The 230,686-nt window shown below is 36.2% G+C and carries 201 protein-coding genes, 1 tRNA gene, 1 other RNA gene, 6 pseudogenes and 1 other annotated feature (1 of these 210 running past the window's edge); of the genes and pseudogenes, 24 read left to right on the top strand and 185 right to left on the bottom strand.

Annotated elements, in window-relative coordinates; genetic code table 11:
* From BLQ66_RS03935 to BLQ66_RS03915, 5 genes are all read right to left on the bottom strand, one after another.
* Window positions 1–407 carry the 5' portion of an N-acetyltransferase gene (locus BLQ66_RS03935; RefSeq protein WP_074521008.1) on the bottom strand. Its footprint begins 340 nt before the window's first position, so only the first 407 of its 747 coding nucleotides appear in the window; it begins with the start codon at window positions 405–407; its stop codon lies off the left edge, out of view.
* Between the two features lie 111 nt (window positions 408–518).
* Window positions 519–1,055, bottom strand: coding sequence for a 2'-5' RNA ligase family protein (locus BLQ66_RS03930; protein ID WP_074521007.1), 537 nt, complete (start codon window positions 1,053–1,055; stop codon window positions 519–521).
* Between the two features lie 25 nt (window positions 1,056–1,080).
* Window positions 1,081–1,563, bottom strand: a complete 483-nt coding sequence (locus tag BLQ66_RS03925) for a YbaK/EbsC family protein (protein ID WP_074521006.1) — start codon at window positions 1,561–1,563, stop codon at window positions 1,081–1,083.
* Between the two features lie 32 nt (window positions 1,564–1,595).
* A complete protein-coding gene (locus tag BLQ66_RS03920; protein ID WP_074521005.1) occupies window positions 1,596–1,853 on the bottom strand; it encodes a hypothetical protein in 258 nt (85 codons plus the stop codon).
* Window positions 1,854–2,026: 173 nt separating this feature from the next.
* Window positions 2,027–2,695 carry a hypothetical protein gene (locus BLQ66_RS03915; RefSeq protein WP_074521004.1) on the bottom strand — a complete coding sequence of 223 codons (669 nt, stop codon included), beginning with the start codon at window positions 2,693–2,695 and terminating at the stop codon, window positions 2,027–2,029.
* A gap of 370 nt (window positions 2,696–3,065) precedes the next feature.
* Here BLQ66_RS03915 and BLQ66_RS03910 point away from each other — a divergent pair, with 370 nt between their 5' ends.
* A complete protein-coding gene (locus BLQ66_RS03910; RefSeq protein ID WP_074521003.1) occupies window positions 3,066–3,317 on the top strand; it encodes a DUF6061 family protein in 252 nt (83 codons plus the stop codon).
* A 489-nt stretch (window positions 3,318–3,806) separates the two neighbouring features.
* On the opposite strand, the gene BLQ66_RS03905 is transcribed toward BLQ66_RS03910, so the two are convergent.
* Window positions 3,807–5,006 carry an MFS transporter gene (locus BLQ66_RS03905; RefSeq protein WP_074521002.1) on the bottom strand — a complete coding sequence of 400 codons (1,200 nt, stop codon included), beginning with the start codon at window positions 5,004–5,006 and terminating at the stop codon, window positions 3,807–3,809.
* Complete coding sequence (locus BLQ66_RS03900) at window positions 4,999–5,772, bottom strand: PhzF family phenazine biosynthesis protein (protein WP_074521001.1); 774 nt, start codon at window positions 5,770–5,772, stop codon at window positions 4,999–5,001. Before BLQ66_RS03900 ends, BLQ66_RS03905 begins: the two co-directional genes overlap by 8 nt.
* 108 nt (window positions 5,773–5,880) lie before the next feature.
* Between BLQ66_RS03900 and BLQ66_RS03895 the strand changes: the two genes are divergently transcribed.
* Window positions 5,881–6,750, top strand: coding sequence for a LysR family transcriptional regulator (locus BLQ66_RS03895; RefSeq protein ID WP_074521000.1), 870 nt, complete (start codon window positions 5,881–5,883; stop codon window positions 6,748–6,750).
* A 318-nt stretch (window positions 6,751–7,068) separates the two neighbouring features.
* Here the strand turns inward: BLQ66_RS03895 and BLQ66_RS03885 are convergent.
* From BLQ66_RS03885 to BLQ66_RS11755, 3 genes and pseudogenes are all read right to left on the bottom strand, one after another.
* A pseudogene (locus BLQ66_RS03885) lies at window positions 7,069–7,392 on the bottom strand (MobA/MobL family protein); the annotation flags it as partial.
* Between the two features lie 1,067 nt (window positions 7,393–8,459).
* Window positions 8,460–8,693 carry a helix-turn-helix domain-containing protein gene (locus BLQ66_RS03880; RefSeq protein WP_008396997.1) on the bottom strand — a complete coding sequence of 78 codons (234 nt, stop codon included), beginning with the start codon at window positions 8,691–8,693 and terminating at the stop codon, window positions 8,460–8,462.
* Between the two features lie 273 nt (window positions 8,694–8,966).
* Complete coding sequence (locus tag BLQ66_RS11755) at window positions 8,967–9,644, bottom strand: hypothetical protein (protein WP_083330252.1); 678 nt, start codon at window positions 9,642–9,644, stop codon at window positions 8,967–8,969.
* 185 nt (window positions 9,645–9,829) lie between these two features.
* On the opposite strand from BLQ66_RS11755, the gene BLQ66_RS03870 reads away from it, so the two are divergent.
* Complete coding sequence (locus BLQ66_RS03870) at window positions 9,830–10,453, top strand: helix-turn-helix domain-containing protein (RefSeq protein WP_074520998.1); 624 nt, start codon at window positions 9,830–9,832, stop codon at window positions 10,451–10,453.
* 83 nt (window positions 10,454–10,536) lie between these two features.
* The gene (locus tag BLQ66_RS03865; protein ID WP_074520997.1) at window positions 10,537–11,835 is read left to right on the top strand and encodes a tyrosine-type recombinase/integrase; all 1,299 of its coding nucleotides are present in this window, start codon (window positions 10,537–10,539) and stop codon (window positions 11,833–11,835) included.
* Window positions 11,836–11,992: 157 nt separating this feature from the next.
* On the opposite strand, the gene BLQ66_RS03860 is transcribed toward BLQ66_RS03865, so the two are convergent.
* From BLQ66_RS03860 to BLQ66_RS12145, 16 genes and pseudogenes are all read right to left on the bottom strand, one after another.
* Window positions 11,993–12,568, bottom strand: coding sequence for a DUF6434 domain-containing protein (locus BLQ66_RS03860; protein WP_074520996.1), 576 nt, complete (start codon window positions 12,566–12,568; stop codon window positions 11,993–11,995).
* A 119-nt stretch (window positions 12,569–12,687) separates the two neighbouring features.
* The gene (locus BLQ66_RS03855; RefSeq protein ID WP_074520995.1) at window positions 12,688–13,218 is read right to left on the bottom strand and encodes a DUF6560 family protein; all 531 of its coding nucleotides are present in this window, start codon (window positions 13,216–13,218) and stop codon (window positions 12,688–12,690) included.
* Between the two features lie 212 nt (window positions 13,219–13,430).
* Window positions 13,431–13,919 (bottom strand): MmcQ/YjbR family DNA-binding protein, encoded by a 489-nt coding sequence (locus tag BLQ66_RS03850; RefSeq protein WP_242869321.1) that lies wholly within the window; start codon window positions 13,917–13,919, stop codon window positions 13,431–13,433.
* Window positions 13,888–14,520, bottom strand: a complete 633-nt coding sequence (locus BLQ66_RS03845; RefSeq protein WP_074520994.1) for a sugar O-acetyltransferase — start codon at window positions 14,518–14,520, stop codon at window positions 13,888–13,890. The genes BLQ66_RS03850 and BLQ66_RS03845 overlap by 32 nt, the downstream gene beginning before the upstream one ends.
* A 196-nt stretch (window positions 14,521–14,716) precedes the next feature.
* On the bottom strand, window positions 14,717–15,625 hold the full coding sequence (locus tag BLQ66_RS03840; protein ID WP_074520993.1) for a nucleotidyl transferase AbiEii/AbiGii toxin family protein: 909 nt from the start codon (window positions 15,623–15,625) through the stop codon (window positions 14,717–14,719).
* Entirely contained in the window at window positions 15,612–16,229 is a 618-nt protein-coding gene (locus tag BLQ66_RS03835; RefSeq protein ID WP_074520992.1) for a hypothetical protein, read from the bottom strand. Before BLQ66_RS03835 ends, BLQ66_RS03840 begins: the two co-directional genes overlap by 14 nt.
* A gap of 268 nt (window positions 16,230–16,497) precedes the next feature.
* Complete coding sequence (locus BLQ66_RS03830; protein WP_074520991.1) at window positions 16,498–17,016, bottom strand: helix-turn-helix domain-containing protein; 519 nt, start codon at window positions 17,014–17,016, stop codon at window positions 16,498–16,500.
* A 151-nt stretch (window positions 17,017–17,167) separates the two neighbouring features.
* Window positions 17,168–18,193 (bottom strand): S66 family peptidase, encoded by a 1,026-nt coding sequence (locus BLQ66_RS03825; RefSeq protein WP_074520990.1) that lies wholly within the window; start codon window positions 18,191–18,193, stop codon window positions 17,168–17,170.
* A 51-nt stretch (window positions 18,194–18,244) separates the two neighbouring features.
* Window positions 18,245–18,427: pseudogene (locus BLQ66_RS03820) on the bottom strand (TfoX/Sxy family protein); the annotation flags it as partial.
* A 23-nt stretch (window positions 18,428–18,450) separates the two neighbouring features.
* Window positions 18,451–18,939, bottom strand: a complete 489-nt coding sequence (locus tag BLQ66_RS11875; protein WP_143452971.1) for a hypothetical protein — start codon at window positions 18,937–18,939, stop codon at window positions 18,451–18,453.
* Between the two features lie 73 nt (window positions 18,940–19,012).
* A complete protein-coding gene (locus BLQ66_RS03815) occupies window positions 19,013–19,558 on the bottom strand; it encodes a GNAT family N-acetyltransferase (protein WP_074520989.1) in 546 nt (181 codons plus the stop codon).
* 74 nt (window positions 19,559–19,632) lie between these two features.
* A complete protein-coding gene (locus BLQ66_RS03810) occupies window positions 19,633–20,445 on the bottom strand; it encodes an SDR family NAD(P)-dependent oxidoreductase (protein WP_074520988.1) in 813 nt (270 codons plus the stop codon).
* Window positions 20,446–20,690: 245 nt separating this feature from the next.
* Window positions 20,691–21,113, bottom strand: coding sequence for a hypothetical protein (locus BLQ66_RS03805; RefSeq protein ID WP_074520987.1), 423 nt, complete (start codon window positions 21,111–21,113; stop codon window positions 20,691–20,693).
* A 19-nt stretch (window positions 21,114–21,132) separates the two neighbouring features.
* On the bottom strand, window positions 21,133–21,519 hold the full coding sequence (locus tag BLQ66_RS03800; protein ID WP_074520986.1) for a hypothetical protein: 387 nt from the start codon (window positions 21,517–21,519) through the stop codon (window positions 21,133–21,135).
* 132 nt (window positions 21,520–21,651) lie between these two features.
* Window positions 21,652–22,182 (bottom strand): radical SAM protein, encoded by a 531-nt coding sequence (locus tag BLQ66_RS03795; protein WP_242869320.1) that lies wholly within the window; start codon window positions 22,180–22,182, stop codon window positions 21,652–21,654.
* On the bottom strand, window positions 22,179–22,358 hold the full coding sequence (locus tag BLQ66_RS12145; RefSeq protein WP_242869319.1) for a hypothetical protein: 180 nt from the start codon (window positions 22,356–22,358) through the stop codon (window positions 22,179–22,181). Before BLQ66_RS12145 ends, BLQ66_RS03795 begins: the two co-directional genes overlap by 4 nt.
* A 153-nt stretch (window positions 22,359–22,511) precedes the next feature.
* Between BLQ66_RS12145 and BLQ66_RS03790 the strand changes: the two genes are divergently transcribed.
* A complete protein-coding gene (locus BLQ66_RS03790) occupies window positions 22,512–23,033 on the top strand; it encodes a TetR/AcrR family transcriptional regulator C-terminal domain-containing protein (protein ID WP_074520985.1) in 522 nt (173 codons plus the stop codon).
* A 299-nt stretch (window positions 23,034–23,332) separates the two neighbouring features.
* On the opposite strand, the gene BLQ66_RS03780 is transcribed toward BLQ66_RS03790, so the two are convergent.
* From BLQ66_RS03780 to BLQ66_RS03690, 22 genes are all read right to left on the bottom strand, one after another.
* Entirely contained in the window at window positions 23,333–23,653 is a 321-nt protein-coding gene (locus BLQ66_RS03780) for a DMT family transporter (protein WP_074520984.1), read from the bottom strand.
* Window positions 23,654–23,827: 174 nt separating this feature from the next.
* On the bottom strand, window positions 23,828–23,998 hold the full coding sequence (locus BLQ66_RS12005; RefSeq protein ID WP_180364689.1) for a hypothetical protein: 171 nt from the start codon (window positions 23,996–23,998) through the stop codon (window positions 23,828–23,830).
* A gap of 2 nt (window positions 23,999–24,000) precedes the next feature.
* A complete protein-coding gene (locus BLQ66_RS03775; protein ID WP_180364688.1) occupies window positions 24,001–25,119 on the bottom strand; it encodes a ribonuclease III domain-containing protein in 1,119 nt (372 codons plus the stop codon).
* Window positions 25,120–25,345: 226 nt separating this feature from the next.
* A complete protein-coding gene (locus tag BLQ66_RS12230) occupies window positions 25,346–25,498 on the bottom strand; it encodes an ORF6N domain-containing protein (RefSeq protein WP_143452970.1) in 153 nt (50 codons plus the stop codon).
* A gap of 164 nt (window positions 25,499–25,662) precedes the next feature.
* The gene (locus BLQ66_RS12000) at window positions 25,663–25,800 is read right to left on the bottom strand and encodes a hypothetical protein (protein WP_180364687.1); all 138 of its coding nucleotides are present in this window, start codon (window positions 25,798–25,800) and stop codon (window positions 25,663–25,665) included.
* A 159-nt stretch (window positions 25,801–25,959) separates the two neighbouring features.
* Window positions 25,960–27,153 (bottom strand): YcjF family protein, encoded by a 1,194-nt coding sequence (locus tag BLQ66_RS03770; protein WP_242869318.1) that lies wholly within the window; start codon window positions 27,151–27,153, stop codon window positions 25,960–25,962.
* On the bottom strand, window positions 27,153–27,842 hold the full coding sequence (locus BLQ66_RS03765; RefSeq protein ID WP_074520982.1) for a vWA domain-containing protein: 690 nt from the start codon (window positions 27,840–27,842) through the stop codon (window positions 27,153–27,155). Before BLQ66_RS03765 ends, BLQ66_RS03770 begins: the two co-directional genes overlap by 1 nt.
* A 93-nt stretch (window positions 27,843–27,935) precedes the next feature.
* Entirely contained in the window at window positions 27,936–28,994 is a 1,059-nt protein-coding gene (locus BLQ66_RS03760; protein WP_074520981.1) for a macro domain-containing protein, read from the bottom strand.
* Between the two features lie 305 nt (window positions 28,995–29,299).
* A complete protein-coding gene (locus BLQ66_RS03755; RefSeq protein ID WP_074520980.1) occupies window positions 29,300–29,659 on the bottom strand; it encodes a type II toxin-antitoxin system RnlB family antitoxin in 360 nt (119 codons plus the stop codon).
* A gap of 23 nt (window positions 29,660–29,682) precedes the next feature.
* Window positions 29,683–31,074, bottom strand: a complete 1,392-nt coding sequence (locus BLQ66_RS03750) for a ribonuclease H1 domain-containing protein (RefSeq protein WP_074520979.1) — start codon at window positions 31,072–31,074, stop codon at window positions 29,683–29,685.
* A gap of 431 nt (window positions 31,075–31,505) precedes the next feature.
* Window positions 31,506–32,696, bottom strand: a complete 1,191-nt coding sequence (locus BLQ66_RS03745; RefSeq protein WP_242869317.1) for a 5-methylcytosine restriction system specificity protein McrC — start codon at window positions 32,694–32,696, stop codon at window positions 31,506–31,508.
* A 103-nt stretch (window positions 32,697–32,799) separates the two neighbouring features.
* Window positions 32,800–34,884 carry an McrB family protein gene (locus BLQ66_RS03740; RefSeq protein ID WP_074520977.1) on the bottom strand — a complete coding sequence of 695 codons (2,085 nt, stop codon included), beginning with the start codon at window positions 34,882–34,884 and terminating at the stop codon, window positions 32,800–32,802.
* Window positions 34,885–34,928: 44 nt separating this feature from the next.
* Window positions 34,929–35,228, bottom strand: coding sequence for a hypothetical protein (locus BLQ66_RS03735; RefSeq protein ID WP_074520976.1), 300 nt, complete (start codon window positions 35,226–35,228; stop codon window positions 34,929–34,931).
* Window positions 35,212–37,557, bottom strand: a complete 2,346-nt coding sequence (locus tag BLQ66_RS03730; protein WP_143452969.1) for a PHP domain-containing protein — start codon at window positions 37,555–37,557, stop codon at window positions 35,212–35,214. The genes BLQ66_RS03735 and BLQ66_RS03730 overlap by 17 nt, the downstream gene beginning before the upstream one ends.
* A 23-nt stretch (window positions 37,558–37,580) precedes the next feature.
* On the bottom strand, window positions 37,581–40,661 hold the full coding sequence (locus tag BLQ66_RS03725; RefSeq protein WP_074520974.1) for a type I restriction endonuclease subunit R: 3,081 nt from the start codon (window positions 40,659–40,661) through the stop codon (window positions 37,581–37,583).
* Complete coding sequence (locus BLQ66_RS03720; RefSeq protein ID WP_074520973.1) at window positions 40,661–41,224, bottom strand: hypothetical protein; 564 nt, start codon at window positions 41,222–41,224, stop codon at window positions 40,661–40,663. Before BLQ66_RS03720 ends, BLQ66_RS03725 begins: the two co-directional genes overlap by 1 nt.
* Before the next feature lie 3 nt (window positions 41,225–41,227).
* Window positions 41,228–42,544, bottom strand: coding sequence for a restriction endonuclease subunit S (locus BLQ66_RS03715; protein ID WP_074520972.1), 1,317 nt, complete (start codon window positions 42,542–42,544; stop codon window positions 41,228–41,230).
* Window positions 42,544–44,274 (bottom strand): type I restriction-modification system subunit M, encoded by a 1,731-nt coding sequence (locus BLQ66_RS03710; RefSeq protein WP_074520971.1) that lies wholly within the window; start codon window positions 44,272–44,274, stop codon window positions 42,544–42,546. The genes BLQ66_RS03715 and BLQ66_RS03710 overlap by 1 nt, the downstream gene beginning before the upstream one ends.
* Before the next feature lie 99 nt (window positions 44,275–44,373).
* Window positions 44,374–44,586, bottom strand: coding sequence for a helix-turn-helix domain-containing protein (locus BLQ66_RS03705; RefSeq protein WP_074520970.1), 213 nt, complete (start codon window positions 44,584–44,586; stop codon window positions 44,374–44,376).
* A gap of 127 nt (window positions 44,587–44,713) precedes the next feature.
* Complete coding sequence (locus tag BLQ66_RS03700; RefSeq protein ID WP_074520969.1) at window positions 44,714–46,417, bottom strand: N-6 DNA methylase; 1,704 nt, start codon at window positions 46,415–46,417, stop codon at window positions 44,714–44,716.
* 58 nt (window positions 46,418–46,475) lie between these two features.
* Entirely contained in the window at window positions 46,476–46,787 is a 312-nt protein-coding gene (locus tag BLQ66_RS03695; protein WP_074520968.1) for a hypothetical protein, read from the bottom strand.
* Between the two features lie 284 nt (window positions 46,788–47,071).
* On the bottom strand, window positions 47,072–47,581 hold the full coding sequence (locus tag BLQ66_RS03690) for a DJ-1/PfpI family protein (protein WP_074520967.1): 510 nt from the start codon (window positions 47,579–47,581) through the stop codon (window positions 47,072–47,074).
* 153 nt (window positions 47,582–47,734) lie between these two features.
* Here BLQ66_RS03690 and BLQ66_RS11995 point away from each other — a divergent pair, with 153 nt between their 5' ends.
* Complete coding sequence (locus BLQ66_RS11995) at window positions 47,735–48,085, top strand: hypothetical protein (protein ID WP_180364686.1); 351 nt, start codon at window positions 47,735–47,737, stop codon at window positions 48,083–48,085.
* Window positions 48,086–48,143: 58 nt separating this feature from the next.
* On the opposite strand, the gene BLQ66_RS03685 is transcribed toward BLQ66_RS11995, so the two are convergent.
* From BLQ66_RS03685 to ppdK, 29 genes and pseudogenes are all read right to left on the bottom strand, one after another.
* Window positions 48,144–48,362 (bottom strand): hypothetical protein, encoded by a 219-nt coding sequence (locus BLQ66_RS03685; RefSeq protein WP_207645131.1) that lies wholly within the window; start codon window positions 48,360–48,362, stop codon window positions 48,144–48,146.
* Between the two features lie 17 nt (window positions 48,363–48,379).
* Entirely contained in the window at window positions 48,380–48,565 is a 186-nt protein-coding gene (locus BLQ66_RS03680) for a hypothetical protein (protein ID WP_074520965.1), read from the bottom strand.
* Window positions 48,566–48,579: 14 nt separating this feature from the next.
* A complete protein-coding gene (locus BLQ66_RS03675) occupies window positions 48,580–48,921 on the bottom strand; it encodes a hypothetical protein (RefSeq protein WP_074520964.1) in 342 nt (113 codons plus the stop codon).
* A 2-nt stretch (window positions 48,922–48,923) separates the two neighbouring features.
* Window positions 48,924–49,703, bottom strand: a complete 780-nt coding sequence (locus BLQ66_RS03670) for a MerR family transcriptional regulator (protein WP_074520963.1) — start codon at window positions 49,701–49,703, stop codon at window positions 48,924–48,926.
* Between the two features lie 131 nt (window positions 49,704–49,834).
* Window positions 49,835–49,972, bottom strand: a complete 138-nt coding sequence (locus tag BLQ66_RS11990; RefSeq protein ID WP_180364685.1) for a hypothetical protein — start codon at window positions 49,970–49,972, stop codon at window positions 49,835–49,837.
* Window positions 49,973–50,653: 681 nt separating this feature from the next.
* Window positions 50,654–50,896, bottom strand: a complete 243-nt coding sequence (locus BLQ66_RS03660) for a hypothetical protein (protein WP_074520961.1) — start codon at window positions 50,894–50,896, stop codon at window positions 50,654–50,656.
* Between the two features lie 165 nt (window positions 50,897–51,061).
* Complete coding sequence (locus BLQ66_RS12080; protein WP_207645130.1) at window positions 51,062–52,468, bottom strand: restriction endonuclease subunit S; 1,407 nt, start codon at window positions 52,466–52,468, stop codon at window positions 51,062–51,064.
* Window positions 52,469–52,478: 10 nt separating this feature from the next.
* Entirely contained in the window at window positions 52,479–55,196 is a 2,718-nt protein-coding gene (locus tag BLQ66_RS03650; RefSeq protein ID WP_083330248.1) for an HsdM family class I SAM-dependent methyltransferase, read from the bottom strand.
* Between the two features lie 20 nt (window positions 55,197–55,216).
* The gene (locus BLQ66_RS03645; RefSeq protein ID WP_074520960.1) at window positions 55,217–55,387 is read right to left on the bottom strand and encodes a type II toxin -antitoxin system TacA 1-like antitoxin; all 171 of its coding nucleotides are present in this window, start codon (window positions 55,385–55,387) and stop codon (window positions 55,217–55,219) included.
* Window positions 55,388–55,442: 55 nt separating this feature from the next.
* Complete coding sequence (locus BLQ66_RS03640; protein ID WP_330389796.1) at window positions 55,443–55,745, bottom strand: hypothetical protein; 303 nt, start codon at window positions 55,743–55,745, stop codon at window positions 55,443–55,445.
* A 1,101-nt stretch (window positions 55,746–56,846) separates the two neighbouring features.
* Window positions 56,847–56,987, bottom strand: a pseudogene (locus BLQ66_RS12295) (4Fe-4S ferredoxin); the annotation flags it as partial.
* 210 nt (window positions 56,988–57,197) lie between these two features.
* Window positions 57,198–57,383 (bottom strand): hypothetical protein, encoded by a 186-nt coding sequence (locus BLQ66_RS11985; RefSeq protein ID WP_180364684.1) that lies wholly within the window; start codon window positions 57,381–57,383, stop codon window positions 57,198–57,200.
* Between the two features lie 78 nt (window positions 57,384–57,461).
* Window positions 57,462–58,100, bottom strand: a complete 639-nt coding sequence (locus tag BLQ66_RS03625) for a hypothetical protein (protein ID WP_083330247.1) — start codon at window positions 58,098–58,100, stop codon at window positions 57,462–57,464.
* 3 nt (window positions 58,101–58,103) lie between these two features.
* Window positions 58,104–60,179 (bottom strand): phospholipase D-like domain-containing protein, encoded by a 2,076-nt coding sequence (locus tag BLQ66_RS03620; RefSeq protein WP_074520958.1) that lies wholly within the window; start codon window positions 60,177–60,179, stop codon window positions 58,104–58,106.
* Between the two features lie 439 nt (window positions 60,180–60,618).
* On the bottom strand, window positions 60,619–63,333 hold the full coding sequence (locus BLQ66_RS03615) for a hypothetical protein (protein ID WP_074520957.1): 2,715 nt from the start codon (window positions 63,331–63,333) through the stop codon (window positions 60,619–60,621).
* A gap of 19 nt (window positions 63,334–63,352) precedes the next feature.
* Window positions 63,353–64,396, bottom strand: a complete 1,044-nt coding sequence (locus BLQ66_RS03610) for an endonuclease/exonuclease/phosphatase family protein (protein WP_074520956.1) — start codon at window positions 64,394–64,396, stop codon at window positions 63,353–63,355.
* A gap of 158 nt (window positions 64,397–64,554) precedes the next feature.
* Window positions 64,555–64,974: pseudogene (locus BLQ66_RS12135) on the bottom strand (VirD4-like conjugal transfer protein, CD1115 family); the annotation flags it as partial.
* 76 nt (window positions 64,975–65,050) lie between these two features.
* Window positions 65,051–65,272, bottom strand: a pseudogene (locus BLQ66_RS12290) (4Fe-4S ferredoxin); the annotation flags it as partial.
* Between the two features lie 237 nt (window positions 65,273–65,509).
* Window positions 65,510–66,001 carry a hypothetical protein gene (locus BLQ66_RS03600; RefSeq protein ID WP_074520955.1) on the bottom strand — a complete coding sequence of 164 codons (492 nt, stop codon included), beginning with the start codon at window positions 65,999–66,001 and terminating at the stop codon, window positions 65,510–65,512.
* A gap of 389 nt (window positions 66,002–66,390) precedes the next feature.
* Window positions 66,391–67,311 (bottom strand): SIR2 family NAD-dependent protein deacylase, encoded by a 921-nt coding sequence (locus BLQ66_RS03595; RefSeq protein ID WP_242869316.1) that lies wholly within the window; start codon window positions 67,309–67,311, stop codon window positions 66,391–66,393.
* Window positions 67,277–68,080, bottom strand: a complete 804-nt coding sequence (locus BLQ66_RS03590) for a protein-ADP-ribose hydrolase (protein ID WP_074520953.1) — start codon at window positions 68,078–68,080, stop codon at window positions 67,277–67,279. Before BLQ66_RS03590 ends, BLQ66_RS03595 begins: the two co-directional genes overlap by 35 nt.
* A gap of 5 nt (window positions 68,081–68,085) precedes the next feature.
* Window positions 68,086–68,151 (bottom strand): annotated as a pseudogene (locus BLQ66_RS12335) (4Fe-4S binding protein); the annotation flags it as partial.
* Between the two features lie 47 nt (window positions 68,152–68,198).
* Window positions 68,199–68,639, bottom strand: a complete 441-nt coding sequence (locus BLQ66_RS03585; protein ID WP_074520952.1) for an Rrf2 family transcriptional regulator — start codon at window positions 68,637–68,639, stop codon at window positions 68,199–68,201.
* Between the two features lie 110 nt (window positions 68,640–68,749).
* Window positions 68,750–69,520, bottom strand: a complete 771-nt coding sequence (locus BLQ66_RS03580) for a nuclear transport factor 2 family protein (RefSeq protein ID WP_074520951.1) — start codon at window positions 69,518–69,520, stop codon at window positions 68,750–68,752.
* 122 nt (window positions 69,521–69,642) lie between these two features.
* Complete coding sequence (locus BLQ66_RS11980) at window positions 69,643–69,894, bottom strand: hypothetical protein (protein ID WP_074520950.1); 252 nt, start codon at window positions 69,892–69,894, stop codon at window positions 69,643–69,645.
* 144 nt (window positions 69,895–70,038) lie between these two features.
* On the bottom strand, window positions 70,039–71,292 hold the full coding sequence (locus tag BLQ66_RS03570) for an ATP-binding protein (protein ID WP_074520949.1): 1,254 nt from the start codon (window positions 71,290–71,292) through the stop codon (window positions 70,039–70,041).
* A 173-nt stretch (window positions 71,293–71,465) separates the two neighbouring features.
* Entirely contained in the window at window positions 71,466–72,293 is an 828-nt protein-coding gene (locus BLQ66_RS03565) for a class I SAM-dependent methyltransferase (RefSeq protein WP_074520948.1), read from the bottom strand.
* A gap of 34 nt (window positions 72,294–72,327) precedes the next feature.
* Window positions 72,328–72,561: a DUF6796 family protein gene (locus BLQ66_RS03560; RefSeq protein WP_180364682.1), complete on the bottom strand. Its 234-nt coding sequence runs from the start codon at window positions 72,559–72,561 to the stop codon at window positions 72,328–72,330.
* A 186-nt stretch (window positions 72,562–72,747) separates the two neighbouring features.
* A complete protein-coding gene (ppdK, locus tag BLQ66_RS03555; RefSeq protein ID WP_074520946.1) occupies window positions 72,748–75,381 on the bottom strand; it encodes a pyruvate, phosphate dikinase in 2,634 nt (877 codons plus the stop codon).
* A gap of 292 nt (window positions 75,382–75,673) precedes the next feature.
* Between ppdK and BLQ66_RS03550 the strand changes: the two genes are divergently transcribed.
* Window positions 75,674–75,853, top strand: a complete 180-nt coding sequence (locus BLQ66_RS03550) for a DUF4250 domain-containing protein (protein WP_074520945.1) — start codon at window positions 75,674–75,676, stop codon at window positions 75,851–75,853.
* Between the two features lie 234 nt (window positions 75,854–76,087).
* Here BLQ66_RS03550 and clpB read toward each other — a convergent pair whose 3' ends face one another.
* From clpB to BLQ66_RS03475, 15 genes are all read right to left on the bottom strand, one after another.
* Entirely contained in the window at window positions 76,088–78,676 is a 2,589-nt protein-coding gene (gene clpB, locus BLQ66_RS03545) for an ATP-dependent chaperone ClpB (RefSeq protein WP_074520944.1), read from the bottom strand.
* Window positions 78,677–78,878: 202 nt separating this feature from the next.
* Window positions 78,879–79,706: a Cof-type HAD-IIB family hydrolase gene (locus BLQ66_RS03540; RefSeq protein WP_074520943.1), complete on the bottom strand. Its 828-nt coding sequence runs from the start codon at window positions 79,704–79,706 to the stop codon at window positions 78,879–78,881.
* 20 nt (window positions 79,707–79,726) lie between these two features.
* Window positions 79,727–80,407, bottom strand: coding sequence for an FAD-dependent thymidylate synthase (locus BLQ66_RS03535; protein WP_074520942.1), 681 nt, complete (start codon window positions 80,405–80,407; stop codon window positions 79,727–79,729).
* Window positions 80,408–80,622: 215 nt separating this feature from the next.
* Window positions 80,623–82,062 carry a glycoside hydrolase family 1 protein gene (locus tag BLQ66_RS03530; RefSeq protein ID WP_074520941.1) on the bottom strand — a complete coding sequence of 480 codons (1,440 nt, stop codon included), beginning with the start codon at window positions 82,060–82,062 and terminating at the stop codon, window positions 80,623–80,625.
* 151 nt (window positions 82,063–82,213) lie between these two features.
* The gene (locus tag BLQ66_RS03525) at window positions 82,214–84,091 is read right to left on the bottom strand and encodes a beta-glucoside-specific PTS transporter subunit IIABC (RefSeq protein ID WP_074520940.1); all 1,878 of its coding nucleotides are present in this window, start codon (window positions 84,089–84,091) and stop codon (window positions 82,214–82,216) included.
* Window positions 84,092–84,325: 234 nt separating this feature from the next.
* Window positions 84,326–85,159: a BglG family transcription antiterminator LicT gene (gene licT / locus BLQ66_RS03520; protein WP_074520939.1), complete on the bottom strand. Its 834-nt coding sequence runs from the start codon at window positions 85,157–85,159 to the stop codon at window positions 84,326–84,328.
* 407 nt (window positions 85,160–85,566) lie between these two features.
* A complete protein-coding gene (locus tag BLQ66_RS03515) occupies window positions 85,567–87,534 on the bottom strand; it encodes a zinc ribbon domain-containing protein (protein WP_074520938.1) in 1,968 nt (655 codons plus the stop codon).
* A 209-nt stretch (window positions 87,535–87,743) separates the two neighbouring features.
* Complete coding sequence (locus tag BLQ66_RS03510; RefSeq protein WP_074520937.1) at window positions 87,744–88,232, bottom strand: dihydrofolate reductase; 489 nt, start codon at window positions 88,230–88,232, stop codon at window positions 87,744–87,746.
* Window positions 88,233–88,234: 2 nt separating this feature from the next.
* Window positions 88,235–89,476, bottom strand: coding sequence for a GTPase HflX (gene hflX, locus BLQ66_RS03505; RefSeq protein WP_074520936.1), 1,242 nt, complete (start codon window positions 89,474–89,476; stop codon window positions 88,235–88,237).
* A gap of 75 nt (window positions 89,477–89,551) precedes the next feature.
* Window positions 89,552–91,360, bottom strand: a complete 1,809-nt coding sequence (locus BLQ66_RS03500) for a glycerophosphodiester phosphodiesterase family protein (protein ID WP_074520935.1) — start codon at window positions 91,358–91,360, stop codon at window positions 89,552–89,554.
* Between the two features lie 9 nt (window positions 91,361–91,369).
* Entirely contained in the window at window positions 91,370–91,978 is a 609-nt protein-coding gene (locus BLQ66_RS03495) for a putative ABC transporter permease (protein WP_074520934.1), read from the bottom strand.
* A gap of 180 nt (window positions 91,979–92,158) precedes the next feature.
* Window positions 92,159–93,370: an NADP-dependent isocitrate dehydrogenase gene (locus BLQ66_RS03490; protein ID WP_027430453.1), complete on the bottom strand. Its 1,212-nt coding sequence runs from the start codon at window positions 93,368–93,370 to the stop codon at window positions 92,159–92,161.
* A 113-nt stretch (window positions 93,371–93,483) separates the two neighbouring features.
* A complete protein-coding gene (locus BLQ66_RS03485; RefSeq protein WP_074520933.1) occupies window positions 93,484–94,461 on the bottom strand; it encodes a carbohydrate kinase family protein in 978 nt (325 codons plus the stop codon).
* Window positions 94,462–94,518: 57 nt separating this feature from the next.
* Entirely contained in the window at window positions 94,519–95,898 is a 1,380-nt protein-coding gene (locus tag BLQ66_RS03480; protein WP_074520932.1) for a glycoside hydrolase family 32 protein, read from the bottom strand.
* An 80-nt stretch (window positions 95,899–95,978) separates the two neighbouring features.
* Window positions 95,979–97,370: a PTS transporter subunit EIIC gene (locus tag BLQ66_RS03475; protein WP_074520931.1), complete on the bottom strand. Its 1,392-nt coding sequence runs from the start codon at window positions 97,368–97,370 to the stop codon at window positions 95,979–95,981.
* Window positions 97,371–97,708: 338 nt separating this feature from the next.
* On the opposite strand from BLQ66_RS03475, the gene BLQ66_RS03470 reads away from it, so the two are divergent.
* Window positions 97,709–98,704 (top strand): LacI family DNA-binding transcriptional regulator, encoded by a 996-nt coding sequence (locus BLQ66_RS03470; protein ID WP_074520930.1) that lies wholly within the window; start codon window positions 97,709–97,711, stop codon window positions 98,702–98,704.
* Between the two features lie 107 nt (window positions 98,705–98,811).
* On the top strand, window positions 98,812–100,653 hold the full coding sequence (gene asnB, locus BLQ66_RS03465) for an asparagine synthase (glutamine-hydrolyzing) (protein WP_074520929.1): 1,842 nt from the start codon (window positions 98,812–98,814) through the stop codon (window positions 100,651–100,653).
* Window positions 100,654–100,781: 128 nt separating this feature from the next.
* On the opposite strand, the gene trpD is transcribed toward asnB, so the two are convergent.
* The 13 genes from trpD to BLQ66_RS12125 all read right to left on the bottom strand — a co-directional run bounded on the left by trpD (window position 100,782) and on the right by BLQ66_RS12125 (window position 116,475).
* Complete coding sequence (trpD, locus tag BLQ66_RS03460; RefSeq protein WP_074520928.1) at window positions 100,782–101,789, bottom strand: anthranilate phosphoribosyltransferase; 1,008 nt, start codon at window positions 101,787–101,789, stop codon at window positions 100,782–100,784.
* Between the two features lie 84 nt (window positions 101,790–101,873).
* Window positions 101,874–103,061, bottom strand: coding sequence for a flagellin lysine-N-methylase (gene fliB, locus BLQ66_RS03455; RefSeq protein WP_074520927.1), 1,188 nt, complete (start codon window positions 103,059–103,061; stop codon window positions 101,874–101,876).
* 22 nt (window positions 103,062–103,083) lie between these two features.
* Window positions 103,084–103,875 carry a glutamate racemase gene (murI, locus tag BLQ66_RS03450; RefSeq protein WP_074520926.1) on the bottom strand — a complete coding sequence of 264 codons (792 nt, stop codon included), beginning with the start codon at window positions 103,873–103,875 and terminating at the stop codon, window positions 103,084–103,086.
* Between the two features lie 84 nt (window positions 103,876–103,959).
* A complete protein-coding gene (locus tag BLQ66_RS03445) occupies window positions 103,960–104,355 on the bottom strand; it encodes a hypothetical protein (protein ID WP_074520925.1) in 396 nt (131 codons plus the stop codon).
* A gap of 62 nt (window positions 104,356–104,417) precedes the next feature.
* Complete coding sequence (locus BLQ66_RS03440) at window positions 104,418–104,597, bottom strand: TBP-associated factor 9 domain-containing protein (RefSeq protein WP_027430445.1); 180 nt, start codon at window positions 104,595–104,597, stop codon at window positions 104,418–104,420.
* Window positions 104,598–104,912: 315 nt separating this feature from the next.
* On the bottom strand, window positions 104,913–106,727 hold the full coding sequence (locus tag BLQ66_RS03435; protein ID WP_074520924.1) for a bifunctional homocysteine S-methyltransferase/methylenetetrahydrofolate reductase: 1,815 nt from the start codon (window positions 106,725–106,727) through the stop codon (window positions 104,913–104,915).
* A 440-nt stretch (window positions 106,728–107,167) separates the two neighbouring features.
* A complete protein-coding gene (mscL, locus tag BLQ66_RS03430; RefSeq protein WP_074520923.1) occupies window positions 107,168–107,590 on the bottom strand; it encodes a large conductance mechanosensitive channel protein MscL in 423 nt (140 codons plus the stop codon).
* 176 nt (window positions 107,591–107,766) lie between these two features.
* Entirely contained in the window at window positions 107,767–108,414 is a 648-nt protein-coding gene (locus tag BLQ66_RS03425) for an HAD family hydrolase (protein ID WP_074520922.1), read from the bottom strand.
* 201 nt (window positions 108,415–108,615) lie between these two features.
* The gene (locus tag BLQ66_RS03420; RefSeq protein WP_074520921.1) at window positions 108,616–109,611 is read right to left on the bottom strand and encodes a hypothetical protein; all 996 of its coding nucleotides are present in this window, start codon (window positions 109,609–109,611) and stop codon (window positions 108,616–108,618) included.
* Between the two features lie 20 nt (window positions 109,612–109,631).
* On the bottom strand, window positions 109,632–111,599 hold the full coding sequence (locus BLQ66_RS03415; RefSeq protein ID WP_074520920.1) for an NAD(+) synthase: 1,968 nt from the start codon (window positions 111,597–111,599) through the stop codon (window positions 109,632–109,634).
* 12 nt (window positions 111,600–111,611) lie between these two features.
* A complete protein-coding gene (locus BLQ66_RS03410) occupies window positions 111,612–111,968 on the bottom strand; it encodes a PAS domain-containing protein (protein ID WP_027430439.1) in 357 nt (118 codons plus the stop codon).
* Window positions 111,969–112,101: 133 nt separating this feature from the next.
* Complete coding sequence (locus tag BLQ66_RS03405) at window positions 112,102–114,744, bottom strand: valine--tRNA ligase (protein WP_074520919.1); 2,643 nt, start codon at window positions 114,742–114,744, stop codon at window positions 112,102–112,104.
* Between the two features lie 501 nt (window positions 114,745–115,245).
* Window positions 115,246–116,475: a hypothetical protein gene (locus tag BLQ66_RS12125; protein WP_242869315.1), complete on the bottom strand. Its 1,230-nt coding sequence runs from the start codon at window positions 116,473–116,475 to the stop codon at window positions 115,246–115,248.
* 147 nt (window positions 116,476–116,622) lie between these two features.
* Between BLQ66_RS12125 and BLQ66_RS03395 the strand changes: the two genes are divergently transcribed.
* Window positions 116,623–117,669 carry an Ldh family oxidoreductase gene (locus tag BLQ66_RS03395; RefSeq protein WP_074520918.1) on the top strand — a complete coding sequence of 349 codons (1,047 nt, stop codon included), beginning with the start codon at window positions 116,623–116,625 and terminating at the stop codon, window positions 117,667–117,669.
* Window positions 117,670–117,794: 125 nt separating this feature from the next.
* Here BLQ66_RS03395 and BLQ66_RS03390 read toward each other — a convergent pair whose 3' ends face one another.
* The 17 genes from BLQ66_RS03390 to BLQ66_RS03310 all read right to left on the bottom strand — a co-directional run bounded on the left by BLQ66_RS03390 (window position 117,795) and on the right by BLQ66_RS03310 (window position 133,308).
* Window positions 117,795–119,294, bottom strand: a complete 1,500-nt coding sequence (locus BLQ66_RS03390) for a methyl-accepting chemotaxis protein (protein WP_074520917.1) — start codon at window positions 119,292–119,294, stop codon at window positions 117,795–117,797.
* 141 nt (window positions 119,295–119,435) lie between these two features.
* Entirely contained in the window at window positions 119,436–120,038 is a 603-nt protein-coding gene (locus BLQ66_RS03385) for a thiamine phosphate synthase (RefSeq protein ID WP_074520916.1), read from the bottom strand.
* Window positions 120,031–121,365 carry a 2-iminoacetate synthase ThiH gene (gene thiH / locus BLQ66_RS03380; RefSeq protein ID WP_074520915.1) on the bottom strand — a complete coding sequence of 445 codons (1,335 nt, stop codon included), beginning with the start codon at window positions 121,363–121,365 and terminating at the stop codon, window positions 120,031–120,033. Before thiH ends, BLQ66_RS03385 begins: the two co-directional genes overlap by 8 nt.
* 37 nt (window positions 121,366–121,402) lie before the next feature.
* Complete coding sequence (locus BLQ66_RS03375; RefSeq protein WP_074520914.1) at window positions 121,403–122,176, bottom strand: thiazole synthase; 774 nt, start codon at window positions 122,174–122,176, stop codon at window positions 121,403–121,405.
* Between the two features lie 64 nt (window positions 122,177–122,240).
* Window positions 122,241–122,435 (bottom strand): sulfur carrier protein ThiS, encoded by a 195-nt coding sequence (gene thiS, locus BLQ66_RS03370; RefSeq protein WP_074520913.1) that lies wholly within the window; start codon window positions 122,433–122,435, stop codon window positions 122,241–122,243.
* A 319-nt stretch (window positions 122,436–122,754) separates the two neighbouring features.
* Window positions 122,755–123,321, bottom strand: a complete 567-nt coding sequence (locus BLQ66_RS03365) for a GNAT family N-acetyltransferase (protein ID WP_074520912.1) — start codon at window positions 123,319–123,321, stop codon at window positions 122,755–122,757.
* Between the two features lie 20 nt (window positions 123,322–123,341).
* Window positions 123,342–124,670: an MATE family efflux transporter gene (locus tag BLQ66_RS03360; RefSeq protein WP_074520911.1), complete on the bottom strand. Its 1,329-nt coding sequence runs from the start codon at window positions 124,668–124,670 to the stop codon at window positions 123,342–123,344.
* 163 nt (window positions 124,671–124,833) lie between these two features.
* The gene (locus BLQ66_RS03355) at window positions 124,834–125,331 is read right to left on the bottom strand and encodes a CarD family transcriptional regulator (RefSeq protein WP_027430429.1); all 498 of its coding nucleotides are present in this window, start codon (window positions 125,329–125,331) and stop codon (window positions 124,834–124,836) included.
* 256 nt (window positions 125,332–125,587) lie between these two features.
* Window positions 125,588–125,995, bottom strand: coding sequence for a DUF6465 family protein (locus tag BLQ66_RS03350; protein ID WP_051195314.1), 408 nt, complete (start codon window positions 125,993–125,995; stop codon window positions 125,588–125,590).
* 21 nt (window positions 125,996–126,016) lie between these two features.
* Entirely contained in the window at window positions 126,017–126,265 is a 249-nt protein-coding gene (locus BLQ66_RS03345; RefSeq protein ID WP_074520910.1) for an HPr family phosphocarrier protein, read from the bottom strand.
* Window positions 126,266–126,549: 284 nt separating this feature from the next.
* A complete protein-coding gene (trpA, locus tag BLQ66_RS03340; protein ID WP_074520909.1) occupies window positions 126,550–127,344 on the bottom strand; it encodes a tryptophan synthase subunit alpha in 795 nt (264 codons plus the stop codon).
* A gap of 30 nt (window positions 127,345–127,374) precedes the next feature.
* Window positions 127,375–128,562 (bottom strand): tryptophan synthase subunit beta, encoded by a 1,188-nt coding sequence (gene trpB, locus BLQ66_RS03335; RefSeq protein ID WP_074520908.1) that lies wholly within the window; start codon window positions 128,560–128,562, stop codon window positions 127,375–127,377.
* A 4-nt stretch (window positions 128,563–128,566) separates the two neighbouring features.
* The gene (locus BLQ66_RS03330; RefSeq protein WP_074520907.1) at window positions 128,567–129,232 is read right to left on the bottom strand and encodes a phosphoribosylanthranilate isomerase; all 666 of its coding nucleotides are present in this window, start codon (window positions 129,230–129,232) and stop codon (window positions 128,567–128,569) included.
* Window positions 129,213–130,019: an indole-3-glycerol phosphate synthase TrpC gene (gene trpC / locus BLQ66_RS03325; RefSeq protein ID WP_074520906.1), complete on the bottom strand. Its 807-nt coding sequence runs from the start codon at window positions 130,017–130,019 to the stop codon at window positions 129,213–129,215. The genes BLQ66_RS03330 and trpC overlap by 20 nt, the downstream gene beginning before the upstream one ends.
* Window positions 130,016–130,591: an anthranilate synthase component II gene (locus tag BLQ66_RS03320; RefSeq protein WP_074520905.1), complete on the bottom strand. Its 576-nt coding sequence runs from the start codon at window positions 130,589–130,591 to the stop codon at window positions 130,016–130,018. Before BLQ66_RS03320 ends, trpC begins: the two co-directional genes overlap by 4 nt.
* Window positions 130,588–132,012, bottom strand: a complete 1,425-nt coding sequence (gene trpE / locus BLQ66_RS03315) for an anthranilate synthase component I (protein ID WP_074520904.1) — start codon at window positions 132,010–132,012, stop codon at window positions 130,588–130,590. The genes BLQ66_RS03320 and trpE overlap by 4 nt, the downstream gene beginning before the upstream one ends.
* 49 nt (window positions 132,013–132,061) lie before the next feature.
* Window positions 132,062–132,465, bottom strand: a binding site (T-box leader).
* A gap of 270 nt (window positions 132,466–132,735) precedes the next feature.
* Window positions 132,736–133,308 (bottom strand): TIGR01440 family protein, encoded by a 573-nt coding sequence (locus tag BLQ66_RS03310; RefSeq protein ID WP_034245156.1) that lies wholly within the window; start codon window positions 133,306–133,308, stop codon window positions 132,736–132,738.
* Window positions 133,309–133,547: 239 nt separating this feature from the next.
* Between BLQ66_RS03310 and BLQ66_RS03305 the strand changes: the two genes are divergently transcribed.
* Entirely contained in the window at window positions 133,548–133,802 is a 255-nt protein-coding gene (locus BLQ66_RS03305) for a hypothetical protein (RefSeq protein WP_027430420.1), read from the top strand.
* An 89-nt stretch (window positions 133,803–133,891) separates the two neighbouring features.
* Here BLQ66_RS03305 and BLQ66_RS03300 read toward each other — a convergent pair whose 3' ends face one another.
* From BLQ66_RS03300 to BLQ66_RS03285, 4 genes are all read right to left on the bottom strand, one after another.
* Window positions 133,892–134,524 carry an HAD family hydrolase gene (locus BLQ66_RS03300; RefSeq protein WP_242869314.1) on the bottom strand — a complete coding sequence of 211 codons (633 nt, stop codon included), beginning with the start codon at window positions 134,522–134,524 and terminating at the stop codon, window positions 133,892–133,894.
* Window positions 134,517–135,416 (bottom strand): tetratricopeptide repeat protein, encoded by a 900-nt coding sequence (locus tag BLQ66_RS03295; protein ID WP_074520902.1) that lies wholly within the window; start codon window positions 135,414–135,416, stop codon window positions 134,517–134,519. Before BLQ66_RS03295 ends, BLQ66_RS03300 begins: the two co-directional genes overlap by 8 nt.
* Before the next feature lie 18 nt (window positions 135,417–135,434).
* A complete protein-coding gene (locus tag BLQ66_RS03290; protein WP_074520901.1) occupies window positions 135,435–137,366 on the bottom strand; it encodes an alpha-amylase family glycosyl hydrolase in 1,932 nt (643 codons plus the stop codon).
* 213 nt (window positions 137,367–137,579) lie between these two features.
* A complete protein-coding gene (locus BLQ66_RS03285; protein WP_074520900.1) occupies window positions 137,580–139,040 on the bottom strand; it encodes an MFS transporter in 1,461 nt (486 codons plus the stop codon).
* A 263-nt stretch (window positions 139,041–139,303) separates the two neighbouring features.
* On the opposite strand from BLQ66_RS03285, the gene BLQ66_RS03280 reads away from it, so the two are divergent.
* The 4 genes from BLQ66_RS03280 to BLQ66_RS03265 all read left to right on the top strand — a co-directional run bounded on the left by BLQ66_RS03280 (window position 139,304) and on the right by BLQ66_RS03265 (window position 142,360).
* Window positions 139,304–140,281: a DHH family phosphoesterase gene (locus BLQ66_RS03280; protein ID WP_074520899.1), complete on the top strand. Its 978-nt coding sequence runs from the start codon at window positions 139,304–139,306 to the stop codon at window positions 140,279–140,281.
* Window positions 140,282–140,612: 331 nt separating this feature from the next.
* A tRNA-Thr gene (locus BLQ66_RS03275) sits at window positions 140,613–140,685 on the top strand.
* A 154-nt stretch (window positions 140,686–140,839) separates the two neighbouring features.
* Window positions 140,840–141,772, top strand: coding sequence for a radical SAM protein (locus BLQ66_RS03270; RefSeq protein ID WP_074520898.1), 933 nt, complete (start codon window positions 140,840–140,842; stop codon window positions 141,770–141,772).
* Window positions 141,773–141,862: 90 nt separating this feature from the next.
* Window positions 141,863–142,360: a DUF5721 family protein gene (locus BLQ66_RS03265; protein ID WP_074520897.1), complete on the top strand. Its 498-nt coding sequence runs from the start codon at window positions 141,863–141,865 to the stop codon at window positions 142,358–142,360.
* 683 nt (window positions 142,361–143,043) lie between these two features.
* Here the strand turns inward: BLQ66_RS03265 and BLQ66_RS03260 are convergent.
* Both BLQ66_RS03260 and BLQ66_RS03255 read right to left on the bottom strand, forming a co-directional pair.
* Entirely contained in the window at window positions 143,044–144,273 is a 1,230-nt protein-coding gene (locus BLQ66_RS03260) for a sensor histidine kinase (RefSeq protein WP_180364681.1), read from the bottom strand.
* Window positions 144,274–144,394: 121 nt separating this feature from the next.
* Complete coding sequence (locus BLQ66_RS03255) at window positions 144,395–145,135, bottom strand: LytR/AlgR family response regulator transcription factor (protein ID WP_074520895.1); 741 nt, start codon at window positions 145,133–145,135, stop codon at window positions 144,395–144,397.
* 254 nt (window positions 145,136–145,389) lie between these two features.
* On the opposite strand from BLQ66_RS03255, the gene htpG reads away from it, so the two are divergent.
* Window positions 145,390–147,381 carry a molecular chaperone HtpG gene (htpG, locus tag BLQ66_RS03250; RefSeq protein WP_074520894.1) on the top strand — a complete coding sequence of 664 codons (1,992 nt, stop codon included), beginning with the start codon at window positions 145,390–145,392 and terminating at the stop codon, window positions 147,379–147,381.
* Window positions 147,382–147,737: 356 nt separating this feature from the next.
* Window positions 147,738–148,277 carry a signal peptidase I gene (gene lepB, locus BLQ66_RS03245; protein ID WP_074521063.1) on the top strand — a complete coding sequence of 180 codons (540 nt, stop codon included), beginning with the start codon at window positions 147,738–147,740 and terminating at the stop codon, window positions 148,275–148,277.
* Window positions 148,278–148,397: 120 nt separating this feature from the next.
* On the opposite strand, the gene efp is transcribed toward lepB, so the two are convergent.
* From efp to nrdR, 5 genes are all read right to left on the bottom strand, one after another.
* On the bottom strand, window positions 148,398–148,955 hold the full coding sequence (efp, locus tag BLQ66_RS03240; RefSeq protein ID WP_074520893.1) for an elongation factor P: 558 nt from the start codon (window positions 148,953–148,955) through the stop codon (window positions 148,398–148,400).
* 149 nt (window positions 148,956–149,104) lie between these two features.
* Window positions 149,105–149,548 carry a type II 3-dehydroquinate dehydratase gene (gene aroQ / locus BLQ66_RS03235; protein ID WP_074520892.1) on the bottom strand — a complete coding sequence of 148 codons (444 nt, stop codon included), beginning with the start codon at window positions 149,546–149,548 and terminating at the stop codon, window positions 149,105–149,107.
* A gap of 59 nt (window positions 149,549–149,607) precedes the next feature.
* Window positions 149,608–150,969 (bottom strand): shikimate dehydrogenase, encoded by a 1,362-nt coding sequence (gene aroE / locus BLQ66_RS11975; RefSeq protein ID WP_074520891.1) that lies wholly within the window; start codon window positions 150,967–150,969, stop codon window positions 149,608–149,610.
* Window positions 150,956–151,474, bottom strand: coding sequence for a YqeG family HAD IIIA-type phosphatase (locus BLQ66_RS03225; RefSeq protein WP_074520890.1), 519 nt, complete (start codon window positions 151,472–151,474; stop codon window positions 150,956–150,958). Before BLQ66_RS03225 ends, aroE begins: the two co-directional genes overlap by 14 nt.
* 27 nt (window positions 151,475–151,501) lie before the next feature.
* Entirely contained in the window at window positions 151,502–151,948 is a 447-nt protein-coding gene (nrdR, locus tag BLQ66_RS03220) for a transcriptional regulator NrdR (protein ID WP_027430405.1), read from the bottom strand.
* Window positions 151,949–152,221: 273 nt separating this feature from the next.
* Between nrdR and BLQ66_RS03215 the strand changes: the two genes are divergently transcribed.
* The 3 genes from BLQ66_RS03215 to BLQ66_RS03205 all read left to right on the top strand — a co-directional run bounded on the left by BLQ66_RS03215 (window position 152,222) and on the right by BLQ66_RS03205 (window position 154,870).
* On the top strand, window positions 152,222–153,274 hold the full coding sequence (locus BLQ66_RS03215; RefSeq protein ID WP_074520889.1) for a lactonase family protein: 1,053 nt from the start codon (window positions 152,222–152,224) through the stop codon (window positions 153,272–153,274).
* 159 nt (window positions 153,275–153,433) lie between these two features.
* The gene (gene pyrB / locus BLQ66_RS03210) at window positions 153,434–154,351 is read left to right on the top strand and encodes an aspartate carbamoyltransferase (protein ID WP_074520888.1); all 918 of its coding nucleotides are present in this window, start codon (window positions 153,434–153,436) and stop codon (window positions 154,349–154,351) included.
* A gap of 93 nt (window positions 154,352–154,444) precedes the next feature.
* Window positions 154,445–154,870 (top strand): aspartate carbamoyltransferase regulatory subunit, encoded by a 426-nt coding sequence (locus tag BLQ66_RS03205; RefSeq protein ID WP_027430402.1) that lies wholly within the window; start codon window positions 154,445–154,447, stop codon window positions 154,868–154,870.
* Window positions 154,871–154,963: 93 nt separating this feature from the next.
* Here BLQ66_RS03205 and rnpB read toward each other — a convergent pair.
* The 20 genes from rnpB to BLQ66_RS03105 all read right to left on the bottom strand — a co-directional run bounded on the left by rnpB (window position 154,964) and on the right by BLQ66_RS03105 (window position 185,972).
* An RNA gene (rnpB, locus tag BLQ66_RS03200) (RNase P RNA component class A) lies at window positions 154,964–155,315 on the bottom strand.
* Between the two features lie 30 nt (window positions 155,316–155,345).
* Window positions 155,346–155,714, bottom strand: a complete 369-nt coding sequence (locus BLQ66_RS03195; protein WP_027430399.1) for a PilZ domain-containing protein — start codon at window positions 155,712–155,714, stop codon at window positions 155,346–155,348.
* A gap of 105 nt (window positions 155,715–155,819) precedes the next feature.
* Window positions 155,820–156,866, bottom strand: coding sequence for a tRNA preQ1(34) S-adenosylmethionine ribosyltransferase-isomerase QueA (queA, locus tag BLQ66_RS03190; protein WP_074520887.1), 1,047 nt, complete (start codon window positions 156,864–156,866; stop codon window positions 155,820–155,822).
* A 141-nt stretch (window positions 156,867–157,007) separates the two neighbouring features.
* Window positions 157,008–159,428, bottom strand: coding sequence for a phenylalanine--tRNA ligase subunit beta (pheT, locus tag BLQ66_RS03185; protein ID WP_074520886.1), 2,421 nt, complete (start codon window positions 159,426–159,428; stop codon window positions 157,008–157,010).
* Window positions 159,429–159,474: 46 nt separating this feature from the next.
* On the bottom strand, window positions 159,475–160,494 hold the full coding sequence (gene pheS, locus BLQ66_RS03180) for a phenylalanine--tRNA ligase subunit alpha (RefSeq protein WP_027430396.1): 1,020 nt from the start codon (window positions 160,492–160,494) through the stop codon (window positions 159,475–159,477).
* A gap of 115 nt (window positions 160,495–160,609) precedes the next feature.
* Window positions 160,610–162,292 (bottom strand): hypothetical protein, encoded by a 1,683-nt coding sequence (locus tag BLQ66_RS03175; RefSeq protein WP_074520885.1) that lies wholly within the window; start codon window positions 162,290–162,292, stop codon window positions 160,610–160,612.
* 15 nt (window positions 162,293–162,307) lie between these two features.
* Window positions 162,308–163,135 (bottom strand): tetratricopeptide repeat protein, encoded by an 828-nt coding sequence (locus BLQ66_RS03170; protein WP_074520884.1) that lies wholly within the window; start codon window positions 163,133–163,135, stop codon window positions 162,308–162,310.
* A 9-nt stretch (window positions 163,136–163,144) separates the two neighbouring features.
* A complete protein-coding gene (locus BLQ66_RS03165; protein WP_074520883.1) occupies window positions 163,145–164,320 on the bottom strand; it encodes a DUF5716 family protein in 1,176 nt (391 codons plus the stop codon).
* Window positions 164,321–164,323: 3 nt separating this feature from the next.
* Window positions 164,324–167,887 (bottom strand): DUF5717 family protein, encoded by a 3,564-nt coding sequence (locus tag BLQ66_RS03160; RefSeq protein WP_074520882.1) that lies wholly within the window; start codon window positions 167,885–167,887, stop codon window positions 164,324–164,326.
* 42 nt (window positions 167,888–167,929) lie between these two features.
* Window positions 167,930–169,195, bottom strand: coding sequence for a replication-associated recombination protein A (locus tag BLQ66_RS03155; RefSeq protein ID WP_074520881.1), 1,266 nt, complete (start codon window positions 169,193–169,195; stop codon window positions 167,930–167,932).
* A gap of 22 nt (window positions 169,196–169,217) precedes the next feature.
* Window positions 169,218–170,912, bottom strand: coding sequence for a hypothetical protein (locus tag BLQ66_RS03150; RefSeq protein ID WP_074520880.1), 1,695 nt, complete (start codon window positions 170,910–170,912; stop codon window positions 169,218–169,220).
* Window positions 170,913–170,975: 63 nt separating this feature from the next.
* Complete coding sequence (gene recO, locus BLQ66_RS03145; protein WP_074520879.1) at window positions 170,976–171,722, bottom strand: DNA repair protein RecO; 747 nt, start codon at window positions 171,720–171,722, stop codon at window positions 170,976–170,978.
* Window positions 171,723–171,910: 188 nt separating this feature from the next.
* Window positions 171,911–173,299, bottom strand: a complete 1,389-nt coding sequence (locus BLQ66_RS03140; RefSeq protein ID WP_027430390.1) for a glycine--tRNA ligase — start codon at window positions 173,297–173,299, stop codon at window positions 171,911–171,913.
* Between the two features lie 125 nt (window positions 173,300–173,424).
* The gene (era, locus tag BLQ66_RS03135) at window positions 173,425–174,390 is read right to left on the bottom strand and encodes a GTPase Era (RefSeq protein WP_074521062.1); all 966 of its coding nucleotides are present in this window, start codon (window positions 174,388–174,390) and stop codon (window positions 173,425–173,427) included.
* A 55-nt stretch (window positions 174,391–174,445) separates the two neighbouring features.
* Window positions 174,446–177,415: an insulinase family protein gene (locus BLQ66_RS03130; RefSeq protein WP_074520878.1), complete on the bottom strand. Its 2,970-nt coding sequence runs from the start codon at window positions 177,413–177,415 to the stop codon at window positions 174,446–174,448.
* Between the two features lie 311 nt (window positions 177,416–177,726).
* Complete coding sequence (gene hemZ, locus BLQ66_RS03125; protein ID WP_074520877.1) at window positions 177,727–179,181, bottom strand: coproporphyrinogen dehydrogenase HemZ; 1,455 nt, start codon at window positions 179,179–179,181, stop codon at window positions 177,727–177,729.
* Window positions 179,182–179,308: 127 nt separating this feature from the next.
* On the bottom strand, window positions 179,309–179,935 hold the full coding sequence (locus BLQ66_RS03120; RefSeq protein ID WP_074520876.1) for an MBL fold metallo-hydrolase: 627 nt from the start codon (window positions 179,933–179,935) through the stop codon (window positions 179,309–179,311).
* Window positions 179,936–179,989: 54 nt separating this feature from the next.
* Entirely contained in the window at window positions 179,990–182,290 is a 2,301-nt protein-coding gene (locus BLQ66_RS03115; protein ID WP_083330243.1) for a RelA/SpoT family protein, read from the bottom strand.
* A 295-nt stretch (window positions 182,291–182,585) separates the two neighbouring features.
* Window positions 182,586–183,446, bottom strand: coding sequence for a sugar phosphate isomerase/epimerase family protein (locus BLQ66_RS03110; protein WP_074520875.1), 861 nt, complete (start codon window positions 183,444–183,446; stop codon window positions 182,586–182,588).
* 42 nt (window positions 183,447–183,488) lie between these two features.
* Window positions 183,489–185,972: an exo-rhamnogalacturonan lyase family protein gene (locus BLQ66_RS03105; RefSeq protein ID WP_074520874.1), complete on the bottom strand. Its 2,484-nt coding sequence runs from the start codon at window positions 185,970–185,972 to the stop codon at window positions 183,489–183,491.
* 229 nt (window positions 185,973–186,201) lie between these two features.
* Between BLQ66_RS03105 and nrdG the strand changes: the two genes are divergently transcribed.
* The 3 genes from nrdG (at window position 186,202) to BLQ66_RS03090 (ending at window position 188,050) form a co-directional block, all read left to right on the top strand.
* Entirely contained in the window at window positions 186,202–186,723 is a 522-nt protein-coding gene (nrdG, locus tag BLQ66_RS03100) for an anaerobic ribonucleoside-triphosphate reductase activating protein (RefSeq protein ID WP_074520873.1), read from the top strand.
* Window positions 186,724–186,729: 6 nt separating this feature from the next.
* Window positions 186,730–187,194: a dUTP diphosphatase gene (gene dut, locus BLQ66_RS03095; protein WP_074520872.1), complete on the top strand. Its 465-nt coding sequence runs from the start codon at window positions 186,730–186,732 to the stop codon at window positions 187,192–187,194.
* A 166-nt stretch (window positions 187,195–187,360) separates the two neighbouring features.
* Window positions 187,361–188,050 carry an MgtC/SapB family protein gene (locus BLQ66_RS03090; RefSeq protein ID WP_074520871.1) on the top strand — a complete coding sequence of 230 codons (690 nt, stop codon included), beginning with the start codon at window positions 187,361–187,363 and terminating at the stop codon, window positions 188,048–188,050.
* Between the two features lie 7 nt (window positions 188,051–188,057).
* Here BLQ66_RS03090 and BLQ66_RS03085 read toward each other — a convergent pair whose 3' ends face one another.
* The 22 genes from BLQ66_RS03085 to BLQ66_RS02980 form a co-directional block, all read right to left on the bottom strand.
* Complete coding sequence (locus tag BLQ66_RS03085; RefSeq protein WP_074520870.1) at window positions 188,058–189,113, bottom strand: trigger factor; 1,056 nt, start codon at window positions 189,111–189,113, stop codon at window positions 188,058–188,060.
* A 318-nt stretch (window positions 189,114–189,431) separates the two neighbouring features.
* Window positions 189,432–189,788: a 50S ribosomal protein L20 gene (gene rplT, locus BLQ66_RS03080; protein ID WP_027430376.1), complete on the bottom strand. Its 357-nt coding sequence runs from the start codon at window positions 189,786–189,788 to the stop codon at window positions 189,432–189,434.
* Window positions 189,789–189,846: 58 nt separating this feature from the next.
* Window positions 189,847–190,044, bottom strand: a complete 198-nt coding sequence (rpmI, locus tag BLQ66_RS03075) for a 50S ribosomal protein L35 (protein ID WP_021867234.1) — start codon at window positions 190,042–190,044, stop codon at window positions 189,847–189,849.
* Window positions 190,045–190,074: 30 nt separating this feature from the next.
* A complete protein-coding gene (infC, locus tag BLQ66_RS03070; protein WP_074520869.1) occupies window positions 190,075–190,569 on the bottom strand; it encodes a translation initiation factor IF-3 in 495 nt (164 codons plus the stop codon).
* A gap of 248 nt (window positions 190,570–190,817) precedes the next feature.
* Window positions 190,818–192,497, bottom strand: a complete 1,680-nt coding sequence (locus BLQ66_RS03065) for an EAL domain-containing protein (protein ID WP_074520868.1) — start codon at window positions 192,495–192,497, stop codon at window positions 190,818–190,820.
* Between the two features lie 85 nt (window positions 192,498–192,582).
* The gene (locus BLQ66_RS03060) at window positions 192,583–194,667 is read right to left on the bottom strand and encodes a heavy metal translocating P-type ATPase (protein WP_074520867.1); all 2,085 of its coding nucleotides are present in this window, start codon (window positions 194,665–194,667) and stop codon (window positions 192,583–192,585) included.
* Between the two features lie 15 nt (window positions 194,668–194,682).
* Window positions 194,683–194,949, bottom strand: a complete 267-nt coding sequence (locus BLQ66_RS03055) for a DUF6110 family protein (protein ID WP_074520866.1) — start codon at window positions 194,947–194,949, stop codon at window positions 194,683–194,685.
* Between the two features lie 210 nt (window positions 194,950–195,159).
* Window positions 195,160–195,588: a transcriptional repressor gene (locus BLQ66_RS03050; RefSeq protein WP_242869313.1), complete on the bottom strand. Its 429-nt coding sequence runs from the start codon at window positions 195,586–195,588 to the stop codon at window positions 195,160–195,162.
* Window positions 195,589–195,663: 75 nt separating this feature from the next.
* Window positions 195,664–195,804, bottom strand: a complete 141-nt coding sequence (locus tag BLQ66_RS03045; protein WP_034245137.1) for a FeoB-associated Cys-rich membrane protein — start codon at window positions 195,802–195,804, stop codon at window positions 195,664–195,666.
* Between the two features lie 52 nt (window positions 195,805–195,856).
* Entirely contained in the window at window positions 195,857–198,271 is a 2,415-nt protein-coding gene (gene feoB / locus BLQ66_RS03040) for a ferrous iron transporter B (RefSeq protein WP_074520865.1), read from the bottom strand.
* 98 nt (window positions 198,272–198,369) lie between these two features.
* Window positions 198,370–198,588: a FeoA family protein gene (locus BLQ66_RS03035; RefSeq protein WP_027430371.1), complete on the bottom strand. Its 219-nt coding sequence runs from the start codon at window positions 198,586–198,588 to the stop codon at window positions 198,370–198,372.
* Window positions 198,589–198,699: 111 nt separating this feature from the next.
* Window positions 198,700–198,909, bottom strand: coding sequence for a FeoA family protein (locus tag BLQ66_RS03030; protein ID WP_027430370.1), 210 nt, complete (start codon window positions 198,907–198,909; stop codon window positions 198,700–198,702).
* Window positions 198,910–199,224: 315 nt separating this feature from the next.
* A complete protein-coding gene (locus BLQ66_RS03025; protein WP_074520864.1) occupies window positions 199,225–199,650 on the bottom strand; it encodes a flavodoxin in 426 nt (141 codons plus the stop codon).
* 116 nt (window positions 199,651–199,766) lie between these two features.
* Entirely contained in the window at window positions 199,767–200,396 is a 630-nt protein-coding gene (locus BLQ66_RS03020; protein ID WP_074520863.1) for a DUF3793 family protein, read from the bottom strand.
* Between the two features lie 63 nt (window positions 200,397–200,459).
* Window positions 200,460–200,753, bottom strand: a complete 294-nt coding sequence (locus BLQ66_RS03015; RefSeq protein WP_027430367.1) for a DUF2325 domain-containing protein — start codon at window positions 200,751–200,753, stop codon at window positions 200,460–200,462.
* A 278-nt stretch (window positions 200,754–201,031) separates the two neighbouring features.
* Window positions 201,032–201,409, bottom strand: a complete 378-nt coding sequence (locus tag BLQ66_RS03010) for a heavy-metal-associated domain-containing protein (protein WP_074520862.1) — start codon at window positions 201,407–201,409, stop codon at window positions 201,032–201,034.
* A gap of 272 nt (window positions 201,410–201,681) precedes the next feature.
* Window positions 201,682–205,434 (bottom strand): phosphoribosylformylglycinamidine synthase, encoded by a 3,753-nt coding sequence (locus BLQ66_RS03005; RefSeq protein ID WP_074520861.1) that lies wholly within the window; start codon window positions 205,432–205,434, stop codon window positions 201,682–201,684.
* A 195-nt stretch (window positions 205,435–205,629) separates the two neighbouring features.
* The gene (locus BLQ66_RS03000) at window positions 205,630–206,565 is read right to left on the bottom strand and encodes a M14 family metallopeptidase (RefSeq protein ID WP_074520860.1); all 936 of its coding nucleotides are present in this window, start codon (window positions 206,563–206,565) and stop codon (window positions 205,630–205,632) included.
* A 9-nt stretch (window positions 206,566–206,574) separates the two neighbouring features.
* On the bottom strand, window positions 206,575–207,540 hold the full coding sequence (locus BLQ66_RS02995) for a M14 family metallopeptidase (protein WP_330361961.1): 966 nt from the start codon (window positions 207,538–207,540) through the stop codon (window positions 206,575–206,577).
* A 120-nt stretch (window positions 207,541–207,660) separates the two neighbouring features.
* Window positions 207,661–209,079, bottom strand: a complete 1,419-nt coding sequence (locus tag BLQ66_RS02990; RefSeq protein WP_074520859.1) for a DUF342 domain-containing protein — start codon at window positions 209,077–209,079, stop codon at window positions 207,661–207,663.
* A gap of 42 nt (window positions 209,080–209,121) precedes the next feature.
* Window positions 209,122–210,057, bottom strand: a complete 936-nt coding sequence (locus tag BLQ66_RS02985) for a hypothetical protein (RefSeq protein WP_074520858.1) — start codon at window positions 210,055–210,057, stop codon at window positions 209,122–209,124.
* 118 nt (window positions 210,058–210,175) lie between these two features.
* Window positions 210,176–212,701, bottom strand: a complete 2,526-nt coding sequence (locus BLQ66_RS02980; protein ID WP_074520857.1) for an ATP-dependent DNA helicase — start codon at window positions 212,699–212,701, stop codon at window positions 210,176–210,178.
* 152 nt (window positions 212,702–212,853) lie between these two features.
* Here BLQ66_RS02980 and BLQ66_RS02975 point away from each other — a divergent pair, with 152 nt between their 5' ends.
* Window positions 212,854–213,924 (top strand): glycosyltransferase family 2 protein, encoded by a 1,071-nt coding sequence (locus BLQ66_RS02975; protein WP_074520856.1) that lies wholly within the window; start codon window positions 212,854–212,856, stop codon window positions 213,922–213,924.
* A 129-nt stretch (window positions 213,925–214,053) separates the two neighbouring features.
* On the opposite strand, the gene BLQ66_RS02970 is transcribed toward BLQ66_RS02975, so the two are convergent.
* The 10 genes from BLQ66_RS02970 to BLQ66_RS02920 all read right to left on the bottom strand — a co-directional run bounded on the left by BLQ66_RS02970 (window position 214,054) and on the right by BLQ66_RS02920 (window position 230,617).
* Entirely contained in the window at window positions 214,054–216,582 is a 2,529-nt protein-coding gene (locus BLQ66_RS02970; protein WP_074520855.1) for a glycoside hydrolase family 2 protein, read from the bottom strand.
* Window positions 216,583–216,761: 179 nt separating this feature from the next.
* Window positions 216,762–218,405, bottom strand: a complete 1,644-nt coding sequence (locus BLQ66_RS02965) for a cadherin-like beta sandwich domain-containing protein (protein WP_074520854.1) — start codon at window positions 218,403–218,405, stop codon at window positions 216,762–216,764.
* A gap of 49 nt (window positions 218,406–218,454) precedes the next feature.
* On the bottom strand, window positions 218,455–220,530 hold the full coding sequence (locus BLQ66_RS02960; protein ID WP_074520853.1) for a dockerin type I domain-containing protein: 2,076 nt from the start codon (window positions 220,528–220,530) through the stop codon (window positions 218,455–218,457).
* Window positions 220,531–221,518: 988 nt separating this feature from the next.
* Complete coding sequence (locus tag BLQ66_RS02950) at window positions 221,519–222,640, bottom strand: SGNH/GDSL hydrolase family protein (protein ID WP_074520851.1); 1,122 nt, start codon at window positions 222,638–222,640, stop codon at window positions 221,519–221,521.
* A gap of 811 nt (window positions 222,641–223,451) precedes the next feature.
* The gene (locus BLQ66_RS02945; RefSeq protein WP_074520850.1) at window positions 223,452–224,462 is read right to left on the bottom strand and encodes a glycosyltransferase; all 1,011 of its coding nucleotides are present in this window, start codon (window positions 224,460–224,462) and stop codon (window positions 223,452–223,454) included.
* A 57-nt stretch (window positions 224,463–224,519) separates the two neighbouring features.
* The gene (locus BLQ66_RS02940) at window positions 224,520–226,121 is read right to left on the bottom strand and encodes a peptide chain release factor 3 (protein WP_074520849.1); all 1,602 of its coding nucleotides are present in this window, start codon (window positions 226,119–226,121) and stop codon (window positions 224,520–224,522) included.
* Window positions 226,122–226,197: 76 nt separating this feature from the next.
* The gene (locus tag BLQ66_RS02935; protein WP_074520848.1) at window positions 226,198–226,458 is read right to left on the bottom strand and encodes a hypothetical protein; all 261 of its coding nucleotides are present in this window, start codon (window positions 226,456–226,458) and stop codon (window positions 226,198–226,200) included.
* A gap of 162 nt (window positions 226,459–226,620) precedes the next feature.
* The gene (locus BLQ66_RS02930) at window positions 226,621–227,814 is read right to left on the bottom strand and encodes a hypothetical protein (protein WP_074520847.1); all 1,194 of its coding nucleotides are present in this window, start codon (window positions 227,812–227,814) and stop codon (window positions 226,621–226,623) included.
* Between the two features lie 220 nt (window positions 227,815–228,034).
* Window positions 228,035–230,068, bottom strand: a complete 2,034-nt coding sequence (locus BLQ66_RS02925; RefSeq protein WP_074520846.1) for a YgiQ family radical SAM protein — start codon at window positions 230,066–230,068, stop codon at window positions 228,035–228,037.
* Between the two features lie 84 nt (window positions 230,069–230,152).
* The gene (locus BLQ66_RS02920) at window positions 230,153–230,617 is read right to left on the bottom strand and encodes a hypothetical protein (RefSeq protein WP_074520845.1); all 465 of its coding nucleotides are present in this window, start codon (window positions 230,615–230,617) and stop codon (window positions 230,153–230,155) included.
* Between the last annotated feature and the right edge of the window lie 69 nt (window positions 230,618–230,686).

Genomic DNA, 230,686 nt, shown 5'->3' with positions numbered 1-230,686 from the left:
CTCACGACAAATCCTTTATACTTCAGAAACTTCGGATCAGCTAGAAAGGGTTTCTTCTTTGAAGCGCAAAGAATACAAAGCCCTTTTTTCCCCTTTTCCTTACTATCCTCGATGCAGGCAGTAAGTAAATCAGTAGAATATCCATGTCCTTTGAAAGCCCCAGACACCCAGAGACAGTCAATGTACATATATCCATCTGCCTCTATCGGAATCCATGCGTTTTCCGCCGGGATATATTCGATAAAGCACTTTCCGCGCTCTACGCTCTTTAGGAAAACAAGTCCTTCATCAAACCTCTCCGAAAGCCATGCCTTCTTAGAAGAAACCTGAACATCCTTATTATTTGATATCGCGCAGCAAATATGCTCCTCTTCGAGGTTATCTTTTGTTACATAAACATATTCCATAACCGCTCCTTTTAAGTAATATGACTCACCCTAATGTGAGAGTCAATATACTTTTTAGATTTTCATAAAATGTAAAACTGTAATATAGTTTACCAATCAATCAAAAATTTCCTATATAAACAAATTTACACTTCTAACATCTTCATGAGGATTGACCTTTGCAAGTCCAATTTTTACAATTTTTCCATTTAGACTTCTAAAATCCTGCATAACCTCAACGCCCCTTAACATCTGCTTAGCCGTTAAAGTTTTTCCAATAGTAATATGCGGCAACCAAGAATAAGGCTTATAATAGCTGCTTATCTTAACTCCTGGCAAATCCTTAAAAGCCTCATAGACACGTGCCTGCAAGTCAAATAAATACTCATTAATATAAGGCGCAAGATAAAGTACACGTGGCATAAGCTGCCCCACCGTAACAATTGAAATCTCACCAGACTTGAGTTTAGTGTTATCTTGCAAGGTAAGCTTCTCAAAATTTGGAATCAACTCTTCCACCCTCCTTACTTCAAGAGCTAAAAGAGTTAGATGTGCTGGCACTTTGTTAGCTATGTAAAAATCATTACCCGAAGCTAAGGCCACTTTTTTTATGTAATCCTCTAAGATTTTATTACTCGTTTCATCAAAATAAGCAGAAACTAAATACATTATAACAACCTCTCATTATAATTCTTTATAAATTATCGTCTTCCCAGCCTTTGCAAATATCTACCCAGCCTTCCGCGCCAGATGCCTTTTCTAACTCAGCAGGCGTTAGCTTTACAGATGTAAATTCATTACCGCCTGCCGGATGAACATATTCAAATCGCTTCATAGAAACATCCAACCAAATTGGAATATTTTCCGGAACCGCAAATGGGCAAACGCCACCAGGCTGAAAGCCTGTAATTTCCTTAACTTTATCGCGTGGAATCATATGTGGCTTTGTGTGAAAATATGATTTAAACTTAGAACTGTTAACCTTTCCATCTCCAGCCATAACAACCACTACTGGCTTTTCATCCACCACAAAAGACAATGTCTTTGCAATCTCTGGCTCACTACATCCAATCTGTTGTGCCGCATGTTCCACAGTATCAATAGTTTCTGTATGTTCTGTTAGTCTGTCACCTAGTGCCTTCTCATCAAGAAATGCCTTAACCTTCTCATTAATCATCGCCAACCTCCATTCTACTCTTAATTCTTCCATCATTCTTCATCAATCTCACTATCCTCGACAAGGCGTATAATGTGCTTTGCCTTATCTACCGGAAATGGTACATTTTCAGCTGTATAATAATTCTTATCTACAATCCTGACTACAGCCTCATCTTTATCAATCAAAAACTCTGTTTCTTCAATGATTTCATCACTAAAGGATTGTCTTGTAAGCTCTACTTTTCCATCTGATGTTATGGTCAGATGCTGCTCAGTTTCTGTAGAGTTATACAATATATTATATAACATATTATATAAATTAATAATATTTTTAAGCTATTATTCAGTATTTATTATTATTATTATTATTACAAACTAACAAAAAGCGAGCAATTAATGCTCGCTTACATAAATGCATATACATAATTCTTTCCCTTATCCGCCGCTCCTGTTACCAGATACATCTTATTTGTTTGGCTCATTTATCTTTTTATCTTACACTTGTCTCTATGCAACCTTCTAATTGCAACTATAGGTTCAATCATAAATACTATCAATAAAACAATAAATACAAGCCAAACGATAACAAGGTTATACGCTAAACTAAAAGATTCAAATGTCTTTAAGTTAACGAATAAATAAAATCCCAAAACTCCAGCCATTGAAGTAACTCCTACAAGTGCAGTGTTAACTTTAGCGTCCATATGATATCCGTATGTACCTTTTTTAATTTTCCTTTCAAGTGACCAGATTTTAATTACTCTTAAAATAACGCACAACACTATAATAGCCACACACGCAACAATACTATTAAGAGCATAATATACGCTTATAACAGTAGGAAATATGAAAGAAAATAATAATTCTTCCTTAAAAACAAATAACATTTTAATGTGTCGATATTCAGCATCCTTCTCAAGAGAGGCAATGAGCAAAAGAATAAAACTCATTATGGTGACTATCAAAAAAGACCATAGTACAAATTTCCAATATACTATATTATTTTGATTTTCCATAAGCATTACAGGACATAAACCACATGCAAATATTATTGGCGAACAAAATGCGTGTTTTATCTTTATTTCCGGCATTTTTCTAAGTACTTCAAAAATATCTGTAGCTTTTTTCCCCTTATTTAGAATCCACTTCATTCCAATCTCCTATTTTGTCTCATAATAATAAACCCCGGAACGGAGTTATCCAACCAGTTTAACAAATCTGAATTTTGATACCTACAATTCTTTAACACCTAACTGGTATTATAAAGTGTTACGATAAAATCCGCAATGCCTTGATTTTACTACAGTTTTGGTAAGCGAGCTTTCCCTTAAACTTTCCCTTATGTTATATCCTTTTCCCTTGTGTTACGACACCTCATAAGGGCAAAAACAAGGGAAACAAAATCTGGTAACAGCTAATAACATTATATAAATCACATAAGTCGGCTGGAACTGGTGGAAATGTTTTTTACTATAACAGATTATCAAAGCCACAACGGATAAAGGAAAGGATAACACAGATATGAATATCGTACACGCTGAATACAATCAATTTCACAACTCCATAGACATCAATTATTACAATGGTTTTATACTTCGGATTGACTGTGGCAGGGCAGAGGAAAATCTGGTAACTACACCAAACTCGCAGAGGATGTTGGATGCCCTTGCGATTGATGACCCACTAGAATATGCAAGACTTTACCTTAATTCTGAAATGAGTGAGCCTTCTGTTTACATAGATACAGAGTATCCGCAAGGATTACTCCAGTAGTGTGGAAAGGAGGGCTGCCAATGGATATTTTAGGACTTATTGCAGTGCTTAGCTTTGGTTTAACCTGCTTTGGAATAGGATACTCTATCGGTAAAGATAGTAATCACACACGAAAATAACCGCCCTATGCCTCGTAAACATGTGAGCGGTTAATTCGTAAACTTTTTATATGGCTAACCGTCTATCGTTAGCTTCTGTGAGACACTTGTTAGCGCAAGTGTCTCTCTTTATTTATAATATACCACCTTACATTATTCTATGCAAGAAATTTTTCCTAAAGTTTGAGCCACTAATGAGAATAACATTCATAGGGATATTTATAGGAACTATTAAATTTGACGAAAGACTGGTTCATTTGATTGAAAATAAAAACAGACCAAGTATACATAATAAGCTAGATTACTTAAAATTTACTTGATCTGTTTTTACATTTCCATATTCAATTATTCAAAAATACTCTCTCAAAAAATTCCTATTTTATCATATCGTTTAACATCTGGAAGGTTTTATCATAAAACTCATACTGCTCGCAAATAGGCATAATGCAATATCAATAATCCAAATTGTATTATAATTCCCTGTTGCGCTTACAAATATGCCTCCAAGATATGCACTAAAGAATGCACCTATCTGATGAACCAAGAATAATAATCCTATAAGGGTTGCAACATGTTTTAAATCAAATTTTTCATTTACCAATCCTGATGTTGGAGACACCGTAGCATCACCTGTAAGTCCAAGTCCTGCCGAAAATAGAACTGCTGTTGTAAAATTCTTTGGAAGTAAAAAAAGATATACACAAACCCAAACTGCTCTAAATCCATAGTAAAATGCCAGCAATTTTCCTTTGTCAATTTTCGTGCTTAAAAGTCCGGACAGCAATGCCCCAACAATCGTCATGATTCCATAAAATGAAAATGCCCAGCTCGCATGGTTGCTGTCAATATTATATGAAATATATTGAGAAAATAGATGTGACTCAATAATTACCATATGAAATCCACATGTGGAAAACCCTGCTAACAATAATAAATATGTCCTGCTCTTAAAGGCTTCTTTAAATGGTAGATTTGTCCTTTCCTGTACCTCTTTCTTTGAAACGACAGAATCTTTTGATGTAAGGACTATGGATAAAGGAATCAGAACGATAAATACTCCTATCATAAAGATAGAATTTAATCGAATTCCGCCTCTGTTAATAAGAGCATTTATTAAAGGTGCGAAAATAAACCCTACCATTCCAGCAGATGCATTCAGCATTCCGGACATAGTCATTGCATGCTCTTTCCCAACAAAACAAATTGCAGATGTCAAAACTATACCAAATGCTATGGCTCCAGTACCTAAGCCAAATAGTATCGACAAAGACAGGAACAGCATTGCAAATGATGTTGCCGTCATGATTCCTACCATAGAAAGTGCAAGTAAAACTACACCTGTGAACAATACAAATCGATTTGATTTCCTCGATGCCAAAATACCAAACAGGGGTTGTGATGTACCAAACACAAGCTGCATAACTGCCACACAAAGACTGGCATCCTTATATGCAATTCCACACTGCTCTGCCATCGGTGATAATAAGATGCCTATGTTACTTCTTATTCCTGCACCAACTCCATAGACTGCACAGGCAATCAAACCAAAGGCTATTACATAGAACAATTTATTTTGTCTTAACTTATACATATAATTCACCAGAAGAATAAAGTGCAACCTTACCCGCTAGTTGTGTACGATTTCCAGTGACTCTGCAATATAATACACCGCTCCTTTTAGAAGCCTGATAAGCAACCAATTCTTCCCTTCCAAGTTTTTTAGCCCAATATGGTGCAATGTGACAGTGTCCACTGCCACAAACCGGATCTTCATCTACACTTAGCTTAGGAGCAAAGCTTCTGCTTACACAATCATAATCCGAACCGCTTGCTGTCACATGAACGAGTAATCCATCTAAATCTTTCATCTTATCTAAATCAGGCTTTAAATTCTTTACCTTATCTTCATCAGGAAGAATGCAGAGTAAATCACGTCCCATATATGCCTCTAAAGGTCTTATTCCAAGAGCTTTCTCCATTTCATCTGTAACACTTACCTGCCCCAGTTTATAGGAAGGAAAATCCATTACGAGTAAATCTTTCTCTTTACGGACAATCAACTCACCACTCATTGTTTGAAAAGAAACTACTGTTGCATCTGTATCATAAAACCGAAATATCACATAGGCTGTCCCTAGTGTAGCATGACCACATAAATCAATTTCTCCACCAGGTGTAAACCATCTAAGTCTATAACTATCTCCTTCTTTAACAGCAAAAGCGGTCTCTGAAAAATTATTTTCCAATGTGATATTCGTCATAAGTTCTTCTGAAATCCACTCATCCATAATACATACGGCTGCTTGATTTCCCTTAAAAACTTCATCGGAAAAGGCATCGACTATATATTGTTTCATCTTTCCAATCAACTCCAATCATTTATATTTGACACCATTATACTCCACGTTTTATAATTAGTAAAACAAATATATCTAATTCTAATATTAGGAAAGGCGATTTGAATAATGCAACGACTACAGGCTCTTCAAAAAATAATCGAATTAGGAAGTTTTACAAAAGCAGCAGATGCACTTGGCTTTACCCAATCTTCTATAAGTCAAATGATAGCATCTCTGGAAAATGAGCTTGATATCAAACTTTTAGTTCGCTCCAGATATGGTGTTCGGCTTACATTAGAAGGTCAAGAACTTTTCCCCTTTATTGAACAAACGATTAACAGCCACCGTGCTATGATTGAAAAATGTTCCGAAATCAAAGGTCTTGAGACAGGAGTAATACGAGTAGGAACGATTTCAAGTATTACCTGTCATTGGATGCCCGGATTAATCAAAGGATTCCAAGAAATGTATCCCAATGTGCAGTTTGTTTTTCATCAAGGAGACTATAAGCTAATCCCTGAGTGGATTCATTCGGGTACCATCGATTTTGGTTTTATATCACAAGATGCAGTAACAGACTTAGAAACCATCCCAGTGAAAGATGGCGAAATGCTTGTTGTGCTTCCAACTGATCATCCGCTCTCTAATAAAAAAGCCATCTCTTTCAAAGAGATAGCCAACGAACCATTTATTCTATTAGAGGAAGGTAATTACAGTGAACCTCTTGCTGCCTTTGCAGAGCAAGAGTTAATTCCAAATATCAAATATCGTATACATGATGATTACGCAATTATGACAATGGTTGAAGCTGGTCTTGGTATTAGTATCCTAGCAAAACTTATAACTCAAAGGACATCCTATCATATAAAGTGTTTACCTCTGAATCCACCAATTTATCGTCACCTATCGATTTGCTATAAAGCAAAAGAAAATCTGCCAATTGCCAGTAAACTTTTCATTCAATACTTGATCGAGCATTTAGATATACTCCCATAACAAGAATATCGTGATAATTTAGATAAGCAATCTATCGCCAATCAATTTGTAAAAGCATGTAAATCAATTTACAATCACCCATTTTGATGGATGTAAGATAGGAATGTATGAAACGATAAAAGAGGTCGCAATGACCTCTTTTATCTTGCCCCTCTGTTCGTTGGTGGACGATAGATATAATCTCGTTCTTCCTGTCTTTTCTTGACCTCTGCTTGTTTTTCTGCCAGCTTACGATGGATTGAGTTTTCTCCATATCTGGATTCCCATTCCTTGTTGGCTTTGACATAGGCTTCATACTCGGACTGGCCTTGTTTATAGACTTTGGTGGAGTGCTGCAATACAGTCAACACCATATCGGCTTTTGAATTTATCCGTCATATACTTTAATAGTCCGTCTGGCGGATAATCCACAAAGGATTCCGGCAGAGCAATGATAAATTCTCTTGCTTCGATACATTTTCCATCTGTACCGCTTTTCTTAAATTCTGCCTGATTGCACTTGGCAAGTTCTGTCCAAAATTTTCGGTCTGTGGTTTCATATACCGCATAGAGATTTTCCTGTTTTTTGTCACTGGAGATATAATAGATTCTTCCACGAACATTATGGAGCTTTGACATCTGCACAAATGAATTTCTTGACATAGCGATTTCCTCCTTTCCCAGTTTTGATTTTGGAAAAGAGGACGGATAAGATAGGTGAGTTGTGATTGATGGACTTCTCCCTGTGAGCGAGTGCATAGGCACTCATCTTGCGAACACATCCGCCTGTCGGCGGCTAAGCCTCGCAGAGCGAAATACACAGAGTACAAAACGAAGTTTTGTGCGATGGGTGTATTTCGCTCTCAAACGTCGAGGGCTTGCTTATGAAGTCCACTTTTAGCTGTAACTGTTCCCTCAGCACCTAATTTTGTGCCTTTAATGGCACACTTTTTATGTGCCGTATCCGGCACTCCTTTTTCTTGACAGGAATGCTAGAAGATTGCTATGAAAATCAGCGAAACAATAGCACAAACAATAGCATTTTTTGTGAAAACAATAGCACATTTACTATTGTTGATTTTTGACCATTTTTGAAACAATAGCACTTATGCTATTAAAATCGGCAAAACAATAGCACGATTCGTTAGCATTTTCACCCTGACAATAGCACTGTGCTACTTTGCTTGCTCTTAAACTGTATCTGGCAAGAAAGTGGTAGTTAAAATTCCTATTAAATTTCTTTTTTAATAGTGTATTGCTCTATTACATTTCCTTTTTCATAGTGGATTTTACTATTAACCTGTATCTGCGATTTTTTCTTTGAGTTCGTCAGTATCAGATGATGTTAATAAAAGAATTTACTATTAAAATCCGTTTTTAATAGTGCATTATTCTATTACATTTTGATTTTAATAGAGATTTTTACTATTAACTCACAGCACCTTTTGTAAGTTGGGTGGACTTGTCCTACCACTTGGGTGGATGATTGCACCTATCTTATTTTTTTATTTTCTGAAATGGGTGGACATTTCATAACACCTTTTGTATCTTGGGTGGACTTGTCCTACCATCTGGGTGGACGATTGCACCCATTCACATCCATCTTGTCCTCATTTTCCAAAAGTTCTGGTTGTATCTGAGGACTTGTCCGTGATATAATCTATTTGCGTGTAGGTATATCATGGCTTTTAGTCAGATACATACCAGAGGGATGGTCTTAGGACTGTCCCTTATTCATTTTTCATTGTTCCCTTGACCGCTTTTACTGCGTGTCTGTCTCGTAAATCTTTCCCCTCATTGAGAATCAGAAACTCGTCTAATCGTTCCCTGCGGATTAAGATTTTTCTTCCAACTCTAAGGATTGGCAGCTTTTCCCATTCAACAAGATTTCTAAGAGTGTTTCTTCCGATGCCTGTATAGTCGGCAGCTTCTTCAATGGAGAGAGCAAACTTTAATTCTGTCATTCAATCACCTCATTCCTGCGTAGGATTACAAGTCCTGTGCATTTTATTTCCTTTCTAAAACTTGCGTTACGCAATTTCTTTGTACGGTAACTATACTGCATTTATTTCGTCTTGTCAAGCGTTACGATGTTTTAATGATTGATGTTAAATTGCGTATTGCATATTTTGGTGCTTTAAAAACAAAAAAACCTCCTTTGCCAGTTTCTTCTGACAAAAGAGGATTACATCATTATTGATTAATTAACTATATATTAACTAGGCTTTTATGTTGTCCTACAAATATTCTTTTTCGTTTAGAATTACTTCATTTGAAGAAATCTCTCCAAGCGTGGCGATTCCTCTATCCAAATTAACATCTAATACGGTTTCATATGTTTTCCACTCAAAATCATTCCAAGATACTCCTGTAATTGTATCTTGTCCTGCTTCTACTTTTCTTTGCATTTTATCGTCTATGCCAAGTAATATTTTGAGTGAATCTGGAGTTTCAAATGCCTTCTTCCAAGTTTCTGCCTGCTGTTTTGCTACAGCAGCCTCATGTTTATTAACATATTCCATATAATTTTTCATTCGATTATTTTCAGCTTGTTTATCTACTTCTCTCAATTTATTCTTAATCTGATCTGATAACTCAATATCAACACCATTTACTGTAATTCTCCCCCTTGATATTGCACGACTTACCATTGCCGAATCCGAAAAATGTACTTTATAGTCATTATTCCCTTGACCTTTCGATATACCTAATATATCTTTGCCAGAGTTTGCTGACATTTTTGAATCAGACTCCTGTAATTTTTTTGCTTCCTGAGATATTTCTAAAATATCTGTTCTTTTTTGTGTAGTAGAGCCAGTTTTAGATTTACTGCCTCGAAAGTTACTATATTGTAGTGTCTTATCATATAAACTCCTGTTATTTGGTATTTCATAATTACTAATATTAAATGACATACTGCACCTCCTAATCTATTCTTGATATTTTATATATCGTCTATTTGAGCCAAATATATAAGTTATATCGAATCACCAATTTGCAATTCGTTACGGTATTTTAATAATCGTCTTATAATTGCATATTGCAATATATCGTGTTATGTGGTATAGTAATGACATACCGAAAAAGGAGGTTCGCAAGTATGTTAAAAGATAAAGAATTGCGAAAGACAATCGGTAGCAGAGCAAAGAGCCGCAGACAGGAGTTAGGATTGAACCAGCCTTATGTCGCTGAAAAGATGGGCGTGACCGCATCCACGATTCAGAGATACGAAGCAGGAACGATTGATAACACCAAGAAAATGACCTTAGAAGGTCTGGCAGATGCACTTCATGTATCTGTGGAGTGGCTGAAAGGTGAGACTGACGAATACGAAACAGACATTACGGATAAAAGAGAATTACAGATTCGTGATGTAATGACTTCCATTCTGAATAAACTCCCTTATGATATGGAACAGTCCGAAAGTGATTTTTCCAAAGACCTGCTACTACTGATGTTACAGGAATACGAGCTGTTCGTGGATTCATTCCAGTTCGCTTGTAAGAATTTCAAAGGAAATGCAGATAACAAGGCACTCGCCCAGACAATGGGGTTTGAATCCAATAAGGAATACAATGAGATTATGTTCCTTAGAGAAATCACCCACACCGTCAACGCATTTAACGATATGGGCGATATTGTAAGATTGTATTCAAAAAATCCTGAGACAGCGAAAAATCGACTAGCCAATCTTTTATCAGAAAAAGATCCCGATTCGGTATAGATAGGCAGACGGAGCTATGATATACTCACACGCAAGAAGCATTTCACCAGTTCCGATTGCCGATATCGAAAGGAGAAACGATTATGGCAAAAGGTTCTGTAAGAAAGAAAGGCAAGAAATGGTACTACCGCTTTTATGTGGAGGACGCAAGTGGTAACTTGGTTCAGAAAGAATTTGCAGGTACGGAGAGCAAATCAGAGACGGAGAAAATGTTACGCAAGGCTATGGAGGATTATGACGCAAAGAAGTTTCTAGCCAAAGCGGACAACCTCACACTCGGACAGATGCTTGATGTATGGGCAGAGGAAGATTTGAAAACAGGTTCACTTAGCAATGGTACAGTCGGTAACTATTTACAGGCAGTAAACAGGATTAAACAGCACCCAATCGGAAACAGAAAACTAAAGACAGTCACTTCGGAGCATTTGCAGAAGTTTATGGATTTGCTTGCATTTGGCGGTGAGGAAGGAAATTTTAAGTCAAAGGGTTACACCATCGACTATATCCGTTCTTTCCACGCAGTCCTGCAACAGTCCTTCCGATTTGCAGTCTTTTCAAAGCAGTACATCACATTTAATCCAATGCAGTATGTGGTAATGCGTAGGAAAGCCGAGGAAGATGTGGATTTGTTTTCTGATAATGATGAGGATGCAGAGGTTATCAACCCGATTACACCAGAGCAGTATCAGACGCTTATGGAGTATCTGGAAGAAAGAAACAAGCCTGCTGTCCTGCCGGTACAGATAGCATACTACACAGGTCTTAGACTTGGAGAGGTATGCGGACTGACTTGGAGTGACATTAACTTTGAGGAACAGTATCTGACAGTACGAAGAAGTGTCCGTTACAACGGAGCAAGGCACAAGACCGAGATCTGTCCGACAAAGCGAAAGAAAATCCGTATCGTGGATTTCTGTGATACACTCGCTGACATCTTAAAGAAAGCAAAAAAGGAACAGAGAAAGCAGGTGTTCAGTTACGGAGAACTCTATCAGAGGAACTACTACAGGGAAGTCAAGGAAAAGAATCGTATCTACTATGAGCTTTACCATTTGGATGGCACAGAGGACATTCCCCTTGATTACAACGAGATTGACCTTGTATGTATCAGACCGGAGGGAGCATACGAAGCCCCTGCAACGGTTGAGACAGCTTTAAGGACAGCAAGGAAACGATTGTCGGAGCTTGATGATAATTTCCACTTCCACACCCTGCGACACACCTATACCACAAACCTGCTCTCAAACGGAGCAGCACCAAATGATGTGCAGGAATTACTCGGACACTCGGATGTAAGTACCACTATGAATGTCTACGCACACGCTAACCGAGAAGGTAAGCGAAACTCAGCCCGACTACTTGATAAGGTGGTTGGAGAATAAAATCGAATAAGAAAAACTTTCCCTTGTAGATACCTCATAAGGGCAAAAACAAGGGAAAAGGATACATATAGAGTGGCAAAGCATACCGCCAAGCCGCATAAAATAAGGAAAGTTAGGATTTTAGTTATACAAATCCGAATTTGTATAATACTTATTCCTACTCTCCAAGAGCCACAAGATCTATTCTTTCATAGCGATTATGTCCCTGAATTTGTTTTTTATATTTCCAGCATTTAATCGCATCCTCCAGAGTCTTTCCTTTATTATCTTCAAAGAAATCACGAATATATGTATTATACTCAAATTGGCAATCAATCTTTGTTTTTCCTTGCTTCTTTTCTTCAAGAATTTGATAATAAGCCGCAATTGCTTCCTTATATGTCTTACCAGCGTTACTTTTTAACCATTTTTGAAATGCCACATTAAAAGAAAATGCCGCTCCAATGTGTTCCTTGAAAAACGCTCTATGCTTTTCAGAACACACAATATTAGGTTCTATTATTGTATTTTCATCGATTAATTGCACATTAGCTGGTGCTTTTCTTTTGACAGAAGCTTCTAATACCTTTCCCGTATCAAGGAAGCAAGCAATTCTGTCAGCTAGTTCTATTTTCCCACCTGAAATAGGCAAGTTGTTCTTTCTACAAAAATCAACCAATTCTTCCTTTAAATAATAATAACTTCGAAAGGTTTTTCCATCTAATTTTCTATCCAATTCAGGTCTTTCACTCATTTATATTTGCTCCTCCAAATCCCGGTTTTACTTCATCTATAACCACTGTATAAATACCGTCTTATCATTACAGTTGTATCCAGCATTTTTCATTTTAAATAAAAATGCTTGTACTACATTTATTTTACATATACTTTATATTTTACTGCCCACCATAAAAAATCCGCATACTCAATCAACTCTGTCCCAATGCTGAAAACCTTTTTATTGTCCTTATAGGCCACAATTGCCGAGTTATTTTTCTGTTTAACCAATATTTCCTTAAAATTATATTCTTTTGTCACGCCAAACAAATTTCTGTATAGTATTTGCTCTTTATTTACAGATATTTTCCAGTTTTTTGTTCTCAACAAGCAATACAAATTAAAAAATTCGAAACAGAGAAAACCTAACACTGTAATAATGTTGCCAAGCGTAAAACCATTCCATATGCAAGAGAAAAAACTTCCAATCAAACATATTGAAGCCACACCCCATCCTACACAAAATAGATTTTTAACAAATCGCGGCTCTTTTATACAAAAAACACCTGTATCTACAGCTTCTGTATTACGCGGTTTATTTTTGTCCTTACTATTAAATACTATAAGTATAATTGTTATTACTACAACACAAATAAATAAAGTTATTTCTATATAATCATAATTCATTTTTTCACCCCGTCTAAATCGAATTTAGGTATAGTATTCTATGTTTCTTTTAAGCTTGTTATAAATGCCATCCTCTGTTCAAGCGCATCCATCCTGTGCTTACTCATTTATATTACTTTTTCAATGCTGCGCTCAGACTATTAGGTATCCCCCTCGGTCCACGCACAGCATATATTCCATACTCAGATTTCAACCTGTCAAAAGTAAACTTGTCAGGCTGGTACTATCCATTCCTTTGGCTGACGGAACTTATCCTTTTTCTTCTTAGATGCCGTATCTAAAAAGCTGCCATCAATCATATTGAAGATTTCATCAAAGCTCACTGTACCATCAAGCAGTATTGTCATCCAACTGCCCTTGTTCATATGATATCCAGGATAAAAACCCGGCTGTTGAAGCAGGATATCTCTAAGCATCAAATCGTCAATCTTAACATTTAAAACATCAACTTCATCAGTGGAATCAATCCCCAGCTTATCTCTGCCTATAGTGGCTATCAGAGCAAACCACTTACGATTATCTTCATGCCTGTATACTGCAAAGCTTGGATATCTCTTCCAAAGGTATTCCGGAGATGCCTTATATTTTTTCTTTATATACTTGGATACTTCATCTCTTACAGATGCCATCAAAACACCTCCTGCTAAATCTATACCACATTGCTCCTTATTATTCTGCATAACCTCGCTCCACGATATCATTCCAGGCTTCATCATCTATCATTTCATCTTTAAAAAGCCTTTTCCTGTCGTCCTCAGTAATCGTTCTCTTAATCCTGCATGGATTACCTACCGCAATACTCCAGTCCGGGATATCTCTTGTAACAACACTGCCTGCTCCTATTACAACATTGTCTCCGATATTAACTCCCGGGCAGATTACTGTGTTGCCACCAATCCATACATTATCACCTATAGATATTGCTTTTCCGTATTCATAAGCAGAATTGCGGGTGCTTGGATATATGGGATGACCTGCCGTATATATAGCTACATTAGGTGCCATCTGGCAGTTATCTCCAATAGTTACATTTGCAACATCTATAATTGTACAATTATAGTTGGCAAAAAAATTCTTTCCCACTTTAATATTATTTCCATAATCACAATAAAATGGCGGATTTATAAAAGCTCCTTCGGATCCCGGCAAAAGTTCTGCTATAACCTCACGGATTCCATCAAAATCACTTCTATCCATGAAGTTGAGTTTTTGCAATATCTTTCTGCATTTTTTCTGTTCTGCCATTAAAACATCATCGCAAATATAAGCAATTTCTTTATCTCTACGTTCTATATTATTCATTTAAAAAACCTCTTCAAAATACCTTTCTACCTGCTCTGGTGTTTTCTTACATCCGTCTTTAAACCACCACTTGACTGTTTCTATAAATATGCCTGTGTACAATCCAGTAAACTGTACTTTTTTCCATTTTGCTACAATTTTATTTTTATAAAATAGCCGAATATAAAGGGCATAATAATAAACCTAGTATAAGCATCTATTTTTTATATTCGAAAATATCCATATCTACTACTAGTGCTATTCCTTTTTCAATTGCATCATTATATGACACATCCTCATATAATAGTTTCTTAGTAATATTGTTATAATCCGATTCATAGAATTGACTTGAAATAATTTCCTTAAGCATATCTGGAATATTATATTCCAGCTGCGCTGACGGATTATTCTTTGACTTCATACGATCGTCGCGTACCCTATCAATCAAAGCATCTAATTCAGGTGTTATCTTAACCTCAGGAAGTAGCTTCGCAATATCATATAAATGTCTCGAGTCTCGATCCATCATATTTTGAATACGGTAATCACAAACAGCAAATACCTTGTCAATAAATGTTCGTTCCAAGGACTGAACCTGCATACTTATCTTTGCTTCATCAAATGGAATTGGAAGAGTAATTCCATTCTTTTCACAGAATCTACCCACAAAGCTATAAACATCATGAGTCTCTGCCGGATAAACATCCTGATAAAAACTTGTTTCAATAATCAGTTCCAAAGGTATTTCACTAAAGAATGATTCGTACTTAAACACATATTTGTTATAGCTATAGCGAGATTGTATATCCTCTGGATTCGTTAAAATCAGGCCTAAATCCTCTGCTAAGCTTAGAATCAAATTCTTTGTCTGCTTTTTTTCACCTTCAGTCGGCTTGCGATTCATAGACAAATCGATATCTTCTGAAAACCTATCAATGAGCCCATAAGCTTTAGATAAAGAAGTTCCTCCCTTAAAGACAAAAGGAAGATCACTTTGAGAAATACCAGACAATATCATCGACTGAATAGTATCTTTCTCAACCATCTGTGTTGTACGATGCTCTTCGGCAGCTACCGTCTCAATAATCTCTTTCCATTGTTCTTTATAACCTCTATACCAGCTCACCCATCAAGCCTCCTTCATAAATATTTCTATAAACTTTATCCGGATATAATGACAAATATTGTTTTACAACCGAAAAATCCACACCTACTGAGCTGACAAAATCTTTTAGCTTTGAAGCAAATTCCTGTCCGGAAATCTCACTATACTTGTCAATCGTAGACATTAAATCCAAAAACTGTAATGCAGATTTATTCTTAGATGTAACCTCAGCAACCGGTTTATATACAACAATGGTATTTCCATCAATCTCCTGCTTACGCTGTTTAGTCGATGTTTCATTACTACAAACTTCATAGCAAGAAGGATTCTGCGTTGTAAATCCATATTTGTTTGCAAGCTGTAATCCCGTTATATAGCCTTCCACTTTTTCTTCTGAGCCAAGATACTTCTTCTCGATATACTTATCCACTGAAACCTTCCCTTTAGTACCAAGAATTGTAACATAAGAAAGAAAATATACGCCATTATATAAGCGCTCTAACTTACCTTCGTCCACAAGTTTCTTCATTTCCTGTCGAAGATAATCTTTTGAATTGCTCGGAAGCTCAGTCAAAAAAATTGGCTCACCATTTTTATAGTTTTCAATTATATAATCATATATCATTTGGCTCACCTCACAAATCTGAAACATTTTATTTCATCTTTATGATACAGCCATTTATCCTTATTTGCAAGTTTTTATTTTTACAGAACGGATAACTCTTCTGTCCAATTCTTTATAATTTACGAAACTTCGCACAACCGGAATTCCTATAAATACTGCATTCTGTATAAAAATCCCGACATAAAAATAACTTCTGATCCATTGGACCAGAAGTTAAACCATCTTCCTATCTTATGATAAACTTGAATTTTATGGTCTATTAGACTTTTTATTTACAGTTGTACTTTCGTTTCATTTCTCGTCTTGCCTTAATCTTTCCTAAAAGTCCAGAAAGATTCATTGCAAGGAATATTAATATACCACAATTTATTAACCCAAGGCCTGCACCTGCTACTCTTTCATAGAAACTTCCATGTGTATCTAGTCCTGTTAATTCAATAATCACGACCGCAATCATTCCTATTAATGGAATAACCGTAAGTACAAGTAACCTTCCTTTAATTTTCTGATTAATTGTCTCTGTATAATCAGATAATTTCAATACTGTTTCTTTTACTTCTTCATTCATATTCTCGCTTTTCCTTTCTCCATCAATGATTTCAGGTATACTAACATCATAAAAATCAGCCAATTCAGCCAACAAACTAATATCAGGCATATTAGAACCTGTTTCCCATCTAGAAACCGTTCGTCCTGAAACTTTTATCTTTTCGGCAAGCTGTTCCTGTGTAATATCCTTTTCTTTCCTAAGTTCTTTTAAAAAAAGTCCAATCTTTTTCTGATCCATACTGTTTCCTCCTTTCATTGACAGAGTAATATTATTCTACTAAACATAACACGACACAAAGCGAGAAAATGCCGTATTTACGCTATTGGACAAATCTGTCTAGTATTATTTATATTGGCTTTAGCCCCAAAAACTGGAATTTATCGCTTTCTCATTTAAATCTAATGATCTGATTATTCGCATCAACAACAGCCTCAACACCAAAAGGAATGATACATCTAGGTGTAGCATGTCCAATGTTGACATTAAAAATAATAGGAAGCTTCGGATTGCTTATCACTTCCACCAATAATTTTTTATACTCATCAGCATAGATCTCATTTTGAGGCTTTCCCACAAGCACTCCTGAAACAGCTTCAAATACCCCTGTAGACTTTAAGTACTCCAAAGCCTTTTTGAACTTCTCTGGTGATGGTTTTTCTTCACTGGTTTCCAGCAATATAATACGTCCTTCCCAGTCCTTTGTATCAGGGAAAAGATGATATTTCCTGCACAAAACCGGCATATCCTCATAGCGTTCACCATCAAAAAAGTCATACATCGAATCAATACAACCTCCGAGAATCTTTCCCGAGAAGGTTGCCGGTCCCTGCAGAAGTTCGAAGCCCTTATTGGGATGTGACGGTGTCGAAGTCCCTACTTTTTCAGGTGAGAACTCAGTTCTTTCCTCATACCACACGTCACTTGGTGTTATCTCATGAATGGTACCTGTTGCAATAAGCTCCTGAAAGTAATTTTTGGTATATGGAAGCATATCCGTAGCCAGTTCACAAACATCCGGCAAAAAGGCTTGTCCATAGAAAGTAGTCATCCCTACTTTATGAAGCATAAAGTGATTTATTGTCGTATCAGAAAAACCGAGAAATATTTTATCCGTAGCAGCCTCTTTCAGTTCATCATTTTCAAATAAATATGGAAGCAATCGATACGTGTCATCTCCGCCAATAGCACACAGTATCATATCTATGTCTGGATCTCTTAGTGCATCCAAAAGATCTAAAGCTCTTTTCTCCGGATGATCTTTTATATATTCAAGTCCTAACAGTGCGTGCGGCATAAATCTCACGTTAAGCCCAAAGTCTTCAAGTCTCTTAATCCCAATATTCTTCTCAAATTCAACAAAAGATTCCCCCATTATTCCGCTTGAAAGACTTACTATCGCCACATTCTTAACCATATATTTCCTCCTATACAAATCTCGATTTTTCATCGTCTATAAAACTGTAAGTTATTTCTTTTTCGGAGTCGGTAGTTCTTCATACATAGCCTGTACCAGCTCCCTTAAGAACTCTTTATTCTCCACATCATCCACAAGAATCATTTCCTTCGCGCCATCATATGGCAATTCCAAATCTGCTTCCGGCATCATGGCTTTAGCCGTTTTCGTAGGTTTGACAAGGAAACGTTCATCCCGACAAACAGGAAGTTGCTTATCTAAAAAAACTGTGGAACTATAAAAAACAAAATAAGCAACGAAAGTGCAAAAACAAAAATGCATTCAATAAAAGGCTTAAACCACCTATTATGCATGCATAATACATTCATTTTAGCCACACCTTGCGGATAATTAAAAGTCCATGGATATTCATCAATATAAGTAATATCAATTTCTTGCCCTAAATAATTATCACGAACAGCATTCCACTTCTTTTCACGCATATTCTTGATAGAATTAAGCGTCATAGTCTTTATAACTTTGCCCTTTTCATTACGAAATTTTACAATTGGGTATGCCAATACTTTTCTAGGGCGTATAAAAATTGCTTTCTGATTACTATATACAGCCTCATGAAAATCAACGATTGTTGCTGTACATGTAGCACCACGTAATTTCAGTTTTATAATCCTATATAATTGACGACATGAGGCAAACGCACAAGCACAACCTGTTATTAAGAATAAAAGCCCATATAATAATTTCATTTTCTACAAACTCCGATTTGTTATTTTTTCATAGCAATTTTCTTTTCATGGACACGCGCCTTGCCACTATTACTTATAACATTCTTACCATAATGATTTCATCACGGTAGGTTCCATCTTTTAGTTTAAACGCTCTTGGAGTACGACCATACTCCTTGAAACCATACTTGCGGTAGAGTCCCTGTGCTCGCTTATTATCGCTAAAAACGCCTAGTTCCACTTGCTCGAAACCATTCTTTTTTGCCTGCTCCAGAGCAATCTCCATCATGAAGCTTCCAAGGCCCATCCCGGTGTACTTCTGTCGAATCGACATACCAAGATAAGCACGATGCAAATATTTCATATGTGGACGGACTAGCATCACTCCAAGGTCTCCGACAATCTCATCTCCAAGAAATGCCGTCACCAGATAATCCCGCTGGCTATCCCGCATACTCTCAATGCCGTTTCTCATTTTGCCAAAATCAATGTCTCCATCTTCCGGATACCTCGCCATAAAATGTGTCTCTGCTGCAGTTGCTTCACGATGCTCTTTCAGTTTCTTCGCATCCTCTGGAAGAGCACTTCGAATCTCAATTGTCTTTTCGTTCCACCGGAACACTCTAGGTTCTATTAACATTCCACCCTCCTATATTGCCTCAAAATAATAAACCCCTGGGACGGAGTTATCCAACTAGGTCGACAAATCTGAATTTACAAAGCTTTCCCACCGGAAACTCTTATAACCTGTCCTGTTAGCATCCGTGCCTGCTCGCTTGCCAAGAACAGTATTGTTTCTGCAATATCCTGCGGCCGGATCAATTTCCCCATAGGAATCAACGGAGTAACCACTTTTTCAAAATCCTCATCTATCCATCCTGTTTGAGTAGGTCCCGGGGCTACACAATTAACGGTTATTCCATATTTAGCCACCTCAAGTGCAATACTACGTGTTAATGCTTCTAACGTTGCTTTACTTGCTCCATAAGTGATCTGGCCTGCAAATACCTGCGCTGCATCTGTGGAAATATTTACAATTCTCCCGTAATCCCCACAATGTTTCACAAACTCACTTGTCATCATAATACTTCCGCGAACATTTACTGCAAACGTATCATCGATAACCTTTTGAGTAACAGCTTCTATAGTGTCGCACCCTGTTTCATCATCCGTGGCGGCATTATTGACTAATATATCAACTCTACCGAATCTTCCATAAGCCGATTCATATATCGCTTTTACGTTATCTTCATCAGAAATATCGCTTTCAAGGATCAGATACTCCGTCTTCATTTCACGCAATCTGTTCTCCAGATACTCTGCGTCACCGGCATTTGCGGCATAGTATCTGTCCGCTCCGTTTTTGTCGGTCCTATCCTTATCAAAAGGTCGGTTTACCTTTTTATAAACCAAAACCAGCTTTGTCCCTTCACGGGCAAATGCCAAAGCAGTCGTTGCGCCAATTCCCTGCGGGTTATTTACCCCTGTGATCAAAGCCACCCTGCCCTTTAATCCATAATCAACCATTTGTATTACCTCCACAAACTGCGATTTATAGTTTTCTTCCCATTTCTATTCTCATATCATGATTTTCTGGATCATGATTAGAAGAGGTTCTTTTACCTTTATCCATTTAATGTCAAAGCTGTCGCCTTCAGGCTCTATGGTCAAATACTCATTAGATAGTATCTTGGCTTTGTACTTCTTGCCCTTACAATCATTGTATTCTAGCTGCTTTATTATCATCGATTCACCCCTAAATTCGAATTTGCTTATTTACGTCGAAGTTCTTTAATAAAACATACACTAACCACTACCATCATTATCGCCAATGCATCCGAAGCAACCAACTGTCCAATCGCAGCCGCCGGAATTGGTTGTAAAGGCCATGGCTCAATAAAACTGGCAAGGCACGCTCTGAACATCCAAACTACTGTTAGGAAAAAATAGAAATAGATTACTTCCCGATTCATGTCCAATGCTCTTTTACCTAACAAAATCAACATGACACTTAGCCCAAGCAACAACAATGAGAAACAATAATTCGTATAATCTATCCCAACTATAAGATTCTCATATTGCATTGGAAGATAGTCATACCATTGAAACATCCATGGGACAAAGAAATGCCATAGTCCCACTAAAGCACTTATTATTACAGTAACAAAATATAAAATACGTATCCCTTTTTTCAAAATTTTTCACCTCTACATTTTATTCTATTTTTAAATCTACATATTCGCCTTCCTGTTTGTTATAAACATGCTTGCCAATAATAGAAAGTAGTTTTTTGATATCATCGATTTCTTCACTTGCAAATTCAACATATGAATGATTCTTATCAGATTCATTTTCTTTTTCATACATGTCATTACAATACACAAAAAACTCATCCAGTATATCTTCTAAAGGATACTGCGAAACGTAAGGATCACTAGGTTCATTTTCTTCTAGCTCAGGTTCTGGCTCAAAAACAATGGATGTTACATAAATAATACTTTGTTCCTCAGGATCATGATGGAGCATGTATATCATATCTTCTACTTTTTCATAATCATCTGAATTATACTTTTCTGCCTTATAAAATCTAATATTTTTCACGTTACAAGATCTCCTTTTTAATTTTGCTTTTTCTTTACTTTATCAAAAAAGCCCCATATATATCTCCATAGTTTTTAAGGTTAAAAAACTACAATAATTCTATATTAAATTTATAGACATTGCAACCAATCATTACAGTGTTCTCTTTCTGCTTCGAATAGCAGCCATTCTGTCCAAATCGCCGTTTTCGATTTCATTTTCCAATGATGCAATAATTGTATCCTTTCTCTTTAAGAAATCTGGTCCTGTCAAGTTTTTACCTGAAACAGTATGATGCGTAACAAAATAGCAATCACAAGTGAGATTCTCTACAAATGTCTTTAGCTCTATAAGCATCTCCTTTTCTGAAAGTGGTGTGAACTCGCCTCTCTTAGCCTCCTCAAGAAGTGGTGTTCCAGGGAAAAGAGTCAGTCCACCGGTTCCTACAAGCATAGGCTTACACTGAGAAAAAATCTTAGCAGAATTGATGGCATGCTCCAAGCTATGCTCTTTGCCGGCTGTACCATTCAGGAAAGTCATCCAGTAATCAATGCCCGCCTCTTCAAGCCTTTTGCACTGCTCTAATATGTTTGATGCGTGATATCCTTTATTAATTCTATCAAGCGTCCAGTCATCTCCGCTTTCAACTCCAAGAGATATTTCTCTAAGCCCTAACTCTTTCAACTCTCAGCTATCTCCTGTAGATCTTCCTCTATCCATTCCATTGGCTGCATTCGAAATGGAACCTCTTTATACATTGTACAAAACTTGCAGTTGTTGTGAGTGCACCCCTGTGTAATCTGTAAAAGTGGAAATGTTGGCCAATATGGATTTCTATAAACTGTCTCTGTAAAATGCATTTTTAATGCCTCCTTTATCTAAAATCTTTAATGTTACATAAGCTTCTCTTTTAGAATAAAGGCAAATCTTGTGCTAATCCACTTACAGAAGTATAATAATGATAGAATTTCTTACATAAATACATTTTTGTAAAAATTAGTGAGGTGAAAACAATGGCAGATAGAACCAAATTATGGATTGCAGAAAAAATGAAAAAGATTATGGCGACAAAGTCCTTAGATAAGATTCGTGTGACTGAAATCTGCCGTGAAGCAGAGATTGAAAGACCGACCTTCTACTATCACTTCAAGGACAAATACGATTTAGTTGCCTGGATTTTCTTTCATGATGCTTTCAAGACCGATATCCTCTCTGTAGAATCAGCAGCCAAAGCCATGAATGAGATGCGAGCAGATTACCTCTTCTATAAAAGGGCTTACGAAGATAATTCCCAGAATTCCCTCTGGCAATACATGCATAAATACTTTGTTGACCGTTACTCTGTCGAAGCAATGAAAATTCTTGATACAGATAGATTAGATACCCAGATTTTATACAGTATCCGTCTATACTGCTACGGATGTGTGGGAATGACTAGAGAATGGCTGATGAATGACAACATCACCCCTGCTGAAACTGTAGTAGAAATGATGTTTCATTCTATGCCTGAGAATATAAGAAAAATCTATTTTTAATGTTTTTGTACCATTCCTAGCAGCTCGCTCCGCTCGCAGGTCTGCCCGAACTCCACAGACCACGGGCTACGCCCGCAAGGAAGGATTGTAATCGGCTTCGCCGATGGGATTAAATAAATTTACGAACATTCGCACATTATTTTAGTAATAATTATTGTGTGAATGTCTGTAGAAGTGATACACTTCGCCTCCATAAGTATCCAAATGCAGTTTACATTTGTGACATACCCCAATCCACCTCTTTGCGGAAGCCCTCGTTATAAACACAGTAACTGGCTTTATCGCAGGATTTTATAGCATCAATCCTTTCCTAAAATCTTTAGTCCTGCAATTCCTATCACAATCAGAATAACACAAATGACCTGTGGAACCGACAGTTTTTCGTGAAAAAGAAAAACGCCAAGCAGTGTGGTTCCAAGTATTCCCATTCCAGTCCACATGGCATAGGCAGTGCCCAAAGGTAACTGTCTAAGTGCAATTGCTAAAAATACTGCACTGGCTACGTAACCCACTCCTGTAACAATCGATGGAATCAGTAGCGTAAATCCGTTTGACATTTTCATTGCCACTGCCCAGATTATTTCCAACGCTCCAGCAATCAATAGATAAATCCACTTCATATAAAAACCTCCAAATAATAAAATACGCCATTCCTCCACCTGCTAAGACCTAACGGTGAAGGAATGACGTGAATCCCACTACTCGGTAGCAATGGGCGTCTGTTTGTTTAATTGATATGATGATAACGCATGCTAATAAAAAGAGTCAATAACCATGCGTTCGCAAATCCTTATTTACAATAAATCATCGTCATCATCGAACATTCTCTGGCGTTCTTCCTCTTCTTCTTGACTATACTCACTGTCATCCCAGTTATAAGTGTACTCACCACGGGTCCAGCTAAAACCATCACGATTGATGTCTTCGTACTCACCAGATTCATAATTAAAAGCCCACTTTGACATAATTAATCCTCCTTATAATTCTCTAATATATAATTAAGCATTTCAAACGCAACTTGCTTCTTCGCTTTCTTCTTTGAAGATGAATTAATCGACGCGATAAAATCAAAACCTTCTACTTTACAAGTAACATACCAGATAGGATTCCCATCAGCATCATGCTCTTCACGATATTCAAATTCAGGCATAGCTATATAATCACGTCGCACAAGAATCTCTAGCTGATTAATTGCCATCTCAACTGTTGGCTCATCAATCTCGTCTCTGATAGTAAAAAGCATATTATGTGATTCTAAGTACTCATATGCTAATTTGCACGCATTTCTTCGCGCTTCATTTTTAGAATAGCCAAATCCAGCAAAAGCCGGGATATCGGTGGCTATCTTAACAAAACATGTGCGAGTTGTATTTGAAAGATAACGTTGTTCCTCGCTACCAAGCACATTACAGCTCTGATAAATAGTATTCTCAAGACGATTCCACCATGTGCTGCTTTCTCCATGCTCTTTATACTGAAACCAAGGTTCATTTCCATAAGACTCGTCCCACTCATATATTAGGCGAACATAATCAGTTTCATCTGTTGCAAGGATAGAATCCGGATTTAGCATAACCTCTACAACTTCCTGAATCTTTTCAAAATCCCAATTACTATCAATTGCTACTGCACCAATAATTGCCTCAAAGAGATCTTCCTTAACAGATTTATCCTGTTCTCTATTATTCAGCACATCTCCTTTTCCCATTATGAGACAGTCTGCTATGCTTAATTCATCGATTCGTCTTGCCAAGGTGTCTTTCTGAACCAATCTTTGCTTAATAATAGTTAATTCACCTTCATCTAAGCTAGATGAAAACTCGTAATCATACTTTTCACCAGTCCTTTGCATTTTATTAAGATCATCTTTTGTTGGAGCATTACCGTATTTACGAACGAGATATCTTACAACGGCAATATCTAACGCTTTATCACCAATGAACTCCAATACCTCATTGTTCTCACCGCCATTCTCTTCCGTGTAAGAACGACGAGTGAAAGCTTGCTTTAGAAGTGCTTCATTCTTAAATTTGTAATTTCCAATCTGCTGCGGTACCAAGGTACCAAATAAATCTTTCTTTTCCATAAAATAAAAAATCCTTTCTGCAATTATCTTGCTGAAAGGGGCATAATAGCCTAACACAAAATAGACTACTCGTGAGATAGTAATCGTCTGCATTAGACATGGATCTTAAATTTTCTTCTCTATTTTCATGTATTTACTCAGGCACACTTGCATATGCAGGAATAAATCTCGTACAAATAGAACACAAAATTTAAAAAGCATCACGCCCCAATATTTAGTTACAAAATTATTGTAATTCATCTTTCACATTTTTACAACAATAAAACTTTGGACTATTCAGTACGGCTGAAAGCATTGCAATTCCTTGCACCGTGAAAACATATGGTAAATATCTACGTCCACCATACTCTTCACTTGAGGTCGCAATTTGCGACCTCAAGTGGCTGCGTCCTCAAGATTATAAAAAATAACACATCAGAAAAGCTTTTACAATAACGAACATTTCTTTCATTGGTCTTATTAAATATCATTACCTCTGCATAAGCTAAATCATGAATCTCTGCGCTCATCTTATTCTCAATCGGAAATTGCTCTCCAAGGATATTATATATTTCCTTTTGCCATGTCTTTCTCTTCTGGTCCAGGTTCTGCTTTCTTCCTAAACGGTTTCATCATCCATCTCTTAATCTTCCTAAACACCTTCTTACACCAGAATCTGATCTTCCTAAATACCTTCATCATCGTACCTTCATTCGGAAGTAGCGCTCCCGAATTTTCCTTTCTTAAAATAGATTAATAGTTTCGGCTCATGTCCATTCCTTGCGCTAAAAATGGGCATAATAATAGACCAGTACTAGTCTGGGCGTCCCCAGAGGTACTGGTCTATGTAAAATACAACAATTATCGACTTTTCTTTAACTCTTTCTTAAAGAGCTCAGCCATTTTTTCTTTACCTTTTTGGGATTCTAAATCATTTATAGACATCTCTCCATTAAATACCAACGACATAATACCAATATACGCTTCTCCCAAAGCAGCTGTTAAAGCGCCTGCTGTAGCTGCAGAAATAAGTCCACCAACAAGAGAACCCGCGCCAGGAATAAGCTTGATTAAATTAGTAACTATAGTCTTTCCTAATACTGTTGCTCCTCCAGTCCCTATTGTTGATAAAATAAAACCTCTAAGAATGCTCTTATTGACATCAAATCCAAATATAACTGTAATCGAAGCAATCATATTTAACTGCGTTGGAATAAGTAATACACAATCTGAAAAAGGAATTGGCACTGCCCCCTCTCCTGCAGCCGCTGTTACTGCCGCAGCAACAGCCACCTGTGCTCTTTTCTTTTTATCAGCCAGACTTGCTATTTGAACATTTTGTAGCGTATCAATAAGCTCGTCTGGCAATACTTCCCCCATTATCTGTATCAGTTTATCTAGACCATGTGCTTTTTTAGTATACTCATCGTCTATCTCATAATCTGTTGCCAACACAGGAATAACTTGTCTGACATCAAGATTCTCATCCAAAAGCATCTTTCTCATTGCATCAGCATTTTTGTCTGAAAACGACTGCGTAAGCACAACGATAATTGGTATCTGAGTATCTTTAGACAACTCTTTTAGCCACTCGATTTCTTCTGGCTCTACACGATTAGAAGCAGTATTTATACAATACCAAATGCAATGAATTTTCTTATTAATATCTTGAGTTTCTAAGCCCTTATTAATAATATCCATCACTTCATCTTTAACTTGCTTTTGTACCTCTTTCCCAAGTTCGAATCCACGCGTGTCATAAATCGAAAGAGGTAATCCCTTTTTGGTAATTTTACACATATGCTTTGTAACAGGTTTCCCTATTCCAGTTTTAGCAAGCTCATCTTTAAATACCGCATTAATTAACGTGCTCTTTCCAACTCCGGTTTTTCCAACCACAATTATATTGAGTGTTTTTAAATTTTTGACTTTTTTAATAATTGCATTAATGGCATCTTGTGCCACCTTCTCTACATCTACAGGCATTCTTACTATTCCTCCTCGATCAAATTCATAAGGACTACTGACAATATCTCCAATAATTCCACCAATCATTATTTTGCCCTCCTTTCGTTCTTCTTACCACGCTTCTCGTAATCACAATCAATGTCTGCTTTCCATGCTCCACCTGCAAATGTCATAGCCATATCTGCAGCTTTGCATTTTCTTACTCGTGTTACGGCGGCTTCAAGAACCTGATAATTAAGGGCTGTTCCTAGTTCATCACAATTATAATTTGCTGCTCTGTCTTTACTAATGCCCATATTTCCTGCAACTTCTATAGCATCAATATTGGCTCCAAGGAAAATGAATTCCCAGTTATACTTTTCTTGCTGACGTTTAATTAGTCGCTTAACATCCTTGAATGAATAATGTCTACTTGCATTTTCCAAACCATCTGTTGTAATAACAAACAAGGTCTTAGCCGGTCTATCCTCTTCTCTTGCATACTTATGAACATTACCGATATGATGAATTGCTCCACCTACCGCATCCAAAAGTGCTGTGCAGCCACGAACATAATAATCTTCTTCTGTAAGCTTCTTTACTTCACCAATAGCTACTCTGTCATGAATTACATCTGTTTCATCATCGAAAAGAACTGTGGAAACAATAGCCTCTCCTTCCTCTTTTTGCTGCTTAGCTATCATGGAATTAAATCCACCAATAGTATCAGATTCAAGTCCGCTCATAGAGCCACTTCTGTCAAGAATAAATACGATTTCTGTTAAGTTTTCTCTCATAATAATTACCTCCATAATTAGCTTATTTGCTTGTTTCTGAGGTAATTATATCTTTATATTCATTTATGCCGGTCACTTGCCAGGCGACATTTACTAGACTTGTGTCCCAAGCAGTTGTTCTCCATGTTCAAAAAGAGCTAGATTGATTTCATATATGTCAAAAGCTTTCCTCTCGATAAAGTACTGCACTATAACATCCTGCTTACTGCAAGGTGATAATGCCAGTCCAGCTCTTGAAAGAAGATCCTTCGTATCATCCAAATTCAATTCTAGGGCTACTGCTAAAGCAAGAGCTGTGGATTTACTAGGGTTCTTTGTAGTTCCACATTTTAGCTTAGAAAATGCCTTTCTATCAAGATTCGCCTTCTTTTGAACCTCTACATCAGTAAGTCCTTTTGCATCAGCAAAGGAAAAAACAAGTTCCATAAAGGTTTTGTCCAGATTATTTACAACATCATCTAGGCTTCTTTCTTCCTCTAATATCGGTGCTGATAAGCACGCATCAGAATAAAGCACTTCCTCTTCATCTTCAAGTGCAGCCTTATTTGCTTTTGAAAATGTTGGAACAGTGCCATTAGAAGCTCTTCCATAAGAATCTGGGTACTCTTCTTGATTCTTTTCATCTACATAATTGTCATTGATATACTCATCAATATCTCCAAAAAGTTCCGATGACAGCGATACTGAATTTTCATCAAAAACCACAAGGTAAACCTCCATGTCACTCTCCGACATGAATGCTTCAATCTCTGACAGTGCTATCCTTAGAGCAATGCCTTTAGGAAATCCGTAGCTACCTGAAGCTAAAAGCGGTATTGCAAGGCTTGAGATATTATTATTAACCGCGACATCAAACAGGCTTCGATAACATTTTCTAATAATATCTTCCTCACCAGCTTTACCACCTTGCCAACGGGTTCCCACTGTATGAATGATGAATTTTGCCGGTAAATTATAGCCATCAGTAATAACAGATGTACCTCTATCAATAGCACCTATCTCATGACGTTTTGCTAAAAGTTTATCTTTACCAGCCGCTTCATAGACAGCACTATCAATCCCTGCACCATATCCTGGCATAGGGTTTGCTGTGTTTACTATGGCATCAACTTGCATTTTTGTAATGTCGTTTCTAACTATTTGAAATGGCATATGTAATACCCCCTAATTATTAATAAGCCTTGCTTAAACCTTTATTGAAATCCTTATCAAAATCTATCTGTCAAAAAACCATATCTAACACTTTCATTTGCGGATATGGTAACCCACACACTTTTGTTACTTCCTAATTGAAAGTATAGCATCTCGAACTAATGTTGCAATAATAATCTACAAAAAGTTTGAAATAGCCGACAAGCCGCGAAAATCGTGCACTCCCCCTTTTATGATTCTAATGGTAGCAAAAAAGCCTGTCCCATTATAGGGACAGGCAACCAATAATTTCATTATATAATATATCAGAATGCAATCTTATCTTTAATTTTATTCCTTTGTTCTTCAGTAAGAATAGAATTTTCAACATATGAATAATTATCATGCAACCATTCTACTGTTTCTCTCCTATAGTAATCACCCGGATTAACATTTTGAGCTGTTGAAAAATCTAGTTTCCCCTTAGAGAACCTACAACTCATAAATCTATTTGAACTATTTCCTGTTAAAAGAAGCTGATCTATCAAAATTATTTCTTCTTTTCTATCTATTGCTAACGCATTCTCTATTTTATTAATATATGATAATAAGCTTTCAAATGAGAGACAGATCACAAGTCTGTCATATTCTTCAACATTTGTCTTTAAAATAATATATTCATTCATGACAGACGCTCCTTTCTTACAAATTACTGTTCACTACTTATTAAATCCAAACACTTTTGAATTATTTCATCAGCTTCTTCTTTGGTATCCATCAATCTCGTATTATCAGTCGGGCCAATTATATCTCCAAAGTGAAAAACTGTATCTCTCTGAGATTTATAATAATTATAACAATTCTCTATACTATTATTCTTACTTATATCAGAGAAATGCTCTGTAACTACATATCTATTCGGAGTCACCGATTTATCTAACCCAAAACAACTAAAAATTCGTCCAGGAGTTCCTCCTGCTTCGGTAATTAAATACATAATATGTCCCTCTAATGCCCTTAATGCGGGAAACGCATACATAGAATAATCTTCGCTTTCAATGTAATGTGTCAAATTAATTATCGACTGCTTTATCAAACGTTTTAAGCCTTTCGGATAATTTACAGGCAAACCATTTACCATTTGTGTATATGCATCTGAAACAAGTTCCTTTTTTATGCTAATTCTATACGCATTGCCTAAGATTTGCTCAACGTAAGTATCGTCATACAATTCAACTATCGTTGCAGTAAGTATCTGAAACAAATAATTATTTTTCCCCTGAAGTAATAACTTTTTTTGTCCCGACTTAAACAGTGTAACTGTTACAGAATCTCTATTAAGTCTGAATTTATAAATATCCTTTATAGCGGTAGATGAAATTGTATAAGTTATCCCCTCGTTGGATTCATTAATCAATTCAATAAACGCATTAAAATCATCTTGCTTAAAATACGGAATTGAAAACCAGTTAGCCCCCTGAACAGCAACCTTTTTCCTATCAACAAGTGCCGATTTTGCCAACTGATCTGCTTTCTCATTATAAATAACATTACTATGTCCAGGAACCTTCTCAAATACTACTTCAAGAAAATCCTTGAATTTCGAATTGTAAAGGCTTATATACATCTTAGCAACTTCAGAATTTGCGTTCCATTCACCACTAACCCATTTTGATAGGCCTTCGTAATCATGATAAATTTTTATTTTTTCATATTCATTAGATATTGCCCAATCAAGCGCATTAATCACACCGAATATTTCACCAATAATATTATTGCTGTCTATATATTTCTGATTACTACCATAACCACAGATATCGTCTTCAGCTCCATCAGGCTTTATAAATTGAACTCCATATGAATATCTTTTTAAATCCTTATCAAAACTTCCATCCGTAAATGCCACAAGATATCCGTCTTTGTTATCATCAGCTACTTTCTCAACCCAAACATCACGGTCTTCAAGATATGCCTCTGCCTCTTCCCTTGTTGTAAAACTCTTGAATTCTGCCCCAGAAAAACCTTTCGTTACTGCCTGACACTCATCCCAATTATCAAAAATTCCTGTCTGATGTCCTTTTTTTACCGCATATACTTTCATTTAAGTCTTCTCCTCCCTGCTAGTAGAATACTTAATAATATCCTCTCTGTAAGCGTTTGTCAACATAAAAACTATATTAGATTAAATCTATTGTTAATGAACTAGTAAATAAATAACTTTTATAATCGTCAAACCATAATCTATCATAAAATTCTTCTGATCTTCAGAATATGCCTCACGTTCGCTTATAGCATCATCCGAGGAATGTCTAAAGCAGTGCAGTTTCTTTCTAAAACTTTTCACTCCATCATCTGAAATCTACTTTTATGTTTTGAAAGTAAAACTCCTTTAAATCCATTCTATCACTCATCATAGCTAAGATTAAACAACATAGCTCTTATTTTGACCAACTACATCTGTTAATGCCTTAGCTTCTTTCCTTAATTTTACACACAACAATGGCTACCCCAATTCCATATTTTATGCAAAGTTCACTTCAATATTTCTAAGAAGGATACTTCGCTCATGCCTATTTGTTGCTCAAAATCCTTATAATCACTCACATCCTGAGGTATTCTAAGTCCATGTTTAATGAGACATACATCATCTCTGGCAGAAACATTATCTTCAAAAGATAAACCTTTATTAAGCCATAATACTTTATCATTCTGACCAGATGCCTCTGGGTAAAAATAGAATGCCCTCTTAGCATCAAATCTAAACATATACGCCAATACCTGCAGATAATCCTGATTACCAATATTTTCTATTGGCTTATACTTTGCATCTGCAATAACACGGTTTTCATCGTCTTTTCCAATGAAGTCTGGATAAATAGCACCTATGTTACCACCAAAGAGCCACTGCTTTCCTTTGCGAGCCTTATTCATTGGATGATAGAAATAATCCTTCACAAGAGAATTCACATATTCTTCCCACAACCAAGCACCATCAAACAAAATTCCGTAGACTTTTCGCTTGCCGTATCCCATCTGTTGCTTTTTATTCTGTAAAATCAAAATACACAGTCGCTGTAAATCACGGTATTCATGATAATATGCATGTCTTATAGTGTTCTTTTTATTATCTTCAATAATATCTCTTCGGTCAGCCGGTCTATATGCCGGTGTTGAATCAATAACAAGCTTTACTTCATCCTTAGCACTCTTTAAAATTCTACTACCATATGGTTTGGCTTTAATATATTCAACAGTATGTCTTACAAGCTCCATCAAATAATTGTCGTAAGAATACTCACGCTGACTATATGCGATATTTCCAATAAAAGGTGTATTCTTACGTATATGCCGAGCCACATCTATAGTGCCTTTAACGTTTCCATCATTGTATTCTCTTCGAATATATGTCTTAAACGCACCCTTTCGAGCAGCCTTCTTTAAGTAATATGGAAACAGGAACACCAACAAATTAAACATTCCATTATCCTGTTTAGCCTCAGTTTCAAGATCTACAATATTAGGAAAATCCATAACCCTATTTAGCAGATATTGAAACAGATAATCTTCATCTCCAGAGCTAAACCTCGATTCGATGACAAGACGCTGATCACCCACTCCAAGAAAACCCATAACATTCCCGGAAACATACATGTCATTATAGCTTTGGAGAATCATCTGTTCCCCGGAAATATCATCAGCATCCTTTATTACCTCTGGAAACACAAAGATTCCCTCCCGTTCCAGCTGCTTAAATGTTTTATCAGCAACTTCATTGGTAATTGCATTTACATCAGCAAACTCAGTTTTTAAGTTGTATTGGTTATCTTTAATCTTGAGTTGCTTCATTTTCATCACCCTCACTTGGCTCCTCGTAACCATAAGCTTTGGCAAATCTCTTCATAATTCCAGGCTCGTCAAATAATCCACGAACGTAATCCTGTAAAAGTGGTTTCAAATAATCTGTCCAAAGTTCGTTAAATCCAAGAGTCTTAAGCTTCAAAAAATATGATGCACCAATCTGGTAGTTCTCATTTAAGTCTTCAACTTTAATAATCTCAGTATTTAAACTATCCATACGCTGAACCGCTTCGTTCTTAAGCTCCTCGTTTTCCAAGGATTCAAGCATATCCTGAGTATCCTCTGCTTTAATTTCAACAAATCTGAATCTTCTGCGCATAGCAAAATCAAATGAATCAACAGATCTATCAATATCATTCATTGTTCCAATGATATAAACGTTCTCTGGTATATAAAATTTCTCATCAGGGTTTGTATGCATATTTGAATACTGCGTTGCAACCATTCCCTCTTTACCTCTATAGCCAGGATCAATTGAGAAGAATAACTCACCCAATATCTTTGAAATCTCTCCACGGTTAATTTCATCTATGATAAAGATATACTTCTTCAATTCTTCCGGTTCTACGGATGTTTGCGTAAAGCTATTCTCTGTTTCCTTAATAGCCTTATAAAGAGCAAAGTCGTAAGAATAACCTTGTGTTGCAAACTGCTTTCCAAAGAAGTTTGTAATATCACTTACCTTCTCAAATGAAGCCCCTGATTCTAGCATCTTCTGAACCTCATCAATATTAAGGCTCAGCTTGTCTACAGAATCATTACCCGGAATAGAAATATAAATATGCTTCTCATCAACGTTAGTGATGGTAAATTCACTACCTTTAATGGTTTTAAACTTATCTACACCGAACTCAATGTTAGTAAAGAAGTTCGCCATAACCGCTTTGGCAGATACTTCCTGTTCCCTTAATTTCTTTGATTTCTGTGAATCTTCAAAGTTCTTTCTTGCTCTGTCAACAAACTTCTTAAAGATACCATCTTGCAATTCAAAGCCCATGCTGCCATCGTCATTCATCTTAGGACGTAATCCTTCAACAAAATCCGAGTAGTCATAACTTGGATGAAACTGTACAAATTCCACCTGCTGTCTCTGCTCATCTGTAAGATCTGAGTATCTGTCAGTGTAACCATTACTGATAATATCTGCTGCAATAGACTTAGCTAGATACGACTTACCAGTTCCAGGTGCACCTCTAAAGATGATATTCTTTGACTCTAAAAGAAGCTTAGAATAAGGATTATTACTTTCCGCTGTGGTTTTATCAACATCATCTGTTATTACTTTTTCTGTGTTATTCTGATTCAATTCTTGATCGGTTTTATCGCGGTAAACAAAAATGAATCTATCTCCATCACTTCCAAATCGTTTCAAGCACTCTTTAACAAATACTATTGTAGAAAAAACGTTCCAACAATAAACAACAAACTGAGGACCATTTTCTCTTTTATAAACAGAAAACTCCATCGAATTCTTGTATTTTCTAAATTCAGCTTCGGAAGGAAAAATCCCCCGTATAATCTCTCTATCTGGAGCGTATTGACAAACTGGAAATTGTTTCTTTTCATCATCCGATAATGATGAAATCTCTTTCTCAAAAATTTGAAAAGCTAGTCTTGGCAAAGTTTGATTGGAAATCTTTGCCTCACTTTTATTTCTATTTCTATGAATTATCTCACCGTCAGCTTTCTGAAAATAAGCATCAATCGGCTTATAATTATCTCCTAAGCCAAGATTATCCATGGTAAATCTTTCATCCATAGATACCACAGAATCGGCCGTTATTGTAAGCTCATATTTTTCCTGCTTCATTTCAATCGTATACCCCCGACTTTCAAGATAAGATTTTGCTTCTACAGCATTATACCCTTGTGTTGATATTTCTTCGCCATTTGCTATGTGATTAGCAATAGCAATTACGTACTTTGGCGGATACTTCTTTCCATCCACAACTAAAACGTATACAGTGCTCTCGTTATGCAAAGGCACCCCGTGCTCATCTATGTATTTGAGTGCTTCATTAATACTCTCCTTTGAAATTCTTGGAATTGCCATAAATATTCTCCCACTATTATTTCAATCTACTCGTATATACACATCTATGCCGAAAAACATTTTTTATTAATTTCATTGCAAATATCATCACATAAAGATTGTAAAGTCTCACAGACTCTAGCCCCTTTTTTTACAATACGAGTATCCAAATCGTTATCAATCAGATTTACAATAACAATTTCAATTTCTTCGCTTACTTTTTCAAACACCATCTTATAAAATTTAGCAGAATCTAATTCCATATTTTTTTCATCTATTAGAAGTGTTCCTTCGCTATTTTCTGGCATTGAATATTCAATAATATAATTTCCATCTTCATATCGTAAGTTATAAGTTTTTTTCATATCTTTTCACCCTTTGTTGAATTGTATATATACCACCATCAATATTATCCGCTACAATTTGTAAAATACTATATTTATTATCCTCATATTCCAGTGCTCCAGATTGGACAGAAAACTCTTCATTCTTGCTTAGAAAAACAACATTATCAACGTCAAGGTTAACTATAAACTGTGGATTATGTGTAACCATAATAACCTGTCTTCTTTTTGCCATATTTCTGAATTGATCTAATACATCCTCTTTAATCGCTTTTTGGGATATATGATCTTCTGGCTGGTCAATAATATAGATGCCCTTATTCTTTTCTTCACCACTAAGAAGCTTAAAATATATACGCGAATTAAAGCCTGCAGATAAATCCGTATATACATCCTTTCCATTTTCAGTTATAGCCTTAATAGGTTTGAAATCATTATCCAACCTTGATGTAATCTTTGCTTTGAAAGCTTCCAACGGATCTTCAATATCATTTGGATACCTTGTTATGCTATCTTTTAATTCTTTTCGAGTTAAAGTATTTAATTCAAGCTTATGATTTCTCTTTAGTACACTAGAAATAACTTCTTTGATGTATTTTTCATCAACCTTTTCTACCGATATTTTAGAGACAAAAAGAAATGTATCAACTGGATTTACCTCTGGCTTAACGGCAATTTCATCAATCTGACATTTATAATCCTCAAATGACAATCTTGTCTTTACAAGATTACTGATATTTTCAGCCAATATTTTTCTATCTTCGGCAAATGCATTATGCCGGTTCTGCGCATCAGTTTGTCTTTCGCTATATTTTCTTTTAAAACGTTTCAACGCTGTATTAAAAGCATTTCTTTTTGTTCTTTCAAGCTTAGCCTTTTCGTACTTATCACTGTACTTCTTGTGAATCAATTCAAAATACTCAACTTCACTTTGTAGTCTTTCTTTGTCACCATCTTCCAAGGCTTTATTAGGAATTATTTCCTTGGTTAATTCATCAATTATTGCCTCGAGTTTTTCGACCAATTTTTGAAGTTCTGATATATCGACTGTTTCTAATTCGATACCCAGCACCAATTCCTTTTCAAGCTCGTCCTCATCTAAAATAGTCAATGGCAATAGCTGATTTATGCTATCTTCATATTCAAATCTTTTTTCAATTAAACGGTAAAGGCGATTAAACTCTCTTTCAACAGGCTTTCTGTATGAACTAGCATTGATTTCATTGGGAAAGAATTCCGCCAAGTACTTATCAGCTTTAAGATTTACATCCTCAAAGATTTCCCTAATTTGTCCCTGATAATTAAATTTGAAAATATCCTTTTCATCTATCTTTGTTAATATTTCAATACCATTGTCGCTAATATACTTCTCATATCCTCTTTTTAGCTTAGTGTTTGAAGATATCTCTCGTTCTGAAGTTAATTCGTGTAATAAAAGAGATTTTCCTATAGAGTTATCTCCAATTATTACATTTATTCCTCTGGACATAGGGATAACATTGGTTTTACCGTTTATTTTGATTTTTAATTCATCTAAATATTTACCTTGTCCCCAGAAACTTCCAGTATAATTTATTCTATGATTATCTGTAATTGCCATTACTAAACCTTTAACGGTAGGCAATGCTTTAAGGTATGTAAATCCTATATCGTCGTTCTTATCCTCAGAATTAGGATACCAGTTCCAATCATGGCAATCAGAACCTGTAACAAATCGCATTTTATCTTTTACATCCTGATCAATCGAATATTTTTTATTAAAAACCTCATTGTCCCTTTGACGAAACTCATATGCATCAAAATATTCTAGAAACAATAATTCATTGAACTTATCTCGTCCCAATGTTAAAACATCAGCTTTATGTGGCTTCTGTGTTGACATTGGTGATTTTTTCTGATGAGCAATCATTACAAAATCCAAGCCAATTTCTTTTAATATTAGAAAGTAATCTTCCCTAGAAAATGCACCATTCTTGTACTTTTCCTTGCCCAGTCCATCATTCAAGATGTTTTCAATATTCTTTACTTTCTCCTCATTGCTATCATCAAATATTGTTACAATATGAATGACTTTCTTACCATCAAAATTTACCGAAAATTCAACACCTGGTAATACTTTTAACAACTCTTTACCTTCATGCGATTTAAGTGCCTGATACATAGAATAGCCAAATCTATCATGATCAGTAATTGCGCACATATCAATACCGTTCTCTTTAAGTTTAGACACTAACAATGGAATATTCTCTACCGTATTATTTGATACTTTTTTTCCATCCTTGTGTGATGACACTACTGAATGAATATGCAAATCTATTTTTATAGGCTTATCAACAATTTTCTGCATCATTTTCCCCCACCATCTTTTTAAAACTAATCTATCGGTCTAGCATACACATCCTCAACATATGTCTCTGGAGTAGCCTCTTCCAGAACTCCTGACTTCGGATCATAAATCTTTTTTCTCCTAAGTCTCTCATAAAGAACAGAGCCAATCGTATCCATAACTTCCTTCATCATATCTGGATCAGAAAACAGTTTCTTAAAGAACTGATCATTCTGTTCATATCGTTCAGCTGCCATATTGGGGAAGTCCTTCTCAAACAAAATCTTAAATGTTACACGGTCATTGTTTACAGCACAATTCTGCCATTTTTCCTGAGCCGCATAATCGTTTTCCATCTGAATAAGAACCTTATCCATTTCGGTAAATGCAGTTCCGTATTTTTCATTAATCTTATTAATGATTACTGTTAATGGATCTTTTGTTACTTCTCTATGACCTGCTTCACCAGAAATAGGTACATATCCACCTTCAGTACTCTCCAGCTCGATTGCGCCATCATAGTCCTTAACAAGCTTGTAATACTCAAGTAGAACCTTGTCATCAATGTCTATTCTTTCAGTTCCAGGTCCCTTTGGAAGCATCACATATAAAAACTTTCCATAGATACTAAATCTGTGAATGTCCTTATCAAACATTCTGCATATCTGAGTCACATAAGAATAAACTCTTAAAAAACTTGCTAATGTAGATTTAAATAAGTCTCTCCTATCTATATCAATTGTCATATAACGACTCACTGCTGGTCTAAGGCAACCTTGTAACTTACCTAAATCACCTACAGCCTGCTCATCCTTGGAATAAAAAATATCTGCGAATGTTTTAATTTCACTAGACTGATATACTCTGAACTCATCAAGTGTATTCTTCATATCATAGATTACATTAGGGTCTGTCTCTTCAAGTAACACAGTCTCTTCATAGAATGGCTCAAAGGACTTCTTAATATCATCAGCTGTATTTACAAAATCAAGCACAAATGTGTCTTCCTTGCAAGGTGCAATTCTATTTAGACGAGATAATGTCTGCACCGCCTTCACCCCTGAAAGCTTCTTATCTACGAACATTGTATGTAATAATGGCTCGTCAAATCCTGTTTGATACTTCTCAGCTACAACTAATATTCCATACTCGCCTTGATGGAAAGTTTTTGGCAATGCCTTTTCTTTAATAGTCTCTCCATCATTGGTTTTATTCATTGATTCCTCTGTGAACTGTGTACCGTTATCTGTAATTTCACCAGAAAATGCAACTAATACTTCAAGGTCGTTATATCCTTTCTCTGCAATCTGTCTTCTAAACTCCTGCACGTAGCGAACTGCATGAAGTCGAGAAGAAGTAACAACCATTGCCTTTGCTCTACCGCCCATCTTATGTCTGGTTATACTCATAAAATGCTCAAGCATAATAGATGTCTTCTGTGAAATATTATGAGGATGCAATGTCTCATAATTTAGAATTGCCTTCGCACCTGCTGTCGTATCAAGTTCCGGATCATCATCAATAGTCTTGATGATTTTGTAGTACATCTTATAAGTCATATAGTTCTTAAGTACATCAAGAATAAAGTGCTCTTCTATAGCCTGTCGCATAGAATATATATGAAACGGATGAAATGCACCTTCTGCATCTTTTGTTCCAAACATCTGAAGGGTTTTTCCCTTAGGAGTAGCTGTAAAAGCAAAGAATGAAAGATTCTTCTGAATGCCTTGTGCTGCAAGTTCATCTAAAAGGCGATCTTCATCATCTTTGCGATTCTTCTCCTCTTCCTCTTCCATTTCAGCATATTCTTTCAAAATATCCTCTGTATCAGCCAGTGCGCGTTTGAGCTTCTTGGCTGAATCACCTGTCTGTGAAGAGTGTGCCTCATCAACAATAATTGCAAAGTTTTTATTACCAGAATTAACCTCTTTATATATCACTGGAAATTTCTGCAAGGTTGTAATGATAATTCCAGCTCCAGCTTCAATTGCATTCTTAAGCTGCTCGGAGTTCTTATCAATCTTCTGAACAACACCTTCTACATGATCAAACTGATAAACAGTATCCTGTAACTGGCTATCCAAAACTCGTCTATCTGTAACTATAATTACTGACTGGAATATTTTTTCATTTAAATCATTGTGAAGCCCTGATAATCTATGCGCCAGCCAAGCAATAGAATTAGATTTACCAGATCCTGCGCTATGCTGAATTAAATAATTTCGCCCTGCTCCATTTTCCTTTACATCTGAAAGAAGCTTTGTTACTACATCCAGCTGATGGTAACGAGGGAATATCATACGCTCCGACACAAGATTTCCTTTCTCGTCAAATTCCTGCTCAAGATGCATATACTTTTGAAGTATCTCAAGAAGCCTATCTTTACAAAGAACGTTCTCCCAAAGATAAGCAGTATCATATCCATTTTCATTGTTCGGATTTCCAGCACCGCCAACGTTACCTGCTCCATTACTACCCTGATTAAATGGCAAGAAATATGTAGCCGCTCCTTGCAGACGAGTAGTCATATAAACGTTAGTAAGATCAACCGCAAAATGAACGAGCACACGCTCTTTGAATACAAAAATCGCATCTTTACTTGCTCTATCAAACTTATACTGATTAATTGCATTCATAGTATTTTGCCCTGTAAACTGGCACTTAAGTTCCATTGATACAACAGGAATACCGTTAATAAACAGTACAATGTCAATACTATTTTCATTTTTTACAGAATAATGAAGCTGCCTTGTGCAATGGAAGATATTTGCTTCATACTGCAATCTACTTGTCTCGTTAAGTGTGGTCTCAGGCTTCCAAAAAATAGGTCTAAACTTAATACCTCGATCAGTAAAACCATGACGTAGTACATTCAAAAGACTTGTCTGCCTAACCTCACGGCTGAATCTATCAATTATCTGTTGCTCAGAAGAATCTCCATATATTGCCTCGAAGCGTTTCCATTGTTTAGGTTGACTAGTCTTTATAAACTCAACAAAAGTAGCCTCATCCAATCCTGAATAACGGTTGAATGAAGCTGGATTTCCTTTTGTATATCCCCCGTAATTAATCAGATAGCTTTCAATATCCTCTTCAAAACGTCTTTCTTTTACATCAAAATCTGACATTATTTTTCCTCCACAAAATTTCCTATTCTCCCATAATTTTCCATCGAATTTTTTAAATCTTTATAAAATCTATCGCTTAAAACAAACTGTGTTTTTATATAGCCGTCTGTGTCTGTAATATCTCTACGTTTCACTAAATCTGTATTATCTCTAATACCATAATAATATGAAGCATAATTCTTATACTCCACAATTGGAGCATTATTATTTTTAAGAAATGTTTTAATAAATTCTCTATCCTCTAGAGATAACGAATCTATAAAATCCCACATTTCCTGCAGATCTTCTCTTTCACGCTTCTTATCCATTTCTCTGTTATATCTTTTGTTTGAAACAGAAACCATTTTTTCAGATATTTTCGAGTAAAGATAATGAATTAATGTTATGCCCAGAAAGCCAACGGCTGCAAAAAATAATATATACCAATTCCGACCAAGTTTCTCTAATAAGATAGTTTGATCTGGTGTTAAAACATAAACGGTTACACCAATTACTAACCCCGCCATTGTTGGAATTAATCTTTTTTCAAATAAAACTTCTAATACCTTCCCAAAAGCCTCCAACGGTTATACCTCCATTTTCCCTGTAACCACCTCATAAATCAGCGATTTTTTATATTCATTGAGCTTTCCAATCATTGATGTAGCTAACTCAATCTTTACATCTACTTTATCCACCTTTTCATCTAAATACTTAATAATCAACTGTTGTTCATCAGAAGGGGGTAATACAATTGTAATTTCTCTCAAATCAGATTGAAACAAATGTGGCACACCCATTCCATCTTTTATTCGATCAATATATCTTTGAAAAACTGAGCTCAAAAAATAATAGTATAAAAATTTGGATTCAATTTTCATATCTGTTGTAATTACAGCCAGTGAACCGTTTGTCGTTGAAGGAACTGGCAAATTTTCTACAATACCGCATTTCCCAATTCCAGCACCATCTTTAACCAGAAGAATATCTCCTTCACTCAACTTTATTTCAGGAGATTCATCATATCGCTCTTGATTAATGAAATTTATATTATTTTCAAAATCAATTTTACTGTTGACTATATTAAATGCAGACAACAATGGATATCCTTCCTCTACATATTCGTCGGCCTTAAGTCCCTTCCATCCAAGTCGAGCTCTTATATATGAACAATTTTTAAGTTTGATTTCATCCCAGTCGATGGGAATATCACTTATCCATTCAACTCCACTATCCTTCATCTCAACATTCGAATTTACCCCTTTTGTAACAGTTTCAGTTATAACAGATAGCTTATATTCTTTAAGCTTTTCTATAATAGCTTCCTGCTTCGATATTATTGAATCTATTTGAGAACATTTTAAATCAAGATAATCCGCTATACGTAGCTGCTCATTTAATGACGGAATACATATTTTATAATTTAAAATATTCTTTTGCGTTATTGTGGATATAACACCTCCTATGTTATTCAATCCAATTTGCCCCTGCACTATATCTGAAATCAAACAATAAAATAAGAATCGATTATTACATTTTAAATCTTTAAAAACTACAAATTGCGGATTAATTGTTGCTAGCTCCTTCGAATCATAAATAGCACATTTTCCAACTGAAGCGGTTTTTACAAATATTATATCTTGCGGGTATACCATTATTTCAGGCGATTCATAATACTTTTCCCATGACAAATATGAGCATTTATTTAAATTAATTTTAGAATCAACTATATTTGTTGGGCTCAAAGTAATTGGGCCATCACCCTCGTCAACCAAATCTTCTGTTGTATATCCTCTAAATCCTATTCGTCCGAAACATGTTGCAACCGTTTTAATAGGTACTATATTCCAATTAACGGGTATAGCACCAATCCAATCCAATCCACTATCCTTCATTTCTTTCATTAGACAAATACCTCCTCAAGACTTCCAGATAGTTCTTTCTCAAGCCCTCTAATCTCAGCCATTATCTCATTAGATGGTCTTGGTGCCTCATATTTGTAGAAATATCTTGTAAATGGAATCTCATATCCAACTTTAGACTTCTTCTCATCAATCCATGCGTCTGGAGCAAATGGAAGTACTTCACGCTCAAAATAAGCCTTAATATCTTCCTTCAAAGGTACATTTTCTGTATCACGTAATGATGTATCAGGTTGTGGCTTCCCCTTCTTTAATACAGGATTTCCTTCCTCATCGTACAATGGTCTTTCTACAGTTATCTTTGTATAGCCAAAATCAGCATTATCATAAATCTTACTAATCTCTGACTCTTTGAAATCACCATAAATCTGTGTGATTTTGTCAATATCCTCTTCGGAAATATCGTTACGCTTATTACCAAGAGCTTTTCTTCTCTTAACATATAATTCATTAGCATTAATAAGCTGCACCTTTCCTTCACGAATAGTTCCAGCTTTCTTGTTTGAAAGAACCCAAATATATGTTGCAATACCTGTGTTGTAAAATATGTTATTTGGAAGAGCAATAATGGCTTCCAATAAATCATTCTCTAAAATATATTTTCTGATATTTGATGGTCCAGAACCTGCATCACCAGTAAATAAAGGAGAACCATTATGGATAATAGCTATACGGCTACCACCTTGGTTGATGTCCTTCATTTTTGACATTGCTGTCATTAAGAAAAGCATTTGTCCATCACTAGAGGTTGGAAGCCCTGCTCCAAAACGACCACCAAATCCAAGTTTTGCTTCCTCTTCAACTTTTGCTTTTTCATTTTTCCATTCACGTCCAAAAGGTGGATTAGAAAGAATATAATCAAATGTCTGTCCTTTGAATTGGTCATCTGAAAGAGTATTACCATCCTTAATAAAATCTGAGTTATTGCCCTTGATAAGCATATCGGCTTTACAGATTGCAAAAGTCTGGTCATTAATTTCCTGACCAAATGGAATTAATTCTGCAGACGCATTCAATGCATGAAGATACTCTTCAGCTACTGATAACATACCACCTGTTCCACAAGCAGGGTCATAGATAGTCTTCGCCACATTGTTTCCCGAAAGGACATCGTTATCATCATAGAAAAGTATATTAACCATAAGCTGAATAACTTCTCTTGGTGTATAATGCTGTCCAGCATCCTCGTTATGTGCTTCAGAAAATCTTCGGATAATCTCTTCAAAGATGTATCCCATTTCGAGATTTGATATCTCGTCCGGATGCAGATTGCCCTTATCAGTTGTAAACTCCTTCAGCACAATATAAAGGATTCCTTTATTGGCCATAGTTGTAATATGACCATCAAACTTAAACTTCTCTAGAATATCCTGAACATTATCCGAGAATCCATTCAAATAATCTCTAAAGTTCTCCTCAATATGGTCAGGATCATCCATAAGTCTTTCAAATGTATACTTACTTGTATTATAGAATTCATATCCAGATGCCTTACGTAAAAGTACATCTTTCATAGGCAAATCTTTTACTTCTTCATACTTAGAAAGAACTGCATCTTTCGTATCTGAAAGTATGCAGTCAAATCTTCTCATTACGGTAATAGGTAAAATAACCTCACCATATTCGTGTGGTTTATAAACACCTGTTAATTTATCTGCTATCGCCCAAATAAGGTCTGCTTTCTGATCAATTTTTCCACTTCTTGTTGCCATCTAAAACAACCTCCACTTTATTTTTTACATTTGTATTCCTAAATAAATACTAATCTATATGCTGTCCATAAAAACGAACTTCACTCAAAAAAAAATATTCTATTTACTCTTATCGATACTAATTATGTCTCCGAAATCGCAATCCAATTCCATACATATCTTCTCTAAGACACTCATGGACACAGTCTTTCCCTTGCTCATCTTGGCAAGTGTACTGCTGCTAATTCCGATGTTTTCGTTCTCAACAAGATCCATCTTTTTCATGTTCTTGTCAATCAATAATTTCCATAATCCATTATAAGATATAGCCATATAATTCCTTTCTTGTGATTAATTTCACAACGGTAACGTGCCTTAAGTCCTATAAATTCTGTCATTTTTAATTATACAGCCATATCTTATTTAAAACAAATATAATTTTCGATAAGTCGAAACTTTTTTATATTTTAAATATCATACCTAATTCATCTTTAACTATTTTCAGATTCTTCTTTAGCCCCTTTAGCTGCTTTAATTTAGCCTTATAAGCCTCAGCGATTTGATTCTGTTCAGCAAGCGAAGGCAATGGAATACACATCTTCTTAAGCTCATCTACTGCGATATTATTAATTCTTCCACTTGTACTAGTTGATTGTAAAACTTCACTTCCTATCTTGCTACTTAGAAAAGCCTCTATATAATATGGATTTGCTAAATTTTCATCTATTTCAATTATATAGAAATTATCACTTACTAGTATTTTTTTACTTTCCAATACTTCTGCAATAGTATGTTTTATGGAAGTTCCATTTTTTGATATAACAATATTTCTGTCTTTTACACAGTATCTTTCATATCTACCTTCTATTTCTTTTAAATATTGCATATCATCAGATATAATTCCATCTTCAATATCAGAAATCGTTAAATACTGAATATCAGTTGGTTCATCTGAAAATAAAGAATATAATTCATCTGCTCTTATGTGCGCTCCTCGTGTAATATTCTTGATAATTTTATTAAACTCATCTCCATTATCAAACTCTATTTTTTTCCTTAAGTAATTCAGTGGATTAAGATTATAATTATTACCTTCTAATTCATCAAAAACTACGCTGGTTGAATTATCACCGTATTCTTCTAGCAATGAAATTATCTCATTTATATTTTCTTTTGATAAATTATTTTGTCTTCTTCCTGACTCATAAATATTAGTAGCATCAATCATTTTTACTTGCTTGTTACCTCTACTTAATACAACCATTGCATATGATGTATTAGTAAATGTATGTAATCGTTCTGGTAAAGCTATAACAGCTTCAATAAAACCATTTTTAACAAAATATTCTCTTATTTCCTTATCTCTAAGCATTTCTATACTTCCAATGTTCATCATAACCACTGCTTTTCCATGTTCAGATAAATGTTCTATAATCAAGTTATTAAACAACCAATTAGGTGACATTGAACTTCTAACACTTGGGACTTTATTCTTAAAAGATTCGTATTCACTTGCTAAATAATCAGATTCTCCATTTATATTACCTAAAGAAACCTCCGAAAAAATCTTATCAAATTTCTTTTCTTTAGGAATATTCATTAATTCAAATTCAGCCTTTACATTATTCAGCTCTGCTCTTATTTTTAACATTTCTAAATAATCCTTATCAATTTCATAACCTTTTAAAATACTAGGTTTCTTCATATTGGCTACAGAAATTATAAAGTCACCTACACCACTTCCAAAATCTGCTACTATGTCTTTTTCATTAATATTTAATACTGAAATTGCTAAATCAATACATGATTTTGAAGAATTATGCATATAACCTATTTTATCAAATGTTTTAGTATAGGATTCACATAAATAATACAAAATTGCTTCTTTAGAATATGTATGAGAAATATCAAGAATACCATCTATATTATTTGCTACTATAGTTTTTATATTAGATTCACTACATGCAAATCTATCCACCATTTTAGATATAATAGATTCATCATCATTAGCTTTATACTCATTAGAGATGTACGCCGCACTTGCAACAATATACTTTACTGCAGAACCTATATCACGCATTCTTTCTAAATATCTATATACGCCTTCTGTCTTATCTGCCATATAATTACTATCAATAACTTTAAAATTGTTCTTTTTAATCATAATCTTAACTCCTTTAAAATCCTATTTGTTTTTTGTAACCAGATTTCATTTTATTATGTTAATCATTTACTATACCACTAAAGTAAGTCTTCAATGCTTCTACATTAAAATCTCTTTTCATTTCATTCACAAAAATAATTTCATCTTTTAAAAACTCTTTTGCCAACTTCAAGTCAGAATCAAAATCCTCATCATCAATCGTATTATCACTTTCACTCTCATTATGCTTCATCAAGTAAGCTGCCAATGTTGCCATTCGTTTTTTCTGATTATCAAGAATACCTTTTTTATCGCAATAGTTGTCAATCTCAATAATCTCATTCTGTAAATAATAATCATTATTCACTTTTAACTCATTTCTTTTCTTCATAATAAATTCTCCTTTATTTATATATTTGGTTTTCTGCAACCATTGTTCTCTCCGTAATTAAAATATATCATTAGTATTATTGGTTGTCAATAACCAATTTTGGTTATTATAAACCAATTATAGTTTATCTTAATAAAGTCATGCTTTTAATGGTTAATACTTTTAAAAGACGTAAATAAGCCACTAGCTTAGCTAGTGGCTTAACTTACTTATATTATATTTGATATTTATCTTACCTAATTATTTAAAGTAAATATCTAATATTTTTCTCTCAGCATTTACTACTATCCCCTATGATACTTCCAAAACTCCACTGTCTCCTGCAAATCGTCCTCGTCTTTAAATAACTCCATCTTCTTTCCGATAGCGATTGCCATGTCTACGTATGCATTAGCTCTGGCTGTGATTACATTTTCATAAACAACAAGGTCTTCCTTAAGGGAATGAGTTGAGTCAATGCCCTCAAGAACGCCTGCGTGGTCTAGTTCATCCGCCCCATTGCATATGCCAGCTACTAACTGTTTATTATCTACCACGGCTCGAATAAATGAATATACTTCCTCATTGTCGATAGTTTCAATATTTCCACCAGGTATTAAAAGCAGCTCCACCTCTTTTGGATCAATATCCTTTAGGGCGCAACTAGCATTCAAAGAATATTTTTCAGTAGCTGTAACACCTTTACCATCAATAGTTGCAAATACAATTTCATGGCCACAGCATTGTAAGAAATAATTTGTAACCACAATCTCATATATACAACAAGTCTCATATAGCAATACAACAGTCTTCATTTTACACTCCCCCATATATTCTAAACTCATAATTAAGCATTTTTCAAATTTAAATAATTATAACATGTCACTTCATATATAAGAACAACATCCCCCATTTTATTTTAAAATATAAGCAAGCACGGCAAAACATTTTTACCCTACGCCGCTGCCATGGTGCGCACAGAACTAGACGGCATCACAGCCCTTAAGCACCTAGAGAATATTGAAAATGGACTGCTAACCATAGGCACCATTCCTTCAATTCCACAGTACAATATCACCCTGCCACTTAGCGATTTTCAAAAGCTCTACCAAAAGACCACCATCAAATTCCTAGAGGACGACCCGATGAATTTGTTCCATTATCTAGAGAACGAAAAAGCGCCACTCACGACCTTGAGGGTTGGTCATCCTGTGACGCTTGTATCTGCTTCCTATTCTTCTGCAAAAGAAAAAACAAGTGGGAGGCTTTTGTTTACCTCTCACTTGTCTATGATAATAATAGTACCGTTAAATCTATAAGAAAAATGCTAATGTAGGCGAAGCGAGTCAAAACGAGACAAAATTGATCACGACAAATTTAAATATACTTATGTAGCCAATCTGGCATATTAGGATCATCAATTTCCCAAGATTCTTCAAGTGTTTCATCAGTCTCCCAGTCATTCTCGTTTCCATCAAAGAATTTCTGCCTATGACATTTGTACTTTTCCACTATATCACCTTCTAATCTGTATTCATTCCAATAGTAATTCTGCTTGCCATAACCCTTCCATTCATTGGTTGTATATATAGTCATTATAACACCCCCTCTCTTTAAACTTTATATGTTCTTGTTTCGTGAACTGTGCCGTTAGAATAAACAGTTTTACTAGCCTTAAATAAACCATCTCCTGAAGAAAACTTCGCAACTTTATTACCAGACTTTGTAACTCTTGCTTCAAATATATCACCAGGGTTATTAAGCATACCGCCTAAAGCTTTCATAATTTCATTTTTCATTTTCTCACCTCCGTTTACGCTATGTTTTCAATAGACTCTGTAAGTTTTCTCTTTAAATCTTTTGAAACAGGGTACTTTTCAATTTTCTTTAAAATTGATTCCTTAGTTTCACCTCTAGAATACAGTTCTTTTACTACTGCCGTAAAAATAGCATCAAAACCATACTTTGCAATACCTTCAGAAATCAAACCAATTACACCCAATGTAGCAATACCACCAATCATCCCTCCTGGACCTAACGCTGCTAAAGCAGCTGTAATTGCTGCGCCACCAGCTAATCCTGTTGCGCTTATTGCAACAATTAAAACCAATCCTGGCACTCCTAATGCCGCCACTTTCTGAACTATTTTATCCATTTTTATATTTTCTCCCTACCGTAACTATATTTTTCTAAAGCCTTAAGTACGAAATCTGTTGTACCTATACCAAACATGGAATCAATTAAGCTTTCAAGACTAAAATTTGATGTTAATCTAATTCCATACAATACGTCCTTAGCATCAATTGCTTCTATCCCAGACATTTTAACAATGTAGTCAAAGACATCTGAAACCACCTTTTGTACTTCGCTAGATTCAGGATCCATTTTTTTGCAGTAAGAAATCTTAGCCAGCATCTCCATAACATCAGTTCCAACTTTATTAATTTCCGCAATTTCCATTCCTCCAGAAATATCTTGGTTGATAGTCGACAATCCCTCTTTAGAATTATCTGATGAAGAAAAAACACTTAACGCAAAATTGTCTAAATCATTTCCAAATGCCGATATATCGACTATCTCACCATCGTACAACCCGCTTTCGTAGGAATATCTCATTGTCTCAGCAGTTAGAATAAGATTTTCGTAATGTTTTTTCTTTTCCTTAAGTTCATTGATCTGTTTACCTAAGGCTTTTTTCCAATCAAATTCTGGTTGAGATATAAAATCCTTAATTTCATCTGCAGAATATCCTAATTCCTTATATAGTCTAATCTGATTGATTCGATTAATCGCAGATTCATCAAAATACCAGTATTTCTTTTTACCTGATACTCCAACTTTTGTAGGTTCAATTATTCCACTCTCGACATAATACTTAAGGACACGTTCTTTAATTCCTAGCTTTTTACAAACATCTCCAGTCGTATACAAGTCCATAGCCATCCTCCTCAATAAATAATTTATCAATGGCCGCCAGCGGCCGTCAATACTTATATTTATTTTTTACAACATGAAAAAGGCCACTGTCCTACACAAATGCAGAACAGTGACTATATTCTTCTTTTAATTTATATTCTCGCTAAGACTTCCTTTAAACAGCAAATCCCTTCTGCTCCCCATAGAGTTAATGCTTGAGGAATCACTGCAACAACAATACTCACAAGAAGCCTCTGCCATCCAAGTGATACAGATCCATTAATAAACAAACAAATGCCTCCAATCACAAAGAAAGTCAATAACAACCAACATATAATATTGCCAGTCCACCAATAAAACCAATTTCAAGCCAATCAAATAAGCCTTTTCAATTCATACCAGCTTGTTCTCTACTAGCCTTAAACTGATATACCACAAGTCTTCACTCACAATTTACTGTCCAACCACTTTTTCATCTTCTCTTCACAAAGTTTTCTAAAATTGTATCAATAAGAAATCAAGTGGCTATTCACTCTAATTTTCCTCCATGGCACCTCGCACTTCTCCCGCATATCTGAATACGGGAACTAAAGTTTTTAACCGCCACTTTGCCACCTCTCTTTCATCGGCTCCCATAACTGACAGGACCGACAGACAGACTTTTCGCCTGGTGAAGCTCTGCTCTTTAGAACTTTGCCAAGCGCAAAGTACACATAGGGGTAGGTGCGAATGCACCGGAGGGGAAACATAATGTCCCCTCTTGGCTGCCCTCGGCAGACAACAGCTATCCGCAGTACGCCTCCGGCAGGACGCTCAGTACAACCTCTGGTGGTATATCTGTGCGCACCGAGAAAATCTCGGTGAAAGACCTTAGGTTTCTCCACCCTCGTCATCGTCACTTTCTTCGGGATCATTTTCATCGGTTTCATCAATATTAAAATCATCGGTTTCATCCTTCTCTTCATCGTTACTTACCGCAGGATCAGTCGCTCTTTCAGAACCGTTGCGATCATGTTCTTCACATCTTTAAGCGAAAAAGCGCACGCTATGATCCGGTTCATTTCCTGCTCGCTGAAATCGTAGGCATCGGAGAAGTATTTTACTACACAACCGCCCATCATGTACTTTTGACGATCCTGATCCTTTCTGAGTTGCTCCTTCTCTTCACGCGCTACCTTGGCAAGCTCCGCATTGGCTCGCTTTACCTTCTCCATTGCCTTCAGTTTTTTTGCTGAAATCTACTGCTGTTCCATTTTGAAAATCTCCTTTCTTTGTTGTGCCGTTTCCGTGATTTTGGAATAAAAAAAGACGGGGACGAATAATCTTTTAAGATCGTTCGCCACCGTCTGTGGATACTACACTATTACACCGATATTATCTCAGTGAGTTTTATATAAATTATCCTCTATCACCTTCTGGATTAACACTTGTTGATCAGCAATATCTTCCGCGATTTTCTTTTGTTGATCATTCATCTTTCTAATTTCAGCTACAATTTCTTTTTGTTTCTTTAAGTCAATGTCGGGTATGGGAAATTCTTTTATAGCCACCGGAAAGATATTTGTATTATTCCCAAGTCCCTTTTTATAAGTTTCAATAAGATATTGAAAATAACTCGTTCTGAAATAGTAGTAGGCAAATTCGGGATTATAGTTTTTTAATCTTATGCGCATAGTAAAATCAGCAAATACCCCTTTTACATCTTCATCTATTAACGCAACCTTTCCGATTGTCCCTTCACCGGATCTTGCCAAGATAATATCATTAATTGAAACTGTCTTATCCTTTTTCCCATTTAGGTAATTGTCTGAAACCGTAGATGCGGACCCATTATCTAATCTCCACCCCTTTATAGTAGCCATGGAAATATAAATGTAATCACCATCATCATAATCACTTGGTGAAATGCTAGCTCCCAAAACAATCGGCTCAGCCAAATAATCCTTTATTTTAGCCTTCATCTTAGTTTGGAGTTCTTTTTCTACATATACTCGTGCTGGTCTATGGAACCTTACACCACATCTTAAATCTCCATTAACAGAGACATCCGAACAGGCAATTCTATATGCTTTAATTCCTTTTAACGAATCAAATCCATCATATGAGAATCCGAATGCTTTACTAAAACTCTTATCTATAATCTCTTGTATATTTACTTTCTTTGCATTGAGTTTATTTATTTTCTCTTCGTAAGGAATAAGCTTCTTAAGTATTTCATCCTGTGATTTTAATGATAGCTCCGGTATTTTTAAAGCTTTTATATGATCTAATGTTAATCCTGGCTGTGCTTTTTTTCTGTATGCCAAATCGATTACCTGACTATTGAAAAAATCAGTCCTCATCAGATAAAACAGCATCTTTTGTCTAATTCTTGAATTTGCACGAACTATAAAAACATGTTCATTGATCATAACTTTATCTGTTGGAAGCTTAGCAAAATCAACAATGCAGCACTTTCCAGTTAATGCACCATCTTTACAAATAAGGATATCTCCATCACAAACTAATCCTTTTTTTGCATTATCATAAAAGTCAAATGGAACATATGGCATTTTCTCAGTATTTACGATTCCATCTTTATCGATTTGTTCGCCTCCCAAACTAAGTGCTTGTCCATAGTCTTCATCCTTAATACCTCCTTTAGGACGACTACCAGACTCTATAAAATCCAAAAATGAGCTAAAATCATCGTATGGAAAAGCCAGCTTAGGAAGTTCATAATTGGATGTAAGTCTTAGGCTACTGTATTTGGAGAATTTAGCGAATTCGGTTCTTTCTACTCTCATACATTCCACCTCAATCCCACGATAATTCTCGCATAAAATCAAGTACCGTAGTCTTTTCTTTTTCACGTAACAATACAGCATAGCTACAATACTGTTTAAGCCTGCCACTCTTAAACTCTTTCACCAATTCAATATCGGTTCTATCAGTGTATGATTCTTTCAACTCTCCTGCTTTATAATACTTTTTAATAAACTTCTTTATTTCATCATACTCTGACTCTAAAGAGTCTTTTTCAGCTTTTAGCTCATCAATTTTACTATCTATTGCCTTGATTTTATTCTGCTTCTTCTCTTTTGCTTTTTTATCTTCTTCATTTTTGATTCTATCGGAAACATCATCTATAAGTTCTTTGTAATGATCTTCTATCAAAGTAGAATCAATCAAAGAGGGCGCATACTCCAATGAGAAAAGCTCATTTGGTGCGTCCTTTTCCCCGCGCTTAGTTCTTTTATAGCCAACATTATCAACTTCAGCCATAAAAATATCGTAGTTCAATTTCTTTGAGACCGTTTCAAATACCCACCAAGGGTTTACATATCCAAAAGTATCCACCAAATCTTTATCATACGATAGAGCTTCTTCCAGACTTTCTCTGTACTTTTCAATGAGTTCGCCCGTATTTAATTCATCATCTCGCTCCGTTAAATAGCTTTTCAATATCGCTCTTACGAATCCCTCTTCTTCTTCTTCTGTAAGATCTTTTATAGAAGGAAGTTTTGCTTTATCTTTTAGTCCATCAAAAACCGCTATGATGTTCTCAACACGAGTCTTTATTTTTTCATATTCTTTTGACACCTCATCCCACAGCTCATTCCATTCTTCAATTTCTGTCGCCGTCTTTTTTTGTGCAAACAAAATGCTTGTTTTAGTTGGTGTGTACGGGGCAAATGCAAGCTGAGGAAGCGAAACAACCGCTTTTATCTTGAAATATTTGTAAATAAACAATCTGATATATCTATTCTCATTAGTGTCAAATACACTATCCGGAAGAACAGCTGCCAACCTGCCATTTTCTCTTAAAAGCTGATACCACCTTTCTATAAACAGATTTTCCGACTTTTTCTTATCACCATATACAAAGCTCTTCTTTATTGTCCTTTTGGTATCATTATCCAAATCAACGCTAAAGGGCGGATTAGTTAAAATCAAATCAAACTGAGAATTGACCTTCTGGGGGTAATTAGGATCATCAAATTCCTTGTTCAATGCATTAGGAGCTGATGCCTTTATATATTTTCCAAAAGGCAATAAACCATCGCCCTTCTGGGCGCCGACAAAAATGTTAGTTGCACCATCACCATGCAAGATCATGTTTACTTTAGTTGCCGTTCCTAAATTGAAATTAAGTTCCGATCCGTATATGTATTCTCTTGCCCATTTGTTTTCTCTATGGTTAGGTAAAAACCATTCTGCACATTTATCCTCCACTGCACGGCTTGATAAAAGTTGATCCTTGAATCTGTACTTAATATTTGCAGTGATAAATTTCATATATTCAATCAGAAATGTTCCCGATCCAGCTGATGGATCGATCATATATGGGATTTCGCGATCCGCATTAATCCTATCAATAGCTAAACGATCCGCTTGAATTGCCCATAACATAAATCTGACAATGTTTATATGTGTAAAAAACTGTCCTTTAGTCTGTTTAAATCCATCTCGAATAATCCCTTCAAAGAAATCACCTAGGATATCTTTACCAGATATGCTATTCTTTCCATCCACTAAAGAATAACCTTCCAAAGTCTGAACAGTGAATTTTACTTTTTCAAGAGAAAACTTTTTGGTGTCAACAACAAAAGACTTCTCAATTTCCTCGCTATCAGTAACATTTAATTTCTCTTTTAACGCTCTTTTATAAAGATTATTAATTCTTTCAAAAAGAGTTTCCAACGATTCATAATTCTCGGTATCATCAACAAAAACTAAAGATTGGAAATCATAAGTATCACCATTAACTTTCTCATCTTCATCTTGTATTTTTGCCAAAATAAGATTTGTTAATGATGAGAAAACATCATTATCGTCGGTCCCTCCGCCACCCCACAGTACATTGTGCAACTCAATTTGAAGGCTATTCAATAATTCATGCGTGAAGTTAGTTTGTAAATCATGCGAGCTTCCTTTAACATATGGAATCTTTTGTGCCTTACCATATTTCTTCGGAATTACATTTCCATATTCTTTAACAGGCTCCCAATCCTTAAATGTCGGATATTTTTCATGATCAATAATTATGCACTCGTCATCAACATTCTTTCCATGCATAGCGATTGTATAAAGCATTAGATACTTTACCCTTCGTCCTTCAGCTTGCTCCATAGCTGCCACTTTAAATAGCTGCTCTTCTATAATGTTTTCTCTATCCCCATTTGCATAATCCTTAGGAGACTTTAATTCTATAAATAAAAAAGCATCTCCATTGTTGTCACGAACAACCAAATCAATAATACTTGTATTGGTACGCGGTCTTCCGGCGGTATACACATGTTCAATCTCAATCTTGTCGAGATTATATCCATATTCATTTCCCAGTTTTGTAAGAAGACAAGCTCTTGTGATTTCTTCATCTCCTTTTATCTTATTAATCTTTTTTCCTGATATAGATGCAGAATACTTCACAACACGACTTGCGAACTCGAACTTCTCAACAGCCTTGACCTTCTGGCTTTCGATATATTTTTCTATATCTTTTTTTTGAGAAATAGTTAATGTATAATCCATAGTTACCTCCAACTTTACTTTTAATTCTTTTCGCTTTTCTTTATCACTTTTTCAGCTTCTATCAATGCCGTTCTTCGTATGAACTTACTATAGGATGCATATGATTCTAATCTAGCAGCCTGTTTAAGTTTCTCAAGTTCATCTTCACTAACTCGAATGCTCATTGAGTACGCCTTAAGTTCTTTATCCATAATTGCAATCCTCTAAATTTAAGTATATCTTTTGGGGGGAACATTTGCAATATATTTATCCACCTAAATTAATTTTATTCATAGCACCTCTTGCCTGCTGTCTCTTAACCTCAGATATCCTTCTGGGCTTGCTGTAACTAATGCGTGATTTAGACATTGAATAGGTCTTGTCGATATCTGTTTCGCCTATGTATTTAAAGATATCGGGATACTCGGTAACTAGCGTATCAAGTTGTCTCATAACAGCCTTATCACGGGTGTAAACTATCGCATCTGGTTCTTCGGCATTAAAGTTCACTATGGTCTCCTGCTCATATCGTGTTAGCTTCATTCTCTGTTTGGCTCCTCTCGCGCTCACGCGCGCGTATTTCCCGTCTCCCTCTTAGGGGAACGTGCGCAGCCGTTCCCCGATGGGAGACGGACGGATGGGATAGGATAGGATGGATGATGATAATAGGGGTATATCTTTCTTTTATCTTTTCTTTGCTTCTTTCTTTTCGTTTTTCTTTCTAAGGAGGAAGCGGAAGAAGGAAGGCAGAGAACGCTCCCTTTCGGGTATGTCCGGCATACTACTTATCCACATTTCGACATAACAAAAAGCACCCTTGGGGATCTGCATCTATGTACCGACCCCCCCAAAAAATCAGGCCTAAAAATCTAACGATGGGAGGTCGGTACATAGATTGATGTCCTTTTGCTTTCATGAATAAAATCTAGTCAAAATCATATGGATTGCTGTAACACATCCAATCAAGCGGATACATGACACCATGTTCCGCCTCGAATTCAGCTTGGCGTTTTGCACGCTTCTTAGCTTAATTTGCCAATGCTTTCTTGGACTGTTTCCTAGTCGCCTATTCATTAGCAACTCTTGCCTTGTAGGCCTTGTTGTTTGGATTATGCTGATTAGCTTAATTATCCAATTCTTTTTGACTGTGTGTCTTAGATGATACACCTTTTGCCATGACTATTATCTCCTTTCTACCTGAATTCCGTAACAGCAACCACGCACCAGATAGCTGACAATTCTGTCACCTTCTTAGCTGAATCTAAAAATCAGATTATCCATGCACTTATTGCCTCTCAGGTTTGGAGACTAATTTTTATCGAAATAAAAATTATCAATAATATTTTAATCAAGGCATCAGTTCTTATCAACCTCAAATACTTCATATTCATCATCTGGATAAAAGACAAGCTTTCTTTATAAGATACTTTTCAATATCAAACCATTGTAAAAAAACTCGTTTTACCTGAACCTGAACCACCCGATTCTGAATAGAAACACCGGCGCACTTTCCGGTTTCGGACAACAAAAAAGCGCCAAACACGACCGAGAGGGTTGGTCATCCTGTGACGCTTAAATTTGCTTCCTATTCCTCTGCAAAAGAAAAACAAGTGAGTGGCTTTTGTTTACCTCTCACTTGCCTATGATAATAATAGCACCGTTAAATCTCCATCAATCCAATATTTTTCCATTACGTGATATAGTTACAACCTGCCACGGAATAAACTTTCCACTGTTTCTTAGAGCATTCTCTGCTGCCCTCTGGAGTCCTCCACAACACGGAACCTCCATTCGTACAATAGTGACACTCCTTTGGATAATAGGTCTGTCCATCATACTGACAGTACATCTGCTCACGGCTGATATATGACGATTGCTCGACATGATTAAAAATTCATATAATCTAACTTCTACTGCATTTTAACCACATCCTGATTTTCAACGATTAAAGAAATAATATCTACAACAGGCGACGTATTAAACAGCGGATATATCGCCCTGAGCTTTCACAAAATGTTTTGTCTATATGAGACTAAAGTTTTCAACACGTTTATATAGAATTTCAAGCTCATTATCATCTTCGAAATAGCCTATAATTTTATCCTGATATTGCAATGCTTGAAGAATCAATTCTTGTTCACACGATGCAATAGCAATACCTTCTAAATATGATAAACAAGAAAAAATTTGCGTATGTCCTGTATCCACAAACGTTTTATATGCCGCACCACTGCATGAGTCAGCATAGTTAATCAGAGACTCGTTCTACAATCAGCCAGCTTACTTCTATGCCATTTTTTGATTTAATTCATCACGTAGTTCCAAGTTCTTCTTGTAATCTGATAATAAATTGTAGAAAGTAGCCTTCTTTAAATTAGCTTTTTCCATAAACTCCTTAGACGTAATATTCTTATTTTCCCATTGCTCATACAACTCTTCCCAATTTTCAGGATACTTCATACTAGGTCTACCAGCATTGTGCTTATTAGGCTTAAGAACTATATTATTCACTTCCACTAATGACTGCCTAATTGTAGAAAGAACCGCCCTATTTACAGAATTTGCCAACCCATATTCATAGGTTGATGGAGTATCGCATATTATAAGAGGAATGTTACGCTCTATAAACCAATCCAACTGCGCAACAATATCTTTTTCATTCAATCCGAGAGCTTTTACAGAGGTAACTGCAATAACATCACCATATTCACAGTTACTTTTTAAGAGTTCAAAACTTCTAAAACTCCGTCTATTCTCCACAGTATTCACTACCATAATTGGTAAATGGTATCCAAGGATATCTAATTCCATTGTATTCTGAAATGAGTTCATATGCTTCATTTGCTCTTGCATATTAAGTATGCTCACTGGAGTCAAAAACTGCTGTAAATCCTCTGTTGAATCTGCATATTGATATATTTTCATCTGTTATCTCCTAAAGAATGGGAAAGAACCAAGCTTATACCCTAAACGTTTTTCTAATTCTTTTCTATCAAGAGTAATTTTACTACAATCACGAAGTTTTTGGTACACTGGCCTAAGCTCATTTGGCAATGTATTTTTCCAGTTTTCACATCGCTTTTGGCTGCCTTTGTCTGACCCGAGTTCTATCGTTACAAATTCTTTTTCTACAGTAAATGCTCTTCTATTATGTTGATATAACTGATTAATATCCTCAATCGAATCCTCGGAAATACAGTTGGCATTAGGTGAATAATCATCTCTCCAAGTAAGTACTTTAAAGTATTCTGGAATGTCATATCCATAATCACTTAGTATATTAAGAAGCGTTTTAGAAGATATCTCCATAAGGTCAGGATAATATGAATCAGGAATATTCTTTTCATGTATCATATATTCCAAGATTTCGGTGACTGAGTCTAACATTCTGCGGAGATACTCACGATATAGACCTGTTCCTAATCTCCGAATAATGCCTTCCCCTTTTCCTTTTGTCGCACTCAAATCAATGTCACTAGGCAGTCCACCATCAAAACGCAAAAATACCATTCTCTTTCTTAAAATAGTATCCGGCTCAATAACGTCATTACTTGCAAAAATAATCATTGGCTGATTTTCAAGCTGATTTTCTTCACACGTAGATGGAAATTTAATAATATCTTTTATCGTTGAAAGAAATCTATTATCTAACTCATCAATAAAGAATGGAATTCCTTTGCATGCTAGTTGGGCCGCTTTTATATCTTCTTTTTTACACGATGCTTTGTTCATGATATTCAAGTCTTCACCTGTCATCATTTTAAGCGCAGCTCTTACCGCAAAAGTCTTTCCACTATCAGCCTCACTTGATGCTGCTAGTAGGAATAATGGCAAGCTATCAGTAGCCGCCTTGATACCTCTAAGCATAGCTGTACAACGTAGCTTGGCGTTGAATGGTGAACAAAAAATAGCATTCATCATCTTAAAATGTGTTTCTTTCAGCTTCTTGCTGTTTCCAACAAATTCATTATAGTTTTCATACATTCCAAGCAGCTCATCAATATCTTTTTTTACTTCTTCCTCTGAAGGATTAAGGTTCAAAAGATTACCATCTATAGTCGCTTGCTTATCCGCATAATTAAATTCAAGAGAAGGATATGGTTTTGAAACATTATTAACCTTCATTGTTTTACATAGAAACTTTTTATAATTATGCTCTATTTTTTCAAGTGTCTTTGGAATGATTTCTATAAAGCCATTCTTCGCTTTTGGATTTACTCCATCAATAATAGCTTTATATTCACTGTTAATCTTTTTATGATCTATAAAATATTTGACATTATCAATTTCACAAACATCTTCTTGTTGCTGAAGTACAATAGTACGTCCCTTCTCTTTTACTTCCTTTAAAACAGGATTTCCATCAATAAGATCATTTTCTTTTTTTGCAGATATAACATCATATGGAATGTCCTGAGAATCTTGCCACATTACTTCAAAGTCATGTAAATATTCTTCATAACAATATAGAGAATCATCATAGTTATAGAACTCCATGTGTTCATTATTCCATGCGCTTCTAGACATGTTAGCTGAAGCCGTGATTACACGAGTTCTCCCGTCATCGGCTTTTAAAAGATATATTTTACGATGATCCAAAATGTATAGAGGCGTATGAAATTCGACATCACCATCTCTTAGCATTTCTGCTAATCTTTTATGCGACTTAATCACTTTTCCTGCTTCATATGCATTGGTATATACTTCTGCCATAAAATTATTCAGTTTATCATCTTTCTCAACAATAAAGTTTGCCCCTAATATAATTTCGCCATAATCAAACTGCTGCATAATAGAATCTATGAATCCTATATCATAGGAAAATGTAATTGCCTTAATTGTATTAAATCCTGCAAATAAATCCTCTACCGTTCTATACTCAACATCCTTTAGTTCTGTGCGATAACATTTAATCTGATTATTAGGCTCATCGTTATTATCTTTCTCGCCATTGATAACACTAAATCCTTCTACTACATCAAATAATGAAAGTTGCTCGTCCATGCTTCTCCTCCTGATAATATGTCATGTCTATTTATTGCCTCTTATTTATAGACATATTATTCCTAGTCTATAAATTTGTCAATATTTTTAGACATGTTTATTTATAAAGCACGTCCAGCCCCACCCCTGTGAGACCAGTCCAATAACTACACACACATCCTTATTTCGATGCCTATACGCTTTGCTATCCCAGATTTCCACTCTGTGATTCGTCTTACCTTAAAACAGCTATATTCTACGCTACTTCTCTGCTATCTAGATTATGCTTTTCCTTTCTCGATTATTGTTCCAACAAATCGGGTATAACATGCTTCATTACCTGTGACTTAATAGATTAATAGTTTCGGCTCATGTCCACTCCTTGCTCTAAAAATGGGCATAATAATAGACCAGTACGAATCTGGGCGTCCCCAGAGGTACTGGTCTATGTAATATTAGATTATTCTTCTACTTCTTCGTCTTCATCAGCTGCATAATAGGATAAATACAGCATTGGATTATCTTTTTCTTCAATTACTTCAAAGCAATTATCTGATAATGACACCTCTAATTCGAGTTTCTTCGGATTGTTCTGTTCAATGTATTCTTCAATATCTACAATTAGCTGCCATAATAAGAACATATTTACGTCATCCTCATTATTGTATCGTTTGTTTCCACACTTGATTTCATTGCCTTCCTTAACAATTCTCTCATAAGGTGTACAAACAGCTCCATAATTATCAGATTCAACAATCACAACTCCGTCTGTTGTAAGCCATAAATCTTTATAATTGAACACTTCCCATAATCCATGTTCTTCAATGACTGCTAATACGTCGGTCTTATTATATGGCTTTCCTTTTATTTTCTTGAAATACTCATTTAGGCGAGCATCATCCTGCTCTCGGATAAATAACCTTGATTTGTTACTTCTAATGATGATTTTATACTCATTGCAATAATCAGTAATCAACTCAAGAATTCCACTTCTTAACTCTGTTCTCTTTTTCAATCTTTCATATTCATCATTTCCAAGTAATTGTTCAACTAAGAAATCTGTTCCGGCATCAATCATATTACTTGTCGTATCATGAATATACTGCTCAGTTGGAGTTGGAATACTGTTTTTCTGACAAAACTGCATTAGTCTTGCCTCATCTGCTGCAATATCATTCATTCCCTCCATTCTTGTCACTTTATCAGTAATAATGGATGTAAGGGAACTAAGCATATCTCCAACAAAAAACATAAACGTATATTTATTAAATACATGTTCTAAACTCTCGAGTATGTCTTCATCTGACTCAAGAAGCGATGCTCTAAACTCGGTTATTTCGTCCGTATTTTCTGATATAGGAGATAGAATATCTTCTTTCAATTGCTGATAGTATTCTCTATAATACGCACTGTTCTCTTCTTCTACCAAAGTAACAACTTCATAGAAATAATCTTGAAGAACCTTCATATATTCCATCAGTAAATCTGTTTGTGCTAATTCCTCTTTATAAGAACCATCATAACTCATTAATCTGCCAGAAATTCGATTCCAAAGAGCCAATCGGCTTTCATACGAATCGTTAAATAACTCATCATCCAAGTTTAATCCTTCTGGTAATGGCAGACATCTATTAAATCTATTAGCATATGTTCTTGTCAGATTGTTTAAAACATACTCATACTTTTTAAGCAGCGCTGTTTTTTGAACATATATAAACTGTTTTTCCAATAATGATTTTCTTGCAGTTGGTTTCTTCGGCATCGGAAACAGATACTGTTTTGGAACACGCTTACAGAGAACATTATAATTTGCAAGCGATTCCCCATATCCTTCATTGCTAAAGAAGTCATATACATATAAGCTACTTAAAATCTGCGCATTCATTATTTGATTGTAATGTTCGTTAACTAACATTTTAAGGTACTTCTCAGCTTTAGCTGCTTCACCTAATTTCATATAAGCAAACACGCATAACTGGACTATTTCAAGTACGCTTCCAGCCTTATCGATTGCTTGTTGAATAAGATTTAAGATATGTTCCTTATTATAATTTTCATCTTGCAATAGCAAATCGACGTATTCCAAATTACACATAGAAACCATCTTGTCTTCTCTAAGCAATCCATATCTATTCAGCTTTTGGAAATACTCAAAATGTTCCTTTGCCTTTGCCCTATACTTTTTCTCAGCCTCTTCTAATGATGCAAGTTCTATTTTTGCGGTTTCAAGCGTTTCATTAAAGTTTTTATCCGATTTCTGATTTTTCTTCAGATCCTCAATAGCTAATCGATTATCTAAAATACGGTGCTGAAGACCTAATGCAATCAAAGTAGCTGTGTGACCATACTGATACCAAAATGGAGGATACGCTCTAAAGTTATCCGCAATAACTTCTAAACGATCATATCTGCGCTCATCATCTGTATCCATTAATATTTGATTATATTGATGAATTTGTCTTTCAGATAGACGTAATTTATCTTCGAAACCATAGTGTTTAGATAATCTCCAGGCTGTATCAAAAAGTTCTCTCTTTAAGCCATCCAACTGCTCTATTGCAGATCTTTCTAACTGCCACATTTCTCTATCAAATGCTAAAGAATTATCAGCCTTCTGCTTTCTATAATTCATATATGCCGTACCAACCGTTGCCGCCAAACTCACCGCCATCATTGCTGGGCCTTGACTTAATCCGGTTGCAATTAATGCCCCCACATTTGGCACCGCAGACCATACAGCATTTTTCATCTTCTGCTGATAATCACGTTCAACAAATTCTCTTTCTTTCTGATCTATTCTAAAGAAAGTTACCGTATTGAGTATCTGCTTTAAAATGTCTAGAAGAGCATCATCATTAGGCATGTTCTGCAGATTAAGATTATTCAATATCATGTCATACTCTTGTTCCATGATATTCAAATCTTGATAATCAATAATCTGTGTTACAGAAACGGTACATAAATTCAAGGCATAAGCGGCCATGATTGCACGAGTATCAGGATCTAGCTCCATCACTGCATCTGTTGATTCAGTATTGTCGGTTACTGCAACTGTAGTTCCATTTGAAGATACTAATGCATTTTGTATTTGAGCCAAATTTGCTTGTGTTTGTTCTAAGTTATACTGAGTTTTTTCCAATATATCTAATTTCTGCTTTTTATCGAAAAATCCCATCTTTATAAGTCCTCCCTCTCTATCCTTTCGATATAGCTACTGTCATCATAATAGGTAAATGATCTGATACGAGCATCCTATATGCTTCAAACTCATTCTTTACTGGATTACCATCATTATCCACCACCTGTTGAAACTTATCACGATAGGTTCCTTCAGCATCAATTCTATGTCCCTCGATATCAATGCTGTCCTCTAACTTCTCCTCGTAAGAAAAATGGTCATAATTATTCGCAAGATTTTCCTCGCCTATGTACGCACCATTTGGATTACTTTTTGACCTACTTCTAATGGTTGTCTTCTGATTTTGAATAGTCTTTATTACATGCTTTCCATATTCTAACCGCTGAATATCTTTTGGCATAATTGCTTTCAAATCAGATGAATTAGAACCTTCCAGGCACATGTTATAATCACCAAGAATAAACGTCAGCACTTGTCTTGTTCCAATACTACCTGCGTAAACACGCTGATATATTTCATTTGCCAAGACCTTGTATTCCTTAATTCGCTCCTCGTAATCACTTGCAGCAGAACGATTATCTTCCAATTCATCATCCTCCACCGGAGTCTTACGAAAAACAATATGTGTATTAATCAAACGTATTTCAGCATTACAACTCTTAATTAAGAATCTTCCATAAAACGGAGGACGGATTACCTTTCCACCATTCAAATAGATGTCCGGATAACTTACATCACCCCTCTTATTTACCGGTAATTCAAGTCGTCGTTTGTTCCAAATAAAAGCATATCCCTCTTCTGCACTTTTCCCTCCAATTTGAGAAATTGGTTTTGCCCAACAGCTCGCCCAATTTCTAGTCTCATAACAATAAGAGTCTCGCGCATTATTGGAAGAACTTACCCCTTCAGAAATGATTGCTCCATCCAATGCCTTCATTATTTCTTTTAATGGTTCTTTACCAGATATCTCCTGCAAAGCCACTACATCCATCTTATTTCCTGTGATTATTTCGGCTATGTTTTTGATATCTTTTTTCAACATAGAATTTCTTCCAAGCTTTTGAATATTAAATGAACCAATTTTATAATCCGATGCCATAAAAACCTCCATATTTTATTTATAAACTATTTTAGTTGTACTAATACTAACATATTAGCTGTACCAAAATATGTACTCCAAAAAATGAAATTTCCTCTTCTCTTTTTTCATCATACCTATCATTATACCAAATATTCAAGGAGAAGAGGGGATTTTTTCTATAGTTTTACAACATCAAAAGCCTCTCCAGCTCTGACTTTTAGTGTCTGATGCGCAAACTGTTGGATATCAAACTTATTTCTCTCATCATACTCGCCAGTCTCTTTATAAAGTGGATGCTGGGTGACATCATATTTGTCCGACAAAAATGGACGTACACCTCGAAGCTGCATGATACCTTATCACCATCCATTACTGCGATTTCATCCACGGTCATGAGATTCTTATCACTCTTCTGATAATTCATGGAGTAGGAAGGATTATTACCCCTGTTTTCGACGATGTTGTACATGTCGATGGTTTCTTTTCCAAGAAACTGAAATAAATCCTTTAGCGTGAATGGCTTTAAGCTATGACTTCGCCTGCAGAAACAAGCATACACTAATTTCACGGCTTCGGATGATTGCCACCAACTTCTTCTGCAAAAAAAACAAATGAGTGGCTTTTGTTTACCTCTCACTTGTCTATGATAATAATAGCACCGTTAAATCACCCTCAATCCAATATTTCTCCATTACGTGATATAGTTACGACCTGCCACAAAATAAACTTTCCACTGTTTCTTAGAGCATTCTCTGCTGCCCTCTGGAGTCCACTGCAACACGGAACCTCCATTCATACAATAGTGACACTCTTTATATCATTTTCTTCAATTATCTCTGTAAGCTTATCTGTATAGTCTATATCATCCAGCTTCGGGCATCCGATCAGGGTTACGTAGAAAGACGTTTTATCTGGCAAGGCCATTGCATAAGCCTTGATACAGGCTTACTATAAGCAAATGCTGGCTCTGGCACTTCATTTTCAACACCTGCTCCTCCCAAAGACATTGCTCATAAACCAAAACATCCACCTTCATAATGTTCATGCATTGCTTCTCTTATGCCATTCATCTTTTCCATCTACAATATCAATTGCACCATTCCTTTCAGTTTTGATGCAAGTATAGTATTGTTATCTAATTAAACTTGGAACTGCAAAAAATAAAATAAGCAACGAAAGTATTAAAACAAAAATCCATCCAATAAAAGGCTTAAACCACCTATTATGCATGCATAATACATTCATTTTAGCCACACCTTGCGGATAATTAAAAGTCCATGGATATTCATCAATATAACTAATATCAATTTCTTGCCCTAAATAATTATCACGAACAGCATTCCACTTTTTTTCGCGCATATCTTTGATTGAATTCAACGTCATTGTTTTTATAGTTTTCCCCTTTTCCGTACGAAATTGAACGATAGGATATGCTGTAACTCTATTAAATCGCTTAGAGTGTAATTTATAATTTCTGTAGTGTCCCTCATAAAAATCAACGATTTTCGCTGTACAGTTGTTTCCAAACAGCTTCAACCTTATAATCCTATATAATTGACGACATGATACAAATGCACAAGCACAACCTGTTATTAAGAATAAAAGCCCATATAATAATTTCATTTTCTTCAAACTCCAATTGTTAATTTAAAATACCTTATAAGGTTATCACATCTTATATTCTAAAAAAGATAATATTTTTTAGTACATCCTGCTCCATGTCCTGTTTGAATTTTTATCACATGAATACTCTTCACCATATAAGCCGATTTAAGATAGTCTACAAAGGACATTGGTATAGTCGTGTCTTCTTGTTTCTCATAGTTCCCAGTAATGCTTTTTGCCATCTGTTTAAAATAGAATCTGGAGAATCCTTTAAATCTAAGAGAAAGTATTGTAATAAACTTCCACTGTCCTTACATCGTATACGTTCTGCAGAAAACTCTCCATTGAATAATATGAAACTACATCCGAATCACCTACACCAGGTCGGTCAAACGAGACAATGTCGGTCATGACTCTTGTAATATGCTTGCAATATCACCATCAATACATATACTTCTATCTGCAATTTCCTCCGGGCAGTAGCTTTCACCGAAATTCACGCAGGCATATACTGACTTTTCATTTGCAAATGTCATCTGCCAGAAGGGATACTTTATTATTACAGGTGTATTAGCTCCTACGCCCAATTCAAGATAAAGAACATGGAGATTCTCATGTCTGCGAATAAAATCAGAATATGCCGCAGATGCCCTATGCCATCCTTCATCTTCCACAAATGAATCATCCGCTCTCAAATTCATAGTCATATCAGAGCCGTCATCAGGGCACTTTGGAATCAACTCAGAAGGAATTTCCATCAATAACTTACCATCAACCGGTAGCTGAAAAACTCCCTGATCATCTCTTACAAAACCTTGTGCTTCCATCGCTTTCATTACCCACTCTTCATTATCAAAGGTTTTCTGGATAGCAGGATTCACGCTCTGAAATAAACCATAATCACCCTGAGTATAGAATAGTCTTTTCTTGTCAAAACCTGCTCTTTGAAACTGGTGATCTACATTTGTTGTGATGACAAAATAATCTTTGTCAGAAACCATCTTAAGAAGATCCCTATACACCGGCTTTGGAGCATCAATATATCTATTAAAATAAATATGTCTTGCCCACCAAGCCCAGCGGATTTCTTCGCTTGGAAACGGATAGAATCCACCTGAATACAAATCTCTTATTCCAAATCTTTTGGCAAAGTCATAGAAATATTTTTCAAAACGCTCTCCACTATAAGTAAACCCTGCTGATGTTGATAATCCTGCACCCGCACCTATAATAATTGCATCTGCTTCATTAATCTCTTTTTTCAGTCGGCTTATCTGCTCTTCTTTGCTTCCCTTACATAAGTTTTTCATAAATGGCCTTATCTTCATCTTTGAAAACATTAAATATCACCCTTTCTACCTTACCAGGATTTTCACTAAGCCACTCTGTTACAGTCTTAACCGTAATCTCGGCAGCTTTCTTGTTAGGAAAATGAAATACCCCCGTTGAAATACAGCAAAAAGCAACGCTCTTCAGTCCATTTTTGGCACACATATCCAAAGTGTTTCTATAGCAGTTCTCCAAATCCTTTTCCAATTCAGGAGTAAGACGGTACTGTACGATTGGACCTACTATATGAATAACTTTCTTTGCCGGAAGATTATACGCTTCAGTAAGCATTGGAACGGCGGTGGGCTGCTCATAATCACTTCCGAATCTGATTCGTAGTTCATTCATCTGCCTGTTGCACTCGGCTCTCAGCTGCACTCCTGCAAAAGTATGGATACAGTTATCTATGCAAGTATGCATCGGGACAAAACAACCAAGCATCTGCGAATTAGCGGCATTAACAATAGCATCCACTGATAGTCTTGTGATATCTCCTTGCCAGATTGAAAGTCCATCCCTGATAACCGGGATGTCTGATAAATTCACCACACCCTTTTCAGTCGCTCTTTCTAATAAATATTCATCCTGTACTTTCATTACTTCAGCGGACAATTCTTTTGGCATACGGATATTCATAAGCGACCTTAAGATTCGTCTTTTATCTTCCGTATTATTTGGAGTCTGTAAATCCTTATATTCATCTGAATCTGCCTTGAACTCTTCTACAAGATAGTCAAGACGTTCGTCCTGTGTTCTATTCTTATGCATAGCATTCATCTCCTAACTACTGCCCCGGCAGGACAGGTATTCAAACAATTACCACAGTGCAGACAATGTTCCTATATCATAAAAAAGACCCTGAAGTAAACACCTCAGAGTCTCACATTTAAGCTTCTTTTGCCAGCAGTTCCTGCATTCCGGATCTTAAATCATTAAGAGTGTATTTTTTCATCTCTGATTCCATCGCTTCCTGGATGCTTTTCAACTTATCATCCAAAAGTGTATGGATATTCCTACCAACAGGGCACTCTGGATTTGGCGATTCATGAAATCTGAATAGATTTCCATCCTCCAAAGGCTCTATTGCCTGATACACATCATAAAAAGTTATATCTTTAAGATCTCTTGTAAGCTCTATTCCGCCTGTTCCTCTGATAACATTTATTAACCCTGCGTTTTTTAGCTGAGTAAGTATCTTTCTAATGATGACAGGATTCGTATTTATACTGGCTGCAAGAAAATCGCTCGTTACCTTGTGTTCATCTTTAAATGTATCCACACATGTAAAAATATGAAGTGCAACCGTAAATCTACTTGATATCTGCATTTTTAATCTCTCCATTCCATTTCGTTCGGCGCTAAACAATCGTCCACTGGGCGATTTGCGCCCTCCTGTCATCATTTTACTTCGTAGCAAATGTAATTGCAATGGTTACATTAGAACTTTCCGTTATCATTAGCCCATGTAGACTTATCAGCTAATGTCTCCATTACATCCCAGTGCTCTGCGATAAATCCGTTCTCAACACGGAACAAATCATAATAAGTTGTAGCTACACCACCAAATGTTCCTTCTGAGCAAGCAAGTGCATAATCTCCATCTGCAAGAACCATATGAGTCTTGTTATAAACCATTGAGATTCCCTGCTTAGCCATAGCTTCAAGTGCAGCTCCAAGGCCTGAAAGACCATCTGCAATTGAAGTATTATGCTGAAAATATTTATCTCCATCGAAGTAAGAAGTGAGCTTGTCAGGATTCTCCCCACGAAGTACATCGCCTACAAATCCAGCAACAAGCTTACGTGTCTCTTCCTTATCTACATTTTTCTTCTCAAGAGTTCCATCAATCTGAGTATGTCCTGAAGGATTAGGAGCTGCCTTGTCTGCTAAATTATCCCAGTGCTCTGCAATCTTACCGTCTTCATCGAATCTGAAAACATCGAATCCGACCTGCTCTCCTGCTCCTGCAAAATTATATACTGTCTGAAGGAAAACCTTATCTCCATCCTCAAATGCGCGAATGTTATTAACTGTTGTTTTTACAGGTGCCTGTGCAAGTCCTTCAACTGCTGCCACAAATGCATCTGCTCCTGTACCAAATGCAAGGTTATGCTGAATATAACCTGTTGCAAGAAGTTCCTTTGCCTTTGCTGTATCTCCTGATACGAATGTTCCGATGAGTGCTAATGCTTTTTCCTTATTTGTCATAATTATTTTCCTTTCTGGGCCCTGCCCTGCGAGGTAATTATCCTCGAATGTTAAAAAGTCCATTGATGTAACCGTGGTGGTTTCATCTGACATTGTTAATATAACATCGTTTTGATGTAATGTCAATGGTTACATCTAAAAATTTTCAAAAAAAGTAGCTTATCAAGGATATTTTCTTCATCCATGCAATCAACCTCTTTCGCTACAATTTTAGATTTTTGTAGCGAAAAAGCAAAAGTCTTGTGATATCTCCTTGCCAGATAGAAAGCCCATCCCTGATAACCGAGATGTCCGATAGATTCACCACGCCCTTTTGGACAGCTCTCTAATAAATATTCATCCTCTGCTGAATTCAGTCCTTTGATAGCTTCCATAAATCATAAGAATAACTTATTCAATCTCTAATCGACAAAAATGCGGATTCCGCATTTTTGTTCAATATAGATTCTTCTGCAAAAGAAAAACGCCAGCATCAGGATTAATCTAATCCTGAGCTGACGCTAAGTTTTAATATTCATTTAGATTTCCATGCTATCTGGATTTAGAAGAAAATCATAAACACTCATTACCAATATGCCTTCATCATTATAAAGCGGTGCCACAGCATCCTTTGTAATAATAATTTTTTTAAATCCATCGCCTATATTCACTAATGAACGCTGTTCCTGTTCCATCTTTTCCTTATCAGGCAGCGCATAGGCTGATTGAATATAAAATCTCTTTGAACCTTTGTTGCAGACAAAATCCACTTCCAACTGTTTTCGAATCTTCTTACCATTTTTGTCAACTTCATTCATCACAACAACACCAACGTCCACATTATATCCACGAACTTTTAATTCATTGAATATAATGTTTTCCATTGCATGAGTCTCCTCAACCTGTCTAAAATTAAGTCTCGCATTTCTAAGTCCCAAATCGGTAAAATAATACTTCGATGGAGTTTTAATGTATTTTTTACCCTTGATATCATATCGCATTGCACTATCAATAAGAAATGAATCTTTAAGGTAATCTATATATTTGATTATGGTATCTTTGCTTATAGTCTTGTTTTTTACACTTTTAAATGTCGCAGATAACTTATTTGGATTCGTAAGCGATCCAATTGCTGAGGATAAAATGTTCAGAAGTTCTTCTAACTCTGCCTTATTTCGTATATTATTCCTTCCTGTAATATCAGAAATGTAGGTTTCCTCAAATAGAGATTTTAAAAAATCAGATTTTTGATCAGCCGTTTCAAAGCCTAGCACAAGCGGTATTCCACCGAACAGCACATAATCTCTCCAGCCTTCCTGTTTGTCTCCGTCATATACACTCATAAATTCACTATATGTTAACGGATACATATGAACTTCATCACCACGTCCACGAAATTCAGTAATAATATCTTTTGACAGAAACTTGGCATTACTTCCCGTTACATATACATCCACATTTTTCTTTCTTCCGAGACTATTAAGAACTGATTCAAAATCATCGAGCATCTGAACTTCATCTAATAAAACATAATACATTTCATTATCAGCGATTTTTTCCATTAGATATGGAAATAAAACTTCAGGATCTCGATACTTTCTATTCTCAAAAGAGTCAAATGCAATCTCAATAATATGGTTTTCATTAACTCCTTCATTTACCAGATACTCTTTAAAAAGATTAAATAAAAGGTATGATTTTCCACATCTTCGCATACCTGTTACAACCTTAATTAGTCCGTTATGCTTTTTTGAAATAAGCTTATTCAAATATATATCTCTGCGTATTTCCATATTGTTCCACCTCATTGCTTATTGAACAAAAATGCGGAATCCGCATTTTTGTTCAATAGAATTATACATCATAGGAATAGCTTATTCAATATTCTAATCGACATTTTTGCGGATTCCGCATTTTTGTTCAATACAGATTCTTCTGCAAAAGAAAAACAAAATGCAGCAGGCATTTACTTAAAAGTTATTTTTATGATCTGCATCTTAACAAATCCATCGCAGAATTTGATCATCAACCTATGAAACAAGCTGACATCTTTATATATATCCCTATATCCACGCATATAGCTCTTTGCTGACACATCTGCAAAATCACCGGACCAATTTCTAATCTCATCCTTATCCTCTAATGAGAAAAAAGCGCCAACATCAGATATCCCGGCTTCCTTAAGCCAGGTTTTTGTCATCATTTTTGCTCCACGCCTGTTACAACTGTCAAAAACAAGAACGGCTCCCGGAAATCTCTTTGCCATCTTTTGAAATAACGCCTTCACATCCTCTGTCTTAAAATAATAAAACACACCGGATGCAAATAAGACCGCACCATTGCTGCAATCAATCTCATCCATCCAGGTCTCGTCGTTAAGGTCAAAAGCAAGATTTCTTTCTCTGTCATTTTCCGGAAGAAGCTCATTTCTAACAGCAATTACATCCGACATATCGATGTTATATCCTCTACACTTTCCGTTGTCGCACCTACGAAAGGTATCATCAAGTCCGCATCCGAGATTGACCACTGCGGCATCTGGATTTTTCTTTAAATAATCCTTTACTTCCCATGCAAGGTCATACTGCCTTTGTGCAACCTCCAGCGCTCCAAAGAGACCTGCTGCGCTTTCCATCTTTTTTCCCTTTTCCGCAAAGTCATAATCCAACATGCCACATATACGCTCTGCTTCCGGATCCTTGAACAGATCTGGGAAGTGTTCCGAGCAAACCTTTCTTCCATACAAAGGTATGATAAGCGTCTCCTGTACTGTGTTTTTCTCTATATGATACATACTTATTCAGCCTGCCTTTCCTTATCTGTAAGAGTTAGTGCACAAACCAAATACAACATAAGCCAACCCATCCTATAATCACAAACAAATCGCAGACCACAAAACCTGCTAACAATGGAATAAGTTCACTTTTCAAAACCCTGATCGTCATACCAACAGATGCTACAATATCGCCCGTTGCTTCCATTCCTGCATTAAAAACAACCGGCAGGATGCATATGCCTATATGAATAAAGGCAAAATACAAAATTCCTCCGCTTCTATCCATATATATTGACATTATAACTCTTTTTGTTAGTTGTAGCTAACTATAATTTCAAAATAATAAAGATTTTCTGAACCTCTAAGTTACTGGCCAAATTGCTCTAATCAAGCACCAAAAAAGCCCCCATGCGTCTATCTTCAGATTTTTATCTGTACGACGCACCGGGGCTTTCTTATATTTTAATTTCACTTAGATTTTTTTGTTGTCGGCAATAGCTGCCTGTGCTGCCGCAAGTCTTGCAATTGGCACTCTAAATGGTGAGCAGCTTACATAATCAAGTCCAATCTCATTACAGAACTCTACTGATGATGGGTCGCCACCATGCTCGCCACAAATACCTACGTGAAGCTTTGGATTAACTGGTCTGCCAAGCTTAAGTGTCATGTCCATAAGCTTACCAACACCCTCTCTATCTAGGCGGGCAAATGGGTCATTTTCAAAAATCTTCTGATCGTAGTAGGCATTTAAGAACTTACCAGCATCATCTCTTGAGAAGCCATAAGTCATCTGAGTTAAGTCATTAGTACCAAAGCAGAAGAAATCAGCTTCCTTAGCTATCTCATCTGCTGTAAGGGCTGCACGAGGAATCTCAATCATAGTACCAACCTCGTAATTAAGGTCAATGCCTGCTGCCTTAATCTCCTCATCTGCCACCTTTACAACAATTCTTTTTACGAACTTAAATTCCTTGATATCACTAATAAGTGGAATCATGATTTCAGGAACCACTTTCCAATCCGCATGTTTTTTCTGTACATTAATAGCTGCACGTATTACAGCCTTTGTCTGCATCTTAGCGATTTCAGGATATGTAACTGAAAGTCTACAACCTCTATGACCCATCATTGGGTTAAACTCATGTAGAGAATCAATCATAGCCTTAATCTCAGCCACAGACTTACCCTTAGCCTTAGCAAGCCTTTCTATATCAGCCTCTTCTGTTGGAACAAATTCATGAAGAGGTGGGTCAAGGAATCTAATAGTTACTGGATTTCCCTCAAGTGCTTCAAATAAGCCTTCAAAATCCTGCTGCTGATAAGGTAAAATCTTATCAAGTGCCTCTTCTCTTTCCTCTACTGAATCTGAAACAATCATCTCTCTAAAGGCAGCAATTCTGTCCTCTTCAAAGAACATATGCTCAGTTCTACAAAGTCCAATACCCTCAGCACCAAGCTCACGGGCCTTCTTTGCATCAGCTGGAGTATCTGCATTAGTACGAACCTTAAGTCTTCTAAATTTATCAGCCCATGCCATAATTCTTCCAAACTCGCCGGCAATTGTGGCATCCACTGTCTTAATCACGCCATCATAGATCTTACCTGTGCTACCATCAATACTAATAAAGTCGCCTTCGTGGAATTCCTTGCCAGAAAGTGTGAAGCGCTTGTTAGCTTCATCCATAGTAATGTCACCACAGCCTGAAACGCAGCACTCGCCCATACCACGAGCTACTACCGCAGCGTGACTTGTCATACCACCACGTACTGTTAAAATTCCTTCTGCTGCCTTCATACCTGTAATATCCTCAGGACTTGTCTCAAGTCTTACAAGTACAACCTTTTCACCCTTAGCTGCCCACTCAATGGCAGTTTCAGCATTAAATACAATCTTACCGCAAGCAGCACCAGGAGAGGCTCCAAGACCCTTGCCAATTGGTGTAGCATTTTTAAGAGCACTTTTATCAAATTGTGGATGAAGAAGTGTGTCAAGGTTTCTTGGATCAATCATAGCCACAGCCTCTTCCTCAGTTCTCATACCCTCATCTACTAAATCACAAGCTATCTTTAAGGCAGCCTGTGCAGTTCTCTTACCATTTCTTGTCTGTAACATGTAGAGCTTTCCAGCCTCTACTGTAAATTCCATATCCTGCATGTCCTTGTAGTGATTTTCAAGGATTTCGCACACTTCCTTAAACTGCTTAAAGGCCTCTGGGAACTTATCCTCCATCTCACTAATATGCATTGGTGTACGAACACCGGCAACTACATCCTCACCCTGGGCATTAGTTAAGAACTCACCAAACAAACCCTTAGCTCCTGTTGCTGGGTCTCTTGTAAATGCAACGCCAGTACCACAGTCATCACCCATATTACCAAAGGCCATGGACTGTACATTTACAGCAGTTCCCCATGAATAAGGGATGTCATTGTCCCTTCTATATACATTTGCTCTAGGATTATCCCAAGATCTAAATACCGCCTTAATTGCGCCAAATAGCTGCTCCTTTGGATCATCTGGGAAATCTGAACCTATCTTATCCTTGTATTCTTTCTTAAAGCTCTCGGCAAGTTCCTTTAGGTCCTCGGCAGTTAAATCAACGTCTAGCTTAACCCCTCTCTTTTCCTTCATCTTGTCAATAAGCTCTTCAAAATACTTCTTACCAACTTCCATTACAACATCTGAATACATTTGAATAAATCTTCTATAACAGTCCCAAGCCCATCTTGGATTGTTTGACTTACGAGCAATTACCTCGACTACCTCCTCGTTAAGTCCAAGATTAAGTATTGTATCCATCATACCTGGCATTGAAGCTCTAGCACCAGAGCGAACTGAAACTAGAAGTGGATTTTCCTTATCTCCAAACTTCTTTCCAGTAATCTCTTCCATCTTAAGGATGTACTCTTCAATCTGACCTCTAATTTCCTCATTGATTTCTCTGCCATCCTCGTAGTACTGAGTACAAGCCTCAGTGGTGATTGTAAAGCCCTGTGGAACTGGAAGACCAATGTTTGTCATTTCAGCTAGGTTTGCACCCTTACCACCAAGAAGATTTTTCATGTCTGCTTTACCTTCTGTGAATAAATAAACCCATTTCTTCATTTTTTACCTCCATCGTAAAAATTCATTAAAGAAATCCCCTAAAGTAGACTAACCCCTATCTTTCTAGTCTTCTCTGGGTTCATTTCATATCTAGCTATTAAATTGTTAATTAATTATCTTTCATTAGTTTAACAAATAATATGCTTAAATTCAATATCTTTCAGCAACAATATATATTATTTTTTGTAAAATAAAGACAAGTGTATTTAGTTTTTGTAAATTATCAAAGAAACATTTGCCAAAGCATTACATTTTTGATATAAAGAAATAAGAATTATAAAGGGTGGTGAATATGTTAGATATGCCAAAGGATCCAGTAATGTTACTTAGCTATGTTAATACACAGCTTAGAGATAATTATCAAAGCCTTGATGATTTCTGCAAGGCATTTGACATTAAAGAATCAGATTTAAAATATAAGCTAATGCTTATTGATTACGAATACGATATTAAGTCAAATCAGTTCGTATAATAAAAAAACAAAAAGCTGAGGTTAACCATTTTGTACAGGTAATAACTTACCAAACTCATGGTCTGCCTCAGCTTTTCTAGGCTTCGCCCTAGAATATTTCGATACACCCTCTAAAAATCCACCAGGTTTAAGTACAAGTATTCAAGAGGTTTCATACGCAAAACATTCCCTTGTAACTATATTATCGGTTTTTATATCTTTATTGTAGAGTGCTATTTATCTAGGAAATAAGCACTAAATTTTTCTTCTTGCTACAAGGCCAGTTCCATCACATTCAATAACAATAGTATCTCCTGTGTTTAAGTCTCCTGCAAGAATTAACTTAGCAACTAAAGTCTCTACTGTCTTTTGAACATATCTCTTTAATGGTCTTGCACCAAACGCAGGATCATATCCGTTATCTACAATAAAGTCCTTAGCATCATCTCTTAATTCTATCTTTAGCTCCTTATCTGCAAGTCGCTTATTAAGGTCATTAATTAAGAGATTAACAATACCTGAAATATTATCCTTAGTTAAAGGCTTAAACATAATTATCTCATCAAGTCTATTAATAAACTCAGGTCTAAAATGTGCATGAAGATCATTTGTTGCAAGCTGTCTTGCCTCATCCTTTATCTGTCCATTTTCATCAATTCCCTCAAGTAGATATTCTGAACCTATATTACTTGTCATAATAATAATTGTGTTCTTAAAATCTACTGTTCTACCAAGAGAATCTGTTACACGGCCATCATCAAGTACCTGTAAGAGTACGTTAAATACGTCAGGATGAGCCTTTTCCACCTCATCAAATAAAACTACTGAATAAGGCTTTCTTCTTACTGCCTCCGTTAACTGGCCGCCTTCCTCGTATCCAACATATCCAGGAGGCGCTCCAATAAGTCTAGACACTGAGTATTTCTCCATGTACTCGGACATATCAAGTCTTACAATATTTGACTCGTCATCAAATAGGCTCTCTGCTAAAGCCTTTGCAAGTTCTGTCTTACCAACACCAGTAGGTCCAAGGAATAGGAAGGAACCAATAGGCTTTGATGGATCCTTGATTCCTGCCTTAGATCTAATAATAGCCTCTGTTACCAAGGAAACACCTTCATCCTGACCTATAACTCTCTTATGAAGTTCTCTATCAAGATTAAGGGTTTTATTTCTCTCTGTTTCTGATAGCTTAGCTACTGGAATTCCTGTCCAACGAGAAATTATCTTAGCAATCTCTTCCTCAGTTACTGCTTCATGTACAAGGCTTAAATCTCTTTCAGATAACTTCTTTTCGGCTTCTTCTAGTCTTGCCTTAACCTCTGGTAACTTACCATACTGTAACTTAGCAGCCTTCTCTAGGTCGTAATCACGCTGTGCTGCCTGTAATTCCTTATTAACCTCTTCTAACTCTTCCTTTATCTTACTTACAGAATCTACAGATACTTTTTCTGCATCCCATTTAGCCTTCTTTGCATTAAATTCATCTCGTAGGCTAGCAAGCTCTCCCTGAAGACTAGCTAATCTATCCATACTAAGTCTATCTGTTTCCTTCTTTAGAGCTGCCTCTTCAATTTCAAGCTGCATAACCTTACGCTTAAGCTCATCAAGCTCTGCTGGCATAGAATCAAGCTCAGTCTTTATCATAGCGCAAGCCTCATCCACAAGGTCAATGGCCTTATCTGGAAGGAATCTCTCACTAATATATCTATTAGAAAGCATAGCTGCTGAAACTAGGGCACCATCTGTAATCTTAACTCCGTGGAATACCTCATATCTGTCCTTAAGTCCTCTAAGAATTGATATTGTATCCTCTACTGTTGGCTCATCTACCATAACCGGCTGGAATCTACGCTCTAGGGCAGGATCCTTTTCAATGTATTCTCTGTGCTCATCAAGAGTTGTGGCACCAATACAGTGAAGTTCGCCTCTAGCAAGCATAGGCTTTAGCATATTTCCTGCATCCATTGAGCCTTCTGTCTTACCAGCACCAACGATTGTATGAATCTCATCGATGAAAAGCACTATCTCACCATCTGAGTTTTTAACCTCATCAAGTACTGCCTTTAATCTTTCTTCAAATTCACCTCTATACTTAGCACCTGCCACAAGAGCTCCCATATCAAGGGCGAAAATCTTTTTATTCTTAAGTGCCTCTGGCACATCTCCTGCAACGATTCGCTGTGCAAGTCCTTCTACTACCGCAGTTTTACCTACACCTGGCTCTCCAATAAGCACTGGATTATTCTTAGTTTTACGGCTAAGGATTCGAATTACATTTCTAATCTCATTGTCCCTACCTATAACTGGGTCAAGCTTGCCATCGGCTGCTGCCTCCACTAAGTCTCTTGCGTACTTAGATAAGGTGTCATAAGTTGCCTCAGGATTATCAGTGTTAACGCTTTGATTACCCCTAACGCTTGCAAGCACTGAAAGGAAGGCATCTCTTGTAATTCCATAAGTCTTAAAGAGGCCCTTAATGCCCTTATTAGCGTACTTGATTACGGATAAAAATAAATGCTCAACGGATACGTAAGCATCTCCCATCTTCTTAGCCTCATCCTCTGCGCTAACTAAAACTTTATTAAGGTCACCGCTGACATATAACTGTACATTTCCAGAGACCTTAGTCTTTGCCTTAAGCAATTCCTCAACGGCTGCTAAAAAGCCTGCCTTATCTATTCCCATCTTCTCAATTAGGTTACTAATCAAGCTATCTTCAACTGTTAATAAGCAATAAAGCAAATGTTCCTGATCAATTTCCTGATTGGAATAATCGTAAGCTAGCTTCTCACAATTATTAATACTTTCCATTGACTTTTGCGTAAACTTATTAATATTCATATACACTCCTCCTTCTCATATTTCTAAAGGAAATTTCTTTCTTTAATGTTGTTATAACATTCGTTGTTAGCACTGTCAAGGCTCGAGTGCTAATTTATTCTTTTTTTATAATTAATAAGAAAATGCAGTCTAGGCCGCCACTTTACGCGACCCAAACTGCATTTAAAAGTCAATATTTAGTTACAAGCTAGATTAATCCAATCTAGATTAATCCAAGCTCCTTAAAGCCCTTATATAAGCCATCCTTATCGATATCATCTGTTACCATGTCTGCAATTTCCTTTAGCTGTAACACGCCATTTCCCATGCAAACTCCGCAGTTAACATACTCAATCATCTCTAAGTCATTATAGCCATCACCAAAGGCAATAGAATTCTGTCTTGTTACACCGGCTGCTTTTAAGTAGGCCTCAATACCGCTAGCCTTTGTAATGCCACCGATTCCAATTTCTCCGGCAACGCCTACATTTACACCATCTGGAGTAAAGGATAGACCAACTAAAGTAAATTCGTCTCCAAGGTAAGCTCCGATTTCCTTAAGGGACTTACTAGATCTATGGAAAACTAGCTTCTCCACCTTAGGATTAGCCACGATATCCTCTTCAATCTTTAATTTACCTGCTACATTTTTAAGAGGAATACCAATGCTTTCAAGCTCCTTATAGTAGTTTATCATATCCTCTTCAATAGCCGCTGGCACAACGGATTCCTTATCTGTCTGTACTGTGTAAATGATGTCGTTATCATCTAAATAGCCAAAGAGCTTTTCCTTTTGCTCTTTAGTCATGTAGTGATGATAAAGCTCCTCGCCCTTATGAATCACAAAAGCTCCTGCTCCACCAATTATGCCATCAAAGCCAAGGTCAAGTATTGACTTATCTATCTGATAAAGGCTTCTACCAGAACACACTACTGTCTCATGACCATTGGCTCTAGCAAGCCTAATTGCCTCTTTTGTAGATTCAGGGATAACACCATCAAAGCCTCTAAGTGTTCCGTCTATGTCTAAAAATATTACCTTCTTCTCCATTGTATTTCCTTTCCTATTAGTTACTGCTTCTTAGGAAATCTTCCGCAAGACTTTGCCTCCTCACAATAACCAGATACTTCGCACTTTGCCTTAAAGTAGTTATCTGTAACTTCCTTCCACTCCTCAGAGTAGTCTGCAAGTGCCTTCTTTATATCATTCATAAGCCCTCTATATTCCCAAAATGCTCTTGTACATAATCTCTGGTGAGACATATCAATAAGCATTCTAAGGTTAGTTCTAAATACCACCTTAGTTGTCATACCAAGTGGTAAAAGCATAGAACTATCTTCCTTTGCAATATCTAGAGAATTAAGCTTAGCAACTGAATCATTAATATTCTTCATTGCTTCCATATAAATCTTTTTTGCTTCTTCATTAGCCGCAATCTTAGGTGGCATAACATATTCAAAATCGCTAGCACCTGTGTAATCAATATATCTTGTTGAAGCCTGAAGTCTTGTTGGGCTTCCTCCAATATGTGTATAAAACTCTCTTATAACCTTAGCTGAATAGCCATCGATTATCATATATACTTGAGGATATTCTAAAACTCTACCATGTCCTGAATTAATACAAGATAAACCTCTCTTGTAGTTCTTCGTAGCATCACTTGTATCGCCACCCCAACATACACCAGCTTCCATGCCCATAAGCTGAATAGGGTTCTTAGCTGTCATTTCTTGAATAATTATTTTACCCATATCTATTTCTCTCCTATTTCTTTTTTCTGCTTGCTTATATTAACATAAAAATCTAATTTATAAAACTCTCTTAATTATATAGTATATAGTATATAGATAGATTTTTGTTAAATAAAAAGAAAAATATTTTTAGATTGCGATACATTTTCCAAATTCTAAAAAATTGGGCCAGTTGCCTGACCCAATAAAATATAAGAAAAAAGTATAAGTAATAATTAGTCTAAATCTTCGCCATTAGTTGCGATTACCTTCTTGTACCAATCGAAGGAATCCTTCTTAGATCTAGATAAATCGCCTGTTCCATCGTCGTACTTCTTTACGTAAATGAAACCGTATCTCTTAGCCATCTCACCAGTTGAAGCTGAAACTAAATCGATACAACCCCAAGGTGTGTAACCCATTAAGTCAACGCCATCAGCAACGGCTTCTCTCATCTGCTCGATGTGCTGTCTTAAGTAGTCAATTCTATAGCTGTCGTGTACTGAACCGTCTTCCTCAAGTACATCCTTTGCACCAAGGCCATTTTCAACAACCATAAGAGGAATCTGATAACGGCTATAGATTTCGTTAAGAGAGTATCTAAGACCCTTAGGGTCAATCTGCCAGCCCCAATCTGAAGCCTTAAGATATGGATTTGGAATACCCATAATAATATTACCCTTGCCAGCCTGCTTATCTGGATCAGCAGAATAGCAGTTTGACATGTAATAGCTAAATGTGTAGAAGTCCACAGTACCATTCTTTAAGATTTCATCATCTCCTGCTTCCTTCTTAATTGTGATACCCTTCTCTTCAAAGAATCTATCTGCATAGTAAGGATATTCACCACGTACCTGAACATCAGAGCAGAACCAGTTCATCATCTGCATAGCTCTCTGTGTTCCAACCACATCATCAGGATTACATGTTAGTGGATACATTGTTGCGAAAATGTTCATATCACCCATCTTGACTTTTGGATAATTATCATGAGCATATTTAACAGCAAGTGCACTAGCAACAAACTGATGATGAAGACCCTGGTAACGAATCTGTGGTTCGTCAGGGATTTCATTCATAGCTGCGTTAACACCTTTAACACAACCAAGAGAAAGTACAGCACCCATTGGCATTGTACCTGAGTTAATCTCATTAAATGTTAAGAAATACTTAACTCTATCAGCGTATCTATCAAGAAGTGTCTTAGCATATCTTACATAGCAATCAATAACTTCTCTAGAATACCAACCATTATATTTTTCAACTAAAGCATATGGAATTTCATAATGAGAAATTGTAATAAGCGGTTCGATACCATACTTAACACATTCGTTAATTACGTTATCGTAGAACTCTAAGCCCTTCTCATTAGGTGTTTCTTCCATACCTGTAGGGTAAATTCTTGTCCAGTTAATTGAGAATCTAAATGTCTTAAATCCCATTTCTGCAAAGAGGGCAATATCCTCTTTGTAATGATGATAAAAATCTATCGCCTCATGACTAGGATATAAAGTATTTGCTTCTATTGTAGTTGTAAGTCTCTTTGGATTAGTATGAGAACCATTAGTACACATATCTGAAATAGAAGGTCCTTTACCATCTAAATCCCAAGCTCCTTCAAACTGGTTAGCAGCTGTAGCGCCACCCCATAAAAAATCGTCTCTAAACTTCTTCATATAAGAAAATAATCTCCTTTCTATTTCATCCATCTTATTTTTGATATATTCCACTTTTGTGAAATTTTTATCTATCATTTTTTAAATAAACCGGCGGGGCATAAACCTCGCCGGTTTAAACTCATTTTAATTATAATTATTATTCTTTATCTTAGAGTAATGTAATTAAATCAGCACCAACTTCTGAATTCTTAGCATCTGTTGGGATGATATCTGCATATTCATCTGAGTTAGAAATGATAACTGGTGTATCGATCTTATAACCTGCTTCCTGAATTGTAGCAATGTCGAATTCAAGTAATAAGTCGCCCTTCTTAACCTTGTCACCCTGCTTAGCCTTTGTTGTAAAGCCCTTGCCGTCTAACTTAACTGTATCCATACCTACATGGATGAGGATTTCTGCACCATTAGCTGTCTTCATACCGATAGCATGTCCTGATGGGAAGAATACTGTGATTTCGCCATCAGCTGGAGCATATAACTTGCCTTCTGTTGGAACAATTACAAGTCCCTTACCTAAAGCGCCTGAAGCAAATGCTTCATCTGGAGCTTCTGAAAGATCCTTGATTTCGCCCTTAATAGGAGCTGCAACTACTTCGCCCTTAGCAGAGCCTGTTTCAACCTTCTTAGCAGGAGCCTTAGGAGCTGAATCCTTGTAGAAGATTAATTCTGAAATAGCACCTAAAACGATTGCTGCAACTGAAACAATGATTGCAATTATCATACCATTTGTTGCATTTGAATGTGTAATAAATGCTGTGTAACCAAATACACCCATACCTGCCATTGTGTATGCTCTAACGCCTGAAGCGATTAATACTGCACCACCGATACCAGCGATTGCACAAGTTCTAAAGAAAGGAGCTTTCTTAGGTAATGTTAAACCATAGATAGCTGGCTCTGTAACACCACAAACACCTGAGATGATTGCAGCTGGAGCAAGTCCCTTAATCTTCTTATCCTTTGTCTTAATCCAGATACCGATACAAGCACCTGTCTGAGCAAATGTTGTAGCAAACATAGCTGCAAGAATTGTATCAGGCTGACCTGCATTAATAGCAACCATAGCAACTGGAACTAAAGCCCAGTGTAAACCGAACATAACGAGTATCTGCCAGAAGAAACCAACAAATAAACCGTAAATAATATTGTTAAATCCTGCAATAGCATTAAATGCTGCACCGATCCAATCAGCAAGAAGTGCTGATACAGGTCCGATAACATAGATTGTCATAACGAATGCGATAAAGAGTGTAATTAATGGAACAAAGAATGTCTTAATTACATCTGGAATAATCTTAGCGATATACTTTCTAATCCAAGCAGCAAAAGCAACACCACAAATAATAGGAATAATTGAACTTGTGTAGTTACCTGAGCTTGGCATTGTTACTGGAATACCAAATAAGCTGTCAATTGCATATCCTGATGTTGTTGAAAGATAAGGATAAATAATTGCACAACCAAGTAATAAACCTTCGATTTCAGGCATCTTAAATTTCTTAGCTGCTGTATAACCAATGATTGGTGGTAAGAAATAGAATGCTGAATCACCAAGTGAATAAAGAATATTATAAGTTGCATCTGTTCCATCTGATGCTAACACACCAATAGCTGCAAGGAGTGCTAATACGCCCTTAATAATACCCATGGCACATAAAACGCCAAGGAAAGGTGTGAAACAACCTGTGATAATACCGATAAATGCATTGAAAGGATTAACCTTTTGCTTTGGTGCATCTGGATCATCTTCTGCCTCTGCTGTTGCAAGGCTTTCTAGGTGTCCTACTTCAACAACTGTCTTGTAAACATCAGGTACATGATTACCAATTACTACCTGATACTGGCCACCACTATTAAGTACTGTAACAATACCATCTGTGTCCTTTAAAATGTCTGTGTTTGCCTTAGATACATCCTTTAATGTAAATCTAAGTCTTGTTACGCAATGTGTAACATTTGCAATGTTACTTTTGCCGCCTACGTTCTGAATAATAATTCGAGCGAGGCCATCATACTTACTTGCCATACGGTCCTCCATTCTAGGTAATGTAAAAACCCCTTTAAACATTCCCTAAATAAATAATAATATTTTTTCGACTTATATATAAATGGGTTACCCCATTAAAAAAACCCGAAAGGGCGCAATAGTACAAGCGAAAAACATTCCGCTATATTACTGGTCCTTCCGGGTTTTGCCGACATAACTCGTAACAATCCCTAAAGATTAATTACATATAACTATAATATTACAAAATAGATATTAAGTTTTTGACTCCTTCACAATTCTTGCAATGTGTACAGTTAAGTACACCTTCTCTTCTTCAGAAGCTGTGAAGTTTAACTTCTTACTTAAGTATTCAATTATCTTTCCAGCACATCCATATTCCTTTTTATAGTGCTTTTGTATTCCCTCTAAGAATAACTCATCATCTTCACTATAAACCTTTCCCGCGATAGCTCTTTGTGTTAAGAACTTGAGGTGGGTAATGAAACGTTCATAACTAATTGAATCATCATCAATATTTATACCTAAAGTATACGTAACGATATTAACCACGTCTTTGATAATGGCGGGTAAATCTGATGTGGTACGCATATCTCCATCTGTTTCTGCGTTAACAATATGAAGTGCTATAAAGCCTGCCTCATCTTCCGGCAGTGCAACCCCAGTTGCCTCCTTTACTAACTTAACCGCTTGCTTTCCTATATCAAACTCTGCTTTATAAAATTTACTAATTTCCCACAAGAGTTCATTCTGAAAAACAATACCTTTCTTCCCTCTCTCAATTGCAAAATTGAGATGATCCGTAAGTGTTATATACACATTACGATTTAGATGTCTGTTCAATTGCAACTTCGCATTATGAATAATCTGGTTAGCTAATCTAACGTGCTCATAAGGCATCTTACTTACTAATTTTTCATATTGGCTTGCGTTCTCAGCCGGCAGGTGGAAAATCTTTTCAATCTTTTCCTTATCAATAACTTCGCCGTGTTTCTTGCCAAAACCAACGCCCTTGCCCGTTACAATTACTTCGCTACCATTATCAAAGGAGCTTACTACATTGTTGTTAATAACCTTCTCTATAACCATAATACCAAAAAAAGACTAGTATTATACACGAAAAACTACTTCGTTACTTTTATAAGCAACATTCTTAAATAGCCTCGACGTACAATCCAGTCTTGCCTTCCTAAAAGTAACAATCTGTTCATCACATCTTGGTTATATTGTATATTATTTTTCCTTTTTAGTCAAGTAGTTCGTTGATTTTTCACAAATGAAAGTTGAGTTATCAAATACATATATCAATCATAATGTAACATATGTAAAAAGCATGTCTTTTTCTTACAAAAATAGCTTATATACTAGCTTTCCTCAAGTAAAGGACTAAAAGTCTAGATAAAAAAATAATCACCGATTTTGATTGTTTTTAATTTCAATCAAAATCGATGATATTTTTAAAAAATTATTTTTTATTTAATCTTAGATTTTACTGATTAAACACCCTTTGTAAATGCAATTGAGCTACCTGTTGAATCAGTCCATGTCATTGTTGTATCTGTAAATGTAACAGCATATGAAATGTAATCTGTTGAATCAGATGCATTAGCAACAACGATTGTGCCATCAGAAATTGTAACAGTTACATCAATTGATGATCCATCTGATGTTAATACACCAGTACCATCAGCATTGATCTGAAGTGAAATACCATAATCAGCTGCTGTATATGTACCTGTATAGCTTGTTCCAGTTGATGTTGAAATTGCTGAACCAAATAATTCATCAATAAGGTCTTCTGAAATAACCTTCTTTAATACATCAATATTGCTTAATACTTCAAGAGCAAGTGTCTGTTCTTCACTTGATGTTAAGTATTCAATATTAGAAGCGCCTGAGAAGTCAGACTTCTTATACTTAAGACCTGAGTACTCCTTGATTTCTGACTGGCCTGATAATTCAATATCAAGGCTCTGATCATCAGCTGTACCAACGATGCTGAAGTTATCAAGTGTTACCTTCTTATCTCCGTCCTTAGTAAACTTAGAAGCGACTGTTAAATCAAGTTCGTCTGCCTGGAACTTAAGGTTGATATCGTGTGAGTCACCATCTTCCTTAACTACTAAATCAATTACTTCTGATTCATAGTTAAAGCCTACATGGATGTAATCTGTTGTATCCTTCTTACCAATGAATTCAGCAAAGATTTCGCCGTCCTTACCTTCACCTGTAATTGAAAGTCTTACAATTTCCTTCTTGCTGTTTACATACATGTTAAAGGATACTGGGCTAAAGCTTGAAAGTTCTGATTCAAAGCTTGACTTAATAGAATCCTTTGAGCTACCTGAGAATGATGTTAAAAGTGACATGTAAGAAGAAATTTCCTTATCACTATATAAAGCATCTACTGCAGCATTGAAGCCCTTAACTAAAGCATCCTTAGTTACTGTAACTTCGTATTCTGTAACCTTAATGTCACCATTTTCAGACTTAAATGTCTTATTATCTACCTTCTTGTATTCAAGGTTTTCAACAAATACGTTATAACCCTTTAATACATCTCCAACTACTGCCTTAATTTCATCTGAGTACTGTTCAACCTGCTCTAAATCAAGTGAACCTGATGAAGAAAGTGAACCAAGCATTGCTGAGTATGATGAATATGAAGAGTAAACTGAATCAACGTCTACCTTAAATGACTCTTCAAATAATTCTGGACAGCTAAAGTATACATAGCTTCCATCTGAGTACATTTCAATAGTAACTACTGCATCGCCATCTTCATTAACAATTGCGATATCACCTGACATTTCGCCATTCTCAACATCTGACTGAATATCCCACTTAACTGTCTTAGCGTTAAGGTATTCTAAATAGTCTTCGTCGTTAAACTTTAATGCATTAAGTGTAACTGATGTTTCATTAGCTACCTGTGTATCTGTTGATGTAAGACCATTCTCAAGTACATCATCAACATAAGAATCAACGTTCTTACCTAAGTTCTTAAGAGCTGCCTCAGCCTTTGCCTTAGGTGAAACTAAGCTATAAATAAATGGATATGCAAAATAACCAATTACTGCTAATGCTGCAACTACTGCAACTACAATAGCAACTACCTTAGGCCACTTCTTCTTAGCCTTAGGTGCCTGGTTTACAGTACCATACTGAGCCTGATCAAAACCGCCGTTTGGCTGCTGACCAAATGCCTGTGGCTGACCGAAAGCCTGTGGCTGTGTAAAGCCGTTATTAGCCTCTGTAGTGTTTGTATTAGCATTCTGATTAAAACCGTCGTTAAATGTGTTTGCCTCTACGTTAGTTGCATTCTCCGAAACTGGAGTGTTTGTTACTTCTTCTGTAACAGGTGTGTTTTCTGTTGTTGCGGACTTGTTCTGACCTAGTGGAGCTCCACATTTAGGACAAAACTTTGTGTCGCCTGCGTTAAAACCGCATTTTGTACAAAACATAAAATCTCTCCCTTTTAAACATATTTTTTCTTTCAGGAAACTTGTATATTATTAATCAGTTTCCTTTCTTTAGTGATATGACTTTGTCTAATCTTTATCACGTTGTTTATATTATCAAATTATTGATATCATTTCAACCATACTTTATATATAAAAGAGGCAGTAAACGTATACGATTTCGCACGTTTATTGCCTCTTATAGTGTTTATCTATACTCTTTGATATTGTATAAATTCATAACAAATGTCAAAAAATGTATGTTCTTCGCTATTAGCTGTGATTTTCCATTCAGGATCCTTGTCTAAATTAGGAAAATGTGTATCTGCCTCATATTCATAGTCGATTTTTGTAATATGTGCAGTATCACAGTAAGCTAACATCTCCTTATAAAGCATGCCACCCCCAATAATATAGACATCCTTACTATCGTATTTCTTAAGCTCTTCAAGAAGTTCTTCAAGGCTATGCACCACGATGCAATCCTTATTCTTAAAGTTCTTATCCCTTGTAATAACGATGTTTGTTCTATTAATAAGGGCTGAGTTATTAGGTAGACTATCAAAAGTTTTACGCCCCATAACCACAACCTTACCTGTAGTCTCTTCTCTAAATAGTTTCATATCCTCTGGAATACTTACAAGCAATCTTCCATTCTTGCCAATAGCCCAGTTATTATCTACTGCTGCAATTAAGTTCATATCTATAATCTCCCTTCAATTTCTCTTGGGACATATGCCTTAACCTTTATACCGTCTTGAACATATTCTTCTTCAAGGAGCTGTCCAAACTCTCTAATTTGCTGTATCTTGCCAGCTTCTGAATATGCAAATGTTCTCTCGATATAAACTCTAGATTCCATAATTATCTCTTCTAAGGCCTTTAGGAATTCTTCTTCACCGATTCCAGCCTTATTAGAATAATTTATGCAATAATTAGCCTTAACATCCTTAATAACAGGGGCCTCTTCAAATTTATCCACCTTATTAATAAGAGTGATAATCTTCTTATCTTTAACCTCTAATTCCTCTAGAGTCTCATAAACAGTTTGCATATGTCTTTCATAATCTTCATTAGAAGCGTCCACTACATGCACGATTATGTCTGCATATTTTGCTTCTTCAAGTGTACTTCTAAAAGCTTCTATTAAATGATGTGGAAGCTTTCTAATAAATCCAACTGTATCTGTAAGAAGGACCTTCTCTTTATTTAGAAGTTCTAGTTCTCTTGTTGTTGGATCAAGGGTTGCAAAAAGCTTATCCTCCGACAATACATTTGCCTTAGTAAGCTTATTAAGAAGTGTTGATTTACCTGCGTTTGTGTAGCCAACAATAGCAGCCACAGGAGTTGAGGTATTATCTCTCTTACTTCTTTGCACCTCTCTATGGGACTTAATCTCATCTAAATCCCTTGATAACTTAGTAATTCTATCTCTAATAAGTCGTCTATCTGTCTCAATCTTCTTCTCACCAGGGCCTCTTGTACCGATACCGCCACCAAGTCTTGATAGGGATGTACCTAGGCCTGAAAGACGAGTTGAACGATACTTAAGCTGTGCCATCTCCACCTGAATCTTACCTTCACTAGTTGTGGCGCGGCTTGCAAATATATCTAGGATAACCATAGTTCTATCCATAACCTTAGTGTTTAACTCATCTTCTAGATTACGAAGCTGGGCTGGACTTAGCTCATCATCACAAATAATGCCCGTTGCATCTGTCTCTGCAATGTAAGCTCTAAGCTCATCAAGCTTTCCCTTACCTATATAAGTAGCTGGATGGAAATAATCTCTTGGCTGAATCATCTTTCCCACTGTCACAGCCCCTGCAGTCTTTGCAAGTTCTGATAACTCATTTAAGGACATCTCTACATCATCCTTAGGATTTAGCTCAACCCCCACTAATATAACTCTTTCAATTTCTTCGTCTGTATCATATAAAGCCATACAAAACCTCAATTCTATTATTATTAAAGTCTCTTACAAGACTTTTTTATGAAAATGTATCAAATCTTAATTTTGCTAAGAATTAAATACATACTTTATCATACTTAAAATGGTATCCGAGGTATCTCTTGAATATACCGCTTCCTTAGCCATTACAGGATCATCTGTAATAATGCAGTCAACGCCCTTGTTAGTTAAGTTAACTACAGAAGAGCTTGAATTAACTGTCCAAGCATAAACCATCTTACCTGAATTATGAATAGCATCCACTGTTCTCTTTGAAAGGAAAGATGCATTTACACTAAAGAAATCCACATCATCCATATTGTAGAAATCCCCATAGGCCATAGAAAGAATATAACCTACCTGCACATCTTCATTAAAGGACTTAACTGCCTGAAGAGAAGCATAATCAAAGGAAGTTACAACACTTCGATTGACCATGTTATATTTTTCAAGTAATTCTACTAACTGCTGTGCTATCTCATATCTTGTATTATTAGTCTTAATTTCAATATTAAGATCAATCTTTCCTTGAACTAACTGCAATACCTCTTCTAGAGTTGGTACCTTCTCTCCTGCAAATTCCTCAGAAAACCAGGAGCCAGCATCTAGCTGTTGGATTTCTTCGTAGGTTACCTCGCTAACATTTTTATTAAGACCAGTTGTCCTATAAAGAGAGCTATCATGCATTACCACAAGGACTCCGTCACTTGTCATCTGAATATCTAGCTCGATACAATCCGCCATGTCATCAATAGCTGCCGAAAAGGCGGATAGCGTATTCTCCGGTGCCTTATTAGAGTCCCCTCTGTGGGCAGTAACCTGTGTTTCATGGAAAATAGCCACCCTCTCAAATGGATTATCATTAAAGGACAATGCCACATAGAGAATGCAAAGTATTGTTGAACTAGCAAGAATAATTCGATAGATAAGTTCATTCTTTCTATCAGAACCTTCTTCAATATCCACGTAGTCAAAATTAATATAATCAGAATCCACAAAACTATAATACATGTTAGAAATCATAGTAAAGGAAGCTGGAATGGAAATTAGCATCCATAAAACATTAAATATAACCTTGATGGTTCTTAATACTGATAAATACATGGTACTACCAAGATAAGCCATATCTAATATCTTAACGCCTAATACTAGAACAAATGTAATTACAATATAAATTAATAACAAAGCAAGAGCTACTAAAAGGTTATAGACTAATACATTTGCCAAAACCTTGAAAATATGCTTTCTTACTATCTTGCAACTTAATTTGTAACTAGTTGAAAACTTCTTTTCTTCTAATATATGGATATTAGCTGTGAAGATACCTGATATTATTAATGCATAAATTGCTAGTAAAACCAAGACAATAATTAGCTTTACCCACCACTTATTATTAATGACATAAATCTTAAATAATGTAGAATTAGTCTCAGTAAAAATCATATTGATAAAGACTACTACATTGACAAAACTAATAGCTAACAAATAAACAAAGAAAAGAGGAAAGTGCTTTAGCTTAAAGTTGTTCTTTAATCTCTTATAAGAATTGTATAAGCAATCCTTAACTGAAGCCTCATATCCTCTTCTACTTGTTTCAAATGCTACTACTAAATACGACATTTCAAAGATACAATATGTAACTATTAAGCATATTGCAAGAATAATAAGCATAATAACAAAAGGGTTAGTCAGCGCCTTAATTATATAGCCATTAGTTAAATATCTAATGTTGGCAATCTTCATCCCTAGATTTAAGATTAAAACCAACAAAGGTACTGTAATGGCTATTGCAGCTAATTTGTATGCTAGCTCAAATTTTATTATGTTTCTACCGCTTCTTTTAAATAATCCCCAATTTTCTTTTATGCCTTCAATCATATTTCAATACTAACCTATTCTAAAAAATTCTTTCACTGTGTTTCGTGCTTTTGAATTGAATTCTTTCATTGATTCATTTTGAATTATTCTCATTGAAAAATGGTATGTAAAATCTACAAGGTAAACTACAATTAAAAGAATTGATATTGCCACTGCCACCTTATGGTTGATGGAGAAAACAATATTCTGAACAAGTCTATTAACTGCACCAAACACAAATACAGCTACAAAGCCCCATCCAATAGTTGATTGTAGACAAATAATACCTTTATAGTTAAATCTTAAATGATCATAATTCCACCAAACTTCGCCAAATAACTTTAACATAACCTGTGCTGTTAAGAACTCAAAGGCAGTTGCACAAATTGCTCCTGCAATATAAAGTGCAAAGAAATTATGCTCAATTGGTCTAAATAAAATAAATGCAAAGAATAAACCGAAACCATAGATAATACAGAATGGAGACTTTGCAAAGCCTCTATTCTCCCAATATCCTAATTGGTGTCTAATAACTACGCATTCCATGCACCAGCCAAGGAAACTGTAAATAAAAAACCAAATCACTAACTGATTAATGTCCATGCCTCTAAATGTAAAGTTTAAAATTGAATGAATCATACTCTCTCCTTAATTTCCCTCGATTTTATCTAATGTATAATATGAATTTTATCATGAAAACTTCGTAATTTATACCAAAAGTAAATTATATTACTTCTATATAAATATTACAATACTTGCCCTAGAATCGCAATAAAACAGGGTATAGCAATTCATTTTCCTATACCCTGCAAAATAATCTTAAGCTAAAAGACCTTCAAGTGTCTCTCTTACAGCAGAAATGAAGTCCTGTGTATTAAGTGTTGTTGGATTAGGATTAGTTGTAATTAAAGCTAAATCCTTTGTCATCTTTCCATCTTCAACTGTCTTAATACAAGCCTTCTCAAGCTTATCAGCGAAATCACAAAGATCAGCTAAGTTATCTAACTCGCCTCTCTTTCTTAGAGCGCCGCTCCAAGCAAAGATTGTTGCAATAGGATTTGTGGATGTTTCCTCACCCTTAAGGTGCTTATAATAATGTCTCTGAACTGTTCCGTGTGCTGCTTCATATTCATAGTAACCATGAGGTGAAGCAAGTACGCTTGTCATCATTGATAATGAACCAAATGCAGTTGCAACCATATCTGACATAACATCACCATCGTAGTTTTTACATGCCCAGATATAACCGCCTTCAGAACGAATAACTCTTGCTACAGCATCATCAATAAGTGTGTAGAAATATTCGATTCCTGCTGCCTTAAACTTATCAGCATATTCCTTATCATAAATATCCTGGAAAATATCCTTAAATGTATGGTCATACTTCTTAGAAATTGTATCCTTTGTTGCAAACCATAAATCCTGCTTTGTATCAAGTGCGTAGTTAAAGCAACTTCTAGCAAAACTTTCAATTGAGTCTTCAATATTGTGCATACCCTGAAGGATTCCTGCGCTCTTAAAGTTATGAATTAATTCTCTCTGCTCATTACCCTGCTCATCAGTAAATACAAGCTCTGCCTTACCAGGGCCAGCCACCTTCATCTCTGAAGCTCTGTAAACATCACCATAAGCATGTCTAGCAATTGTAATAGGCTTCTTCCAGTTCTTAACGTATGGCTCAATGCCCTTTACAATAATAGGAGCTCTAAAAACAGTACCATCAAGCATAGCTCTAATTGTACCATTAGGACTCTTATACATCTCCTTAAGGTCGTATTCCTTAACTCTGGCTGCGTTAGGAGTGATTGTAGCACATTTAACAGCAACACCTAATCTCTTAGTTGCCTCTGCTGAATCTACTGTAACCTGATCGTTAGTTTCATTACGATGAACTAATCCTAAATCATAGTACTCTGTATTTAGCTCTACGAAAGGGTTAAGTAACTCATCCTTAATCAACTTCCATAAAACTCTTGTCATCTCATCTCCATCCATTTCAACTAATGGAGTTGTCATTTTAATCTTGCTCATTTACTCTTCCTCCTAGCTTTTATTGTCAGACCCAAATTCTTAATCAATAAAAATTCTTGTTTATTATAAATTATGTAGCTTTTTTTGTAAATAAAAGATAGGAGTTGATAGCTTTAATTTTTGTAGTTTTTCATCTCTTCTAGAATTTCTGCCTCAGTTGGATATGAAGCTATTGCGCCCTTTCTTGTAACACTAAGGCCGCAGCATACATTTGCAAAATCAAGATAAGCCTGAAGGCGGCTAGAATCTAGACTTTCTAAGTCCTCTCTTTTGACATTATCCATAGCAAGTCTATTAAGGAAGGCGCCAATAAAACCATCTCCTGCCCCAGTTGTATCAGCTGCCTTGTGGCTTGTTGCCTTACTAAAGGCCTTGTGTTCCTTTGAAAATGCGTAAGCTCCCTTTGAACCTGTTGTGTAAATCACAAGTTTTACATTCCCCTGCATAAGCTTTGGAAGAGCCTCTTCAATACTGTCTGTACCTGCAATAAAGTCAATCTCTTCATCAGAAATTTTTAAAATATCCGCCTCAGGAATAAACTCCCAAACCGCCTTATATAGTTCTTCCTTACTATCCCAAAGGTTAAATCTCAAATTAGGATCAAAGCTAATAAGGCCCCCATTGTCTCTTGCAAGCTTTATAGCCTTTTTGTGAGCTTCCTTCATTGGGAAATTTCCAAGGTCTACGGAACAAAAATGTAGGCCAAAATTATCCTTAAAAACTTCCTCTTCTAAATAGTCTGCCTCATAGAGCATATCTGCTCCCGGCTTTCTAAAGAAGGCAAACTCTCTATTGCCATCTTCCTTTAGGGCAACGAAAGCTAGAGAAGTTGTAGCTTTGTTAGTTCTCTTAATTGTGCTTGTATCAATACCAAAGCTAGCAAGCTCATTTACAATCTTATCTCCAAAGGCATCATCGCCTACCTGAGTAATCATTGCTGATTCTCCACCAAGCTTTTTAAAGCAGCCACACACATTAGCAGGTGCGCCACCTACCTTAGGGTTAAAAGAGCTAACTTCACTAATAGCCTTTCCCACATCTCCCGGAATAAAATCTATAAGGGCTTCACCAATTGCAAGTAATTTCTTCATTTTTAATCTCACTTTCACATTTTCTTTTAATTAATCCTTGCCAGATTCTTATAATAATTAATTCTCTTTATAAGCTCTAGCACATACATTTTTTTCATTAATAATTTTAATATCAATTTCCTTCTTTAAAGGATAATATCTTGTAGTCATAACCACTTCCCCTGAATTTGCATATACTTCAAGGATACAGCCATCCATAAAGATTGATAGATTCTCAAGGCTATCTAGTTTCGCCTTTCTTTTATCTCTACCATCTCCCGTATCATTAAAATATTCCATAAGAAGTTCCTTAGCCTCACTATTATAAGAGATTTTAAGGTCTTTGTTAAATTCCACAGATAAATCCTTATCCGCTTCTATCTCAATATTTGCATAAAGATTAGTCTTTACTAAGCTTTCATTATTTTCTAATTTAGTTACCTTTATTTCTTCAAACTTATCCTGTATATCACCAATTACAGGCTCCTGATAAATCTTATTATTCTTAAAACTTAAACGTCTAACTAAAGTCATAGAATGCTGCCAACCTTCCGCTATTGAAGGTGCATTTCCATAAGGGGCATCTGGTACTCCTGCCCAGCCAATTAAGTAAATGTTTCCATCCTCTCCCTTAAAGGTCTGAGGAGCATAAAAATCAAAGCCTAAATCCCATTCCACAAAGTCTTCCAACTTTATTTCTGATTTAAGTTCGTCGCAATTTCTATTTACGATGTCTAATTTATTCAAATCTTTCATTATATATCCTGACTGATATACATTTGCAAATCTATCCAAACTAGACTCCAAACCTTGTGGACAAAAGGATAGTACTTTATGTCCATTTAATTCAAAAAAGTCAGGACATTCCCACATATATCCAAAGTCATTATCTAAGATTAAAGACTTATTCAATGTCCATTTTTTTCTATCCGCAGATTCATATAAAAGAAAGGCAGCCTTACTATCTCTCGTTCTTGCACCCAGTAACATATAGTAGAGTCCATTTTCATAAAAAATCTTAGGGTCCCTAACATGACAACTCATATTATCCGGATAGTCAGCATTAGTTAAAAGACAGGTCTTATTATTAAAATGCATTCCATCCTCTGATTGTAAAAATAAGACATTGTGGCCTCTGCCCTCGTTTATGTAATCGTAGTTACCCGGATGCTTTACATTTCCAGTATAAAAAAGCTCTAAAGTGCCAGCATCTATAAAGGCAGTGCCTGAATAAGCCCCGTCCTTATCCCATTCTGAATCAGGGAAAACTGCCTCTCCCTTAAATTCAAAATCCACCAGGTTCTTTGAAGTGTAGTGGCCCCAAGTTTTAAGTCCGCCATTAACATCATCTTTACTATACTGAAAGAAAATGTGATATAAGCCCTTATAATAGCAGCTGCCATTAGGGTCGTTTAACCAGCCTTTTGGCGGCATTATATGATATTTGTGTTTATACATATTTTCTTATCCTCCGTTTAAACTAAAATTTAAGGGGCTAACTTTTCTTAAATTAGCCCCTTTTGTAAGTATGATATATATTAGTTTTCCTCTACTGGATCCTTATATAAAATCCATGAGCAGATGAAAGAAACTACAAAGGAAACAAGCATTACTAAGGCATAGCCTACTACAAACTTAGTTGTAATAAGGAAACCAAATAGACCTGTGATTCCGTATGCACTAGCATAAATTCCTGATATAGCTGCTACAAATCCACCTGCAGCACCACCAATACAACCTGCAACAAATGGCTTCATAAATCTAACATTAACACCAAAGATGGCTGGTTCAGTAATACCAAGGAAAGCTGAGAAGGAAGCTGGCATAGCCATTGACTTAATCTTCTTATTCTTTGACTTAATACCTACAGCAAGTGCTGCTGCACCCTGACCTACGTTAGCAGCTGTAGCAATTGGCATCCAAGTATTCATTGGAGTTGCTAGAGAACACATCTCAGCTTCAATCATGTTGTACATATGATGAAGACCTGCAACTACTGTGATTGCATAAAGACCGCCAATTAAGATTCCGCCTATACCAAATGGAAGGCCGATAAGTGTCTGAGCACCTGTTAATACCCAACCTTCTACTGTTGAGAAGATAGGTCCAATAATTGTAAGTGTTAAATAACCTGTTACTAAAACTGTTACAAGTGGAGTTACAAATAAATCAAGCATTGCTGGTACAATCTTATGTAACTTCTTCTCAATAACAGACATAATTAAAATTGCAATGATTACTGGAATTACGTGTCCCTGATAACCTACCTGATTTACATCAAAAAGACCAAACCAAACAGACCATTTATCAATTGTTCCACCAGCTGACTCAATACTAGCTACTGACCAAGCATTAGTTAAGTTTGGATGAATCATGATAAATCCAATAACGGCTGCAAGGAATTCGTTACATCCAAACTTCTTAGCTGCACTAACTGCAATAAGAATAGGTAACATACTAAGAGCAGCCCCTGCAAAAAGGTTAATAATTGCATAGAAATCTGAGTTAGCGATTTCTGGGAAAGCACTTGATAGACCTCCAAGTAAACCGTTTAATAAACCACTTGCTACGATTGCTGGAATAATAGGAACGAAGATGTCACCTAAAGTCTTAATAGCTCTTAGGAAAATGTTCTGTTTCTTAGCTGCGGCCTCTTTTACCTCTTCCTTAGAACTAGCCTTAGTTCCTGACAACTTAATGAACTCATCGTAAACATCATTTACAATACCTGTTCCAAAAATAACCTGAAGCTGACCCTGGGCCTCAAAACAACCCTTAACTCCTTCAGCATCCTCAATCTTTTTCTTGTCTAGCTTGCTGTTATCAGCAATTACTAGACGAAGTCTTGTTGCACAATGTGCAGCAGATACGACGTTATTTGCTCCACCAACGCCGTCAAGCACCTGTTTAGCTGCCTTTGAATAATCCATAGCTTACCTCCATAACACTAAAAATCATTATGAGAACAATCTCACGTTTTTACATTTTTTAAAACATAAAAACGTTATATTTACTACATCCCATTGTGTGAGAACGTTCTCATGTCTTATAATGCAATTATAGTTACTGATGCTTTTGTTGTAAATGCATAGTTCTCACAATTAATTCGTGGTTTCTTTGTGCATTTTTAACAAAATCATTAACTTCTAAATAAAACGAACTAACTAATACTTTTATTTTAACAGATTATGGTATACTTTATCTATTGTTTCTATAAACTTATACATTTATAGAACTCAATTAATAGCCAATTTTTGGGGAGGGTATTATGACAATAAATGAAATTGCAAAGCTAGCTGGCGTATCTCGCGCCACTATTTCTAGATATCTTAATGATGGTTATGTTAGTCAAGATAAGAGAGACAAGATTAAGCAGATTATTGAAGAGACTGGTTACACTCCCTCAAGCTATGCCCAAACTCTTAGAAGCAAGAAGACTAACTACATCGGTGTAATTATTCCTAAGATTGACTCTGATTCAATAGGTCGCATGGTTTCAGGTATTACTAGTGTTCTTTCAAAGAAGAACTATCAGATTTTACTTGCTTCAACTAACAACAATGCCAGTGAGGAGTTAAAGTATCTTCGCCTTTTTAAGGAGAATCACGTAGATGGAATCATTTTACTAGGTACAATTTTTACAAAAGAGCACATAAAGACTTTGGCTTCTTATCAGGTGCCAATTGTTATTTTAGGACAAAATGTTAAGGGCTATTCTTGCATATATTCTGATGATTATCATGCTGCCCTAAGCCTTGGCCGCAAGCTTTCAAAGACTTCAACTAATCCCGCAATGATTACCGTAACTTCTGAAGATGTGGCAGTAGGCCTTAATAGACGCAAAGGTTTTATAGATGCTTTTAAGGAAAATGGAAAAACTATCCATAAAAAGAACATTAAAGAGGTAGCTTTTAGTTTTGATGCAGCTTATGAGGCTTGTAAGGAACTTATTAGTAATGATAAGACTATTGATGCAATTATGTGTGCCACAGATACAATTGCAGCAGGCGCCATTAAGTATTTAAGGGAAACTAAGCTTAAAGTTCCAGAGGATATTGAAGTGACAGGTTTTGGTGATAGCAAGCTATCCCTTGTATCCTACCCTTCCATTACCACAGTACATTTTTTCTATGAAGATGCAGGAATCAAGGCAGCTAGCCTAGTTTTAGACAAGATAAACAAGAAGGAAAAGACTAGCCCTAATCTTGGCATTCAGCTTGAATACAACTTAGTAGAAAGAGAATCTACAAAAAAACTCGACTAAACATTGATAACTTTTTTACATAATGCTATAGTTAGAAAGTTCACAAAATAAACAATTTTCAAAAGAAAAAAGTATAAACTATATTCTAATAACGGGAGGTACATTTTATGTGCGGAATTGCTGGTTTTACTGGAAAATGCAAAAATGAAAAAGCAGTTTTAAAAGAAATGATGGATACTATAATTCACAGAGGTCCTGATAGTTCAGGAGAGTACAATGAAGATGGCACAATTCATCTAGGTTTTAGACGTCTTTCAATCCAGGATTTAAATAACGGTGATCAGCCAATGTTTAATGAAGATAAAACAATGGTTATCACTTTCAATGGCGAAATCTATAATTTTAAAGAATTAAGAGAAGAATTAATTGCTAAGGGACATACATTTGCAAATAAGGCAGATACTGAAGTTTTAATTCACGGTTACGAAGAATACGGTAAGGACTTACTTAACAAGTTAAGAGGTATGTTTGCCTTTGTTATTTGGGATAGCAAGAATAAGACTTTATTTGGCGCTAGAGATTACTTTGGTATTAAGCCTTTTTACTATACAGTTGCGAACAACAATTTAGTTTACGGCTCAGAGATTAAGAGTATCTTAAAGCATCCTGAAGTTAAGAGAGAAGTTAATCCTGTAGCCCTTGAAAACTACTTAACATTCCAGTACTCAGTACTTGAAGAGACATTCTTTAAGGGCATCTTTAAGTTAATGCCAGGTCATTGCTTCACATTTAAGGATGGAGAAATGAATATTGAAAAGTACTGGGAGCCTGAGTTTACTCCAGATTCTTCAAAGACTATGGATGAGGCTATTAAGGAAATTGATGATGTAGTTGCAAATTCTATCGAATACCACAAGATTTCAGATGTTGAAGTTGGTTCATTCCTTTCAAGTGGTGTTGATTCAAGCTATGTTGCTGCTACATTTAACGGAGACAAGACATTTACAGTAGGTTTTGATTATAACAAGTATAACGAAATCGATTATGCAAAGTCTCTTTCAGAAAAGGTACAGATTGACAACTATTCTAAGCTTGTTTCAAGTGAAGAATATTGGTCAGCTATTCCAAAGATTCAGTATCACATGGACGAGCCTTTAGCTGATCCTGCTGCTATTGCTCTTTACTTTGTAAGTAAGACAGCTGCAGAACATGTTAAGGTTGCTATGTCAGGTGAAGGTGCTGATGAATTCTTTGGTGGTTATAACATTTACAAAGAGCCAATGGATTTAGCAGCTTTCCAGAAGCTTCCTCTTCCAGTTAGAAAGGCTCTTGCTAAGGTGGCTAAGGCTATTCCATTTAAGTTTAAGGGAAAGAGTTTCTTACAGCGTGCAAGCAAGACTGTTGAAGAAAGATTCATTGGTAATGCTTTCATGTTTAATGAAGAAGAACGTAATAAGCTTTTAAAGGCTCCAACAGGCCAGTATGCTCATACACATTTAACTAAGCCTTACTATGAAAAGGTTGAGAACTTAGATGACGTAACTAAGATGCAGTACATCGATGTTAACTTCTGGTTAATTGGTGATATCTTACTTAAGGCAGATAAGATGAGTATGGCTAACTCTCTTGAAGTTAGAGTTCCATTCCTTGATAAGGAAGTTTGGAATGTGGCTAAGAACCTTCCTACTAACCTTAAGGTTACTAAGGAGAATACTAAGGTTGCCTTTAGACATGCAGCTAACAAGCACTTACCAGATATGGTTGCTGAAAAGAAGAAGCTTGGCTTCCCAGTACCAATTAGAATCTGGTTAAGAGATGAGAAGTATTACAACATCGTTAAGAAAGCCTTCACAAGCGATGCAGCTAAGGAATTCTTTAACACAGACTACCTTGTTAAGTATCTTGATGATCACAAGGAAGGTAAGGCTGATAACTCAAGAAAGATTTGGACAATTTACATTTTCCTTGTATGGTACAACGATTTCTTTGTATCAGATATGGCAGCTTAATATCTAATTGAATTTTGTATAAAAAAGACCTAAGACTTATATAAATAATAAGTCTTAGGTCAATTTTTTTCTAAATTATCCTGATTAAACTTTATGCCATCGTAGCATTTTTTATAATCAGCATCAAATCATTTATTGCTTTCTTCAATGAACTGGTTTAACTTCTCAAGAGCCTTACCACTATCAAGCATATCTGCTGCAATAGCTATAGCCTCTTCCATTGTAATATCATCCTTTGCAAGATAAATTGCTGCACCTGCATTAAGTAATACAACATCTCTTTTAGGTCCCTTAGCACCTTTTAAGATTTCAAGGGCGAACTGTGCATTCTCTTCTGGGGTACCACCTACTAATTCTTCCTTCTTGCAACGCTTCATACCAAACTGCTCTGGTGTGATTTCATAGCTCTTAAACTCATCACCCTTAAATTCGCAAACCTTTGTAGGAGCTGAAAGAGAAATCTCATCGATGGAATCCATACCATAAACTACTAAAGCTCTCTTAACGCCTAAGTTGTGTAATACGTGAGCAAGAGGTTCAACAAGCTCTTCGCTATATACACCAAATAACTGCATTGTAGCACCTGCTGGATTAGCAAGAGGGCCTAGTAAGTTAAATAGAGTTCTGATTCCCATTTCCTTTCTAACGCCACCAACAAAACGCATTGCTGGATGATACTTCTGTGCAAATAAGAAGCATAGGTTAATATCATGTAAAATCTGCGCTGAACGTGCTGGAGCACAATCAATCTTAACTCCAAGTGCCTCAAGTACATCAGCTGTACCGCACTTACTTGAAGCTGCTCTATTACCATGCTTTGCAACTGCAATTCCTGCTGCTGCAGAAACAATTGATGAAAGTGTAGAAATATTAATTGTATTAGAACCATCTCCGCCAGTACCAACAATTTCTAGTACTTCCATGTCATTTAAGAACTTCTCACAATGAGCTCTTAAAACTCTCGCCGCTGCTGTGATCTCATTAATAGTCTCGCCCTTAATTGAAAGTGCTGTTAAAAATGAGGCTTTCTGCGCATCAGTAGCTTCACCTGTCATGATTTCTTCCATAACTTCTGTCATAAGCTCTTCAGGGATATCCTCGCCCTTAACAAGCTTTGCAATAGCTTCCTTTATCATATCTTCCTCCTATAAAAAAAATCCCATATAGTGAGCCTACAACACACAAATGTTGTATGACAACTATATGGAACTATTTTATATTTATATAGATACACTGTCAATCCAAAGTAAGCCCATTAGGTTATCTTTTTCAAAGATTTCATCAAATATAAAGGCCTCATATAAGACCTCCATATTCTCCTCTGAATACTCAACCTGTCTTGAGAAAACATGAATTACATCTAACTGATCTTCATGAGTGAAATTCCAACCCTTATCAATCCATTTAGCCATATCCATCTCTTTAATCACAAAGAAATTAGTAATTAACATCTTTGCCTTACTTAAAACGTCATGGTCATAAATTGCCTTAGCAAAATATCTAAAGACAAAATACTGTAAAAGGTTCTTATATTCATCCATACGCTCCTGAATAAGGGCAAAAAATCTCGAATTATAGGTATAATACTCTTCGATAGTTAAAGCCTCGTGGAACTTAAATACCACGTCTTTAATGTCCCTTTCCCATTCATCATTTAAAACTTCCATATCCTCGTAAGCATAAATGATACTTCTTATACCTTCAGTCTCAGATAAACTATCAAAACGTCCATCCTCGTATTCGCGATTAATAGACATGAGAGTAGTCTCAACATCTGACTGGTCATAGTTCGAAATTAAGTCATTTAGGCCCTCATAATCGTCTTCGTTAATTAAGTCCTGCATCTTATCAGAAAGCTCTAATATGCACGCTAAACGCTCGTGTATAAGCAATTCCTTTTTCTCAAGGATCTTGAAAATGATATCTCGTGCCGCAAAAATAATGTCGGCATATTCTTTATCAAATTCACTATCTTCTACAACTTCTTCATCTAGCTCGCTTTCAACTAAGCTAAATTTCTCATTAGCTGATAAAACAATTCTTGCCGCCTCTTCGCAAGCCAAACCAATACCTGATTCTTTATACTCCCCAAAATACTCGCTGTATCTTGGAAATTGCGAACAGACAACACCTAAGTGTTCTTCACCTAATTCTGCATGGACCTTACAAAGCCCTGAGTCAAGCAATAATGGGCAATGTCCATTATTAAGCTTAAACATATGCTCTCCATCTTCGCTTGTTACTATGCTATTACGAATAGTCTCACCTAATTCCCCTGAAAGACTCTGATAATAGTCATAAGTTTCCTCGTCAATATCTATCTCCCATCCACCTACACAACAGTTATCATTACATCTATCTGTAATGCAATGAAAATCATTATAATAAAATGGAACCCTTAATTTCATAATTTATTTACCCTTATCTAATCTATAACTTAAGATTTCTCTCTAATCTCTGGTGAAGAGCCTTGATATGTTCTAGTTCTTCTCCATCTTCAATCTTACGGTCTGAATAATAGTATTCCACGCTGCCTCTTCCAACTAGTTCTTCTTCCTTTACAAGACCTGTGTTAATAATTGTTTCCCTTAGATGATTTGAAACACCTAAATTTCCATCTAACATTTCAATATCATTTGGGAATACCTTTGCAAATGTGTCTTTGAAATAATTAAAATGTGTGCATCCAAGCACTAATTGTGAGTAGTCAGCTAAATTATAATCTGCTAATGCTTTGTGAATATAATTAAGGAGTCTATCTCCTGAAAATTCATCGTTTTGTGCTAGTCTAACAAGACCTGGCATTGGAACGACATCAACCTTATTCTCCAAATCATATTTCATAATAAGATTCTTTAATTTCGGTTCTTTAGCTGTAACTGGTGTTGCCATAACCATAACTCTCTTATCCTTACAGTGGGCAACTGCCGGTTTAACAGCAGGTTCGATTCCAATTACTGGAATCTTATACTTATTACGAAGAGGTGTTATAGCTGCTGTTGTAGCTGTATTACAAGCAAGGACAATAACTTCACAACCCTTATCAACTAGAAATCCAACTGCATGATCAACTAATTTTCTTATCTCTTCAATGGACTTTTCTCCGTAAGGCACATGATCTGTGTCCGCGTAGAAATAGTAGTCCACCTCTGGTAAAACCTTCATACTTTGATGTAGAGTGGATAATCCGCCTATACCAGAATCAAAAAAACCAACTTTCATACTTATGCCTCGTAATTCTTATTCGTACAAAAAGTGCGGGCAAAAAGCGCCGCACTTTAAATAGTCATATTTATTTATGATGATTTACTCATCTTTTCTATAATATACTAGTATCTTGTCTTTTACAACTTTAACTTTTTTAAGTCTTATCTTTCCTCTTAAAATCTCTTCCTGTAAGTTACTTACAAAATACTTATTAAGAAGATTAGCCACCTGCTTATTAGCTGAACGCTGCATAGCTGCTATAAATAAAAGAACTAAAAAAGCTACTAGCTTAAATGCTGTAGGAACTACAAACCACACATAAAGTGCTGTCTGTCTAGCTAAGGCATAAAAAGCCACTCCTAATATTACAACATAAATAACTGAGACAATATAAGCCTTTAACCAGTCTACAAGATTAAGTGCCTTTAATCGTCCAAATAGATTATGATAACTTCTTGATTCTTCAGAAGTAATAGATATTTTTAAAACTTCCATCAAAATACCTCTCTATCTTTCTTAAATATATTACCCCTCCCATAAAAATATTAAAATAAGTTTTAACCGTCACTCAAAACATCTTCCACATATCTAATTGATAAATCAAGGAAATTAGATATTTCATAGTCTGGAACCCCATTATCATGAAGGATAAATACTAGTTCTTCAATGGTTGTTCCCTTTCTTCTCTCAGTAATAATAAAATGTTTTACCTGAGTTTCATCCATTTTCATACTCATATACTTAAAACCTCCGACTTGTTACTTTGCTATATAAAAGCAAACTAAGTAAGAAACAAAGATTGTTTCTCTTATCTTATATAGACACTTCTAACCGGGTATTAAAACTGTCTTTTAAAATTCTTTTGGGAGAAAGAATTCTAAATCGTAATGTAGATATCAATCCGATTCACATTTGCCTAATTATAACATATATACTATTAATAGTCAATTGCACAAAGGGCGCAAAGCCCCGTAAATACTGGCTTTGTTACATTTTCTTAAATATAAATAAAGTCCCGAAAATGTGTCAATTACGTCGCTTTTTATCAAAAGTCAAAGCTTATCACTAACAATTCTATCCAAAAGATAAACTCTATTAAAAGGAAATGAAAAATAATAGCCGTCAATAAAGTCCTTAGTCTGACTTATAACAGACTTTGCCACCTTAATACCAACCTCTTCTCCCTCTTCCTTTGTCATGTCCTCTCGATACATGGAAAGAATTTCATCAGTAACGTTAATTCCTGCCATTTCATTTTTCATAAAGCTAGCATTCTTAAGGCTTACTAAAGGCATAATCCCCGCTAATATCTTTGCCCTATCTCCCACAGCCTCTTTTATAGTCCTTAGCCTATCAATATCCTCTTTACTAAATATTGGTTGTGTAAAGAAAAATGTAGCGCCGGCCTCAAGCTTTTTAAGGACGCGATTTAGCTCTACCTTAAAATTACTTCTGCCCTGATTAATAGCACCGCCAAAGACCATCTGACTTTGATTAAACTGGTCGTAATTCATATCCTTAATGATATTCATAAGACCCACAGAATCAAAGTTAAATACTGACTTTACGCTTGAACGAACAATTGATGGAATGGGATCTCCTGTAATTACAAGGAAATTCTTAATGTCATTAACATAAGCTCCAAGTAACTGAGATCTAATAGCAATTGCATTCTTATCTCTACAGCAAATGTGTGGCATAACGCACATTCCTGTCTCGATATTTACTTTATTAGCCACAAGAATGGAATCTGCTCTTGTTCTACCTGAAGGTGAATCAGGAAATGTAAGCACATCCACACCCTTATTCTTTAAATAAAGAGCCGAAGAAATAAGCTTCTCATCATCTCCATTTAGAGGAGGTGCAAGCTCCACAGCAATTAGCTTACCACTAGCCTGATTAGGCTTATTATAAAAGGCTGCATCAGTAATTGCTTCTTTTCTTGTCTCCTTTACTTCATTGTCAATATTACGAACTTTTCCCTTAAAATCGAAGTTCTTAGCTATAGCCTTGATATGCTTTGGATTAGTACCACAACAGCCTCCAATAATATCAACGCCACAGTCAAGTAAGTTATCAATTCTTTCTTTAAAATAATCCACGTTCTGATTAAGGAAAACCATTCTACCGCTGACATTAGAAGGATAACCCACATTAGGAACTGCCATAAGTGGCTTAGTTATCATATAGCTAAGCTTCTTTATAATTGCCTCCATGTGACTAGGTCCAACCCCGCAATTAAAGCCTGTTGCAAAGATCTCGTCGCAGTTGTTGGCATCCTCTAATAAATGTCTTGCAGAAAGGCCAGCATTACTATATCCATACTGATTAACGGAAAAACTTACTAAAACCTCACCCTGTTTACTAGCAAGCTTAATAGCCTCCATTATGTAATCTAGGCTATCAAAGGTCTCAAAATCAAAGATTTCAACCCCTTCTTCAATAAAGGCAGAAACTATCTCAAGATACTCCTTTGTAAGCATCTCTCTATCCATTAAGTCACTAAATGGGATAGGCCCTATGGATGCTGCTAAAAATGTATCGCTATCGCTAAGCTCATCTTCCTTATTGGCTTCTTGCATCGCTAATTTAATAGCTGTTCTAGCATTAGAAATAGCAGCTCTTATATAGTCCTTAACCCTATCTATACTTGTATCAAGGCTTATGCTATTACATGCAAAGGTGTTAGTTCTAATAAGCTTAGCACCAGCCTCTATATATTCCTTATGGATATTAATTACCCTATCTTTATTAGTTATATTGGCAAATTCTGGTAATTCATTAGTATCAAAAAGATTGTTATAATATGTACCAAAAGCGCCATCTATCATTAATCGATTATCTTTTAAAAAAGCTTTTAAATTCATAAATTCCTTATCTAATAACCCCCGATTTTAAAGGATAAACACTGTGGTTGAGTATAACATATTACTTTCAATTTTTGTTAATAAAAATTTAATGTATAGGAATAAGTACAAAAGTGATTCATTTTGATAGAAATACCCCCCTTTTGGAGTGAATAAGAATTTTTAATACTATGTTAATATTTTCTTGTAAGAAAGAAACAAGACTGTGTATAAATTAAGATCGTGACACAGTATTATATAGGTTTACGTTGATGAAAAGTTGGGAGGCCTTTTATTAACAAAAAGTAAAATAAAAAAGAAGCTAGTGATGATAGGAGGGAGACCTATTGATGCCTGGCTTCTTTTTTATTTTGCTAGTAAATCAAAAAAGGGATAGGTAAGTTTGATATGTTACCTATCCCTTTTATCTACTAATATTTTCCTAAGCTTACCTTACTATCCTACTTTAATTCAGATGTACAATGTGGGCAACGTGTTGCCTTTACAGAAATCTTACTAAAGCAGTATGGACACTCCTTCTCTGTTGGGTCCTTAACTTCTTCCTTCTTACCAAGGCTAGAGAGCTTATTAACAGCCTTAACCATAAGGAAGATGCAGAATGCCATAATGATAAAGTTAACAACCTGAGTTAAGAAATCACCCCATAAAAGATACTGAGCATTCTCACCTGTTCCAGACCATGGTAAAAGAATCTTACCACCAAAGCTAGCACCACCAATTGAGTTGATTAATGGATTGATGAAATCAGTTGTAAGGGCTGTTACAATGCTACCAAATGCAGCACCAATGATAACGCCGACTGCCATATCCATTACATTTCCCTTAAGTGCGAATTCCTTGAATTCTTTAAAGAATTTTTTCATATGATAATCCTCCCAAATTCATAGATTTATTCTTGATATTATTCTAGAAAGCTTTCTAAAATACTTCTAGAATTTATTTTAGTTTATTTCATTAAAATAGGCAATAGAAAATTCAATCTTATGACAATTCTCCTTTGCTAATGTCCTGCACTAACACCCTTTGCCAATCCACTAGATTAGCGATATTGCTCAATGTAATAATCAGAAGCTTCCTTAATGGCATCAATATCATCTAAATTAGACTTATCAAATACGCCAATAGTTTTAAAACCTGCAGATTTTGCTGCATTTATAGCAACATATAAATCTTCAAATACAAGGCAATCACTAATATCTGCTCCAATACGCTTTGCCGCCTCTATGTAGACATCAGGAAATTTCTTTCCTCTATTAACTTCCTTAGTCTGTACAAAGACATCAAAGAAGTCATAAATGCCGTTTCTAATTAAGCAATCCTTATAAAGGATCTCATCTGAAGAGGTAGCCACTGCAAGCTTAATATTTAAGTCCTTCATCTTCTTAAGTAAATCAAAGGCCCCAGGCTTTAACATAATGTCTTCTCTATAGGCCTTAATTGCCATGCCATACCATTCATTTACTATGTCTTTTGGATCTTCCTCTAAATTGTATCTCTCAACTGTATAAACTGCGCCAGATTCAAAATTATGCTTTTTAATTTCAATGGCATATTCTTCTGTCATAGGAATATTTCTTTTCTTTAAAAATTCCTCATCTACCTTTGTCCAAACATCAGAGGAATCAAGTAAAGTGCCATCTAAATCAAAAATGGCATATTTGTATTTATATAAATCTTCGTAATTCATTAATTAATTTCCTTTCAAGCCTAGTCTATTGTCAAGACTCGCGAGCAAGTCTTGCGCGCCGGATTCGGGTCTGCTACTGCAGACAAATTCCTGTCCGAATCCGTGCGCATCCTCGCGGAGCGTTTAACTCAGTCGGAGCTTGTACTCCGACTGAGTTAAAAAAAGGCGCCAAAAATGGCGCCTAACTAAACTATCTTTTAATTATTCAGCCTGACTGGTTGACTCTTGTGCTTCTTCTGTTGATTCCTCGCTTGTGTCAGAATCCTCTGAATCTGAGCTTGTAGAGCTTGTAGATGAGCTATACATCTTAATTCTGTTATGAATATTAGTAAAGCTCATAGCCTCCATAACAGGGCTAATAACCTCGTTATACTTCTGGCTTAGAATTGTTGATCTAATCTCATCTTCATCGTAATCAGTAGAACTATCCTCTGTTGACTCTGTAGAATCTGTTGAATCAGTTGATTCTGTAGAATCGCTTGAGTAGTTTTCAGCAATATAAGCAGCTACTTCTTCATCAGTTGCAGCAAGTTCTTCCTGTAACTGCTCAAGGTAGCTCTGAGCCTCTAAAACTTCAAGAATATATGACTTAATATTTGAAAGGCTAGCATTGTCGCCGTAAAGTGACTTAACATATTCCTTAACGGACATGCTGTTAGACTCTGCTGTTGATGTAATATTTTCAACAAATTCATTGTAGTCATCATCAGCTGTTGTATACTCGTAACCAGCTTCACTAGCTAACTGTAATAATGCCTTATATTCCTTAATTGTATCAACTGTCTGTGATGCGAAATAATCATACCATGTGTAATCATCAGAATATGTCTGAGCCTTATCCTTCTTTGAAGAACTATAGCCTAAGTAATTCTCATAATAATCAAGATATGTCATGTCGCTATAAAGTGTAGTATTAAATAATGTGGACTTAGTCATTCCGTAATAGAAATCAAATTCGATTTCGCTTACATTTTCATTATTAACCTTAATAAACTGTGTATGAATTCTATAGTATCTTAAAGAAAATGCAGCAACACCACTAATTACAATAATTGCCACAAGGCATAAGGCAACGGTTTTTGCAATAAATTTATTACGCTTAGCCTTACGTTCCTCTTCCTTTCTTTTAGCTACCTTCTTGTCATACTTAGTAACGACTTTTCCAGTATTGTCATTACTTTCCTGTTTCTTTCCCATTTTTTAGAAACCTCCATAAATTATTCTATACCTAGCTCTTCTTTAAGTTCGTCAAGTTCAAGCATCCAAATATGTGAGCTTGCATCACTTGGCATTCTTAAATCTCCCCTTGGTGATACTGCAACAGAACCAACCTTAGGTCCATCTGGTAAACAAGAACGCTTAAACTGCTGAGCAAAGAATCTCCAAGTAAAGGTACGAAGCCATTTGTAGATTATAGCATCCGAATATGTATTTTCTTTGATTTCCTCTGCAAAAGCTAGCTTTGCAATTCTAAATAATTTCTTTGGTGTCATGCCAAATCTTAACATGTGATAAAGGAAGAAATCATGTAGCTCGTAAGGTCCCACTAAATCCTCAGTTTTTTGAGCAATCTTGCCATCCTTATCTGGTGGTAAAAGCTCTGGAGATACTGGTGTATCAAGTACATCAAGTAAGACTCTAGATAATTCCTCTTCCTTACATGTATCAGCATAAAATCTAACCAAATGTCTTACCAAAGTCTTAGGTATAGATACATTTACAGCATACATAGACATGTGATCGCCGTTGTATGTAGCCCAACCAAGAGCTAACTCTGATAAATCCCCTGTACCTATTACAAGACCTGCTGTTTGATTAGCAATATCCATTAAAAGCTGTGTACGCTCTCTTGCCTGACTGTTCTCATAAGTGACATCATGCACTGACTCATCGTGATTAATATCATGAAAATGTTGTCTAACAGCATCTACAATACTAATCTCCCTTAAAGAACAACCTAGCTTCTTTGTAAGTAAAACTGCATTAGAATAAGTTCTATCAGTTGTACCAAATCCAGGCATTGTTACACAAGTAATGCCCTTTCTATCTAAACCTAATAAATCAAAGGCTCTTGCAGTAACAAGTAATGCAAGTGTAGAATCAAGGCCACCTGAAATACCTATAACTGCTGACTTAGAATGAGTATGTTCTAATCTCTTCTTTAAGCCATAAGACTGGATATTTAAGATTTCCTCACATCTTGCATCTCTCTCCTCCTTATCAGAAGGTACGAAAGGTGCCTTATCATAAAATCTATTAAGCTCTAAATCTAATTTTCTAATTTCATCAAGTTCAATAATTGCTGCAAAATCTGCCGACTTATCCTCTAGTGCTCTAAAGGTAGACATTCTGCGTCTTTCAGCAACTAACTTCTCTATATCAATATCAGCATAGATGTTCTCGCCGCTAAAACGCTTTGACTCTGCGAGCACACTGCCATTTTCAGCAATAATATTATGACCTGAGAAGACAATATCCTGAGTGGATTCGCCCTCACCTGCACTTGTGTAAACATAAGCGCAAAGAAGTCTAGCTGAAGTGCTTGAAACAAGGCTCTTTCTATAGTTTGCCTTGCCAATAAGCTCGTTACTTGCAGAAGCATTAACAATTAAAGAAGCCCCCTGCACTGTAACCATAGATGTACTTGGTGGATTAACTGTCCATAAATCCTCGCAAATTTCAACGCCTACGATTAAGTCCTCGAAATTTGAAAATTTATAGCAAAGTTCATTTGAAAATGGAACGAAATCCCCACAAAATTCTATAAACTCACCCTTTTTAGGACCCGGATTAAACCATCTTGCCTCATAGAATTCCCCATAGTTTGGAATATGCTTTTTTGTTGTAAAACCGTGAATTTCTCCATCCTTTACTGCTGCCACAACATTATAAAGCTTAGACTTTACCTGTAATGGAAGTCCAATAAAGAAAAGAGTTCCAGGAAATTCACTAGAATATTCCTTTAACTCTACTAAAGCCTTTTTAGCCTCATCTAATAACTTTTTTTGTAAAAATAAATCATTACAAGTATAGCCAGTTAAAACTAGCTCTGGAAAAGAAACAATAGCTGCACCCTTGTCATAAGCTTCCTTCATTAAGACCTTAACCGCCTCAAGATTTGCACTAACGTCCGCTACTGTTACCTTAGGAGTCATACTTGCAACTCTTACAAAACCATCTTTCATTAAAGAAACTCCTTATTCACTAAGATTTTCAGGCATTGCACAAGAAACTCTTAAAACTCTATGTCCGTCAAGTAATTTGTTCTCAAGTCTGTAGAAAGATACAACCTTTGTTATATGATTGTCCTTTGAAACTAACTCATGCTGATAACAAACATATCTCTTTTCAATAAACTGTTCTCTAAATTCCTGAATTAAAGACTCATATTCTACATCAGGTACTAAGTTCTTAAAACTAATCTTTCCGTCCTTAATATCTTCCTCTGTGTAACCTAAAACTTCTGTAAATCTCTCATCGATATCAAGAATTCTACCGCTTCTCATAAGAATTGAGAAACATACGTAAGGTACTGCTATCATTGAATCTGCCATAAAAATCCTACCTTTCTATATAGCCACCCCGAAAATTCGAGGTGGCCAATCACTATACTTAACTAAATAATAAGCTAAATCAGGCATATTATCTAGTCTAATATTATATTTTACAAATATTTTTAGAAAAAATTTACTTCTGAAGTGAAGCTAATCTCTCCTTAACCTGCTCAAGCATAGCACTATACTTAGCAAGCTTTTCCTTCTCTTCGTTGATCTTGCTTTCTGGAGCCTTAGATACGAACTTCTCGTTATTTAACATGCCGTTACAACGAGCGATTTCGCCGTTAAGCTTCTTCTCTTCCTTAGATAATCTCTCGATTTCCTTATCAATATCTACTAATTCAGCAAATGGAATGTAGATTACTGCATCTGGAATAACTGTTGAAACAGCATCCTCAGAGATTCCTGTCTTATCTTCCTGGATATGAACTTCTGAAGCGTAAGCAAGAGTTGCAAAGAAAGCGTTAGCATTTGCAAATGTATCTCTAACCCAAGCATCCTCAGATACAACATAAACTGCTGCCTTTCTACTTGGAGCTACATTCATCTCAGCTCTTAAGTTACGGATATTTCTAACTGCAACCTTAATAGCCTCAATAGCCTTCTCTTCATCAGCGAAGTTAAACTTCTCATCATATACAGGCCAGCTACTAATCATAATAGACTCTTCTTCATCCTGAATATTGCAGAAGATTTCCTCTGTAATAAATGGCATATATGGATGAAGTAACTTTAAGGCATCAATTAATACCTTCTTTAAAGTCCAAATAGCTGCAACCTTTGTTGTATCTTCGTCGTTATAAAGTCTTGGCTTAACCATTTCAATATACCAGTCACAGAACTCTTCCCATAAGAAGTTGTTAATCTTATCTACAGCGATACCCATTTCATACTTCTCTAAGTTGTCTGTAACTTCTGTTACTAAGTTGTTAAGCTTAGATAAAATCCACTTATCAGCTGATGTTAAGTTAGCTGGAATTTCATCTGTTGCCTTAACCTTATTATCTGGATCATTCATCATAATAAATCTTGATGCGTTCCAAACCTTATTAGCGAAGTTTCTAGAAGCTTCAACTCTCTCATCATAGTAACGCATATCATTACCAGGAGCATTACCTGTAATAAGTGTGTAACGAAGAGCATCAGCACCGTACTTTTCAATAACTTCAAGTGGATCTACACCATTTCCAAGTGACTTACTCATCTTACGACCCTGTGAATCACGAACAAGACCATGGAATAATACCTTGTCAAATGGCTTCTTACCCATCTGCTCATAACCTGAGAAAATCATTCTGATTACCCAGAAGAAGATAATATCGTAACCTGTAACTAATACGTTAGTAGGGTAGAAATAATCAAGTTCTTCTGTCTTTTCTGGCCAACCAAGTGTTGAGAATGGCCAAAGAGCTGATGAGAACCAAGTATCAAGTGTATCAGGATCCTGAGTCATGTGGCCGCCACACTTAGGACAAGTACAAACTTCATCCTTTGAAACTACCATTTCACCGCACTCATCACAGTAATATGCTGGAATTCTATGACCCCACCATAACTGTCTTGAAATACACCAGTCCTTAATATTATCTGTCCAGTTGTAGAATGTCTTATCCATAGAAGCTGGAATTAACTGAATGTCACCATTCTTAACGCCTTCTACTGCTGGCTTAATAAGATCTTCCATCTTAACAAACCACTGCTGCTTAATCATAGGCTCAACAGTTGTCTTACATCTATCATGAGTACCAACGTTATGAACGTGATCTTCAACTCTAACTAAAAGACCTTCTGCCTCTAAATCAGCAACCATAGCCTTTCTAGCTTCGTATCTATCCATACCCTTATACTTACAATCAATCTTAATTGTAGCATCATCATTAAGGATGTTGATTTCTGGTAAATTGTGTCTCTTACCAACTTCAAAATCGTTAGGGTCATGGGCTGGAGTAATCTTAACAACACCAGTACCAAATTCCATATCAACGTATTCATCAGCAATAATAGGAATTGTTCTATCTGTAAGTGGAAGCTTAACTTCCTTACCAACAAGGTCTGTATATCTCTCATCCTTAGGATTTACTGCAAGTGCGCTATCACCAAGTAATGTTTCAGGTCTTGTTGTTGCGATTTCAACGCATCTATCTTCACCAACTACTGGGTAGTTAATGTGCCAGAAATGTCCTGCCTGCTCCTCATGCTCAACTTCAGCATCAGAAATAGATGTATTACATACTGGACACCAGTTAATGATTCTTGAACCCTTGTAAATAAGGCCTTTCTCATATAACTTAATGAAAACTTCCTGAACGGCATTAGAACAGCCCTCATCCATTGTGAATCTTTCTCTGTCCCAATCACATGAAGAACCAATCTTCTTTAACTGGCTAGTGATTGTTCCGCCGTATTCCTTCTTCCATTCCCAAGTTCTTTTAAGGAAACCTTCTCTACCAAGCTCGTGCTTATCAATACCCTCATCCTTTAAGGCATTAGTAACCTTAACTTCTGTTGAGATTGAAGCATGATCAGTACCAGGAACCCATAAAGCTTCAAAGCCCTGCATTCTCTTAAATCTAATTAAAATGTCCTGCATTGTGTTATCAAGGGCATGACCCATATGTAACTTACCTGTAATATTTGGAGGTGGCATTACAATTGTAAATGGTTTCTTACTCCTATCAACTTCTGCATGGAAATACTTCTTATCTAACCACTTCTGATATGTTCTATCTTCAATATCAGCTGGGTTATAAGTCTTTGCTAATTCTTTACTCATACTTTACTCCTTCAAAATAATAAATAATAAGAAAACGCCCTCTGCGGGCATTTGCTCGCAAAGGGCGTATTAAACGCGGTACCACCTTTGATTATACTCATTAAATTCTGTAACGGGAATTCCCGGTAAGACTTAAGTCATCTAGTCTGCTTTTGAAAATGTATCTCTTAATCAGTATCTCTTAATCAAAAGAGCCTAAAAGGTTCTCGGTCTTACTGCAAGAAAGCTACCTTCCACTAATCTTTACCCAAAATATCTTCCAGCCAATGTAAACAAAGGATACTTCTCTCTGTTGGCTACTAGTTAGCTTACTCCTCTTTCTTATAGCATAAATATTAAATTAACATATTCAGAAATTTAGTAAAGCGGACATTCGGAATCCGCTTCGCTACTTCCTCATGAACGCAGTGGCACTGCGTTCACAATATGTACTTTCTAATAATAATATGCCATAAGTAAAAAATCAAGCCTAAATATTAGCTAGTAAGCTAGTCACTAACCTTAATCCCAATATCCTAGTTCCACGCCCTTCTTATAAATAGCAAGGGCCTGACTATAATAGCCATAGGCATTAAAATGTGTCCAGTCATATCTTAGCTGACTTGAGATTTTTCCATACTCATAGCCTTCGCAATCCTCTTCCGTCTCTTCCAAACCGCAATCGCTAAGGCCATTTTCAATTAAATAAAGTCTTGTATTAAGGAAGTGATCCCCATAGGCTTGTGATAATGCATTCTCCCATTCTGTAGTCATAAGTCCTCTTGGATTACCCTGGGCATCCACATCTGTTTCCCACCATTCAGCAATACTATCCCCTGGGTCATCAGTGTCCCCTACAATAATGTAGTAATCACAGTTATTTGCAACAATCATAGAATCTATCTGGGCTATTAAATCATCATAATCTTCCCAGCCGCCGTTACTTCCGACCTCTATAACTAAAATATCTCCAGCTGTTTCTACGGCTGCAGCAGTTTTTACAACGCTACCCTTCTCAAGGCTCACAGGTGTTGAATCTCTTAAAGCGCTAGCACTTATCTCATCTCCATCTGCATAAAGATAAGCAAAACTATCATCTAGACTATAAAACTTCTCTAGATAAATGTTCCCCTCATCGTCTAATAAAACCTTAAATCTTAGACCTTCAATATAGACGATATCACTTTCATGCATATAACTTGAACAGCCATAGCCATTGTAGTCATTCATGTAAACTAGGTTGCCATCTTCTGTAACGATATTTACTCTAACAGGTTCATCTCCTACAATAACGTCTCTATCAAGATACATGGAAATTCCGCCCTCTCTTAGAGCAATTTCATAGGAAGTCTCACCAATTCTACCTAGGTTATTGACCTTAAGACCAGTTAAATAACCCACGGTATCAGAGGATGCAAGACCAGTAACGTCATAGTAATTACCATCAAGTTCTACAACTCCACCAATCTCATCACCAATACCTTCTGTCATTGAGTCTCCCCAAAAAGTTATTGCACGTAGCAAACCGTCATAGACCGTTAAATCAGGATTAACAGCTCTCTCGGTCTCAGATTCATTTTCAATAATTGAAGACCAATCAATACCTGTAGTTTCCTCTTCGTCGGCGCCGTATACATTCTCTATGTCATTGTCATTATTCTTTGCTCGTTTAATAAGGCCATAAGCTGCAATAGATAAAATCGCTACCACAACCATGACTATGCTAAAAACCACTTTTAATTTCTTTAACATAAGCTACCTCTTTTCTACCTTCATTATAAACAATCTTGGCAAAATAACAAGTTTATTATCTAAATTACAGATTTTGTGCTATACTTAAAGTAACTTAAATTCACAATTAAAAATTAAATTTTAAGATATCTAGAGGAGGATTTTTATATGGAGACAAGACCTTATGTTCCTTGGGATTTAATTGGCGACTTCATGAGAGATGCCTTTGTGGCAGTTGGGGTACCAAAGGATGATGCTAAAATTTGCGCAGACGTCCTTATGGAAAGTGACCGCAGAGGTATTGAAAGTCATGGTTGCAACCGCTTTAAGCCAATTTACATTGACAGAATCAATGCAGGCATTCAAAATCCCGTAACTAATTACGAAGTTATTAAAGATACGGCAACCACAGTAGTTGCTGATGCCCACGATGGTATGGGAATGGTGGCTTCTTATAAAATGATGAAAAGCCTGATAGAAAAGGCTAAAACCTACGGTATGGCCGCCGGTGCTATTAGAAACTCAACCCACTACGGTATCGCTGGTTACTGGGCTATGATGGCTTCTAAAGAAAATATGATTGGCATTACCGGTACTAATGCAAGACCTTCCATTGCACCAACCTTTGGTGTTGAAAATATGCTTGGTACTAATCCCCTTACCTTTGCTATGCCAACAAATGAGGAATTCCCATTTGTTCTAGACTGTGCAACTTCTATTACTCAAAGAGGTAAGATTGAGTTTTATGCTAGATCTGGTAAGGACACACCAGCTGGTATGGTTATAGGTAAAGATGGTGAGGCTAAGACAAATAGTAGCGAAATCCTAGTGGACTTAACTAAGGGAGAGGCAGCCCTTGCCCCACTTGGTGGAATCGGAGAAGAACTAGCAGGTTACAAGGGTTATGGCTACGCTACAATTGTAGAAATTTTATCTGCTGCCCTAGCTTCTGGTAACTTTTTAAAGGCTCTTTCAGGTATTGATGCAAATGGCAATAAAGGCCCATATCATCTTGGCCATTTCTTTATTGTTATTAACCCTGATTTCTTCTGCGGTGCTGAAGACTTTAAAAAGATTACAACTGAGATTCTAAAGGAACTTAGAGCTTCTAAGAAAGCCCCAGGCCAGGATAGAATCTATACTGCCGGTGAAAAAGAATGGCTTGTATGGCAAGAAAGAAAAGATAAGGGTGTTCCTGTAGGCGAAGCTGTTTAAAAAGAATTTATTGAAATTAGAGATAAGTATAACTTGCCTTACACATTCCCTTTTGAATAAAATTTACCAAAAGCAGGTGCTAGAAAATTCTAACACCTGCTTTTTTTACTTTCTCAGTCTTCTCTCTAATCTAGTCTATATCTATCCAAGTTCTTTACTTCCTCATAAATCTTATCAAGAAGGTCTTGTACTCTTGTGGCTGATTCTAGATTTTCTTCACTAAGTTGTGCAGCTTGACTTGCACCTGCGGAAGTTTCCTCACTAAAGGCTGATAGCTGACTAATATTTTCTACAAATACTTTATTAATATCATTAAGCTCTGTCATCATCTGGCTAATCTTTGAAATTCCACCTGTTAAGTCTTTAAAGCTTGAATCAATAACAGTGAAATTATCCTTTGTAGCATCAATAAGTTCATTTTGCTTTGCAATAATATCAACAGTTGTTACAACTGAATTAACTGCTGCATTAGCATCCTTTGATAAGTCATTGATGATTTGCTGAATGTTATCAGTAGAATTCTTTGTCTCTTCTGCTAACTTTCTAATTTCTTCAGCTACAACTGCAAAACCTCGACCTGCCTCTCCTGCTCTTGCAGCCTCAATACTTGCATTAAGGGCAAGGAGATTTGTCTGACTTGAAATTGACTGAATTGTTGCTACAATTGCATCCATTTCACTTGTTCTGTTTTGAAGATTCTGCATTGTATCCTTAACTAGCTTATTAGCTTCATTAATATTCTGAGAGCCGGATTTAAGCTCATTTACCTGCTTTGTTGCATTTTCAACATTAGACTTGGACTCTGTAGCAATAGCAACCACATTGTCGGTTTCAGCAGAAGACTCCTCGATAGCTGTCTGAATCTTTTGAGAGATGTCAGTCTGATCTTGAATGTTCTCTGCGGTTTGTCTACTGCCATTTGAAATATCATTAACAGAGCTATTCGTTGCCTCTGTCTGTCTATGTAAATCCCTAATTAGCTCGTCTGCCTCGCTAGTTCCTGCCTTAATCTCCTCTGCCGCAGATAAAACTTCCTTTAACATCTTAGTCTGCACTTCCTTGGCATCGTTTAATTCCTCGTGGCTCTCTAGCATAAACTTTGTGGCATATTTGTAAGCATAGTAACAAATTACAGACATAACAATTGACATTAATGCAGAAGTTACAATTTCAGTAGCATATTCTGTAAAAAGTCTACCTGTTACGCCTTCTAAAATCAGCTTGATAACATTTCCAACTATAGCCAAGCTCATTTGATACAGACAAAATCTCTTATCAAAGAAGAGAATTCCTATAACCATAATTGGGAAAATGTAAGTACTTGTGTAAATCATCTCTCCTGGCAAAAGGATAATTAAATATGCAAGATAAACTCCTGCATATAAAATGTATCTCAAGCTTTCACTTGATGCATTAGTCTTAAGAGTATAGAAGCCATATCCCCATGTAATAACACAGACCACAATATAGGCAATTCTAAGTGCAGCGGTGGATGAATTTGAAACATAGAGACCCACCATAAGAATGAAGGTCAAACTAGTGATTACCCAATATAAAATCTTATTGATTTGAGCAACCTGTCCGCCTCTTTTTTTGCTATTTTTAAGCGCATTTTCCTGGTCCATTAATAAAACCTCCTGATATTAAATTGTTACGATTAATATATACACTATATGAATTATAACATAAATAAAATCAGGAGGTGTGAATTTTTTGATATTCTATATCTATATCTATTTTTCTATAAAGCTAGCCGCAATTAAGGCTTATAAAGTCATATAGGCAGACATCATGCAAACTCCTGCTGCCCCAGCCTCTATACAAAGCTTTTCATTAGAAGTCTTTATTCCACCAATGGCATAAACTGGCATCTTAGCCTCAGTCACAATTTCTCTTAAAAAGTCTAGTCCTCTTCCCTTTAGTCCCTTTTTACAATCAGTTTCAAAGATGTGACCTGCAAAGACGTAGTCAAAGCCCGCCTCATTACAAAGCCTAATATCTTCTAGAGAATGCACGCTAGTACCAATACTATCAAAAAAGGGACGAATAATTTCTAGGTCCTTTATTTTCATAAATTCCCCGAAAGATAAATGAATATTTCTAATGCCAAGGACTTTAGCTGCTTCTATATTATTATGAAGATAAAGACAAGTTTTATTATGAGATTCTTTCCCGTTTGGGGGATTTCCCATTTCAAAAACTAATTCCTTCACCTTTCTTGCAAGTTCTAAATAGTCCTCTTTAGTTAGGTCCTTTTCTCTTAAAATAAGCATATCAGGAGAATCTTTCATATTTATTACATGTCCTATTTGTTCAAAAAAATCTCCTGTGACTAAATGTCTATTAGTTACACAAATTCTTTTATACATAAATGTAATCGTTTAGTACCGGCTGCAAGCCTTCACCTGCCATATCGTCATACATTTGGTCAAAGCTTCTTCTATCTGAAATATCAAACTGCTCATCACCACATTCTTCATTCTCTGATACGGCCTCTTGCTGCAACGCTTTAATACTCTCCTTCTTATCAAAATCGCTAGCCTTGCTTTCTTTTTCTTCCTCTTCCTTGTAAGCCTCGTACTTCTCCTCATGATCTCCAATACCAGTAGACACACCAGCAGAAATCTTTGTAGCACAAATCTTTGCAATACCATCACGGAAGTGTTTCTCTTCTCTTGAAGAAACAGTAATTCCAACGTATGGTAAGAAAATTCTATAGGCACATAGAATCTGGCAAAGCTCAGTTTCATGCACATCAAGAGGGTTAATCTTATCGTTATTAACAATAGGACGAAGTCTTGGACAGGATAGTGAATACTCTACGTGAGGGTATTTTCTAGCTAGGAAATATAGGTGAAGAGCTGAGGCAAGGGCATCTTCTCTAAAGTTTGTTAGACCTAGGAGGGCTGAGAAAGCCACGCCTCTCATGCCACCAAGAATTGCTCTTTCCTGTGCCTGAAATCTATATGGAAAGATTCTTTTATTTCCAAGCAAATGTAGTGTCTCATACTTATCTGGATTATAGGTTTCCTGAAAAACTGTTACGTAATCTGCGCCACACTCATGTAGGTACTTATAATCGTTGACATTTACAGGGTAGATTTCAAGACCCACGTTTTTGAAATATTTTCTTGCAAGCTTACAAGCCTCACCGATATATTTAACATCACTATAAATAGGTGATTCTCCAGTTAAAATAAGGATTTCTTCTATACCTGACTTAGAGATAACTTCCATTTCATGTCGTATTTCTTCAAAAGACATCTTCTTACGCTTAATATCGTTATAACAGTTAAAGCCACAGTAAACGCAGTAGTTATCGCAGTAATTTGCAATATAGAGCGGAGTGAAGAGATAAACAGTGTTGCCAAAATGTTTCGCTGTCTCTATCTTTGCTCTAGCCGCCATCTTTTCAATATGCTTTTTAGCTGCAGGAGAAAGCAATGCCTTAAAGTCTTCTATGCTTGGTGTCTTAGCTGCAAGGGCGCGGTAAACATCTGCATCTGTATAAGAATCCCAATCTATATCCTTTAAGTTTTCTAAGACCTTATCCTGAATATCTGATTCAAGCTGGTCCATGTTTGGTAAGAATTTCATATGATCAATTCTTACTGACTTATTATTTTCTATTTCATGCTTTCTTTTTAGGGCAGCTTCAGATAACTTGTCTGAATCCACTAAAAATTCATTTTCCATTTTTATCCTTCTTTCTTAATTTTAGCTAGTTTGTAATCTAGTCTCTTAAAAATCCTGTTAATGGGTCCATGCTCTCAGACCCTCTTGTTAAGACTCTTCCAAGTCCTGCAAGATAGGCACTTCTTCCGGCCTCGATTGCCATTTTAAAAGCTGTTGCCATCATTGGAATATCCTTAGCTGTTGCAATAGCTGTGTTACACATAATTGCAGAAGCTCCCATTTCCATGGCTGCACAGGCTTCAGATGGCTTACCAATACCCGCATCAACAATGATTGGTAAATCAATTTCGTCAATTAAAATCTGGATAAAATCCTTTGTTGCAAGACCTCTGTTAGAACCAATTGGTGAAGCAAGTGGCATAACTGCGGCTGCGCCTACATTTTCTAATTCTCTTGCAGCATAAAGGTCTGGATACATATATGGAAGTACTACAAAGCCTTCCTTAGCTAGAATCTCAGTAGCCTTGATAGTTTCGTTGTTATCAGGTAGTAGGTATTTAGAATCCTTCATAATCTCTACCTTTACAAAATCTCCACCACCAAGTTCTCTTGATAGATGGGCAATTCTAACGGCTTCACTTGCATCTCTTGCCCCTGATGTATTTGGAAGTAATGTGACATTTTCAGGCACATAATCCATGATATTCTCTGAATCTTTAGTGTTTGCACGTCTAACTGCAAGAGTGATAATCTCAGCTCCTGCATTCTCAACTGCTGCCTTAATTAGCTCAAGGTTATACTTTCCTGAACCTAAGATAAATCGAGAGTTAAACTCTCTTCCGCCTAATACTAATTTGTCCTCTTTATTCAAAATCCTTTCCTCCCTTAAATACCGGTATAAACCCGGTTAAAATCTTCATTTAAAGTGGGACTAATCAGCCCCCACCCATAAATGAAACTACTTCCACAACATCGCCATCTTTTAAAGTTGTCTTATCATAGAATTCTTTTTTAAGAATCTCTAGATTGTATTCAATAACATAGCTGTTATCCTTAAACTCTAGTTCTCTAACAACTTCTAAAAGATTGCGACCAGCCACCTCAAGGCTTTGTCCGTTAATCTTTACCATCTTTTCCTCCCTTTCTTATAGCAACAAAAAAGCATCGCTAAACTAAGAGATAATCTCCTAGTCTAGCGACGCCTGTAATTTCCTCATTCTAGTCAAGGTGGTGTCCCCAATGACTAGTTATTTAATTAGTGTTTGCATCAACTGCAATAATTTGTCAAGACTCGCTCGCGTGTCTTGAGCGCCGGATTCGGGTCTGCTTCAGCAGACAAATTCCTGTCCGAATCCGTGCGCATCCTCGCGGAGCGTTTAACTCAGTCGGAGCTTGTACTCCGACTAAGTTAAAGGGTAACACTTTAAATTAGTGCTGTCAATTCTTTAATTAACATAAACCGCTGAATTTCTCTACATTTTTTGGATGTATCTCATGCTCTCCAATGATTTTTTCCATCCAAACCATGTCATACCATTCATCAAATTTATAACCACTCTGCTTAAACTGGGCATTTATTCTATAGCCCAAGGCCTTGTGAAAATCAATAGAGGCATTAGTTAGATGCTTTGATGGGTGCTTTGTTGCGGCAATGCAGGAATAGAGGTTTTTAATATTCATTTTCTTAAGGCATTCCTCCATCTTTAAGTAAAGCTTAGAGCCTATGCCCTTTCCTCTAATATCTTCCTTTAGATAGATTGTCATCTCTACGCACCAGTCATAAGCTTCCCTTACATTATAGGCGCGGGCATAGCTGTAGCCTACAATCTTTCCATCCATTTCTGCCACAAGGTATGGGTACTTTGCTGTAATAGCAAGAATTCTTTCTTTAAACTCCTCCACACTAGGTATCTGCGTTTCAAAGGTTATCGCAGTATTCTCTACATAATATCCATAAATTTCCAAAAGGTCTTTAGCATCATCAAGCTGGACTTCTCTAATAATAATGTCTTCCATAAATCTCCCTATCTGTAAATTTACATATTTTCATATTTCCTGCACAATCTCACAGCCTGCACAATTAGTGGAATTACCATCAATACCCAAACAATAGGCTCTGTTAAAATAACGCCCCAGTAGCCGCAGATCTTAATAAGCGTAAAGGTAAGAATTACTTTACCCACTAGCTCAATACTACTAGAGATTACAGGAGTAAGCTTATCTCCCAAGCCTTGTAGAGCATTTCTTGTAATTGTAATCATGGCTGTAACCCAGTAAAGTAGGGTATCCACTCTTAAATAAAGACTAGCTGTGTTAATTACTTCCTTATTATCTGAGCTAATTAATATCTTTACAAGAGTTGGAACAATTGTATAGGCAATAATCACAATAAATATACACCATATCCAGCCTAGAAGTATAGCACTTTTTAGGCCTTTTACGATTCTTTTATACTGCTTTGCTCCAAGATTTTGTCCGCAGAAAGTAGCCATAGTTTGACCAAGTACTGTAAACATCATCATGAAAAGCTCTGTAAGTCTTCTTGCTGTTGTATGGGCAAGAATAATATTCTGTCCAAAAGAATTAATAGCGCTTTGCATAGTCACGCTACCTATATTAATAAGAGAGTTCATAAAGCCCATTGAAAGACCTGTGGAAAGTAGCTTATTATCTAGGCTTGACTCCCTTTTAAAATCAATCCTACTAACCCTTAAAATCTCATATTTCTTCACCATATAGAGGGCACAAAGCACCATTGCTATTCCCTGGGAAAGTACAGTTGCTATGGCCGCACCACGTACACCTAGGGGAATTATTTTCATAAAGAAAATGTCAGCACCTATATTAAGCGTTACTGAAAATAGCAAGAAATAAAGTGGTGTTATAGAATCACCAATAGCTCTTAAAAGGGCCGCGCAGACGTTATATAACATAAGTAGTGTCATTCCTAAGAATACTATGAAAATGTAATTATAGGCCTCTGTTAAAAGGTCTGCCGGTGTATTTAATACTATAAGTAAGGGTTTTAAAAATACTAACACTAAAACTGTAAGTACAATAGAAATTGTAATTCCAAGTCTAATGGAACTTGCCACAGTTTTCTTTAAATAGTTAATATCCTTAGCGCCAAAATATTGAGCTGCAATAACAGCAAAGCCATTAGTTAGACCATTTAAAAATCCTACTATCATAGTGTTAATAGAATTAGTTGATCCAACGGCTGCAAGGGGCGATTCTCCTAGCACGTAGCCTATAATCTTAGTATCTACCAAGTTATAAGTCATCTGTAGTAACATACTAAAAAATACAGGTACGGCAAAAGCAATAATAAGCTTAATAATATTGCCCTTTGTTAAGTCTTTCATAAATGTCTCCTAGTTTCTCTTTAATTTTCCTTCATAACAATGAAGTGCTCGCATTAGTTGCGGCTTTGCCGCAGCTCGCACACGAGTAGTGATTTGCTACGCAAATAACTACAAGAAAAAAATGAATGCAAGAAGTAAAAACTTCTTGCATCATAATTAATAATTATTCAATTGAAAGGTATGCATCTAATATCTCTGACACATCATCGAAATCAGAATCTGTAACTACTGCAATCTCTCCATATAGAAGCTTTCTTGCTGCAAGTAACATTCTACTATCTGCTGATTTCATCTTTCTTAAGTCCTTAGCTCTTTCGTTCTTTATATTATATAGAGCTCTTATAAGATGCATTAACTGTAATGTATCTTGTGACTTAACCATTTCGTCATACTGCATTGGTGTAACCTTTTCATTAAGAAGCGGGTCTTTCTTACAATTCTTAGCACGTTCAATTAACTTCTTACATTCAGCCTTTGATATAACGTTTCTCATTGCCACTTTTGTATTCTTAACTGGACAATAGATAATTCCCTTAGCATCATATACAGGCTGAAGGAAATAATAATCACCTTTTACATCTTTAATTGGAGGTGTAGCAATCTGCTCAATCTGGCAAACTCCTACTACGCCATAACATACCTTATCTTCAACTTCAAACATAAAACTTCCTCCAAATCCGGGATATACATAAATCCATAAGTCAACATTATTAAGTATACAACATTTCATAATTTTTTTCAAAAGAAAATTATGTTTGCCCTATCTTCTATTTAACATATTAAGTAAGAGCCAAGAAAAAAGCGTAAAGAAAAGCATCTAGCCTAACAATAATAAAAAGGCACCTCTCATAACGAGAGATGCCTTACTTCCGAACTATTTAATTTAGCATTTCTTAAATCTACTAATTATTGTTAAATTAGAATAAATTAACGCTGCCAGCGATATTGCCATTAGCTACATAGTAGCAAGCATTATCTTCAGGCTTAAGATATAACTTAAGGTCGCTTGCAGAAATGTTCTGCTCCTTAAGGTCATCTAAAACTCTCTTCTCAAGAGTATCGAAATCTACCTGCTGATTTAAGTACTGAACAAATAATTCCTTCTTAACAGTTTTCTTTGCAGCTGAAGTAGACTTTGTAGCTGTCTTAGCTGTTGTTGTCTTTGTGCTAGATGCTGTCTTCTTAGCTGTAGTCTTCTTTGTAGTAGATGCCTTAGTAGCTGTCTTCTTTGTTGCGGCTGCCTTAATCTCCTTTGGCTCTACCTTAACGTCTGCTGTCTTTGTTCCAAAAACACTACTAACCTGTACTGTGCTTGTTGTTGCCATGTTTTCTACCTCCTCAATAAATTAACATGCTAAAAATTTCTTTATAGATTCAACTGCCTGTGATTCATCATCACCCTCAGCCGAAATAACAACTTCAATTCCTGGCTTTAATCCAAAAGCCATAATACCCATAAGACTCTTAGCGTTAATACTCTTACCCTCACTAATGATTTCAATGTGACTGTTAAATGCACATGCTGCCTGAACTAATTCTGCAATTGGATTCTTGTGCATCTTATCAATGTCGCCGACTAAAACGTTTTCTTTCATGTCAAACTCCACCTAACTTTCAAAAATTTAAAAAATTCCAAATACGACTATACTCTAAACTCCTAATTTAGTCAACTATCGTTTCGATAATATTATAATCTTTGTAACATACGTCAAATGATAGATAGAATTCTTTGTCTTTATTGGTATTTTTTATTAAGATAATTTATTTTATCAAAATATAAAAATATAATAATACTAATTATTTGATAAATCAAGTATCAAATATATATTATGTCTCTTTTTTACAAAAGATTTTTGCGAAATATTTTTCAAATATTTATTTAATCATTTAATTTTGACTTAAATTCGCGTATATAATCAGCGGAAACTTTACAATCATAAGCAGACTCATCTAAAAGCTTAATAAAATGAGAACCTACAATTGCACCATCAATAGTATCAACTAAGCTTTCAACATCTTCATAAGTTCTAATTCCAAAGCCCATCATTACTGGAATCTTGCTGACTGCTTTTACATTTTCCAAATACTCTCTAATCTCCTTATGGAAATTAGCTCCATTACCAGTAACTCCCATCTGGGAAACGCAATAAACAAATCCTCTTGCATTTTCCAAAATCATTGGAATTCTTTGTTTTGAAACTGGTGCTACAAGTTGAATTAAAATTGGGGCATTGTCGTATTTTGACAATTCATTTTTTAGCTCATCCTGCTCTTCAAAAGGTAAATCTGGAATAATAAGTCCATCAACTCCTGACTCAATGCAAGCCTTAACAAAATTCTCTACACCAAGATGATATACGTGATTGTAATACATCATAAAAAGAATAGCCTGCTCAACACCTTCTGCTCTAATTTCCTTCATCATCTCAAAAGTCTTTGCAAGAGTTGCGCCGTTATTAATTGCTCTAAAGGAAGCATCCTGAATTACAGGACCGTCAGCTACTGGATCTGAAAATGGAATGCCAAGTTCAATTACATCACAGCCCGCTTCCATACTAGTCTTTATGATTTCCTTTGTCTTCTCGTAATTTGGAAGTCCAGCTGTAATATATGTTATAAAAGCCTTTTCATTTCTTTCCTCTAAAGTCTTCATTCTAGTTTCAATTCTATTCATAATACACTCTCCTTTTACTACACAAACTAATTACTTATTAGTCTCTTCACCTCTAATATATTTCTGAATTGTATTAATATCCTTATCACCACGACCTGAAAGGCACATAACAATAATCTGATCTTCCTTCATTTCCTTAGCCATCTTAATTACGTGAGCAAGGGCATGAGCACTTTCAATAGCAGGTAAAATACCCTCTAACTCATTTAATTCCATTAAGGCTTCCATACATTCCTTATCTGTAATAGAAACGTATTCAACTCTGCCGCTATCTCTTAAATAGGCATGTTCTGGACCAACACCTGGATAATCAAGACCTGCGGATATAGAATGTGCTAAGTCAATGTTTCCATTTTCATCCTGAAGTAAATAAGTTCTCATACCATGGAGAGTTCCCATCTTTCCAAGGGCCATAGCAGAAGCATGCTTACCTGTTTCAATACCAAGGCCACCTGCCTCAACGCCTACTAACTTAACGTCCTTTTCTTCAATGAAATCAGCAAACATACCAATAGAGTTAGAACCACCACCAACGCAGGCAACTACTGCATCTGGAAGTCTACCTTCCTGCTCTAGGATCTGTTTTTTAGCTTCTACTGAAATTACCTTCTGGAATTCCTTAACCATCTTAGGATATGGGTATGGACCTACAGCTGAGCCAATAATGTAAAATGTATCTTCAGCATTTTTAGCCCAAGATCTAATAGCCTCGTTTGTAGCATCCTTTAAGGTTCTGCTGCCAGTCTTAACCGCCTCAACCTTAGCTCCTAAAAGCTCCATTCTAAACACATTAAGGGACTGACGCTTAATGTCCTCTTCGCCCATGTAAACTGTACATTCCATGTTAAAAAGTGCTGCACCTGTAGCTGTTGCAACACCATGCTGACCTGCACCAGTCTCAGCAATAATCTTTGTCTTACCCATTCTCTTTGCAAGTAAAATCTGACCGATTACATTGTTAATCTTATGAGCCCCTGTGTGGTTTAAATCTTCTCTTTTAAGATAAATCTTTGCGCCATATTTCTTAGATAATCTCTCTGCCTTATAAAGAGGTGTTTCTCTACCCACATACTGCTTTAAATAGTAATTATATTCCTCTATAAACTTTGGGTCAGCAATTGCTTCCTCAAAAGCCTTAGATAACTCATCAAGAGTATTCATAAGGGACTCTGAAACATATTGACCGCCAAATTTTCCATAATACTTTTCTTCCTTCATTTTCCTACCTTACCTTTCTTGCATTTTCAATAAAAGCTACTAGCTTCTCCTCACATTTACCTACTATACTTGCGTCATCAAACTCAACGCCTGAACTTACATCTACTACATCCGGATTTAGAGTCTTTATAGCTAGTGCCACATTATCCTTATTTAGTCCACCAGCTAAAAAAACCTTCTTTCTTTTGATGTCCATTTTTTTCAAACTGTTCCAATCAAAAGTCTTCCCACTACCAGGAATGCCTGCGTCAAAAAGAATTGCAAAAATCTTATCCTCATTTTCTAACTCTTGCACTTCTTTTACTATCTTTTCATCTGCCACTTTTAGGTTAAGAGCCCTAATTATTGGAAGTCTTATATTTTCTAAAAGCTCTTTATCTAAATCCCCATGAATCTGAATATAATCAAAGCCAACTTCCTCAATAATCTCTACTTGCTCTTGGCTAGGACTAACTACCACCGCAACAGTATTTATACCCGCCTCCTTTAGTGGCTTAATTAAGGTCCTTGCCTTGTCTTTGAAAATGTTTCTCTTACTCTTCTCAAAAAACATAACCATACCAGCATAATCGGCCTTTTCTCTTATAACTAAAGAGACATCCTTAATAGATGTTAGGCCACAGATTTTAACTTTAGTCTTAGCATCCTTATTAATCTCTATAAGACTCATAAACCTCCTTAAAATCCTTGATTAAGGCCTTTGGAGACTCAGCCTCCATAAGCACTGTTCCAATTAAGAGAGCATTAGCCTTTGACTTAGAAAGGGTTACAACATCTTCTGACTTTAAAACGCCACTTTCTGATACAAGCAAAACTCCCTCTTCTCTTAAACTTGCTGGAATCATATCTGAAAGCTTCTTAGTTGTATTAAGATCAATTGTAAAATCCCATAGGTTGCGGTTATTAATACCAATGATCTTAACACCAAGACCTAGCATTCTCTCCATCTCTTTCTCATCGTGAACCTCGCAAAGACAATCAAGTTCAAGGCTTGTAGCAAGCTCATATAGGCTCTTTAACTCCTCATCCTTTAGAATTGCTGCAATAAGTAATATGGCATCAGCACCAATTACCTTAGCCTCGTAAACCTGATAAGGATCAATAATAAAATCCTTTCTAATAATTGGAAGCTTAGTCATTTCTCTAATCTGCATTAGATAATCAACACTTCCATTAAAATGATCTTCCTCCGTTAAACAAGAAATAGCATCAGCACTTTCGCTATAGTCCTTAATTCTTGACTCTAGGCTAATCTTGTTATCCATCTTTCCGTGGCTTGGAGAGGCCTTTTTAAACTCTCCAATAATAGATAGACCCGGCTTTGCAAGGGCCTCATAAAAGCTAATAGACTGTCTTGTAGACTTAAGGGCCTTTTCTTTCATTTCCTCTAAAGATACATTTTCCTTAGCCTGAACTAATCTAATCTTTTTGTCCTTAACTATATCATCTAATATCATAGTGCCTTCGCCTCCTCTAAAAAGTTTTCAATCATCTTCTTTCCGTAATCTGTATAGATAGATTCTGGATGAAACTGCAAACCATAAATTGGATAATCTCTATGTTTAATGGCCATAATCTCGTTATCATTAGTTCTTGCAATTACCTCTAGCTCCTCTGGCATTGTCTCCTCTAGGATTGCAAGGGAGTGATATCTTGCCACATTAATTGGTGATTTAAGACCTGCGAATATATTTTCTGACTTAAAATCTATCTTAGACTGCTTGCCATGCATAATGCTTTTAGCAAAACTTACAGTGGCACCAAAGGCCTCACCAATGGACTGATGTCCAAGGCATATTCCAAGGATTGGCTTCTTGCCTGCAAAATACTTAATCGCCTCAATACAAATTCCCGCTTCCTTTGGGCTTTTAGGACCAGGGCTTACAATAATTGCGCTAGGGTCAAGCTCCTCGATTTCCTTTATAGTAATTTTGTCGTTTCTTACAACCTTAATGTCGCTATTAAAAATTCCAATAAACTGATAGAGGTTATAAGTAAATGAATCGTAGTTATCAATTAAAAGAATCATTGTAATTTCTCCTCCTCCACTAATGTTTTGGCAAGGGCCATAACCTTATTCTGGCACTCCTTATATTCAAGCTCTGGCACTGAATCCGCAACGATTCCAGCTCCTGCCTGAAGATAAACCTTGTCACCCTTTTTAATCATGGTTCTAATGGTTATGCAAAAATTCATATTGCCGCCAAAATCCATGTAACCAGTTGCGCCACCGTAGAGGCCTCGTCTTACATTTTCAAGCTCATCAATAATCTCCATGGCACGTATCTTTGGAGCACCTGAGAGAGTTCCTGCAGGAAGAAATGAAGAAATCAAATCAAGTGGATGATATTCTTTATTTTTCTTACCCTCAACCAAGGAAACGATGTGCATTACGTGAGAATATCTTTGAATATTCATAAACTGTGTCACCTTAACTGAACCAATCTGGCTAACTCTACCCATGTCGTTTCTTGCAAGGTCCACAAGCATAACGTGCTCTGCTCTTTCCTTTTCGTCAGCTAAGAGCTCTTTTTCTAGTCTTAAATCATCTTCCCTGGTCTTACCGCGCTTTCTAGTGCCTGCGATTGGACATGTGAAAATGTTATTATCTGTCTGCTTTACAATCATCTCCGGAGAACTACCAATGATTTCAAAGTCCCCGAAATTGTAGTAATAAAGGTATGGCGAAGGATTTACTTTTCTAAGTCTTTCATAGAGGTTAAAACCTGACTGACCAGTTTTAATAGTCCATCTTTGAGAAAGTACAGTTTGGAAAATGTGTCCCTTCTTTATGTAGTCCTTAATCTTAAGAACTTTATTAGTGTAGTCCTCAAGGCTATCACTTTTATTAATAATCTCTCCATCAAGTACAGTATCGATTTCCTCTTCACTGTAACTTGCTGCTCCTTCACGAGCTTTCTTAATCATGTCGTTGGCTTCTTTTAGGGCACGTTCCTTACCATCTGCGCTATCCTCATCTAGGCAAACTGCTGTAAGAGTTTCAGCTACGTGATCAATTGCAATGAACTTAGTTACTAACATAAGCTGGATAGTTTCAATGCCAATCTCATCTGGATTCTCATCCGGCAAATCCTCGCTATATCTAATATAGTCATAACCAAAGCTACCTACTAAACCCCCGATAAATTCGATTTCTCCTAAGTCTTTTTTTACTTCAAATTCATCTAGATATTCCTTTAGAAGCTCTCTTGGATTACCTGTTTTTTCTAATTTAGTTCCATTAGCTTTTGTAATAATTAGACCTGTCTTTGTGGAGCTAATAACTTCCTCAGGATCAGCTCCCATGAAAGTATAGCGACCATTTTCCTTATCGTTACTTTCAAGCAAAAAGCCCTTAGTTCCATCCTTAGTTAGTCCCTTAAAAAGACCAATGGCTGTTTCATCAACAATACTTACACTCTTTTTGTAGGCTCTTAAAACTCTCTTCATACTTCCTCCTTCTGAGTTAAAAAAGTCCCTGATAAATGCGCTAACATCTACCAGGGACGAATTATCGTGGTGCCACCCTTGTTCTAGATCTAATTTAAAACTTAAGTCTCTAGCATAGCTTTTTTGCTAACTTTTGTTTTAAAAAAAGGTGGTAATCCTAAACTAGGATTAGCCACCTGTTAAATCTACTCATTTCAGATACATATTATATCCTTCCCCTGTAACGTGAGGACACGTCTTTTGCTACTTGTCGCAACTACGTAGTAGTTGTGACCACGAAGTGCATCTAATGCGTGATGTTCCACCTTGTCGCAATTACGAAGTAATTGTGACAATTTTCGCAAAAGCATCTCCCAGACCCATTCACTATATGCTCACACACCAAAATCTCAGCAATCTTTGGCTCTCTGTAATGCAGCTTCTATAGCTACTCTTTCTGTTCATCGACTTTATTTAGTATTAAGTTGAAAATATAGTATCACTCATTATCACTTTAGTCAAGTAAAACTTGAACGCAGTGTAAGCAATCCCCCGCTTCAAAAGCGTAAGCTTTAAGCGGGGGTATAAAGCTTACTAGTGTCAGAAGGGGTTAAAACCCCTTCTGACAGGTGGCACAAAGTGCCACTGCGTTCATGAGGAAGTAGCGAAGCGGATTCCGAATGTCCGCTTTACACTTTTACGCTTTAATGAAAGAAAAAGCTTTACCATCTATCAAAGAATTTTTTATCTATACATAGCTCTTTCGCCACCAATATACTTTGGACGTGTTCTTGCACAAACTACATGAGCATTGCCAATTGTGTTAGTCTTTGTTCTAACTGGCACTGCTACTGACTTTAAGTGCATTCCAATTAAAGTATCACCGATATCCATACCAAGCTCTGCTTTTACAGTTTCTACCATGACTGCATTTTCCATATGCTTGTAAGCTGCTGTAGCCCAAGAACCACCGGCCTTTAGCTGAGGTACTACGGCTACGATTTCAAGATTATGAGCCTTAGCATATGCCTTCTCCACTACAAGAGCTCTGTTTAAATGTTCGCAACACTGTGCTGCAAGCTTTAACTTGTGAGCCTTACAGCACTCGCTAATTGTGCTATAAAGGGCTTCGCCAATTTCCTCACTTGAAAATGTACCTAGCTTATGAGCTGCAACTTCGCTTGAAGAACAACCAACAATGAGTAAATCTCCTTCTTCAGGCTGTGCCTGTGCTATTAAGTCTTCTAGGATTTCCTTTGCCTCTGTTTGAATCTTTGCGATTTCTGTGAATTTTTCGTTTGATATTCCTGCTGCCATTTTTATATTAAGAGCTATCGCCCATCCTCCTTTTACTAAATTAGTCATAGACTTATAACTTGTATATTATCACAATGTAGAAAAAATACAAAATACTACTTTCACTTTTATTTTATTAGTAGTACAATGAAATTAGCAAAAAAGTCGGAACTACTTAATGGATGGGAACGTTAACCTATTACTTGTCAGGGGCTAGAGGGGAGGACTCGTAGTCGGAAAACTAAAAGGGGGCATCTTTTATGAGAAGTCTGAAAGCTCTTCCATTTATCGGCTTAATAGCAATAATTGCTAAATTTGCTGTAAAAATATTAGCAGGAGTAATTATGCTTGGGATTGTTTACAGTTTTGCGACAAAAGATTTTACTGCTATTAACTATGTACTCTCACCTGAGAGCCCAGTTGTTAAGCTTTACAAAGAAATCTATGATAAAATTCCAGATATCATAGTCGCTATTAAAACGACTTTACAATTTTCTGTCATAACATTACCGTAGATATGACAGGCATCAGATAAGCCAATGGCTTTTATCTGCTGTTAAATTAGCATAATTAAAGGGAATCCACTAGGGATTCCCTTTTTCATTTATAGAATATCTGTTAAATCTTCAAATTTCTCGATTTTATAATTGTATTCATCTACATTTCCAAAACCGTAGCTTGCAAAGATAAAGTCAATTCCTGCATCTACTGCAGACTGCTTATCTCCTTGTGTATCGCCGATGTAGACAGGATTTTTAAGATTATTTCTCTTAATTAAAATCTTGTTTGTCTCACCCTTTGTAACAAAGGTTCTGCCCCAACATTCTGTATCTTTAAATAGATAAGCTAATTTATGAGCCTTTAAAAAAGCCTCAATATAGCCATCCTGGCAGTTACTAACGATATAAATGGGATATTCTTTACTAAGCTCCTTTAAGGTCTCTTCTAACTTAGGATAAAGTACGCCACCTACCTCTTCTAGATATTCATTTTCAAAAAGGCAAAGCTCATCCATAAGGGCGTTTCTAACAGCTTCCTCTTCCTTTGGGAAAAGCATGGCAGCGATTGTGTACATTGTCTTTCCCATGCAATCTGTTAAATCCTCCTCAACAATTGGCTCTCGCTTAATTTCAGGGTGCTTTCCTAAAATGATATTCCAAGCCTCCACAATTGGCTTAGTGGAATTCCACATTGTTCCATCTAGGTCAAAAATTAGACCGTCATATTTCTTATTCATTTCCATTACTATCTTCCTTTAATACTTCCTCTAATTGATCAAGGATTACTCCTAATTGCTGTTCCTGAGTGATATCATAGCAAATTGAGAAACAGTCTCTTGCAAGGGCTAATTCGTTGTCTTGCATCATAAGCTCTCCGACTCTGTAAATAATACCGATAGTCTTTGAGTCTGGGCCTGGTTCTACATTTTCCTCAGTAAAGACCTTCTGAATTCGTCTAATGTCGATGTCAGGTGTCTTCTTTTCAAGGGCCTCTTCAATATACTTAAGCTCAGAATCTGCGTTGTCTGTGTGATAGTAGACGTTGGAATACTGATAAGCATCCCTTGCAATTTCAGGCTTGTAGCTTGAAAGGTAGTAATAGGCAATATTTCTATAATATCTAGCCATAGTTGCTCTAGTGCAGCAATATCTATAGGCCTGCTTTGTTACCTCAAGGAATCTATTAAGCATGTTCTGATACTTGTAGCTCTCTGCTAAACCAAGATAAGAATCAAGGTCTACTGGGTTCCAGCTAAGGGCCTTTTTATAAGCATCTTCTGCTGCCTTATATTTACCCATGTTCTGGCAGAGCTCACCAAAGGTTCTGTAATACTCCCCTACTGGAAGGTCAAGAGTCTTAACCTCAGCGTCTGGCTCAAAGTAAACCTCATATAAATAATATTCCATAACATGATTAAGGCTCATGTAAATTTCTTCCTTGCTATCCTTAGTAAGTTCTACAACTGCATCAGAATTAACCTTTGCAGCTCTTCTCTCATCTAAGCTTTCTTCAATTGTCTTTAGTAATTTATCAAGCATTTCGTATGCTTTTTCATAATCTCCTGAATCAAGTATTTCCTTATAGCCCTTAAATTCAGTCTTTATGTTAGTTAATTTCTCTAGATTCATAATTTACCTTTCCAAATCCTAATTAGTTTTGTCTGATCTATTAATATCATCTATTTTATTATTGTTGCTTTTATCAAGCTTAGGAGTAATAATTATTCCCTTCTTAAAAGGCTTATACTCTCCCACTAAGATTGCAACGCTTCGAGGGGCAAGTAAAACTGTTCTCTTCTCCTCATTAATTGTAGCAGTCTCTTTCTTTGTGGCAGAACACATAACAATCTTCCAGCCCTCTTTAGAGTCAATCTTTGGAAGGGCAAGCTCGTGCTCCTCCCAGTGCATATTATAAGCTATATAAATAAGCTCATTAACGCCTTCTTCACCGTGAGCTGCTGAATACATCATGCCCACCTGTCTAATGAAATTATCTGTTGGTGTAAACCAAGCATTGTTGCCATGATATGACAAATCTGGGAATCCAATAGATAATCTGTCTGTTTGACTAAGTGGATTTTCCTGATGTAGGATTGCATATTTTTTTCTAAAATCTATTAAAGTTTTAGTCCAATCAAAAATCTTCTTAGCAGTTGAAGTTTCCTTCCAAGTAAGCCAAGAAACCTCACTATCTACGCAGTATGGGTTATTATTACCCTCCTGGCTATTGGCAAATTCATCTCCGGCCAAAATAAGTGGAGTGCCCGCAGATAAAATCACCATAGTGAGGGCATTTTTAATCTGCTTAAGTCTAAGATCAATTATTTTACGCTTCTTTGTAGGACCCTCTTCGCCGCAGTTCCAGCTATAGTTAAAGTTCTCACCATCTCTGTTGTTCTCGCCATTAAGTTCGTTGTGCTTTCTATCATAACTTACTAAATCTGTTAATGTAAAGCCGTTGTTATTAGTGATGTAATTAATAACCGCGCTATTTGTTGGATTGTTCTTTGTAACATTTATAAAACTCTGAAGCTGATTCTCATCACCTTTAAGTAACTGTCTAACCACATTCTGGAAATCATTATTATAATTTGCCATGTGCTTATAAGTGCCTTTATTGCCCTCCCAAAATACTGTTAGTACCTTAGTTTTTGAAAGCATTGGGTCTGAAGCAATAGCTTTTAAAATGGTTTCCTCTCCGTATACGTGAACGCCATCTATATGATACTCATTCACCCAATATCTTACGCAGTCAAGGCATAAGCTTACGCTTTCCTTTACAAAAAACATTTCCATAACCACTTCAATTCCTGCTTTGTGGGCCTCTTTTACAAGGTCCTTAAATTCAGAACTGTAGCCTTTTTTGTAGTCCTTTCCTGCAACGCGAGAGGAAAAACTTGCTTTAGGCGCAAAGTAAAAACCTCTAGTATAGCCCCAGAAGTTAACTGCGCTTGATTTCTCACCATTAATGAAACGAGTATCCACCCCGTATCTTGAAAGAATGGAATCTTCCTTTAACTGATAAAAACGTCCAATTTCATCAAATTCATAAGCTGGCATAAGCTCAATAGTTGTAATTCCTAAATCCTTAAGATAAGGGAGTTTCTCTATGATACCTCTAAAGGTTCCCTTTTCCTTAACCTTAGAAGTCTTAGACTTTGTATATCCTCTGACATTTAACTTATAAAAAATACTGTCCTTATAGTCTAAATCAAGAGGTCTATCCCCTTCCCAATCATATTCTGGAAGACAGATTGGTGAGATATAGACATCCTCTCTTGATTTCTTACCAAAGCAGCCACAATCTGTGATTTCCTTGGCATAAGGATCTATGAAAATGTGTTTATCTATTTCATAAGCATAGAAATAGCTAGATAGGTCTATTCCTGAAATTGCCATGGAATAGACGTCGCCAAATCGCATATCCTCTTCAAATTTAATCTTATACTTAGGGTGCTTTTTCTTCTCGCTAAATAATAATAAAGTCACATTAGATGATGCATTTGCAAAAGAAAAATTGTAAACGCCATCTATTAAATTCGCCCCCATGATTGTTGGATTTCCGCTTCTTACCTGCATTTCCTACTCCTATCCTAGCTTTCTATTTAGTCAAGACTCGCTCGCGAGTCTTGCGCCGGATTCGGGTCTGCTACTGCAGACAAATTCCTGTCCGAATCCGTGCGCATCCTCGCGGAGCATTTAACTCAGTCGGAGCTTCTACCCCGACTGAGTATAGTTTGTCATAACCCCACCTACACTAACGCTTAGAGGTGGGGGATTTATCCGACTGAGTTAAACTCTATCCCTATATAATCCCTGCATTGTCTTCTTATCAAGCTTGTAAAAACGCATGATAAACAAGGTTACACACCAGCCAATAATTGGAATCACGCAGTAAAAGAAAACTGTCATGTACTTTAATTGCGGTGTCAATGCATCCTCGACCTGTGGGAAAACTTTCCCAAAGCCTATAAACGACAAGCACAAACCCACAAATGCTGTGGCCAGTGCTGAAAAAGTCTTATCAACAAATGAAAAAAGTGCTCCCATAATTCCAGGCACAAAATAACCACTTATACAATACTCGTAATCAGTACAATCTGCAATCATTGGAACTACTATGTTGTTAGATATAGATTTTACACCATTAAGTAGCATGAATACAAGTAAAAACAAAATAGTGATTAGATTTATGTGACTTAGGGAAACCTTAGTTAAATCCGTAAATAGCATCATAAACATTAAAATTAATTGAAAAAATATAGCCAAATAGGTAGATAAAATAAGTGCCTTCTTCTGTCCATTTCTCTTGGCATAGTTAATTCCAAGATAGATAATTGCTAGGTTTGGAAAGCCTATAATAATACCAATGATACCTGCAAGGGCATAGTTTTGCATAAGTATTCCGTAAAACATAACTAGCACCGTAGCATTTCCATAAACCATCTGAGCAAATTTATTAGAAGCCGCAGCGATTACAAGCATTCTAATAGGTTTATTATGCTTTAAAATGTTAAAATAATCCTTAAAGCGTATCTTTGGCCTTTCTTCCTTATTCTCTAGCCTAAAATACTTTATATTATCCTTTTCCCAGATTCCAATAACTGCTAAAAGTGAGCAAACTCCTGCCACTAAAACTACTGTAATTACAAACTCTAGATAGAGATCTTTATTAGTAAAGCTCTCATACTTTCCAATTAAGTAAACAGATACGTAAAATGCTACTAGACCGTGGGCTAACATTATAAAGGTAGAGTCAAAAAAAGTTATAAAGGGGCGCTGTGCCGGGTCATTAGTAATTACCGACTGTCCTGACTTTACAACGGCGGTCTGAAAAGTGTAGCCAATGATATAAACTGAATAAACCAAGATAAAGTAAATTGGCTTTAATACATTTGCAACTAAATCCGTAGTGAAAAAAAGCACTAGAGAACTTAGGGCCATTAAGACATAGCCCAGTATTATATAAGGCCTGAATTTACCATACTTTCCATTGGTTTTATCAATAAAGTAGCCAATAAAGGGGTCTGTTACCCCATCAAAAACTCTCATACCTGTTAAAATAAAGGAAATAAGCACTACTCCAAGGCCTGCGATTCCATTTGCATAATAAGAAACATAGCCCATCATGGCTAGGAAGAGGTTTGTGGAGGTGTTATTTAGGCTAAAAAGGGCAATCTGCCACATCTTTGCTTTATTTGATTCTATTGTATTTAAATTTTTATTTGATTCTTTATCAAAATTCTCATCCATAATCTTTTCTCTCATTGTATTTTTTGCTCATATTCTATAAACATTTTTTTCTAATTATATTATAATATATTTGACATATTTTAACGAGTAAAAAAATATATGAATCGGCTTGAATAAAAAGCCCTGTTCATGTAATATAAACACCTAGGTTTACTTTATGCGATTTACTTTGTTTAATTAGGTTGCTAATTGTAAAACCTTTAAGCTGGGAAATGTTTACTTAAAGGGGATAAGGGAGCACTAAATTTTATAGGAGAATGATCATGACTAATCTAGACAAAATCATTTCTAAGGTAAACAACAGTAAAGTTTACATACAAACCCATAATTTTCCTGATCCAGATGCAATAGCAAGTGCATATGGTCTTTCTGTTTTGCTTAGAATCAGAGGGATTGATGCACAGATCACTTACAATGGTTCCATTGATAAGACAGTTACTGCGAAGATGGTTCGCAGACTTGGAATTAAGGTGGTGGAAAGTGAATCTGCAGACGAGTTAGAAAACGACGATGAGATTATTATTGTTGATGCTCAGAAAGGTAATGCCAATATTATTAACATGAATGGTACAGAGATTATTTGTATCGATCACCATCCTATCTATGTTAATGAAGATTACCAATTTTCTGATATTCGACCTGAGGTTGGGGCCTGCGCCTCAATTATTGCCTCTTACTATGTAGAGAATGACATTGATATTCCAAAAAATGTTGCTACTGCTCTTTTATACGGCATCAAGGTTGATACTGCTGATATGAAGCGCGGGGTTAGCGACTTGGATATGGAGATGTTTTATATATTACATGGACTTGCGGACAATGACGTGCTCTACGACCTTGATAGTTCTATCATAGAGATGAGCGATTTAAAGTCCTATAGCACAGCTATTTCAAGTGTGGACATTTACGAATCCGTTTGTTTTGCGGATGCTGGTAAAAATTGTCCCGATGCCCTTATTGCTAACATTGCCGATTTCCTAATCACGCTAAATGGCATTGAACTAACCGTTATTTATTCTGTAAAAGCAGATGGCATCAAGCTATCCATAAGAAGTAATTCTAATTACAGAGCCGGTTACATTACAAACATAGCCTTAGAGGGCATTGGTAGTGGCGGCGGCCACGATAACATGGCGGGAGGTTTCCTACCATTTAAGGGAAATCCAGAAGAAATCAATCTTAATGAGTTTATCATTCAGATGAAAGAACGCTTCTTACAGACATTGGATGTGTCTTACTAAATAATGATAATAGGGATGTTAAGAAAACTAAGGCTTAAACGCTAGAAGTTGTCTTGACATCCTAATTTTATTGAATTATATTTAAAAATGGTTTAACAAATGTCGGGGGAATTGTCGACAAAACTTAAATACATTAGTTTGAACGCAGTGTAAGCAATCCCCCGCTTCAAAAGCGTAAGCTTTAAGCGGGGGTATAAAGCTTACTGGTGTCAGAAGGGGTTAAAGCCCCTTCTGACAGGTGGCACAAAGTGCCACTGCGTTCATGAGGAAGTAGCAAAGCGGATTCCGAATGTCCGCTTTACCACAATTTCTAACGTGCCACAAACTATTCGCTACCATGGCTCAGTTGGTAGAGCAACTGATTCGTAATCAGTAGGTCGTGGGTTCAAGTCCCATTGGTAGCTCTTGTAGTTATTTGCGTAGCAAATCACTACTTGTGTGCGAGCCGCGACTTTAGTCGCATCTAATGCGAGCACTTCCCCACTATGTAGTGGAACGCGTAGAGCCCGCGACTTTAGTCGCATCTCATGGCGGGGGTTCCCCCCTGAAAGGATCACTATGAACTGTAACATCTGCCCTCGTGGCTGTAATATAAATCGAAAAACTAACACAGGATTTTGTAAATCCTCAGACCAAATAAGAGCAGCCCGTGCTGCTCTTCATTTTTGGGAAGAACCCTGTATTTCCGGAAGTAATGGCAGTGGCGCAATCTTTTTCTCAGGCTGTAATATGCGATGCATTTTCTGCCAAAACTATAACATTGCCGCAAATACAGATGGAATTGAAATAAGTGTTGAGAGACTCTCAGAGATTATGCTAACCCTTCAAGCACAAGGGGCCAACAATATAAATCTTGTAACTCCAACGCACTTTACTTATGAAATCATAAAGGCCCTTGAGCTTGCAAAGAACAAAGGCCTTGTTATTCCTATTGTCTATAACACTAGCTCTTATGAAAAAGTGGAGACTTTAAAGGATTTAGACGGTCTTGTGGATGTCTATCTTCCTGACTTTAAGTATGTAAGCCATGAGTTATCAAAGGAATACTCTAACGCTCCAGACTATTTTGAAGTGGCTAGCGCTGCCCTTGCTGAAATGTATAGACAAAGAAAGGCTCCAGTATTCTTTACAGATGAAGAAAGAGAAAGCCTTAAAAAATCTCACAATGTAAATATAGAAGATGGTATTTTAAAATCCGGCATTGTTGTTAGACATCTTTGCTTGCCGGGAAGCACAAAGGATTCAAAGGCTGTCATAAAATATTTATACGAAAAATATGGCGACAACATTTTCATAAGCATAATGAACCAATATACTCCTTTAAAACAGGTGGAAAATCATCCAAAGCTTCACAGAAAGGTGACAAAAAGGGAATATGATAGTGTCATTGACTACGCCCTTGATTTAGGCCTTACTAAGGGCTTTACCCAAGATGGCAGCGTGGCTAGTGAAAGCTTCATTCCTGAGTTTGACTATAGGGGAATTTTATAATTCTAATTGACAGTGTTTTGATTTGCAATTATCATTTTACTGTTATTTCGTTTTTTACTTATGTCAGAATAAATTTTGAGAGGAAATTATATGATATCACTTACAGTTACTAATACCAGCGACTTTATGAACAAGCTCTTAGTAAAGGAAACTTTTGATATGTTACTTTTATCTGAGGCAGACATTCAGACTGGTTCATTTTATAAAATTGATGGTAGAATAAACACAAGTTTCTACTCAGCTGAGGAATTAGAAGCTCTTCCTGATAGCCAGTATTCTAACTGGAAGATGCAAAGACCACACGTCTTTAATCTTATAAAGGGCAAGAAAGTGCCTAGCGGCCTTAAAATCATTTTCGCCCTATCAAAAAAAGCAATTGCAAAACTCATTGAGAAAAATGATATTGACCTTGATATTGATAGCGTTGATGGACTTTTTATAAATGTGAATTACAAGGATGATGCTGTAACAATTATTACAGGTACTTCTCTTAAGACTTTCACTCTTGATAAGAGTTTAGAGAAAGCTTTTGATGCTTATATTAAGAACACTTTTGAAATGGCTGAAATTGCCTATACAGAAAATTAAAGAAAGATGCAAACATAAGGAATGAATAGACTATAGACTTTGTCTACTCATTCCTTATTTACTAATATCATATAGAAATTCTCATTTACTACAGACAACGACAATAACTTAGGGTGTAATACAATATTAGTTGTCAGGAACGACTGACGTCGTTTGCATGATGTTTTCATGATCTTTCGTGAAGCTCTTCATATCACGCTTATAATTTTACTCTTTTTAAAACTCCCCTTTCAACACAGTTCAGTACCAAAAAGCTACATCTAAGTACATTGAGCACAATTTAAACCAATTAGAGTAAAAAAATAAAGCCTAGAAATCTAGACTTTATTTTTCCGTTTAATGTTTGTGAATTCGAGGGTACGATCTGTCTAAAGACAATCTATATTATGTCCATATGAGAAAATGCATTTATTTATATACGGGACAATAGGGAGAACGCATTTCCTTATATGGGCATAACCTCCATGTTTGTTCTTTTATCCTTAATTAGATTTCGCCGAGTAACCAACGTCTAATTAAATCAAAAAATGCTGAACCGCTTACCATATTTAAAAACCTCCCACGATCTTTATGTTTACGATGATAATTTATCATCTAAGAATATTTTAATTTGTTAAGTTTTATTTTTCAACACAGTTGAGTACCAAAAAGCTACATTTGGATACACTTTTTTGAAAAAAGTTTTAACTATTATGATTAGGTATAATAATCTCAGTTGTGTAAATGTAACCGTCATCCGAAGTTATAAGAGAACCATCTAGCTTATCTAGTACATTCATTGCGTTCTTTAGGCCGTAACCATGGCCTTCCCCCTGTTTTGAAGTAATATATCTATTTCTAATTTTAACCGGTGGACTTATGCGTTTGTTCTTAATTGTAAGAATCTTGTTTACATTTGTCATAGACATTTCAATATAGACATCGCAGTCAAGCTTTGCCCTATCCTCTTGTCTCTCTTCACTAGTCATAGTCTCAAGCTTCTTGTTTGCTGCCTCGAAGGCATTAAGAACAAGATTATAGAAAATGGTACAAAGGTCGATATTTGATATACCCATGTCAGATGGCAAATGGCCCTCCCACCTTGCGTTTACCTTTGGACACTGTCTTATACACTCCGATAAAATAGAGGACATAAGGCTGTTTCCGGTATTAATCTCAGGACTTAGCTCTGTAACATTTTCACACATAGCATCAATGTACTTAGCCAGCTCCTCATATTCCTTATTCTCGCTTAAATGTCGCATGCAAAAAAGATGCTTTCTAATGTCATGTCTAAAGGCCTTAGTCTGGCTATCCTTCTCCTCCATGACCTTGAAATACTCGATCTGATTAGCAATTACCTTATTGGATAATTCGATTTCATACTCTAATCTGTCGTTTTTAACTAGGTTAAAGACAAGCAAAACTAAGGTAAGTACTGCTAAACTTGTGGAAATTAAAAGCACCACTACTATTCTATCTAGGCTCATATTTAGATTGAGAAAATATAGCGAAAAGACGCTAATATTTGCAATAATACTAAGGCCTGCAAAGGAATAGACTAAAATGTACTTATCTAATTTATACTTACTAAAATCAAACTTCTTCTTATAAACGATGAGGCTTATAACTAGAATCAAGAGAAATACTGGAATCTCTAAGATAAATTTAGTTGCATCATAATTGTAGATTGAAATTTTACTCTCTGGTATAAATAAATAATTAAGTATTGAAACTAGGCTATCAAGCATGGTTACTAGAACCGTTGCAAAAATAAGCTTAGTTAGGTCTTTCTTATTGTAGAGATTAAAGCCTATAACTAGCACCGGCAGTACTATCTCAATAAGGTCCTGTAAGCTATCGTTTAAGAAAAACTCACTTAAGATACCCACCACTAAAACTAATATGATTGAAGGGTATAATTTGTATTTCATTTTCAATTTAAAAATACAAGTAACTAATAAATAAACGTCTAAATATATTACTAACAAAATTAAAGCTCCTAAAAAATGATTATTCATGTCTTCTCCCTATAAATTGTCATCCTCACAAACATTAGATAGTCACTTTATTGCTTAAGCTATAGACATTCATACTGTCTATAAAATGACCCCAATAACTAGAACTTACCTCAACCTCTTTGTAGTGCACGTTATCAAGCTTTACGCTTCCGCCTCTATAGCCCTTGCTATAGCCTACTACATGTTCTAGATTAATTACGTAACTTTTTGTAATTCTTACAAAGCAGTTAAGCTTTTCTTCTTCTACAAATCTTTCCCAATCGGAAATGTTTCTTGTGCTCTCCAGCTCAGAATCTCTAGTTACTACAATGCTCTTTCTGTGTCCCGCTTCAAAAAGAACAATGTCGTTTATTTTCAAAACTAGCTTCTCTAATTTTGAGACAGGTACTTCTATCAATCTATTCTTGGTTATTTTCTTATGCGCAGCAGATATCATTTCATTGAATCTGTCTTTATTAATTGGCTTTCTAAGAAATCTAAAAGGTAACACTTTAAAAGTGTCATCAATAATTCCATCTTCACCTGTTAAGAAAACAATTAGTCCCGTAAAATTATTCTTTCTTAAAATCTCTGCAAGCTGCAGGCCATTAATCTCTGGCATTAAATGATCTAGAATTATTAAATCGTAAAAATTATAACCTTTGTTTTTCAGAGTCACCAACAGATCAATACTTGAACTATATCCGTCATACTCTATGCTGTCGTCAATATCTTGAATGCGCCATCTTACGTCGTCTATCACTATGCTGTCATCATCACATATGGCTATTCTCATAATTTACCTCCATTATTTAGTTAAGAAAAATAAAAACTAGAAGTTAAAATTTTGGTATATTATAGCATGGACGGAAACTAATATCTAGTAAATACAACTTATACATCTATTTTATAAGTTTATAAAAATTTTATTAGCACTCGGCTAATTTGAGTGCTAATTTTTATTGACTTTCAGTCATTTTAAGTTTAAAGTATATTTTGTTGGGCGAAAGCCTAGATTCTAATACTATTACAATCAAAGGAGTGGATAAAATGGCTAAAGAACACGGTAGTTTATCAATTAACAGTCAAAATATTTTTCCTATTATAAAAAAGTGGATGTACTCAGACCACGATATTTTCTATAGAGAATTAATCTCTAATGCATGTGACGCAATTACTAAATTAAAGAAGTTATCACTTATTGGCGAATACGAAGAACCAGATGACATTGAATATAAGGTTAAAGTAGAAATTAGCTCTAAAGATAAGACTATCAAGATTATTGATAATGGTCTTGGTATGACAAGTGAGGAAGTTAACGAATATATCAACCAGATTGCTTTCTCAGGTGCTGAAGCCTTCCTTGAACAGTACAAGGATAAGACTAATGACGATCAGATTATTGGTCACTTCGGTCTTGGTTTCTACTCAGCTTTCATGGTAGCAAACAAAGTAACAATCGATACTTTATCATATAAGAAGGATGCAACAGCCGTTCACTGGGAATGTGATGGCGGTACAGACTATGATATGTCTGATTCAGATAAGACAAGCGTTGGTACAGAGATTACTCTTTACTTAAACGATGATTCTTACGAATTCTGCAACGAATACAAGGCTAGAGAAGTTCTTGAGAAGTACTGCTCATTCATGCCTGTTGAAATCTTTATGGAAAATGTTGACGAAGAGCCAAAGACTGTCGACATCCCTGAAGAAGAATTACAGGAAAAGGACGTTGTAGTTAAGCGTTTTACAAAGGATGCAGTAACTGAAGAGGTTGAGGAAGATGGCGAAAAGAAGACTGTTGAAAAGGAACCAGCAAAGAAGATGGTTACAATCAACAAGCGTCCAGAAGCTCTAAACGACATTCATCCATTATGGACAAAGCATCCAAATGAATGTAAGAAGGAAGACTATATCGAGTTCTATCACAGAGTATTTAAGGATTACAAAGAACCACTCTTCTGGATTCACTTAAATATGGACTATCCATTTAACTTAAAGGGTATCTTATATTTCCCTAAGATTAACATGGAATATGAATCTGCTGAAGGAACAATTAAGTTATATAACAATCAGGTATTCGTAGCTGATAACATCAAAGAAGTTATTCCTGAATTCTTACTCCTATTAAAGGGTGTAATTGATTGTCCAGACCTTCCACTTAACGTATCTCGTTCTGCCCTTCAGAATGACGGTTTCGTTAAGAAGATTAGCGACTATATTACAAAGAAGGTTGCTGATAAGTTATCAGGTATGTGCAAGACTGATAGAGAAAACTACGAGAAATACTGGGATGACATTAATCCATTCATTAAATACGGTTGCTTAAAGGATGAGAAGTTTGCAGAGAAGATGAACGACTACATTATCTTTAAGAACTTAGATAACAAGTACTTAACACTTAAGGAAGCCCTTGAAGAGAATAAAGAAAATCATGAGAATACAATCTTCTATGTAACTGATATGCAGGAACAGAGCCAGTATATCAACATGTTTAAGGCAGATAATATTGATGCATTAATTCTTGATAACAGAATTGATCAGCCATTTATCCAGAGCTTAGAGGGCAAAAACGAAGGCTTAAAGTTTAGCCGTGTTGATGCTGCTATTGATGATAGCTTTAAGGAAGAAGTTAACGAAGATGAATTAAAGGATATCTCTGAAAAGCTTACAGATACATTTAAGAAGGCTCTAAACAATGACAAGCTTAATGTAAATGTAACAAAGCTCAAGGATGATAACATTTCCTCAATGATTACTCTATCTGAGCAGGATAGACGTATGCAGGATATGATGAAGATGTATGGCATGGCAGGCATGGACCCATCTATGTTTGGTGCTAACGGTCAGACCCTTGTACTTAACGCTAACAACAAGTTAGTTGATTACGTTGCAAAGAATCCTGAAGGAGAGAACACAAAGCTCTTCTGTGAACAGATTTATGACCTTGCTTTACTTGCTCATGCTCCACTCTCAGCAGAGGCTATGACAGCATTTATTTCAAGAAGTAATAAAATTATGGAATTACTTGCCAAATAAAAATATTTAACGTAAAATAAAGCTAGTAAATTCGTGAAAAATAAGGGTTTTCCTACTTTTATGCGAATGTACTAGCTTTTCTTTTTGGCTAGACATTTAACGAACTTATAATATTTACAATTAGGGGTATAAAGATGGCTGACAATCGCAAATACAGATATAATGAGGAGTTCAACGACGATTTTCTAACTGATATCGATGACAGCGTAGATGACGGTATCTATTTTGAAAATCCTGACGACTATGACGACGATTTAGATTACTCTACTTCAGCTAGTAAATCTAGTTCTAAGAAATCATCTAGTGATGATTCTTCTAAATCAAATGCTTCTTGTAAGAAAAACACTAAGAAGCTTATTGTAAAGGAAATCCTAAGCTATATTAAGATTTTAGTTATTGCTGCTGTTATAGCACTTATTATTACTAAATTCGTTATTATTAACGCTCAGGTTCCAACTGGTTCCATGGAGAACACAATTAATGTTAATGATAGATTAATAGGCTTTAGACTTGCTTATATCTTCTCAGAGCCTAAGCGTGGCGACATTATCATTTTCAAATTCCCAGATGATGAAGAGCAAAACTTCGTTAAGCGTGTAATTGGTACACCAGGAGACGTGGTTACAATCTCTGAGGGCAAGGTTTATGTTAATGGTGAAGAATTAGTTGAGGACTATATAAAAGAGGCCATGATTGACGATGGCACAAGCCAGACTTATATTGTTCCTGAAGACAGCTACTTCGTATTAGGGGATAATAGAAATAGCTCAAAGGATTCTAGATTCTGGGAGACAACTTCTTATGTAACTAAGGACGAGATTTTAGCTAAAGTAATCTTTAAGTATTATGATGGTGAAAATGCTAAACCAACATTTAGTCTATTTAGCAGAAGCTAGTCAAACACTGCTCTAGTTTAAAATAGTTTAAGATAGTTTAATTTAATCAGTAAGTAAAAACCCGCTTAGTTAATAACTAAGCGGGTTTCTTATTATTATAATCTTTAATAAATTCTAAAATTATGCTCTTGAAAGATATTCGCCAGTACGTGTATCAATCTTAATTGTATCACCCTGGTTAACGAATAATGGAACATTGATCTTAGCGCCTGTTTCAAGGATAGCTGGCTTTGTAGCACCTGTAGCTGTATCACCCTTAACACCTGGCTCAGATTCTGTAATTACAAGTTCAACTGTAATTGGTGGCTCGATAGAGAATACGTTACCTTCGTGTGAACATAGCTTAACTAATTCATTCTCCTTAACGAACTTAAGTGAATCACCAACGTTCTCAGCTGATAATGCGATCTGATCGTATGTCTCTGTATTCATGAAGTAGAATAAATCTCCATCAGCGTAAAGATACTGATATTCCTTCTTTTCGATGTGAGCTAAATCAAACTTTTCTGTTGGTCTGAAAGACTTTTCAACAACACCACCAGAAACGATGTTCTTTAACTTTGTTCTAACAAAAGCTGCGCCCTTACCTGGCTTTACATGCTGGAATTCAATAATCTGCCAAATGTTTCCATCCATCTGAATTGTAATACCATTTTTAAAATCACCTGCTGTAACCATGCTTGGTAAACCTCCTAAATAAATCAATTATGTTATCTGTTCTTAAATAATATATAAACTTATGATAACTCAAATCTTAAGAAAGATTATCCCCTCCTAAGATACGCAATAACCTTATTAATTTTATACTAATATAGGCCATTTGGCAACTATTTTTTATTAACCATATCCATTAATGCCTCAAGTCCGTATAAATATCCCTTAAGTCCAAGGCCTACAATCTGTCCATCACAAACAGGAACTGTAACGGATGTATGTCTAAAGTCTTCCCTATTATGAACATTTGAAATGTGAAGCTCAATCTTCTTAATATCAGCTACTGAAGCTAGGGCATCTCTAATGGCATAAGAATAGTGAGTAAAGGCACCTGGATTAATTAAAATTCCATCCACCTTCTCATAATAAGCTTCCTGAATCTTATCAATGATTGCTCCCTCATGATTAGACTGGAAAACCTCTACTTCTATTCCTAACTCCTTAGCCTTAGCCTCAATCATGGAAACTAAAGTCTCATAGTTGTCATTACCATAAATTCCTTTCTCTCTAATTCCAAGAAAATTAATATTTGGTCCATTAAGAACTAATAATTTCATCTTAACTACCACCTTTCATTTACTACACTTAATTTTAATTCTTATCTCTTTAAGATAATTTATGAATTAATTATATCCTTATACATATCTTCAAAATCTCTATTGGCTGTATCCACCTTTACAGTAGCCGCCTTTTTATAGATTTCTTCTCTCTTCTCCATAAGCTCATCGATTCTATCAGACAAGTTAACATCCTTTAAAAGCGGTCTGTTATTGCTTGATGAAAGTCTCTTAATAAGCTCACATTTAGGTGTCTCTAAATAAACGACCTTTCCCATATTAGCAAGTAACTTCTGATTCTCAGGCTTTACAACAAGGCCTCCACCAACTGAAATTACACAGTTAGTAAGCTTTGCCTGAAGTTCCTTAACCACGCTTGTTTCAAGCTCTCTAAAGTACTCCTCACCCTTAGTTTCAAAAATTTCGTTTATAGACATATTTTCCTTAGACTCAATATAGTCGTCGGTATCGATAAATTCCATGTCCTTATGCTTTGCAATCCACTTGCCAAAAGTAGACTTACCGCTACCCATAAAGCCTATTAAAATGATGTTTCCTGCCATATGAGCGCGCATCTTAGTATAAATCTTTTGGCACTCTGAAGCTGAAATCTTAGTGTCTGTCCATAATTCGTAAGCACAAACGCCCTGGTAGAGTAACATTTTCAAACCATTATAGGCCTTCTTGCCGGCCTTGTTACATAGCTTCATAAAGCGGGTTCTGTAAGGATTATAGATTATATCCACCCCTGCTGATAGCTTTTTGTAAAATGCATCATCGCTTATAATTACATCCTCTACGTTAGGATATAAGCCTACGCTAGTACACTGAATGCAAAGGCAGTCATTATCCTCAATTCGCTCATATTCATCAAGGCCTAAAACCTCAACAATATCTGAATTAAAATGTGCATTAACCGCTTCTTTAATAGAATTAGCCTTATCAAGACTTCTATTAATTACAAAAACTTTTTTAGCTTCCCTGCTGGCACATAAAAATGTAATTGCTCTTGCAGCTCCTCCTGCTCCAAGAATAATACATGTCTTATTCTTAATGGATAATCCCTCATCCATTAATTCACGCTCTAGTCCAAGGATATCAGTATTGTAACCCTTAAAGCCCTTCTCATCCCTTACTAGAGTGTTAACTGCCCCAATGGCCTTAGCTAATGGGTCAATTGCTACTAAACTCTCCATTACTCTTTGCTTGTGAGGAACTGTTACATTTAAGCCAACAATTCCAAGTGAGTAAGCCCCTTTAATAGCACTATCCACGTCTTCATCCTCAACTCTAAAGGTTGTATAAACCATATCGATATCCTTTAGCTTTGATAAATTGTTGTGGATTAGTGGGGAAATAGAGTGTTCAACCGGATTTCCAACAAGTCCGCAAAGCTTTGTTGTTCCCTTAATTTCTTTCATTTTCCTTCTTCCTTAAAAACCTTTTGTAAGACTTTAAAACAATCCACTCAAGTCTTCTTTTTAATACTATCTGAATCTCCTCATGCTTTGCAATAGGTTTTACTAATATTGAGAAAATTCCTGCTCTATTAGCGCCCCAAACATCAGTAAAAATCTGGTCTCCAACAAAAAATGTTTCGTTAGATCTTGTCTTCATAATGTTCATGGCCTTGTGATAGTTTCTAGGATTTGGCTTGCCTGCCTTACTAACGTACTTAGAATTAGCTGCATTAGCTAGAGGTCTTACTCTTTCCTCACCGTTATTAGAGATAATGCAGGTTTCAAAACCTATCTCGTGTAATCTCTCAAATAAATTCTTGCATCTTTCATCTACCGGTGCATTATGTTCTACTAGGGTATTATCTATATCAAAGATAATGCCTCTATAACCACCGTTATAGAGGCCCTCATAATCAATATTATACGCAGAATCAATATACAAATCCGGATAAAATCTCTTCAACATAAAAACTCCTTATAACAATAGATTTCTCTATTTTAAAATTTTCTTGATTTCATCCATAAATGTGTTTACATCCTTAAATTCACGATATACGGAAGCAAATCTTACATAAGCGACCTCGTCTGCATCCTTTAATTTATCCATAACGATTTCGCCAATTGTATTAGTAGAAATTTCTTTCTCTCCCATATTAAATATCGTATTCTCAATTTCGTCAACCATAGAATTAATCTTTGAGATAGAAACTGGCCTCTTATGACATGATCTAACTATGCCTGCCACTATCTTCTCTCTATCATATGGTTCTCTGTTATTATCCTTTTTTATAACAATAAGCGGTAGGGTCTCTACTTTCTCATATGTTGTAAATCTCTTACCACAAACTTCACACTGACGACGTCGTCTAATTGAGCTATCGTCTGTTGGTCTAGAATCAATAACCTTAGTATTATCATTACCACAGAATGGACACTTCATATTAAGCACCTCCGCATCTTTTTATTTAAATCAATTATATGTAATTTTTTAAGCAACGTCAAGTTTATATTTACTTGGCAAATATACATAATTACTAGATTTCGTAACATTTTCTAAAACACTTTATTATATTAGTTTTGTTAAAAAATTAACCGAGTCCTATTGAAAAAAAGCCCTCCTTGAATTAAAATTGTACTAGATTGTTTTAACGTGACAAAAAACTAAAGGGGTTTTTATATTCATGGAGACAATACTTTTTATTGGAGGAAAACTATGAGTAAAAAATACGTAGCATATGTGGGAACATACACACAGGAAAAAAGTAAGGGCATTCATATTTATGATTTAGATGTGCCAAAGGGACGTATTACTGAAAGAGATGAGATTGAAATCGACAATCCTTCTTATGTAACTACATCATATGATAAGCAGTTCCTTTACTCTATTTGTGATCAGGGTGTTACTTCCTTTAAAATATTAGAAGATGGTTCTTTAAAGAAGCTTAATACTGCTTCTATTAACGGTATGAGAGGCTGTAATATTGTTACAACTAAGGATAATAAGTTCCTAGTTGTTGCAGGTTATCATGATGGTAAGATTACAGTTTTAAAGATTAAGGTAGATGGTTCAATTGGCGGCATTGCTGATGAAGTATTCCATAAGGGTATGGGAAGTATTGCTGAACGTAATTCAAGACCACATGTTAGTGGAGTTTGCTTCACACCTGATGAAGATTTACTTTGCGCTTGTGATTTAGGTATTGATCAGATTAAGCTTTACGAATTTGACCACAAGACTGGTAGAATTAAGCTCTATGATATTATTAGATCACAGCAGGAATCAGCTCCTCGTCAGCTTTTATTTAGTGCAGATGGTAAATTTGCTTATGTTGTTTGCGAGCTTAAGAACTACATCAACGTATACGAATATGACAAGAATTCAGATAAGAATAGATTTGAACTTATTCAGAACATTTTCACTGTAAGAAAGGACCACAAGTCTAATAGTGCAGCAGCTTATATTAGCTTTACAAACTCAGGCAAGAACTTACTTTGCTCTAACGCTGGTGATAACACTCTTACAGTTTATAAAGTAGATAAGAAGACTGGTAAGTTATCAGCTCTTAATTCCTTACCTGTAAGTGGTGAATATCCTAAGTTCTTAGGTATATTCCCTGATGACAAGCATGTAATGTGTATGAATAACGAGAATAACACAATTACAATTTTCACAGTTGATTATGAGAAGGGCTTAATTGTTATGAATGGTAAGCCACTTAGCATTTCTCATCCTAACAACATGGAGATTGTTGAATTAGAAGACTAATTAGAATATATTGTGATTCTAATATAAACCCTAAGAAAATTAAGTTTATTTTTCTTGGGGTTTATTTTTTGTATTTTTTTTGAAATAAACATTGATATTTTATGATTTTAATAGTAGAATACATAAGATTAAAAATTAATTGAGATTTACGGAGGCATTATGAAACATTTACTTAGTCCGCTAGATTTAAGTGTTGAAGAATTAAATAACCTACTTGATTTAGCCAGAGATATTTCTCACAACCCAGATAAGTATTCTAAACGTTGTGAAGGAAAGAAATTAGCTACTTTATTCTATGAACCTAGTACAAGAACCCGATTAAGTTTTGAAGCTGCTATGCTTAACTTAGGAGGGTCTGTATTAGGTTTTTCTTCTGCTAACTCATCTTCCGCTTCAAAGGGTGAAAGCGTTGCAGATACAATTCGTGTTATTTCATGTTATGCAGATATCGCTGCTATGAGACATCCAAAGGAAGGTGCACCAATGGTTGCTGCTTCTGTTTCAAGAATTCCTGTTATTAACGCAGGTGATGGTGGTCATCAGCATCCAACTCAAACTCTTACAGATCTTATGACAATTAGAGAGCTTGGTGGTTCCCTTGATAATTTCACTATTGGTCTTTGTGGCGATCTTAAATTTGGACGTACTGTTCATTCTCTTATTAGTTCCCTTGTTAGATATTCTAACATCAAGTTTGTTCTTATTTCTCCTAAAGAACTTAGAATTCCTGATTACATCAGAGAAGATGTTTTAAAAGAAAATAATTGTGATTTCATTGAAGTTGAAAGCTTAGACGATGTTATTGGCGAGCTTGATTTCCTTTACATGACAAGAGTACAAAGAGAACGATTCTTCTCTGAAGATGAATACTTAAGAATGAAGGGCTTCTACGTTCTTGATAAGGCAAAGATGGCTAAGGCAAAGGAAAATATGTATGTATTACATCCACTTCCAAGAGTTAATGAAATCTCTGTTGAAGTTGATGACGATCCAAGAGCAGCTTACTTTAAGCAGGCTCAATTTGGTGTATATGTAAGAATGGCTCTTATCCTTACACTTCTTGGACTTGATAAATAATAAATCTTAATAGATAGAAACTGGCGCTAATAAAGACGGGTTTTAGCATCATTTTTAAAATTAAGAAATACAAATATAAATGAGGAGATTGCTATGTTAAACGTTGGACAGTTAAATGAAGGTTTCGTACTTGACCATATTGAAGCTGGCAAGGCTATGGAAATCTATAATAAACTTGGACTTGGCTTACTTGATTGTCAGGTAGCTATTATAAAGAATGCTCGTTCTAATAAAATGGGCAAAAAAGATATCATTAAAATTGAGGGTGGTCTTGATTTAGTAGATTTAGACGCACTTGGTTTTATTGATCATAACATCACTGTTAATGTAATTAAGAACGGTGAAATCGTTGAGAAAAAGACACTTTCTCTTCCAAAGGAAATTACTAATATTATCTTCTGTAACAACCCAAGATGCATTACTTCAATTGAACAGGGGTTAAAGCACGTATTCTTCCTTGCAGATGAGGAAAAGCAGGTTTACAGATGTAAATACTGTGAAGAAAAATATAATAGATAATGCATCCAAAATTTAATAATATAAATGGCCTAGGCAATTGCCTAGGCCTGTAAAAAATAACAGCAGCCATCACTGGCTGCTGTTATTTTATTATAAATGAGCAAAACTATAAGCCGGGTTATGTCGAATTGCTTCGTGATGATCATCTATCTAGTTCTACTGTTGCCAATAGACTCAAGCGACCTACCTAAAACACGCCGGGCAGACGTAATGTTTTTACTCGGTCTTGCTTCGAATGGGGTTTACATAGCCAATCTTGTTACCAAGACTGCGGTGGTCTCTTACTCCACCTTTCCACCCTTACCATAAAATGGCGGTATATCTCTGTTGCACTAGCCTTGGAGTCGCCTCCACCGGACGTTATCCGGCATCCTGCCCTATGAAGCCCGGACTTTCCTCACCTACTTCCTTTCGGAAATGTAGCCGCGATCATCTGTCTTACTCATATATAAATCTGAAATTGTAATTACAACTTTTAAGCCCCTTCAGTTGCTAGTCTTGATTCGTAAACGATCTGATATACATCAATCTTAAACTGATCATCACTAGTAATACCAATGAAACGGCATCCATAAGTTGTTTCTGGTTCGCCTCTATTCTCCATGCGAACTACTTCGATAATTGCTTCAAAGGATTCCTTGTTATCAAGCTTGATAATAGTATCATGATATGAGTTTAACTTAAACTTTCTATCTGACTTAAATGCAATACCATCCTTTGAAATGTTAAGAGTATTAACAGAAACTGCTTTGCCTGAAATACCCGTAACAAAATTATCCCCTAATTGCTTTAATGCAATGACTGCGTCGATGTCAGTCCTTTTAGACTTTCTTCGTTCAACCATCTTATTACCTCCAGTTTTAATCCTCTCTACTAGTATTATTTTAGCACAACAGTGCATTAATTAACAACCGATATGACAGGATTTTTCATTAAACGCTCATTAAATTTACTGTATCTCATTGTCTGTAATAAACATTGCATCACCAAAGCTAAAGAATCTATACTTCTCCTCTACTGCTATCTTGTATGCATTAAGTACATTTTCTCTGCCAGCAAGGGCTGAAACAAGCATAACTAGAGTAGATTCTGGTAAGTGGAAATTAGTTATAAGGCAATCAATTGTCTTAAACTTATAACCTGGATAGATGAAAATGTCTGTCCAGCCTGTCTTAGCAGGCACTGTACCGTCTTCGTTAGCTACAGACTCAATAGTTCTTGTAGAAGTTGTTCCTACAGAAATTACTCTGCCACCATTCTTCTTAGTCTCATTTATTATATCGGCAGCTTCCTGGCTAACCATATAGAATTCTGAGTGCATGTGGTGATCTAAGATATTCTCAACCTTAACAGGTCTAAATGTACCAAGACCTACGTGAAGGGTTACTCTTGCGATTTTAACGCCCTTTTCCTCGATAGCCTTAAGTAATTCATTAGTAAAATGTAAACCTGCTGTAGGGGCTGCAGCTGAGCCCTTATGAGTTGCATAAACTGTCTGGTATCTATCCTTATCTTCAAGCTTATGTGTTATATATGGTGGAAGTGGCATCTGTCCTAAGTCATCAAGAATTTCTTCAAAAATACCCTCGTATTCAAACTGAATAATTCTATTACCATCATCAACAATGTCCTTAACTTCAGCAACAAGCTTACCATCACCAAAGCTAATTCTAGCTCCAACCTTAGCTTTTTTACCTGGTTTAACTAAAACTTCCCATGTATCCTTTAAATCCTCTTTACGCTTAAGTAAAAGCACTTCAATGCCTGCGCCTGTACCTTCCTTCTCACCGTAAAGTCTTGCAGGAATAACCTTAGTATCATTAAGAACTAAGCAATCCCCTGGATTAAGATAGTCAATAATATCTCTAAAAATCTTATGTTCTAGTTTTCCTGTGTTCTTATTAAGAACCATAAGTCTAGATGAAGATCTATCAGATAGTGGATCCTGAGCAATTAACTCCTCTGGTAAATCATAGTCAAAATCATGTAAATCCATCATTAAACACCTATAAATATGACCAACGCGATCATACCCTTTCTTTTATCAAAAACTAACTTCGGGAAGCGATCTTACAAAACTCCCCGAAGTTAGTATTTTATCATTTATTTGTTATTATAAAAAGTGAAAAGTTTAAAATTAAGCTCTTAATTCAACGCCTGCTGCTGATAAATCCTTTAAGATGTTATCCATTACTGGTGTAATGTCCTTATCTTCAAGAGTTCTATCATTAGCTCTAAATGCGATTGAGTAAGCTACTGACTTAAAGCCTTCCTTAATCTGGCTACCTTCGTAAATATCGAATAAGTTATAGCTTTCAACTAACTTGCCACCACGCTTAGCAATAATAGCTTCAACGTCACCAACTGGCATAGTCTTTGGCATTACCATACTTAAATCTCTTGTTACAGCAGGGAACTTAGCAATTCCTGTGTACTTAATATCGAAGTTAGCAAGCTCTGTTACTACTGGCATATCAAGAACTGCAACATAAGCTCTATCACCAATACCGTAAGTATCAGCTACCTTAGGATGAACCTCACCTAAGTAACCAAGTACTTTACCTTCATAAGAGATTTCAGCCTGTCTACCTGGATGTAAGAAGTTCTTCTTAGCATCTGCATTATATGTTAACTTGTTGCTAATTCCAATTTCATCAAGGAATTCTTCAACAACACCCTTCATTGTAAAGAAGTCGCCATCACCAAAGAAACCAAGTGTGAACTGAACTCTCTCATCTGGAAGTTCTTCACCTGTTGGAATATAAACCTTAGCAAGCTCGAATAACTTAACGTTCTTGTTACGTCTGTTATAGTTTGTTGAAAGGCTGTTTAACATACCATTAAGTGGAAGTGTTCTCATGATTGAGAAATCTTCACCAAGTGGGTTAGAAATAACAATAGTCTTTCTTAACTTATCATCTGCATCAAGCAATAACTTATCAAATACCTTAGGGCTTTCAAATGAATATGTCATAGCTTCTGAGAAACCAGCAAACTTAGCAATTCTAGCAGCCTCTAATTCAACTTCCTGCTTAAATGAAATCTTACCCATTGTAGTTGCACCATGAGGAAGAGTTGTAGGAATGTTGTCATAACCAAAGAATCTAGCAACTTCTTCAGCGATATCAGCATTTCTAAGTAAATCCTGTCTAAATGTAGGAATAATTAATTCATTGCTATCCTTATCATATTCAATTTCAAGTCTCTTAAAATATGTCATCATATCATCAACTGATACATTTGTACCAAGTAATGCATTAATTCTTTCTGGCTCGAAAGTAATTCTCTTTCTTTCATTCTTAACTGGGTAAATGTCAATAGCACCACCAACAACTACACCAGCACCAAGTTCTTCAATAAGCTGACAAGCTCTATCCATAGCTGCCATAGCATTCTCTGGATCAAGGCCCTTTTCAAACTTACCTGAAGCATCTGTACGAAGACCAACTCTCTTAGCTGACTTTCTAATGTTAGTACCATCAAATGTAGCAGCCTCGAAAAGCATTGTCTTAACATTGTCAGTAATCATAGAGTTTTCGCCACCCATGATACCTGCAATACCAATAGCCTTCTTACCATCATTAATCATAAGCACTTCTGAATCAAGATTTCTTTCCTGACCATCAAGTGTTACAAACTTTTCTCCGTCCTTTGCTCTTGCAACAACGATCTTTCTATCTTCAATAGTTTCAAGGTCGTAAGCATGCATTGGCTGACCATATTCTTCCATAACATAGTTTGTAATATCAACGATGTTATTAATAGGTCTAATACCAGCTGTCATAAGTCTTCTTCTCATCCACTCTGGAGATGGAGCAAGCTTAATATCCTTTACAACTCTAGCTGTGTAGCGCTTGCAAAGGTCGCTATCCTTAACTTCAACCTTAATATAATCATTAACGTCCTCATCGTTACCTGTCTTAGTAACAACTGGAGCCTTAAATTCCTTCTTAAATGTAGCTGCTGCCTCTCTTGCAATACCAATTACACTATAGCAGTCTACTCTGTTGTTAGTAATTTCATATTCGTAAACAACATCATCAAGACCAAGATACTCAATTGCTGATGAACCAACTTCTGCATCATCACCAAGGAAGTAGATACCGTCTGGATCTGCACCTGGGAAGAATTCAGAAGAAACACCAAGCTCTTCCATAGAGCACATCATACCAAATGATTCAACTCCACGAAGCTTACCCTTCTTAATCTTAATTCCATTCTCTGGAAGTGCGCCACCATCGTGACCACCAGCTACCTTACCACCATCAAGTACTACGATAACCTTCTGTCCTGAACTTCCAACCTTAACATTTGGAGCACCTGTTACGATCTGTAAAACTTCTGTTCCAACGTTAACCTTACAAACTACTAACTTGCTAGCATCTGGATGAGCCTCAACAGACTCAATCTGGCCAACAACGATTTTCTCTAAGTTCTTATTATATCTTTCAAATCCCTCAACCTTTGTACCTGAAAGTGTCATAGCATCACGGAATTCCTGATCAGTACACTCAAGGCCTGGGACCATAGCTTTAATCCAATTTAAAGATGTATTCATGATTTAATCTCCCTTTTAGTTGCTTTTCTTATTTAAATTCCTAAAGTTAGAACTGCTTTAAGAATCTTTCATCATTCTCGTATAGAAGTCTCATATCATCGATTTCATACTTAAGAAGTGCAATTCTCTCTAAGCCGATACCAAATGCAAATCCTGTGTACTTATCCTTATCGATGCCGCTCATTTCAAATACGTGAGGATGAATCATACCACAACCAAGGATTTCAATCCAACCTTCACCCTTACACATACGACAACCCTTACCGCCGCACTTAAAGCAGCTTACATCCATTTCTGCACTAGGTTCTGTAAATGGGAAGTGATGAGGTCTAAACTTAACCTTTGTCTCTGGTCCAAAGAGCTGCTTAGCAAATTCAGCAAGTGTACCCTTTAAATCAGCAAATGTAATATTCTCATCAATTACCATACCTTCAACCTGATGGAAGCAAGGTGAATGTGTAGCATCAACTTCATCTGCTCTATAAACTCTACCAGGACTAATCATCTTGATTGGGAGCTTTCCTCTTTCCATCTCATGAACCTGAACTGATGAAGTCTGAGTTCTAAGTAATGTCTTCTCATCAATATAGAATGTATCCTGTTCATCCTTAGCTGGATGGTTTGCAGGAATGTTAAGTGCCTCGAAGTTGTAGTAATCATATTCAACTTCTGGACCTTCAACAACTTCATAACCCATACCAACGAAAATCTTCTTAACCTCTTCAAGAGCTAATGTATTAGGATGACTATGTCCTACATTAGTCTTCTTAGCTGGAAGTGTTACATCAATTACTTCAGACTTTAACTTAGCTTCAAGAGCCTTACTAGCTAAGCTCTTCTTTGCATCTTCTAAAACTTCCTCGATTGCTGCTCTTGTTTCATTAACAATCTGACCAACCTTAGGTCTTTCTTCTGGTGCAACATCCTTCATTCCCTTTAGTATTTCTGTAAGTTCACCCTTCTTACCTAAAAAGGCTACTCTGATATCATTTAATTTATCAAGAGAATCAGCTTCATTAATCTTAGCAAGCGCATTCTCTTTAAGCTTTACTAGTCTCTCGTTCATAATAACTCCTCAATATAACGTAGTAGTGTTTACTGACCCTCTCCAAGGTCCAAAAAACCATTTCTTATTGTAACACAACCCCTAATTTTTGCAATAATTTATAATTTATTATCTATTAAAATGCATGCTTTCTCTCATACATCTCAACAACCCTTAATGCATCCGCAGCATATTGTGGATTTTTGTTAGTTACATTTTTAATATTATTCTTAGCTTCCTTAATACGGTTCTCATTGTACTCAATCTGACCACGAAGCTTCTGTCTTCTAGAGGTTAACTTATGTCTAATCTCCACCATTTCCTTATCAGAAAGAATGGCTCTAGCTTGAGACAGCCAGATATGAGGATCGTAAAGGTCAAGCATGCGTAAAATGTCTTCAAGCTCTTTTTCTGCAGAACTAAGAGCAGAAGTCATCTCCACAAGATGTTTTTGATCAGCTCGCATAATATTAAAGAGTTTAAATTTTTCTGCAAGCTCATAAGAACTTGTAATATCATACTTAGCATACTCGTAATCTAATGTGTTAGCAGCGTTTATGTACTTAATCTTCACCTTATTAAGAAGAGTTGTGGCCTTGTTTATCTTATTTTCCACCACATAGACTTCTCTTTCAGTACGACGAAGAAGGGCAAACATAAAGAGTGCAAGGGCTGCTGCCAAAGCAGTCACAATAACAAATAGTAAAGTGTTAGCATCATCTTGAAGCTTAAACATTGCTATAACAAATACCACAAATACCACCATAAGGCAAATAATTGTAGTAATAGCAAGGCTTCTAATGTTTAACTGACGTCTAACTAAAGACCTAGCCTCTGACTTAAGATTGATTCTCTCGCCCTCAAGCATTCTCATGTCTCGCTTTACATTTTCATAATAATTCTCTTGGCTCTGGATATCATCAATAGCTCCTGGAATCTGGTCTTCTAGGCTCTCTAGCTTTCTAAAGACCTCCATAGGAAGCTGATTTCCCATACCCCTGCTAATGCGTCTATCCGTTGTAAGATTTTCCACACGCTCCGCGGCATTCTCTACCTTAAGCTTCATATTGGTTGGTGCATCGCAAATCTTATTGGTATCCTCGTAATACTCAGCCACTGTCTCATATTCAAGCTTAGCTCTCTCCACATAAGAAGAGGCCTCCTCCATAATGTCGCACTGGCTCTTAACATAAATCTCCATATCCTGAGGCATGAAAGTACTTGTATTTACCTTATCAAGAGCCTTTGGCTTTTTAGAAACATCTGGCAAATCTATCTCTAGCTTGTCGATTTCTCTATCCACCTTGCTAGTCTCAAGTTTTCTATAAAGCTCCTTCTCATTATCAACCCCCATTTGCTGATAAATATCCTCATCCGTTTGGATGTCTAGTCGCTTTTTTCCATTCTTAATATATAAAGAGTCCTTGCCCTCTTCTAGGCCTTCCTCAATTTTTTCCTTCTGTTTTTCCTTGTTAGCCTCAACATTTATCTTCTCAACGGTCTTTATAAGATTTTGAGCCTGAACAGAATTTAGAAGTTCGTCGTATTTCTCCTCTTCCCTTCTTAAATCCTTTTGATTCTTTACATTCTTTTTGCGGCCTGCCACATCACTTTCTTCTGGCAGCCTATTTCCAGAACCATCAAAACCAAGACCTGCAAAAAGCTCGCCCATATCATAGCTTTTAAGGTCCTTTTTAAAATCCTCGTCTGTTAAATTCTCGTCTGTATCTAAGGGCTCGTCCTCATAGACTAGGTCCTCTAGATTATCTAGATCATACTCATCATCAATGCTCTTTTTTATAAATTTGAAAATCCCCATAGCCACTCCTTTTAATTAGATACTAGCTGTATATTTTAAATATTCCTCTTTCCACTTAGCTAAAATGTCCTTTATTTTCAAATTAAATTCTGAAATTTTACCTTCATCCTTTAACTTAAATACTTCCTCTAATTCCTTGAATTTTTCGCTAAATCTGGCGTTATCCATAAGTGTCTCCATTTCACTTCGAATAACATATTCGTCTTCGCTTATGTCCAAATTTTCCAAATTGCTATATAAATGTATCAAGGCATCACAAGTCTTTAGCATACGCTTAGTCTCTTCATGCTGGCTGATTTTATAGCTCTCTTCAAAATATTTTCTAGCCATTTCATATAAGAACATCCTTGCATAAGCCACTCCTAGGTTGTGAAGAATTTTTGCATAAAAAGGACTTCCCAAATCTTCTAGAGAGTAGTTATTAATTATCTCAAGATAGCAGTCAATGGCGCTATAATAGCACTTATTGCTTAAATAACTATCCGCTCTTTTTTCAAATCTTTCAAAAGGTGTCTGACTTGAAAGAGTATTTAGAATCTCTCTTATTTTCTCAATTTCAGCAATAGTATAATAATCAATAGACTTTAATATGGTTACAAGCATTTCTGCAAGACCTGCATTATTCTCTCTTAGATAATCTAGTCTATTAGCAAGGTTTACTTCCCCTAGCTCATTTTTTAGAAAATCTATCAACCTATCGTCTATAAAATCATTAGCTATTAAATAAATATTGTTGTAAATGTAGTAACAAAGCTCTTGGCTTGTATAAATTCTAATCCCCGTACTATAAACCCTGTAGGGATTAGTTGCCATTTTTGTTCTACAAAGTATCATTCCACTCATAAGCACTCCTTAAATAGCAAAATCCAAATCCTTATAAACTAGCTTGCCAGAAGATTTAAAGAAATCTCCAAAGCCTAAATCCTTAACTACAATTTGGCATCTATCTGACGAAAAGAATTTCACAGATATAGAAATCCTAGTAGTCTTTCCCTCTCTATAAGGAAAATCTGATATATCAATAGATTCATCATCAAATCTATTATCTGCTGTAAGAATATGCAATTTAATCTCCCTCATATCCTCAATTATAAAATCAATACTTCTATCTGCCATAAACCAGTTAGTGCCTGGCTTAATAAGTCTAAAGCGCTTTGGCACGCCTTTGTCTAGAATATCAAGCTCAATGCCCACCATAATTCTTTGCTCAGATAAAAGCACTGTATTATCAAAAACCTTAGGTCTAATATATTCAAGAGCTGAATAGCAAGCCCCCTTAGAATAAAGATTATTACCTATAAAGGCCTTCTTTCTACTTGTAATTAACTTAGTGTAATTCTTGGGTAACTTATCTGTATTAAAGCCTGCTCCCGTTAGATAGATTGAGGAAATCATTTTCCTATCTAAAAATTCATTAAGGCTTGAAATAAGTAAATCCTCCACATCCTCTAAGCTCTTTTCCTTATTTAGAACCTCTTTAAATTCAATGGAATTATAGATTTTCTTATCCTCAATAATATAGTCCACGTTGTTGCTTCGTTTTGAGTTTAGCCTTATATATTTAAGTCCATTTTCTTCAAAATCCACAAGACAAACTCCCCCAATGTATAACTCGCGTTTCTGAGAATATGCATAATAGGCAAAGCTCTCTCCTTTACTAATGACCTGGCTGTTTGCCTGATTTAGCCCTAGATTTTGAAAGACTCTTTTAATAGCATTTAAATAGTCGATGCTATAATTATGAAGCACCACAGTTAGACAAGAAATTACGCTAATCCCTGTTTTATTAGCCGCAGCATCTAAAAGGCTAGATAAGAGATTAGTAAGCTCTCTATATTCTCCTTCTCTTACCCCTTCCACGTCTTTAACCAATTCCTTTAAAGGCTTATTAAGAAAATATTCCTGCCTATTATCAAATTCTAGCTGATTTACTATATTGTTGTTGTAATCGTAGTAGCTAAGCATGGCCACGTCTTCATTTAAATCCATACCAATTATTAAGCCTGACACATTTTCTAAACTCTCCATTGATTAATCCTTTCGCATCTTAAACGTCTCATCAACTACAAAATCCTCAACCAAATAACTTTCCATAACCCTTCTTAAAGTCATGTAATCTCTAAGTTCGTTGCTAGCAAAGCAGTCGTTAATATTATCAAAACGGCCCCTGCTTGTCTCCCCAAATAGATTAGTAAACTCTATTGTATTCTCGGCGGTCTTAGTACATTTTCCCTCGCCTTCAATAGTGAAGTAATACCTTAAGCTATCTCCGTAGAAGAGATTAAATTTATATGTAAATAGACCGAAATCCGTAGAGTTCATAAGCTCACTAGTAAACTTAGTAGAAGACTCATTTAAAATGTAATGAATCATTACTTTATGATTTGGGCTTGCTATGCATTCAAGAATCGTTGCTCCCACTAGGTTATAAGGAAGTCTAAGGTAATTGCTTAGGTTAGAATAAAAGCTAAGCATAATATTTTTCTTGCAAAGGTAATCTATAACCTTTTGAGCAAGTCCCCTTCTTTCCTCTTCCTTTAGTAGCTCTGGCTTTCTTGAAATTTCTTTTAAATAAGCCACGTAACATATATCTGCAAGACCTACATTTTCAGCAATACTTCTTTCAATTACCTTATAGATAACCTCGTTTGCCTTCTTACCCTTAACAATAAAGAGGTAGGAATTATAGGCTAGGTAAGCCTTTGTAATAAGCTTAATGCCGTGGTGGCTGTAGTAATCTGTAAAGACTTCTGTTAGTCTGCCATTATGAACCCCACTAAACATCATCTGAATAATGACTCTTTCAGAAAGTTCTGTGACATCAAGGCCGAAGTTTTGGCAGGTCTTCCACAACTTGTAAAAGTCCTCATTAGAACAAGAAGCATATCTTAGCATGTATATAAGCAAGTCCTCATTATAAACTCTGTTTGCAAAGAGGTAACTTGCAATAAAGTCTAGTTCCTTAGATTCCTCAAAATTATTATTTGTAATTAAATGATCTGTAAGTCTAAGTAGCTTAGCAGGATAAACTCCTCTAAAGCCATATTCCTGCCCCAATTCATAGGCCTCATCATAGAGCTTATTATTTAGAGCTATCTCAATAAGTCTAATGCCATCTTCTCTTTTTAGCTTTGACTTAATAAGTAGGGCTAATACACTTTCTGCATTTTCAAATTCATTTAATTCATAATAATATTTAATAAGCCATGAATTAACCTTTAGCTTAAAGTTATAGTCCATAAGTGGATTAACTAAAATGTATTTATATCCACCAAGGGTTTCCTCAGATTTATCCCCCTTTTTGTGACTATCATAAGCCCAGTTAATCAAAAAGCCTTCGTTTGAAATATCAAATTGTCTAAGGGTATTCATAGAAACCATATCTGTCATTAAAGGTTTGATTTCATGCTCTATGCCCTCTTTTCTAATAACTCCATCCTCGCATAAAAAGCAGATGGCAGAGTTATTAGTATAAATTGGAATATAGCAAACTCCCTGCTTAAGCTCGTAAAAATCAAGGCTAGCTTTTTCTGTTAGCTTAACCACTACCGCCTTAACTTTCTTATCCTTAACAGTGATTTTATTGATGTAATTAAGAATGGATATAAAGTTTGCGTTGTCCTCGTTTACAAGTTCCCCTCTCAATACATTTTTGTAAATAATGGACATATCCTCGTTTATAAAGCCAAGCTTTAGTTGTTCAATTGCAAAGTTTTCTATAATTCTTTCATAAGCCTCATACTCTTCCTTATAAACTCCCTTATTATCTAGAATATTGGCATAAAGGAAAGCCTTATCCTCTCTAGATAAAGAGTTATCATACATAAAATACATAAGCACAGGCTTAGGAAATACCACATTCATAGACCTAGGACAGCTAGAAATATAATACTCATAAATTCTTGTTATCTTAAAGCCCTTTACAATGGCAAGCTCGATATAGTGGTTGTTATCCTCACTATCAAGGCCTGCTCTAACTAGGTGCTTTACTAGTGGCTCTAAAATGCTATCAAGCTTATACATGTTATAAAGAATCTTTAAAATTGCTAGCTGCTCGTTACTTGCATACTTAAGCTCATCCACCACATCAGCAATCTGTCTTGCAAGATTTTCATGAATCGCACTGTGGCGAATACCAAAGGTTACAACCTTTAACTCAAAGTCGTCGAGAACTCTAAATAATTCTGGATGGCTATTAAAGATTCTAAGGGCCTCATAATACATAACAGGACTTGTGCAGCCCTTTGATATAATCTCCTTTAGGCGAACTAGTCTTATACTTCTATTCTTCTCATTTTCTGTATTAAGATAGAATAAAACCCAGAGAATCTGCCAGCTCTTATTGCCGCTTTCATAGATTCCCCTAACCTGATTTATTACCTTTCTTGTGTAATCTCCTGACTTTAAAAGTAGACTATTTACATAGAGAAAATAAGCGTAATTTACAGGGTTTGAGTGCATACTAGCTAGAGCTTCTACCTTTACCTCTTCAATAATCTCTGAGGCTAGATCATCCTCCCCAGTAATTACAAAGCTCTGGGCAAGGGCTAGTTTTAAAAATATATCTCCCTTTGTAGAAGAATAATATTTATTTACAATTTCTCTTACGTGACTTATAAAATCATCACGTCGAATAATATTCATTCTGTAATCAAGATACTCCATAACTAGATGCTTATAGGCAAGCTTACTTTCTTTATGTCTAGTTTTTTCTTCAGATTTTAGAATCTGTGTATCCTCTTTAATTTCAATGATATAATCTAGATTTACGTTAAAAGAACGAAGTCGTATTTTTGCAAAATTATTACCCTTATGTAATTTTTCTACATCAATAAAATATTCAACTTCGCAGATATCTCCTGTGAAATCATCCTGATTTAAGCTAGTATTCTCTAGCTTAATAAATTCCTCATCACAAGATAAATCGAGTTTAAAATTTCCCCAGCCCGATTTTTTTATTACAAAAAAGTCTTTAAGATTACTGTTTGGGCATTCATAGATTTTCTTAGTTTCAGCTAGCTTAAAGCTAGTTGCCACCTTCTTATTTAGGGCAATTAAAAACTCTTCAATAGATTCTAGTCCGTGCTCACGATTCTTTAGGGCATCGTAAATATTAGATAGCTTTTCATCATTTTCCAAAAAGATATCCTTAAAATCTGGACTAAAAAAGATTTCCATAGCCTCGCTTGGGGCTGTTTGGTAGAGGTTTGTAAAATGAAAGAGATTAGATGCATTACCAAGACTAGTCTCCACAAACTTTTCAATGCACTTAAAAGAGTAAGGGATTTCAAGTTCGCCAGCTTCACTAATAACCACAAACTTTCCCTCTAAACTCTCCTTTTTCTTTAAATCCCTGCCATCCACTCTATATCTAATAACTATATTAGTTCCGGCAAAATTCTTATCAATAATTTCCACTCTTAAATCAGAGGCAAAAACCATTCCTCTCAATGGATTTGATGCCTCTAATTCAAAGCTAGACTCAGTTATAAGGTCTTTTGCAATATCAAGTCTTACTATCTCTCCCTTACACTTAAGTCGATTTTCTTCAAAATTAAATTTTCCTCTTGATAGACGATTTACATAATCTCTCATTTGGAACCCCTCCCATTTTTAACTAGTTTAAAAATCTAGCATCTACTCTTCAATATAAAACTTCTCCTCTTTGTATTCGTCTGGCAAATACTGCTGCTCCACGAAATGTCCTGGATAGGCATGTGGATACTTATAACCAACTCCATGTCCAAGCTTTGCGGCCCCCTTATAATGGGCGTCTTGCAAATGTGTTGGCACCGGCACCTGCTTATGAGTCTTTACAAATTCTAGAGCTCTATCAATTGCCATATAACTTGCATTACTCTTTGGCGCCTTGGCTATATAAATAGCTGCCTCTGCTAAGATTATTCTAGCCTCTGGCATACCCACTCTTTCAACTGCAAGGCAGGCAGAAACTGCAACATTTAGTGCATTAGGATCTGCCATTCCTACATCTTCACTAGCACAAATCATAATTCTTCTAGCAATAAACTTTATATCTTCCCCAGCATAAAGCATCTTAGCTAGATAATAAGCAACTGCATCTGGGTCTGAACCTCTCATACTCTTTATAAAAGCTGAAATTGTATCATAGTGATTATCCCCGTCACTATCATATCTTACTGCCCTTTTTTGAATACAGTTTTGTGCTACTTCTATATCGATATGTATCTTTCCATCTTCGCTTTTATCTGTTGTTAAAATGCCAAGCTCAATGGCATTTAGAGCGCTTCTAGCATCTCCATTAGAAATATCTGCTAGAAAATCAAGTGCCTCTTCATCAATTTCAGCATTATAGGAACCCATACCATTAACTTCATCATAAACGGCTCTCTTTAAAATTACCTTTATGTCTTCTTTTTTCAAAGGCATAAGTTCAAAAATAATTGATCTAGATATAAGAGCGGCATTTACTTCAAAGTAAGGATTCTCAGTAGTTGCACCTACTAATACTAAAGTTCCATCCTCCACATAAGGAAGGAGGAAGTCCTGCTGCCCCTTATTAAATCTGTGAATCTCATCTATAAAAAGTATTGTCTTTTTCCCATACATAGCCAGGTTATCCTTAGCAGCCTTAACCACTTCTTCCATATCCTTTTTACCGGCTATTGTGGCATTTATCTGTCTAAAGTCTGCGCTTGTTGTATTGGCAATAACTTTTGCAAGGGTTGTCTTTCCTGTTCCTGGAGGTCCATAAAAGATAACTGAGCTTAACTTATCTGCCTTAATTGCTCTATAAAGTAAGCTATCCTTACCAATTATGTGCTCCTGACCTACTATATCATCTAATGTCTTAGGTCTTAGTCGCATAGCAAGAGGGGATTCCTTCTTGCTATTATTTTCTCTCATATAATCAAACAAATCCATATTAATACCTAACTTGTCCTATTTACTTTAACTTAGTTCCTAACCAGAATCTTGCTATCTTTCCTACCTCACTAAGAGATCCTCCCTTAGTTGAGCAAGTGCATAAAAGCTCGCTTGATGCGTAGAAATATAGCTTATTCTTATATTTTACCATACCAATGTTAGTAGTAAGATTATCTCCTGTGTAAATCTTTACAGCTGCGGCTGTGGAAGATTTTCTATAATAAATACTATTATCAACTATATAGCAAATAGCCTTACTATCATTACTTACAAGGCTAAGGGAACCATCATAAACATTGCTTTCAAGTTCCTTTTCCTCGCCCTTCTTAACCCTAACTAAATTAGAATCTCCATCAATAAAGTAAAGTTCCTTTGTAGAATAATTATACACCACATTTCTTGCAGTCTTAATATTATCTAGTTCCTCAAGACTTGATACTGTGTCCCCATCAAGCTTTGCAGAATAAACTGTATTAGTATTAAGAGCATATATATAATTATTAGCCTCATCATAGATAAACTCCATGCTTGAGTCTGAGGACTTAGTAAGAACTGTAGATTTAGCATCCTTAATATCATATAGATAATAAACATAACCAATGGCATAGACAAAGCTATTAGCCTTATCCCACTCATTTACTAAATCAGCACTATAGCTGTAGTAATTGTAATTATCTGAACTCATGCCTAAAAGATTAGTTACATTTCCCTCAAGACTAGTCTTTTTCTTAGTCTTATAGTTATATTCAAATAAATTACCATCATTATCTACTGCCACCACAAGGTTTTGGGCTGTATAAACATAATATTTACTGATATCCTCGCTTAAATTAATGGTTTGATATTCAAGGCCATCAAAAAATACAACGTTTAAGCTCTTGCTACCTGTACCACCCTCGTCATTTAGCTCTTCAGTTTCAGTATAAATCAAAACTCCGCTATCTCTTAGGGCTACTAATTCCTTTGAATTTTTGTTAGTGGCAAGCTTAACTGTTCCCTTACTTGTATTAACAATGATTTCGTAGTTGCCATCCTCAAGATAGGAAACGAAAGCTAAATAATCGCCGTCATTACTTGCCATCTCCTGCTTTATGCTGCCCTCTATATCAAGGTTTTCTGCCTGGTAAAATGTTTTCCCATCCACAGCAAATACAGCATCCGACTCGTCACAAACATAGCTAGACTCTAGATCTGTTACATTGTAAATCTTGTCGTTATAGCTAAAGAAAAGCTCGTAATTCTTTCTTGTTACCAACTTATAAATTCCAACAATTATAAGGACTAAGCACACTAGAGCTGCCACTAAAAAGGCTATTCTTCTAATGTTATATTTGAATTTCTTAGCCTTTCTAATTGAAACAGACTTAAGCGGTCCTTCTTCATTGTTCTCATTATTCTTATTTGAAGACTTGGTGTCTTTAGTTGACTTTCTCTTAGACTTTCTAAGCTTCTTTACTAAGCCCCTGGCCTTTCTTTTAAGCTTAGACATTTTATTCTCCTCAGAAAATAGACCATCTACAACTTCCATCAAATCAAATTCTTTTTTCTCTTCTTTTTTATCTTCTTCTAATTCTTCCTTACCCCTGTTTTTAAGTCTCTCTTCGTAGGCCTTCTTTCTTTTAAGGTAATCCGAATTATTTACAAGAACCACAGGTCCATCACAACGTGGACACTGAGGGCCTTCATATTCCTGACCACACTTTGGACAAAGCATAATCTCACCTCAACTCTTTAATCTATATTTATTAATATTATTTTACATTATTATACTAACTATTTAAAGTATTTCTTCTAATAACATATCTTTAGATTTGAATTTCTTGTCAAAGCAAATGTCCTCAAGCCTGTTAATTACACTAGCAATAATTCTAAAAGTCTCATCGTTTAGTGTAAAAGTATAAAGCTTATTAAGAGGGCTTGTAACGATATACTGTAGTGTATAGAGGGCATCTTTACTAAGTCTTACTGATGCAAAGCTCTCTGTTATACAATCGCCACAAACTACCCCATTAAGATCCTTTGCGTAAAATAATAAATTATCTTCCTTGCCACATTTTCTACAAGAGAAGAAATCCGGGCACTCTCCATTAATGGCAATCATTCTTAACTCGTAAATGTATCTAATTAAGGCGTTTGGAATCTGCTCCTTTAAAAGGGCCTTAAGGCTTACATATAAAAGGTTTATAAGCTCCTTCGCCTCAAGGTTTTCTCTTGAGTAATAATCTGCAATTTCTGCAAAATAATAGCCATAGCAAACCGCATCCAAGTCAGTTACTAACTTTTCAAAATACTCTTTTGCCACGGCCTTATATATGGTGTAGGAATTCCTTCCTCTATAAACTTCAAAATCAGCAAAGATAAAGGGTCTTGTAAGCCCTATCAAGCTGCTATTAGGTCGTCTAGCACCTTTAGCAAAAGCACTTATCTTACCTAATTCTTTTGTTAAAATAACAATTCTTCTATCTGACTCACCTACTGGCATGCTAGATAAAATAATTCCCGTAACATTAATTACTTCTGCCATAAGATATCCTTTCAGTTAGCTAATAATCCCCTTAATTATACTCCAAATAGGCAATAAAAAAAAGGCTGCTACATTAGTAACAGCCTTTGAAATCCGACTACATATCAATTTGAGAACCGTCGCCATTAGAGGCAGCTTCGCTGCGAGGCTCCGGCTACATAGCAATTGTAAAACAATTGCTACAGTGCTTAAAATCTAAATTTGTCTTCGAAGTATGCCTTAAGATCTGCAATTGCAACTCTTTCCTGTTCCATAGTATCTCTATCACGAACAGTTACGCAACCATCTTCTTCAGAATCAAAGTCATATGTAATACAGTAAGGAGTTCCGATTTCATCTAATCTTCTATATCTCTTACCGATGTTTCCTCTATCATCGAATTCGCAGTTGTAGTACTTAGAAAGTTCTGCATATACTTTCTCTGCGCCTTCGTTTAACTTCTTAGAAAGTGGTAAAATACCAATCTTTACAGGAGCAAGTGCTGGATGGAAGTGAAGAACAGTTCTTACGTCGCCGCCTTCTAATTCTTCTTCATCATAAGCTGCACAAAGGAATGCAAGTGTAACTCTATCTGCACCAAGTGATGGCTCAATAACGTATGGTACATACTTTTCCTTAGCTTCATCATCAAAGTAAGACATATCCTCACCTGATGTTGTCTGATGCTGAGTAAGATCGTAATCAGTTCTATCAGCGATACCCCATAATTCACCCCAACCAAATGGGAATAAGAATTCGATATCTGTTGTACCCTTAGAGTAGAATGCTAATTCTTCTGGATCATGATCTCTAAGTCTCATTTCATCTTCCTTGATACCAAGAGAAAGTAACCAATCACGGCAGAAGCCTCTCCAATACTGGAACCATTCAAGGTCAGTACCTGGCTTGCAGAAGAACTCTAATTCCATCTGCTCGAATTCTCTTGTTCTAAATGTAAAGTTACCAGGAGTAATTTCATTACGGAATGACTTACCTACCTGTCCAATACCAAATGGTACCTTCTTTCTTGAAGTTCTCTGAACGTTCTTAAAGTTAACGAAAATACCCTGAGCTGTTTCTGGACGAAGATAAACTGTATTCTTAGCATCTTCTGTAACACCCTGGAAAGTCTTGAACATAAGGTTAAACTGTCTAATTTCTGTGAAGTTATGCTTTCCACAAGAAGGACAATTAATTTCATGCTCATCGATGAAGTTCTTCATATATTCCTGAGTCCAACCATCTACTGATGACTCAAGTTCGTAGTTATTGTCTGCTGCCCAATCTTCAATGATCTTGTCAGCTCTAAATCTTTCATGACATTCCTTACAGTCCATTAAAGGATCTGAGAAACCACCTAAGTGACCTGATGCTACCCATGTCTGTGGATTCATAAGAATAGCACAGTCAACACCAACGTTGTAAGGATTCTCCTGAATAAATTTCTGCCACCAAGCTCTCTTAACATTGTTCTTAAGCTCAACACCAAGATTACCGTAATCCCATGTATTAGCAAGACCACCATAGATTTCAGAACCTGGATATACAAAGCCTCTTGCCTTAGCTAAGGCAACAATCTTCTCCATTGTCTTTTCCATATTGAAACTCCTTTTTATTATAGTCTATTAGACTTAATTACTTATAAAGCTAGTTATCTGGAAGATAACTAGCTTTTTTAGTTTATAACATAATATTAAATTTGGCAATTGTTAATTTAAGCCTTTTAGTTGTCTGCAAGGTCTTTTTTATCATAGCCGAAGTTTTTCATTAAGATATCGCTATCTCTCCACTCCTTCTTAACCTTAACCCAGAGCTTTAAATTAACCTTCATCTCTAACTGCTTCTCGATTTCGAAGCGAGCATCAGTTCCAATTCTTTTAAGCATATTGCCGCCCTTACCAATAATAATTCCCTTATGAGAATCTCTTTCACATATAATTGTGGCATCAATATCAGTAATAGGCTTTTTATTAGTTGTCTGTCTTTCCTTAAGCATATTGATTTCGACAGCAATACCGTGAGGAATTTCATCTTCTAGACAATAAAGAGCCTTCTCTCTAATAAGTTCAGCAATAATCTGACGCATTGGCTGATCTGTAACAGTATCTGCATCATAATACATTGGACCATATGGAAGATAGTCAAAGATAGCTTCCTTTAAATCCTCTACATTGTTACCATTTCTTGCAGATACAGGAACTATCTCATCAAATTCAAGTTCCTTTCTATACATATCAATTACAGGAAGAACCTCTTCCTTCTTAACCATATCTATCTTATTAATAACAAGGATTATAGGCTTCTTTACATTTTTAAGACGCTCTAAAATCTTTGATTCTGCTTCACCTATGAAAGCCTTAGGTTCAACTAAATAACATATAACATCCACATCCTTGATTGTACGCTCTGCTGCGTTAACCATGTACTCTCCAAGCTTATTCTTAGCTTTATGAATACCTGGTGTATCAACAAAGACAATCTGTCCTCTCTCATCAGTATAAACTGTCTGGATTCTATTTCTTGTTGTCTGTGGCTTATTAGAAGTAATGGCAATCTTCTGACCTATGATATTGTTCATAAGTGTTGATTTACCTACGTTTGGTCTTCCAATAAATGTTACAAAACCTGACTTAAGGTTTTCATTATTAGCTGTGGCACCATTTCCTGTAATACCACTAGCTGCAAGCATTTCGTCTAAATTCATTAATTAATTCCTTTCTTACTATCTCATCATAACCATTTTTCTAGTTTCCACTAGATAGGATAAGAGGCTTAACCTCATCAAAGATTTCCTTATTATCCTGGATTACCTGCTGGTTACCTACTACGCTTAAGTAATCCTGTTCCATTGCTAATTTAACAATTGGTGCAAGGGCCTTAATAGCCTTAACATCACACTCTAGAATTTCCTTTCTTTCCTTTGCAAATGTGTCGTAATCCGCATTGCTTAAGTAAGCGCTAAAGGATCTAATACCCTTAGCTGAAGGATTTAGAGGTGTGTCTAAATCACTAATTGTTCCAATGATATATTTTAACATATCTCTATCTGAAACATCAAAGTTTTCTACATACTCATAAGCCTTTTTAAAGATATCAATAGTTTCCTTTAAGTTTGGATCTCTATAACTTGAAAGATACATATCACCATTTCTTAGGAAACTACTGTTACAGCCATAAGCTCCACCCTTAACTCTTACATTTATCCATAAATAATCATAAGAGAAGATAACCTTTAATACCTTTAGGGCGCCAGTATATTCATAGCCTTCCTTAATATAATTTCCACACATAGCCACATACTGCACCTGTGAAGAAGATGTAAAGCCAGTCTTAACCTTCTTTGGCACATATTCACGCTTAGCGACTTCATACTTATTATCAGGAACATCCTCTAAGAACTTCTTAAGAGACTTCTCAAATAATTCGTAGCCCTCGTCATCAGCTGTAATATGAACTACAAGATTATCCTTATTGAAAATGTATGAAACAAGCTCATTTAACTTTGAAACGATAGTTTCCTTAAGCTCGTCAAAGTTAGCATTTAAGCGCTCAATAAAGCTGTAATACTGATAGCCCTTCATAAGGTTAGAATAGTGAGCCTTCTTTGAGAACTGTGAAAGTGTATTCATAACAGCCACTGTGTTACCTGCACTAACCATTGAGCCCTCAAGTCTTGACTTACTTCTAGCAAGGATTTCCTTTAATCTCTTATAGTCATCAAACTTTGTTGTATAAATGATTTCCTTATACATATCAAAGATGAAGTCTAGCTTATTATAAAGGGACTTACCCTTTAACTCATATCTAATTGTAAACTTATCTAAGTCGTCCTTATCTGAGTAAATTGCAGCTCCATCAGTTCTAATTCCACCACTGTTAATATTGATTTCATTAGTTAATTCCTGATAGCTGTAATTTTTTGTATCCATAGCTGTCATTACAGTTGAAAGTAAGCCAACGTATGGAATAAGCTCTTCTGGTACATCCTTACAATCAAAAGAAAGTAATGAGTAGGCAATCTTATTAGTAAATAAATCACTAAATACTACGTCCACTCCGTTAACTTCTCTCTTATCGATGTAGAGCTTTTCAGGCTTCTTCTCAATATCAGAGAGCTTAAGCATAGGAATTGTCTCTAAGTCCTTCTGACTAGATGGAGTATCCTGATATTCCTTTAATTCCTTAGTAGACTTAATGATTTCCTCAAGCTGCTCATCTGTTAAAGTAGCCTTGTAATCTGCAAGTCTCTTAGCTTCCTTTTGTCTTCTTGCCTCATCTAAGCCCTTCTTAGGATTTAGAGTAAGAATTAACTTGTGGTTATTGTTAAGTAAATACTTATCGATTAAATTTTCAAAATAACCCTTATCAATCTCTTCTCTTAATTCTGCGTAAATCTTGCCTTCCTTAACATGAACAAAAGGCTTTGTCTCATCATAAAACCAGCTATCATTCATATTTAGGTAGTACATAAGTCCCTTAGGGAATGGGCCGTAATCTGCCTCTCTATACTTAAATTCATAATAGTTAAGAGCAGCAAGTAATAATCTAGGATTAATACCCTCATCTCTTAGCTTAGTTAAAGTCTCATTAACTACCTTAACGAACTCGTCCTTCTTAGCTGCATTAGCATTCTTAGCTACAATTGAGTAAATTGGCTGATAAACTGAAGATTCAAAATCAGAATAAATATCAGTACCAATACCTGCATCAATTAAAGCCTGCTTTAGTGGTGCGCCTGGCGCAAGAACTAAGGCATAATCTAGAATATCCATAGCAAGATATAACTTATCATCAGTACTTGTACCAACTACTGTGTTATATGAAAAATATGTATTATTCTCCTCTGACTCATCATCGGCAATAGCATATTCTCTTACTAAATCAAGAGGCTTATCAAAGCCCTTCTGATAGGCAATATCAGTGTTAATATTAACATCTGCCTTATCAAAGTTATCAAGATATTCCTTAGCTAAGTAATCAAGTCTTTCATTAATATCAAAGTCACCATAAATATAGATGTAGCTATTCACAGGATGATAATATTCACCATGATACTTTAAGAATTCCTCATAAGTTAAATCAGGAATAACCTCTGGGTCTCCGCCAGATTCATACTTATAGTTGTTATCTGGGAAAAGACTTGAAAATGTATATCTAGCAAGGACGTCATCAGCTGATGAAAATGCACCCTTCATTTCGTTAAATACAACGCCGTTGAACTTAAGTGGTGCATCCTTACTCTCTAATTCGTAATGCCATCCCTCCTGCATAAAGATCTTCTTCTCCTTATACATGTTAGGATAGAAAACTGCATCCATATAAACGTCAGTTAAGTTCTTAAAATCCACGTCATTACAACTTGCCACAGGATAAATTGTCTTATCTGGGTAAGTCATGGCATTAAGGAATGTATTAAGTGAACCCTTAACTAATTCAACAAAAGGATCCTTTACAGGGTACTTTCTTGAACCGCAAAGAGTTGAATGTTCAATAATATGCTGAGTTCCAGTGTCGTTAGTTGGAGGTGTCTTAAAGCCAATTGAAAACACCTTATTATTATCATCATTAGATACTAAGCAAATCTTAGCACCACTCTTTTTATGTTTAAGTAATAAACCTACTGAATTAAGGTCTTCTAACTGTTCAACACTAATAGTCTCATAATCACCTCGACTAAAGTTTTTTAACTTGTCAAAATGTGCTTTTAAATCCATAGTCTGTCCTCTTTTCTTTTAAAATTTTATCTATAAGCAAATGCGTTAAAAATAGCTAATTTACTAGCTTACAAAACAATAAAACAGGTCTTGCAAATGCTAATTTTAACATACTACAAGACCTGTTGTAAACTTACCGTATAGCCATAAATAGTGAAAGTTTTATAAAACTAACTCATAATAAACTAGTAAATTTATATCACGTACTTTTTATATATAAATTATATCATTAATAAACAGAATTGCAAGTGTAAAGCGGGGGATTGCTTACACTGCGTTCATATAATCTCACATAAAACAACACCCCAAGCTTAGGCTAATTCTTTACGCTTTCTCTCAATCATTTCATCGATACGGTTAATGTATTCGTCTACATTTTTCACATTCTCAACTCTAGTAATAAGGCTAGAATTGTCTACTGGGTTAGTGCTTACAATCTTAGTGCTAGCGCCTGCACCACAAGCAATGATTGTCTGTACCTCTTCCATAATGAGAATATTGTAAATGCATTCTTTACCTGGACGGGCATAGCCTACATTTTCAAAATTACCAGCCATATTCTTCTGGCGATACATATAATAAGGCTCTACCCCTAAGTCCTTAGCACATTCTTCTGTCATATTCACAATGCTTTCAGTGTTCTTAAAATCTAAGTTCTTATATCTATCTCTATAGATATTAAGTCTACTAGAACGCTTAAGGGCAAGGGAGTGTACAGTGAGTGAACTTGGATTCATGGCCTTAATTGTATCAAGGGTATTCTTAACCTCTTCTGGTCCTTCCCCTGGAAGTCCAAGAATCATATCCATGTTGATATTATCAAAGCCTAGCTCTGTTGCTAGCTTATAAGCATTCTTAATGTCCTCAACACTGTGCTTTCTTCCGATTAAATCAAGAGTTTCCTGATTCATAGTCTGAGGATTAATAGAGATTCGCTCTACCTTATGGTCTCTTAAAACCTCTAACTTCTCCCTTGTGATGCTGTCCGGTCTACCAGCTTCCACTGTAAGCTCCAATACATTTTCTAAATCAAAGCACTCCTCTAACTTAGTAAGTACCCTATCTAGCTGGGCAGGGCTTAGAGTTGTAGGTGTTCCCCCGCCAAAATAAACTGTATCAAGGCGCTTGCCCTTCATCATCTTAGAAACCTCTGTAATCTCATGAATCAAGGCATCCACGTAAGCCTCTACCCTATCCTTAAAGGCATTGTAGGCATAGGCTGAGAAAGAACAGTAAAGGCAAATACTAGGACAGAAGGGAATTCCAATATAAAGACTATATCCATTTTTTACATCAAGCTTTGAAACTAGGGAAATCTCCTTTTTAGCCACCTCAATAGCAAGCTTTGCCTTTGCTAGACTTGTAAAATGTTCCTTTGTAAAAAAGTCAATAATCTCTTCTTCTGACTTACCCTCAACTATCATCTGATAGGCGATTTTACTAGGGCGAACCCCTGTCATGTTACCCCATGGAAGACCATGACCTTCCTTTTCTTCAAGCTGTTTATAGAGCTTAACCTTAAACTTCTCGTGGGCATCGGCTTTCGAGAGTCCTGTTACATCAGGGGCTTCAATCTCAATTAACTTATCCCCTTCCTCTAACTTTACTGTCACTTCCTTAATAGGATTAAAAGTGGCAGGATTATTCACATCTGAAGTTCCAGATATTGGTCTTGCAGGCTTTACATCCACTCTTGGATAAAAGCTTCTTACAATTGTAACCGCATCGTCGTAAAATGCGTCATCATCTATATTTATATAAATCATATTGATCCTTTCTAAACTTGGGATTTCTCTCCCAAATAAAAGCAGTCTAAAACAAAAATCTGCTTGTCCCAAAAGACAAGCAGACTTAATTCTACTATATATCACAAAAATTATCTAGTTAGTATTTTTAGTAAACAAATGGATTATATGCCTTTTCATGCATAATGCTTGTTTCCTGGCCATGTCCTGGATAACAGATGGTCTCATCCGGTAAAACAAATAGCTTATTCTTAATTTCACGAACTAAGCTAGACATGCTACCTGTTGGAAAATCTGATCTACCCACAGATTCATAAAAGAGAGTATCTCCTGTAAACATAATAGACTCCTCTGGAAAATAAAAGCACATACCACCTTCTGTGTGTCCCGGCGTATGTATAGCCTTTATCTTAAAGCCCGCAAGCTCAAATTCCTCTCCATCTTTTAAGTAAACATCTGCCTTAATTGTAAAATTAAGACCATAATCACTTGAAAGATTCTTATAAGGAGATTCAAGCAAGTCTTTTTCAGCATCTGCTGCATAGACCTTAATATTATATTTCTTTCTTAATTCATCCACTGCTCCAATGTGATCAAAATGCCCGTGAGTTAGTAAAATCGCCACAGGCTTAGCCTTACTAGATTCTACCATTTGAGCAATTACATCTGCTCTATCTGCTGGGTCAACAATAATACATTCATCCAACGCATCATTAGTAAACAAATAACAATTTGTACTAATCATGCCTAAAACTCTACAATCTAGTTTGCTCATTTTTTCCTCCCATTTGACCTAAAGGTCTAGCATTAACAATATGTAAAATAAATCTTAGCCCGTTGTTCTTTCAATATCAGTTACTGATTCAACCTTCTGTAGCTTATCAATAAGTCTATTAAGCTCATCCTTTGTATGAATAGTAAATCCAATATTGATTGTGGCAATGTTCTTCTTATTAATTCTACAATTCAAGCTTGTCATAGAAATGTTAGCTTCTGTAAATATCTTAGAAATATCAACAATAAGGCCATTTCTATTATTAGCGTAAATATTAATTTCAGTACTGTACTTCTCTGTGCTATCTCCTGAGCTTTCCCATTCTGCTTCAATAAGTCTTGCTCTCTCACTTGCTGGGAAGTTTAGGATATTAATACAGTCTGTTCTATGGATAGAGATACCTCTACCTCTTGTAACGAAACCAACAATTTCATCGTTTGGCACTGGATTACAACACTTAGAAAATCTAACTGCCACATCATGTGTACCCTTAACTATGATGCCAGACTTGCCGGAATTCTTCTTAATTTTTGCCTTAGGGTCATTTGCAAGAACCTCTTCAAGTACTGAATCGTCTGTGATTTCATTTTTCTTATTCTTAAGATACTCATCATAGAGCTTATTAACTACCTGGCCTTCTTTTAAGCCACCATGACCTACTGTTGCAAGCATGGAATCCCAGTTTTTAAAGCCATACTTCTTTAGAGCCTTCTCAATAAATTCTGGCTTAATAAGTTCTTCCTGCTTATAGCCCTTAGCCTTAATGTAGTTAGAAATAAGTTCCTTACCACGAACGATATTCTCTTCCTTTAATTCCTGATTGAACCACTGATTGATCTTATTCTTAGCCTGTGTTGACTTAACAATAGATAGCCAATCTCTACTTGGTCCCTTAGAATTCTGGGATGTGATAATTTCAATTCTATCGCCGCTTTGTATCTTATAATCAATATTAACTAACTTACCGTTAACTCTAGCGCCTACCATTCTATTACCTACAGCAGAGTGAATGCTATAAGCAAAATCAATAGGACAAGAGCCTGCTGGTAAATTCTTTACATCTCCCGATGGAGTGAAGGCATATACGGAATCTGAGAAAAGGTCTAAGTCGCTCTTAATAGATGATAAGAACTCCTTATTATCAGACATGTCGCGCTGCCACTCTAGAATCTGTCTTAACCAGCTAAGCTTAGCCTCCTCAGACTGAGTGTCCTTACCGCCTGTCTTACCTTCCTTATATTTCCAATGTGCTGCAATACCGTATTCAGCAATTCTATGCATCTCGTAAGTTCTAATCTGAACTTCAAAAGGCTGACCATTTGAAGCAATTAGAGTTGTATGAAGAGACTGATAGTTATTAGGCTTTGGCATGGCAATATAGTCTTTAAATCGACCAGGGATTGGCTTATACATCTCATGAATAACACCAAGGGCCGCATAACAATCCTTTACGGAATCCACCTTAATTCTTACAGCAAAAATATCATAAATCTGGTCTAGTGTCTTATTCTGACTTACCATCTTACGATAGATTGAGAAGAAGTGCTTAACTCGACCATCAATTTCAGCATCAATATCCGCATTCTTAATATGCATTCCTACTTCCTTAATTATGCTTTTTATAAATGCTTCTCTGCCGGGTCTATTAGCACTGACCTCTTCAACTAATTTGTTGTATTCTTCTGGCATTAAGTAACGCATGGCTAAATCATCTAATTCAACCTTAATCTTACTAATACCAAGTCTATGAGCAATTGGAGAATAAATCTCCATTGTTTCTCTTGATTTCTCTACCTGCTTATTAGGCTTTTGATACTGCATTGTACGCATGTTATGAAGTCTATCGGCAAGCTTAATTAAGATAACTCTAATATCCTTTGCCATGGCAAGGAACATCTTTCTTAGGTTTTCAGCCTGAACCTCTATCTTATCATGCTCATAATTTAACTGAGTTAACTTAGTAACACCATCTACAAGTAAGGCTACTTCACTGCCAAACTCTCTTGTAACATCCTCACTTGTAAGGGCTGTATCTTCTACAACATCGTGTAATAAACCCGCTATAATTGTCTCTTTATCAAGCTCTAATTCTGCAAGTATGATTGCAACACAAAGAGGGTGGATAATGTATGGCTCTCCAGATTTTCTCTTCTGATCCTTGTGAGCCTCATAAGCCACCTTATATGCCCTTTCAATATCAGACAAATCTGTGGATGGGTGATAGGCCTTTATCTTTCTTACTAACTCCTTATATAACTCTTCTGGCGCAGTAAAATCAGCCGGTGTCTGTGTTGTTCCCTCCACCTGATTAGTCTTAACATTATTTGATTCTGCAAGTATAATCTTCTCAGGCATAAACTTCTCCTCGTCTTTTAAAATTCTTTATTATCTATCATTATATACATAACTATAAAAAAAGTCACTCTTTTTATGAACGCAGTGTAAGCAATCCCCCGCTTCAAAAGCGTAAGCTTTAAGCGGGGGTATAAAGCTTACTAGTGTCAGAAGGGGTTAAAGCCCCTTCTGACAGGTGGCACAAAGTGCCACTGCGTTCATGAGGAAGTAGCGAAGCGGATTCCGAATGTCCGCTTTACACTAAGTGCACCAGAAAGCTTTCTGGTGCACTTTTATTTCTATTAGTATTCTTTAATTATAGCGATGCGTAAAGATTTTCCATAAATTCGCGGGTCTCTACTGCATTTTCAGGAACTGTATTCTCAAGAGTGCAGTGTACATAAGGCTTGTGCTCCTTAATTAGCTTAAGAAGTAATGGGTAGTTTAAGCCACCCTTACCATCTGGGCCGCCCTTACCTGCTGCCACGCTCTTTAAGTCTACTTCCTTGCCTTCATCAATGAAATCCTTACAGTGAACTACTGCAATATCCTTGCCTAGTAATTCAAAGCCCTTCTTAATAATTTCATCCTGATCCTTAATATTACCTGGATAAAGTAAGTTTACAGGGTCAAAAATAATCTGTAGGTTTGGTGAATTAATTTCATCAAGTACTCTTCTAGCTCTTTCTACTGTATTAACAATATGCTTCCAAACTGGCTCAATGGCAAATATTACGCCAAACTGTTCTGCATACTTGACGATTGGTCTTAAATTCTCAATAAAGCATTCTAGAGCCTCTTCTGAATGATTAGCCTCTTCATACTTGTATTCTTCATTAACAGCACCTGTCTCAGTTCCCACAACAGCACAACCAAGTATGCTAGCAAAACGGATATGAGCCTTGTACTTTTCTACTATCTCAGCATGTTTTACTGGATTAGGATTACAAAGGTTTAAGTAGCATCCAAGTACTGCTACGTCTACCTTGTTGTCGTTACAAATTTCCTTAAGATGCATTGCAAGTCCTGGTGTCATAGCCTCAACCCCTGTGCTATACTCCTTTATTGACTTCTTAAGGGCTAAATGCATGCAATGAAATCCTTGTTCATGAACTCTTGGAATTAAGTCCTCGATTGGTGCATAAGCCATATCATGTGCTCTAATACCTATTCTCATTTAATTGTTCTCCTCCTTCTTTTAAAGCCTAAATAACTAGTCTTATCTTATATCCTCGTAGTTGATTCCGGCTTCTGTTAAAGCCTTGTAGTATGTAATAAGAGGAATGAAGCTTTGTGCAAAGCCCTTTGTTGAATCCCCTGCTACATGTACTGCATCATCAACTATAGTTTTATTTGAAACTCCCGCTCTGACATTCTCACCAATAGTTTTCTTAAATGTCTTAAAGCCCGGATATAAATATTTTATATCAGCTGTCAACTCAAATGCAATAGCCAAAGACTCTAAAAGTAAAGTATTATTGCCATTTCTAGCTAAACTTGGAAGCTCCTTATAATAGAACAAGCCATTATCAAGTAAGCAGTTATCTACTAAATCATCTACAGCACGAATAAGCATTTCCTTTAAATCCTGTCTTGGGAATACTCTGTAATAGCGCATTACACTACCAATAGCTACAGAAATCATAAAACCAACACGAATTAAAGTATTATCTGTATATGGTGCTAGCCAGTGTCCGTACTGCTTTTCCCAAGTAATAAAGCTATCTAATATCCAATCGCACTTACTTAGCCACTTCTTATCATTAGTCTCAACGTATAAAGCAATCAAGGCTCTAAGAGCCCAACCAGTTTCTCTAGCGTTAGCTTCTCCTGGTACGGCATACATAGGTGTATCAAGGAGTCGAAGTACATTTTCACCAATACCAAGGGCAGTCTCAAGGCCTCTCTCATCTCCTGTAAAATGATAATAGTCCATAAGGCCCTCAACCCACTCGTGAGAGCAAACCATAATACCGTTAACAATATGGCCCCCTGTGTGTTCCCACATACCACCGATTCTAAGTGGGTCCTTGCTATAGTGGCAAACGTCCACGTCCATCCAGTGGCTAGCGTGATTAGCCATGTAATCGTAAAATCTTCTAGTTCCAGTTCTTGCAAACTGAAGAGCACAAGCGTGTGGATAGTCGTATTCGTTGTTACTATAAACTGGCTTTCCATTAGCTCTACCCTGCTTTGTATAGCCCTGATCTACTGAGTCGCCCCAGTTTAACATACCGTAATTTCTATCATGGGCATCGCATCTATTAATAAGGGCAATTTCCACATCGTCATCAAGCTTAGTTGGGAATACATCCATTAAAGCCCCCGACTCTCTAAAGACGTCAGGACTAATAACTCCAAGGTCTGGCATCTGATAAATCAAGCTACGGTTGTCAATCTCAACCATACTTTCTTCTGGTCCATGAAAATGTAACAAGAATCTCTGCTCTCTTGCCATACCTGACTGCATCACAACCTTGTTGATATTCTCTGGCACAAGCATAACCCCAATGCCGTTCTTATCAGCCTTAATAGCCTTTGGGTAATTTTGCATTGCCTGATAAATTGTTGCACAAACTCCAGACTTCTCATCAGTTCTATCTGCAAAGAAAGTACCATATAAAACTTCTGCAAAGTGCTCGTTACCTTCCTTTAAGAGGCCTTTGTCGTCTGCGATAACATTTGCATTAAAGCCATCTCTTCCAATATAGAAATCAGTCTTATAGTTTGATCTAGCTGCCACCGTTCTAACAGTATCCACAGGTGTTCTTGATAAAATATCATCTAAATCGTTAATTCCTCTAGTATGAAAGACTGGTCCGCTAGTCTTTGAATTATCAATTGCACCATCACCACAACCTGTAGAATCGCCACCTGCTGATTCATGAAGAGCTTTTGCCATATCAACTAACTCATTATCACAAGCCTTGTTTACATCTGCCTTAACAAAGAATTCAAGGCTATTAATCTCTAAAGGATTATCACTTGTATTAATGATTCTATAAGCCACATCTAAGTAAGGCTTTCCAGAAACTGCAGTAATTCTAAGTTCAAAGTCAATACGCTTTGCGCCATTCTCACTCTCTTCAATTAAATCATGATGTCCTTTTCCTTCAAAAATCGCACTAACAGCTCCTGCCTCAACCACTCTCCAGCTATCAATGTTAAAGCTGTAATTATCAAGCTTAAAACTATCCTCACTAGTTCTATTCTTAACTGATAAATTAGGTCCTACAAAGTTATCCTCTGTGTAATCTCTATAACCATCTTCTAACTTAGAGAAAATATTACTAGAATTATTAGCTAACGAAAACTTTAGGACACCTGTATCTACAGAAATTGTGCCAGCTTCCTTATTTACATTACAACTAAGCTTAGATACATTTTCTAAAGATAAGGCATCTAGATTAGTGATGCCTGTAGCTTCCTTTAATTCTTCCTCTGTCTCCTTGCCTGTAAGGACTGTTGCAAAACAAGTCTTATTAGCTGCAAGGTCAGCAAGAAATCTAACATAAGCAAACTTTATACTTCCATCGTCATACTTTGCTGTAACCTTTGCCTGATGAACTAACTTCTTATCCTTTTGAACAACTGATAATTTATCCAAGTCAAAGTATTCGCCCTTCTTAAAAGGTATAGCAACGCCTACGTATTCCTGCTTTCTCTCGTATCTATATAGCTTCTCAAAATACACATTAACCATAACATACCACCCTTAATACATAAATTTTTAAAAACAATATATCTTTATTATAATATAGTTTGTTATTATAATCTATCAAATTTACATATTTTTTACCCTTGAATAATTATCTATAAAACAAGCTTTTACAGTTATATTGTACAGATGTTTTTGTCCTCTATTAAGAACTTTAATTTATTAGCCAAATTTGATAAAATATTAAATATAAAAAACGGGAGGATTAGAATCTATGAATTATGCAACAATCAAATATAATGATATAGCTAATGGTCCTGGTGTTCGTACCTCTCTTTTTGTAAGTGGTTGTACACACCACTGTAAAGGCTGTTTTAACGAGGTGGCATGGGATTTTAATTATGGTTTAGAATTTACTAAGGAAGTAATGGATGAGATAGTGAAATCCTTAGAACCTGACTATATTACAGGTATTACTCTTTTAGGCGGAGAACCTTTTGAACATGTTAATCAAATTGGTTTACTTCCCCTCTTAAGAGAGATCAAGGAAAAGTATCCAGATAAGTCTATTTGGTGCTTCTCAGGTTATTTATTTGATAAGCAGATCTTACAAGAAATGGTTCCAAAGTGGCCAGAAACCAAGGAAATGATATCTTATATTGATGTTTTAGTAGATGGTAAATTTGTTCTTGAATTAAAGGATTTAATGCTTAAATATCGCGGTTCATCTAATCAAAGATTAATTGACGTTAAAAAGAGCCTCAAAGCTAACGAAGTAATTTTATGGGAGGGCTAATCTAATATGGAATTTACACCATCTATAACTAATACAAAGGTTAATGTAAAAAAGCTTAGTGACAAGGCTGTCATTCCAAGCTACGGTTCAGAATTTGCAGCAGGTGCTGATTTTTACTCAGCAGAGGAAACAAGCATTGTTATTCCTGCAGGCGAAACAAGATTTATTCACACAGGTATTGCAATGGAGATTCCTACAGGTCTTGTAGGTCTTATTTATGCTCGTTCTGGTATGGCTTGCAAGAGAGGTCTTGCACCAGCAAACAAGGTTGGAGTTATTGATTCAGACTATCGTGGAGAAATTATTGTTGCTCTTCACAATCATACTAACGAAGATAAGACTGTAGAAACTGGCGAGCGTGTAGCTCAGATGGTTCTTGCTCCTTACATCGTTGCTAACTACAATGAAGTTGAGGATTTATCTGATACTGATCGTGGTGAGGGCGGTTTTGGTTCTACAGGTAGAAAGTAGTAATTACTCAGTTAAAGCCAATTTAACACTATAATAACAAGGTCTGGTTTTTTATTTTCAATAAGACTAGGCCTTTTTTATTTATCTAAATTTTAAGCTAAAAAATAAAAAAAATTTTTATATGTATGATATAATTAATAAAAGTATATGTTTGGGGGAATTGAATATGTTAGAAGATATCAAGATTTTATCGGATTTAAATTTATATTCCATAACTTTTCGTATAATTTTGGCTATGATTCTTTCTGGTTTACTGGGTATGGAACGTGAAAAAAAGCAAAGACCTGCAGGCTTTAGAACCTATGTAGTAGTTTGTCTTGGTGCTACCCTAACCTGCATCACCAATCTCTATATGTTTGGTCTTTATGAAAATGTTGACCCAGCTAGAATCCCTGCCCAAGTTGTAAGTGGTATAGGTTTCTTAGGTGCTGGTACTATTATTGTGACTAGAAATAGTAGAATAAAAGGCCTGACCACAGCAGCGGGCCTCTGGTGTTGTGCCACCATCGGTATCGCTATTGGGTCAGGCTTTTATTCCGGAGCAATAATCTGCTCAATTGCCGTATTAGTTATTATGCGTGTTCTCACCTTCGTTGATAGAAGCTTTATAAAATATAACAAGTATATCTATCTCTATGTGGAATGTGACCATAGCTTATTCATGCCTGCTCTCATTCGTTTCACCCACGAAAGGGATTACAGCATCTATGATTTAGAACAATATCCTGCCATTAACAATCTACCAGGATACATGTTATTCTCTCTTAAAATTAAGGATCCTCAAAACAGATACAGAGTAATTAACGATATTAAAAACCTAGAAGGCTGTATCTTAATTGAAGAAATGGGACATTAAATATGTCTTAGATATAGTTTGCTGTAGCGCTATCAAGTACAAACTGCTGTGCTCTTGCTACTAACATACCAATGCAAACCTTATCCTTACCATACTTCTCTACCATTAAAGAACCTGTTGAGAAACCATTGTCTTCTGCAAATGTATCAAGTTCTCCCTTGTACTGATATTCAGTAAGTGTCATATCCTCAGCTTCAATAATTGCTTCAAGGATAAGTCTCTGTTCGCATGACTTACGAACATATTCGTCAAATGTCATATTAAAATAATATTCACAATACTCATCATTAGACTTACTCATAAGTGTTGCATAGAAATTGATACTAGTATTAAGCTGATCATACTTTTCATCATATAATGACTGTGGAATATCTGATACTTCGCAAATATTAGTAAGTTCTGTTAATACAGCTTCTTCATAAGCTGACTGAACCTTCTCATCCACATCACTTGCAACTTCTGTCTTAATAGACTCTCTATATTCTTCTACAGTTGAGTAACCATAGTACTGACTAACATAAGCATCTGTAATCATAGGTACATTTGCCTGGTCAACCTCTTCAACTGTAATCTCAAATACTACCTTAGCACCAGCATATTCTGTATTAGAATAATCTTCTGGTAAAGTAACTATCTGAACCTTAGTTTCACCAGCTGTCATGCCATAAAGCATGTCTTCTAGGCCATCAATATCAATAGGGAAATCATCTACACCTAAGATAATTGTCTCCCCTGATGCACTTAATTCAGAAATTGTAACGCCAGAGTAAGCACAAGTTACATTATACATAACCTGATCTGTTGCAATAGCTCCTCTGCTAACTTCTGAATATGTTGTATTCTCTTCCTGATCTTCAAGAATAGCCTCTTCTACTAATTCGTTCTCGATAGATGTTCTATCAACCTCTACGTTAATATTCTTGTAATCTCCCAATGTTACATAGTCACTAGCCTTATAGCCCAAATCAACATCAATCTTTGTATTACATGCTGTAAATGTTGTTAAGATTGTAGTTGCAATTAAAGTGCTAGCTAGAGCCTTTTTTAATATATTCTTTCTCATATAACCCTAAATCCTTTTCCTCTTTTTTTAGGATGCAAACAAGCATATATCTAGCTTTCAGCTTTCGTTTGCATCGGTTATAAATATACCACAATTTACAATTTATTCATAGATTTAAGGCCTAAATTTTATATTTTTCACAAAATTATCATAGACTTATAAATACAAGATTACTTATTATTTTCCTTAATGTACTTACAAGCCTTACGTTGCGAAGTAAAATAGTGCAGCAAAATGATCGCCAAGATCATAAAAAAACACCTTATAGATAAATCTATAAGGTGTTAAAATTCGTTATTAACTTTATCTTAATACTAATTAAGCTAACTTAGACTTTGCAACTTCAACAAGCTTTGCAAAACCTTCAGCATCGTTAACAGCCATTTCAGCTAAAACCTTTCTATTAAGGTCGATGTTAGCTGACTTTAAGCCGAACATGAACTTGCTGTATGAAAGACCGTTAAGTCTTGCAGCAGCGTTAATTCTTGCGATCCATAACTGTCTGAACTGTCTCTTCTTCTGCTTTCTACCCTTGTAGCTTTCTGTGAGGGCTCTCATTACAGACTGCTTTGCAACTCTGTACTGCTTAGATCTAGCACCTCTATAACCCTTAGCGAGCTTTAATACTTTATTATGCTTCTTCTTTGCGTTTAATCCGCCTTTAATTCTTGCCATTTTAATAATTCCTCCTATAAAAAACTTGAAATGTTAAGACTCAAATTTAATCATCAGATTAAAGATAAGGCATAATCTTCTTCATTGTCTTAACGTTAGTTGCGTCAGTCATAGCTGCGTGTCTAAGATTTCTCTTTCTCTTAGTAGTCTTCTTAGTAAGGATATGGCTCTTGTAAGCCTTCATTCTCTTTAACTTACCTGTTCCAGTTACTTTAAAACGCTTAGCAGCTGCTCTTTTTGTCTTTACCTTTGGCATAATAGTTCCTCCTAAATCCTTCTTAATTTTTTAACGTTTTTCCGTTAAAAACATAGTCATACTCCTACCTTCCATCTTAGGAGCTTTATCGATTACGGCGATGTCTGAGAGTCTCTCAGCAAATTCTTCAAGAATATGCTTACTTGAATCAATATGTGCCATCTCTCTACCTCTAAATCTTAAAGAGACCTTAACCTTGTTGCCTTTCTCGATAAACTTTCTAGCTGAGTTACACTTAGTATTAAGATCGTTAGTATCGATGTTAGGTGATAATCTAACTTCCTTAACTTCAACAGTTTTCTGTTTCTTCTTAGCTTCTTTCTCTTTTCTGATTAACTCGTACTTGTACTTGCCGTAATCTACAAGTCTGCAGACTGGTGGCTTAGCTGACGGAGCTACCTTAACAAGATCAACTCCTGCTTCTCTTGCAAGTCCCTGAGCTTCCTTTGATGACATAACTCCTAATTGTTGTCCTTCTTGTCCGATGACTCTTACTTCCTTGTCACGGATCTGTTCATTAATCATTAATTCGCTAATGGTCGTGTACCTCCATATTCGTCTATATGTTATGCAAAATCTCGTTTCCACAAAAAAAGTGGATAATCAATATTGATTATCCACACTTAATTCAAACAAAACCTTACGGTAAATGATTTAAATATTAACCCGAGTCACTTAATCGTGCTGAGGTGAGAGTGGATACTCTTCTTTGTTTTGCAACTACTAAATAATAACATCATCAATATCTATTGTCAACATATTTCTTGATGAAATTAATAATCATATTTCTTGTTTTCTAGCCTGCCCACAAAGTCTTCTTTTTCAAGAGGTCTGTCAAAATAATAGCCCTGTGCATACTTACAACCAACCTTCTTTAAGAAGTCTGCCTGCTTCTTTGTTTCTACACCTTCGGCTACAACACATTTTCCTAACTTGTTAAGCATATCAATAAGGCTAGTAACAATTATATCATCTTTCTGACTTCCATTATCTACATTATCAATAAATACCTTATCAAACTTAATGTAGTTAAAGGATAAATCTCTAAGATAAGTAAGAGATGAAATACCATCTCCAAAATCATCAATTGCAGTCTTTATATTTCTATCCTGCATAGCCTTCATAAATTCCTTTAAAGTAAGGAAATCATCTGTGCAAGATTTTTCTGTAATTTCGATTTCAATATACTTCGGATCAACACCATACTCAGTAATTATCTTATTAATTTTCTCTGCAAGATTGTCATTATAAATGTGTATCTTAGAGAAATTAATAGATACAGGAACTGGCTCAATTCCCTTATCAATCCAAGTTCTAATATCTTTACAAACATGCTTAAGCATGTAGAAATCTAAGTCTTTAATAGAGCCCTCTTTTTCAAGTACAGGAATAAACTCATTTGGCTGAATAATTCTTTCCTTTGCTGCCCATCTAACTAAGGCCTCAGCACCACCTAGAGTGCCATCTTCAAGATTTACCTTAGGCTGATAGTAAACAGCGAACTTCTCCTCAGATACAGCGTCATGGAACTTATAGCTAATTTCCTTCTCTCTTAAATTATCATCAATCATGTAATCTCTAAACCATACGCAGTCGTAGGTCTTTGAGTTTCTTGCATACTTGCAAGCAATAGCTGAATAATTAATTAGATTAGAAATATTATCCTTATGTACTGCAAAATATAAACCAGCATTACACTCTACCGTAAAATCCTTAGGACCACGATTGGTATTAGCTCTTATATTCATGCTAGTAATAAAGTCTACGAAATTATCAACTCTTTCCTTTTTAACAAAGGCTACAAAGCTATCTCCGCCTAGTCTTGCAAAGATTTCTTCATTCTGAATGTAGGCATTAACTGCAATACTAAACTTTTTTAGTATCTCATCACCTAGCTTTGTTCTATCCACATGATTGAAATATGAGAAATTCTTAATGTTAAAATATACCGATGCATAATCTGCAATGTCATGCTTAATAAATAATAAGCCACCATTTCTAGATAAGCCATTAGAATTTAGACATCCTGTTAAGCTATCTGTAAATGCAGTCATAGCATCATGTTCAGCAATTCTTACATAGCGACTTACGTAAGCTATAATGCCGATTACAAAATCAAGTATCTTATCATCTTCCACATCATATTCGTAATCTGGGATTGAATAAACCTGATAAGTTAATCTACCGCCATCTGCAGTTAGATACTGGAATTCCTTGTATTCCTCGCTATGTGCACCTGAATCATATAAAATGTATCTCTCATTCTTACCATTTGGAACCCTTACAGATACAGGAATATTAACATCTGCTGTTAACATACCTATCTTTAGATCCTCTGCAATGCCTTGTACTGCTAGAGATACTACATTCTGAATATCTGAAGTATCAGCAAAGTTAGCAGTTAAGCTCTCATAAAATTTTTCAAATTTCTTGCTATAAAGTTCATTATCCATATTGTCATCTTCCTTTTAGAAAATTATAGTCACGCTCTAACTTCTAATATTATACCATATGAATAGTTTTATTTACAATAAAAAGCTACTTTTCCTCTAGCAAATAACTTTCCATACTTTTTAAACTGAAAGCAATTGTTGAAATGTTATGCAATAAAGCCGATGTAGTTGGTTGTAAAACACCAGCAACCCCAAGGGCTATTAAGCTAGCATTAAAGCCAACGATATTGTTGTAGTTTTTAGAAATTCTTCTCATCATTTCATTACTTAAATTTTTAAGTATCACAAGGCTTTCTAGGTCATTAGCGCTTATAGTAATATCTGCGATTTCTCTAGCAATCTCAGCGCCCTCTGATATAGCAACACCTACATCTGCAGCTGAAAGTGCTGGAGAATCATTTATTCCATCGCCAACCATAATAACCTTGTTATGTTTAGCCTTTTCTTCTTCCACAAATCTAGCCTTATCCTCTGGTAGAACCTCTGCATAAAATTCAGTAACTCCCACCTTGTTTGCGATAGCTTTAGCTGTTCTATAAGAATCTCCTGTCATCATTACAATCTTTTCAAAGCCTGCATGTTTTAATCTATTAATAACATTTGCAGCCTCTTCTCTTACAGGATCTTCAATGCATATAACTGCCGCTAATTTTCCATTTACAGCCATATAAAGATGAGAATACTCCAAAGGTAAGTTATTAAATAGCTCTTCTTTACCCTCTGGAATGACGCATTTTTCATCTTCAAAAACAAAGTGATAACTACCTATTACGACTTTATTATCACCAATGTATGATGAAATACCGTGAGCTACGATATATTCTACTTTTGAATGCATCTCCTCATGTTCAAGGTTCTTTAACTTAGCTGCAAGCACCACTGCATTTGCCATAGAATGTGGAAAATGTTCCTCTAAACAGGCTGCAATTCTTAAAAGTTCATCTTCACTAGCCCCACTAAAAGAAACTACTGATTTCACTGTTGGTGTGGCCTTTGTTAAAGTACCTGTCTTATCAAATACTATTGTATTAGCCTCAGCTACAGCTTCTAGGAATTTACCGCCCTTTATATTTATTTGATTTTGTCTACCTTGCTTAATTGCAGTTAAAACAGAAATCGGCATAGCCAATTTAATAGCACAAGAAAAATCTACCATAAGGATAGATAAGGCCTTTGTAGCATTTCTTGTTAAAAGATATGTTAAAAATGTAGCGCCAAGGGAATATGGCACTAAACTATCAGCTAAATGCTCTGCCTTACTTTCTACGCCTGACTTAAGCTTTTCAGACTCCTCAATCATCTTAACGATTTGATCAAATTTTCCTAAGCCACTAGTTTTAGTTACACGAAGAGTAATTTCTCCCTCTTCAAGTACAGTACCGGCATAAACTAAGGAATCCTCAGCTTTTCTAACAGCCTCTGCCTCTCCTGTTAAAGAAGCCTGATTAACCACTGCTTCACCTGATACAACCACTCCATCAAAAGGAATTACTGTTCCCATGTGTACTACAACTAAGTCACCTTCCTTAATCTCATTTACAGGAAGGCAAACTTCTTGTCCATCTCTTAAAAGCCAAGCTTTGCTTATATTAAGGCTCATAGTCTTAGCTAAATCATCCACAGATTTCTTATGAGTCCATTCTTCCATGATTTCACCGATTCCCAGCAAGAACATAACAGAGCCTGCTGTTTCAAAATCACTTCTTAAAATTGAAACGCCAATAGCGGTAGCATCAAGCACCGGCACTTCAATCTTTGCCTTAGAAAGGCAGCCAAGTCCATTCTTAATATACTTAAGAGATTTTGCCAAAATGATTGCACGTCTTATAGGCATTGGCACAAAGATTTTGGCTGTATATCTTACCAATACCTTAGTTACAAGTTTTTCCTGATATAAAGAGTTTATTTCTCTTCCTGAATTTTCTAAAATTTCCTCAGGTACATTTACATTTTCAAAATTAAACTCTCTTAAAGCATTAATAATCTTATTCTTATCACAATCATATAAAATCACTGCATCCGCAGTTCTTTCATATACCTTAGAACTAGAAATTTCTTTAATGCCATCAAGATAAAACTGCAAAATATCCGCTTCTCTAAAGGTCATCTGATTCATATCAAAATGAATTCTAAGTCTTTTATAAGCATCATGTTTTATAAAAAATCTCATTTATTAACCTCTAAATTATTCTTCGCAAGCCTTTGTTTCGATAGCCTTTTCCTTAGCTTCTCTTTCTTCGTTAATAGCCTTTGCATCAGCTAAAATGTCTTCGCAATTCTCCTGAATTGTTGTTGTAGTCTTCATAACACTCTTCTTAGCTCTTAAAACTGCTGCTGTAGCCTGTGTATAACAATTCTTAGCATCCTTACTTGATAAAACCTTTACTCCAGCTGTGCCAAATAATACACCTGCAACAAAAAGTCCCGTTTTCTTTAAATCAAAATTAATCATATTTACCTCCTTATGTGGTATGTTTTTTACCTTCTCTCGATATATTAGTACTAACTATAAAAGTTCGTCAATTCTAATTATACTAATTTTAGCTATAATTTCTGTGCTTTTTGTGAATGGCAATAGAAGTTATATAGATGTTTAAGATAACTTGTATATCTGTATAAAAAAGAAAAGCCTAAGAGGATTAACCTCTTAGGCTTTTAATGTTTAATTTTCAAATACTAGCTGTGTAGCTTGTACATTACTGATTTTTTGTTCAGTAATATAGCCGCATGCTTTAAGACCTGTTTCTATTATATCGTTCCACTTTTTAGCGGATAAACTTATAACTGTAGCGTCATTCAGTTCAATTGTGCATGCATTCTCATAGCTGCATGATCCGCATGATACCTTATACATGTTACCTCTATTAATGGCACCTATCTCTTCAAGGACATTTACCATTCTATAAACAGTAGCACTTCCTATCTTTGGATCACGTTTTGATGCTTTATAGTAAATCTCTTTACAACAAGTGCAATTCTCTTCAAGAATTACATCTAAAAGCATTTTTCGCTGCTTGGTGATCCTGCATCCACGTTCTTTAAGTAAACTTAAAACCATGTCTTTTTGCATCTGAGTTCTTGTAAAACCCATTTCTAATTCTTTCTTTTTTGCAAGATTGTCAAGCATAATTTCACCTCTTTACCGCCTAATGAACAAGCGTCTCTATTAGTGGCAACCGCCATTGCAGTGCTTACAATCAACACCACACTGAACAGACTTGCCGGCCTTTTTATCTTTTACAAGGCTTCTAACAGCCAAGAAAACTATTAACAATACAACTAAACCTGTAATAATACTTCCTAACATTTTTCTTCCTCCTTGTTAAGATAAATATACTATAAGTTACATTTTCTATTAATTAGATATTAGCAACCTTCTTATCAACCTTAAGAGTTGTTGCCTCCTTATATGGTCTAAAGATAAGATATAAAACAAATGCTAATACAACAATAGCGATGATTAAACCTAATACGTTAACTGAACCTGAGATAAGTAAACCGAACTGGTAAATAAGGTAAGCAACGATATAAGCTGTTGCACACTGATAACCAATTGCAATCCATGTCCACTTTCCATTGTTCATTTCTCTCTTAATTGCACCGATTGCAGCGAAGCAAGGAGCGCAAAGTAAGTTAAATGCAAGGAATGAGTAACCTGCAAGTGGTGCAAGACCTTCAAAGTCAAGGACACCAAATACACCAACAACTTCTTCCTTAGCTACAAGACCCATAACTGTTGCAACTGTTGCTGTAGCATTAGCAAATCCAAGAGGAGCAAAGATCCACTTAAGACCGTTACCAATTGCACCAAGAACTGAATCTTCAAGTTCAAGATCTGCATTCCATCCGAATGCACCGTCTGTCCAACCAAATGTTGAACCTAACCAAATAAGAATTGATGAAAGTAAGATAATTGTTCCAGCCTTCTTAATGAATGACCAGCCTCTTTCCCACATACTTCTTAAAATAGAACCTACTGTTGGCCAGTGGTATGAAGGAAGTTCCATTACGAATGGAGCTGGATCGCCAGCAAAAATCTTTGTCTTCTTAAGGATAATACCTGAAAGAATAATTACAGCAATTCCTAAGAAGTATGCTGATGGACCAACCCACCAAGCGTTATTAAATAATGCTGCTGAAATAAGAGCAATAATAGGAAGCTTAGCGCCACAAGGAATGAATGTTGTTGTCATAATTGTCATACGACGATCTCTTTCATTCTCAATTGTTCTTGAAGCCATAACACCAGGAACACCACAACCTGTACCAATAAGGATAGGAATAAATGACTTACCTGATAAACCAAACTTTCTAAAGATTCTATCCATGATGAAAGCAATTCTTGCCATATAACCACATCCCTCAAGGAATGCAAGGAAGATAAATAATACTAACATCTGTGGAACGAAACCAAGTACTGCACCTACACCAGCTACAATACCATCAAGGATTAAACCTGTTAAAAATTCATTACAGTTAATAGCTTCAAGTAAGTTTCCAACTAATACTGGAACACCTGGAACCCAAGTACCATAATCTGCATTATCTGGAAGTTCTGCATCTTCACCAGTTGCTTCATCAACAACTTCTGAAATTGAATATGTACCGTCTTCCTTTTCATCTAACTCAGCACCGTATGAACCATAAGCTTCATCAAATGCACCGTAATCCTCATCATTAATAGCTGCAAGGATTTCATCAGCACCTGTTACGCCAGCTTCAACAGCACCTTCTACATTAGCTACAACTTCATCAGTCCATACGTTATCTTTATAGTAGTCTGTCATAGCTTCGTCATAAGCAGCTCTACCATTACCAAAAAGGTAGAAACCATCACCAAATAAACCATCGTTTGTCCAATCAGTTACATATGTACCAACTGTAGTTACTGAAATGTAGTAAACAATAAACATAATAACTGCAAAGATTGGAAGAGCAAGAATTCTGTTTGTAACGATTCTATCAATCTTATCTGAAGTTGTTAACTTCTTAGCAGAATTCTTTGTTACACAACCATCAATAATAGATGAGATATAAGTATATCTTTCATTAGTAATGATTGATTCTGTATCATCGTCAAACTCTTTTTCAAGAGTTGCAATTTCATCTGAAGCATCAACAGCTGTTGCTGTTAACTGAGCAATCTTATCATCTCTTTCAATGAACTTGATTGCAAAGAATCTCTTCTGAGCTTCTTCAACATCTGAACCTAACTTAGCCTTAACGCTTTCAATAGCAGCCTCAACTGTAGGATTGAACTTGTGAGCAAGTTCGTTAGCCTTCTTTGAGTTAGCTGCCTTAATAGCTGCATCTACAACTTCCTTAATACCTGTTCCCTTAAGAGCTGAGATTTCAACTACTGGAGCACCAATAGCTTCGCTAAGCTTCTTTATATTAATCTTATCACCAACCTTATTGACGATATCCATCATGTTAACTGCAACAACTACTGGAATACCAAGTTCAATAATCTGTGTTGAAAGATAAAGATTTCTTTCAATATTAGTACCATCAACAATATTAATTACTGCATCTGGTCTTTCATTTACTAAATAATTTCTTGCTACCACTTCTTCAATTGTATATGGAGAAAGTGAATAAACACCTGGAAGATCGATAATACCGACGCTCTTATCGCCCTTATACTTACCTTCCTTTTTTTCTACTGTAACGCCAGGCCAGTTACCTACGTACTGATTTGAACCTGTTAATGCGTTAAAGAGAGTTGTCTTACCGCAGTTTGGATTACCTGCAAGTGCAATCTTAATTGACATTTCCTACCTCTTTCTGATTAGGCAAATGTTACTCTACCTAGTCTTCATCATTAAACTTTTTTCTTGAACTTCTTTTTAAACTCTAATAAAAACTCTAATTACTCTACATCTATTAAAGCAGCATCTGCCTTACGTAATGAAAGCTCATAACCACGAACTGTAACTTCAATTGGATCACCTAAAGGTGCAACCTTTCTTACGAAAACTTCGATACCCTTTGTGATACCCATGTCCATGATTCTTCTCTTAACTGGGCCTTCACCGTTAAGCTTTGTAACTTTAACTGTCTGACCTGTCTTTACTTCTTTTAAAGTCATTTCCCTGTCTCCTTTAAAATTTAGCTCTAAAACATCAAATAACACATGATTTAGTGCATATTCTGTTAAACCTTCTAGAAAGTATATATATAAATTATCTTAAATGATAAATTATATCATGATTTTATTGGCCATATCCTTGCCAATAGCAACTCTTGACCCTTTTACGTTAACAATAACATTACCTGACATCTTAGATACCACTTCCACATCAGCTCCTACAACAAAACCTAACTTCTCAAGAAACTGTCTTGTTTCTTCAAGGCCTCCTACTCTAACGATTGTTCCATTGTTTCCTTCTTCTAACATTGATAATGGCATACTCATATTACCTCCATGTCATTCTTATTGATAATTATTTTCATAACCGTAGTTAGTATAATCGAACAAAAATTAGTTGTCAACGATAATTATTAGTTTTTTCTAAATTTTGTAAATAAAATCAAACTCGAAATTTAATTTTTAAACAAACATTTAATTTATTCTTTACAAATGTACACTATTGAATAAATTTGCTAAAAAACCCGTGCCTATATTGAAAATACAAAGGAAATTATTTTCATGTCTTAAAAAAGGCACGGGTAAAACATTTCTATTTAGTTTGATTTGAGTTTAGTTATAAGTATTAACAGATTCTTATGCTGCTAATGTTTCACCTAACTTCTTAGCATTTGCTAAAGCATCATCATCCGGTGCCTCATTACAAATAACAGAAGCACATGCAAGATTAGCACCTGCTGTCTTTGCTCTATTTTCCCATTCTTCCATCCATTCGCCTGAACCCCAGCCGTATGAACCAAAGAGGGCAATCTTCTTTCCTGAAAGTGAAGATTCAAGTTCTGTAAATACAGGATCTACCTCTGTTTCTTCAAGCTGCTCAGCACCCATTGCTGGACAGCCAAATGCAATTGCATCATATGAAGCGACATTAGATGAATTAATATCACCAAATCCTAATACTGATACTTCTGCACCTGCAGACTTAGCTCCGTCTGCTACTGCGTTTGCTAAAGCTTCTGTGTTACCTGTCTGGCTCCAGAATACTACTGCTACTTTACTCATTATTTTCCTCCATTCTCCCGCAATGCGGTTATTAAGTAGTGTTACCCATGTTAACCCGTACATAGGTTATATAAAAAACAATTACTTGTTTTTTAACGATTTTGAAAATGTAAAACTTACGCGCTTACTGTAAGCTGACATAAGCTTCTTCCCTGTAGGAAGACTTTTTTATAGACCTCGATACATTTTCTATACTGCTCAAACTTCATCTTAGAGCTTTCCTCATCACCATATACCTTCCAAAAGCCACAGCACTTGCAATTCTGTCCCTTTTGTTCAATAAATCCTTTTACATCCACTGCAGGATATCCAAGGAATAATCCAATCTCATGAGGAAAACACTCAGATTCATTGACTCTTCTAGTAAGAAATTTTATTGCCTTCTCACAAATTTCAATCATGCTGCATTCTCTAGGGCTTGTCTTTTTAATGTAATCCCCGTAGCCTTCCTTTTTTAAAAGGCTTACTGCAAGCGGATTGGTTAAGTCTTTGGCAAGTCTTACCGGTCTATAGACATATAAAAGAGCTCTAGTCATGGATTTTCTAAGGATTCTTACATATACGCCCTTAACGTTTAATAATTCGTTAATTCTGGCAAGTTCTTTATGCATATTTGTAAGATCATCGAACTTATAGTTGAAAAGATTTGCGGTTTTCAAACCTGCTAGGGTTGGGGCACATTCTCTAATTAAATCCATCTCGATTTTGTTATCCACCCATCTCCTAAGTTCTAAGATATCTTCCATGACTGTTACTCCCTTAAATACATACGTAGTAGTTTTTAAAGACCCTCTCCAAGGTCATGTCATTTATGCTTCAATAGCTGCAAAATATTCGTCAAGCACGTTATTTAATGAAGAAGCGCTGCTAGAATGTGTTCTAATAACTTCAATATCATTTTTCTTTGCTTCACTAACAGCCGATAGCACCATCTTATGAGAAACTGTATTTGTAAAAAGAATCATGAGATCAGGACTACCAAGACGGTCCCTAAATCCGCTCTTTTCCTTTACGAATACCTTGGCCTTACAACCATGCTTCTTACAAATCTTCTCGTACTGACACACCATACACTCATTGCCACCAATAATTACAACGCTCATGATTACCTCCTCAATCTAGCGCCCATTAATCTAACTTAAGTCAAGTTAAATAGTGTTCTATTATCATATCCCCTTATAGCTATAAGTTTAACACATCTCACTTATGTTAGACTAATCTAACCAATGTGTTTAAAATAACGGGTTAATTAATAACCCGAATAAAAAATCCTTTTTAGTTAGCTATCGCTAACTTAATTATAAGTTAGCATAGTCTAACCCACTTGTCAAGGGCTTTTCCCAATACTATTGTTTATAATAGTATTGGGAAAATAAGCCTTTTAAGACAACTTTTCATCTTTAATTGAGAGTAATTTAAAATCTAGTCTTTCAACAGCTATCTTTAATGCTGCATCATCTAGTTCTCTGTCGTAATCTACAAGGGCAATATTCTTCTTTAAATCAACTACTGCCGATGCACCTTCTAATCTATTAATAGAACGTTCAACACTATTCTTACAATGATCACAGTGCATACCTTCTATCGATAAAATCTTTCTTCCAATTACTGGATTGTCTAATTTCTTTCTTTCCTCAGCCGCAAGCTCTTCCTGGCCTCCGCCACAGCATCCGCCTTCACCCTTCATATGCTTTCTTGATTGAACTAGGGCAAATGCTACAACTGCTAAAAGAATAACAACAACTATTGCTGATCCCATTAAATCACCTTCTATATTTATAGTTTGTGGTAACTAACTCACGTTAGTGATGATACCCTTAATGATTATAAATGTCAATAAAAAAGCCCACCATTTACTAATAAGATACAAATATCTATTAGAAAATGGTGGGAAGCACTCGTATTAAATGCAGCTTCGCTGCAAACTCGCGCCTACATAGCGACTTCTGCGAAGTCGCTACATTGTGGGAAGTGCTCGCATTATATACGCTTCGAGTAGCGAGCACCTACATAGCAACTTCTGCGAAGTTGCTACATAAAATACTTAACACCTGATTCGAAGATCTTAAGATCCTGTTCGCCATAGATGTTAATAGCAACTGAATCGCCACGTCTTTCTGAGTGAGCCATCTTACCCAAACAACGACCATCTGGAGATGTAATACCTTCAATAGCCATGTAAGAACCGTTGATGTTCCACTCTTCATCCATTGATACATTTCCATCTAAGTCACAGTACTGTGTTGCAACCTGTCCGTTAGCAATAAGCTTATCAAGCCATTCCTTAGGAGCTACAAATCTACCTTCACCGTGTGAAGCTGGGTTTGTATAAACGCCACCAAGCTTAGCGCCTGCAAGCCATGGGCTCTTATTAGATGCAACTCTGATGTATGCCATCTTAGAGATATGACGGTTAATTGTGTTATATGTAAGAGTTGGTGAGTTAGAATCCTGACCTGTAATTTCACCATTTGGTACTAAACCAAGCTTAATAAGAGCCTGGAAACCATTACAGATACCAAGAGCTAAACCATCTCTTTCATTAAGAAGCTTTGTAACTTCTTCCTTCATCTTTTCATTTCTAAATGCTGTAGCAAAGAACTTAGCAGAACCATCTGGTTCATCACCAGCTGAGAAACCACCTGGGAACATGATAATCTGTGACTGTGAAATAGCCTTGCTAAATTCATCAACAGATTCTCTGATGCTTGCAGCATCTAAGTTCTTAAATACCTTAACGATTGTGTTTGCGCCAGCATTTTCAAAAGCTCTAGCTGAGTCATATTCACAGTTTGTACCTGGGAATACAGGGATGAATACTGTTGGCTTAGCAACCTTATTCTTGCAAATGTGAATTTCCTTAGCGTCGTAGCTAATAGCCTCAATCTTATCTGTTTCCTTAGAAGCCTTTGTTGGGAATACTGACTCAAGTGTGTCAGACCAAACGCTAAGAGCTTCTTCAACATTGATTGAAACGTTCTTATATGTAAACTTAGCTTCAGCAGTTACCTCACCAACCTTAGTGTAAGCAACCTTAATATCAGCTAATCTATCTGCAGGAACTTCTGCAACGATGCAACCATAGCTTGGAGAGAATAAATCCTTCTTAGCTAAGCTTTCATCTAATGCTACACCTAACTTGTTACCAAATGCCATCTTAGATACTGCTGGTACAAGACCCTTAGCATCAAGAACATAAGCTGAAACAATAGCCTTTGATAATGTAAGCTCATGGATAGCTGAATACATCTCCTTAAGCTGTGTAAAGTTAGGAAGATCATACTGATCCTTAGCGATATCAAATCTAACTAAGACATTACCTGCTGCCTTTAATTCAGGAGTGACAATGTCTGATTCCTTAGCAATATCAATAGCGAAAGAACAAAGTGTTGGTGGAACATCGATGTCTTCAAATGTACCTGACATACTATCCTTACCACCAATTGATGGAAGACCGAATTCCATCTGAGCCTCGTAAGCACCAAGAAGGGCTGCAAAAGGCTGACTCCATCTCTTAGGATCTTCGCTCATTCTTCTAAAGTATTCCTGGAATGTAAATCTAATCTTCTTATAATCACCACCAGTTGCAACAATCTTAGCAACTGAATCAACTACAGCATACATTGCACCATGGTATGGGCTCCACTTTGAAAGGAATGGATCAAAACCATAAGACATCATTGTTACTGTATCGCACTTACCCTTAAGAACTGGTAACTTAGCAACCATAGCCTGAGTTTCTGTAAGCTGATACTTACCACCGTAAGGCATTGTTACTGTAGCTGCACCGATTGAAGAGTCAAATCTTTCTACAAGACCCTTCTGAGAGCATTCATTTAAGTCGCCTAAAACCTTAAGCCAGCTAGCTCTAACATCTTCAACCTCTACTGGAGTTAATACATTATCTTCTTCAACAGGCATCTCAACTTCTACGCAAGTTTCCTGATGAGCACCGTTAGTATCAAGGAAAGCTCTTGAAATATTAACGATATCCTTACCTCTCCATGTAAGTACAAGTCTTGGCTCCTCAGTTACAACAGCAACTTCAATAGCCTCTAAGTTCTCTTCTGCTGAGTAGTTTAAGAATTCCTTAACATCCTTAGGATCTACAACAACAGCCATTCTTTCCTGAGATTCAGAAATTGAAAGTTCTGTACCATCAAGACCTTCATACTTCTTTGGAACCTTATCAAGATCTACTCTTAAACCATCTGCTAATTCACCGATAGCAACTGAAACACCGCCGGCACCAAAGTCGTTACACTTCTTAATAAGCTTTGTAACTTCTGGTCTTCTAAAGAGTCTCTGCATCTTTCTTTCAGTAGGTGCATTACCCTTCTGAACTTCTGCGCCACACTCTTCAATAGACTTCTCTGTATGAACCTTAGATGAACCTGTAGCACCACCACAGCCATCACGTCCTGTTCTACCACCAAGTAAGATAATGATATCTCCTGGATCTGAACTTTCTCTCTTAACTGCAGCTCTTGGAGCAGCAGCCATAACAGCACCGATTTCCATTCTCTTAGCTACGTAATCAGGATGATATAATTCCTTAACATAACCTGTTGCAAGACCAATCTGGTTACCGTATGAAGAATAACCATGAGCAGCACCTGTAACTAACTTTCTTTGTGGAAGCTTACCATGCATTGTCTCAGATACTGGAACTGTAGGATTTGCAGCACCTGTAATTCTCATAGCCTGGTAAACGTAAGTACGTCCTGAAAGTGGATCACGAATTGCTCCACCAAGACAAGTTGCAGCGCCACCAAATGGCTCAATTTCAGTAGGATGGTTATGAGTTTCGTTCTTGAAGTTTACTAACCATTCCTCTGTCTTTCCATCTATTTCAACTGGAACAACGATAGAACATGCATTGATTTCCTCTGATTCTTCCTGATCATCAAGTAAGCCCATCTTCTTAAGCTTCTTAGCAGCAAGTGTACCAAGATCCATAAGGCAGATAAACTTGTCCTTGCGACCTGCATAAACAGATTCTCTATCAGCTAAGTACTTCTTAAATGTAGCTTCGATTGGAGCCTTGTACTTACCCTCGTCAAACTTAATATCCTTTAATTCTGTAGCAAATGTTGTGTGACGGCAGTGATCTGACCAGTATGTATCAAGTACTCTGATTTCAGTCATTGATGGGTCACGCTTCTCTTCTGCAGCGAAATGTTCCTGAATGAACTTAAAGTCATTAAATGTCATAGCAAGACCAAGGGAATCGTAAAGATCCTTTAAATCAGCCTCGTTCATAGCTGTAAAGCCATCAAAAATCTTAACGTCAGCTGGAGTCTTAAACTCAGTAACTAAAGTCTCTGGAACTGTTTCAAGAGCTTCTCTAGAATCTACTGGATTTATGCAGTTTTCCTTAATCTTTTCCTTTTCTTCTTCTGTTAACTTACCTGAAATAACATAGGTAGTTGCTGTTTTAATAACTGGAGTTTCATTTTCGTTAAAGAACTTAACGCACTGTTCGGCAGAATCAGCTCTCTGATCAAACTGACCTGGTAAATATTCTACAGAAAATACAAAATCATCATCGTTTTTAGTAAATGTGCCTTCATAAACATTGTCTACAGGAGGCTCAGAAAATACTGTTGTTAACGCCTTCTTATAAGTTTCCTCGGATAGGTTTTCCACATCATATCGTATTAAAACCCTGACATTGCTAACAGTTTTAATACCTAGATAGCCAATAATCTCATTCTCAAGCGACTTCGCGTTCATCGCAAAATCCTTCTTCTTTTCAACAAAAACACGTTTAACGTTGCTCATGTCGTCCTCCTAAATATTTAATAAATCATTCCTCGCCTCTAAAGGTAAACGCTACCAAAAAAGACCCGTTGAGAATACACTCAACAGGTCTCAATTTTAACACAGCAAAATAAGTAAATCAATTCATTAACTAGGCAAAAAAGATTATTTTTTTAAGTTTCACACACACAATCAAAGTCGATAAAAGTAAAGCATCTATTCATGCATTCTTCTAAGAATTTTATAAACTACCTCATCCCCTAAAACCATAGGAGCTGTGTGGGCAAAGAATACGATGCCCTCCGTAGGAGACTTAATTTCTGCCTTTATTTCCCCTTCATGTGGGTCAAGAATTTGTGCTATGACCTCCTCATGAGAGCAGAAATCTCCTGGATTTTTAAGTCTTTTATAAAAGCCTGCAGTCTCAGACTTTACAGCCATTAAATCCTCTTCATTAGTGATACTAGCAATAAAACCGGAATGGTTGTTATATTTTAAGATGCCCATTCTAGTTAAGAATCTAAGCACAGAGGAAACGGCCTGTCTTGCCGAAGCTTCATCAATTAAGTCAGTGCTATTAGTGTATATTGAAAATGCGTTCGTGCCCTGCATTTGCCAATTATAATTTAGAGTTACTGTATCCATAGGCTTTGGCTTTCGAATAATTACATAAGGAAGGCCAAAAAGGTTGGCAAGAGATGCATTTTGATGACCAGTATCCATAAGTCTTACATGGGGAATAAAATCTCCCGGCATGTAAAAGGATGCAAACTGAATGCCATAACTATAACCCTTTACTCTATTAAAAATAGCAGCTGCAATCTGCTTTGTAGTATCCCCAGTTTCATCTCCTGGGAACTGTCTATTTATATCCTGATTATCAATAGCCCAAAATCTCTTCTCGATATTCATGGAAAAGCTGTTAGCACTTGGAATCACAACTATTTCATGATTGTGAGTAATTGCCCCGTGAGCCTCTAAGTACTTTAAAGTCTTAATAAGCTGTGAGCAAATGTAGAGCTGCTGCATTTCATTTCCACGAAGAGCTCCTACAATGGCCGCAGATTTCTCTCCCTGTCCGAAACGATAAGCCTCGATTTTAAAATCTTCACGATATAAGCCTTTTAAGCTAAAAACTGTTTCTTTAACCATTAATTTTCCCTAATCCTTATGATAAATTCTGCAAAGTAGTGCACCCTTATAAACTACCGGATGCTCTCTAATAGTAAATATAATTCCATCCACTGGCGACTCTAAATGCTGTAAAATGCGCCCTTCAATAGGTTCAATAATATCTCCTATATGACTGCCAATAGAAATCTCTCCAAGATTTTCCATATTAGGCACAAAAAGTCCAGATTCTAGAGCACTAATAAAGGTAACCTCACCCTCTTTAGAAACAATAGGCTCCTTAACCGGCTTAGTATCCCCATCCCAGACACCTACTTGCTTAAGTAAGTTTAGTACACCTTCAAAAAGCTGCTTACAGTAGCTCTTACTAATTCTATTACCAACGCCCATCTCAACTACCATAGTTGGAACACCAAGATGATTTAAAGAATAAGAAAGGGTTGCCTCTCTTACTGGAAGGGAAGAATAAACCCAGACAAAGTCAGCATTTAGTGACTTTGCGAAAGGAAGTAGCTTCTCCTCATTATCATCATTTAAACGGACCTGTAACATTTCCTTTACGAATTTATTACTTGAGTGAATATCAAGGCACATGTCAGACCCTATAATGTCATTAACTAGATTTGCAGCTGCATATTCTGCAAAAGCGCCATTGCTCATACCAGGAAACACCCTATTCATGTCTAGGTCAAACATAGGAATTCCGCGGTATCCACTGTCAAGTCCTAAAGGATTAACACATGGGTAAATGTCAATGATACCCTTTAGTTTGTCCTCATGCATTTTAATATGTCTTATTAATTCAAAAATAATATACTGTCCATCAAGCTCATCCCCATGAATTCCAGTAACCAAAGAGAATCTAGGAAGCTTTGATAGCTCCTTTTTGCTAAGCCCTTCAGGCTGTAGACGTCTCTTCTTAATTACAAGCTTTTCATGCACTGGAAGCTCGATAGATACTATGTTCTCAATCATCATTACTCCTTCAGATTTCATTTTTTACATCTATAATAATACTACTTTTAGGCCTTAAAAAAAACCACTAGCATTCTCAACTAGTGGTTTTCTAATTTTCTAAAGTTATTCTTGTAAAATGTTACAAAACACACCTTACTATCAATCATCATCATAATCTATTAACTTAATAGCATTTTGTGATTTCTTTACTAAAATGTGTTCAAAAACGGTAGTTGGAATATAGCTCTTATCATCCATAATAATTCGACAGCCTGGATAACAGTTCTTCTTTATCTTAACCACTGATCTTTCCGACTCTCTAATCATTGCAAAGAGCTCTTTACTTCTCTCCTCTGCCTTTGACTTCTCCGCTTTCTTTACAATCTTAGATTGGAAAATTCTAGTCTCCATATCCTTGTTATATTTATCTGATTCAGCTTCCTTTAAAAGAGCAATCTTTTCAAGAGCCTGATCAAAGGTATCTATAGCTGAATCTATCTCTTTTATTTTCATAATGCATTCCGCATATTCATGCCTAATTTCCTTAGTGGCGCCAACTCTAACAACAGTCTTAGCATTAGTCTCGTGTCCGCATTCCTCCATCTCAACGCCTAAAACTCCTGTGACATCACCACCAATAATTGAGCCTCTGTTACCTGAAACATAGACCTTTCCATAAGCTACGGCTGTGGAATTAAGAATGTAATCTGCCTTTATATCACCCTTACAAAATACCGATGTGTTTTCAAAGAATCTAGCCTGAACGCAGCCATCTGCCACAATCTTACCAATTCCCTTAGTATTACAGCCATCCTTAATTATAATGTCCTTCTTAGACTTAATATTAGCACCCTCAACAAAGCCGCTAATATAAATATTTCCCATAGCATTAATAGTAACACCAGATCTTACCCCACCGGAAATATTAATATCCCCGTCAAAGTCAATATTACCAATACTTAAGTCCACATCTCCGCTAATATCAAAGACGTCACTAATATTTAAATCATAGTTTCTAAATTCAACCTTACCTGTCTTTGCTGCATAGTAATCAAGGCCATCCTCAGAAACTATAAAGCCCTTGCCTCTAATTCTTGGTGCTGGTTTTCCAGGCTTTGGAACCAGTAACTTACCTAAAACATCAAAGCCAAAGTTACCCTTTGTTGGCTCGTGATATTTACATAGCAAATCTCCTTCCTTAACCTTAACAAAAAGAGTGTTGCTAAAGAAATCTATTGATCCATCCTCTCTAATAGTAGGCTTGCTACCGCCATTTCCAGCCATATCTACATCAAAGAAATAGTCATAAAAACCATCTTCACCGGCTTCCACAGGTCTACCAGTTGCAATTATGAAAAATTGTCCAAATTGTTTTTGGCTTACAATTTCAAGTATCTTTTCCTCGTCAATTCCAGTTTTTATACCAACTTCCGCAAGCTTATTTAAAACCTCATCGCGGGTATAATCGCTTTCTTTTGAGTCAGGCTTAGATAATTGAATTGCAGCCTCCATTCTATCGTCTGATAACTGTATTTGAATATCTTTACCATTCTCTACATTTTCAATTGTATCGTCCACCTGCTCACCCCCTTTACATACATACTAAAGGTTATAAGAAAACTAATTTGCATAAATCAAAAGATCCGAGGCATCCTCGCCTCTTTCTAAACGCAATCTAATGGCTTCCATCTGTTTAAAGCTATATCTTGCATCCGCATATAAACTAACGTCCACACCACTAGTAAGTCCAAGTAGTATTTCCTGACTTTGCAAATCATTAAGAGTAGGTTCTTCTTTAGAATCTCCTCGCTCTAATTGTTCTCTTTTTTCCCTCATGGTAACTGCATCATAAAAAGGATCAGCATAAGATGTAACATCTATTCCCGCTTCAAGACCCAGCCTAATTTCCTTCATTTGGCCGGATGAGAACCCTAACTGATTATAAACTTCGATATCGATACCATTTTCAAGGCCTATTCTTAACTGCTCCATTTGCTCGCCAGTGTATTCATGCAACATATATTTCGTCACATCTACGCAAGACTTTATACCTAGTCGCAGTTCATTAAGCTGAAAGGCATCGTAATTGTCCTTTACAAAAAAATCAATATCCAAATCGTCTTTCTTTGCCATTCTAATCTGCCTTAAAACCTCGCCGGAATAGCCAGATTTTGCAAATCTAGAAATGTCATAGCCAATCCTTCTAGCTAAACGAATTTCCCTAATAACTGAATTCGAGTAATGTGGATTACACACATCATCAATATCGATTCCTGCTCTAATCGCCTCTTTTATCTCCTCCATTTGCATGTAGTCAAATTCAGGCGCAGCAAAAGGGCGAACATCCATCCCTTCTTCAAGACCTAGTCTAAGAGATTTCATGCTAGCCGCGTTAAATTCCGGATTGCAATAAATCGATACATCTACTCCATTTTCCAAACCCCTATTAATTTCCATACATTGGAATTCATCAAAACCAAGTGCCATCCACTCATCTCTGTCGGCCTTACGCTTGATGTATTGCCCAATAAGCTTTTCAAATTCTGTATCTTCCATGTGAACTCCTCGCATAAGAATCATTTTCTTGTCTCTATAGATTTTTTCACGCTATAATCTACACTAATAATAACATATTTTATATTTTATCACAATAGAAGATAGTCTAGTTTTTTAACTATTTGATGCCCCAGAAGTCCTTTACAACATTTTCCAAATAATCCTTGTTTATAGGATAAACCTTGTCCCACTCCCTTGGGAAAAGGGCCTCGTACTCAGGGGTTAGGAATCTATCATCAAGAAGTAAGATAACTCCCTCATCATCGGCGGTTCTAATAACCCTGCCTGCTGCCTGCAAGACCTTATTCATGCCAGGATATACATAAGCATAGGAATATCCGTCCTTCTTGTTGTCATTAAAATAGTCCTTAATAATGTCTCTAGACCTGCAAATCATAGGAATTCCCGTACCTACAATGGCGGTTCCAATAAGGCTGTCCTCTTTTAAGTCAATTCCTTCTGAAAATATACCTCCAAGGACGCAAAAGCCTACTAAAGACTTAATGTCACGCTTTAAATTAGCCCTATCAAATTTATCATCCACTTTAAGGCCATCACTTAGTTTCCCGTCTTCTAAGGAGAAAGCAAATGTAACGTTTAAAAGGGAGTCTTCCTTAGAGGTGAAATTTTTTAAAAATTCTTCTCTCTCAATTTCAGACATCTTGCTAGACTGCATAATTACATTAACCTCAGGGTCAAAGGGATTAAGATAGTAATTAGTGTAGAGGTCATAAACCTTTTCCATAAAGGCAAAGGATGGGAAGAAAACCATGTATTTGCCGGGCTTTGCCTTAACCATGCCATCAATATAGCTGCAAATCTTTCGATACTCTGTCTCATTTCTTCTAGAATATCTGCTACTTACATCCCTTGCTACAATTACTCTCTTCTTATCCTTATCAAATGGAGAATTAGCATAAATCGCCTTATCAGACACTTTTCCTGTAATCATTTCCTTGTAATAATTAATTGGAAGTAGGGTTGCAGAAAAGAAAATGGCGCTTTTTACCTGACCTAGTCTAATGCTTATGTTTCCTGAAGGGTCGATGCAAGATAAATTTATTACAAAATTTCCCCTTTCATCCTCCTCCACGTAACGCACATATTTTTCATCTGCAATATCCTCCATAGCTAGGAAATGTCTAATATCAAAGTAAAAATCCAGTAGCTCTGGATAAACCGGCTTGCCCTTTTGGCGCTCTAAATATTTCATAAGAACACCTCCAAGACGCTCTAGGGCCAAACTAAACTTTCCAAAGGAAATTAGCTTTTTAAAGGACTTGGCCTCTTTCTTTAACTCAATAAGTTCCTTGTTACATTTATTAATAGCAGACACAATTTTTTTCTCAGAAGGATCCTTTAGTAGCTTTTTAACCTCTAAGAAGTCCTCTTTAATTAGCCTTGCACTATACATATCTCTAGCCCTATCCACTAAGTTGTGGGCCTCATCCACAAGGATGCAATAATCCCCCTTATTGCCCTCTGCAAAGTATCTCTTAAGGCAAGCATCTGGATCAAAAACGTAGTTATAATCACAAATTATGCCATCACACCAGTAGCTGGCATCTAGTTCCATTTCAAAAGGACAAACTGTCTGCTCTTTAGCATATTGTAAAACCACGTCTCTAGTTATGGTTTTCTCATGAGTAATCATGTCATAAACCGCTTCATTAACTCTGTCATAATGCCCCTTAGCATAAGGACAAACCTGAGGATTACATTCACACTCATCAAGTGGACAAATCTTTTCCTTAGCAGTTAAGGTAATCGCCCTAAAGGAAAGGCCCTTATCTCTTAATATCTCAAAGGTATCCTCTGCTACCGTTCTAGTTATAGTCTTAGAAGTGAGATAAAAAATCTTATCGATATAGTCTCGCCCCATAGCCTGAACGGAAGGATAAACTGTAGAAATAGTCTTACCAACACCTGTCGGTGCCTGAATATACATATGCTCTTTACTTGTTATAGTTCTATAGACACTAGAAATTATGGCCTTTTGACCCTGGCGGTATTCAAAAGGGAAAGACAAATTTCTAATAGATTCATTTCGTCTTGCTCTTTCATCTAAAAGGAAGTCGGTCCATTTTTTAAAATCTAATAAAAGCTTATTAAACCAGCTAGAAAGGTCCTCGTAGGTATATTCCTCCACGAATTTTTTTGTAAATTCTGTCTCTGGATTGCAGTAAGTCATCTGAACTGTTATAGAATCTAGTTCATTTTTTGTAGCATAAATATAGGCATAGACCATGGCCTGTGCCTTATGAACATAAACGGGTTCCTTTAGTTTTGTAATGCCTGACTGCATAGTCTTAATTTCATCCACAGTAACAGGACCAAGGGGAGTTTTATTGCCCTCCTCATCCTCTACAATATCAGCAATAATGCCGTCTGCTCTTCCCTCAATCTGAATGACATAAGGATTCCCAAAATTTGTCACCTGATTAAACTCCATCTTAAGAGGGACTTCTGCGTGATATGCAGAACCTGCGGCATGCTGAATTTTCCTGTGAATTCTAGCCCCTTCCTGCATGGCATGAACGTCTGATATTCCTGTACTTCGCTTGTCTATATCTCCACTGGTGCACAAAAATTCCACCAGATTTCTTACTGAAATTCTAAGAACATTTTTTACAATAACATACATAGTAATTTCCAATCTTCTAAGTCAAATTTACATATACTAACATACTAGTTTTAGACCATTATAGCACATAATCATATTGTTAAATTTCTATATTTGTTATAAAATTAGTATAGAAAATGTAAACAAAGCTGAATATTCTTCGGAGGTCTTTTATGACAACATTTAGTCTATGTTTAATCGTGAAAAATGAAGAAAAATGCCTTAGAGAATGTCTTGATTCCTACAAGCCTGCCTTTGATGAAATTGTTGTGGTAGACACAGGTTCCACAGACGCTACAAAGGAAATCGCTCTAGAATATACCGATAAGATCTATGATTTTAAGTGGGTCAACGACTTTAGCGCCGCTAGAAATTTTGCCTTTTCAAAATGTAGTTGCGACTACATCTTTAGCGCAGATGCGGATGAGGTCCTAACCCCTGAAAATCTTGAGATGCTTCTAAAGCTTAAGGAAGTTATGATGCCAGAAATCGAGATGGTCACCTTCCTTTATGTCAACGACTCAAAATACAACACCAGCTATAACTTTAAAACTGAGCGCAGGGCAAAGCTTTATAAGCGCATTCGACAGTTTACTTGGATTTCACCAATCCATGAGACGGTGCGCCTTGATCCTGTAATTTTTGATAGTGACATAAGCATTAGTCATAGGCCTATATCTAATCATTCCAAAAGGGATTTTGACATTTACTATAAATCCCTAGATTCCGGGGTTACCTTCCTTGACTATGCCCTTTGCATGTTTATTAAGGAGCTATTTATTTCCGGGGACCGTCAGGATTTTCTAAAGGCTCATCCTTATTTGGAGAAAATGTCACGCTCTAACTACTATAAAGAGGATACTCTAAAGTACATCCGCGTGGCACTAATACATGCCTATAGGCTAGAAAATGATTTTGATAATTTCTTCAAGCTAGTATCCTTAGAGCTTTGCGACAACCCAAGTGCAGAGACCTGTCTTGAGCTTGGCTACTACTATGAGGATAATCTAGATTACGAGCAGGCTATTCTTTGGTTTATAAATGCTGCCAATGAAACTGCAAGCATTATTGATATCCATGCCTGCACCGATACCCCACGCTACTCTCTTTCAAGATGCTATAAAAAGTTAGCCCTTGAAGCAGAAGAAGATGGGGATGATGAAATGGCTAGCAAATATAATGACATTGCTAAGGAATACGAGGAACAGGCCGATAATGTGAAATTACCTGAGGTGGATGACTAATATTGGTAAATTTTTTACAAAAAAATAAGCTACTCTTATTTGATATGTACCCAGAATCCTGGACACATATCACAATAAGAGTAGCTTTTTTATATTTAATTGCTTTTGTAATTTTGTTTTGTTTATTTTTTAGGAAATGCTAAATTCTACTGTCTTAGAATCCTTATCCCAGCCATATGGCATATTTATTGTAACTTCTGTCTTTCCCTTAATTCCTGTGGTCTTTAGGTAAGTTCCACCCATACCACCAAGAATCTTTACGCTTTCAGGTCCAATTATTTCAAGACCTTCTCCCTTAATAGTTATTGGAAGATTGTCGTTAAAGAACACTGTCTGATTGCCATGCTCATCCTTAACAATCACTCTAATTTCAGCCACATCATAAGTTTCGTCATCCACTAATTCTGTGCTTGAAACATCTAGTTCAAGGTGAAGCTTTGTAGCTGTAGATTTTGTCCTTGATATTACAAGCTCACCATTCTTATAACCATCAAATCTAAACTTAGTAGACTCTCCACCCCAGTTGCCAACGTACTTCTGATAGAGTTCGTAAAGCTTAGCATAATTTAGATGATAAATTGTAATTAGCTTTATTCCCTCAAGATAAATCTCCTTTGGCATGTGATTCATACCAAATCTTGCCACATAATTAAAGCATTTCTTTAAGCTGTCACTTTGCTTTTTAGATAAATTTTCTCCAGTAATGAAAGCATCACCAATGTAGTCATCTACAAGGATTGGGCCATTTTTCAAATTCTTATATTCTGAATCCTTGTGAGTGTATTCCTTAATAAAAATGTCGTTTTTATACATTTTTACACTGTCACAGTTTGTGAAAATGTAGGTGTTACCTCTCATGCCTGCTGGATGTTCACCAATATCAAAAGAGGAACTTATCTCAAGCACAGGATTTACACCCTGCACTGAAGCATAGACGTAAGCTGCCATCTTTGGATTTCTAAACATATCTAAAACTCCGTGATAGCAGATTCTATCGCCACTTCCAAAGTCCTTATGAGTATTATAATCAAACATACACCAGCCAATTGCTCCGGCAATATCTTCATTTTTATAAAAATCATTCAAAACCTTAGCGTGTCTAAGGGCATGGTCTAATCTATGCTCCTCGCAGTCATAAGACTTTGTTGGAAACATGTGGCCGTTAAACTCACTAATCAAGTAGGCCTTTGACATGTCAGAAGTCACCTTCTTCTTGGCATCCACACCATCGTTTGTGCCATCGTGGAGGAAGTCGTTATAAGTGTAAACATCCTCAAGGAAAGAACTCTTCTTTAAATATCTAACACCTGCAGTAGCTCTTGTAGAATCCAGCTCCCTTGCTAGCTTGTTAGTCTTTGTATAAAGCTCGTCATCATCCACGGATTCATTAATTCGTACACCCCAAAGAATGATGGAAGTATAATTTCGATACTGAAGCACCATGTTTCTTACATTTTCCACAGCCTGAGCCTTCCAGTCTTCATCTCCAATGTGCTGCCAGCCTGGAATCTCAGTAAATACAAGAAGTCCTAGCTCGTCACATTGCTCAATAAAGGCCTTTGACTGAGGATAGTGAGAGGTACGAACTGTGTTAACTCCTAGCTCTTTTCTTAAAATCTTGGCATCAAGTCTTTGCATGCTATCTGGCATGGCATAACCCACGTATGGGTAGCTTTGATGTCTGTTAAGGCCTCTAATTCTTAACTTTCTGCCATTAAGATAAAAACCTGTATCTCTAAATTCTGCCTTCTTAAAGCCAATCTTATACTCTTTAAAATCGCGCACATAGTCCTTATCAAGAAGACTAACTCTAACCTTATAAAGCTTAGGATTTGTCACATCCCAGACATTGATATTGTCTAGTTCAAGAGATTCCTTTAGGCATGCACCTTCATTTTTGGCATCCATAAGGAAAGAGCTATCAAGTGTTTCTAAAAGGCTCATGTCCTTTTTATTCAAAAGTATCTCCCCATCAAAAATCTCATATCTAAGAATTGTGCTATGTAAAAAAGAGACATCATTTGTCTTACTTGTATTCTTAATAACTGTCTCAAAACCTAGTCTTGCCTTGGCTTTGCTTGCCTTAAACTTTTCTTGTTGTTTAAGAGCTTCCGTTAAAAATTCAATCTCACCTACAATCTCTGGCTTTAAATAAACATCCTCAATAAAGAGCTTGTCTGTCACTTCAAGATAGACCTCTCTATAAATTCCGCCGTAAGTCATGTAGTCAATAACATAGCCAAAAGGCGGGATGTTTAAGTTCTCCCTTGAATCTAGTTTTACAACTAAGATATTGTCCTTCTCGTAATCAAGATAATCTGTTATGTCATAGGAAAATGCAGTGTAGCCGCAATTGTTCTCACCGATTAATTTACCATTTAAATAGACGCTTGCTCTATGTCCTGCCCCAGCAAAATTAAGGCTAACTCTTCTATCCTTCCATTCCTTCTTAGCACTAAAAACCTTACGATAGCCACTAAGCATCTGATATACATTCTCATCAAAATAATTAAATGGAGTCTCACACACAGTATGAGGAATTCTTACTGTTTCAAGTTCTAGACTACAGTCTCTATCTAAAAGCTCATCCTTGTAATTTGTGGTGAATTGCCAGTCATTATTTAATGGAATTTTCTTCTTTAAATTCTCAAAATTCATATAACCCTCCATACGACCTATAAGATCCTTTTTCTACAAAGTAAATATTTGCTAACCCTGTCCCTAAGCTGATTATAGTTGATTTTCAACAAAAAAGAAACTGCTTTTATAAAAACAGTTTCCTTTTATTTTTTTATAAAATTAATTCAGTATTTATGCGGCTTTGATGGAAACTTTTTTTATTTTTCATCTTTGTCGATTTCTGTTAATTCGATTTCTTCAGTAGGTTCTGTAGGCTCGGCCACTTCAGTATGTTCGTCTACATCGATAAGCTCTACTGTTTCATAGTCATTCTTAGCTTCTTCTTCAGGACTCATCTCTGCATCAGTGTCTGAGTCTGCATTTTCTAAATCAACATCACCGTAATCCTCATCTTCCTCAGATTCGTCTTTATTAGCACCAAGCTTTGATAATCTCACGCTTTGAATACTAATGATAATGATTGCTGCAAGTAGCACCACTGCTAGGCAAAAGAGTGATAGATAAAAATACCACTTATAAGCCTTTGAAACCATGCCCTTAGCCTCTGCCTTTGAAACATCCGCTGCATCGCTTGCCACAAAGGAGTTTACATCATAGAGTTGAATTGTGCCGTCGGAAATTAAGTATTTATAAAAGCCCTCAACTCCATTAGAATCTATTCCGTAAAATACAAAGAATGTTCTATCTGCGTCTGTGTAGCACTCCACCTCGTTTCCTTCAATCTGACCTGTTGTTAGCTCAAGGCCTGTTAAACTAATACCTGCCTTTGATAAAGGTAAGATGCAGTAGTTGAAGTTTGGCTGACTTACTGTGTTATAGGGATAAAAATCCCCGCTATCTTTATCGTATATGAAGAAACCGCTTGTGGCGGTTCCGTCAACATTTTCCAAATACATAATTACAAGGCCAGTGCTCTCCTGCTTTCCTGCAAGTAAGTTAAGCCCTTCATAATCTGTACAGACAAACTCTGTGAAACCCTCTGGTAATGGGTGCTCCTCAAAGCTATTTAGCACCTTATATCTTATGCCATCAATTGACACTTCCGTTTCAACAATTTCCTCGGTCTCTGATTCTGACTGGCTTTCCGCCTCAGTTGTGCTTTCATTTTCCGTTGTATCCCCTCTTGTAGTTGCAATTGTGTAAGTCTTTGTGTCACCGTTTTGCGCTGTAACTACTACATAAGTCTTATTAGCGCCCATGTCTAGGTTTGCGTATTTTACTGAAACTGTGGCATTAGAATCATTTGCAACAGCATTAACAACTAAATTCTCCACATCTGCATCAACGCTTGTGGTGTAATAAGTTGTTGAGGATGAAAATGCAGGCGAAAGCACGCCAGGGCTTATCTTTAAAGATTTTAGTGTGTTATCTGATGAATAATTAGCTGCGGCCTTTCCTGTAACACTGCCCTTTGAGCTTGAAACTGTCATATCCTCTTCGTTGCCATCAATAAGTCTTGTATTTCCAGTAACTGACACGCTTGAAGTTCCAACTCCCACAATCTTAAAGGTGAAGTTAAAGCTCTTGCTTGTGAAAGTGTCTGTATTAACTAAGCCTAGAGTTCCAGCGCCGCTAGTATCTGCGGAGCCTGAAACATATTGCAAAATGTTTGTGTCGTAGGAAAGATAGAGCTGTGTGGCATAAACCTCAGAACTTGCGCTGATGGTCAATGTCACAGTTACGCTCTCCCCTACTGTGGCTGAGGCTGAACTAATGGATATATTGGCAGTTTGCGCCGCCTTAATATCCTTTAAATTCTGCCCAGCAAATATACTTACAAAGACAAGTAAAAAAGCAATTATTGTGCTTAATAATCTAGTATATCCTTCTCTCTTTCTCATTTTATTCTCCCCTCTTTTTTAAGCCCTCTAGTTTTGCATTATGCAGAAGCTACTCTACGATATACTTGCTACCAGTAATGTGTTTCTTAATAGCAACAATATCTAATATATCTGAGCTTCCATTTCTATTAGCATCTGCAGCCTCTAAATACTCGCTATCTAAACTAATGCTGCCTACTATGTACTTCTTAAGCCTTACTATATCAAGCAAATCAACAACTCCATCACCGTTAATATCTCCATAAATTACAACGCTAAGTGAAGTCTTGATATTTCCGTTGTTATCGTAAATGTTTAATTTGTCCCCAGTGGCAACTCTACCCGTCTTCTCGTTGCCATTTTTATCACAAATTTTTCCATAACCGCCGGTTATAGATACATTTTCTAACACACTTCCAACATCAGAGCCAATGCCTATTCCCGATACTCGACTATTATTTATGGATAGGCTCGTATTATAACTTGTGTCCCCGATGCTTCCTGAGCTTTGACTAGATTCTCTTACAATCTTTATGTAATAAGACCTTACACTTCCGTTTTGAGCCCTTACATTTATTGTAAAATTGTTTTCTCCTTCAGATAGACTAACTGTGCCTGTTCCACTTACTGCTGCTCCTGAATCTATGGCCTGTGCACTAATATCAACGCTTGCTACGTTGTTTGGCACGATTACAGAATAGCTTGTAGTGTCCTTATTAAAGCTTGGTGTTAGGCTCTGACCTGAAACTGAAAGGGAGCTTAACTTGTTATTTACGCTACCGCTACCAACTGGACAATCACAGATTGACTCAGGCATATTTTCATAAACAGGAATCTCAAAAACTAGGCTAGTATTCTGCTTCATAGTCTCTGTATATGCCTTGCTAGCAGTTACTGCTTCAGACCTAGCTCCAAGAATATTAGTCATATACTGATGATAGAAATTAACGACATCAAATTTTTCATAGTAAATAGTATCCTGTCCCTTATTGATATAATTTTTACCAAGTAAAATGGCCCCACCAACAATTGACTTCATTCTTGAATTCCAAGGTCTAAGACTTGCCGATTCTGATCTGTTTGCGTAAATAAGTCCGTTTACTACAGCACTTGCGCTACTTGTCTTATAAGCGCCTTGATTATAGTAATTGTATAGTCCACCATATCCACTAACTGTTCCTGAAATACTTGAACCAGTTCCTTGTGTTCCCTGTTCCTGAAGTATTCTAGAAGCTAGATGATATGGGCTTACACCTGATCTTCTTGCCGCTAAAAATAGGGCGTCATTATAATTATAGGAAACTCCTTCAAAGGATAAATCATGACTTGAATTTTCCATGAAGGTTCCTGATATAATGCTTGATAAACCTGACGAGGTTTGTAAAACTGAATTGTATGATAATTTCTCAAACATGAAAATGTAACTACTTGTTAAGAAATTTCTAGGATCTAGGGCATATGCCACAAGGTCAGGTGAGGCCTGAACCCATCCGCCACTATCAAGTTCCACATATGTACCAGTATTCCAGTCATAACAACCTTCTGCCGTTGACTTCCAAGAACTTGCTGCTGAAGAATAAATCAAACTTCTTCCCTTTACATTTTCATTGGCAAGAAGTGTATTCCAATCAACACCTGTCTTGTCTGCAATAAATACCCAATTAGGATATTTTGCATGTAATTGTCTTAATGCGGATTTGTAACTTTCTGGAAATCCTTGACGTGTTAGATAATCTTCGAAACTTTCATCAGTAGTTTGAGTAGAATTCTCTACATAGGAATCGATTGTTACATACTCTGCAGCAATATATCCATATGTGTATGAATTATTGATATTCATAGCAACATATAACCATTCATAGTTGCTTGAATCTGACTCTGTTCCATAAATATCCATAGTTTTACCACCATTGACTTTAGTAATAACATTGCTTGTATTACTAGTATCCATAGATGATCTAAACCTTAGATTTGTTACTCCATCGGTAACATGGCCATAGGCAATAACAGAATTTGCACCATAGGCTCTTGTTCTTGCGTTTGCTACATCAAAAAAAGTAAGACAAGATAATAGCACACATGACAAATAAATAGTAGCCATCACCAATCCTACTAACGATTTAGCTTGAAAACTCTTCTTCTCCATATTCTCCACCTACGTATCTTTCTAATGTCCCCTAACTATACGTGTTAAGCTTGTTTTCGCTTAATATTAAATTATTCGCATATATTCTAAATTCATAATAACATAAGATTTTTGAAATGAAAAGGGGGAGTTCGAGAAATTGGGGGATTTAGGTTGCGAACGGGCGGGTATGGTGTGCCTTTTTCTTGAGATTTCCGGGATTATAGGCACTGCCGCTTGGGGAGAAATTGTGGGATGTGCCTTTTTCTCGAGATTTCTGGGATTATGGGCACTGCCGGTTGGGGAGAAATTGGGGGATGTGCCTACTTGCTTAAGATTTCCGGGATTATGGGCACTGCCGCTTGTGTAAAAATGGGGGGATGTGCCTACTTGCTTATTATTAACGTAAATAAGGCACAGGCCTTGCGGGGTATAGCTAGCTTGTTTTAAGCGTTTTGTGGCTGTAGAACCGAGATTTCAACGATTAAGGCACAAGCTATTGTTAGATAAGTTGGGAATAATAGTAAAGCGGACATTCGGAATCCGCTTCGCTACTTCCTCATGAACGCAGTGGCACTTTGTGCCACCTGTCAGAAGGGGCTTTAACCCCTTCTGACACTAGTAAGCTTTATACCCCCGCTTAAAGCTTACGCTTTTGAAGCGGGGGATTGCTTACACTGCGTTCAAGATATTTACGCACTGTGACTTTTTCTCAACCGGCTAGGAATTTAGGCACAAGAAAATTTCTTGTGATAAAACTATCCGGAAGATTTTGTGGCCGTAATGGGTAAAATTAGCAAGTTAGGTCAATTTCCACTAATTTTAACCCGATTTGAAGGTGTGAATTTCCCGAGGATTTTAAAGCTTCAGTGACTTTATTTAGGGGATTGTAAGATTTCAGGCACAAATCACCTTACTCTAAACAACAAAAAGAGTGCGGCTTCGCCGCACTCTTTCACGTTTATTTAACTCATATATAATTAGCAAGCTTCTCTTCTATTCTAAATTCTTAATACTTACTTGCATACTCTTTCATAAACTTTTCAATATCCCCTAAACGACCTTCAATTCTTTTAGGAGCTAAGACTTGTTTGCTAGGCTTTTCAAGTTTGAAAGCTGCTAGTTCTTTGCATTCCTTAACTAGTTCTCTTGCAATTTCTTTAGCAAAGATGAAGGAACCTAATCTATTACTATGAGTCTTATCTACCTTTAAGAAGTTTCCTTCTTCTCGGTATTTATCGTATTCTTCTGGCCAGTGGGCCGCTCTTCCATAGATACTTTCGCCAATTGTCTGATTATCGTTACCCACAATACTAGAAAGATAACTTGCATCTTCTTCTCCAAGCATTTCAAAAAGCTCGCGGGAGAAGTTGAAAAGTTCAACTATAGGCACATTTTCCTCAGAAGCAATCTGTCTAGTGGCTCTAATGAAAGTGAAATCGCCGAATTTATCGCTGCCACCGTGATGGCCAGGCTTTGACTCAATCTTTCCATCCTTAAAATACTGTCTTGCGGGAGCTGTGACAATCACAGGAATCGCGCCCTTTTCGCGAATCTTGTCGATGTAGAACTTGTAGTAACCCTTATATGTCGCACCGCAAGCGTATGGATAATATTTGTCATTGTAGTTTGATAAGATTTCCTTGTATTTTGCGAGGTTTGCCTCAATGTCAGCTTCTGACATTCCCGAGTTTTTAAGAAGACCCTCATACTCCGCAGGCAAATTCTCTGTGGAAACCATCATGTCATCTGTTGGCACAAGCGTTGGATAAATGCCCTTTTCATCAGGGATTCCAAGAGCTGTCATACGATCCACATAAGTGTTTACGTCCTTGCTGTTATCGTCGTTGTGGCAAAACTCCAAGAGACAATAATCCCCTTTTTGTATTTTGTCATATGCAGGTCCCATTCCATATGGGAAAATGTTTTCATTAAACAAACCGTTATCAATAAAACGACCTTCGTTTAGAAAACTTCGTGTACTTCTGCCACCCTCTGCATAATCTAAAACTCTGACTTCCTTTGAATCAAAGAAGCTCTCAAGATGGTCACCCCAACCACCAATAAAATTATCTGTGTCATTGCCGTAGGCCTTAACTAAAGAATCCCCTAAAAGATGTATTGTAATCAATTTTTCTTTCTCCTTTTGCTAGTTAAATTTCTTAAATGCAAACTAGCTTAATTATATTACTAAGGCAACATCAGTTAAATAGAGAAATTCAAATTTCCTTCCTAATTGTGGCTTGTGCCTACTTGCTTAAGATTTCTGGGATTATGGGCACTGCCGGTTGTGGAGAGATTGGGGGATGTGCCTACTTGCTTAAGATTTTCGGGATTATAGGCACTTCCGGTTGTGGAGAAATTGGGGGATGTGCCTACTTGCTTATTATTAACGCATATAAGGCACAAGCCTTGCGGGGTATATCTAGCTTGTTTTAAGCGTTTTGTGGCTGTAGAACCGAGATTTCAACGATTAAGGCACAGGTTATTGTTAGATAAGTTAGGAATAATATTCAATACATTTACGCACTGTGGCTTTTTCTCAACCGGCTAGGAATTTAGGCACAAGAAAATTTCTTGTGATAAAACTATCCGGAAGATTTTGTGGCCGTAATGGGAGAAATTAGCAAGTTAGGTCAATTTCCACTAATTTTAAACCAATTTGGAGGTGTGAATTTCCCGAGGATTTTAAAGCTTCAGTGACTTTATTTAGGGGATTGTATGATTACAGGCACAAAACCCCCTGAAAAGCCCCCGAAAGATTGGTGGGAAACCAAACAACTTACTTTAATTTGTAGCGACAGCAAAAAGTACTGTGAATACCCCGCCCCAGCTAGCGTCCCAGTTAGCGATCTAGCTAGCACCCCAGCTAGCGCCCCATCTAGCGCCCCGCCACTTTGCGCCCCAAAAGCAAGAAAAAAGAAGGCTTTCGCCTTCTTTTCCTATTTATTCGTAACCTTATACATCAGCTTTAAAAGCCCTTTCATGTGGTGGTTACTGAAGGTCTTTAAAAAGACCTTTCTTTTATTTAGATTTTCAACGGAATTGATTATTGCAATGAAATAATCATCATCGATTATTTCTTCCATGAGTTTGTCTCTGCTTGCATTATCAATGTCCTTTTTATTCACAAGCTGTTTTAAAAACGAAGCGGTTTGGTCGATAAACATGTTGTCATAGTGGGCAATGACCTCTGCATTGTCCTTGTAGTGCTTGGCATAGTTTATGCCAGCCATGTGAATCTTCTTTACCGATTCGTAGTTGTTCTCATGAAATCTAGTTAGGGCTGTTCCTGAAGCCTGAATCATATAATGATAGTATGGCTTTGGATTTACCATAAGGTAATTCGCTCTATCGAGAGCCTTTATGTTAAAGAGGATGTCCTCATATATAGATAAATTTTCATCAAAATTAATCTTATTCCAGATGAGGAAATTCCTGTTATAAAGCTTATTCCATGGTGAGTTTAAGACCTCGTTTTGCATTAAATCGGTAAAGGCATTATTAAAGAATTCATGTCCATTTCCTTCAAAAGCCGATTTAATATTGGTCTCTTTTATTCTATTCTCAGATAGGATGTGATACCAGAAACCAAAGTAGAGAATGTCCACGTCCTTGTCGCCAATGAGGGCCATGTTGTCTGCAATGGTTGTTGCTTCAATATCATCATCCACATCATAAAAATAAATATAGTCACCCTTGGCCATCTTTATGCCAAGATTTCTTGTAGAACTCACTCCCGAATTGTCTTTAGTGATCACATTGATGTTTGGATATTTCGCACAATATCCCTTTAAAAGCTCTAAACTATTGTCACTACTTCCATCATTAATCATTATAATTTCTAGATTCTTATAAGTTTGATTAAGAAGGTTAGTTACGCATTTATCTATGTAGCTAGCGCCATTGTAAATTGGTACAACTACGCTTACTAGTCTATTATTCTCGCTCATTATTCTCTCCTAGCCACACATTAAATCAAAGTCTAACTCACAAGACTTGGCACCAAGCTAATTATTCTTACCAAATTCTGATAATTTAAGTCCTTCATTACGCTCAAGCACCATGTTAACAGACCAGCTGTTAGCAAATACAAGTAATGGGTTGCCCTTTAAATCCTTAATCTTCTTCATATCTGATGTTCCAACTAAGCGGTCAACATTAACCTCTTCTGGATTCTCGATCCATCTAATATATTCGTAAGGTAGAGTCTCAAGCTTGATATCTACGTTATATTCATTCTTAAGTCTGTATTCAAGAACTTCAAACTGAAGTACACCAACTACACCAACGATGATTTCTTCCATACCAGTGTTGTATTCCTGGAAAATCTGGATAGCACCTTCCTGGGCAATCTGGTTGATACCCTTAATGAACTGCTTTCTCTTCATTGTATCCATCTGTCTTACTCTAGCAAAATGTTCTGGAGCAAATGTAGGAATACCGTCATATTCAAACTTCTTGCTTGACTTACAAATTGTATCACCAATTGAGAAAATACCTGGATCAAATACACCAATAATATCACCAGCATAAGCCTCTTCAACAATATGACGCTCTGAAGCCATCATCTGAGTTGACTGAGAAAGACGAATCTTCTTGCCACCCTGCACGTGGTTAGCTTCCATACCAGCCTCGTACTTACCAGAACAAATTCTCATAAAGGCAATTCTATCTCTGTGGGCCTTGTTCATATTTGCCTGAATCTTAAAGACAAATGCTGAGAAGTCCTCTTCTACAGGGTCGATGTCGCCTTCTGAAGAATGTCTTGCAAGTGGAGTTGTTGTCATATCAAGGAAGTGCTCAAGGAATGTCTGAACACCAAAGTTTGTAAGGGCTGAACCAAAGAATACTGGAGTTAAGTTACCAGCCTGAACTTCCTTTAAGTTAAATTCAGCACTTGCGCCATCAAGTAATTCAACGTCTTCCTGTAATTTCTCCATGAAGTTATCACCGATTTCACCAAGAAGTGCTGGATCATCAATTGATAAAACTTCAGTTTCAACTTCCTTCTGACCATTCATGGCAGCCTTGAATAGAGATACATTTTTCTCATTACGATCATAAACGCCTCTAAATTCCTTACCGCAACCGATTGGCCAGTTGATTGGACAAGTAGAAATGCCAAGTACATTCTCAATGTCATCTAATAATTCATATGGATCCTTAGCTTCTCTATCCATCTTGTTAATAAATGTAAAGATTGGGATGTGTCTCATTACACAAACCTTAAAAAGCTTGATTGTCTGCTTTTCAACACCCTTTGAGGCATCAATAACCATGACTGCAGAATCTGCTGCCATAAGTGTACGATATGTATCCTCAGAGAAATCCTCATGTCCAGGAGTATCAAGGATATTAACGCAGAAACCATCATAGTTAAACTGTAAAACAGATGATGTAACTGAAATACCTCTCTCCTTCTCGATTTCCATCCAGTCAGAAACCGCATGCTTAGCAGTCTTCTTACCCTTTACTGAACCTGCAAGATTAATAGCTCCTCCGTAAAGCAAGAACTTCTCTGTAAGAGTTGTCTTACCAGCATCGGGATGGGAGATAATCGCAAAGGTTCTTCTTTTATTGATTTCTTCAATTAACTTCTTATCAGCCATTGTAATTTCCTTTCATAAATAAAGCCTGCAACTTTGATTGCAGGCTTATAAAATCTATCAAGTAAGATTGATTCTATTAGTTATTGTTTAATCCAAACTTGTATGAAACTTCAGACTTATCATCAATCTTTCTAAAAACATTAACTACAGCGTTAAGTGCAGGAACGAAATCCTCAATCTTCTCAACTTCAACTGTAGCGATCTTACCTTCGTCAGATAATTCAACAGACTTGCATTCGCTAGCTGTTTCCTTAATTCTATCTTCTACTTCTTTAATCTGCTCTTCTGTCTTAAGGAGCTTAGAACTCTTAATTTTAATTGCATATGTTCTCTTCATATTCACTAATCCTCCAAACTAATTAAAGTTTACTTGATTCTATGATTATTAGCTATCTCGCATAGCTCTTTCTACATAAACTTCTAATAATCGCGTATATTATTATATATCAGCAACAGTGAATATTCAAGAAAATATTTTCCTACAATCAATCCTAGTTTACTAGTTTTTAAGCTCTTTTCTAACAAAGATAGCAAGCATTAAAGCTATGGCAATTCCCATTATTATCATTATGAAAATGTGTCCGAAATCGCTAGTTTGCGGAGTGTTATAAGTCACCTCATTAGTAGTTGTGCTTGGTGTAAGGTCCTCATTTGCTGCAATCTCTTGTCTTTGCTCATAGACAAAAGCCATGGTACAGAATTTACTAGTAGAGATTGTGTATGTATTTTCATTATCATCCATGTCCTTAAGCTCGAAGGTCTCTATGGTCCCGTCCTCTAAAGTATGACTTGCAACCAAACTGAAGCTCTTCGCCTTCTTCATTAGACTTTCTGGTATTGAAAATGTAAAGCTAACGGGAGAATCAAGCTCTGTCACCAAAATCTTATTCTCATAATCATCATCAAAAATCTTATATAGACTTACCTTAAAATAATGGGCTTTATTGCTAGTTGAAAGCAAGGCCTCAATGGCCTGTCCACCCTTAGTTAAGCGATTAGTCTCAGTATCTGAAATGTCAATTTCAAGAGCAATAGTTAGCTTTGTGCCCTCCAAAACACTGGTAAGCTCTGAATCTGTAAGAGCGTATTTTATAAGGCTGGCACTGTCGGTATTAAGAGTTAGGTTGTAGCTTTCAAGGTTAGATGTACTTGTAGAGCTAGATGTGCTTGTAGAGCTAGAACTTGCAGAACTTGCGCTCGCATCTGAACTTGCGCTCTCATTTGAGTTTGTGCTCGCATCTGCTGTTTGGCTGCTCACATTTAAGGATAGGGAGATATCTCCCGTCTCTAATTTGGAGTTGATATACTGACTTACATTTTCATCATTAGTAATATCAAGCGCTGCAACCACCACTTTAGTTACATTACCAAGCTTTACTGTGATGGTGAAATCTCCCTTTAAAGGCGCCACGATGTCATCCTCAAGGGTGAAGTCTGTGGTCTCAGTTGTCACGTTATTTATCGTATAGGAAACCGTCAAATCCTTTGGAAGAATAGCCCTAACCTCAAGACTTGTTGAGATTCCATTTTTAAATTCCACATTTATCTGGCTGCTGTTTGTAATGCCGCTGTAATCATTGGTCTTTGCAAATGTATCACTAAGACAAAACTGCACAGCAAAAGAAAGCATTAATACTAGTCCTATCAATGCTTTGAAAACGCTAATTTGATTTTTATAAGTACGCTTATTCATAAGAAAGCCCCCTAAAAAATTCTCACATCAGCTCTTAATCTCTTTAATTTTTCACATCCTTTATCTAATTTAATTTTATGTTATTTTTAGTATATTGTCAATTTTATTCTATTATTTAATGTATATATAAACTTAACACTAATTGGCTAAATAAAAGAGGCGCCAATGAGATTACTCTCAAAAGCTCCTCTACTTATCTTTTTCTTCTTATCTTTTTTTCTTATCTTTTTCTTCTAGTCTTTGATTTAGAATCTCTAGCTTTATCGTTCTTTTTTCTAGCTGAGTTTTCTTTAAAGCCATCATGCTTTGATACATTTTTATGAGAATTCTTATCGTGGCTATTATGCTTTGTGCCGCCACTCTTAGAGTTTGATGATTTAGATGAAGCCAAAGCTGCTTTCTTTCCTGCATCAGTCTTCTTATCTCCACGCTTACCCATCTTATAAGTGTAAGTCATCTTTCTTGGTGGAATTAAGCATTCTTCGCCAAAGCCAATAAGGTCTTCTCTACCAGCTTCTTTTAATGCTTCCTTTACTAAGTCGTAATTCTCAGGTTTCCAGTACTGAATAAGTGCTCTTTGCATAGCCTTCTTATGAGGGTTGTGCTCAACAAATACAGGTAATAATGTAAATGGATCTAGTCCTGTGTAATACATTGTTGTTGAAACTGTACCTGGTGTTGGATAGAAATCCTGTACCTGCTCTGGAGAAATGTGATTCTTCTTTAGATACTGAGCAAGCATTATGGCATCTTCTAACTTTGAGCCTGGGTGTGAGGACATAAGGTAAGGCACAATAAACTGATTAAGGTGTAAATCCTCATTAACCTTCTCAAATTCCTTTACAAATTCATTATAAATCTCAACTCCCGGCTTACCCATCTTGGATAAGACATTATTAGAGATATGCTCTGGAGCTACTCTTAACTGTCCACTAACGTGATACTGGCAAAGTTCCTTTAAGAAATCCTTATTCTTATCAGCAACTACATAGTCAAATCTAAAGCCTGAACGCACAAAAACCTTCTTAACTCCCTGTAATTTACGAAGCTTACGAAGAAGCTTTAAGTAATCAGAATGATCCACATTTAAATTAATACATGGCTTTGGATAAAGACAACGCTTACCCACACAAGCACCCTTAGTCATCTGCTTTGAACAAGCTGGTGCTCTAAACTCTGCTGTTGGACCACCTACATCATGAATGTATCCCTTAAAATCAGGGTCTTCTATCATCTGCTTAGCTTCAGTAATAATAGATTCATGACTTCTTGCCTGAACAATTCTACCTTCATGCATTGTTAAAGCACAGAAATTACATTCACCATAACAACCTCTATTAGAAGTTAGAGAGAACTTAATTTCCTGAAGGGCAGGAATTCCGCCTGCTGCCTCATAACTTGGATGATAGGCTCTCATATATGGCAATTTGTAAACGTCATCCATTTCAAGTTCAGTAAGGGGAAGTGCTGGTGGATTTTGTACTACAAAGGTCTTTCCGCCGTAACACTCATACATAGTTTTTGCTTGGAAGGGATCTGTATTCTTATATTGAATAGCAAAGCTCTTAGCATATGCTAATTTATCAGCTTCGATAGTCTCAAAATCCGGAAGTCTAATAGCATCATAAATACTATCTTCATCTCTTGTCTTATAAACTGTACCCTTTATAAAAGTGACATCCTTTACATCAAGCCCTGAATTTAGGGCATCTGCAATTTCAACAATGGAATGCTCCCCCATTCCGTAACTGATAATATCAGCGCCTGACTCTAGTAAAATGGAACGTCTTACGGAATCTGACCAATAATCATAATGACCCATTCTTCTAAGAGAAGCTTCTAGACCACCGATAATGATTGCATTTTTCTTATAAGTCTGACGAATCAGATTACAATACACAGTTACGGCTCTATCTGGTCTCTTACCCATAACGCCGCCTGGTGTGAAGGCATCTGTTCCTCTGTGCTTCTTAGCTACTGTGTAATGGTTAACCAAAGAATCCATATTTCCTGATGAAACAAGGAAACCTAGTCTTGGTTCGCCAAATACATCTATAGATTTAGGATCCTTCCAATCCGGCTGAGCAATAAAGCCAATCTTATAACCGTTAGCTTCAAGTACTCTTGTAATAATAGATGCACCAAAAGAAGGATGGTCAACGTAGGCATCGCCACAAACGTAAACGAAATCCACCTGATCCCAGCCTCTATCTAGCATCTCCTGTTTTGTAATTGGTAAAAATCCTGTATTCATAAAATTCCTCTTTAATCTTCTTAATTTGCAGATGTTTATCTTAATCTAATTATAGGGTATTTGCAAGCTAGTGTGAAAACTATACTAATCAAATTCATTAATTTGCATATTTTCCCCATTCACCACAAACAATTTATCGCCCCATGATATTTCATATTCATCAACTTTAATAGAATTACAATCTAAATCAATATGTTTATTATTCATAACTAATATGTCAAATACGCTTATAAATCTCATGTCTTCATACTGTGCTTCACTATTATAAAAGAACTTATGCAACATTCTCCAATGGAATTTTCTAAACATAGTTTTCCCTTTATAAACTCTAATTTCAGGTATGACTACAGGTTCTTTCGCTCTTGGTGCCAATTTATCCATATCATAAAAAGCATTAATTAATTCGTCACAAATATAAGAAGCCTCAAACGGATCACTATATACCTTTTCTATATAAGATTCTCCATTATTTTTTTCCAACTCCCATTTATTTATATCTATATTATATTTCAGTTCATATAAATAAATTTTATATTTCATATTTTCCATACTATCACCTCTTATAAACATACAAATTAACAAGGTTCTCAAACAGCTCATGTATCGTTTTTGATTCAG

Origin of the sequence: Lachnospira pectinoschiza (assembly GCF_900103815.1) — a bacterium.
Classification (GTDB): domain Bacteria; phylum Bacillota; class Clostridia; order Lachnospirales; family Lachnospiraceae; genus Lachnospira; species Lachnospira pectinoschiza_B.
This window is presented reverse-complemented; position numbering and strand designations above follow the sequence as displayed.

Excerpts from the sequence above, each read along its gene's own strand:
- BLQ66_RS03780 (WP_074520984.1), bottom strand. The coding sequence starts at position 23,653 with ATGAAGTGGATTTATCTATTGATTGCTGGAGCGTTGGAAATAATCTGG.
- BLQ66_RS03675 (WP_074520964.1), bottom strand. The coding sequence starts at position 48,921 with ATGGATAAAATAGTTCAGAAAGTGGCGGCATTAGGAGTGCCAGGATTG.
- BLQ66_RS03495 (WP_074520934.1), bottom strand. The coding sequence starts at position 91,978 with ATGATTCATTCAATTTTAAACTTTACATTTAGAGGCATGGACATTAAT.
- BLQ66_RS03050 (WP_242869313.1), bottom strand. The coding sequence starts at position 195,588 with ATGGGTTTTACAAGAACTCAGATGCAAAAAGACATGGTTTTAAGTTTA.
- BLQ66_RS03425 (WP_074520922.1), bottom strand. The coding sequence starts at position 108,414 with ATGAATTACGAAGATTTATATAAATACAAATATGCCATTTTTGATTTA.
- BLQ66_RS03900 (WP_074521001.1), bottom strand. The coding sequence starts at position 5,772 with ATGAAACAATATATAGTCGATGCCTTTTCCGATGAAGTTTTTAAGGGA.
- BLQ66_RS03755 (WP_074520980.1), bottom strand. The coding sequence starts at position 29,659 with ATGAATGAATATATTATTTTAAAGACAAATGTTGAAGAATATGACAGA.
- BLQ66_RS03625 (WP_083330247.1), bottom strand. The coding sequence starts at position 58,100 with ATGAAAATATATCAATATGCAGATTCAACAGAGGATTTACAGCAGTTT.
- BLQ66_RS03530 (WP_074520941.1), bottom strand. The coding sequence starts at position 82,062 with ATGAAGAAGTTTAGAGACGATTTTTTATGGGGTGGCGCTACAGCTGCT.
- BLQ66_RS03725 (WP_074520974.1), bottom strand. The coding sequence starts at position 40,661 with ATGTCAGATTTTGATGTAAAAGAAAGACGTTTTGAAGAGGATATTGAA.
- BLQ66_RS02980 (WP_074520857.1), bottom strand. The coding sequence starts at position 212,701 with ATGTATGTTATTGTAAAAAATGTTCTTAGAATTTCAGTAAGAAATCTG.
- BLQ66_RS03895 (WP_074521000.1), top strand. The coding sequence starts at position 5,881 with ATGCAACGACTACAGGCTCTTCAAAAAATAATCGAATTAGGAAGTTTT.
- BLQ66_RS03790 (WP_074520985.1), top strand. The coding sequence starts at position 22,512 with ATGGCAGATAGAACCAAATTATGGATTGCAGAAAAAATGAAAAAGATT.
- aroQ (WP_074520892.1), bottom strand. The coding sequence starts at position 149,548 with ATGAAATTATTAGTTCTTAATGGACCAAATATTAATTTTCTTGGAATT.
- BLQ66_RS03610 (WP_074520956.1), bottom strand. The coding sequence starts at position 64,396 with ATGGCATCGGATTATAAAATTGGTTCATTTAATATTCAAAAGCTTGGA.
- clpB (WP_074520944.1), bottom strand. The coding sequence starts at position 78,676 with ATGAATATTAATAAGTTTACGCAAAAGTCAATGGAAAGTATTAATAAT.
- BLQ66_RS03440 (WP_027430445.1), bottom strand. The coding sequence starts at position 104,597 with ATGAGTATGAAAATGGATGAAACTCAGGTAAAACATTTTATTATTACT.
- BLQ66_RS03595 (WP_242869316.1), bottom strand. The coding sequence starts at position 67,311 with ATGAAGATAAGGCCATTTATGAAAAACTTATGTAAGGGAAGCAAAGAA.
- BLQ66_RS03870 (WP_074520998.1), top strand. The coding sequence starts at position 9,830 with ATGTTAAAAGATAAAGAATTGCGAAAGACAATCGGTAGCAGAGCAAAG.
- BLQ66_RS03435 (WP_074520924.1), bottom strand. The coding sequence starts at position 106,727 with ATGAATTTAAAAGCTTTTTTAAAAGATAATCGATTAATGATAGATGGC.
- BLQ66_RS03330 (WP_074520907.1), bottom strand. The coding sequence starts at position 129,232 with ATGAGTCTTATAGAGATTAATAAGGATGCTAAGACTAAAGTTAAAATC.
- BLQ66_RS03215 (WP_074520889.1), top strand. The coding sequence starts at position 152,222 with ATGAGTAAAAAATACGTAGCATATGTGGGAACATACACACAGGAAAAA.
- BLQ66_RS02995 (WP_330361961.1), bottom strand. The coding sequence starts at position 207,540 with ATGAAATCTGAAGGAGTAATGATGATTGAGAACATAGTATCTATCGAG.
- BLQ66_RS03700 (WP_074520969.1), bottom strand. The coding sequence starts at position 46,417 with ATGATTAAAAAGAACAATTTTAAAGTTATTGATAGTAATTATATGGCA.
- BLQ66_RS03540 (WP_074520943.1), bottom strand. The coding sequence starts at position 79,706 with ATGGAGAAGAAGGTAATATTTTTAGACATAGACGGAACACTTAGAGGC.
- BLQ66_RS02920 (WP_074520845.1), bottom strand. The coding sequence starts at position 230,617 with ATGGAAAATATGAAATATAAAATTTATTTATATGAACTGAAATATAAT.
- BLQ66_RS03815 (WP_074520989.1), bottom strand. The coding sequence starts at position 19,558 with ATGTTAATAGAACCTAGAGTGTTCCGGTGGAACGAAAAGACAATTGAG.
- BLQ66_RS02985 (WP_074520858.1), bottom strand. The coding sequence starts at position 210,057 with ATGGAAGATACAGAATTTGAAAAGCTTATTGGGCAATACATCAAGCGT.
- BLQ66_RS03055 (WP_074520866.1), bottom strand. The coding sequence starts at position 194,949 with ATGATTAATTTTGATTTAAAGAAAACGGGACTTTTTGTTGCAGGTGTA.
- pheS (WP_027430396.1), bottom strand. The coding sequence starts at position 160,494 with ATGAACGAGAGACTAGTAAAGCTTAAAGAGAATGCGCTTGCTAAGATT.
- BLQ66_RS03260 (WP_180364681.1), bottom strand. The coding sequence starts at position 144,273 with ATGAAATACAAATTATACCCTTCAATCATATTAGTTTTAGTGGTGGGT.
- BLQ66_RS03420 (WP_074520921.1), bottom strand. The coding sequence starts at position 109,611 with ATGGGAAAGAAACAGGAAAGTAATGACAATACTGGAAAAGTCGTTACT.
- BLQ66_RS11875 (WP_143452971.1), bottom strand. The coding sequence starts at position 18,939 with ATGAAATTATTATATGGGCTTTTATTCTTAATAACAGGTTGTGCTTGT.
- BLQ66_RS03265 (WP_074520897.1), top strand. The coding sequence starts at position 141,863 with ATGATATCACTTACAGTTACTAATACCAGCGACTTTATGAACAAGCTC.
- BLQ66_RS03255 (WP_074520895.1), bottom strand. The coding sequence starts at position 145,135 with ATGAGAATAGCCATATGTGATGATGACAGCATAGTGATAGACGACGTA.
- BLQ66_RS03000 (WP_074520860.1), bottom strand. The coding sequence starts at position 206,565 with ATGGTTAAAGAAACAGTTTTTAGCTTAAAAGGCTTATATCGTGAAGAT.
- hflX (WP_074520936.1), bottom strand. The coding sequence starts at position 89,476 with ATGGCTTTATATGATACAGACGAAGAAATTGAAAGAGTTATATTAGTG.
- BLQ66_RS03930 (WP_074521007.1), bottom strand. The coding sequence starts at position 1,055 with ATGTATTTAGTTTCTGCTTATTTTGATGAAACGAGTAATAAAATCTTA.
- asnB (WP_074520929.1), top strand. The coding sequence starts at position 98,812 with ATGTGCGGAATTGCTGGTTTTACTGGAAAATGCAAAAATGAAAAAGCA.
- hemZ (WP_074520877.1), bottom strand. The coding sequence starts at position 179,181 with ATGATTTATATAAATATAGATGATGACGCATTTTACGACGATGCGGTT.
- BLQ66_RS03660 (WP_074520961.1), bottom strand. The coding sequence starts at position 50,896 with ATGGAGAAGGTAAAGCGAGCCAATGCGGAGCTTGCCAAGGTAGCGCGT.
- BLQ66_RS03915 (WP_074521004.1), bottom strand. The coding sequence starts at position 2,695 with ATGAAGTGGATTCTAAATAAGGGGAAAAAAGCTACAGATATTTTTGAA.
- BLQ66_RS03910 (WP_074521003.1), top strand. The coding sequence starts at position 3,066 with ATGAATATCGTACACGCTGAATACAATCAATTTCACAACTCCATAGAC.
- BLQ66_RS03390 (WP_074520917.1), bottom strand. The coding sequence starts at position 119,294 with ATGGACCAGGAAAATGCGCTTAAAAATAGCAAAAAAAGAGGCGGACAG.
- BLQ66_RS02975 (WP_074520856.1), top strand. The coding sequence starts at position 212,854 with ATGACAACATTTAGTCTATGTTTAATCGTGAAAAATGAAGAAAAATGC.
- BLQ66_RS03650 (WP_083330248.1), bottom strand. The coding sequence starts at position 55,196 with ATGGATTATACATTAACTATTTCTCAAAAAAAAGATATAGAAAAATAT.
- BLQ66_RS02965 (WP_074520854.1), bottom strand. The coding sequence starts at position 218,405 with ATGAGAAAGAGAGAAGGATATACTAGATTATTAAGCACAATAATTGCT.
- htpG (WP_074520894.1), top strand. The coding sequence starts at position 145,390 with ATGGCTAAAGAACACGGTAGTTTATCAATTAACAGTCAAAATATTTTT.
- BLQ66_RS03765 (WP_074520982.1), bottom strand. The coding sequence starts at position 27,842 with ATGAGAGAAAACTTAACAGAAATCGTATTTATTCTTGACAGAAGTGGC.
- BLQ66_RS03415 (WP_074520920.1), bottom strand. The coding sequence starts at position 111,599 with ATGAAAGATGGTTTTGTAAGAGTTGCAAGTATGACTCCTAAGGTAACA.
- feoB (WP_074520865.1), bottom strand. The coding sequence starts at position 198,271 with ATGTCAATTAAGATTGCACTTGCAGGTAATCCAAACTGCGGTAAGACA.
- nrdR (WP_027430405.1), bottom strand. The coding sequence starts at position 151,948 with ATGAAGTGTCCATTCTGTGGTAATGATAATACTAAGGTTATTGATTCT.
- BLQ66_RS03770 (WP_242869318.1), bottom strand. The coding sequence starts at position 27,153 with ATGATTGGTGGAATTATTGGAGATATTGTCAGTAGTCCTTATGAATTT.
- BLQ66_RS12125 (WP_242869315.1), bottom strand. The coding sequence starts at position 116,475 with ATGTTAAAGAAATTAAAAGTGGTTTTTAGCATAGTCATGGTTGTGGTA.
- trpD (WP_074520928.1), bottom strand. The coding sequence starts at position 101,789 with ATGATAAAGGAAGCTATTGCAAAGCTTGTTAAGGGCGAGGATATCCCT.
- BLQ66_RS03550 (WP_074520945.1), top strand. The coding sequence starts at position 75,674 with ATGTTAGATATGCCAAAGGATCCAGTAATGTTACTTAGCTATGTTAAT.
- BLQ66_RS03730 (WP_143452969.1), bottom strand. The coding sequence starts at position 37,557 with ATGATGCAGAAAATTGTTGATAAGCCTATAAAAATAGATTTGCATATT.
- BLQ66_RS03295 (WP_074520902.1), bottom strand. The coding sequence starts at position 135,416 with ATGAATCTAGAGAAATTAACTAACATAAAGACTGAATTTAAGGGCTAT.
- BLQ66_RS03835 (WP_074520992.1), bottom strand. The coding sequence starts at position 16,229 with ATGATATATGATTATATAATTGAAAACTATAAAAATGGTGAGCCAATT.
- BLQ66_RS03615 (WP_074520957.1), bottom strand. The coding sequence starts at position 63,333 with ATGGGATTTTTCGATAAAAAGCAGAAATTAGATATATTGGAAAAAACT.
- BLQ66_RS03690 (WP_074520967.1), bottom strand. The coding sequence starts at position 47,581 with ATGAAGACTGTTGTATTGCTATATGAGACTTGTTGTATATATGAGATT.
- BLQ66_RS03195 (WP_027430399.1), bottom strand. The coding sequence starts at position 155,714 with ATGGTTGAACGAAGAAAGTCTAAAAGGACTGACATCGACGCAGTCATT.
- BLQ66_RS11755 (WP_083330252.1), bottom strand. The coding sequence starts at position 9,644 with ATGTCATTTAATATTAGTAATTATGAAATACCAAATAACAGGAGTTTA.
- BLQ66_RS03035 (WP_027430371.1), bottom strand. The coding sequence starts at position 198,588 with ATGACTTTAAAAGAAGTAAAGACAGGTCAGACAGTTAAAGTTACAAAG.
- BLQ66_RS03300 (WP_242869314.1), bottom strand. The coding sequence starts at position 134,524 with ATGAATAAGAAATATGACGGTCTAATTTTTGACCTAGATGGAACAATG.
- BLQ66_RS03150 (WP_074520880.1), bottom strand. The coding sequence starts at position 170,912 with ATGCTTTGTCCAAAGTGTGGTCAGGAATATGAAGGCCCTCAGTGTCCA.
- BLQ66_RS03065 (WP_074520868.1), bottom strand. The coding sequence starts at position 192,497 with ATGGATAATGAACTTTATAGCAAGAAATTTGAAAAATTTTATGAGAGC.
- BLQ66_RS12005 (WP_180364689.1), bottom strand. The coding sequence starts at position 23,998 with ATGTCAAAGTGGGCTTTTAATTATGAATCTGGTGAGTACGAAGACATC.
- BLQ66_RS03830 (WP_074520991.1), bottom strand. The coding sequence starts at position 17,016 with ATGGATCAGAAAAAGATTGGACTTTTTTTAAAAGAACTTAGGAAAGAA.
- BLQ66_RS03810 (WP_074520988.1), bottom strand. The coding sequence starts at position 20,445 with ATGGTTGATTATGGATTAAAGGGCAGGGTGGCTTTGATCACAGGGGTA.
- BLQ66_RS03760 (WP_074520981.1), bottom strand. The coding sequence starts at position 28,994 with ATGCCATTTCAAATAGTTAGAAACGACATTACAAAAATGCAAGTTGAT.
- BLQ66_RS03740 (WP_074520977.1), bottom strand. The coding sequence starts at position 34,884 with ATGGCAATTCCAAGAATTTCAAAGGAGAGTATTAATGAAGCACTCAAA.
- fliB (WP_074520927.1), bottom strand. The coding sequence starts at position 103,061 with ATGAAATTAAGGGTTCCATTTTATTATAATGATTTTCATTGCATTACA.
- BLQ66_RS03490 (WP_027430453.1), bottom strand. The coding sequence starts at position 93,370 with ATGAGCAAGATTAAAATGACAACTCCATTAGTTGAAATGGATGGAGAT.
- nrdG (WP_074520873.1), top strand. The coding sequence starts at position 186,202 with ATGAATTATGCAACAATCAAATATAATGATATAGCTAATGGTCCTGGT.
- BLQ66_RS03515 (WP_074520938.1), bottom strand. The coding sequence starts at position 87,534 with ATGTTTTGTACAAAATGCGGTTTTAACGCAGGCGACACAAAGTTTTGT.
- BLQ66_RS03205 (WP_027430402.1), top strand. The coding sequence starts at position 154,445 with ATGTTAAACGTTGGACAGTTAAATGAAGGTTTCGTACTTGACCATATT.
- BLQ66_RS03025 (WP_074520864.1), bottom strand. The coding sequence starts at position 199,650 with ATGAGTAAAGTAGCAGTAGTATTCTGGAGCCAGACAGGTAACACAGAA.
- BLQ66_RS02970 (WP_074520855.1), bottom strand. The coding sequence starts at position 216,582 with ATGAATTTTGAGAATTTAAAGAAGAAAATTCCATTAAATAATGACTGG.
- murI (WP_074520926.1), bottom strand. The coding sequence starts at position 103,875 with ATGAAAGTTGGTTTTTTTGATTCTGGTATAGGCGGATTATCCACTCTA.
- queA (WP_074520887.1), bottom strand. The coding sequence starts at position 156,866 with ATGGATTTACATGATTTTGACTATGATTTACCAGAGGAGTTAATTGCT.
- BLQ66_RS03285 (WP_074520900.1), bottom strand. The coding sequence starts at position 139,040 with ATGGATGAGAATTTTGATAAAGAATCAAATAAAAATTTAAATACAATA.
- BLQ66_RS03395 (WP_074520918.1), top strand. The coding sequence starts at position 116,623 with ATGGAGACAAGACCTTATGTTCCTTGGGATTTAATTGGCGACTTCATG.
- BLQ66_RS02940 (WP_074520849.1), bottom strand. The coding sequence starts at position 226,121 with ATGGCTGATAAGAAGTTAATTGAAGAAATCAATAAAAGAAGAACCTTT.
- BLQ66_RS03695 (WP_074520968.1), bottom strand. The coding sequence starts at position 46,787 with ATGAAGAAAAGAAATGAGTTAAAAGTGAATAATGATTATTATTTACAG.
- BLQ66_RS03175 (WP_074520885.1), bottom strand. The coding sequence starts at position 162,292 with ATGGGGATTTTCAAATTTATAAAAAAGAGCATTGATGATGAGTATGAT.
- BLQ66_RS12080 (WP_207645130.1), bottom strand. The coding sequence starts at position 52,468 with ATGAGAGTAGAAAGAACCGAATTCGCTAAATTCTCCAAATACAGTAGC.
- BLQ66_RS03110 (WP_074520875.1), bottom strand. The coding sequence starts at position 183,446 with ATGAGAATAGGTATTAGAGCACATGATATGGCTTATGCACCAATCGAG.
- BLQ66_RS03120 (WP_074520876.1), bottom strand. The coding sequence starts at position 179,935 with ATGAGCAAACTAGATTGTAGAGTTTTAGGCATGATTAGTACAAATTGT.
- recO (WP_074520879.1), bottom strand. The coding sequence starts at position 171,722 with ATGGCAGAAGTAATTAATGTTACGGGAATTATTTTATCTAGCATGCCA.
- BLQ66_RS03360 (WP_074520911.1), bottom strand. The coding sequence starts at position 124,670 with ATGAAAGACTTAACAAAGGGCAATATTATTAAGCTTATTATTGCTTTT.
- BLQ66_RS03480 (WP_074520932.1), bottom strand. The coding sequence starts at position 95,898 with ATGTATAAACACAAATATCATATAATGCCGCCAAAAGGCTGGTTAAAC.
- BLQ66_RS03735 (WP_074520976.1), bottom strand. The coding sequence starts at position 35,228 with ATGAAAAAAACTTATAACTTACGATATGAAGATGGAAATTATATTATT.
- licT (WP_074520939.1), bottom strand. The coding sequence starts at position 85,159 with ATGGTTATAGAGAAGGTTATTAACAACAATGTAGTAAGCTCCTTTGAT.
- ppdK (WP_074520946.1), bottom strand. The coding sequence starts at position 75,381 with ATGAAGAAATGGGTTTATTTATTCACAGAAGGTAAAGCAGACATGAAA.
- BLQ66_RS03620 (WP_074520958.1), bottom strand. The coding sequence starts at position 60,179 with ATGGACGAGCAACTTTCATTATTTGATGTAGTAGAAGGATTTAGTGTT.
- thiS (WP_074520913.1), bottom strand. The coding sequence starts at position 122,435 with ATGGTAAAGATTAACGGACAAAGCCTTGAGGTGGCTGGTCGCAATCTT.
- BLQ66_RS02930 (WP_074520847.1), bottom strand. The coding sequence starts at position 227,814 with ATGAATAAGCGTACTTATAAAAATCAAATTAGCGTTTTCAAAGCATTG.
- BLQ66_RS03045 (WP_034245137.1), bottom strand. The coding sequence starts at position 195,804 with ATGTTAGGAAGTATTATTACAGGTTTAGTTGTATTGTTAATAGTTTTC.
- BLQ66_RS03365 (WP_074520912.1), bottom strand. The coding sequence starts at position 123,321 with ATGGAAGACATTATTATTAGAGAAGTCCAGCTTGATGATGCTAAAGAC.
- BLQ66_RS03825 (WP_074520990.1), bottom strand. The coding sequence starts at position 18,193 with ATGGTTAAGAATGTGGCGATAGTAAGTCTTTCAAGCGGAATAATGGGG.
- pheT (WP_074520886.1), bottom strand. The coding sequence starts at position 159,428 with ATGAATACATCTTTAAATTGGATTAAAGCTATGGTCCCAGGCCTTGAG.
- BLQ66_RS03925 (WP_074521006.1), bottom strand. The coding sequence starts at position 1,563 with ATGATTAATGAGAAGGTTAAGGCATTTCTTGATGAGAAGGCACTAGGT.
- BLQ66_RS03030 (WP_027430370.1), bottom strand. The coding sequence starts at position 198,909 with ATGCCATTATCAATGTTAGAAGAAGGAAACAATGGAACAATCGTTAGA.
- BLQ66_RS03920 (WP_074521005.1), bottom strand. The coding sequence starts at position 1,853 with ATGTTATATAATATATTGTATAACTCTACAGAAACTGAGCAGCATCTG.
- BLQ66_RS03685 (WP_207645131.1), bottom strand. The coding sequence starts at position 48,362 with ATGACTATATATACAACCAATGAATGGAAGGGTTATGGCAAGCAGAAT.
- BLQ66_RS03350 (WP_051195314.1), bottom strand. The coding sequence starts at position 125,995 with ATGGCAACAACAAGCACAGTACAGGTTAGTAGTGTTTTTGGAACAAAG.
- BLQ66_RS03485 (WP_074520933.1), bottom strand. The coding sequence starts at position 94,461 with ATGAAGAAATTACTTGCAATTGGTGAAGCCCTTATAGATTTTATTCCG.
- BLQ66_RS03020 (WP_074520863.1), bottom strand. The coding sequence starts at position 200,396 with ATGGAAGATATCTTAGAACTTAGGAGATGGGTGGATAACAAAATCGAG.
- BLQ66_RS03705 (WP_074520970.1), bottom strand. The coding sequence starts at position 44,586 with ATGGCTATATCTTATAATGGATTATGGAAATTATTGATTGACAAGAAC.
- rpmI (WP_021867234.1), bottom strand. The coding sequence starts at position 190,044 with ATGCCAAAGGTAAAGACAAAAAGAGCAGCTGCTAAGCGTTTTAAAGTA.
- dut (WP_074520872.1), top strand. The coding sequence starts at position 186,730 with ATGGAATTTACACCATCTATAACTAATACAAAGGTTAATGTAAAAAAG.
- BLQ66_RS03090 (WP_074520871.1), top strand. The coding sequence starts at position 187,361 with ATGTTAGAAGATATCAAGATTTTATCGGATTTAAATTTATATTCCATA.
- BLQ66_RS03905 (WP_074521002.1), bottom strand. The coding sequence starts at position 5,006 with ATGTATAAGTTAAGACAAAATAAATTGTTCTATGTAATAGCCTTTGGT.
- BLQ66_RS02945 (WP_074520850.1), bottom strand. The coding sequence starts at position 224,462 with ATGAGCGAGAATAATAGACTAGTAAGCGTAGTTGTACCAATTTACAAT.
- pyrB (WP_074520888.1), top strand. The coding sequence starts at position 153,434 with ATGAAACATTTACTTAGTCCGCTAGATTTAAGTGTTGAAGAATTAAAT.
- BLQ66_RS03155 (WP_074520881.1), bottom strand. The coding sequence starts at position 169,195 with ATGGATTTGTTTGATTATATGAGAGAAAATAATAGCAAGAAGGAATCC.
- thiH (WP_074520915.1), bottom strand. The coding sequence starts at position 121,365 with ATGGAAAATGAATTTTTAGTGGATTCAGACAAGTTATCTGAAGCTGCC.
- BLQ66_RS12145 (WP_242869319.1), bottom strand. The coding sequence starts at position 22,358 with ATGCATTTTACAGAGACAGTTTATAGAAATCCATATTGGCCAACATTT.
- aroE (WP_074520891.1), bottom strand. The coding sequence starts at position 150,969 with ATGAAAGAAATTAAGGGAACAACAAAGCTTTGCGGACTTGTTGGAAAT.
- BLQ66_RS03860 (WP_074520996.1), bottom strand. The coding sequence starts at position 12,568 with ATGAGTGAAAGACCTGAATTGGATAGAAAATTAGATGGAAAAACCTTT.
- BLQ66_RS03500 (WP_074520935.1), bottom strand. The coding sequence starts at position 91,360 with ATGATTGAAGGCATAAAAGAAAATTGGGGATTATTTAAAAGAAGCGGT.
- BLQ66_RS03310 (WP_034245156.1), bottom strand. The coding sequence starts at position 133,308 with ATGGCAGCAGGAATATCAAACGAAAAATTCACAGAAATCGCAAAGATT.
- BLQ66_RS03290 (WP_074520901.1), bottom strand. The coding sequence starts at position 137,366 with ATGCAGGTAAGAAGCGGAAATCCAACAATCATGGGGGCGAATTTAATA.
- BLQ66_RS03225 (WP_074520890.1), bottom strand. The coding sequence starts at position 151,474 with ATGTTGAAGAGATTTTATCCGGATTTGTATATTGATTCTGCGTATAAT.
- BLQ66_RS03590 (WP_074520953.1), bottom strand. The coding sequence starts at position 68,080 with ATGCATAAGAATAGAACACAGGACGAACGTCTTGACTATCTTGTAGAA.
- rplT (WP_027430376.1), bottom strand. The coding sequence starts at position 189,788 with ATGGCAAGAATTAAAGGCGGATTAAACGCAAAGAAGAAGCATAATAAA.
- efp (WP_074520893.1), bottom strand. The coding sequence starts at position 148,955 with ATGGTTACAGCAGGTGATTTTAAAAATGGTATTACAATTCAGATGGAT.
- BLQ66_RS03130 (WP_074520878.1), bottom strand. The coding sequence starts at position 177,415 with ATGGATTTAAAAGCACATTTTGACAAGTTAAAAAACTTTAGTCGAGGT.
- BLQ66_RS03880 (WP_008396997.1), bottom strand. The coding sequence starts at position 8,693 with ATGACAGAATTAAAGTTTGCTCTCTCCATTGAAGAAGCTGCCGACTAT.
- BLQ66_RS03680 (WP_074520965.1), bottom strand. The coding sequence starts at position 48,565 with ATGAAAAATGAAATTATGAAAGCTTTAGGCGGTATGCTTAATAACCCT.
- BLQ66_RS03565 (WP_074520948.1), bottom strand. The coding sequence starts at position 72,293 with ATGTATCATATAGAGAAAAACACAGTACAGGAGACGCTTATCATACCT.
- BLQ66_RS03845 (WP_074520994.1), bottom strand. The coding sequence starts at position 14,520 with ATGAATAATATAGAACGTAGAGATAAAGAAATTGCTTATATTTGCGAT.
- BLQ66_RS03855 (WP_074520995.1), bottom strand. The coding sequence starts at position 13,218 with ATGAATTATGATTATATAGAAATAACTTTATTTATTTGTGTTGTAGTA.
- BLQ66_RS03775 (WP_180364688.1), bottom strand. The coding sequence starts at position 25,119 with ATGGAAAAGAAAGATTTATTTGGTACCTTGGTACCGCAGCAGATTGGA.
- BLQ66_RS03160 (WP_074520882.1), bottom strand. The coding sequence starts at position 167,887 with ATGAGAGATTATGTAAATCGTCTATCAAGAGGAAAATTTAATTTTGAA.
- BLQ66_RS03535 (WP_074520942.1), bottom strand. The coding sequence starts at position 80,407 with ATGGGTAAAATAATTATTCAAGAAATGACAGCTAAGAACCCTATTCAG.
- BLQ66_RS03570 (WP_074520949.1), bottom strand. The coding sequence starts at position 71,292 with ATGGAAATACGCAGAGATATATATTTGAATAAGCTTATTTCAAAAAAG.
- BLQ66_RS03670 (WP_074520963.1), bottom strand. The coding sequence starts at position 49,703 with ATGGACTTGTATACGACTGGAGATGTTTGTAAAAAGCTAGGAATTAAA.
- mscL (WP_074520923.1), bottom strand. The coding sequence starts at position 107,590 with ATGAAAAAATTCTTTAAAGAATTCAAGGAATTCGCACTTAAGGGAAAT.
- BLQ66_RS11995 (WP_180364686.1), top strand. The coding sequence starts at position 47,735 with ATGGTGCGCACAGAACTAGACGGCATCACAGCCCTTAAGCACCTAGAG.
- BLQ66_RS03320 (WP_074520905.1), bottom strand. The coding sequence starts at position 130,591 with ATGATTCTTTTAATTGATAACTACGATTCATTTACTTATAACCTCTAT.
- BLQ66_RS03105 (WP_074520874.1), bottom strand. The coding sequence starts at position 185,972 with ATGGTTAATGTGTATTTTGAGAAGCTATATAGATACGAGAGAAAGCAG.
- BLQ66_RS03850 (WP_242869321.1), bottom strand. The coding sequence starts at position 13,919 with ATGATATCGTGGAGCGAGGTTATGCAGAATAATAAGGAGCAATGTGGT.
- trpE (WP_074520904.1), bottom strand. The coding sequence starts at position 132,012 with ATGAAGAGAGTTTTAAGAGCCTACAAAAAGAGTGTAAGTATTGTTGAT.
- BLQ66_RS03165 (WP_074520883.1), bottom strand. The coding sequence starts at position 164,320 with ATGGAGAGTTTAGAAAATGTGTCAGGCTTAATAATTGGTATGGATTTA.
- BLQ66_RS03170 (WP_074520884.1), bottom strand. The coding sequence starts at position 163,135 with ATGAGTGGAATGATACTTTGTAGAACAAAAATGGCAACTAATCCCTAC.
- BLQ66_RS03585 (WP_074520952.1), bottom strand. The coding sequence starts at position 68,639 with ATGCAGATATCAAGTAGATTTACGGTTGCACTTCATATTTTTACATGT.
- infC (WP_074520869.1), bottom strand. The coding sequence starts at position 190,569 with ATGATTAATGAACAGATCCGTGACAAGGAAGTAAGAGTCATCGGACAA.
- BLQ66_RS03060 (WP_074520867.1), bottom strand. The coding sequence starts at position 194,667 with ATGAGATTTTTTATAAAACATGATGCTTATAAAAGACTTAGAATTCAT.
- BLQ66_RS03355 (WP_027430429.1), bottom strand. The coding sequence starts at position 125,331 with ATGTTTGAAGTTGAAGATAAGGTATGTTATGGCGTAGTAGGAGTTTGC.
- BLQ66_RS03115 (WP_083330243.1), bottom strand. The coding sequence starts at position 182,290 with ATGCCTGAGAAGATTATACTTGCAGAATCAAATAATGTTAAGACTAAT.
- BLQ66_RS12000 (WP_180364687.1), bottom strand. The coding sequence starts at position 25,800 with ATGATGAAGGTATTTAGGAAGATCAGATTCTGGTGTAAGAAGGTGTTT.
- BLQ66_RS03280 (WP_074520899.1), top strand. The coding sequence starts at position 139,304 with ATGACTAATCTAGACAAAATCATTTCTAAGGTAAACAACAGTAAAGTT.
- trpC (WP_074520906.1), bottom strand. The coding sequence starts at position 130,019 with ATGATATTAGATGATATAGTTAAGGACAAAAAGATTAGATTAGTTCAG.
- BLQ66_RS03475 (WP_074520931.1), bottom strand. The coding sequence starts at position 97,370 with ATGGATTATTCAAAGGCAGCTAAACAGGTGCTTGACGGCGTTGGTGGA.
- BLQ66_RS03345 (WP_074520910.1), bottom strand. The coding sequence starts at position 126,265 with ATGAAAGAAAACGTTTTAGTCGGCGACATTGATAAGATGCACAAGAAT.
- BLQ66_RS03015 (WP_027430367.1), bottom strand. The coding sequence starts at position 200,753 with ATGAGCGTTGTAATTATTGGTGGCAATGAGTGTATGGTGTGTCAGTAC.
- BLQ66_RS03600 (WP_074520955.1), bottom strand. The coding sequence starts at position 66,001 with ATGAAATTATTATATGGGCTTTTATTCTTAATAACAGGTTGTGCTTGT.
- BLQ66_RS03005 (WP_074520861.1), bottom strand. The coding sequence starts at position 205,434 with ATGAGCAACGTTAAACGTGTTTTTGTTGAAAAGAAGAAGGATTTTGCG.
- BLQ66_RS03710 (WP_074520971.1), bottom strand. The coding sequence starts at position 44,274 with ATGGCAACAAGAAGTGGAAAAATTGATCAGAAAGCAGACCTTATTTGG.
- BLQ66_RS03385 (WP_074520916.1), bottom strand. The coding sequence starts at position 120,038 with ATGTATAAAAGAATTTGTGTAACTAATAGACATTTAGTCACAGGAGAT.
- BLQ66_RS11980 (WP_074520950.1), bottom strand. The coding sequence starts at position 69,894 with ATGGAAGCTATCAAAGGACTGAATTCAGCAGAGGATGAATATTTATTA.
- trpA (WP_074520909.1), bottom strand. The coding sequence starts at position 127,344 with ATGAATAGAATTGAAACTAGAATGAAGACTTTAGAGGAAAGAAATGAA.
- BLQ66_RS03470 (WP_074520930.1), top strand. The coding sequence starts at position 97,709 with ATGACAATAAATGAAATTGCAAAGCTAGCTGGCGTATCTCGCGCCACT.
- BLQ66_RS03580 (WP_074520951.1), bottom strand. The coding sequence starts at position 69,520 with ATGACAAATAAGGAAAAAGCATTAGCACTCATCGGAACATTCGTATCA.
- trpB (WP_074520908.1), bottom strand. The coding sequence starts at position 128,562 with ATGAAGGAAGAAAAGTATTATGGAAAATTTGGCGGTCAATATGTTTCA.
- BLQ66_RS03445 (WP_074520925.1), bottom strand. The coding sequence starts at position 104,355 with ATGGAAGTTTTAAAAATATCTATTACTTCTGAAGAATCAAGAAGTTAT.
- BLQ66_RS03305 (WP_027430420.1), top strand. The coding sequence starts at position 133,548 with ATGAGAAGTCTGAAAGCTCTTCCATTTATCGGCTTAATAGCAATAATT.
- BLQ66_RS03510 (WP_074520937.1), bottom strand. The coding sequence starts at position 88,232 with ATGAACTTAATTGCAGCAGTAGATAATAACTGGGCTATTGGCAAGAAT.
- BLQ66_RS03525 (WP_074520940.1), bottom strand. The coding sequence starts at position 84,091 with ATGGCAAGTAAGTATGATGGCCTCGCTCGAATTATTATTCAGAACGTA.
- BLQ66_RS02960 (WP_074520853.1), bottom strand. The coding sequence starts at position 220,530 with ATGGAGAAGAAGAGTTTTCAAGCTAAATCGTTAGTAGGATTGGTGATG.
- BLQ66_RS03085 (WP_074520870.1), bottom strand. The coding sequence starts at position 189,113 with ATGAGAAAGAATATATTAAAAAAGGCTCTAGCTAGCACTTTAATTGCA.
- BLQ66_RS03140 (WP_027430390.1), bottom strand. The coding sequence starts at position 173,299 with ATGGAAAAGACAATGGAGAAGATTGTTGCCTTAGCTAAGGCAAGAGGC.
- BLQ66_RS03010 (WP_074520862.1), bottom strand. The coding sequence starts at position 201,409 with ATGGGATCAGCAATAGTTGTTGTTATTCTTTTAGCAGTTGTAGCATTT.
- BLQ66_RS03270 (WP_074520898.1), top strand. The coding sequence starts at position 140,840 with ATGAACTGTAACATCTGCCCTCGTGGCTGTAATATAAATCGAAAAACT.
- BLQ66_RS03560 (WP_180364682.1), bottom strand. The coding sequence starts at position 72,561 with ATGGATAGAAGCGGAGGAATTTTGTATTTTGCCTTTATTCATATAGGC.
- BLQ66_RS03405 (WP_074520919.1), bottom strand. The coding sequence starts at position 114,744 with ATGAGTAAAGAATTAGCAAAGACTTATAACCCAGCTGATATTGAAGAT.
- BLQ66_RS02935 (WP_074520848.1), bottom strand. The coding sequence starts at position 226,458 with ATGAAGAGAACATATGCAATTAAAATTAAGAGTTCTAAGCTCCTTAAG.
- BLQ66_RS03865 (WP_074520997.1), top strand. The coding sequence starts at position 10,537 with ATGGCAAAAGGTTCTGTAAGAAAGAAAGGCAAGAAATGGTACTACCGC.
- BLQ66_RS03715 (WP_074520972.1), bottom strand. The coding sequence starts at position 42,544 with ATGAAAGAAATGAAGGATAGTGGATTGGATTGGATTGGTGCTATACCC.
- era (WP_074521062.1), bottom strand. The coding sequence starts at position 174,390 with ATGCTTGCAGCTAGTGGTATTACAGGAAATGGTGCCACAGCTAATAAT.
- BLQ66_RS03750 (WP_074520979.1), bottom strand. The coding sequence starts at position 31,074 with ATGAAAGTATATGCGGTAAAAAAAGGACATCAGACAGGAATTTTTGAT.
- BLQ66_RS03410 (WP_027430439.1), bottom strand. The coding sequence starts at position 111,968 with ATGGCAGATTCAATGATAGCAGTACCTTACGTATGTTTCTCAATTCTT.
- BLQ66_RS03645 (WP_074520960.1), bottom strand. The coding sequence starts at position 55,387 with ATGGATAAAGAACTTAAGGCGTACTCAATGAGCATTCGAGTTAGTGAA.
- BLQ66_RS02925 (WP_074520846.1), bottom strand. The coding sequence starts at position 230,068 with ATGAATACAGGATTTTTACCAATTACAAAACAGGAGATGCTAGATAGA.